We start from the raw sequence: 226,120 nt of genomic DNA, 5'->3' as shown, positions 1-226,120 counted from the left end.
CGCTCGGCCGCGGCGACCATCGACCGGGCGGCCTTGATCTTGATCGACCCCGCGAAGTTGAAGCCTTCGCACTTGAGGTAGAGCGGGTGGCCGGCGAACCGGCGGAGGTCGACGAACAGGTCGTCGGTGTTGAAGTCCTGCGGAGCGGTGATGATCGGCACGCGAAGCTCCCGCTCACCGCTTGCCGTAGCGGTCGAGTTCGAAGAAGAACTCGGGCACGGTCCGCAGGTCGCCTGCCGTGTGCAGCTGGTCGTAGACGTGCTTGCCGACGGCGAGGTCGAGCACGCCGAGCCCGAACGGCGAGAAGACCAGCGGCCGGTCCTTCGGCAGGGTGGTCGTCCCGGTCATGACGTCGTGCAGCGTCCCGGAGAGGAAGTCACGGCTCCCGGTCCGCTGCTCGGCCAGGTGCACCGACGTGCCGGCCTTCAGGCAGTGCTCGACGTCGTCGACGACGTTGGTCGAGGCGAGGACCACCTCCGGCGCCAGGTCGCGCAGGGAGACGTGCAGGACCAGCGGGTGGTGGTCGAACCACGCCGGGTCGTGGACGTGCGGCTCCCCGGCGACCGTGGCGAACACGACCAGGTCGCTGCCGCGGATGAGGTCCTCGGCGGACTCGTGCACGGTGACCGAGGACTGGCCGGCCGCGTTCAGGTAGCCGCGGAAGCCCTCGGCGTGCGCGGTGCTCAGGTCGAAGACGCCGACGTCGTCGAAGCTCCAGCCCCCGGCGGCCAGGTAGGTGTGGATGTAGCGCGCGATCAGGCCGGTGCCGACGATGCCGAGCCGGGCGGGCCGGGCCCGCTCCCGGGTCAGCCAATCGGCGGCCAGCGCGGCCGACGCGGCGGTCCGGGTGGCGCTGATGATGGAGCTTTCCAGGCAGGCCAGCGGGTAGCCGGTCCGCGGGTCGTTGAGCACGAGGATCGCCGACGCCCGCGGCAGCCCGCTCGCGACGTTCTCCGGGAAGCTCGAGATCCACTTCAGCCCGTCGACCGCGATGTCCCCGCCGACCGACGCCGGCAGGGCGATGATCCGCGAGGACGGCCGGTCGGGGAAGCGCAGGAAGTAGGACGGCGGGTTGACCGTGTCGCCCGCGCCGTGCAGGCGGTAGGCCGACTCGATCAGGTCGATGACGAGTTCTTCCTGTCCGCCGAGGACTTCGTGGACCTGCGCCCCGGAGATGACGGCGAACTCCGGGACGGACGTGCTGGTGCTCATGCTGGCAGCCTCCTGAGGCAGTCGGTGGGCCCAAGCGCCCCAAGGCGGCCTTGGTTGCGTCAGACGCACCGAAGGCGGCCTTCGGTGCGTCACACGCACCGAAGGCCACATTGGGGCGCTTGGGGTGAGGGCGGTCGGTGGGGCGGTGGGGCGGTGGTTCAGCCGGCGGCGAGGGTGGCGAGGCGCGCGGTGATCCGGTCGTCCAGCGCGTCGAGCGCGTTCTCGGACGGTCCGATGAGCACGCCGTACAGGCGGCCGGCGAACGCTTCGCCCGCCGCGGCGACCCCGGCCCCGGCGTTGACCGTGGCGAAGTTGTTGACGAGCAGCCCGCTCCCGGACCCGGCGAACAGCAGGTCGCCGAGCGCCGACCGCAGCCGCGAGAAGGGCAGGGGAGCGGCCAGGCGGACCGGGTAGTGCCGCGCCATCGCGACGGCGCCCTCGGGCACGAACCGCTCCTGCAGCGGCACCTGGTAGGTCGACATGTTGTTGCGCGCGTTGATCTCCAGCACCGGGAAGATCCCGCCGTCCGGTTCGACCAGCGCGTCGACCCCGACCACGCCGTAGTAGCCGTCCTCGGCCAGGCGGGCGCCGAGGGCGTCGGCCGCGTGCCGGATCACCGCGTGCTGGGTCCGGTCGAGGCGCGGGGGCATCCGGTGTCCCTTGTGGACGCCGTTCTCGGTGATCGCCTCCTTGACGAAGTCGAACCGCACCGAGCCGTCCCGGCCCACGGTGAACTGGTAGTTCAGGTCGGCGTGCTTGTCGACCCAGGTCTCGGTGACCAGCGCGAGCCGGTCGCGGCCCGCCTTCGCCGCGGTGCGCTCGATCATCCGCTGCAGGCGCAGCAGCCGCTGCTCGCTGGTGACGACGGCGATGCCCTTGCCCGAGACGCCGAACGCCTCCTTCACCACCACCGTGCCGCCCTCGGCGAGCACCTTGGCGGCCTCCGGCACGGCGTCGGCCAGCTGGGCGGGTGTGTCGCAGATCCAGCCGGGCGGCTGCCGCAGCCCTAGTTCGTCGGCCAGCTGCCTGCTGTAGACCTTGCTGTTGACGGCCTTGCAGAGCGCGGCGGGCGGCGTGGCCAGCGGCACGCCGGTGCGGGCCGCGAGCTCCTCCTCGACCGCCGAGGCGCCGTGGGGGAGCAGGTGCGCGCCGTCGGTGGCCAGCTCGGCCAGCGCGGCGACGAGCGCCGGATCGGCGAGCGCGTCCTGGGTGACGTTGCGCGCCGGGTCCGGGGCCGCGACGACGTGCACCTCCGGCAGCTCGAAGCCGAGGTCGAGCAGGTAGCGGTGGTAGTCCGGGTCGGGTGCGTGCTTCAGCACGACGTGGTCGCCCTTGCCGCCGAGCAGCAGCGCGAACTCGTCCATGCTGTTGACCACCGCCGTGCTGGCCGCGGCGGACACCCTCGGCAGGCCGAGCTCGTCCGCCGCCCACAGCTCCTCGACCTCGAAGTTGCCGAGGAAGACGAGCGGGTGCTCGGCCGAGCCGAGCGCGGCCGTCTTGAGCCGCGCGACGAACCGCGGGCCCGTGGTATCGGAGTCCACTGTGGACCTTCCCCTCAGACGACCAGGCCGCCGTCGATCTCGAATACGCTTCCGGTGATGTAGGCGGCGCGCTCGGACACCAGGTAGGACACCAGGTCGGCGACCTCCTCGGCGGTGCCGAACCGGCCCAGCGGGATGGCCGCGCGCAGCTTCTCGCGGGCCCTGTCCGTCATCTGCCCGGTCATGTCCGTCTCGATCAGGCCCGGCGCGACCGCGTTGACCCGGATGCCGAACCGGCCGATCTCCTTGGCGAGCGCCTTGGCGAAGCCGATCACGCCGCTCTTGGACGCCGAGTAGTTGACCTGCGTCGGGTTGCCGTGCACGCCGGACACCGAGGACAGCGTGACGACGCTGCCGCGGCGCTGCTTCAGCATGAGGAACACGGCCGGCTGGCAGACGTTGTAGACGCCGTCGAGGTTGGTCCGCAGCACGTCGGTCCAGCGGTCCTCGGTCATCGTCACGAACGCGCCGTCGCGGGTGATGCCCGCCGACGTCACCACGGCGTCCGGTACGCCGAGGTCGGCGGCCGTGGCGGCCACCCAGTCGGCGGCCGCTTCGCGGTCGGTGACGTCGACCTTGGTCGCGATCGCCCGCCGGCCGAGGTCGTGCACCTCCTTGGCGAGCACGTCGGCGGACTGCTCGTCCGCGCGGTAGCAGAAGGCGACGTCGTGGCCGTTCTCGGCGAGGCTCAGCACGACCGCGCGGCCGATGCCGCGCGAACCGCCGCTGACCAGCGCGACCTTGGGCGCGCTCATGCGCCGACCTCGCTGACGCTCGGTGCGGCCTGAGCGGCGAGCGCTGTGTTGGATGATTCGTTCGCAGGCTCACTCATGCGGCGGGCTCGCCGAGCCGCAGCAGCGTGCACGCCACCGAACCGTCGTCGTCGCAGGTGGTGACGACCGTGTGGTCGGCGCCGGCCCGCTCGGCGGACTCCGCGACGCTGAGGACGGCGGCGAGCTGGAACATCGCGCTCGCCGAAGCCGTGTCGCCGAGCAGGTCCGCCGACGGCACGCGGTCGACGGCCGCGTCACCGAACAGCTCGCGCAGGGCGGCGGTCTCGACCGCTTCGCCGCCGGAGCCGGTGAAGCCGCTGCCGGTCGCCGCCCACACCTGTTCCGGGGCCACGCCGGCCGAGCGCAGCAGCGCCCGCACCGCGACGGCGACCGTCCCGGCGAGATCGCCGTCGAGGCACACCCGGGACTCGAAGCCCTCCAGGGTGCCCAGCACCCGGCGGCCGGGCGGGCGCAGGTCCGCGGGTTCGAGGAGGAACATCGCGCAGCCCTCGCCGATGACCACCGGGCCGTCCCCGCCGCGGCGGTGGTGCTCGACCCACGCGCGGGCGGGGGAGTACTCCTCGGCGGCGCCGCAGAGCACCCGGGTCGCCCGGCCGGTCCGCAGCAGCCGCCGCGCGTAGTTCAGCGCGTGCGGGCCCGTGGTCCGGCCCGCGGCGATCGTCGCGTTCGGGCCCTTGAGGCCGTGCCAGATCGCGGCCTGCCCGGCGGCGCAGTTCATCACGCAGCCCGGCACCGCGGCCGGTTCGACGTGGTCGGGCTTGTCGCCGGTGAGCGAAGCGCGGGTCAGGTCCATCATGCTCTGGACGCTGCCGGTGGTGGTGCCCAGCACGAACCCGATGTCGTCGCGCTCGTCGCCCGGCTCGACGCCGATGTCGGCGAGCAGGTGCTTCGCCGCGGCGACGGCGAGGCCGCTGACCCGGTTCATCGCCCGGGTGCCCTTCGTGCCCAGGAACTCGCGCGGCTCGAAGCCGGGGACGGTGGCCGCCGTTTCGCCGGGGCCCCGCGCCCAGCGTCCGGTGTCCACCGCGGACACCGGGGAGGTGCGGGTGCGGACGCCGTCGGCGAAGGACGCGCGGTCGTGGCCGAACGGCGAGATCGCCGTCCAGGCCGAGATGACCGGCGCGGCCGGACTCACGGTGGTCATGCGACCGCCTCCCGGGGACCGTCGTAGCGGCCGATCAGCACGACCGAGTTGTTGCCGCCGAAGGCCCAGCCGTTGTTCTGCACGATCCGCAGGTCCGCCTCGACGGCCACGTTGGGCACGCAGTCGACGGCGCACTCGGGGTCGGTCTCGACGTGGTTGATCGTCGGCGGGATGAAACCTTCGGTGATGGCGACCGAGCAGCCGATGGCGGCCAGCGCGCTCGCCGCGCCCATCGAGTGGCCGAGCATCGACTTCATCGACACCACCCGCGGGGTGTCGTCGCCGAAGAGCTCGCGGATCGCCGCGGCCTCGGTCTTGTCGTTGGCGTGGGTGCCGGTGCCGTGCGCGGAGATCAGGTCGACTTCGGCGGGCTTGACGCCGGCGTTCGCCAGGGCCAGCTCCATGCACCGGGCGATGCCGCCCTGGTGCGGGGCCACCGGGTGGTGGGCGTCGCAGGACAGGCCGTAGCCGAGGACCTCACCGTAGATGCGGGCGCCGCGGGCGGTCGCCGACTCCAGGCTCTCCAGCATCAGGATGCCGGCGCCCTCGCCGGTCAGGATGCCCAGCCGGTTCTTGTCGAACGGGCGGCAGTAGTCCGGCGCAATGCTGCGCAGCCGGTAGAAGGAGGTGAACGTCTTGCGGCAGACGGCGTCCGCGCCGCCGCAGAGAGCGAAGTCCGCTTCCCCGAGCCGGATCGCGTCGAAGGAGTGGCCGATCGCGTAGTTGCCCGCCGAGCAGGCGGTCGCGATGCTGCCGACCTCCACATTGGACAGCCGCAGTTCGTGGGCGATCGACGTGGCGAGCCGTCCGGCCGACGTGCGCCGCGCCAGCCGCGGGCTCATCGCCTCCGGGCCGCCGTCGATCTCCAGCGAGACCATGCTGTCGAGCTCGTGCGACTCGCCGTCGGTGGTGCCGACCGAGAGCAGGCAGCGCGCCTCGCGCAGCACGTCGAGGTCGATGCCGGAGTCGGCCACGGCCAGCCGGGCGGCGGCGGTGGAGAACCGGCTCGCGCGGCCGAGCGATTCGATGTCGACGTTGTGGATCCAGCGTTCGGGTTCGAAGCCGATGACCTCACAGCCGTTGTTGTGCTCGAAGCCGGTCGTGTCGAAGACGCTGATGGGCCGGACGTTGCTGCGCCCGGCCCGCAGCGCCGCGGTGAATTCGTCGATGCCGGTGCCGAGGCTGGAGACCACCCCGCAGCCGGTGATCACCACCCGGCGCCCGGGTGCGGTGGACTGCTCGCTCATCGGATTTCCCTTACCAGCCGGCGGATTCCGCGACGACCTCGTAGGCGCTGTCCAGGTCGACCATCCGCCGGAACTGGGCCTGGTCGATCGTGACGCCGAACTGCTTCTCCAGCGCGGCGAGGACGTCCATCAGCGTGAGCGAGTCGGCTTCGTGGTCCTCGATGAAGTTGCTCGTCTCGGAGAGCTCGTTGTCCTCGAGTTCGAGGTGCTCGCGGACGATCGCGCGGATCTGTTCCCTGCGCTCGGACACTGCCGCTGTCATGACGACTCCTGGGTTTTCGGTCGAACTTCGGCCTCGCCGGAAACTAGCCAGCGCAGATGACCGCACTCTGACCGACCGCTGACGAAGGCCGGCGTCGGCGAACCGTCAGCCGTCCGTCATCCGGGTGCGTCATGATCACGGCCGTCGATCACGGAAGGAGAGCGGATGAGCCCGGACAGTACCGGTGCCGAACCGGGGCGGTGTTCGGTGCCGCGGTGTCGGACGGCGCGGAGTCCGATGACAGCGAAACGACAGCAGGGACGGCCGGTGGTCGGGCCGTCCCTGCTGTGGAGTGGAGCCGTGCGGTCAGTCGAGCATGCAGTCCTGGACCAGGATGGCCTGGTACAGCGCCCGCAGGGCGCGGCCCGGTGAGAGGCCGAGCTCACTGCCGAGCCACTTGCTGGTGTGGTGGAACACCGACAGCGCCTCGCTTTGCTGGCCGGTGCGGTAGAGCGCCAGCATCAGCAGTTCGCTGAGCCGCTCCCGGCCCGGGTTCTCGGTGGCCAGCAGCCGCAGTTCGTGCACGATCTCGTGGTGCTGCCCGACCGCCAGCCGCGCGGCGATCAGGTCCTCCTGCACGGCCAGCCGCCGCTCGTTCAGGTGCGTGGCCGCGGCCCGGCAGCGCACCCCGTCCTGCACGTCCATCAGCGCCGGCCCCCGCCACTGCACCAGGGCCTCCCGGAGGATCCCGGTGGCTTCCTGCGGTGCCGACGCGACCAGCGACGTGCCGCGCCGCGCGAGCTCGAGGAACCGGTGCGAGTCGATCGCGTCGGCGGGCACCTCCAGCTGGTAGCCGCTGTAGGTGGTCCGGACGATCTCCTCCCCGCTCGCGTCGGTGATCGGCTTGAAGAGCCGCCGCAGCCGTGCGATGTTCGCTTGCAGCGCGTTGCGGGAGTTGGCGAGTGACCGCGGACCCCAGAGCTCGTCCGCCAGCTGCTCGTAGGACACCGGACGGCCGGGCGACAGCGCCAGCATCGCCAGCAAGGTCCGGACTTTCTTCGCGCGTATCGAGTAAATTCTCCCATTCGATCTTATTTCCATGGCGCCCAGCAGTTCGATTTGCACTTCGATCGACCCCCAGATTCGGGCAGCTCGAACTCATCGGCCGGACCACCCGAAGATGTATTTTGCGCAGATAGTGGCAGAGGGCCGGTGGCTTAGGTACCTCCGTTCGGACCAGTGAAACGTCAAACTCGTCAGTAGTTTCACCTGGTGGACAGTTCGGCTCCGGATGTATTCGGACACCGTGGGGGATGGTGGTGTTAGCACCACCATTAATGGTGGTGACAGCACTCCGACAGGCGTTTGTGATCTTCGCTGGTAGGGTCACCGCGGGCTGCTGGGGGCAGCCGCACCCACCGGGGTGCTTGCACGAACAGCAAGGGGGTCATTACACCGGAAAGCCGCGCTGACCCTGCGGTCGTTTCCGTCGGGGCCGGTGGCCGGGCCTCGCGCGGGACGCCGTCCGGCCGGTCCGGCGGCCGCGTCGCGGAGAGGCCCGGCCGCCGGGCGCGGGCCTCGCCGGCAATGGCGGACCCGGCTTCGTTCCCGTTTTCTCTTTCGCTGATAAAATGGCGCCCCGGCGGCCCGGTTTGTCGGCTGCCGTGCTTTGTCGTCCGCCTTTTGCGTCGCTGGTGAACGGGGTGCACGACGTTTCGGAAACGGGACCGGCCGGAAGTGCCGGCCCGGCTGCCTCGGTGCCGGGACCGGAACGCGGGTTCCGTGACCCACTCCGATTCGGGCGGACCGGCGGTCGCCCGGTTCCGGGGACGCGGGGTTGCCGATCACGCTCGGCGCATGCGTGTCACGCACTGTCACGAGTCGACGAAGGTACCGACCGGCCACAGTGGACAGTTCGGGCGCGCAGGTGTGTCTGCCGCGACTCGCCACGGGCGGTATCCGATTTGCCGTGATATCCTGGTTGCGATCGGACCACTCGATTACCGACGAATTCCGCCGGCCCGGTGAGATCTGCGCGATCCGCCCCGACCTCCGATTTCCGCCGACTTCGCCCAGCCCTGTTCCGTTTTCGGTATGACGCATGAGCCCGCTGTTCCACGCGAGCGTGCGCGTGGACCGATGTGAAGGGGAATGTCATGAGCGACACCGTTCTGGCCCAGGTCGTCAACCTCAACCCCGGACTCGCCGCCATCGGCTACGGCCTGGGCGCGATCGGCCCGGGAATCGGCGTCGGCCTGATCTTCGCCGCCGTCATCAATGGCACGGCGCGGCAGCCGGAAGCGCAAGGGAAACTGCAGACGATGGGGTACACGACGTTCGTGCTGAGCGAGGTGCTCGCGCTGATCGGCGTCGTCGTGTATTTCATCGCGTCCAACCGGTGAATTCCGCCCGCCCGCGCCCGGACTGATCCGGGCGCGGGCGGGGGTGTCACCGCAGGGCGAGGTGGCCGGCCTCGGCGACCAGCGAGCGGTAGTGCGCGTACCGCCCGCCGAGGCCGAGGAGCACGACGCCGGTCAACCGCCCCGCCCGGTGGTAGCCGACCGCGACCTCGCCGTCCGGGTCGCCTTCGAGGACCCGGCTGTCGTCGCCGAGCCCGGGGGCGCCGTAGGACTGGAGGCGGAAGCCGTACTGGTCGCTCCAGAACGACGGCAGCGGCGTGAACGGCGGCTCGTCCGCGCCGGAGCCGGTCAGGTGGCGGCCGAGCGTCGTCCCGGCCCGCTTGCCGGTGTCGGTGGCCATCGTCCAGTGCTCGACGCGGCGGGGGACGGCGTCGAACAGCGGGTTCGGGAACCGCGCGAGGTCGCCGCACGCCACCACGTCGGGGCGCCCGCCCGCGCGCAGGGCGTTGTCGCAGAGGACGCCGTCGGTGACGTCGAGCCCGGTGCCGGCCAGCCACTCCGTCGCCGGCGTGCCGCCGACCGCCTCGACCACCAGGTCGGCCGGCAGTTCGGTGCCCTCGCCCAGCACCACCGACGCGGCCCGGTACCCGACCGGCACGGTGCCGAGGTGGAACCGGACGCCGTGGGCCTCGTGCCGTCGCTGCAGGGCCGCCCCCAGCAGCGGCCCCAGCGGGCGCTGCACCGGCACGCGTTCCGGCGCGACGACGTCGACTTCCGCACCGAGGGCCCGGGCGGCCGCGGCGACCTCGCACCCGATGAACCCGGCGCCGACGACGACCAGCCGTGCGCCCGGCCGGAGCCCCGATCGCACCCGCGCCGCGTCTTCCCGGGTCCGGACGACGCAGCGGTCCGGGCCGGGCAGCGGGAGCCGCCGGGGCCGCAGGCCGCTGGCGATCACCAGCCCGGACCAGCCGAGCACGTCCCCGCCCGCGCACGTCACCGTCCGCGCGGTGAGGTCCGCCGAGGTGACCGCCTCGCCGAGGCGCCAGGTGACGTCACGGGCGTGCCGGGGGATCCGGAACGCCAGATCCTCCGGCTCGGCGCCGAGCGCGGTCTTCGACAGCGGCGGCCGGTTGTACGGCATGTGCGGCTCGTCGCCGACGACGACGACTTCACCCGCGTACCCAGTCTTCCGCACCGCCTCGGCGGCGCGCAGCCCGGCCAGCGACGCGCCGACGACGACCACCCGGTCGGTGGCCACCTCAGTCCTCGACCGTGATCGCCTGCAGCGGGCAGACGTCGGCGGCCTCTTCGACGTCGTCGCGGTGGTCATCGCCCAGCGGCGGCGAGACGTAGGTGGCCTCCGCTTCCGCGCGGAAGGCCAGTTTGCCCCGGGCGTCCAGGGAGAACACCGACGGCGCCGAGAAGACGCACTGCCCGTGGTCCTGGCACTTGTTCAGGTCGACGACGACGTGCACGTTCACTCCCAAGCTCGGCGGGGCGGCCGGATGCCGCGGAACTCCCAGTCACCGCCCAGGGCGGTGGACAGCACTTCTTCGCTCTCCGTCGGCTGCGCCCCGACGTCGGTGCGGACGGGCACCGGGCCGGCGACGACGTCGTTGGTCAGCGTCCCCAGTCCCTCGACCTCGACCGAGACGACGTCACCGGGCTGCACCGGGCGCGAGCCCGCGGGCGTGCCGGAGAGCAGGACGTCGCCGGGGAAGAGGGTGATGGTGCGGGCGATGTCGGCGACGAGGTAGGGCATGTCCCACGCCATCTCGTCGGTGCTGCCCTCCTGCCGGACGTCGCCGTTGACGAGGGTCCGGATCGCCTTGCCGCGGAAGTCCCAGTCGTCGACCAGGCCGGGGCCGAGCGGGCACAGCGTGTCCGACCCCTTGACGCGCAGCATCGAACCGGCGTCGGTGTCGCGGAAGTCGTGCAGCCCGAAGTCGTTGGCGATGGTGTAGCCGGCGATGTGGCCGGCGGCCTCCGCCGGCGAGACGTTGCGGGTGACGCGGCCGATCACGATGGCGATCTCGCCCTCGTAGTTGAGCCACTTGCAGCCCTCCGGCCGGACCACCGCGCCGTGGTGGGCGTTGAGCGACGACGTCGGCTTGTGGAAGTACGTCGGCGCCGCCGGCAGCTTCGTGCCGAACTCGGTCACCCGGCTGCGGTGGTTGAGGTGCACGGCGATGATCTTCGACGGCACGACCGGCGGCAGGTGGACCGCGTCTTCGGCGGCGACCTCCCGGCCGTCGGCGGCGCGCAGGAGGTCGCCGTCGCGGACGACGTCGACGGTCGCGCCGTCGAGCAGGATGCGGCGGTGTTCGGTCACGGGATGACCCCTTCGGTGCGGCGGGGGCGGGGGAAGCCGTCGGCGGGCCGGTCGAACCAGAGGTGCACCTGGCCGGTGCCGACGGAGTTCTCGTATTCGCCGTACTGGCGGGACTTCGCGGTGCAGGCGCCTTCGCCGAGCGCGCCGATCATCATCAGGTAGTGCCCGAACCGCGCCTCGGGCTTGAACCGGAGGTACTCCGGCATGGTCGCCAGGACGCGTTCGTGGTCGCCGCCGGCGAACCAGGCGAGCCGGTCGGCGTCGGCGGCCGCGGCCTCCGGGCTGAAGATGTGCTCGACCCCGGCGGCTTCGTGCGCGCGCAGCTGCCGCAGCGGCCAGAACGTGTGGCTCATCGCGCCGGAGGCGATCAGCAGCACCTTGCGGTCGAGCTCGGCGATCGCGTCGCCGAGGGCCCGGCCGAGCCGCAGGTCGTCCTCGACGTCGGCGGTCTGGCACACGCCGATCGACACCCAGCGCTTGTCCGGCAGACCCTGGCCGAGGTACTCCCACAGGTTGGTCGTGGCGTAGAAGATCGGCAGGTGGTGGTCGTCGACGGCGGTGATCCACGTGCCGTGCACGCCGGCCTTGGCGGCGACGGCGTGGGCGAGCTCGGGATCGCCGGGGAAGTCGTACGGACGGCGGCACATGCCCCGCGGCAGTTCCTCGGAGGTGAACAGTCCCGAGCGGCGGTCGTGCGCGGTGACCACGAACTCGACCGTCGTCGCCCAGTGCGAATCGAGCACGACGACGGTGTCGTAGTCGAGCGTCTCGAAGACGTCGGTGCGCAGCTGCCGCAGCCCGGCGACGAGGGTCGTGTCCTCGCCGTGGTTGAGCGCCCGCCGCTCGGCTTCGGGCAGGGCGATGGTGGGGACGTGGGCGAGCAATCCCGCGCCGGCGACTTCTCCCATTACGGCCTCCAACCTTCCGGGGCGAAGACGGTGTTCTTGACCTCGCAGTAGAAGTCGAACGACCAGGTGCCGCCCTCGCGCCCGATCCCGGACTGCCGCGCGCCGCCGAAGGGAGCACGCAGGTCGCGGACGAAGAAGCAGTTCGTCCACACGGTGCCGGCGACGAGCCGGGCGGCGACGCGCTCGGCGCGTTCGGGGTCGCCGGTGAAGAGCATCGCGGCCAGCCCGAACGCCGAGTCGTTGGCGGCGGCCACGACCTCGTCCTCGTCGCGGAAGGTGTGCAGCACCAGGACCGGCCCGAAGACCTCCTCGGTGGCGATTTCGCTGCGCGGGTCGACGTCGGTGAACAGCGTCGGCCGGTAGTACAGCCCGCCGAGGTCGGTGTTGGGGCCGCCGCCGAGCAGGACGGTCGCCCCGGCCTGTTTCGCCCGCTGGACGAAACCGTCCACCCGCGACAGGTGGTCCGGGTGGACGGACGGCCCGATGTCCGTGTTCTCGTCCCGCGGGTCGCCCTGCGCCAGCTGCCCGGCGCGGTCGAGGAACCGCCGGACGAACTCGTCGCGGACGGGCTCTTCGACGTACAGCCGGGTGCCGGACAGGCAGACCTGCCCGGCGTTGTCGTACTGCTCGACGGCATTGGCGACCGCGAGGTCGAGATCGGCGTCGGCGAAGACCAGGAACGGCGACTTCCCGCCCAGTTCCAGGGAAAGCGGCGTGAGGTTGGCCGCGGCCGCGCGGGCGATGACCTTGGCGGTGGGCACCGAGCCGGTGAAGGAGATGCGCCGGACGTCCGGGTGCGCGACCAGGGCGGCGCCCGCCTCCTCGCCGATGCCCTGGACGACGTTGAGGACGCCGTCGGGCAGCCCGGCGTCGGCGGCGATGTCGGCGAGCAGCGACGCGGTGAGCGGCGACCACTCGGACGGCTTCAGCACGACGGTGTTCCCCGCGGCCAGCGCCGGGGCGACCTTCCAGGTGGCCAGCATCAGCGGCGCGTTCCACGGCGAGATGAGCACGCAGACCCCGGCCGGGTCCCAGCTGACGTGGTTGCGGTGGCCGCGGGTCTCGAAGTCCGGGTGGCCGAGTTCGTGCTCGAGGTAGTCGGCGAAGAACCGGAAGTTGTGCGCCACCCGCGGCATGACACCGCGGCGGTGCGACCGGATCAGCGCGCCGTTGTCGGTCGTCTCGACGACCGCGAGCTCTTCGAGCCGCTTTTCGACGCCGTCGGCGACGGCGCGCAGCAGCCGGGCGCGTTCGGCCGGGGGAGTGGCGGCCCAGGCGGGAAAAGCGGCTTTCGCGGCGGCGACGGCGGCGTCGGCTTCCGCCGCCCCGCCGCGGGCGATCCGGGCGATGGCGCGGCCGTCGATCGGGGACAGGTCCTCGAACGTGTCCGCGGAAGCGACCCGGCGGCCGCCGATCCAGTGGCGGGTGTCGACGGCGGTTCCGGCGACGAGCGCGGTGTTCATGACGCCCTCCAGGAGGTATCGTTCGGATCCAAACGTATCCCGCCGGTTCCGGCTGGGTCAAGGGAGTGGTGATGACTGCACTGCAGGTGGGCGATCCGGTCGCCGGCACGGACTGGGTCGCGGCGGCCGCCGCCGCCGGCATGCCGGAGGGGCTGTTCGTCGGCGGAGAACCCCGCACGACGGCCCGGACGCGGCCGGTGCGGTCCGCGCGGGACGGTTCGGTGCTGACCGACCTGCCCTGGGCCGGCGAACACGACGCCGACCGGGCCGTCGCCGCCGCGCGGCAGGCCTTCGACCGCGGGCCGTGGCCGCGGCTGCACCCCCGGGAACGCGGGGAAGTCCTCCAGCGCTTCGCCGGGCTGGTCGACGCGCACCGGGCCGAGCTCGCGCTGCTCGTCAGCCTGGAAATGGGCAAGCCGATCCGGCAGGCCTACGAGATCGAGCTGCGAGCCCTCGTCCGCACCCTGCGGTTCTACGGCGAGCTCGCGGACAAGGACAACGGTGAGGTGACGCCCACGGCCGGCGGCGAGCTGGCTCTCGTCACCCGGGAGCCCGCCGGGGTGGTCGCCGCGGTCGTGCCGTGGAACTTCCCGCTCACCCTGGCCGGCTGGAAGTTCGCCCCCGCGCTCGCCGCGGGCTGCGCCGTGGTGCTCAAGACGGCCGAGCGCAGCCCGCTGTCCATGCAGCGGGTCGCCGCGCTCGGCGCCGAGGCCGGCCTCCCGCCGGGCGTGCTCAACGTGCTCTCCGGCGACGGCGACGTCGTCGGCCGCCGCCTCGGCGAACACCCGGACGTCGACGTCCTGACGTTCACCGGGTCGACCGACGTCGGACGGCACTTCCTGCGGTACGCCGCGGACAGCAACCTCAAGCGCGTCCACCTGGAGCTGGGCGGGAAGTCGCCGAACATCGTCCTGCCGGACGCCCCCGACCTCGACGCCGCCGCGGACACCGCGGCCTGGGCGATCTTCTTCAACTCCGGCCAAATGTGCACCGCCGGTTCGCGGCTGGTGGTGCACCGCGACGTTGCCGACCGGGTCGTGGACCGCGTCCTCGCGACGGCGGGGGAGTGGTTCCCCGCCGACCCGCTGCTCCCGGACACGAAGATGGGCCCGCTCGTCGACGCCGCGCACCTGGAGCGGGTGCGCACCGCCGTCCGCCGCGGCGTCGAGCAGGGCGCCCGGCTCGTGACCGGCGGCGAGCAGGTGCTGGCCGGCACCGGCGGGAGCTACCTCGAGCCGACGGTGCTGACGGAGTGCGCGCCCGGCAACCCCGTGCTGCGCGAGGAGATCTTCGGCCCGGTGCTGGCCGTGCAGGTGGTCGCCGACGAGGACGAAGCCGTCCGCGTAGCGGGGGACACACCGTACGGCCTCGCGGCCGCGCTGTGGACGGCGGACCTCGGGGCGGCGCACCGGATTTCGCGGCGGCTGCGGGCCGGGACGGTGTGGGTGAACTGCTACGAGGAAGGCGACCTCTCGGTGCCGTTCGGCGGGGTCAAGCTGTCCGGCTCCGGGCGCGACAAGTCCCGCCACGCCCTCGACGAATACCGCGACCTCAAGACCACCTGGATCAACCATGGCTGACCGCCGCCCGCTGATCGTCGTCCCGGCGCGGTTTTCGGCGAGCGCGTCTGCGCTGCGGTACCGGGCCGAGGTCGGCGCGCGAGCCCTGCTCGAAGCGGTCTACGCGGCCGGTGGTGAACCGCTGCTGATGCACCCGGCCGACCCCGTGGACGTCCCGTCACGACTGTCCGTTGCGGACGGTGTGCTGCTGCCCGGTGGCGGCGACCTGCACCCGAGCTGGGCCGGGCAGCAAGCCCACCCGAGCGAGTACGACGTCGACGTCGAGCAGGACGCGTTCGACCTGGCGGTGGCGGCCTGGACGCTGGCGGCGGGACGGCCGCTGCTGGCGATCTGCCGCGGCGCCCAGGTGGTCAACGTGGCCCTCGGCGGCGATGTGGTGCAGGACCTGCCGGGCCACCGGCACCGGGTGCACCTCGCGAAAGCCGCACCGGGAACGCTGCTGGCCTCGCTCGCCGGCGACGCGCCGGAGGTGTCGTGCTTCCACCACCAGGGCCTCGGCCGCCTCGGCGCCGGGCTCACGGTGGCCGCCGAGGCCGCGGACGGCGTCCCCGAGGCGATCGAGCGGCCGTCGGGCCGCGGCTGGTTCCTGGGACTCCAGTGGCACCCCGAGGACACCGCCGCGACCGATCCTGCCCAGGCCGCGCTGTTCGGCGCGTTCGTCGCCGCGGCCGGTCAGTCTGCGCCCCAAGGCGGCATTGCGAAGACCGAGTCCTGAGGATCCAGAGGCCCCACGTGATTATCTATGGTGCCACGCTCGATGTGGCGCGCGAGCTGGCCCTGTTCGTCGCTTCGGTGCTGCGTGCCCAACGACACCGGCGCGGCACCCGCCGAGGCCGCCGCACTGACCCCCTACCAGCAGGCGGTCCTGGTACTGCGCTGCTTCCGCGACGGCACCCCCGTGCACCGGCCACCACATCAGCCTCGCCACCGCTTACCGCTACCTGTACGAAGCCATCGCCGCCCTCGCCGCCTGCGCCCCGGACCTGCACCAGGTCATGCGCGAACGACTCGCCCGGGGCGACACGCACGTCATCCTCGACGGCCCGTTGATCCCTGCCACCCGCGTCGCAGCGACCACGACCAAAACCAAAGGCCGCAACCGCGGAGCGACCGTGCACCTGTGGTACTCCGGCAAGCACTGCAGCTTCGGCGGAAACTTCCAGCTCCTCGCCAGCGCCGCCGGATTCCCGCTGTGGACTTCCCCCGTGCTGCCCGGGTCCCGCAACGACCTCTCCGCCGCCCGCGACCTGGGCATCACCGGCGCGCTGACCGCCGCCGCAGCCGCCGGGCTGCCGACCCTGGCCGACAAGGCCTGCCACGCCGCCGGGATCGGAATCCTCACGCCGTTCAGAAAAACCGCAGGTCAGCCGCCGTTGGCTATCAGACAGCGGATCTTCAACCTGCTGCACCGCCGACTGCGCTGCCGCGGAAAACGGGCTGCCGCGATCCTCAAAACCCGCTGGTCAGCGCTACGACGAGTCAGCCTCTGCCCCAAACGCATCGGCGCCATCGTCCAAGCAGCCTTGGTGCTGACCCAACACGAGCACCAAGGCCGCTACTGAGAAAACCTCAATGTGGCCTCGGGGCGCGGTCAGCCGGTCTGAGGGGCCTCCCAGGACTTGTCTTCCACCGTCTGGACCATCGTCCGCAGGCCGTTGGTGATCGTGGTCAGCTTGCCGGCGCCGATGCGGGCCACCACCTCGGCCTCGGCGGCGTTGAACCGCGGGTAGAGGTCCTCCATCAGGGCCAGGCCCTCGCCGGTGAGCACCAGGTGCACCAGCCGTCGGTCGGCCGCGTCGACCTCGCGGCGCAGCAGGCCGCGGCCTTCGAGGGTCTTGGCGACGCCGGTCAGCGTGCCCTTCGAAATCGCCGCTACGGTCGCCGCGTGCCGGGTCTCCAGGCCGTCGAAGATCCAGACGCACCACAGCACCACGAAGCCGGTCCAGCTCAGGTCGTGCTCGCGCAGCACCGCGTTGGTGAGGTGGTTGCGGACGGCGTTGGCCGCGCGGTACAGGCTGGACAGCGCCGCCGCGGCAGGCAGGTCGAGCGCCAGCTTGGCGATGTGCGCGGACATCGCCTTTTCGGTTTCGGCGAGGCTGTATCCGTCCGGCATGGCTCGATCGTACGGCCTCAAACGGATGGCAGCTCGGCCAGCCGCCGCCCGCCGTCCCAGGTGACGCCGACCTGCCGGTAGTAGCCGCCGATGACCTCGTGGACCTCCAGCCGGGCCAGTTCCTCGGTGGGGGCGTCGAACAGCCGCAGCTCGACGTCGCCCCGCCAGGCCTGGCCGCCCTCGAACGCGCTGGCGCCGGACTCGATCAGCTCCGCGTGCGCGTCACCCTCGCCCCGGCCGATGCCCGGCAGCACGCGGTGGTGCGCCATCGGGTGCCCGTTGACGAACCCGTTGGCCGGCGACTCGCCGGTGAGGGTCAGGACGGCTTCGGCGAGCCGCCGGTCGCCGGCGGCCAGGGTCGCGCCGAAGACGGCGCCCGCGCCCAGCTGCGGGGCCGCCTGCGCGAACGGGTGCGGCCGCGTCTGCCAGATCGACCCGAGCTTCTTCGGGTAGCCCTGGTGGATACCACGGGCGATCGCGAAGTCCTTGTCGACCCAGATGTAGACGCAGCGGGAATAGGTCCGGCCCTCGAACGCGCACCGGACGACGACGAACGCCTCCTTGTACTGGGCGCGCACCGGGTCCAGCAGCTCCTCCCGCGACGTCGAGCACGACTGCCAGTCGGCCCAGATCAGCGCGACCGCGCCCGGGTCTTCGTCCGCGAGCGACAGCGGCGCCGGCAGCAGCTCGGCCACGCGGGCGGGGTCGGTCCGGTACTCGACGGTGAGCAGGTCGCCCGAGTAGAACCACGGCGGCGAAGGGATCAGCGACGCCCGCCCGCTCGCCGTCCGTGGGTAGAAGAAGCCGGCCACCAGACCTCCTTAATCGTTTGGGTCCGCACGATACAACGGTGACTGACCGGGGGAAAGCCTTGTCAGGTGTCCGAGGCGGGGCTATCGTTCGGACTCAAACGAACCGGGAGGTGTCGTGGGTCACTTCGACGAGGACGCCCTCGCGGCCGCCGCGGCCGCGCTCACCGAACGCGGCATCGACGTCGTCCGGCTGGGCTACCCCGACTTCATCGGCACCGAACGCGGCCGCGACGTGCTGGTCGCCCACTTCGCCCGGACGCTCGGCGGCGGGGTCGCGTTCTGCCGCACGGTCTACGGCACCAGCCCGATGGGTGACGTCGTCGAGCTCGGCGCGGGCGGCCTGGCCGACGGGCTGCCCGACGTCGTCGCGTTCCCCGACCTGGCCACCCTCGCCGACGTGCCGTGGGAACCCGGGGTCGCGCACTGCCTCGCCGACGTCTTCGACCCGGACGGGACCCCGGCGGCGGAGAGCCCGCGCCAGGTCCTCAAGCAGGTCCTGGCCCGGTTCGCCGAGCTCGAGATGCGCCCGGTGATCGGCCCCGAGCTGGAGTTCTACGTGCTCGAGCCGGACCCCGCCGCGGCGTCCGGCTGGCGCCGGTACGGCGAGGCCACCGGCAACGTCTACGTCTCCGGCAGCAAGGGCGACCCGGAGAACCTGCTGCTGCGCTCGCTGCGGTCACTGGCCGGTTACGGGCTGGACGTCGTCACGGCCAACCACGAGTTCTGCAGCGGCCAGTTCGAGATCAACCTCTGGCACTCCGAAGCCCTCGACGCGGCGGACCGGGCCTTCCGGTTCAAGACCGCGGTCAAGGAGCTGGCCCGCCGCGAGGGCAAGCTGGCCACGTTCATGGCCAAGCCGTTCAACGACGAAGGCGGCTCGGGCTTCCACCTGCACTTCTCCACCACCGGCGACGACGGGCGCCCGCTGTTCGACGATCCGGCGGGCGAGTACGGCCTCTCGAAGGTCGCCCACGCCGCCATCGCCGGGATCCTCGCGCACGCACCGGCCCTGTCGGCGCTGGCCAACCCGACGGTCAACTCCGCCAAGCGGTTCGGGCCCGGCACGCTGGCGCCGTGGCTGATCGACTGGGGCCTGGACAACCGCAGCGCGATGATCCGGATCCCGCCGGAACGCGGCCGGGCGGCGCGGCTGGAGCTGCGCCAAGGCGACGCCACGGCCAACCCGTACCTGGTGACGGCCGGCCTGCTCGCCGCCGCCTACCTGGGCATCGAGGACGGCCTGGCCGCACCGGCGCCCCTGGAGGGCTACGGCTACGACCCGGCGAAGGCCCCGAAGCTGCCCGCGGACCTGGGCGCCTCGCTCGACGCCCTGGAAGCCGACACGGCGTTCGCGGAGCTGCTCGGCCCCCGGTTCGTCACGGCGTTCCTCGCCTACAAGCGCAACGAGCTCGAGCGGTTCTCCCGGTACGTCACCGACTGGGAGTTCCGCGAGTACGCCTACCACCTGTAGAGGAGGGTCATGACCACCGCGCACCCCTTGACGGCCGCCGAGGTCGACCTCACCGACCTCGGCGTGTTCGAGCGCAACGAAGCCTGGCGCCGGTTCGACGTGCTGCGCCGGGAAGCGCCGGTCCACTGGAACCCGGAACCGGCGCCGAACTCCGGGTTCTGGTCGCTCACCCGGCACGAGGACATCGTCGCCGCCGACCGGGACGCCGAGACGTTCACCTCGACCGGGTACGTCAACCTCGAAGAGGTCGAGGACGACGACCTGGCCGAGCTCCGGCGGTCCATGCTGGAATCCGACGGCGTCCGCCACCGCGCGCTGCGCAAGCTGCTGCAGCGCGACTTCGGCGGGCAGACGCTGAAGAAGTACGAGGAGTTCCTGCGCGGGCTGACCGAAGCCACCGTCGACGCCGCGCTGCGCCGCGGCGAGTTCGACTTCGTCAAGGAGGTCAGCGCGGACTTCCCGATCCAGGTGCTGGCCCGGCTGCTCGACGTCCCCGCCCGCGACACCGGACGGCTGATCGCCTGGGGCAACCGGATCATCGGCAACACCGACCCGGACTACGCCGACGTCCTGCTCGGCGACGCCGAAAGCGACCGCTACAAGCACCTGCCGTTCCGCTCGCCCGCGTCGCTGGAGGTGTTCGAGTACGGGCGCGAACTGGCCCGGCAGCGCCGCGGCGGGGACGGCGAAGACCTCGTCAGCCGGCTCGTCAACCGCGTCCCGGCCGACGGCGAGCCGCTGACCGCGACCGAGTTCGACAACTACTTCCTGCTGCTGGTGGTCGCGGGCAACGAGACCACCCGGCACGCGATCAGCCACGCCATGCTGGCGCTGCTGGAGAACCCGGACCAGCTGGCGCTGCTGCAGGCGGAGCCGGAGCGGATCCCGGTCGCGGTGGAGGAGATGCTGCGCTGGGCGAGCCCGGTCTACCACTTCCGCCGCACGGCCACCCGCGACGTCGAACTGCGCGGCCGGCACATCAAGGCGGGGGAGAAGGTGGTGATGTGGTTCGCCTCGGGCAACCGGGACGAGGACGTCTTCGCCGACCCCTACGCCTTCGACGTCACGCGGAAACCCAACGACCACGTGACGTTCGGCAAGGGCAGCCCGCACTTCTGCCTGGGCAACAACCTGGCCCGGATGGAGATCCGGCTGATGTTCGAAACCCTGCTGCCGCGGCTGCGCCGCATCGAGCTCACCGGCGAGGTCCGCCGGGTGCGCAGCAACTTCGTCAACGGCATCAAGCAGTTCCCCGTGCGGGTCAAGACGGCCTGACCCGCCGAAGCCCGCGAGTCACGGGCCTGATCGTGCCCAGCAAAACGCTTGAATCCGTACGATTTCCGCGCCGGGGGCCGAGCCGAGGAGACACCCATGGTCGATCACGTCGTTCCGGAAACCGCGGGCACCGGCCAGCGCCTCGGTGGTTCGCTCAAGCTGGTGGACGCGGTCGCGCAGTCCGTCGGCGTGATCGGGCCGGTGTTCTCGATCGCGTTCGTCGTGCCGCTCCTGGTCGGGCTCAACGCGTCCGGCAGCGGCGCGGGCGCGGCCGCGCCCCTCTCGGTGGTGATCGCCGCGGTCGGCGTGCTGGGCCTCGGCTGGATCGTCTCCGAATACACCAAACGCATCCAGGCCGCGGGGTCCCTGTACGACTACGTCACCGACGGGCTCGGCCGGCGCGTCGGCGCCGCGGCCGGATTCCTCTACTACGCGGGCATTCTCGCCCTCGGCGGCGGGATCCTGGTGATGATCGGCGGCACGGTCCACGACACGCTGCAGGCCGAGTTCGGCGTCACGCCGCTGCCCGAGGCGGGCTGGGACCTGCTCCTGCTGATCGGGCTCTCGGTCGTGCTGTACCTCGGCGTCGCCCTCTCGACGCGGGCGCAGCTGGTCCTGGCGCTCGTCTCGTTCGCCGTCGTGCTGGTCTTCTTCGTCGTGGTGATCGCGAAGGTCGGCGGGGGCAACGACGTCGCCAAGGCGTTCACGCCGAGCTCGTCGCCGCAGGGCTTCGGCGGTGTGCTCTTCGGCGTCCTGTACGGCGTGTTGCTGTTCACCGGGTTCGAGACCTCGGCCAACCTCGGCGAAGAAACCGCGCACCCGAAGCGCGACATCCCGCGCGCGGTGCTGATCTCGGTGCTCACCGTGGCCGTCTTCTACGTCATCGGCTCCTACAGCCAGGTCGCCGGCTACCACTTCGACCTGGACACACTCGGCAAGAACGCCGGTGCGCCGCTGTTCGGGCTCGCCGGCCCGGTGTCCGACGGCGGGTTCGGGTCCGTGGTCGTCCGGCGGCTGCTGGAGCTGGTCGTGGTGCTCGACATGCTGGCGGTGCTGATCGGCTGCGCGGTCTCGGCGTCCCGGGGCATGTTCGCGCTCGCCCGCGACCGGCGGCTGCCCGCGGCGCTGGGCAAGGTGAGCCGCCGCGGCACCCCGCTGGCCGCGGCCGCGGTCGTCGTGGCCGTGCACGCGGTGGTCCTCGTGCTCACGGCCACCTGGGCGGGCCTGCTCGCGCAGCCGCAGATGCCGCACTACGTGGCGATGTTCAGCTGGGGCTCGACGTTCGGCGGGTTCGCCCTCGCGGTGATCTACCTGCTGATGTCGGTGGGTGCGCTGCGCGGCCTGCGTGACCACCGCCGCCGCTGGGCGGTGTACCTGGCGGGCACGGCCGGCATCGTCGTCACCGGCGCCGCGGTCTTCGGTGCCGTGTACAAGGTGAGTGCCCCGATCATCTACGCGCCGTACGCGGCGGTCGTCGTCTTCGCCGCCGGGCTGGTGCTGGCCTTCCTGCACCGGGCCCGCGCGGAAGAGCCCGCACCGGCGGTGGCCTGACGTGGCCGCGCCCCGGATGCTGCTGATCCTCAGCGAGAACTGGACCCTGACCTCGGGCCGGGACCTGCCGACGCTGGTGCGGTGGGCCCGCGAGGCCGAGGACGCCGGGTTCGACGCGGTGATGATCAGCGAACACGTCGTGCTCGGGCCGGACGCCGCCGGCCGAGGCGTCATGAGCAATCCGCGCGAGTACGCCCTGCCGGGCAACCAGGACCCGTTGACGCCGTGGCCGCATTCGCTGTCGCTGCTGTCGTCGATCGCGGCGGTGACCTCGCGGATCCGCCTGGTCGCCGGCGCGATCCTGGCGCCGCTGCGGCACCCGCTGCTGCTCGCGCGGGAGCTGGGCACCCTGGACCTGCTGAGCGAAGGGCGCCTGGTCGTCCAGCCGACGGTGGGCTGGAGCCGGGACGAGTACGACGCCCTCGGTGTGCCGTTCGGCCGGCGCGGCCGGATCCTCGACGAACAGCTCGAGATCCTCGACCTGCTGTGGCGTGCTTCGCCGGTGTCCTACGCCGGGGAGTTCTTCTCCTTCGAGGACGTCTACTTCGAGCCGAAGGCGTACCGGCCGGACGGGCCCCGGATGTGGTTCGGCGGCCGGGACCTGCACGACCGCCTCCTGGCCCGGCTCGTGCGCTACGGACACGGGTTCCACCCGCTCGGCGTACCGTCCACAGAGGACCTCGCCCGGCTGCGCGCCGCGTGCGGCGACGACGTCGAACTGGTGGGCGGGACGCGGGCGGTCTTCCCGGACGAGCGTTCGTGCGCCGACCTCGGCCGCGCGATGGCCGCACTGCCGGAGCAGCTGAAGCTCGGCTTCACGACGTTCTGCGTGAAGCCGTCCCAGTTCACCGACGACCCGGCCGGCGTCGGGCGGCTGTGCCGGGAGGTGGTCCGCCGGGCCGAGGCCATGGCCTGACCAGCAGACCGGCGCGCGGCGGCCTCCGCCTGTGCGACCATGCCGGAGTGGAGAACCTGGCGGGCGCCACCGAAACGGCCGTGATCGTGCCGGTCCCGGCCGCGGAGCCGGTGGTGGGCCGCCACCGGCGGGAGCTGGACCGTTCCGCGGTCTGGGGCGTGCCGGCGCACGTCACGGTCGTTTACCCGTTCCTCCCACCGGACCGCATCACCCCCGCCGTGGTCGCCGACCTGGGCGACGTGCTGACCGGGGCCTTCGAGTGCGTGTTCCCGCGGGTCGCGTGGTTCGGGCGGGAGGTCGTGTGGCTGGCGCCCGAGCCCGCCGGGCCGTTCCGGGCGCTGACCCGGCGTGTCTGGCGCAAGTTCCCCGAGTGCCCGCCGTACGGCGGCGCGCACCCCGAGATCGTCCCGCACCTGACGATCGGGAGCACCCGCCGCGCCGACGAGGCCGCACTGAGCCGCGCGGCCGCCGACGTGACGGCGGAGCTCCCGATCCGGGCCTCGATCGACCGCGTGCGCCTGATCGCCGGGAACACGAGCCCGGACTCCTGGCGCACGGTGGCCGGGTTCGCGCTCTAGCTCGACTGCATCAGGATGAAGTCGCCGTGGCCGCCGTAGCCCAGGACGTCTTCGGCGTACTGCGTCCCGTTGAACGTCGGCAGCCACCAGCGGTGGCCGATTTTGACCAGCATCGGGTGCGGGATGTTGGTGCCGTAGGGGGCGTTCAGCGTGCCGAGCTTGCGCAGGCTCAGGTCGTACACGGGGTATTCGCGGGCGTTGCCGTCGCTGGCGAACAGGTACCAGCGGCCGCCCACCCGTTGCAGGATCGTGCCTTCGGTCTGGGTGACCGACCGGTCGGCGCCCAGCAGCGTCAGGCCCTCGTCGTAGTCCGCGCCGCGCGGGGCGGCCGCCAGGGCCGGGTGGAACACGAACGCCGGCTGCTGGGCGGGGCTTTCGACGAACGCGATGTGCCAGCGGCCGTCGATCTTCGTCAGGGCCGGGTCCCACGAGCTGACCGTCGTGGGCAGCGGCAGCTGCTGCGTCGGCAGGACGTGCACGCCGGAAAGCACGTCGGCGTGGGTGACGGTGTGGCGCACGTGGACGCCGTTGAACGAGAAGTCGCCCCAGGAGCTCATCAGCAGGATGAAGCGGTCGCCGTCGCAGACGATCTGGCCGGCGTGGTCGCCGAGGACGACGCCGTCGCGGGCGAAGAAGAGGGCCGCGACCTGCTCCAGCTTCGTCGGGTCGGCGAGGTCGAGCGTCCACACGCCCCAGTGCGCCTGCTGGAAGAACCCGAGCCCGGCGTTGGTCATGGTCAGGTAGAGCTTGCCGTGCCGGATGACGGGCCGGCCGTCGGCGTGCTGCACGACGTGCGGGTCGCGCACGCCCGCCTGGCCGAAGTACCCGGCCCGCACCCGGCCCAGCCGCGCGGGCCCGCGGCTGCCGTAGGCGTAGCCCAGCCGGCCCAGCACGGCCGGGTCCCGCAGGTCGATCCGCGCGCGGACCTGGTCGCGCTCGGTCAGCAGCGGCTGCCAGCCGGTGCCCCGGTCGGCGAGCACCGTGACGGCGTTCTCGTTGACCACGACGGCGAAGCCGAACGGCGCCCGCAGCTGCGCCGGCGCGGTTTTGACCACGGCCGTGCCGCCGGCGGTGGTGGTGATTTCGATGGCGGCCTGCCCGGCTGCGGGGTCGTAGGTGCCGAGGACCGACACCCCGTCCCCGGCCAGCCCGGCCACGACGGGCGCGCGGTCGTCGAGCACCTGCACGGTCACCGCGCCGTAGGGCGCCTTCGGCCGGATGCCGGTCTTGACGAGCGCACCGGGCCGGGCGGGCGAGTCGAGCTGGACGAACTTCGGGGCGATCAGGTCGAACGGCCGGAACTGCTCGGTCACGGCGAACTTCAGGTCCAGCGGGCTCGCGCCGCCTGCTTCGGCCGGGCTCGGGCCGGCCGCTTCGGCGGTGCCGCCGAACAGGCTCGCGGTCACGCCGGTCACCCCCAGCGCGGTGAGGGCACGCAGCACGTCACGTCGATCGAAGTCGGTCACCTTTGACCTCCGGAGTGGGGACGGCGGAGCCCCCAGTTTGCAACGTGGCATGCAACGTGGCAACCGCTGTCGGGTGTCATTCCGCGACGAGGGCTTCGAGCAGCTCGCCCGCGAGCTCTTCGGCGGCGTGGGTCCATCGGTGGCGCAGGGTGCGGAACAACGCCGCCGCACGCATACCCGGCCAGTCCGGCGGCAGCAGCGCCGGCGGCAGGACCGGATCCCGGCGGATCTGCAGGAGCCACTCCGCGCCCAGCCGGATGCGGCAGGACAGGTCGTCGCCGGGTTCCACCGGCGAATCGCCACCCCAGCGGCGGACGAACTGCTCGTACCCCGCCGCGAGCCGGGGGAGGTCCCAGGCCTCGCGGGCGATGCGCGCCGGGTCGGTCCACAGGTACGGCTCCGCGCGGAACACCTCCGCGTGGTCGAGCAGGTCGAGCTCGGCCAGCGCCGGTGCGATGTCCGCGGCCGACGCCGAGACCCACAGCCCGCTGCGCAGCGGGCCGAACCCGAACCAGCCCAGCCGGGTGCGCAGGGCGTACCGGTCCGCGCGCCGGGTCTCCGGCACCGAGAACGTCAGCAGCGTCCACCGGCCGTCCCAGTGCCGGTCGACGACGTCGCCGTCCAGCTTGCGCTGCCCGTCGCGCAGCACCGCCGTGCCGTGGCCGGTCAGGCCGAGGAACGCCTGGCGTCCCCGGCGGACCGTGCGGAGCAGGTCGCGGCGCACCATCCGGCTCAGCGTCGCCCGCGTCGCGTGTTCGCCGACGCCGAGGCGGGCCAGCGTCGCGATGACGCCGCCGGTGGCCACGGCGATCCCGCGGTCCAGCACGTGGTCGCCGAACAACGTGAGCAGCAGTGCCTCGGGGCGCACGCCCGGCACGCCCTCGGCCTCCGCCCAGCCGGCCGCTTCGAGCACGCGCCACCTCCCGACGCCGGATTGTTCACCGATTCCGCGACGATCGGCAATCATTTGTCCGGCATTTCGATGCTATCACCGAGTTCGAAACTTTCGGTATCCCGGAATACTCGATGAATTGTTGACGGTCGTCGTGGATCTGCCTAACCTCGACGCGAGGGGGATCGCCGAACGGAGGTCACCGATGAGTGGATTCAGAACGGCGTTCGTGACCATCGCCAGTGCCCTGCTGCTGGCCCTCGCCGGTACCGCGGCCCCGGCGTCGGCCGCCTCGCTGGTCGAAGTGACCGGCTTCGGGAACAACCCCGGCGGAATGCGCATGCACGTCTACGTCCCGGACACGCGCCCGGCCCACCCGGCGATCGTGGTCGCCATGCACGGGTGCGGCGGTTCGGGCCCCGGCTTCTACTCCGGCAGCGAGTTCGCCTCGCTGGCCGACCGCTACGGTTTCCTCGTCATCTACCCGAGTGCGCAGCAGCAGGCCGGTTTCGGGAATTGTTTCGACACGTGGTCCGACGCGGCGAAACACCGCAACGGCGGCAGCGACCCGGTTTCGATCGTGTCGATGGTGAGCTACGCCGAACAGCGCTACGGCGGCGACCCGAACCGCGTTTTCGCCACCGGTTCGTCTTCCGGCGGCATGATGACCAACGAAATGCTCGCGCTCTACCCGGACGTGTTCAAGGCGGGTGCGGCGTTCATGGGCGTGCCGTTCGGCTGCTTCGCGAACGCCGCGGACTTCCCGCCGTGGTCGAGCAAGTGCACCGGCGGTGGCGGCGCGAACCGCACGCCCCAGCAGTGGGGTGACGCGGTCCGCCAGGCCTACCCGGGCTACACCGGTCCTCGCCCGCGCGTCCAGCTGTGGCACGGCACCGCCGACACGCTCGTGCCGTACGCGTTGCTGCAGGAGGAAATCGAGCAGTGGACCAACGTGTTCGGCCTGAGCCAGACGCCGACGTCCACCGACACCCCGCAGGCCGGCTGGAACCGCCGCCGTTTCGCCGACGGTTCGGGCACGGTCCGGGTGGAGGCCTACAGCGTCCAGGGTGCCGGGCACAGCCTCCCCGCGGCGGGGATGGCGGCGGTCGCGATCGCCTTCTTCGGGCTGACCTGAGGCGATCTCGCGCCGGCGAGGCTGCCTCCTCGCCGGCGCGTCCGGGCGCTCAGGCGGTGAGCACTTTCAGCGCGGCGGCGTGCACGCCGGGCGCGGCGGCGAGGTAGCCGGTGCTCGTGATGTCCCACGGGCCGCCCTCGAGGTCGGTGACGACACCCCCGGCTTCCCGGACCAGCAGCACGCCCGCGGCGTGGGACCGGACGTTGTCGAACTGCCAGTGCAGGTCCATCCGGCCCGCGGCGACCTGGGCGAGCTGGTGGGTCACCGGCACCGAGATCCGCACGTACAGCGCGGCTCCCGACATCGCGGCGAACGAGGCGCCGATCCGCGCGAACAGCTCGGCGTCGTAACCCGGCTGGGCCTGGCCGGTGCCCGCCAGCGCGCCGTCCAGCGCGGTCTTCGCGGAGACTCGCAGCGGTTCGCCGTCCAGGTGGGCCCCGCCGCCTTCGGTGGCGGTGAACGTCTCGCCGGACACGGGGAAGTGGACCACGGCCAGCACCGGACGCCCGTCACGGACGAGGCTCACGCCGATGTTCCACTCGGGCATGCCGTGCACGGCGTTGACGTTGCCGCCGACGGGGTCGATGAGCCACCACTCGCCCGCGGGCAGCGGCCCCGACCCGTGCTCGTCGTCGAGCCACCGCGCCTCCGGGCGGAGGTCGGTCAGCGCCGGCCGCAGCACGTCGGCGACGGCGGTGTCGTTGCCGTGCAGGCTCTTCAGCAGCTCGGGCAGGTCCGGCTGGCGCGACGCGGGGGAGTAGCGCGTCAGCATCCGGTCACCGGCGGCCCGGACGGCGGCGGTGGTGGCGGCGAGCAGGTCCTGGCTCATGATCTCTCCTGTGGTTGTCTTGCGTTCGTGCAACTCGACTTGAACTTGCTGACGGTGCTCGACGCGCTGCTCGAGGAGGGCAGCGTGATGGGCGCGGCCGAGCGGCTGCACCTGTCCTCGCCCGCGGTCAGCCGCACCCTCGGCCGGCTCCGCGCGGTGACCGGCGACGACATCCTGGTCCGCACCGGCCACACGATGGTGCCGACGCCGTACGCGGTCGCCATCCGCGAGGACGTCCACCGGCTGGTCCGGCGGGCGCGCGAGGTCCTGCAGCCGGCCCGCGAGCTGCACCTGGGCGAGCTGGACCGCACGTTCACGATCCAGTGCCACGACGCGCTCGCCACGTCGGTCGTCCCGGTGCTGGCCGACCGGCTCCAGGAGCGGGCTCCTCGGGTCCAGCTGAGAGTGCTGGCCGAGAGTGCGGCCGACACCGACGACCTCCGCCACGGCCGCGTCGACCTCGAGCTCGGCGGCCCCCGGGCGCACCTGCCGGAGTTCCGGGCCGAGGTCCTCGGCCACGACCCGCTGGTCGTGGCGCTGCGCCGCGACCACCCCGCGGCGGCCAACCTGGACCTGACGGCGTTCGCGGCGTTCCCGCACGTCGTCGTGTCCCGCCGCGGCCGCCTCACGGCCCCGATCGACGAGGTGCTGGCGGCGGCAGGCCTGCGCCGCCGGGTGATCGCCTCGGTGGCAACGCTGGCAACGGCGTTGCAGCTGGCGGCCCGCAGCGACGCGCTGGTCAGCTGCACGGAGGTGCTGGGCCGCCCGCTGATCGAGGCGTTCGGGCTGATCACCCGCCCCCTCCCGGCGGAGACTGCGGAGGCCCAGATCTGCTGTACATGGCACCAGCGCTACGACTCCGACCCGGCCCATGCGTGGCTCCGCGACCAGGTCCGAGCGGCGCTCGAGGAGATCACGGCTTCGTAGCTGTGCGGCTGCGGTTGGCTTTGCCTGGCTGCGCCCACTCGGCCGCGGTTGGCGTTGCCTGGCCGCACTTGGCGTTGCCCGGCCCGGCCCGGCCCGCTTGGCGCTGAGCGGCCCGCTTGGCCTTACCCGTTTGCCAGCACCGCCCGCCCGGCCGCGGCGCCGGTCCGCGTGATCTCGACCGGCCCGACTAGCCCTCGGTCTGGCCTGGTCGCGCTCGGCTCGGCTCAGCCCGCCCACTCGGCCTGCCCTGGCTTTGCCCGACCCGACCCGACCCGCCTGCCCGACCTGGTCCTCAGCCCGGCAGCGGCAGAGCGATCTTCCCCGCAAACCGAGGCGTCTCAGCCTCATCAAGCATGGCCGCGGCAACAGTCGCCCGGCTGACCACCGCGTCGGAGTCCAGCGGTGGTCCCTCCTCCACCCCAACCGTGCGCCGAGTCGGGCTTTCCGGGCCGTCCGCCAGCAGCCCGGCGTGGAACACCGTGCCGCCGGCCGCGAGGATCGTCCCGTCGGCCTCCACCTTGTCGCCGAGCCGTTCCCCCAGCAGCTTGGCGAGCATTCCCGCCGCTTCGCCGGCCACCGCGGCCGACTCGCCCGTGCCGTACGCGCCGAGCCAGATGATGCGCTGCGGTCCCGCGGCGACCACCGCCTTGGCGCCCGCCAGCAGGACACCCGCCCGATCCGTGCCGAGGCCGGACAGGACAATCGAGCCGGCGACGTCGAGGCTCGCCGGGTCCTCGACGTCGCCCGCCACCTTGCGCAGGAGGGCCGAGTCCGGGACGTCGATGCGGGCGGGGTCCCGGGCGATCGCGGTGACGGTGTGCCTGCGCCGCAACGCTTCCCGGGTGAGTGCGAGTCCGGTGCGGCCGGACGCCGCGAGGACGGTGAGGTTCATGCCGACCACGCTAGGGACCCTGCGCATTAACAGCAAATGCAACTTTCGCAAGCGACGATTTACCGTGACGCAAGAGGCGGCCGTCCGCGGTCCGAGCCGGTCAGCGGCGCCGGGTGGTAGCGGATGTAGCGGCCCGGCTCCCCGAGCGCGGCCGCGGCCGCGTTGAGGCTCGCGGCCCGGAGGTCGGGCCAGCGGCCCGTCTCGATGCGGGATTCCAGGGCGTGCAACGCCGCCAGCGTCTCCGACGGCCGGAACGCGCAGTGCCCGGCCGCCTGCACGTAAGCCTGGCGCAGCAACGGTTCCCGGCCCGCCGAGCGCACCCGCTGGGCGTACCAGCTCTCCTGCTCGACCGGCACCAGGTGGTCCGCGGTGGTGTGGACGTTCAGCGAAGGCACGCGCAGCCGCCCGGTCGCCTGGGACGTGCGGGCGAGCGTCGCGACGGCCCGGGGGTCCGGGGTGACGTCCGCGTGGCGGGTCAGGTCGGCCAGGTCGGCGTCGAGGTCGAGACCCGCGGCGCGGTACAGCGCCCGCACCTGCCGGGCCAGCGGGCTGCCGGCCAGCAGGGCGCGGTAGTCCACGCCGCGGTTGGACGCGCTGTTGCCGCCGGCCGCCAGTTCGATCTGGTACCGGCCGGGCACCACGAACCCGAGCACGAACTGGGCCAGCGCCTGCTGCTGTTGCGCTTCCTGGCCCGCGTAATCGGCGGGCCCGGGCGGCGCGTCGCCGGTCAGCCACGGCGGCGTGTTCAGGAGCGCGGCCCCGAGCGCGACCCGGGCCCGGCCGGCCGCGCTGCCCTGCGCGTCGGTGACGAGCTTGGTCAGTGCCGCGCCCGCGGCGTTCGCTTCGTCGGCGCTCGCGTAACGGACCAGCTTCACCGGCTGGGCCGGGGCGAGCAGGCGGGACAGCGCGTATTCGCCGTCGAGCTGGTAGTCGTTCAGGTTCAGCGCGCCCGCGACCAGCCCGCACGTGGTCAGTGCGCCGTCGAGCCGTCGCGCGCCGGACTCGGCTTCGAGCGCGCTCACCAGGCCGCCCATCGACGTGCCCCACGCGATGGTCCGGCGGGGCTCGCCGATCTTCCGCACGAGCTCGTCCAGCGACGCGAACTGGTCACGCGGCGCGGCGGCGAGCGCCCACAGCGACGGCCCGCTGTAGGACGAGCCGATCAGCGCGTAGCCGTCCGCCAGCAGGGCCTGCGCGGTCGGCTGGTCGGGCGCGTTCTGCGCCACGAGCGGCCCGAAGCCGTGGCTGTAGAGGATCACGGTGCCGTTCCAGGACGCCGGCACGTCGGCCACCCAGCTCGCGCCGTCGGGCAGCTGCCCGGTGTAGTGCGCGGCGGTGGCGGCCTGCGCCGGGCTCCCCGCGGTGAGGCCGAACGCGGTCAGCGTCGCCGCGAAGAGCGCGCCGGTCCGGCGGAACCACCTGCTCATCCGAGGTTCCTCTCTCGCTCGGCGGCCGCGGGCACCTCGGCCACGGGGTGGAGTTCCCGGCGGTGGGTTTCCCGCAGCGCCAGCACGCAGACGGCGGACAGGACGCAGAACGCGGCGATGGTCCACGACACCGGGGTGGTCGAACCGCCGCCGTTGGCGCGCTGGAGCTCGGCGAAGATCAGCGGGGCGAACCCGGCGCCGAGGCCGGCGAGCTGGTAGCCCAGCGACGCGCCGGTGTAGCGGCTTTCGGTGTCGAACAGCTCGGAGTACAGGGCGGCCAGCGGCCCGTACATCATCGGGTGGAGCACGCCCTGGCCGATCACCAGCGCCAGGACCAGCAGCAGCCCGCTGCCGTCGCGGACCATCGGGAAGAGCAGGAACCCGAAGACGGCCATCGCGGCCGCACCGGCCAGGACGACCGGGCGGCGGCCGATCCGGTCGGACAGCGCCGACCACAGCAGGATCCCGGCCACCGCGCAGGCCGACGACAGGGTGAGCGCGTTGAGCACGTCCTGCCGCGGGTGCCCGTGCTGGACGCCGTAGGCGAGCACGAAGGTGGTCAGCGTGGCCTGGACGACGAACGCGGCGAGCCCGACGCCGACGCTCAGCAGCAGCACGCGCGGGTGGTCCCGCAGCACGGCGACGAGCGGCAGCCGCCGCCGTTCTTCCTTGCGGGCGGCCAGGAACGCCGGGGTTTCCTCGACGCGGGAGCGCACGAAAAGGCCGATCGCGAGCAGGACGATGCTGAGCAGGAACGGGATCCGCCAGCCCCACGCGAGGAAGTCCGCCTCGGAGGTCAGCGCGGCGGTGCCGGACATGACGAGCGTCGACACGACCATGCCGCTCGGTGCGCCCGCGTTGGTGAAGCCGGCCCACAGCCCGCGGCGCGACCGCGCGTGCTCGGCGGACATCAGCACGGCGCCGCCCCACTCGCCGCCGACCGCGACACCCTGGACGACGCGCAGCAGGACCAGGCCGAGCGGCGCGATCGGGCCGATCTGGCCGTAGCCGGGCAGCAGCCCGATGAGGAAGCTCGCGACGCCCATCAGCGTCATGGTCAGCACCAGCATCCGCTTGCGGCCCAGACGATCGCCGAAGTGGCCGAAGATCAGGCCGCCGAGCGGGCGGGCGAGGTAGCCGGTGGTGAACGTGCCGAAGCTGGCGACCGTGGCCAGTGCCGGATCGAGTTCGGCGAAGAAAACCTTGCCGAAGACCACCGCGCTCGCCGTGGCGTAGAGGAGGAAGTCGTAGTACTCGATGAGACTGCCGAGGAAGCTGGACGCGACCGCTCTGCGGAGCTGAGTGCTCATGGGGTTCACCCTCGTCTTCGGGGGCGGGGCACTGCGGAGGGGCAGGTTCGTCCGGGTGCGGACGACGGGGGAGCGGGTCCCAACGTTAGTCAGCAGCATGACGGCCGTCAACGATCTGCACAACATCAAGTGGCGGCCGTCCGGGTTACGCTGACGCCGTGACGCACTCCGCCGAGACCGGCTCCGGGCCCCGCCCGAAGTCCGTCATGCTCACGTTCTTGGGCATCCACCTGCTCGGCCGGTCGAGCGCGATCTATTCGGGCAGCGTGATCGACGTGTTCGGGCGCGTCGGCGTCTCGGAGGAGGCGGTCCGCTCGACGCTGACCCGCATGGCGGGCACCGGGTTGCTGACCCGCCACCGCCACGGGCGGAAGGTCTACTTCGGTCTGAGCGAGCGCCTCGCCGCGGTCCTGGAGGACGGCAGGCGCCGCATCTGGGAGACGGGCGCGGTCAACCGTTCCGAAGACGCCGGCTGGACGCTGGTCGGCTTTTCCCTCCCGGACACCCGCCGCGGCGATCGGCACGACCTGCGCCGCCAGCTGACGTGGGCGGGTTTCGGCCTGCTGCAGAACGGCTTGTGGGTGGCCCCCGGGGACCGTGACGTGACGGCGATCGTCGAGCAGCTCGGCCTGGACGGGCACGTGACGGTGTTCACGGCCCAGCCGGCGAAGCCGACGGAAGCGGCCTCGCTGGTGCGCAAGGCGTTCGACACGGCGACGATCGCGTCGCGCTACCACGACTTCCTGGACAAGTGGGACGGCGGGAAACCGTCCTTTCCGGACGATCTGACGCGCCAGCTGATGCTGCATTCGGACTGGCTGCACGTGGTCCGCCGCGATCCCCACCTGCCGGCGGGGCACCTGCCGGCGGACTGGCCGGCGATCGAGGCGGAAACGTTGTTCCGCAAGCTGGACGGCGACTACAGCGAAGGCGCGGCCCGGCTGGCCGAGGAGACGCTCGAACTGATGCCGACGGCGGGTCAGCCCGCCGGGTAGGCGTGCAGGCCCCGGCCGGTCTTGCGGCCCAGCCGTCCCGTCGCCACCAGCTCGGTCAGCAACCGGCACGGGCGGTACATCGGATTTCCGGTGCACTCCAGCAGCACCACCAAAGTGTCCAGGATGACGTCCAGCCCGATCAGGTCGGCCGTGCGCAGGGGGCCCATCGGGTGCCCGAAGCACTTCTCGAAAACCGAGTCCACCGTCGCCGCGTCCGCGATGCCGTCGCCGACCGTCGCCACCGCTTCGTTGATCGTGGCCATCAGGACGCGGTTGGCGACGAAGCCCGGGCCGTCGGCCACCACGATCGGCTGCTTGCCGAGGCCCGTCAGCACTTCGCCGGTCAACCGCAGGGTTTCCGCCGACGTCGCCGCCGTGCGGACCACCTCGACCGCGTCCTGCACCGGCGCCGGGTTCATGAAGTGGGTGCCGATGACCCGGTCCGCGCGCCCGGTCGCCGCCGCGAGGCGGGTGATCGGGATGGCCGACGTGCACGACGCCAGCACGGTCGCGGCGGGGCAGAGCCGGTCCAGCTCGGCGAACAGCTCCTCCTTCACCGCCGGCCGTTCCGTCGCGCACTCCACGACGAACTCGCTCCCGCCGAGTTCCTCGAGCGCGCCGGTCCAGCGGACCCGGACCGTGGCGGGCGGGCGCGCGCCGAGCAGGACCGCCATCCGCACGCCGTCCCGCAGCCGGGCCGGGCCGCGGTCCAGCGCCCCGGGGTCCGCGTCGGCGACGATCACCTCGTGCCCCGCCGCGGCGAAGCACTGCGCGACCCCCGTGCCCATCACCCCGGCCCCCACGACCCCGATCTTCACCGCTGCCTCCCGTCGACGATCCGGACGTGCCCCGGCCGCGGCGGTGGCGGCCGCCGGGGGTCGAAGACCAGCACCGGCCCGGCCGGCTCGAACCCGGCGAACCGCAGCGTCACCAGCATGATCCGGTTGGCCGCCGTCGGGACGAACCGGGCGACCGGCCGCCGTCCGCGCGCGAGGACGTCCCGCACGAGGTGGCCGAGCAGGACCGCGCCGATCCCGCGGTTGAGCACCCGGCACGACGTCAGCAGCAGCTCCAGGACGACGTCGGGACCGTCGTGGCGGAGCACGGCCAGCCCGACCGTCCCGTGCGCCCCGAACCGGTCGGTGACGTCGGCGACGAGCACCTCGTGGTCCGCGGACGCACACAGTTCGCGCAGCCGGACGGCGTCGAACGTGCGGCCGGTCGTGTTGAGCTGGTGGGTCCGGAGGGTGAGCTCGTGCGCCCGGGCGAAGTCGGCTTCGGTGGCGGGCCGCACGGTCATCGTCAGCTCGAGCGAGGCGAGGAAGTCGCTCGCCGGACCGGGGAACGCGCGTTCCGCCGCGGCCCGCGAACGTTCGGCGAGGTACCGGTGCCGACGGCGGCGTGACTCGGCGGTCACCAGCTCCGGGCGGAATTCGGCCAACTCCGCCAGCTCGCCGACCCGCTCGGCGGGGTAACAGCGGACCATCGGCAGCGCGGCGGCGACCTCGGCGCGCTCGGCGGGGTCGTTGTCGGCGAAGGCGATGGTGTCCAGGCCGATGTTCAGCTCCGCGGCGATGCGGCGGATCGCCGCGGACTTCTCGCCCCAGCCGACTTCGACCGCGCAGAACAGGTCCGCCAGCCCGTGCTCGGCCAGGTGCCCGCTGGCGCGGCGCAGCTCGCCGCGTCCGGCCACGGCGTGCAGGATCCCCCGCCGGTCGAGGGTGTGCAGGGCCTCGACCGCGGCGGGGAACGGCCGCGGCCGGTCGCCTTCGAGGACGACGCCGTCCCACAGCGTGTCGTCGAGGTCCCAGACCAGGCACTTGACCGTCTTCACGGCCGCCATCGCAGCGCGTACCCGCCGAGCTGCTGTTCGGCGACCTCGTCGGCGCCTTCGATGAGGCGCATGACCTTGGCGTCGCGGAAGAAGCGGCCGACTAGGCTGTCCTCGGCGCAGCCCGCCGCGCCGAGCACCTGGCCGGCCCGGTCGGCGACCGCGGCGGCCGCGCGGGCCGCCACGTACTTGGCCAGCACGGTGGCGGCCACCGCCTCCGGATCGCCGGCTTCCCGCAAAGCGGCCGCTCGGACGCACACCTCGCGCGCGGCGACGGCGTCGGCGAGGCACCGGCCGAGCAGGGCGCGCACGGCCTGGTGCTCCGCCAGCCGCACCCCGCCCTGCACGCGGTCGGCGGCGTGGCCCGCGGCCGCGTGCAGGCAGGCTTCCGCCATGCCGACACACCCCCAGGCGACGGTGAACCGGCCGTGGTCCAGCGCCGTCGCCGTGACGTGGGAGAGGCCGAAACCCGGTGGCGCGAGGAGGTTTTCCGCGGGCACGAGCACGCCGTCGAAGCGGACGTGGGCGAGCCGGGCGGCGCGCAGCCCCAGCTGCCCGCGCACCGGCTCGGCCGTGACACCCGGCCGCCCGGCTTCGACGAGCACGGTGACGGGACGGCCCGCGCAGGTGGCGAGGACCAGGAAGACGTCGGCGACCTGCCCGAAGGTGACCCACAGCTTGCGGCCCCGCAGGCGCACCTGCCCGGCCTCCTGGTCCGCGGACGTCGCCACGGCGGCCAGCTCGCTCCCGGCGCCGGCCTCGGTGGCCGCGAACCCGGCGAGGACGTCGCCGCGCGCGAGGGCGGGGAGCCAGTGCGCCCGCTGGGCGGCGGTGCCCCAGCGCCGGACGGCCGCGGTGACCATGCCCTGCACCGTGATCAGGGCCCGCAGCGCGCTGCACACGCCGCCGAAGTCGGCGCACAGCCGCCCGAGTTCCTCCGGCGGGCGGTCGGTGGCCAGGAAACCCGCGTGCGCCACGGCTTTGACGATTTCGGCGGGCAGGGCGCCGCGGGCGTCCCAGTCCGCCGCGTCCCGCCGCAGCCCGGCCGCGAAGGCGGCGGAGTCCATTGTGGTCACGGAGTTCGTTTCCGGAGCACGAAGGCGGTGACGCGGTTCATGGTCCGGAAGTTGTCGAGGTCGAGGTCTTCCACCGCGACTTCGATCCCGTACCGGCGTTCGACGTGCGCCACCAGTTCCAGGGCCATCAGGGAATTCACCAGCCCCAGCGCGAAGTAGTCCTCGTCGGGGCCGGGGGTGTTCCCGGCCGTCGCGGTGGCGAAGAACCCGGTGAGCTCGGCGAGGATCTCCTCGGCGGTGCTGTCCGCGTTCACGGGCTGCCGGCCTGCCACGCGCCCTCCTCCGAGTTTCTTCCCCCGTTCGAAGCTAACACGCTCCCGCGGCTCGCCGACGGCGCCGAACGGCGTAATCGCTTGCTCGCACTTCTCCCACTGTCCGCAATGGACGATCAAATTCCGTTGTGGTCAGCGGCAATCATGGACAGTGACGGCCGGTCCCTCGATCGGCGGCTTGCCGGGGCCGCGAAGCCGCTGGAAGTATCCGGAGTTCGGCACCGCCGGGATTTCCGGCACTGCTTCTGGGGAATGGCACTGCTTCTGGGGAATTCTGGGGATGACGACCACGACCGGACCACTGCACAGCGTGGGCGACCTGCTGGCCCACCAGGCGGCCCGTGCCCCCGCGCGAACGGCGGTGGCCGACGGCCGGACCCGGCTGAGCTACGCGGAGCTGGCCGCCCGCAGCGACGAAGCCGCCGCGCGCCTGGCCGGGCGCGGCGCCGGCCCGGAAAGCCGCGTCGGGCTCCTGGTCGAGCGCGGCGTGGACATGGTGGTGGCGCTGTTCGGCGTCCTGAAAGCGGGCGCGGCGTACGTCCCGCTGGAGCCGGCGCACCCGCCGCGGCACCGGGCCGCGCTGCTGGCCGACGCGGGGGTCACGCTGGTGCTGACCCAGCCGGACCTGGCGGGCGAGCTGCCGCCCGGGTGCGTACCGGTGTTCGTGACGGCGGACGGCGACCACCCGGCCGTCCCGAGGCCGCGCATCCGGCCGGACAACCTCGCGTACGTGCTGTACACGTCCGGCTCGACCGGACGGCCCCGCGGCGTGCTCGGCACGCACGGCGGGCTGCTCGGTCTCTTCGCCGCCCACCGCGCGGGTCTGTTCGCGACCACGGACGGGCGGTTGCGCGTGGCACTGACCGCCGCCCTGTCCTTCGACGCTTCCTGGGTTCCGCTCCTGTGGATGCTGGCCGGGCACGAACTGCACGTACTGGACAGGGCCGACCCGCGGGAGACCGTCGCCGCACTGGCCGCGGCGCGGCTCGACGTGCTCGACGTGACCCCGTCCCACCTGCGGATGCTGCTGCTCGCCGGCCTGCTCGACGGTCCCGCGCGGCCGCGGGTCGTCGTCATCGGGGGCGAGCCGGTCGAACCGGACCTCGTCGGCACCCTGCAGGCCGCCGGGATCCTGGTGCGGAACGCCTACGGCACCACCGAGACCACAGTGGACAGCCTGGTCGCCACCGCGGTGCCCGGAGACCGGCCGGTGCTGGGGCAGCCGCTGCCCGGGACGCGCGCGCAGGTGCTGGACGCCGAGCTGCGACCGGCCGCGGAAGGGGAACTCTGCCTGGCCGGGCCCGGGCTCGCGCGCGGCTACCTCGGCCGGCCCGGAGCCACCGCCGCCGCGTTCGTCGCCGATCCGGCCGGCCCGCCCGGCTCGCGGGTGTACCGCACCGGCGACCGCGTGCGCCGCCGGGACGACGGCCTGCTGGACTACCTCGGCCGGGCCGACGCCCAGGTCAAGATCCGCGGTGTCCGCGTCGACCCCGCCGACGCCGAAGCGGCTCTGCTGAGCCACCCCGGCTTGGCCGCCGCGGCGGTCGTGGCGAGCCGGAACGGCCGCGACGACCACTTGATCGCCTACGTCGTGCCGAAGGCCGCACCGGTGACCGGGCTGCGGGCGTACCTGCGGGCCCGCGTCCCGGACCACCTGGTCCCCGCGCTGTTCACCGAGCTGCCCGCCCTCCCGCTGACCGACGGCGGCAAGGTCGACCGGCGTGCCCTGCCCGAGCCCGGTCGTCGGCCCGGCGGCGCCGCGCCCCGCGGCCCGGCGGAGGAGCTGGTCGCCGGGGTCTGGCGCGAAGCGCTCGGCTCGGACCGCGTCGGAGCGGACGACGACTTCGTCGAGCTGGGCGGGGACTCGATCCTCGCCATGCGGGTGGCGGGCACGCTCAACCGGCGGCTGGGCACGGCGTTGCCCGCCCAGGCCGTCTTCGAGCACCGGACGGTCGCCGGGCTCGCCGCCGCCCTCGCCGCCGCCCACGCCGTCCGTGCCCCGGCGCGGACGGCGCCGGGGACCGCGCTGCCGCTGTCGTCCGGGCAGGAGCGGCTCTGGTTCCTCGACCAGCTCGCTCCGGGCGGCGCCGAGTACAACACCAGCGCGGGTTTCCGGCTGCGCGGCCCGTTGTCCGTCGATGCGCTGGCCGGTGCGCTGACCGCGCTGGCGGCACGCCACGAGTCGCTGCGCACCACGTTCCCCACGGTGGCGGGGCGGGGGGTCCAGGTCGTCGGGCCGCCCCCGCAGGTCCGACCGGACGTCCGCGCCGCCGACGACGTCGAGCGCGCGCTGCTCGCCGAGGTGCAGCGGCCCTTCGACCTCGCCCGCGGCCCGCTGTTCCGGGCGACGGTGTTCGTGCTGGGGGAGGAGGACCACCTGCTCGTGCTGGTGCTGCACCACATCGTCACCGACGGCTGGTCGATGGGCGTGCTCGCCGACGAGCTCGGCCGGCTGTACTCGGACCCGGCCGCCGAGCTGCCGCCGTTGCCGTTGCGCTACCCGGACTTCGCCGCCTGGCAGCGTGACCGGCTCGCCGGCCCGGAGCTCGACGACCGGATCGCTTATTGGGAGCGGCAGCTGTCCGCGGTGCCGGTGCTGGAACTGCCCACCGACCGGCCGCGGCCGGCGGTGCGCGGGACGGCGGGCGCGACCCACCGGTTCACCGTGCCCCCGGCCGTGACCGCCCGGCTGGCCGAACTCGGCCGCGAGCGCGGCGCCACGCTGTTCATGACCCTGATCGCGGCGGCGCAAGTGCTCTTCGCGCGCTACACCGGCCAGCGTGACATCGCGCTCGGCACGGTGACGGCCGGGCGGTCCTGGGAGGAGCTGGCGGGGCTGGTCGGGTTCTTCGTCAACACCGTCGTGATCCGGTCCCGCCTCGACGGCGACCCGTCGTTCACGGACTTCCTGACCGGGGTCCGCTCGACCGTGCTCGACGCGATGGCCCACGACGACGTCCCGTTCGGCCGGCTGGTCGAGCTGCTCGCCCCGGACCGCGACGCGAGCCGCTCACCGCTGGTGAACACCATGGTGGTGCTGCAGAACGCGCCCTCGGCGCTGCCGCGGCTCCGCGGCCTGGCGGTCGAGGAGTTCGACCTGCCCCGGCGGTCGGCGCCGTTCGACCTGACCCTGGAGTTCGAGCCGCGGGACGGCGGCCTGCGCACCACCGTCGAATACCGCACGGATCTCTTCGACGCGGACACGATCCGCAGGCTCGCCGAGAACCTCCTCGCCCTGCTCGAGGCGATCGCCGACGATCCGCGCCGGCGGCTGTCCCGGCTGTCCTTCCCGGCGCCCGCGCAACGGCGTGAGCTGCTGGCGGTGGGCCGGTCGGCGGCCGACGGGCCGGGGCTCACCGTGCTCGAAGTCTTCGCCGAACGCGTCCGCGAACGCCCGGACGCCCCCGCGGTGACGTGTGCCGGCACGGCGTTGACCTACCGCGAGCTGGACACCCGGGCCAACCGGCTCGCGCACGCCCTGATCGCGCACGGCGCCGGCCCGGACGTCCGGATCGGCCTGTGCGTGCCGCGGGGCATCGACGCGGTCACCGGCATGCTGGCCGTCCTGAAGGCCGGCGGCGCCTACGTCCCGCTCGACCCGCGCTACCCGGACGAGCGGTTGGCTTGGCTGCTGGCCGATTCCGGGGCCACGACGGTCCTCACGACCGGAGCCGTGCGGGACCGGGTGCCCCCGGGTACCCGCGTGGTGACCCCGGCCGACGCGCGCGGCCGGCCCGGTGGTGCCCCGCCGGTCCGGGCGCGGCCGGGCAACCTGGCCTGCGTGCTCTACACCTCCGGGTCGTCGGGCCGGCCGAAGGGCGTGCTGATCGAGCACCGGTCGGTGACCCGGCTGTGCGCCGACCCCTACGCCCGCCTCCGCCCCGAAGACGTCTCGACGCAGTACGCGCCGCTGTCGTTCGACGCCTCGACCCTGGAGATCTGGGGCGCGCTGCTGTCCGGCGCGCGGCTGGCGATCGACCCGGAGGACGTCCCGTCGGTCGAGGCCCTCGGCGCCTTCGTCCGCACCGAAGGCGTGACCGCGCTGTGGCTGACCGCGGGCATGTTCCACGAAGTGGCCGCGGCCGACCCCGGCGTGTTCGCCGGGCTGCGACGGCTGGTCTCCGGCGGGGACGTGCTCTCGCCGCAGCAGTGCGCGGCCGTCCTGGCTCGCTGCCCGGACCTGGAGCTGGTCAACGGCTACGGGCCCACCGAGGGCACGACGTTCACCGCCTGCCACCGGGTCCGGCCCGCCGACGCGGGGCGGCCGGTGCCGATCGGGCGGCCGATCACCGGGACGCGCTGCCTGGTGCTGGACCGCCACCTCGATCCGGTGCCGGCCGGGGTGCCCGGCGAGCTGTACGTCGGCGGGAGCGGCCTGGCCCGCGGGTACCTGGACCGGCCGGGCCTGACGGCCGACCGGTTCGTCGCCGACCCCTTCGGCGACGGCACCCGGCTGTACCGCACCGGGGACGTCGTGCGCTGGCGTCACGGCGAGGAGTGGGTGCTGGACTTCCTCGGCCGGTCCGACGACCAGGTCAAGATCCGCGGCTTCCGGATCGAGGTGGGCGAGGTCGAGGCGGCGCTGCGGCGGCACCCGGACGTCGCCGAGGCCGTCGTGGTGGCGCGGGAGGACACCCCCGGCCACAAGCGGCTGGCCGGGTACGTCGTCCCCCGGCGGCCGGTCGGGCCCGGCGCGCTGCGGGAGTTCCTCGGCCAGAGCCTGCCGGGCCACCTCGTCCCCGGGGCGCTCGTGCTGCTCGACCGGTTCCCGCTGACCCCGCAGGGCAAGGTCGACCGCCGGGCGCTGCCGTCGCCGCGGCCGCAGGCCACCCGGGCCCGCACCGCGCCCCGCGGCCCGGCGGAGGAGCTGCTGACGAGGGTGTGGGCCGAGGTGCTCCACGTGGACCACGTCGGGACGCAGGACAACTTCTTCGAGCTCGGCGGGGACTCGATCCTGGGCATCCAGGTGGTGGCACGGGCCCGGCAGCTCGGGCTGCGCCTGAGCGCGAAGGACGTCTTCCTCCGCCAGACTCCGGCCGAGCTGGCCGCGGCGGGGGTCTGGGCGGAACCGGCGGCCCGCGAGGCGCCCCGGCCGTCCGGCCCGGTGCCGCTGTCGCCGATCCAGCACTGGTTCTTCGAGACGGTCACCGAGCGGCCAGGCCACTTCAGCCAGTGGGTGTCGGCCGAGCTCACCGTCGACCACCCGGCGCTGCGGACCGCGGTCGAAGCGCTCGCCCGCCACCACGACGCGCTCCGGCTGCGCTTCCGCCGGGTCGATGGCTCCTGGCGGCAGGAGTACGCGGAAACCGTTGGGTCGGATACGTTCCGGGTCGGTCCCGTGTCCACTATGGACGTGTTCGAGCTGGACGGCGGGGCGCTGTTCACGGCGGTGCTCGACGGCTCGCGGCTGTACCTCATCGCCCACCACCTGGTCGTGGACGGTGTCTCGTGGCGGATCCTGCTGGCGGACCTGCGGACGGCCTACCGCGCGGCCCGGGCGGGGCAACCGGTGGAGCTGCCGCCGCGGACCACGTCGTTCGGCGACTGGTCGCGGCGGCTGGCCGCGCACGCGGCGGCGGGCGGGTTCGACGCGGGACTCGCGCACTGGCGGCGCCCGGCGGCGGGCGCCGCGCCCGACGGCGACCCGGCCCCGCAGCGCACGGTGACCGTGCGGCTCGCGGCGGGTGACACGGCGGCGCTGCTGCGCGACACCCCGGCGGCGTACCGCACCCGGATCGACGAGGTGCTGGTCAGCGCGCTCGGCCGGGTCCTCGCCGGCTGGACGGGACACGACCGGGTACTGCTGGAACTGGAGGGCCACGGCCGCGAGGACGTCTTCGACGACGTGGACCTGTCCCGGACGGTGGGCTGGTTCACGACGCTGTACCCGTGCCCGGTGGAGATCCCGCGCGAGGGCGGCTGGGGCGCGGTGCTGAAGTCGGTGAAGGAATGCCTGCGCGCGACCCCGGACCGCGGCCTGGGGTACGGCGCACTGCGGTACCTGGCCCAGGCGGAGCTGCCGGAAGCCCGACCGGCGGCGGCGTTCAACTACCTGGGCCGCTTCGACCTCGGCGACGACGAGCCCGCGTCCTCGGCCATCCGGCTGAGCCGCGCCCCGCACGTCACCGGCACCGCCCGCCTCGACGTCACCGCGGCCGTCACCAGCGACGGCGAACTCGAATTCGAGTGGACGTACTCGCCCGGCGCCCACGAACCCGGCACCGTCACCCGTCTCGCCGCCGAAGTGCTCGAAGCACTCCGGGAAATCACCGCCCACTGCGCCGAGCCGGGGGCCGGCGGCCGCACGCCGTCCGATTTCCCGCTCGCCGTCGCCACCCAGGCCGAACTCGACCGGCTCCTCGGCGACGGCCGCGACGTCGAGGACGTCTACCCGCTCACCCCGATGCAGGCCGGGATGCTGTTCCACAGCCTGTCGGAACCGGGCACCTACCTCGAGCAGGTCTGCTTCACGCTGAGCGGCGTCGACGACCCGGCCGCCCTGGAGCGCGCCTGGCGGCGAACGGTCGAGGACATCCCCGCCCTGCGCACCGCGGTCCGCTGGACCGGTGTCCGCGAACCGGTGCAGGTGGTGCACCGGGCCGTCACCCTGCCGGTGACCGTGCACGACGGACGCTCGCCGGACGAAGCCGAACTGCTCGCCGCCGACCGCGAAGCCGGGCTGGACCCGGCCGCACCCCCGCTGATGCGGGTCACCCTGATCCGGCTGGGTGGCACCCGGATCCGGACGCTGTGGACCTTCCACCACGTGATCCTCGACGGCTGGAGCGTCTTCGAGGTGCTGACCGACGTCCTCGCGCACCTGTCCGGGCAGCCCGTCAAGCGGCGGCGCCCGTTCGCCGACCACCTCGCGTGGCTGGCCCGCCAGGACGCCACGGCGGCCGAAACCCACTGGCGCAAGGCCCTTTCCGGCCTCGTCCCGACCCGGCTGCCGTACGACCGCCCACCCGGCCGCGCCCACCGCACGCGCTCGACGTCCACAGTGGATCGTCAACTGTCCGTAGAGGACTCGGCGTGCCTGGCGGCCTTCGCCCGGCGCCACCGGCTGACGGTCAACGCCGTGGTGCAGGGCTCGTGGGCGCGGCTGCTCGCCCGCCACGGCGGCGAGGCGGACGTCTGCTTCGGCGCGGTCGTCTCCGGCCGCCCGCCCGAGCTGCCCGGGGTGGCCGCGATCGTCGGGATGTTCGTCAACACGGTGCCGGTCCGCGTCACGGTCGCGGAAGCGGAGGACCGGCCGGGCTGGTTCCGGCGCCTGCAGGCCGAGCAGGCCGAGGCGCGCCGGTTCGGGCACGTCTCACTGGCCGCGCTGCGCCGCTGGAGCGGGCTGCCCGCGCGGGTGAGTCTTTTCGACAGCATCGTGGTGTTCGAGAACTACCCGTTCGACCGCGGCGCCCTGGCCGCCCGCGGCCTGCACCTCGCGGAGCTGACGGCGGTCGAAGTGACGAACTACCCGCTCGCCCTCATCGCCCACGGCAGCACCCGCGAAGCCGAGCCGTTGACCCTGCGGCTCGGCTACGACCCGGCCCTGTTCGACAACGGCACGGCCGAGGCACTCGGCGACGAACTCGTGGACCTGCTCAGGGAACCGGCCGCCGGGCCCACCCCGCCCGGGCCGGTGACCGGTGGGCCTGATGGACCGGCCGCACCGCTCGTGCCGGTGGTCGGTGGGTCCGGTGGACCGGCTGCGCCGCCGACCCCGCTCGTGCCGGTGACCGGCGGCCCCGGTGAACCGCCCGCACCGCCGACCCCGCTCGTGCCGGTGGTGGGTGGGTCTGGTGGACCGGCTGCGTCGCCGACCGCGCTCGTGCCGGTGGTGGGTGGGTCCGGTGAACCGCCCGCACCGCCCACTCCGCTCGCGCCGGTGACCGGCGGCCCCAGTGAACCGCCCGCACCGCCGACCCCGCTCGCACCGGCGACCGGCGAGCTCGGCGAACCGCCCGCACCACCCCAAGCCCGCCCGCCAGAGCCCACCCCAACCGGCGACCACCCGCCCGCGCAGTTCCTCCCGCCGAGCCCGGCCGACGCCGAGCCGGCCTACCGCGCCCCCCGCACCGCCACCGAACGGGCGCTGAGCCGGATCTGGGCCGAGGTGCTCGCGGTCGACCGGGTCGGCGTCGACGACGACTTCTTCGCCCTCGGTGGCGATTCGCTGCTGTGCCTGCGGGTCACCGCCCGGCTGCGCGCGGACTTCGGTGCGTCGCTGCCGCCGCGGGCGCTGTTCGACAACCCCACCGTCGGTGCGCTGGCCCTGATGCTGGAACACCCGACCCTCGCGGCACTCGGCCGGGCGGTCGACCGCGGCCTGAACCCGCCGCGGGACTACGAGCTCTAGGAGGCCGGAGCCGGTGCGCAACGACGACGTGGCGATCATCGGGGTGTCCGCCCTGCTGCCGGGCGCCCACGGGCTGGACGCCGTCCACGACCTGCTCGCCGACGGCCGTGACGTGGTCGGCCAGCCCGATCCGGACCGGTTGCGGGAGAACGGCTTCGCGCCCGGGCCCGGCTACCTGCCGATGGGCTACCTCGACCGGATCGACCGCTTCGACCACCGCTTCTTCGGCGTGCCGCCGGCCGAGGCCACCTGGATGGACCCGCACCAGCGGCTCATCCTGCAGCTCGCCCACGAAGCCCTCGAAAACGCCTGCTACGCGCCCCGAGCCCTGCGCGGGTCGCGCACCGCCGTCGTGCTCGGGAGCTCGCGGTCGGACTACGAAGACCTCTTCGACGAAGAAGACCCGCAGCAGATCCTCGGCATCATCGGGGCGGCCCTCGCGGCGCGGATCAGCTACCGCCACGACTTCACCGGGCCCGCGCTCGTCCTCGACACCGCGTGCAGCGGCAGTCTCGTCGCGGTCGCCCACGCCGTCGCGCTGCTGCGCAGCGGGGCCGCGGACCTCGCGCTGGCGGGCGGCATCAGCGTGCGGCCGGTGCCGATCCGCGAAGCCGGGCACGTGCCGGTCCGCGGTGTCGAGTCGCCCGAGGGCCGGTGCCGTCCCTTCGACGAGAAGGCCATCGGTGCGGTCGGCGGCGAGGGCGGCGGGATCGTCGTGCTCAAGCCGCTGCCCGCCGCGCTCGCCGACGGCGATCACGTGCACGCCGTGCTGAAGGGCATCGCGGTCAACCACAACGGCTACCGGATGGCCAGCATGAGCGCCCCGAGCCGCGCGGCGCAGACCGAGGTCGTCACCGCGGCCTGGCGCGATGCCGGTGTCGATCCCGCCACCGTCGGGTACGTCGAGTGCCACGGCTCGGCCACCCCGCTCGGCGACGTCGTCGAAGTCGAGGCCCTCCGCCAGGCGTTCCTCGACGCCGGCGTCACGACGCCGTCCTGCGCGATCGGCTCGATCAAGGGCAACATCGGGCACCTGGACAACGCGGCCGGGGTGGCCGGGCTGGTCAAGGTGCTGCTCAGTGTGCGGCGCGGCGTCCGCTACCCGACCGCGCACTTCGAAACGCCCAACCCGCTGATCGACTTCGACGGCCCGGTGCGGGTCAACCCCGCCTTCGGCCCGTGGGAGGGCGACGCGCCCCGCCGCGCGGGCCTGAGTTCGTTCGGGCTGACCGGGACCAACGTGCACGCCGTCGTCGAGCAGGCCCCGCCGCTTCCGGTACCCGCCGGACCGGACGGGGCCGCGCACCTGGTGACGGTGTCGGCGAAGACGGCGTCCGCACTGGCCCGCTACCGCGACGAGCTCGCGGTGTTCGCCGAGGAGAGCGGGCACGGCGTGCTCGCCATCGGCCACGCCATGAACCGGGGCCGCGACGACCACCCCTTCCGGCTGGCCGTGGTCGCCGACGAGCCCGGCACGCTCGCGGCGGACCTGCGGTCGGCCGCGGTCCCGGACGCGCCCGCCGCGGACGACCCGCCGGTGGTGCTCCTGTTCTCCGGCGACGGCGGGGTCGAGCCCGGGCTCTGGGCGCAGCTGTGTGCGGCGTGGCCGGTGCTCGGCGACACCCCGCTGCCCGAGCGGCCCGGTCCCCGGCTGGTCGCCGTCCACCACGCCCTCCACCGGCTCGCCCGGTCGCTGGGCATCCCCGACACCCACCTCGTCGGTTCGGGCGCGGGCAACCTGTCGGTGCGGATCGCGCGCGGCGAACTGTCCTTGGAGGACGGCCTGGCCGCGGCGGCGGACCGGCCGGTCGGGGCCACGCTCGACTCCGGACGGCTGGCCGAGGCGGTGCGCGGGTTCGTCCGCGACGGCGCGGTGCTGGTCGAGCTCGGCACCGGCGGCGTGCTCTCGCGGACGATGCGCCGCCTGGCGCCCGGGCTCGGCTGCGTCGAACTGATCGCCGGCGCCGGACGGCGGGCGGTGCTGCGGCGGGTGGCGTCGCTGTACCGGCTCGGCGTCCGGCTCGACTGGGACCGCCACTACGCCGACGCCGTGGTGCCGCGGATCGAAGCGCCGGCGTACCCGCTGGAGAGCGTCCGCTGCTGGTGCCGTCCGCCGGGCGCGCCCGCCGCCGAAGCCCGCGCCCCGCAGCCGCCACCGGCGGACGTGTCCGATGTGGACACCGAACGCCGGGTCGCCGAGGTCTGGGCCCGCGCTCTCGGCGAGGACCGGCTCGCCGGGGAGTCGGACTACTTCGCCCTCGGCGGGACGTCGATCGCGGCGATCACCGCGTTGCGCATGATGGAACGCGACTTCGGCGTCGACCTGACGTTCGCCGACCTGTACGCCCACCCGACCGTGCGGGCCTTCGCCGCGCGCATCGAGGCGGTGCGGGCCGAGCGCGGCCCGGCCACCGACCGGCCCGCCGTCGAGGTGCTGCCGCGCGGCGGCCCGCTGCCGCTCTCGGCCGGCCAGGAACAACTCTGGTACCTGGACCGGCTGAACCCCGGCAGCGCGCTCTACAACATCCCGCACGACCTGCGCCTGTCCGGCCCCCTCGACGAAACCGCGCTCGCCGGCGCGGTGCACGACCTGTTCGACCGGCACGAGGTGCTGCGCACCTGCATCCCCGACGACGAGGGCGTGCCGTTCGCCCGGCTCGCCGACCCCGGCCCCCGGCTGGTCGTGCACGACCTCGCCGCGCTGCCCGAAGCCGACCGGCTCGCGGCCGCGCACGAGCTGGCCGGCCAGGAGGCCGTCCGCCCGTTCGACCTGGCCACCGGCCCGCTGGTCCGGGTCACCCTGCTGCGCCTGGCCGCCGACGACCACGTCCTGCTCTGGACCTACCACCACATCGTCTTCGACGGCTGGTCGCCGACGGTCTTCTTCCGCGACTTCACCGAGCTCTACCAGGCCCAGCTGGCCGGTCGGGCCGCGGAGCTGCCGGACCTGCCCTTCCAGTTCGCCGACTTCGCGGCCTGGCAGCGCAAGCGGCTGACCGGGGCGGCCCTCGAGCACGGCCTGCGGTTCTGGCGCGCCGAGCTGGCCGGGCTGCCCACCGCGCAGCTGCCGCTGGACCGGCCGCGCCCGGCGGCGCAGACCTTCGACGGCGGTCTCGTGGAGTTCACCGTCGCCGAACCGGCGGCCGAGGCGGCCCGCCGGTTCAGCCGCGAACACGGCGTGACGACGTTCGTCACGATGCTGGCGCTGGTCGACGCGCTGCTGCACCGCTGGGCCGGGTTCACCGACGTCGTGGTCGGGGTGGCCACGTCCGGCCGGACGCACCCGGCGACGCACGACCTCATGGGGTACTTCAACAACCTGCCGCCGTTCCGGACCCGGGTCGAGGGAACGCTGTCGTTCACCGGCCTGGTCCGGCGCTGCGCGGACACCGTCGCGCAGGTCCTCGACCACGAGGAGATCCCGCTGGAGAAGATCGTCTCGGCGGTCTGCGGGCCGCGCGAGCCCGGCCGCCAGCCGCTGTTCGACGTCGCCTACACCTACCAGAACGTCCCGCAGGACACCGCCGAGCTCGGCGGCCTCGGCTGCTCCCGGTTCTCCGAAAGCGGAACGGTCGCGGGCATCGCGCCGGGCACCGCGAAGTTCGACCTCACCGTCGGCGTCATCGACCAGCAGGACGGGCCGATGGACGGCTACTTCGAGTACGCGACGGCGTTGTTCGACCGGGAGACGGCGGCCGCGCTCGCCCGCCTGCTGCCCGGCTTGCTCGACGCCGTGCTGCGCGAACCCGACCGCCCGCTGGGCGAACTCCCGGCCGTCGCCGGCGAGCCGAAGCCCGCCCCCACCCACCGGGAGCCCGTCGTGACCTCGTATTCCACTGTGGACAGCGAACCGATCGCCCGCGCCGAGCACGTCCTCACCGCGATCTGCGCGGACCTGCTCACCGGCGGCCCGGTTTCGCCGAAGGACAACTTCTTCGACCTCGGCGGCGATTCGGTCCTCGGCGTGCGGGTGGCCGCGCGGGCGGCGAAGGACGGCGTCCACTTCACCCCGCAGCAGCTGCTGCAGTGCCGCACCCTGGCCGAGCTGGCGCGGGCCGCGGTCGTCGACGGCCCCGCCGCGGCGCCACCGGAAGTCCCGGCCACCGAGCCGCTCCGGGCGATCCCGCCGACCCCGATCATGCTCAGCTTCCTGCGCCGGATGCCCGACGATGTCGGCGACTTCGTCGACGTCCACACGGTGGAGACCACGCCCGAAGTCGCCCCGGCCGCGATCCGGACGGCGATCGGGCACCTGCTGACGCTGCACGAACCGCTGCGCTACCGGTTGCGGCGCAACGCCTTGGGCGCGCGGCTGGAGGTCGCGGACCTCACCGTGGCAGACGTGTTCGACACGAAGGTGCTGCCGCCGCTGGGCCGCGAGGAGGAGCTCGGCATCGTCGCGGACGACTGCCAGGCGATGAAGGCGGAGATGGACCCCGCCCGCGGACCGCTGTTCCGCGTCCGCCACTACGACCGCGGCCGGGCCCGCGGCGGCCTGCTCGTGCTGCTGGTCAACCACTTCGTCTTCGACAACATGTCCACCGTGGTCGTCCTCGACGACCTCGACGTGCTGCTCGGCGACCTCACGGCGGGCCGCACCCCGGTGCTCGTCCCGCGCCCGCCGCGGTGGCGCGAGTGGGCCGAGCATCTCCGGGCGATGGCGGCCTCCGACGAGCTCGCGGGGGAACTGACCTACTGGACGGCGACGCTGCGGGCGGGCGCGGCGGCCGGCACGATCGGCGGCTCGCCCGGCGACGGCATCACCGCCCGGACCCTCGACGACCCGGCGGTGGCGACCCTGCTCTCGGCCGGCGGCGCCGAGGGCCGGGAGGCGGCGTTGTGCGCGGTCTCCTGCGGACTGGCCCGGTGGCAGGACGCGCCGAGCGCGTTCGTGATGACCGAGGGGGAGGCCACGCCCAACCCGTTCCGGCTGGCCGGCCGCGGCCCGTCGGTGGGCTGGTTCACCACCCTGCACCCGCTGGTGCTGCCGGTCGGCCCGGGCGCCACGGCCCGCGACTGCCTGGCCGAGATCACCGACCGCGCGCGGTCGGTGCCGAACGACGGCGTCGGCTACGGGATGCTGCGCCACCTCTCGCCGGACTCACCGGGGACAGCGGAGCTGCGGGCGTTGCCCGAACCGGAGGTCCTCGTGCTGCACGGGCCGAGCGACACCTCCGCGTTCGACTCCGGCGTCCGCCTGCTGCGCACGCGCTGGGACCTGTCGGTGAACCTCAAGCGCGCGGTTGCGTCCTGGTTCCCGCTGGTCGTGACCAGCGCGGTGCGGGACGGCGCGCTACGGCTGGCCGTGGCCGGCGGCGTCGGCGAAGACCGCCTGGACGCGCTCGCCGACGAGATCGTGGCCGCCTTCACCGAGCTGCCGTGATCGCGCTCGCCGCCTCGGCGTGGTACCTGCCGGAAATGTGCATCGCCGTGGCCGGGCTGCCCGAACTGGCCACGCTGTCCGAGACCGAACGCGCGACCTGCGCCGCACTCGGCATCGACCGGGTCCCGGCCGACGACACGCTGACCGCGGCCGAACTCGCCGCCCGCGCCGGCCGGCGCGCCCTGGCCACGGCCGGCCTCGACGCCCGGGACGTCGACGTCGTCCTGACCGTGGAGCCGCGGGCGCCGCAGACCCTGGTCAGCTCGGAAGCCACCCGGCTGCAGGCCATGCTCGGCGCCGGCCGGGCGATGGCGTTTTCGGTCGGCGGCCTCGGCTGCGCGTCGCTCACCCCGGCCCTGCTCGCCGCGGCCGGGCTGCTGCGCACCGACCCGGACCTGGCGAACGTGCTCGTCCTGCACGGGAGCAAGCCCGCGACTCCCGGGCGCTACCGCCACCCCGTCACGGTCAACGGCGACAGCGGCGGCGCGCTTCTGCTGCGGCGCCGGGGAGATCTCCGGATCCGGGACATCCTGCTGGAGACGAACGGCGCCTACGCGGACCTCTTCCGCGTCGAGTACCGCGACGAGGAGTTCGCGCGCTGGCGGGAGGAGTGCACCGACCCGGCGGCCTATTCGTTCCGGCTGGCGGTGGAGACCCGCAACCGGCTGCGCGACCTGCTCGCCCGGCTCCTCGGCCGCAACGGCCTGACCCCCGGCGACGTCCCGTGCTACCTCACCCAGAACCTGTCCACGGCCGCGTTCCGGAACTGGTCGGAAGCGATGGGCGTCCCGATCGCGAAGGCGTGCTTCGGCAACCTGGCCCGCTACGGCCACCTCGGGCCCAACGACGTCTTCTTCAACCTCGCGAGCGCCCGGGAAACCGGGGAGTTCGACGGCCGCGCGGTGCTGCTCAACATCAGCCCGGCCGCGGCCTGGAGCGCGCTGCTGGTCACCACCGAAGCCGCGACGGCCCACGAACTGTGAAGCCCGGGGCGGGCGAGGAGAGCCCGCCCCGGGTGGTGCACCGGATCAGGCCCGGCAGGGGTTGCCCGCCGGGTGCGCGGCGGTGCCGTGCACGTCGGCCTGGGACTTCGCCAGCACGATCTTCGCCAGCGGGGTTTCCAGCGTGACCGCCTGCTGCTTCACGACGCCGTTCGCGATGGTCTGGCCGTTCAGCTTCAGCGAGCCGATGACCAGCGCGATGGTCACCGGCGCCGAGCCGACCGTGACCGGGACGCCGTTGATCTTCAGCGAAGCGACGCTCGAGCTGCCGGTGAGCGCCGGGGCGAGCCCGCCGGAGGTCGGCTGGCAGGTCGCCGCCGCCTGCGACTGGATCACGCCCAGTTCGACGGTCAGCCCGACGGTGCTGATCACCGTCCGGTCGATCCGGGCCGCGGCCTGCGCGTGGTCACCGGCCGCCGGCGCCGCGGACTGGTCGTCCGGGCTCAGGTCGGTCGACGCGGTCAGCGCGTGGGTCTCCACCTTGATCAGGCCGGCGTTGAGCGTCGCGTCGAGGACGGACTTGCTGTCGTCGGCGCAGGGCAGGTTCGCCGGGTTCGCCACGGCCGCGGTGATGCCGATGACGTTCGCGGCGGTACCGGTGCAGGAGAACGTGCCGTCGCGGTCGTCGTCGACGATCGTGCCGACGCCGGTGGGGTCGACCAGGCCGGCGCCGACCGGGTTCGAGAGCGTCACGGTGAACGTCTCGTCCGGCTCGTCGACGGTGTCCGGGTTGACCAGCACGGTCACCGGCTTGGCCGTTTCGCCGGGCGCGAAGGTCACGTCACCGCCGGCGGCCTGGTAGTCGGCCGGTGCGGTGGCGGTGCCGTCGGCGGTGGCGTAGTGGACCGTCACCGGGGTCGGACCGGCGCCGCCGAGCAGCGACACGGTGAAGGTGGCCGGCACCGGCGCGCCGCCGGAGCCTTCGGCCACCGTGACGTCGTTGATGCTCAGCCCGAGCACGCGCACGGTCGTCGTCTCGACGTACCCGCGGGACACGCCGTCGACGAGGTAGTCGACCGTGCAGTGGTAGGTACCGGGCGCGGCGTCGGCCGCCGCGGCGACGGTCTCGGTGAACGTGGCGACTTCCCCGCTGGGCACCTTGACGCTCGCCGGGTCGTTGGTCAGCGTCAGCTGCGGGTCGCAGGTGGTGACCTTCGGCGCCACCGTGACCTCGATGGACTTGATGCCGTCGAGGATCGCCTGCGACACCTGGTTCGACGGCACGTTGTTCAGCAGCACGCCGCCGGTGGCCGTGGCGATGGCGCTCGCCTGGCCGTCGGCGTCCAGCGCACCGACGTTGACCGCGACGACGCGGATCTTCGCCGCCTTGAGGGCGTCGATGGTCTGGGCCAGGCTGTGCCCACCGCTGGGGTCGTGCGAGGGCGCGTCGCCGAACCAGGCGATGATGCGGGTGCCGTCCGGCCGGAAGGTGACGGCGCCGCTGGCCAGTTCGTAGAGGGCGTTGAGGTCGGCTTCGGGGAAATCGTCGCCGCCGGACGCGGCCCACTGGTTGATACCGGCCTGGACGGCGGCGGTGTCGCCGGTGATGCCCTGGTTGACCTTGAAGGGCACGGGGTCGGTGAAGTCCTTGTACTCGGCCACGCCGAACCGGGCGGTCGGCTGGGCGGCGAGCACGTCACCGGTGATGGCGTCGGCATTGTTCCGGACGTTGGTGATCGCGCCGCTCATGCTGCCGGTGGTGTCGGCGAGCAGGACGAGGTCGGGGTTCGGGGGGACGGCGGAGGTGGTGACGTGCTTGGTGACGGTGGTGCTCTGCCCGGCGGGGAGTGTGAGGTCGACGGTGGCCGGATCGACCCCGGGCGGCGCCGCGGCCGCGACCGCGGCCGGGGTGAGCAAAGCACTGACCGTGGTCAGCGCGACGAACAAGGATCTCCGCGACATGGACTTCCTTTCCGAAGGCCGGATTACTGCGGGTTGCCTCGGGAAGACGGAACAGCCGGGATTTCGTTAGCGGGTGCGGAAAACGTCACTCGGAGCGCCCTGTGTCAAGGCGCTCAACGGGGTACGGCGGGGTTTCCGGGCTACGCAGACCATGGCCGGACTGGGCCGGAACACCGACCACCGCCGGGCAAGGTTCACTCGATCCAGCGAGGAACCGGGGCCGGCTCGGCACGATCGGTTCCGGGTGTCCGGCCCCGGCGCGGGGTTTTCGCCCGGGCGGGAAGCGAATTTCCGCCCGGATGTCGTAACGCGGAAGGCGCTCAGCGCGGTGTCTTGCCGAGGTCGGCGAGGACCGCGCGAGCCGTTCGGGTGCCGGACGCCAGAGCCCCTTGCAGCGAGCTCGTGTCCCGGTGATCACCGCACACGTACCGGCCTTCGTCCAGCCGGACCTCGCGCCGGAGCTCGTGCGGCGGTGGCATGGCCGGCAGCCCGTGGGTGATCTCGTACCGGGCGACCAGCGGCCAGCGCGTGGCGTCCGTGCGGTACATCCGGCCCAGGTGACGGCGGACTTCCGCCTCCGGCAGCGCCGTCAACGCCGACGCGCTCACCAGCGCGGATCCGGGCGGGGCGTATGTCGGGCACACTTCGCTGACCACGCTCGTGTTGACGACCGGCCCGCCGCGCGCGTCGACCACGATGACCGGTTCGCGCAACGGGGACCGCGGCGGGGCGAAGTACCACGTCGTCCCGCTGTTCCACCGCGGCGCCGGGACACCGGCGAGCCGGGCGGCCGTGGACCCGTCGGTGGCGACGACGACCGCACGGGCGGTCCAGGTTTCGCCGCCCGCCGTGCGGACCTCGCCCGGGCGCACCCGGTCGACCGGCGTGTCCAGGAGGACGGCCGAAGTGGGCAGCGCGCGGGCGAGCTGCCGCGGCAGCTCGCCCATGCCCAGTGCCGGCAGGGAAGGTGCCGAGCGCAGGAAACTCCGCCACACCAGCTGGAAGAACCGGGCGGAGGTGGTCAGGTCGCGCTCCAGGAACACGCCGGAGAGGAACGGCCGCAGGACGGTTTCGATCGCCCGCGCGGACACGCCGGCGCGGTGCAGCTCGTCGGCGGTCGTGCGGTCGGGACGGTCGATGATCGCCTGCGCCGGCCCGGCCGCGGCCCGGGCCGACAGCGCGCCGAGCGCCGCCAGGTCCTTTGCCGACAGGTACCGCCGGGCCACGATGTCGCGCAGCGCTTTGGGCGTGTCGATCGGGTTCCCGAGCAGCGAAACGCGGTCATCGTCGACGACCCGGACCGCCCGCCAGTAGCGGCCCAGCTCCAAGGCCCCGACATCGACCAGGCGCCGGATGGCCGGGTAGGCGGGGTTGAGGATCTGGAACCCCCGATCGAGCCGGAAGCCGTCGACGACATCGGTGCGCACCCGCCCGCCGACGTCGTCCGCCGCCTCCAGCACGACGCACAGCACCCCGGCCCGGTGCAACGTGACAGCGGCGCCCAACCCGGCAAGCCCGGCACCGACGATGACGACTTCGTGATCCGGCATGGCGTTCACCCCCGGAAGTGGAGTGGGAAGAGAAGGTGGTCAGACAGCGCGGCGCAGCCACGGCGGGATGTCTTGCGCGGTGGGCGCCCGAGGTGCCTTTCGTGGTCCGGCTGCGTGCCCCGGCGCGGCTGGCGCGCGGGGTGCGTTCGGTGGCTCGCGAGCGCGGCCCGGTGAGGTGGGCGCCCGGGGTTCGTTTCGTGCTCCGGCAGCGCGGCCCGGCGCACCGAGCTCCAGCTTTGCCTTTCGTGGCCCGGCAGCGTGCCCCGGCGCGGCTGGCGCGCGGGGTGCATTTGGTGGCTCGCCAGCGCAGCCCGGCGAGGTGGGCGCCCGGGGTGCCTTTCGTGGCCCGGCTGCGCGCCCCGCCGCGGCCGCCGCCCGGCTTCCACCACACACTCCGCCATCCCGCTCACCCGCTGAAGTACTTCGTCGCGGCGAGCCGGTTCAACAGGCCGATCCGGCCGCGGTTCGGAACCGACCGCACCGGGTGCCCCGCCAAGCCCCACCCGGCCAGCAGCGTGTTCGCCGCCGCCCAGCCGGTCGTGGCCGCGCGCTCCATCAGCGCCACCGGGAGGTCGATCCGGATGCCGTCGCCGGCCAGTGCCAGTGCCGGGTCCGGGGTCACCACCGTCGGGCGGCGACTGAAGTCGCCCAGTCCGAACAGCGGGCAATCCTCGCGCCACAGCGAAATCGAGGCCGTGACCCGGGCGTCCAGCGTCTCCGGGTAGATCGCGTGCAGCCGGTCGTCCACCGCCTTGACCAGCGTCTCGCGGTCGTCGGTCGTGGCCGCGTACGCGTGCAGTTCGACGACCGTGCCGCCCGTGCGGGCCGCCCAGCGTCGTGCCTCGTCCTCGTAGCGGTCGAGCAGGCTGATGTTGTCCAGCGGCGGGACGCTTCCGGTGCCCAGGAACGGCGGCCGGGTGGCCTCGACCGGCCGGTCGAGCCAGAGCCGCCGGACCAGGAACGGCGGCGCCGTGCGCAGCCCGGCCACCGCCGCCCGCCACTCGGGCGTCCCGAGGCTCGGGGAGGCGTCGACGATCTCGCGCAGCCCCCGCACGTCGCACGCCAGCACGACGGTGTCGAACTGCGCGCTCCCGTCAGCCGTCGCGACGGCGAACCCGTCGGACGTCCGGTCGAGCGATGCCACCGGGGTGCCGGTCCGGAGCGTCACCCGGCGGTCGGCCAGGTAGCCGGCCAGCGGGTCCCACAGCGCCTGCGGGAACGGCTCGGTGGGCACGTCGAACACGAGTCCTTCGCTGGAACCCAGGAAGTACAGGTGGAACATGGTCGCCAGCTCCGCCGCGGACAGCTCGCGGGGATCGGCGAAGAAGCTGCGCGAGAACACCTCGAACGCCAGGTGCTTGGCCGCTTCGGGGAAGTTGATCGCGTCGAGGAAGCTCGCCGCGTCGGTTTCGTCGAGCCGGTGGTAGGTCTCCGGGACGCTGACCGTCGCCAGCGGCAGGGCCCCGCGGCCGTTGATGCGCACCAGGTCCCGCGGCGTGAACGTCGGGCTGCGCCAGGCGAACGCCAGCGCGTTCCACGGCGGCGTCCGGGGGAGACCCGCGAAGGTGTCCGTGCGGCCCTGGGCGTCCAGCAGCGGGTAGTCGGCCAGCGGCCTCAGCCGGTCGAGCCCGGGATCGGTGCGCATGAGCAGCGACCGGAGGTTGTAGTACTGGCGGAAGAAGGCGTGGAAACCCCGGCTCATCGTCACCGGCGTGCCGTCCGGCAGCCGGTCGGCCCAGCCGCCGACGCGCCCGCCGAGGTGGGCGTCCCGCTCGAACAGCGTCACCGTGACGCCGCGTTCGGCCAGCCCGGTGGCGGCAGTCAGACCCGCGATGCCGCCGCCGACGACCGCCGCGGTCGGACGCCGGCCGAGCAGCCCGGCGTCGGCCAGGCCGGGCGGGGCGGGCCGCGTCTCGATGCGGCGGTCGGTGCCGAGGGGCCGGGTCACGGGTGCTCCCGCGGGTTGGTGCCGAGGACGGTGTGGACGATGCCGTTCTGCCAGCCGGGCACGGTGGCGGTGCGGACGTCGGTGAAGCCGGCGTCGGAGAGCCGGTCGGCGAGCTCGGCGATCCCGTCGAATTCCAGGACGCTGCGGCGCAGGTGGCGGTAGAGGGTGCCGTCGCCGGTGGTGACCTTTCCGAGCGGGATGATCACGCCCGCGCAGACCGCGTTCCACACCCACCGGGCGCGCCGCGAATCCCGGACGGAGTACTCGTGGACGGCGATGCGGCCGCCGGGGCGCAGCAGCCCGCGCAGCCGCCGCAGCTGCCCGGTCGGGTCGGTCAGGTTGCGCAGCAGGTACGCGGCCAGGATCGCGTCGAACGGGCCCGAAATGCCGTCGAGGTCTTCGACCGGTGTGTGGACGAACGTGACGCCGTCCGGCCAGTCCTTCGCCCGTGCCTGCGCGAGCATCTCGCCGGAGGCGTCGAACGCGGTGACCTCGGCACCGGGCGCCACCGACACGAGCGCGGCCGTCGAAGCGCCCGTGCCGCAGCCGGCGTCCAGCAGCCGCAGGCCCGTCCCGTCCGGCGGCAGCTGCAGCCGCCGCGCCGAGAGCCGCAGGTGCTCGTGGTAGCCCGGGTTGGCGCCGACCAGCCGGTCGTACCACCGCGCCTCGGCGTCGAAGGCCGACGGCACCGCACCGCGGGGGAGACCGTCCTTCGCCATCGCGTTCATGCTCGCTCCTCACGCGGGCCGGTTCGTTCCCAGATGAGCAGCACCGCGGTCACGAGCGCGAAGCCGAAGAGGAAGTCCTCGACCGGGATGTCCCAGGGGAAGCGCCGGCCGGAGATGTGCTGCGGGGCGTAGCGCACGATCGGGTCGGACAGCTTGGTCAGCCAGCCGTCCACCGGGATCTGGAACGCCGTCACGATGGCGATCGTGATCCAGTAGGCGGGACGGCGGAAGAGCCCCGTGCGCAGCAGGAAGAGCTCCGCCAGCACGACCGCGGCGACGGCGGCGGCCGCGGGCACGGTGTAGCCCCACGGGATCACCGGTGGACCTCCTGCCGCTTGCCGAGCCGCCGGAGCACCGCGAGGGTGAGCTGGACGATCTCGTAGGTCAGCACCCCGCAGACGGGGATCACGACGAAGAACAGGATCTCCTCCAGCGGCACGGCGAAGGGCGCGCGAAGACCGGTGACGTGCTCGGGCGCGTAGTCCCACACCCCGGCGGCGATCGCCAGCGCGTCCCAGACGAGGAACACCAGCGCGACCGGCAGCACCGCCCGCGCCAGCCGCCGGGGCTGCCGGTAGACGCGCGCGCCGGCGATCTCCAGCGGCAGGGTCACGAGGACGCACGCGGCCAGCACGACGAGGTATTCGGCCTTGCCCACGTCAGCCCACCGCCAGCGGGAGCGCCGGGGCGCGGTGGCGCCGCCGGGCCCACTGCGTCCGCGCGACGGCCCCGCACGCCACCGCCAGCCGCTGCCCGCGGGAAACCGCCGCGCGCCCGGCGAAGACGTCGTGGTTCGCGGCTTCGATGCGGTCGAGGATGCCGCCGTACAAGGTCGCCGCCGTCGCCACGCACGGGCGCGAAACCGGGTGCAGCATGGCGATGCCGGGGCGGGCCTCGGCGTAGATGTCCCGGGTGACGGCGATCTGGTTGCGGATCGCGGCCCGGACCGGCTGATCGGCCCGGCCCCGCTGCGCGCACCACCCGAGCCGCTCGCGGTCGACGCCGTGCACGGCCAGTTCGTCGGCCGGCAGGTAGACGCGCCCGCGGGCCAGGTCCTCGGCCACGTCCCGCAGGAAGTTGGTGAGCTGGAAGGCCTTGCCGAGCGCGGCGGCCCGGGGCTCGGCCTCCGCGCGCGGGGCGACCGTGCCGAGCACCGGCAGCACCTGCAGCCCGATCACCTCGGCCGAACCGTGCACGTAGGTGTCGAGTTCTTCGCGGGTGGCGTAGCTGTCGACGCTGAGGTCCATCCGCATCGAGGTGAAGAACGCCTCGAAGTACGCCTTCGGCAGGGTGTACCGGGCCGCCGTGTCGATCACCGCGGTCAGCAGCGGGTCCTCGCTCGTGCCGGCGTCGAGGTCGTCGAGGAAGCGTTTCTCGACCTCGTGCAGGCGCAGGTCGAGCGTTTCGGGGGTGGCGTCGTCTTCCGGTTCGTCGACGATGTCGTCGAGCCAGCGGGCGAAGCCGTAGAGCGCGTGGATGGCCGGCCGCTGCGCCGGGGTCAGCATCCGCGTCGCGAGGAAGTAGGTGCGGCCGTGCCGGGCGTTGAGCTCGCGGCACCACGTGTACGCCGCGCGCAGCTGTGGCTCGCGGATGCCGGCGGCGTCGAGTTCACGTCGGGTCATCGCGTCCCTCCGGTGATCCGGTCGGCAGCCAGTCTGCCGGAGATGAGCACGGTCGGCACCCCCACGCCGGGGACCGTGGCCCCACCGGCCAGGACGACGTTGTCCGTCCCGCGGGGCAGGTTCCGCGGCCGGAACGGCCCGGTCTGGCCGAACGAATGGGCGTAGCTGAACGGCGTCCCGGCGACCAGGCCACGGGCCGCCCACTCGGCCGGGCCGATGACGTGGGTGAAGTCCGGCGCGAACCCGGGGAGGAGCCGGGCCCGGGCCACGTCGAGGACCTCTTCCGCGTAGGACTGCGTTTCGCCGGCCCAGTCCGCGGGGCCGCGGTCGAGGTTGGGCACCGGGGCGAGCACGGAGTACAGCTCGCGGCCGGGCGGGGCGAGCCCGGGATCGGACGCGGTCGGCCGGGTGATCAGCAGCGAGGGGTCGCTCATCCGCCGGCCCCGGGTGATGAGCTCGTCGAAGGTCGAGCGCCACCCGTGTCCGAAGGAGATGGTGTGGTGCGCGGCCTCGGGGTGCGTGGCGGGGCCACCGGCGTGCACGATCAGCGCGGACGGCGCGGCCCGCAGCGCGACGGGCCGCCGCGGCTGCCGGCCGAGCAGCCGGTAGCTCTCGGGCAGTTCGGTGGTGAGGACGACGGCGTCGCACCGGTGGCGCGCCCCGGCGGCGGTGCGGACCGCGGTGACCCGCGAACCGGCGCGTTCGAGTTCGGTGACGGCTTCGCCGTACCGGAACTTGACACCGGCGTCGGCCGCCACGCGGGCGAGCGCCTCCGGCAGCGCCGCGATGCCGCCGGCCGGGAAGTACACCCCGCCGACGGTGTCCATGTACGAGATCACCGCGTAGAGGGCCAGCGCCCGCATGGGGGATTCACCCGCGTAGAGCGCCTGGAAGGTGAAGACGCGCTTGAGCCGTTCGTCGGCGAGGAACCGGCCGACCTGGCCGTCGAGCCGGCGGAACCCGCCCAGTGCCACCAGCCGGGCCAGTTCCGGGCGGAGCATGCCGAGCGGGGAGTCGATGTTGCTGTCGATGAACCGGCTGAATTCGGCCCGGTAGAGCCGGGTCAGCCACTCGCGCAGGCGGGTGTAGCCCGCGGCCTCGGCCGGGCCGGCGAACTCGCGGACGGCGTCGGCCATCGCGGCCCCGTCGGTGTGCACGGGCAGCGTGCTGCCGTCGGCGAACTGGGCGACGTAGGCCGGATCGAGCCGGGCCATCGGGAGTTCGGTGGTGAGCTCGGTCCCGACGGCGGCGAAGGTGTCGCGCAGGATCGACGGCATGGTGAGCACGGTGGGGCCGGTGTCGAGCAGGTAGCCGTCCCGCTCGGCGCGCCCGGCGCGCCCGCCGGGGCCGGGATCCCGCTCGAGAACGGTGACCTCCCGCCCCCGCCCGGCCAGGTGCAGAGCGGCGGCGAGCCCGGACAGCCCGGCCCCCACGACGACGACGCGGTCCACCGGTCCCGGCACGGTTTTCATCGGTCGTGCTCCCAGGGGTCGGTGGTGCCGGTGGGGTTTCGACGCAGTTCACTTCCCGCGGAGCGAGACCCGTGGTGCTCCGGGCGAGTGAGTCGCCGGTTCGCCGTGGGGCCGCGAAGCAGCTCTTGAATCGGTTCGCCTCTCATCGGTCGCGTTCCGTGCAGCGGGCCGCGAGGGCGGTGAGCAGGTCGGCGGCGTGCCGCGGGACCAGCGCCGGGTCCAGGGCCGCCATGGCCTTGTCCGCCCGCTCGCGGATCAGCTCGCCCAGGCGCTCCCGCGCCCCGGTGGCTTCGATGAGCTCCCGCCAGCGCGTGACCGCCTCGTCGTCCACCGTGTCGAGCTCGATCAGCTCGGCGAAGTCGGCCTGCTGCCGCCGGTCGGCCATCGCCGCGGCGAGCACCACCACGCTGGAGGCCTTGCGCTCGCGCAGGTCCTGCCCGGCCGGCTTGCCCGTGACCGACGGGTCGCCGAACACGCCGAGCAGGTCGTCGCGGAGCTGGAACGCCTCACCGACCAGGCCGCCGAACTCGCCGAGACCGGCCGTCAGCTCCGGGCCGCAGCCGGCCAGGGCCGCACCGAACTCCAGCGGGCGCCGGACCGTGTAGTTGCCGGACTTGCGGCGCAGGACGTCGAGCAGCGTGTCCCAGCTCGGCAGGGCGCGCGCATCGTTCACCAGGTCGGCGAGCTGGCCGACGGCCAGCTCGGCCCGCATCGCGTCGTAGTGCGCCCAGCCGCGCGCCAGCTGCGCCGCCGTCAGCCCGCTTTCGCGCAGCATCTGCTCCGACCACACCAGGAACAGGTCGCCGAACAGGATCGCCGCGGACTCGCCGAACCGTGGCGCCGAGCCCGCCCAGCCCTGCTCCTCGTGCCACCGCGCGAACCGGACGTGCAGCGCGGTGCGGCCCCGGCGCAGCGCCGAGCCGTCCATCACGTCGTCCTGGACCAGGGCGAAGCAGTGCAGCAGTTCCAGTGCCGCGGCTGCGCGGATCGCGGCGTCGGATTCCGGTTGCCCGCACCGCCACCCCACGTATGCGAAAAGCGGACGGAGGCATTTTCCGCCCGCCACGAACTCCGGCACCGCGGTTTCCGCGAGGCCGCCTTCGCTGCGCCCGGAAAAGTGCTCCCGTGCCCGAGCGCTGACGAATCCGTGCGCCTCGGCGAGGCAGCGGCGGCCCAGCGCGTCCAGCCGCTCGGCGGGCGCGCCGTCCGCGGGTGTCACCCCCGTGGTCATCGTCGCGGTCATCCGGCGCCCTCCCACTGTCGGCACTGTCGGCACTGTTGACACTGTCGGCCTATTCGATTCGCAACCGTTTCACATGTGGTGTAGCTTGTCTACTTGAACCCGGTGAACACCGGGAAACTCCGGGTGAGCCGGGCGGGAGCCGAGCCCGGCGTGGCGGAGTGGATCGGTGCTGAATCGGAAGTGACCTTCCTGTGGACGGGACGGCGAAGCCACACGACGTCCCGGTGGGCCCGCCGTGCCACCCCCCTCGGCCGCGGGCCCCGCACCCGGCGGCGCCCGCCCACACCTGGGCGTCGCCGGGTGTTCGTCGTGGCGTATTTCCATTCTTCGGCGATTTATGCGTGGGTCGGGAAATCGAGGCCGAGGAAAGCGCGACCCGCGCGGCCGGTCTATTCTGCTCCCGTGATGGTTTCGCGGACAACCGCATTCACCCGTCTCCGCTTCGCACCGCCCGCACTGGCCGCCTGGCTCTGCGCCGCCGCGACGGTGCTCTGCCAGATCCTCTACTCGGTGACCGAGCCCGGTGGCCGCACCCCGCTGACCGTGCTCACCGTGCTGTGCTTCGCGGCGGCCTCGCTCGCCGACGCCTGGTCCCGCGCCGGTGTCCGGGCGGCGCTCACGCTGGCGGTGGTCGCGGGCGGCGGCGGGCTGCTGGCCGAGGTGGCGGGCCTGCACACCGGGTTCCCCTTCGGCCGCTACGAATACACCGGCCTGCTCGGCTGGCCCGTCGCCGGCGTGCCGGGCATCGTCCCGCTCGCGTGGCTGATGATGGCGTGGCCGGCGTTGCTCGCCGGGCGCGCACTGGCCGTGAAGCCGGCCGGAGTGGTCGCGGTGGCGGCGGGCGCGCTGGCGGCGTGGGACGTCTTCCTCGACCCCCAGATGGTGGACGAGGGGTACTGGAGCTGGGTCTCGCCCGAGCCGTCGCTGCCGCTGGTGCACGGCATCCCGGTCACGAACTTCGCGGGCTGGCTGCTGGTCGCCGTCCTCATCCAGGCCGCGCTGCACCACTGGGTGCCGCGGCCGCCGGACCCCATCCCCGGCCCGGCCGCCGGGCCGGCACCCGCGCTGTACCTGTGGACGTGGTTCTCGTCGGTGTGGGCGCACCTGGCGTTCTTCGGCCGGCCGTGGGTGGCCGTCGCCGGTGGCGTGCTCATGGGCGCGGTGGCCGTGCCGTTCGCGATCCGGCTGGGGAGGGGATTCCGATGGGCTCGCGTGTCCGCGTGACCGTGCGCGCCGCCGCCTTCGCCGCGCTCGCCGCGGCCGCGCACGCGGCGTACAACGCGCGGGTCGTCCGGACGCCGCGCGAGGGACCGGCCCGCTGCCGCGAAGCTGTGTCGATCCTGCTGCCGCTGCGCGACGAAGCCGACCGCGTCGCCCCGGCCCTGCGGTCCCTGCTGGCGCAACGCGGGCTCGACGACGCCGAAATCCTGGTGCTGGACGACTGTTCCACCGACGGGACGGCGGCGCTCGTCCGCCGGATCGCCGGGCCGCGGGTCACCTTGCTGACCGGCGTGGAGCCGCCGCCGGGGGTGCTGGGGAAGCCGCACGCGTGCCACGAGCTGGCCCAGCGGGCGCGGGGCAGCGTGCTGGTCTGCGTCGACGCGGACGTCGTACTGGCGCCCGGCGCCGTCGCGGCCGCGGTTTCCCTGCTGCGCGAAGCGGAACTCGACGCGGTGTCGCCGTTCCCGCGCGAGCGGGCCGAAGGGCTCGGGGCGCGGCTGGTGCAGCCGCTGCTGCAGTGGTCGTGGCTGGTGCTGCTGCCGTTGCGGCTCGCCGAGACGTCCCCGCGGCCGTCGCTGGCCGCCGCCAACGGCCAGTTCTTCGTGATCGACGCGGCGATGCTGCGCAAGTGCGGCGGGTTCGCCGCGGTCGGAGCCGAGGTGCTGGACGACATCGCGCTGATGCGCGCGGTCAAGCGCGCCGGAGGCCGCGGAGTGGTGGCCGACGGCAGCCGGATCGCGGAGTGCCACATGTATTCGACGTGGGCACAGTTGCGCGAGGGCTATACGAAGTCCCTGTGGTCGGCGACCGGTTCCGCACCCGCGGCGGCGGCGATCGCCGGGTTGTTCCTGGCGGTGTGGGTACTCCCGGCCGTGGCGGCGCTGGGTGGTTCGCGGGCCGGGCTGGTCGGGTACGCGGCAGGCGTGGCCGGCCGGGTGGTGGCGGCCCGGCGAACCGGGGGCCGGGTGTGGCCGGACAGCCTGGCGCACCCGGTGTCGGTCCTCGCGCTGGCCGGGCTGATCGGCCGGTCGTGGCGCGCCCGGGCGACGGGCCGGTTGGTGTGGAAAGGCCGTCGGTTGCCGGAGGGGGAACGCGGGTGAAGGTCGTGTGCTGCACGAGGTTGGTGGGAGCGGGCTCTCGGGGTTCGGATGGTTTCCGCCCGGGCGCTCCGGTGGCCGGCGGGTGGGGCGTCGGCGGGAAAGTCTCGGGTTCGCGCGGCGAGCCCGCGGCCGAGCGGGGGATCGGCATGAGCGCCGTGGTGGCCGGCGGGTGCTCGGCGTCCGCGGGCCGGGTGCCGGGGAATCGCGTGGGTGGACCGTGGGCGGGGGACGGCTTGGCTCGCACGGCGAACCCGCGGCCGACCCGGACATCGGCATGAGCGCCGTCGTGGTGGTCGGCGGCGGGATGGGCGGCCTGGCGTCCGCCGCCCGGCTCGCCGCCGCCGGGCACCGGGTGACCCTGCTCGAACGCTCGGCCACCTGCGGAGGCAAGCTCGGCGCCCGCAGCCGGGACGGCTTCACCTTCGACACCGGCCCGTCCCTGCTCACGCTGCCCTCGGTCTATCGCGAGCTCTTCGCGGCCACCGGCGCGGACCTTGACGAACTGGTCGACATCGTGCCGGTCGACCCGGCCTGCCGGTACCGGTTCGCCGACGGCACCGAGCTGGCCGTCCCGCACGAGCGCGCGGCCGTCCCCGACGCCCTCGAAGCGGCTTTCGGCGGCGGCGCCGGCGAAGAGTGGCGCGGCCTCATGCGCGACGCGGAGCGGCTCTGGGGCCTGGTCGGCGAGCCGGTGCTGCGCCGCCCGCTGCACGGCCCCCGCGACCTGCTCCGGCACGCCCGGGGCGTCCGGGACCTGCTGGCCATCGCGCCGTGGCGCACGTTGCGGGGGATCGGGCGCCGCCGGCTGAGCGATCCGCGCGCGCGGATGCTGCTGGACCGCTACGCGACCTACACCGGCTCCGACCCGCGGCGGTTGCCCGCCGTGCTGAGCGTCGTTCCGTTCGTCGAGCAGGAGTTCGGCGCGTGGCACGTCCGCGGCGGCCTGCGGCGGCTGGGGGACGCCCTCGTCGACCGGCTCCTCGCCATGGGCGTCGACGTCCGGACGGACGCGGAGGTCACGGCGATCGAGACGGGCCCGGCGGGCGTCTCCGGAGTCCGGCTGGCGGACGGCGAGCGGCTCGCCGCTTCGGCCGTCGTGGCCAACGCGGACGCCACGCACGTCTACGCCGACCTGCTCGACGACCCCCGTGCCCGCCGGCCGCGGCGGGCGCTCGGGCGGACGCAGCCGTCGCTGGCGGGGTTCGTGCTGCTGCTCGCCCTGCGGGGCAGGACACCGGATCCGAGCCACCACCGCGTGCTGTTCCCGGCCGGCTACGACGCCGAGTTCGACGCGATCTTCGGCCGGCACCCCCGCCTGGTTGACGACCCCACGATCTACGTCTGCGCCCCCGACGACCCGCAGCTGCACCCGCCGGGCTGCGAGGCGTGGTTCGTGCTGGTCAACGCCCCGCGCCACGACCCGGCGGCCGGCGTCGACTGGACGGCGCCGGGACGGGCGGAGCGGTACGCGGACCGGGTGCTCGACATCCTCGCCGCCCGCGGCCTGGACGTGCGCGACCGGGTCCGCTGGCGCGAGATCCGCACCCCGGCCGACCTCGAGCGCGACACGGGCGCGCCCGGCGGAGCGATCTACGGATCGTCGTCGAACGGCCCCCGCGCGGCCCTCCTGCGCCCGGCCAATGAGAGCCCGGTCCCGGGGCTGTACCTCGCGGGCGGCTCGGCCCACCCCGGCGGCGGCCTGCCGCTGGTGGCGATGTCGGCGGAGATCGTGGCGGGACTCGTCGGACCGGCCGGGCGCGCACGGGTCGCCGACCGGCGGGGCGGCCGGGGATGAGCGGCTCCGCGCGTCACCGACGCTTCCCATACCGCCCGAACGCCCGCGCGACACCGACCCCGAGATGGGCCAGCCCGATGACCGACAACCCGGTGCCCAGCACCGCGCACGTCGTTCCCCACGCCCACCCCGTCCACGGTGTCCCCGCCGGGACCACCGCGGCCCCGGTGACCGCGACCGCCGTCACCACCAATCGCGTCGGGCGCTCGGCCACCGTGATCGCCCCCGCGCCCGGCATGCCCGCCGCCTGGGCGCGGGCCCGGACGTACTCGTGCAGCAACAGGAGCACCGCCATCGCCGCGCACCACCCCGCGGGTGCGCCCAGCACCAGCAGGACCGCCACGAAACACAGCTCGGTCAGCCGGTCCGACGCCGCGTCGAGGACCGCGCCCAGCGGGCGGGCGCGGCCGGTGCGCAGCGCCACCGCGCCGTCCAGGCCGTCGAACACCCCCGTCGCCACGATCGCCGCCAGTGCCGGCCACAGCGCGGCGCCGCCCAGTGAGGCCAGCCAGACCGCGGCCACCGCGCTCAGCAGCCCGCAGCCGGTGAGCACGTCGGGCGGCACGCCGAGCACCGGGCGGGCCAGCAGGTGGATCGCCCGCAGCCAGCCGACCGCCAGGACGCTTCCCGAGACGTCGTGCTGGTGCGCCCGGGACCAGCCGGCCACCCCGTCGTCGTCCTCGAGCGCCGGGGGGCCGGCGTGAGGGCCCGGGAGGTGGCCCGGCGGACGGCCGTCGTCCTGCGGGACGCCGGCCGGGCGCTCCGGGGCCGCGACCTGTCCCTGTGGGCCGCCGGCGTCACGTTCTTCGCCGTGCTGGCCGTCGTCCCGCTGGCGCTGGTCGCCCTGCGGGGCGCCGCGGTCCTCGGGTCGCCGGGGTTCGTCCGCCACGGTGTCTCGCGCTGGGCCGACGCGCTGCCGCCCGGGCACGGACCGGGACCGGCGCTGCAGGCCCTGACCACCGCCGCGCTCGGCACGCCGTGGACCGCGCTGCTGGTCACCCTGCTGCCGGCCACCTTCTACGGCGAAGGCCTGCTGCGCGGGCTGGTCCAGGTCGCCGGGCAGCGCGCCGGCGCCCTCGTCGGCTGGCGCGGGCGGCTGATGTTCGTGCCCGTCCTGGTCCTCAGCCCGACCCTGGCGATCGCGCCACTGGCCACCGCCGACCCAGTGGCCGGCTTCTACGCGCGGGGCGGCTGGTCGACGTTCTGGGGCATCACGCTGTCGTTCCACATCGACTGGCTCATCATCGCGGTGGTGACCGCGATCGTGTTCGCCGGCAGTGCCCCGCGCGGCGTACACCGCGGACCGCTCGTGGCGGGCGCGTTCGCCGTGGCCGCCGTGCTCGCGGGGTTCTTCCACGGGTTCCTCCTGTTCCTGGCCATCCCCCTGGACTGGAGTGTGCCCTTCGGCGGCCTCGCGGCGGTCGGTGCGGTTTCGGCGCTGATCCTGTGGCTCTACCTGCTCCACGTGCTGCTCCTGCTCGGGTACCGGCTCGTCCTCAGCGCCGAGCGGACCCGGCTCGGAGCCCGGCTGATCGATGCGGAAGCGAGCGACACGTCCGAACACTCCCGCAAGTCCGGCCAAGCCGCTTGATGGAGCCACCCTAAAGCGTTGCACTATCGATTCGACTGGGTCATCATCGGCGTAACGCCGGTCGAAGCCGGCGAGTGCGTTTCGCGGCCGGGCGACCAGTGGCAGGGACGAGTGACGACGAGACTGCAAGTCGAAGCAGCCGACCGGGTTTCGTGGTGGACGACGGGTCAGATCGCCACCGCGCTCGACGTGTCGCCGGTGCTCCTGCGCGCGTGGGACAGCCGGTACGGCCTCGGACCGGCCCGCCGCGGCCCCGGGGGCCACCGGCTCTACGGCCCCCGCGAGCTGCAGCGCCTCCGCCGCATGCACGCGCTGGTCAACCAGGGGGTCCGGGCCGGCACGGCGGCCGAACTGGTGCTCGCCGAGGCCGTCACCCCGGCGCAATCACGCCTCTGGGCCGACGAGATCGACCAGGCCGCCGCGGCCATCGACCTGCCCGCACTGGCCGTCCTCCTCGACGACCTGCTGACCGGGCACGGCACCACCGCGGCCTGGGCCGACGTCCTCGCGCCGGTGTTGCGCCGGCAGGGGAAGCGGTGGCAGGCCGGGGAAAACGCCTTCGCCGCCGAATGGGCGCTCGCCGGCGCCATTTCCGTGGCGCTCGAGCGTCACTCGGCGCGCGTCTCGCCGCCGCCGCGGGAACGCCCGGTGCTGCTGGCCTGCTGCGCGACCGAGCGGCACCCGCTCCCGCTCCAGGTCCTCGCCGCGGTGCTGCGGGAGGCCCGGATCCCGGTGGTCTTCCTCGGCGAGATGGTGGCGCCGGGCGTCGTCGTGCGGACCGCCGTCCGGCTCGAGCCGGCGCTCGTGCTGCTCTGGTCGATGACGCCCTACAGCGCCGACGCCCCGCTGGTGGCCGAGCTGGCCCGCCGGGACCTGCCGGTGCGCGCGGCCGGGCCGGGTTGGTACCCGGTCGGGGGACGCATCGGACCCGTCCTCAACGGGCTGGGACCGGCTCTGCGGGCCGTTTCCGCACACACCGGGCGGACCTGGCCGTGACCGCGTCGGCGCCCGACCGCGGCGGAACCATCCGAGCGCCCGATAAACTGTGAATTGAGTCACAAACCTCCCATCGGCGGGTGCTTTTCGGGGCGCCGGGAGTGTCGGACGAGCCGCCGATGCCGTATCCGTTGATGCGGACACAGCCGGTCAACGGCTGCTCCGCCGGAGGTCACCGCGTGGTGACCGCACCGGCGGCCGTCCCTGGCGTGTGGGAACGTGGTGTTGATGGACGTCGACGCGGTGAGTGGCCGGGACGGGCCGCGGGCCGGCGGTTCGTGGACGCCCGGCAAGGTCGCCGAGCTGCTCGGCGTCTCGCCGGTGACGTTGCGGACCTGGGCGGCGCGTTACGGGGTCGGCCCGACGCTGCGGGACGACGGGCGGCACCGGCGCTACACCGACGCCGACGTCCGCCGGCTGCAGTACATGCAGCGGCTCATCGACCGCGGCATGCGGGCCAGGGAAGCGGCCGCGGCGGCGTTCTCCGGCGTCGACCAGCCGGTGCCGGAGCTCTCGGTGGAGCGGCACATCGAGGAACTCGAGCGCGCGGCGGACGGCCTCGAATTCGCGTCGCTGGCCGCGCTCCTGGACGAGACGCTGGACGCGCTCGGCCCGGCGGCGGCGTGGACCGAGGTGCTCGTCCCGGTGCTGCGCCACCTCGGCGGCCGCTGGCTGCGCGGCGACGTCTGCTTCGAGTCCGAATGGGCGCTGACCGGGGAGATCTCGCTCGCTCTGCAGCGCTACAGCGCCGGATTCGCGAACACCCCGCCCGGGCGGGTCGTGCTGCTGGCCTGCTGCCCGGAGGAACGGCACAGCCTCCCGATGGAGGTCCTGCGCGCCGCGATGGTGGAGGTCGGGATCCCGGCGGTCCACCTGGGCCAGATGGTGCCCGCCGAGACGACGGGCGCCATCGCGGCCAAGCTCGACCCGGTGGTGGTGTTCCTGTGGTCGATGTCGGCGAATACGGTCGACGACGTGCTGGTTCAGCGGTTGCGGCGGCGTGGTTTCGAGGTGGCGACGGCGGGGCCGGGTTGGGAGCACCTGGCTGACCGGGACGTGCCGTGGGTCAACGACCTGGCCGCCGCCCTGGAGCTGGCCACTGACCGCTTGAAGGCGTGAATCGGCTGGTCGGTGTCGGCCTTCATGGTCGGCGGCCGGCTGGTCCAGCGGCTGCGGCGGCGTGGTTCGAGGTCGCGGGGGCGGCGGGGCCGGGTTGGGAGCACCTTGCTGACCGTGAGGTGCTGTGGGTCAACGACCTGCCGGCCGCCCTGGAGTTGGCCACTGACCGCCTGAAGGCGTGAATCGGCTGGTCGGTGTCGGTCAACATGGTCGACGATGTGCTGGTCCAGCGGCTGCGGCGGCGTGGTTTCGACGTCGTGACGGCGGGGCCGGGTTGGGAGAGCCTCGCTGAGCGGGACGTGCCGTGGGTCAACAACTTGCCGGCCGCCCTGGAGTTGGCTACCGACCGCCTGAAGGCGTGAATCGGCGCCCGCGGGCCGGGGCAAAGCGTTGCGCAACCGCTCCACATGGCCCAGGATTACCCGCGTGCCGGTCGTTTCGCCCGGCCGTGGCAGGCGGGAGCGTTCCGGTGGACCTCAAGCGGCAGGTGATCGAGCGCTGGCCGGCCCGGTGGCCGGTGCAGCCGTTCCGCGAGCCGGCCTGGGCGCGCCAGGAGCCCACCTACGCCGACTGCAGCCCCGCGCTCATCGAGGCGGCGGTCAAGCGGGCCGGCGCCCGCCCGGCCGGCAACTGGTTCGTCTTCGCCGCCGCGCGGGAGATCCGCGCCGACCGGCCCTTCGGCGTGCGGGTGGGTGGCCGCGAGCTGGTCGCCTGGCGCGGGCCGGACGGTGCGCTGCTTGTCGGCCCGGGCGCCTGCCCCCACCTCGGCGCACCGCTGGCCGAGGCCCGCGTGCACTGCGGCGAGCTGGTCTGCCGCTGGCACGGCCTGCGCGTCGGCGCGAGCCGCCCGGGGTGGACGGCCCTGCCGTCCCACGACGACGGCGTCCTGGCGTGGGTCCGCCTCGACCGGATCGGCGGCGAGCAGCCCACGGACCGGCCGATCGTGCCGCCCCGCCCGGCCGGGACCACCGTCGACGCCGTGGCGACGCTGGCCGGGGTCTGCGAGCCCGAAGACGTCGTGGCCAATCGCCTCGACCCCTGGCACGGCGCGTGGTTCCACCCGTACTCCTTCGCGCGGCTGCGCGTGCTGTCGGCGCCGCAGGGGGTCGACGTCGCCGAGGCCGACGACCGGTTCGTCGTCGAGGTCACCTTCCGGCTCGCGGGCAAGATCGGTGTCCCGGTGGTCGCCGAGTTCACCTGCCCGGGCCCCCGGACGGTGCTGATGACCATTGTGGACGGTGAGGGTGCGGGCAGTGTCGTGGAAACGCACGCGACCCCGCTCGGCCCCGGCCCCGACGGCCGTCCCCGCACGGCGGTGATCGAGGCGACGATCGCCGCGTCCGATCGCCCGGGCTTCGCCAAGGCCGCCCGGATGGCCCCGGCGCTGCGGCCGCTCATGCGCCGCGCGGCGGCCCGGCTGTGGCGGGACGACCTGGCGTACGCCGAGCGGCGTTACGCGCTGCGCGGGGATCACCGCTAGCCCTCGGCCACCGCTCCGGGAGCTCCTCGCCGTGGCCGTTCCCGCGTTCTCAGGATCTTGCCAGCCGGATGCGGTTAGTTTGGCGCGACCGGGAACGGAACCGCCGTTCTCCCCGAACGGGACGGGATTCGCGCCATCGACGTCCAGGAAGCAGGCCGCCGTCCGCGCGGATCGCGGGCCGCCGCCGCGGGGGAGGCGCTGACCGGGTGGCTGACGCGGCCGCTCGCGTCGTTCCACCTCGTGCTGGCGCTGACCGGGATCCTCGTGCTGGTCGGGGTGGTGATGGTGCTGAGCGCGTCGTCGGTCTCCTCCTACGACCCGCGCACCGGCGGCGGGCAGTACGACCTGTTCGGCAAGCACATCACGTACCTGGTGCTGGGTGGCGTGGTGTTCTGGCTCGGCCTCCGCCTGCCGCTGCGCAGGATCCGGGCGATGGCGAGCAAGGCGATGGCGGTGGCGCTGGGGATGCTGGTCCTGGTCCTCACCCCGCTGGGCTCGGCCGGCGGCGGGGCGCAGCGCTGGTTCGTCGTCGCCGGGCAGTCGGTCCAGCCGATCGAGTTCGCCAAGCTGGCACTGGTGCTCTGGGGCGCGCACGTCCTGGTGGCCAAGGAGCACCTGCTGCACCGGTGGCGGCACCTGCTCGTCCCGGTCGTCCCGGTGACGCTGCTGATGTTCGCGCTGGTGATGGCCCAGCCCAACCTCAGCGGCACGATCACCCTCGGCGTCATCATGCTGGGCCTGCTGTGGTTCGCGGGCATCCCGGGCCGCCTGTTCGCGGCCCTGGTCTCCGGGGCGGCGGCGGGGTTCGCGGTGCTGGCCGTGACGACGGACTACCGCCTGGTCCGGGTCCTGACGTTCCTGTCGGACGCCTCGGGGTCCTACCAGTCGACCCAGGCGCTGTACGCCCTCGCCGACGGCGGGGTGTTCGGCCGCGGGCTCGGCCGCGGCAGCGCCAACTGGGGCTACCTGCCCGGCGTCGAGAACGACTTCATCTTCGCGCTGGTCGGCGAGGAACTCGGGTTCGTGGGCTGCGTGGCGGTGATCGCGCTGTACGCGGGCGTCGCGATCGTGGGCACCCGGATCGCCCGGCGCGCGCTCGACCCGTGGATCCGCCTGGTGGCCGGCACGCTCACGCTCCTGGTGGTCGTCCAGGCGGCGATCAACATCGGCTACGTCGTCGGCCTGCTCCCGGTGACGGGCGTGACCCTGCCCCTGATCTCCTACGGTGGTTCGTCGCTGCTCGTCACGCTGGCGATGTTCGGCATCCTCGCCAACTGCGCCCGCAACGAGCCGGAGGCGGTGGCGGCGTTGCGCCACCACGGTCCGGGCCGCTTCGGGTGGCTGCTGCGGCTGCCCGCCCCGCCGACGTACGCCCCGCGAGCGCGAGCGCCGATCGGTGAGCGGCGCCGGGTCGCCACCACCGCGCCGTCGTCGCCCCGCCGATGACGGCGGAGGGACCCGGTCAAGGCCGCTCCTCGACGGTTCGGATCAGGCGGTCGCGCGGATGATCAACGAAACCGGCAGCGAGATCCGGTCGGCGGTCTCGGCCAGCAGGGCCCGGACCAGGGCCTGGCCGTGGTCGTACTTGTCGATCCGGACGGTGGTGAGCGGCGGGTGGAGGTAGGCCGACATCTCGAGGTCGTCGAACCCGACCACGGCGCAGTCCTGCGGAACCGCACCCCCGCGCGCGAAGACGGCCTGCACCGCGCCGATGCCCATCAGGTCGTTGAAGGCGAAGATCCCGTTGACCTCCGGCCACGCCGAAAGCAGCTGCCCGGCCGCTTCCGTGCCGCCCGGGATGGTCGGCGGCCCCTGGACGATCCGCGCGGAGACGTCGCCGAACCCGTGCGCCGCGCAGGCGGCGACGAAGGCGAGCCGCCGTTCGTCGACCGAGACGCCGACCGAGCTGTCCAGCATGCCGAGGCAGGCGTCCGGCCGCCGGGCGAGCAGGGCGACGGCGGCCGCGGTCCCGGTCGCGAAGTCGTTGCTGACTGAAGCCGCCACCTCCGTCGGCAGCTCCCGGTCGGCGACCACCAGCGGAACCGACCGCGCGTAATCGGCGAGGACGTCGTCCGGGGTGCCGTAGAAGAACCCGACGATTCCGCGCGCGGAGCGGGCCAGCGCGTCCTCGATGGCGTCGCGTTCCCGGCCCGGGTCGGCGTCGGTGTTGTAGAGCACGACGCTGCACCCGGCCGCCTCGGCCGCGTCGTACACCCCGCGCGCCACGGCCGGGTAGAACGGGTTCGCGATGTCGGAGACGATCAGCGCGATGACGTCCGACCGCTGGGTGCGCATGCCCTTCGCCAGCGCGCTCGGCCGGTAGCCCAGCCGCGTTGCCGCGGCCAGCACGCGCTCGCGCGTGTCCGGGGCGATCTCCGGCAGGTCCCGCAGGGCGCGCGAAACCGTCTGCCGCCCCACGCCGGCCTCCCGGGCCACGTCCTCGATGGTCGCCCGCTTGATTCGCGGCAGGCGCCCGCGTTCGGGCACGCCGTCACCTCCCTCCGCGGTCAGACGACGAGCCTAAGGGGTCGGCGCCGCAGAGCACGGCACGAGCGAGCTGGCCAATCAACTTGTGGCTCGCCGTCCTGGCCACCGCCGACCACGTCGCCGGTACCGAAGCACAAAGCCGACGGCAAGCCGCCCGGGCGGGCGCCGGGGTCGCCGTGCTCGACGGCCTGGGCCACTGGTGGATGACCCACGAGCCGGTCCGCGCCGCGGCCGCGCTGACCGCGTTCCGGGCGACCGCCGGCGGCTGATCAGCGGGTGGCGCAGGCCAGCCCGGCCAGGGGCTGCGCCGCGCCGGTCACCACGGCGCCCCAGGTCGTCGCCGCCCCGGGCGCCAGCGTCCCGTTGTACGTCTGGTTGACCGCCTGCACCTGCTGGCCCGTCTGGGTCACCGCGGCGTTCCAGGAGTTGGTCACCTGCTGGGTGCCCGCGAAGGAGAACGCCGTGCTCCAGCCGGTGAGAGCGGCCGAGCCGGTGTTCTTCACGGTGAACTCCAGCTGGTGGCCGCCGGTCCACGAGGACGTCACCGCGGAGGTCGCGGTGCACGACGCCCCGGCCGGAGTGGTCGTCGTCGTGGTCGGAGTCGTGCTGGTCGGAGTCGTCGGTGTGGTCGTGACCGTGCCGGTCCCCGTCGTATAACTGATGCCGGTGTAGGCGGCCGCACAACCCGAAAGGCATTGGTCCGGCAACGTGAAGCGGTAGACGCGGCCGTCGTTGACGAGTGCGTCGCTGGAGTCCCGGACCCGGATCGCGTACGCGGTGCCCGCCGTGGCGGTCGGGCCGATGAGGAAGGCCTGGCCCAGGTCGCTGTCCGGCTGGGCCTGCTGCCAGCTGCCGTCCGGGCCGAGGAACTCCACGGCGTGGACGCCGTTGGGCAGGTGCGACACGGCGATCGCCGTCCAATACCGTTGCGCGCCCTGCAGGAACCCGAGTTTCAGGTCGCCGGTGTAGTTCGGCGCGGGCACGTACGACCACGAGATGTGCCGGTTGTTCCAGTGCGCGGGGTTCATGTCCCCGACCGGGACGCCGTTCTTGACGAACCGGTTCAGCGACGCCGTCGACAGGTCGAGGTGGCCGGGATCGTCGCGGCACCAGGCGTTCGCGTCGCCGCAGCTGTCGGCCACGACCATGGTCAGCTGGGCGCCGGCGTAGCCGTCGGTCACCCAGGAACCGTTGCGGCAGAACGGTTGTCCCGGTGCACCGTCGTTGACGCCGGTGCAGTAGTCGCCGATGGTGACCTGGACGAACCGCCCGCAGTTGCGGCCGTTGTCCCACAGGCCGATCTTGGCCGCCTGCGAAGGCGGGATCGGCCGCGGGTAGAAGCTGTAGTCGCCGGGGGTGTTGTAGACGTTGAGCGCGACGAAGTCCGGCGAATCCAGGACGTCCTGCGGCAGGCCGCAGCCGCCGTAGGGAGCACCGAGTGCGTCGAAGTGGGTGGCGTTGCCGGTGATCGGAGCCACCGGTGCGGCCCCCGAATTCCACGGCCACAGCACGGAAACGCCGAGGACGAGCCCGGCGATCACGGCGAGGACACCCGGGCGCGCGGCCAACCGGCGGGAGGCGGACCCCATGGATTCTCCTTCCGCCTGCTGCGGCCGCGGCAGGCGGAACGGGCCCCGGCGGCGTTGTCTGGAAGCGCTCCCAGAGTCCCGCGCGCACCGGCCGTTTGTCAATCGTCTCCTCGCCGGATCCCTAGGCCGGCCCGCGGGCCACGACCGTCAGCCGGTCCAGGGCCAGCCGGCCCGCGGTCAGCCGCACGCCGATCGCGGGGGACCAGCTCGGCGCGATCGCCGAGCCGCCCGGGATGGTGCGCAGCAGCTGCCACCGGCCCTGGTGGCCCAGCCAGCTCGTCAGCCCGCCCCGGTGGTCCGACACGACGGCGAACCGGTCGCCCGGTGACCACGTGACCGCGGCGCAGCAGCCGCCGGTCGCGTCGTCGCCGTAGTCGCGGCCGCCGGCCCGCACGTCCGCACCGGAGGTCCCGAAGTGGTGGTTGTACCAGGCCAGGGCCAGATCATCCGGTCCGGCGGCGCGGCCGAGGAGCACGCTGTCCTCCGGCGCGCTCCCGGCGAACGCGCGGGGTTCGAGGAGCACCGCGAAGTCACCGGCCGGAGCGGCCACCGGCGCCACGAGCACGGCGGCGGACTGCCGGCTCGCGGACGCGACCAGTGCACCGTCCGCCTGGCTCAGCTCGGGCACCGGTTCCCCGAAGCGTGCGCCGATCCGGTAGGGCTTCGGCTGTGCGCCGCCGAAGTCGTCGTCCCAGACCGGCGTGCCGAAGTCGGCGGGGTCGAACACGACCTGCGCCCGGACCACGTCGGCGGTGCTGCGCACCGGGCTGCCGCGGTCGAGCGTGGTGACCAGCAGCCGCACCGGCGCCCGGGTGCCGACCGGCGTGTCCGCGGGGGCGGTCACGCGCCACCGCAGCGACACGGGCCGTCCCGGCGTGAGCCGCAGATCGCCGCCCGGCCCGACCGGCTGGGCCGTCCAGCCGCGCGGCAGCGTGAGCGCGGGCCGGACGGTCACCGGCTGTGAACTGGCGACCGTGCCGCCGACCTCGGCCGTCTGCCCCGGCCGCAGCTGCGGCGGGCCGTCCTGGAGCCGGACGGTCAGCCGCTCGTCCTCGGCCCGCCACGCCTGCACCGCCGTGATCCCGGTCGCGCCACCGTCCACTCGGGACGGCAGGACGCGGAGCCCGTCGGTGCGGACGGGCGGCTGCACGACGACCCGGTTCGGCCTGCCCCGCACCGGTGTCGCCGGATCCCGTTGCTGCGCGGGCAGATCGGCCCACGTCCCGGCCGCGGTGCGGTACTGCACGGCGTAGGCGTCCGGCGTTCGGACCCCGCCACCGTCGTCGTAGAAGGAGATCCGGACGTCCGAGACGTCGGTGGCCGCACCGAGGTCGACGGCCAGCCAGTCGCTGCGGTTCGGGCTGCCGTAGCTGGTCCACCGCGTCGACGGGACGTCGAGGGCGAAGTCCTGGCCGTCGATCGCGTTCGCCGGGCTGTCCCCGCCCCAGGTGTAGGACGCCGACGCCGCCGGGTAGCCCGTGCGGTCGATGTTCGCCAGGTCGTCGACGACGGGGGCGGCGTCGGCGGCCCGGCCCGGCCGCACCGGCACGTCGACCGCCGTCAGGCCGGCCTGGCGGTGCACGAGCTTGCCGTCGAGCCAGACGCTCAACCCGGCGCCCTGTCCGTAGACGTACCCGTCGCGGTCCCAGGCCACGGTCAGGTTCCGGCCGTGGTAGGGCACGTTCTCCACGGCGAAGTGGTCCCAAGCGGACGGCACGAGCGGCGCCAGCCGCACGTGGTCGCCCTGCTGGGGCCGGATGCCGAGCAGGCCGGACAGCACGAGGTCGTCGAACGTCGAGTGGTTGTAGTCCTCGCTGTGCCCGGGGGAGTCGTACAGCCAGCGGTCCTCGTCCGGGTGGTGCGCTTCGGCGACGTACGGCCGGCCGTTCTTGCGCTGGGTGAGGGCGTAGCCGCGCAGCAGGCCGTAGTAGTCCTGCGCGGAAACGTAGAGCTGCGGCGGGTAGTCGGTGAGCAGGTTCGCCAGTGCGGTGAGGGTCTGGCTGGTCGCGTAGGGCCAGCTCGGGCCCGACCACCGGCAGCACCCGAGCTGGGCGTCGTGCATGAACCACGGGCTGCGCCGTTCGACCGTGGTCGGCCCGAAGGCGGCGGAGAAGCCCGCCGGGTCGGTCAGCTGGGCCCACGCGCCGGACGCGCCGGGCGGCGCCATGTGGAAGTACCAGGGCACGAAGCCCATTTCCTCCCGGTCCGCGATCTTCGCGTGCGCCGGGTTGCCGTCCCGCATCACGTGCTTGTAGAACTGGTCGCCGCTGTCCCACAGGACGCGGTCCTGGTTCGCCTGCAGGGCGCGGGCGTCCCGGTCGTACCGGTCGGCGAGCTGCCGGTCGCCCGGAGCGCCGCGGCGGCGCAGCAGGCTCGCGATGGCCAGCGCGTCGCCGTACTGGTAGGCGTTGAGCGTCGGGCGGAAGCCGGCGCCGCCGTGGTACGGGTCCGGGCTCTGGTAGGAGCTCGCGGTGTACTCCATCGCGTCCCACACCGGAACCTGCCAGTACAGGCCGAGCTGCGCGTCGAACTGGGGCGACCAGGCGGCCCACTGCCGTTGCAGGTCGGGGAGCCGGTCGACGGCGAACCCCCACCGGCCGTCGACCGAGGCCCGTGCGAGCACGGCGTCGGCGGCCCAGAACGAGTATTCGTGGGCCCAGTCGGTGGTGTTCTCGTTGAGGCCGTCGGTGGCGGGCTTGGCGCCCGCGCCGCTGCCCCGCAGCCAGTAGTCGACGTAGTCGTCGAGGTACCGGTGGTCCCGCAGCCACCGTCCTTCGTAGAGGTGGTGCCCGGCGGCGGCGTCGATCCCGCCACCGGGCGCGGAGTAGCCGACCGGGCCGAGGAACTCGGAGACGATCCACCCGTCCTTCGGCCCGGTGTACTTCAGCGCTTCCTCGTAGGTGCGCCACCGGTAGTAGTAGGTGTCTTCGATCGTCTTGTCCGGCAGGTCGACGAACGGGATGTTGGCTTCGTACCAACCGGGATCGACGAACCCGGCGAGCTTTGCGGCGTGGTCGAGCAGGTGCGTCCCGGGGCCCGGGTCCGGGTACCCCGGCGGCGGGGCGGGCGTGCCGTCCGCCGGCGTCACCGTGGCGGTGAGGACCGCGGTGGCGGACAGGACCGTGCACAGACGTCGAAGCGAGCGCATGCTGACGCTCCTCGTGATCCTCGGGGACCGGCCGGAGGAGACGCTAGCGCGTCGTTACAACGTTGTAAATAAGCTTTACAACGTTGTATCCCGGCTTCGGTGCGGCCGGACCGCACCGAAGCGCGGGGTGCTCAGGGACGCCAGGCCGGATCGCGGCCGAGGAAGCCCATCAGCCGGTCCTGGGCCGAGGCGTCGGCGGGGACCGGCACCGCCGGGCCGAACTGCCCGCTTTCGCGCAGCATCGCTTCCATCGGCTGCATCCCGGCCAGGGTGGCGGCGCAGCGCTCTTCGCCGAGGTCCGGCTCGCGCCCGAGCGCCTTGGCCAGATCCCAGGAGTGCATCCAGACGTCGTTGGTGTAGAACTGGTCGATCGCTTCGTCGACCGGCCGGTCACCGGTGTGCGGGTTGCTGAGCACGCGGCCGGCGGGGTCGTCGAGGATGGCTTGGATGTCGGCGACGTGCTGCTTCCAGGCGCCGGCCGGATCGGCGTCCACGGCCAGTGCCGGCAGCTCGATCCCGGCGCCCCGCAGGAACGCGCGCGGCCACTCGACCAGGTGCTTCACGACGTCGAGCGCGGTCCACTGCGCGACCGGGCTGGGGCGCGCCCAGTCGCCGGCCGAGGCCGACTCCGTCAGCTCCGTGAAGCGGGCCGCGTCCTGGGCGTGCCGTCGGGCGGGTCCGGATGAAGTCATTTCACGCCTCCTTGGCGAGCAGTGCGTCGAGCTTGGCGTAGCCCTCGTTGATCCCCGTGTCCATGCCGCTCGCCAGCATCCCGTCGCGGGTCGCGAAGTCCTTGACCACGCTCAGCACGTGCAGCCGGGTGCGGCCGCCCTCGAGTTCCTCGAGGGTCAGGGTTTCCAGGGCGACGCCGTCGGGCTCGCCGTCGTAGGTGAACGTCCACACGATCCGCTCGTTCGGCCGCACGTCGTGGAAGCTGCCGTGGAAGGCGGCGATCTCCTCGCCGCCGCGGTCGTTGGCGAACGCCCACTCACCGCCGGTGCGCGCGTCCCACCGCGTGATCCGGGTGGTGACCGAGTGCGGCCCGATCCACTGCGCGTAGAGGTCGGGGTCGATGTGCGCGCGGAACACCTGCTCGGGTGCGGCGTCGAAGTCCCGGACGATCCGGATGGTCGGGACCTTCTCGTCGGCCCGTATTTCGGTTCCGTGCTTCGTGCTGGTCATGATGCGTCCTCTTGGGGCCGGGTTCCGGCGCCGGTCATGCGGTCCAGCAGCGAGTCGAGGCGCCGGTAGCGCTCCTCGGCCTGCCGCCGGTACCGCTCGATCCACTTGGTCATCAGGTCGAACACCTCGGCGTCCAGGTGGACCGGACGGCGCTGGGCGACCTTGCTGCGCGTCACCAGGCCGGCCTCCTCGAGCACCTTCACGTGCTTGGAGACCGCTTGGAGGCTGATGTCGTACGGCTCGGCCAGCTCGCCGACGGTCGCGTCCGCGCCGGCCAGCCGCGCCACCAGGTCGCGCCGCGTCGGGTCGGCCAGTGCCGCGAACACCCGGTTGAGCCGCTCGCTGTCTTCGTCCACCGTTGTCCTCAACTGTTCGGTTGAACAAGAAGCTAGAACGCGGCGCCGCCGTTGTCAACCGAGAAGTTGAGAAAGGGTGGGGGTTCCGCGCGCGGAACCCCCACCCGGTGGATCAGAAGTGGTCGGGCGTGTTGATGCGGCTCCGGACCAGTGCGCCGGACGCGGTCAGCCGTCCGGTGCCGTAGTCGCTGCCCGCGCAGGTGCCGGGCTGCAGGGCGGCGCTGCTCTCGTCGGCGTCGGAGTACGTCCAGTTCGCGTAGCTGATCTGGAGCTGGTCTAGCAGGTCCAGCCAGGTCGTGGTGCTCGCCTGGTCCAGTGTCCCGCCGCCGGTGGCGGTCACCGTGCCGAATTCGGTGACGAACAACGGCAGCTTCGCGGCCGCCCGGCTCACCGTGGCGCGGTAGTTGTCCTTGTGGCTGGCGGCGTAGAAGTGGAACGTGTACATGATGTTCGTGGCGTTGACCGGGTTGTTGACGATCTCGGTTTCGTCGGAGCCGTCCGAGACGCCGAGCGACGACCAGCCGCGGGTGCCGACGATCACGACGGCGTCCGGGTCGGCGGCGCGGATCACCGGGATGACCTGTTCGGCGTAGGACTTGATGGCGCCCCAGCTGACGCCGTTGGGTTCGTTGGCGATCTCGTAGATGACGTTCTTCTTCGCCGCGTTGCGCGCGGCGACCGCCGCGAAGAAGGTCTTGGCGCGGTCGAGGTTGTAGTTGGGGTCACCCGGGGTGAGGGTGTGGAAGTCGATGATCGCGTACATGCCGCGCTTCTCGGCTTCGCCGACCAGGGTGTTGACCCGGTCGGTGAACCAGGCCGGGTTCGTTTCGTAGCCCTTTTCCTGCACGTACATGGCGATGCGCAGCACGTCGGCGTGCCAGTCGTAGGCGAGGGCGTCCAGGGAGGCGTTGTTGTAGCAGGAGTCGAACCACTGGAGGCCGTGCGTGCTCATGCCGCGCAGCTGGATCGCCCGGTTCGCCTCGTTGCACAGGTGGACGCCGCAGACGTGCAGCTGCCCGTTGGCGGCCAGCGGCGTGCTGCCGGGGGAGGGCGTGGTGGTCGTCGTCGTGGGGGTGGTGGTCGTGGTGGTGGGGGTGGTGGTGGTCGTCGTCGAGCCCGTGCAGGTGACGCCGTTGAGGGTGAAGGACGCCGGGATGGGGTTGGCGCCGGTGGTGGTACCGGTGAAGCCGAGGTCGGCGACGGCGCCGGTGCCGAGGGTCCGGTTCCAGTCGGCGTTGGCCGCGGTCGCCGTGGCGCCGGACTGCGACCACGTGGCGTTCCAGCCCTGGGCGACCTTCTGGCCGGCGTCGGGGAAGGTGAACTTGAGCGACCAGCCGGTGACGCTGTCGCCGAGGTTGGTGATCTTGACCCCGGCCTGGAACCCGCCCTGCCACTGGTTGGTGACGGTGTAGTCGACCCGGCAGCCCTGCGCGGCGGCCGAAGCCTCCGGCATGGCGAGCACGGCGGTGCCGCCGAGAACCGTCGCGCCGGCGGTGGCCAGCGCAGCGATGGAGCGCTTCATTGAACTCCCTTGTGATCCGGTGTTCGAATGCTTCGACAGGCTGGGAGCGCTCCCAGAGGAGAACACCCGATGCCGGGAGCCGTCAAGGGTGCGGGTCGTCCCGGGGTGAGCGGTGTCGGCCACTGCGCCTGACGCCGCAGGTCGCCGGACCTGCACCTTGCCTCGTTCGAAAGTGAATTACTACTCCGGCCGCAGCAAACTTTCTGCACCGGTCGGGCGCTGAATCGCGCTCCGGCCGAGGAGTTCGTAGGGTGTTCGCAGCCGCGTGGCGGATCGACGTTCGTGGGAAGCCGGGGAACATGCAGCCGGAGGACTTGGCGGATCTCGTCGGTGGCCTGCCCGTCGTCGTGTGGGAAGCCGATGCCCGCAGCGGCGCCTTTACCTTCGTCTCCGCCGCCTCGCACGCCCTGCTCGGCCACCCGCCCGAGGCGTGGCTGGCCGATCCGGCGTTCGCTCTCTCGGTCGTCCACCAGCAGGACCGCGACCACTGCGCGCGGGCGCGGGCGGCGGGCCGCGCTCAAGGCGGTTACGAAGTCACCTACCGCGCCTTGACCGGGGACGGCCGGGTGGTGTGGCTGCACGAACTGGGCCGGTACGCCCCCGGCGGCGCGACGATCGGCGGCGTGCTGCTGGACGCCTCCGGCCGGCAGTCCGAAGCGGAACGGCAGCGGTTCCTCGCCGCCTTCGAGCGGGGCCTGCAGGAGCTGGCCGACGCCGAGGACATCATGGTGTACGCGGCCCGCAGCCTCGGCGAACACCTGCGCGCCGACCGCTGCGCCTACGCCGAAGCGGAAGAGGACGAAGACCACTTCCTGATGAGCGGGGACCACGCCACCGGCCTCCCGCCGCTGCCCGGCCGCTTCGCCATGTCCGAGTTCGGGGACGGCTGCATGCGGGCGATGCGGGCCGGCCGTTCGTGGGTGGTCGCCGACAGCCGGCACGACGACCGCCTCGAGCCGGCGGACCTGAACGCCTACCGCGTGACCGGGATCCGCGCCGTCATCTGCGTGCCGCTGCTGCGCGGCGGCCGGTTCGTCGCGGCGATGGCCGTGCACCAGGCGACGGTCCGGCAGTGGACCGACGCGGAGATCGAGCTGGTCGAGCTCATCGTGAGCCGGTGCTGGGAGTCCATCCAGCGCACGCACGCCGGGCGCGCCCTGCGTGACAGCGAACAACGGCACCGGCTGCTGGTGGAACGCGCCACCGACGCGATCTGGGTGCTCGATCGCGACCTGCGGTTCGTCGAGATCAACCCCGCGGCTTGCGAGCTCCTCGGGTACGCGCGCGACGAGCTGGTCGGCACGCCGATCACCGACCTGCTCGACGACGCCGGCCGCGAACGGTGGCGGCAGCTGATCGCCGGGCCGGGCACCGTGCGCGAGACCCGCGAAGTCGACCACCTCCGCCGGGCCGACGGCACGGAAATGGCGCTGGAGCTGAGCATCCAGGCGACGCCCTCGGGCGTGCAGGCGATCGGCCGCGACGTCACCGAGCGGCGCCGGCGCGAAGCCGAGCGGGAGCTCCTGCTGCAGCGGGAGCACGAGATCGCCGAGACGCTGCAGCGCAGCCTGCTGCCGCGTGAGCTGCCCGCGCTGCCGCGGATCGCCGCCGCGGCCCGCTACCAGCCGGCCGCGGTGCACGCCCAGACGGGCGGCGACTGGTACGAGCTCGTCGCCGTGGGACCGACGCGCATCGCGTTGTCCGTCGGCGACGTCGTCGGCAAGGGACCGCAGGCCGCCGCGGTGATGGGGCAGCTGCGCAGCGCACTGGCCGGCAGCCTGCTCGACGGCCACGGCCCGGCCGCCGCCCTCGACCGCCTCGACGCCTTCGCCGCGCGCACCGCCGGGGCGGCCGGCACGACCTGCGCCTGCCTCACGCTCGACTGGGAAACCGGCGAGCTGCGCTGGGCCGTCGCCGGCCACCCGCCGCCCGTGGTGGTCGAGGACGCCGGCGCCCGGCTGCTGCCCGGCCGCGGTGCCGTGCTCGGCGGCCCGGACCGCACGCGCTACCGCGAGGACACCGCGACCCTGGCCCCCGGCGCCTCGGTGCTCCTGTACACCGACGGCCTCGTCGAGCGACGTGACGAGCCGATCGACGACGGACTGCGGCGGCTGTGCGAAGCGGCAGCCGCCGCGCACGCCTGCGCGCCGGAGGAGCTGGTCACCGCCATCGGCGCGGCCCTGCTCGACAGCGGGCAGGAGGACGACGTCGCCCTGCTGGCGATCCGGCTCGTGCCGCCACCGCTGCAGCGCCGCGCGCCCGCCGAGCCCGGTGTGCTGCAGCGTCTGCGCGACGACCTCGAGCGCTGGTCGGCGCTCGCGGGCGTGCCGGCGGAAGTGCACCAGGACCTCAGCCTCGCCCTCGGCGAGGCGGTGGCCAACTCCGTCGAGCACGCCTTCTCGCGGACGCCGGGCGAGGTCACGTACTCGGTGACCCGCACCGCGGACGGCCGCCTGGACGCCCTCGTCCGCGACGACGGCCGCTGGCGCCCGGAGCCGGCCGACAACAGCCACCGCGGCCGCGGCATCGGGATCATCCGGGCGCTCTCGGAGCAGTTCGACGTCGACCACGGCGACGACGGCACCGCCGTCCGGTTCCGCATCGCCGCGAGCCCGGAGCCGGACCCGGAGCCGCACCCGAGCCCGAATCCGGGCTCGAACCGGAACCGGGCGCCCGCCCGCGTCCCGGGAAGCCGGCCTGCGCCGCCCGTCCCCCCGAACGTCACGGTGGACGACAGCGAGCCGGAATCCCTGACGCTGAAGCTCACCGGAGACCTCGACCTGGCGACGATCGGCGAAGTCCGCCCGGCCGTGCTCGCCGCGGTCGAAGCGACGACCGCGGCGGCCGTGACCATCGACGTGACCGAACTCGGCTACTTGAGCAGTTGTGGCATCGCCCTCCTCTTGGACGTCGCAACGGTGACCGGGCGCCGCGGCTTGACCTTCAAGACGCGGGCGAAGGCGGCGACGGCACCGCTTCGCATCCTCGAGCTCGCCGGCCTGGCGGGACCGACGTCGGAGGCGCTGGCGGTCGAAACCTTCGCCGGGTGAGGCGGTCCGGCCCGAGGGTCTCTTGTGGACAGTGACCGCAGCGCGCGCGTTCGCGGCGGCGGGGTCTCCCCGCTTGCGACGCTGCCACGCAAGGTTCGGACGAACACGGTCTCGGTCATTGCCGCCTCCCAGTCGGTCGATCCGGGCCAGAGGCTACGGGAGGGGTCCGACAATTTCGGTCCACCCGCAGCTCCGGCCCGGTTTCTGGCACAGTGGTCACATGGGGGAGGACCTCGCCGCTGCCGTGGCCGCCGTCGTGCCGTCCGTCCGTGCCGTGATCCCGGCCGCGCCGGCTGCGGTGCTGGGCCGCCTGCGGTCCGAGCCGGAGCCGCGCCGGTTGCCGGACGAGTCCGCGGTCGTCCGGTCGCTGCGGACCCTGCCGTCGTGGGTCGTCGAGCGGGTGCACGGCGCGGTGGAGCTGACGCTGGCCGAGCTGGCGGTCCCGGCGCCTCCGGTGACGACCGCGCTGAAGCCGCCGCCCACGTCCGGGGCGTTCGCTTTCATCACTTCCGACAGCGAAGCGGAAGCGGTGCGGCAGACGCGTTTCCTGCACCAGACCCGGCCCGGCCTCCTCGAGCGGGTGGCGGACCTGACCGCCGGCCTGCTGGGTGACGACCGGCTGTTGCGCACGCCCGAAGGCGACGAAGCGGCGATCGCGGCGGCGCACGGAGCCGATCACCTGGCCATCGCGCTGGTGACGGCGACGATCGCCGCGCGGGAAGCGGGCAGCCCCGGCATCGCGGGCATCGTCGGCACCGCGCTCGGGGTCGCGGCGAACCTCCTCCGCTCGGCTCCGATGCCCACCGGGTACGCGGCGGCGCTGCGGGAGAAGGAGCGTGCCGAGTACCTGCTGCCGCAGTACGGGAGCGCGTCCGCGGAAGTCCGCGACCACGTCTTCGCCTTGACCGAAGGCGGTTTCCCCGCCTTCGGCAGCTTCGCGGACAACGGTCTCGCCGAGCCCGTCGACGGCGGTGTGGTCGTCCGCACCGGTACGGAAGCGGGCTGGGTCCAGGTCGGCGTCCGGGTGCTGGCCGAGCCGCCGGCCGAGGTGGAAACCCTGGGCTGGGACGAGGTCGTCGAGCTGAGCTGGCACGCTGAGCACGGCTCGGCCGGCGTGGGCGGGAAGACGAAGACGCCGCCGTGGCCCGGCGACTACCGCGTCCGCGTGCACGCCTACGCCGCGACGACCCGGAGACCGAGGGCTACAGCCTGTGGATCTGGGCGGCGCCGCCCGGGCCGCCGCTGGTGCACGCCCGCGCCGACCGCCTCGGCCACCGCCTCCGCGGCGAGCCGGAGCCGCCGCCGGAGGACCGGCCGGAGGTGCGCTACCGCTGGATCCGGCGGTCCCGGCTCACGGTGGCCGCGACGGTCACCGTCGTCACCGGTCTCGCCGCCGACGACGTCATCCGCGGGTTCGGCGCGGACCCGGCCGAGCCCGAGCCGCTGGAGGACCTGCGCGAGCAGTACCGCGACCAGTGGCTGACGGTCCTCGGCTTCGACGGCGGCGTGCTGGTGGTCGAGGAAAACGGCTTCACCGGCTCCCACCACCCGGTCCTCACGGCGGTGTCCCGGGCCGGCCGGGCGGCGAGCATGTTCTGGAACGTCAACGGCGTGAGACGGCTGTCCTTCGCCGTCGGCGGCGAAGTCCTGCTGTCGTTCCAGCCGGGGCTGGACGAGCCGTCCGGGACCGGAGACGTCACCGCGGCGCTGGCCGGCCTCGACCTGGCGAACTACCGCGACCGGGACGAGAAGGGCCTGGTCGCCGTCGAGCGGTTCACCGGCCGGGGCCTGTACCCGGAGGACCTCGAGGACATCGAGCGGCTCGGGGTGGGCTACCGGATCAGTGCTCGCGGTTGACCGCGCTGATTTCGTCCTGAAGCCGTTCCCGGACCGTCGTGCGCGAGTCCCGCTCCGCGGGCGACGGCGGCTGGGACGGCTCGCCCACCGGGCCCGCCACCGGGAAGACCTGGTGCTCGCCCGGCAGCGGGACGCCGGGGCAGATGGTCGCCGCCGGCCGCGCGCCGCCGAGGAAGAAGCCGTTCACCAGTTTGTCCACACAGGAGTTCCCGCTCACGGCGTACTGGCCGTGGAACGGCGATTCGGCCACCGAGATCATCGGGATCCCGGCCGCGCGCGCCGCCGCCTCCGCCTGTTCGTAGCCGGTCTGCGGGTCGAACTCGCCCTGGACGACGAGGATGTTCTTGGCCGCCTTCGGCGAGAGGTTCGGCAGTTCGTGCTGGGGCGGGTCGGACCAGAAGCCGCACGCCTCGCTGAGGCCGTACGCCCAGCCGAACAGCGGGTACGCCGGCCCCTGCAGGTCGCTGAGCAGCTTGTACCAGCTCGCTGTCCGCGTCGGCTGGTCGCCGCAGGCCACGGCGAGCCGCGTCCCCGGGACGTCCGCGTAGTCGGGCTCGGGCGGGTCAGCGGCCACGTCGGTCGCGGTCAGCTGGGCGGCCGGACGCCCGAAGACGGCCCGCGAGGCCCGGTCGAGGGCGTCCTTCAGCGCGGCGGGCGGCGTGGTCGTCTTGCCGTCGAGCGCTGCTGCGCCCTTGGTGAGGACGAGGGCGCCGGTCATCCACTGCCGGGTGCTGCCGTTGCCGACGAAGACCGAGTCGAAGACGTCGGGCGGCACCCCCTTGGTCTTGAAGAAGGCCCGCAGCCGCTCCCACTTGGCCCGGACCTCCGTGGCGGTCTTGCCGAGCTGGTCGGGGAACCGGCGGGCCAGCCACGGCGCGTAGACGCGGTCGAACTGGCGCTGGTCGATCTTCGGGAACGCTTCGAACGCGGCCTGGAGGCGGCCTTCGAAGTTCACGCTGGAGTCGAGGACCATCTTGCCGATGTGGTCGGGGAAGAGCGACGCGTACTTGGCGCCGAGCCACGTGCCGTAGGAAAAGCCCAGGTAGCTGAGCTTTTCGTCGCCCAGGAGCGCGCGGATCAGGTCCATGTCGTGCGCGGTCTGCCAGGTGGTGATGAACGGCGCCAGCGCGTCGCTCTGGCAGGCCTCGGCCAGCACGCGCGGCGTCCGCTGGTGCAGCGCGATGCTGGTCGCGGACCGGTCGCGGGCGTCGAGGTCGGCGTCGTCCGCGGGCAGGCGCCCCAGCGGCACCCGGCACACGTACCCCTCGTCCGCGCTGCCCTCCTGGCCGGTGCCGCGGGGATCCATGCCGATGACGTCGTAGTGCTCGTTCACCGTCGGCTCCAGGCCGGCCAGCGCGCCGGCCAGCGAGGTGCCCTGGCCACCGGGTCCGCCGGGGTTGATCAGGATCGCGCCCTGCCGGGTGCCGGTCGCCGCCGCGCGGCTGATCGCCACCTGCAGGTCGGTGCCGGCGGCCGGGGCCGCCCAGTCGCGCGGGACGGTGATCCGCGCGCACTGCGCCGGGTGCGGCTGGCTCCGCTGCTTGAACGGGCAGGCGCCCCAGGCGACCTCCTGGCTCCGGTACGGGGCGAGCGGGTCGGGCGTGGTCGCGGCCGCGGGCGCCGTGGCCGCGACCAGGACCGCAACCACCACCGCCAGCCCAGCTCGGGACGTTCGCACCGCAGTCTTCCTTCCTCGCGCACCGGCCGGGCAAGATCCAATCACGCCCGGTGGGCAGCGGCGCGCGAAAACCGCGCCTCGCCGGGAGAATTCCTTCGATCCGGTGAACCCCGCGGTGCAGGTCAGGTGCGGTACGGGCCGTGGTTGCCGAGATCGGGCGCCACGCGCGGGTGCGGGCCCTCCTGCCCCGGCACCGGGGTGACGGCCGGGCGCCACGCCGGGTCGGTCGCGGCCGGCTCGACGACCACCTCGGTGGCCGGCCGGACGTAGGTCTCGGTCATCGGCCGCTCGGTTTCGCGGTCCTGGAAGTGCTCTTCGACGATCCGGTCCTGACGGCGTCGCGAGAGCACGGCCAGCGTGAGCACGTGCGCCACGGCCATCAGCAGCAGGAAGACGCCGAGCCGGCCGACGAGCGCGGCCGTCGAGCCCGACCACTGCGGGCCGACCACCGAGAGCAGGGCGAGCACCCCGAACGACACGAGGTGGAAGACGGTCACCACCATCCAGGCCACCGAGCCGGTCCCCTCTTCGCCGTCCGGCCCGCTCAGGTACCGCCGGCCGCCGCGGTAGAGGACCTGTCCGTCCGCCACCACGAACACCAGTCCGATGATCAGGAACCCCGTGAGGTCGTTGTCCGGCATGCGTCTCCTCCTCCTTTCCGGTGGAGTACCCGGCCGGGCCCGGCGCGGACGCCGGTTCACCGGAACGAGCGACGGTCGGCCCCCTCACACCGGGGAATCAAATCCGGCCGCCGGACGTCTGAGGTGCTGTGAAGAAGATTGGCTTCCTGTCCTTCGGCCACTGGTCGGACAGCCCGCACTCCGAGACGCGCTCGGCCGCCGACTTCCTGCACCAGTCGATCGACCTGGCGGTGGCCGCCGAGGAGCTCGGCGTGGACGGTGCCTACTTCCGCGTGCACCACTTCGCGCGACAGGCGGCGAGCCCGTTCCCGCTGCTGGCGGCGATCGGCGCGCGGACGTCGAAGATCGAGATCGGCACCGGCGTCATCGACATGCGTTACGAGAACCCGTTGTACATGATCGAGGACGCGGGCGCGGCGGACCTCATTTCGAGCGGCCGGCTCCAGCTCGGCATCAGCCGGGGATCCCCCGAGCAGGTGATCGACGGCTGGCGGTACTTCGGCTACGCACCCGGCGAGGGCGAGACGGACGCCGACATGGCCCGGCAGCACACCGAGGTGTTCCTCAAGCTCCTGGACGGCGACGGCTTCGCGCAGCCGAACCCGCGGCCGATGTTCGCCAACCCGCCGGGCCTGCTGCGGCTCGAGCCGCACTCCGCGGGGCTGCGCGACCGCATCTGGTGGGGTTCCGGCTCGAACGCGACGAGCGTTTGGGCGGCGAAGCTGGGCATGAACCTGCAGAGCTCGACCCTCAAGGACGACGAGACGGGCGAGCCGCTACACGTCCAGCAGCGCAAGCAGATCGAGGCCTACCGCGAGGCGTGGACCGAAGCCGGCCACGAGCGCGAGCCGCGGGTTTCGGTCAGCCGCAGCATCTTCGCGCTGACGAACGACACCGACCGCGCGTACTTCGGCCGCGACCGCCACTCGCGCGACCAGGTCGGCATGATCGACGAGAACACCCGCGCGATCTTCGGCCGTTCCTACGCCGGCGAGCCCGACGAGCTCGTGCGGCAGCTCAAGGAGGACGAGGCCGTCCAGGCCGCGGACACCCTGCTGCTCACCATCCCGAACCAGCTCGGCGTCGACTACAACGTCCACGTGCTGGAGAACATCCTGGAGCACGTGGCCCCGGAGCTGGGCTGGCGCTGACGGGAGGAGCGGCCCGGTGGCGGCCGGGCCGCTCGCCGTCTCAGCTGTGGGACACGGTCAGGCCGTAGAACGCCACCCGCGCGCCCTTCGTCGTGCTGTCCGAAGAGGACTGGTTGTACGAACCGGCCTTGAAGTACTGCTTGTAGGCCTTGAACGACGACGGGATGCCGTAGTGCGTCGTCGTCCCGTTGACCGTCAGGTCGATGGTGTTGCCGCCGGAAATGCCGATCGTGTACGTCCACGTCTTGCCGACCGAGACGTGCCCGACGGTGTGGGACGTCTGCCCGCCGTCGGGGGAGTTCTCCGTGCCCAGCACGATGTCGCCACTGGCCCGGTAGTACAGCTCCAGCAGCGGTTTCGTCGACGAGCCGCCGGTGCCGAGGTGCACCTGGCCGACGCACACGTTCGACGTCACCGACACCACGCGCAGGGTCGCGTTCAGCTTGTGCGAGCCGCTCAGTGACCAGTTCGCCGACGACCCGTCGCGGTTCATCTCGCGCAGCTCCGAGCGCGCGTAGTTCGAATTCGGCGTCGTGACGCCCTTTTCCGGCGCCCAGAACGTCATCGCGCCGTCACGGGTGTCGGTGTAGAAGTAGCTGTCCTGGAAGCCGTTCGGCCCCTGCAGCCGGGACGACGAGATCGTCGTCGGGCTGCCCGGTGAGCCGACCGGCTCCTGCAGCTGCCAGACCGAGAGGTCGAAGTTGCCGCCGGGAGCGACCGACGGGTTCGCCGCCAGTGCGGGGGAGGCGGTCGCCGCGGCCAGGGCCGGGATCGCCAGGAGGGCGAGGAAAGCGCGCACGCGCATCGATGGGTGTCCTTTCGCGGTGGGGACACTGCACCATTTCGTTCACGGATGTGAAATAAATGGTCTGGACAACCCGGCGGCGTGGAACTCACGGTAGGTCGGCGCTCACCCCTTGTCAAGATCGGCGGAAACAAGAACGGGCCCGGCCGAAACCGGCCGGGCCCGTTCTGCGCTGGATCAGGCGAGGTCGAAGCGGTCGAGCTCCATGACCTTCGTCCACGCCGCCACGAAGTCGGCGACGAACTTCTCGCGGGCGTCGTCGCTGGCGTAGACCTCGGCCAGCGCCCGGAGCTGCGAGTTCGACCCGAAGACCAGGTCGACCGCGGTGGCGGTCCACTTGACCTCGTCGGTCGTCACGTCGCGGATCTCGTAGACGTTCTCGCTCGCCTCCGCCGCCTTCCACCGGGTGCCCGGCGCGAGCAGGTTGGCGAAGAAGTCGCCTGAGAGCACACCCGGCTTGTCGGTGAAGACGCCGTGCTTGGCCCCGCCGTGGTTGGTGCCGAGGGAGCGCAGGCCACCGACCAGGACGGTCATCTCGGGTGCGGAGAGGCCGAGCATGTAGGCGCGCTCGAGGAGCAGCGTCTCCGGCTGCAGCTTCTCGCCGGCCCGCAGGTAGTTGCGGAAGCCGTCGGCGCGCGGCTCCATCACCTTGAAGGAGTCGACGTCGGTCTGCTCCTGCGAGGCGTCGGTGCGGCCCGGGTGGAACGGCACGGTCGTCTCGACGCCGGCGTCGCGCGCCGCCTTCTCGACGGCGGCCGAGCCGGCCAGCACGATCAGGTCGGCGAGCGAGATCTGCGCGCCGCCGGCCTCGTTGAACTCGCGCTGGACGCCCTCGAGGACCTCGAGGACCTTGCCGAGCTGCTCGGGCTGGTTGACTTCCCAGTTGCGCTGCGGCTCCAGGCGGATCCGGGCACCGTTCGCGCCACCGCGCTTGTCGGTGGAGCGGAAGCTCGCGGCCGACGCCCACGCGGTGGAAACCAGCTCGGAAACCGAAAGGCCGGACTCGAGGACCTTCGCCTTGAGGGCGGCGATGTCGGCGTCGCCGACGAGTTCGCCCTCGACGGCCGGCACCGGGTCCTGCCACAGCTGCGGCTCGGCGACCCACGGGCCGAGGAAGCGGCTGACCGGGCCCATGTCGCGGTGCAGCAGCTTGTACCAGGCCTTGGCGAAGGCGAGCGCGAACTCGTCCGGGTTTTCCAGGAAGCGGCGCGAGATCGGGCCGTAGACCGGGTCGAAGCGCAGCGACAGGTCCGTCGTGAGCATCGTCGGCTTGTGCTTCTTGTTCGGGTCGTACGGGTCCGGGATGATCTCCGGCGCGTCCTTGGCGACGTACTGCTTGGCGCCGCCGGGGCTCGTGGTGAGCTCCCACTCGTAGCCGAACAGGATCTCGAAGAAGCGGTTGCTCCACTCGGTCGGCTTGTCGGTCCACGTCACCTCGAGGCCACTGGTGATCGTGTCCGGGCCCTTGCCGCTGCCGTGGGTGCTCAGCCAGCCGAGGCCCTGGGCCTCGATGTTCGCGCCCTCCGGCTCCGGGCCCACGTGGTCGTCGGCGATGCCGGCGCCGTGGGTCTTGCCGAAGGTGTGGCCGCCGGCGATGAGGGCGACGGTCTCCTCGTCGTTCATCGCCATCCGGCCGAAGGTCTCGCGGATGAAGTGGGCCGCGGCCTCGAAGTCCGCGCTGCCGCGGGGACCTTCGGGGTTGACGTAGATGAGGCCCATCTCGGTCGCGCCGACCTCGGGCGCCATCTCCGAGTCGCTGACGTAGCGCTCGTCACCCAGCCAGTCGTCCTCCGGGCCCCAGATGATCTCCTCGGGCTCCCAGACGTCGACGCGGCCGAAGCCGAAGCCGAAGGTCTTGAAGCCCATCGACTCCAGGGCGACGTTGCCGGCCAGCACGAGCAGGTCGGCCCACGAGATCTTCTGGCCGTACTTCTGCTTGACCGGCCACAGCAGGCGGCGCGCCTTGTCGAGGTTGGCGTTGTCGGGCCAGCTGTTGAGCGGGGCGAAGCGCTGGTTGCCGTCACCGGCGCCGCCGCGGCCGTCGTGGATGCGGTAGGTGCCCGCGGCGTGCCAGCTCATGCGGATCATCAGGCCGCCGTAGTGCCCGAAGTCGGCAGGCCACCAGTCCTGCGAGGTGGTGAGCACCTCGGTGATGTCCCGCTTGAGGGCCTCGACGTCGAGCTTCGCGAACTCCTTGGCGTAGCTGAAGTTCGCGCCGAGCGGGTTGCCCTTGGCGGAGTGGGCGTGCAGCACCGACAGGTCGAGCTGGTTGGGCCACCAGTCCTTGTTCGTGCGCGGCCGGCCACCCGTTTTCGGGGTCGGCGAGTCGATCGCCGGGTTCTCGCTCTCGCTGCCGTGCGAAGTCACCGAGTCGTGCGCGACCGGGCAACCGGCCGCCGCCTTCTTGTCCACGCCCTGCGCGCTGGACGGGGTGTCCTGGGTGGAGCTCATTTACTTCCTTCCGGGAGCGGCGAATCTTTTCGGGGACGGTCGGCCGCGCAGTCGGGGCAGGTGCCCCAGTAGACGACCTCCGCCTGGTCGATCACGAAACCGTGGTCGTCCGAAGCGGTGAGACAGGGGGTGTGGCCGACGGCGCAGTCGACGTCGGCTATCGCCCCGCACGAACGGCACACGACGTGGTGGTGGTTGTCACCCACCCGGGCCTCGTAGCGCGCGTTCGCGCCGGCCGGCTGGATGCGCCGGATCAGGCCGGTGTCGGTGAGCGCCCGCAGCACGTCGTAGATCGTCTGGTGCGAAACCGTCGGGTGGTCGGCCCGCACCAGGTCGATCACCGTCTCGGTGTCGACGTGCGGATGGTCGCGCAGCGCGGCCAGCACGGCCAGCCGGGGCCGGGTGACCCGCAGCGAGACCGCACGCAGCTGTGCTTCGAAGTCCGACATCACCACCGACCCTAGGACCTTTTCTGGAATGGGTCAAGTTTTGACTTCGTCCGAGTGGCGCAGCCGGGGTTCACGCTGAGTCAGCGGCATGGCTAGGCTCCGGGGCATGCCGGACACGCAGTACGAAGACCTCCTCCGCCACGTCCTCGACACGGGCACCCGCAAGGGCGACCGTACCGGCACGGGCACGAGGTCGATCTTCGGGCACCAGCTGCGGTACCGCCTGTCCGAGGGCTTTCCCCTGATCACCACGAAGAAAGTCCACTTTCGCTCGATAGCGTACGAATTGCTGTGGTTCCTGCGCGGCGACGCGAACGTCTCGTGGCTGCAGGAGCACGGCGTCACGATCTGGGACGAGTGGGCGGCCGCGGACGGCGACCTGGGCCCGGTGTACGGGGTGCAGTGGCGCTCGTGGCCGACCCCGGACGGCGGACACGTCGACCAGATCGCCGAGGTCCTGCGCACGCTGCGTGAGAACCCGGACTCCCGGCGGATCATCGTGTCGGCGTGGAACGTCGCCGACATCCCGCGCATGGCGCTGCCGCCGTGCCACGCGTTCTTCCAGTTCTACGTCGCCGGCGGCGAGCTCTCCTGCCAGCTGTACCAGCGCAGCGCGGACCTGTTCCTCGGCGTGCCGTTCAACATCGCCAGCTACGCGCTGCTCACGCACATGATCGCCGCGCAGGTCGGACTCGGGGTCGGCGACTTCATCTGGACCGGCGGCGACTGCCACGTCTACGACAACCACGTCGACCAGGTCCGCACGCAGCTGGCCCGCGACGCGCGGCCGTTCCCGGCGCTGGGCCTGAAGCCGGCCGACAGCCTGTTCGACTACACCTACGAGCACTTCTCGCTCGAGGGCTACGACCCGCACCCGGGCATCAAAGCGCCGGTGGCGGTGTGATCGGGCTGGTCTGGGCCCAGGCGGCGAACGGCGTCATCGGGCGGGACGGTGCCCTGCCGTGGCACCTGCCGGAGGACCTCAAGCACTTCCGCACGGTGACCTCGGGGGCGGCGGTCGTAATGGGCCGCCGGACGTGGGAGTCGCTGCCGCCGCGGTTCCGGCCGCTGCCGGGCCGGCGCAACCTGGTGTTGTCGTCGGCCCCGCAGGAGGGCGTCGAGACGTTCGTGGACCTGCCGTCGGCCCTGGCCGCGGTGTCCGGTGACCTGTGGGTGATAGGCGGGGCGGCGGTGTACCGGGCGGCGCTGCCGTTCGCGGACCGGATCGTCGTGACCGAGCTGCGGGAGTCCTTCGAGGGGGACACGTACGCGCCGGAGGTCGGGCGTCCGGCGGACTCCGTGGGGGAGTGGCTGGAGTCGACGACCGGCCTGCACTACCGCTTTCTGACCTGGGGCTGACGGCCCGGGCCGTTGCGCTTGCCGGGGTCGGCGCTATACGGTGGCTGGAACTAGAACACGTTCCAGTTCCAGCCGGTCGTAGCAAGGAGCGGGCATGGCGAAAAGGGCGGCGCGCGGCGACGAGGCCGACTACGTCGTCGTCGGGTCGGGCAGCTCCGGGGCGGCGATCGCGGGGCGGCTGGCGCAGGCTGGGGCCAGCGTGATCGTCCTGGAAGCCGGCAAGAGCGACGAGCAGCTGCTCGTCAAGAAACCCGGGCTCGTCGGGCCGATGCACGCCGTGCCGCAGCTCAAGAAGCCGCTCGACTGGGGCTACTACGGCGTGCCGCAGAAACACGTTCTCGATCGCCGGATGCCGGTGCCGCGCGGGCGGGTCGTCGGCGGGTCCAGCTCCATCAACGGCATGGTCTACGTCCGCGGCAACCGCGCCAACTTCGACTCCTGGGCCGCCGAGGGCAACACCGGCTGGGACGCCGACAGCGTCAACGCCGCCTACAAGCGCATGGAGGACTTCGAGGACGGCGAGAACGCCTTCCGCGGCGCGGGCGGCCCGATCCGGATCACCCGCGCGAAGAACCCGCAAGAGGGTTCGCTGCAGTTCGTCGAGGCCACCGCCGACGCGCTCGGCTGCAAGATCCTCGACGACTACAACGCCGAATCCCAAGAGGGCGTCAGCCGGATGCAGCAGAACGCCGCCGACGGCCTGCGCTACAGCGCCTCGCGCGGCTACATCCACCACCTCGCGCCCCCGACCCTGCAGCTGCAGTCCGGGGTGCTGGTCGAGAAGGTGCTCGTCGAAAACGGCCGCGCCGTCGGGGTCGAGGTCGTCGACGGCCGCCGCCGGCGGACCGTCCGGGCCGGCAAGGAGGTCATCCTCTCCGCCGGGGTCATCGGCTCGGCCCAGCTGCTCATGCTCTCCGGCATCGGCCACGCCGAGCACCTGAAGGAGCACGGCATCGACGTCGTCGCCGACCTGCCCGTCGGCGACAACCTGCACGACCACATGTTCCACGCGCTGACGTTCCACGTGTCGTCCAGCAAGAACAAGGGCACGGCGCCGTACTTCGCCCGCGGGCTGGCCCGGGAGCTGCTCCGCCCCGGCACCACGTTCCTGGCGAATTCGGTCTTCGAGGCGGTCGCGTTCCTGCGTACCTCGCAGGCGGGTGCGATCCCCGACCTGCAGCTGCACCTCCTGCCGTGGGCGTACGTGTCGCCCAACCAGGACGCGCCGATCCGGCACGACGTCGACAAGCGCGGCGCCCTGACCGTGCTGACGACGCTCATCTACCCGAAGAGCCGCGGCACGCTGCGGCTCGCCTCGGCCGATCCCACCGCCGCGCCGTTGATCGACTTCCAGTACCTGTCCGACCCGGCCGACCTCGAGCTGCTCGGCGAGGGCTCGGAAATGGCGCGCGAGATCTTCGCGTCCAAGGCGTTCAAGGGCTCGGTGAAGGAAGAGATCCACCCGGGCCAGGACCTCAAGGGCCAGGCGTTGCGCGACGCGATCCTCAACCGCGCGACGTCGGTCTACCACGGTGTCGGCACCTGCCGGATGGGCGTCGACGAGCTCGCCGTCGTCGGCCCGGACCTGCGGGTCCGCGGCGTGGAGCGGCTGCGGGTCTGCGACGCCTCGATCATGCCGTCGATCACCGGCGGCAACACCAACGCGCCCTGCATCATGATCGGGGAAATGGGCGCCCAGCTGGTCCTCGGGAGCCGGTCATGACCCTCACGCCGCTCGGACTCACCCGCCCGGCGTCGGTCACCGACGCGTTCCTGCGGCAGCTCGTCGCCCGGGTGCCGGGCTCGTCCGGCGCGACCTGGCCGCTGACCGAGGTGTACACCGGCGACGTTCTCGTCGAGCTGCCGCAGTCGACACCCGAGGACATCGAGCGGGCGTTCGCGGTCGCGCGCGAAGCCCAGCGCGAGTGGGCGGCCACCCCGCTCAAGCAGCGGCTGGCGGTGTTCAAGCGGGCGCACGCGCTGTTCGTCGAGCAGGCGCGGACGATCGCCGACCTCATCCAGGTGGAGAGCGGCAAGAACCGGCGGATGGCGATCGAGGAGACCTGCGACCCGCCGATGGTGATGAGCCACTACCTGAAGCGGGCCGCGCGCCTGCTCGCGCCGACGAAGCGCGGCGGGCCGGTCCCGCTGCTCACGACGTCGACCGAAGTCCGGCTGCCCAAGGGGGTCGTGGGCATCATCGCGCCGTGGAACTTCCCGTTCGCCACCGGCGTTTCCGACGCGGTGCCGGCGCTGATGGCGGGCAACGCGGTGGTGCTGAAGCCGGACAACAAGACGGCGCTCTCGCCGCTCTACGGCGTCCGGTTGCTCGAGCAGGCGGGTCTGCCGGAAGGCCTGTTCCAGGTGGTGTGCGGCGAGGGTCCCGACGTCGGCCCCACGCTGATCGACCACGCCGACTACGTGATGTTCACCGGCTCGACGGCGACCGGCCGGGTGATCGGCGAACGCGCGGGCCGCAACCTCATCGGCTGCTGCCTCGAACTCGGCGGCAAGAACCCGATGATCGTGCTGGAGGACGCTGACCTTTCGGAGGCCGTGCCGGGCGCCATCTTCGGGGCGTTCGGCAACACGGGCCAGATCTGCATGCACATCGAGCGGATCTACCTGCCGGAGTCCCGCTACGAGGAGTTCAAGACGGCGTTCGTGGCGGCGGCCTCGGCCCTCGACGTCCGCGCGGCCTACGACTTCGGCCCCGACATGGGCTCGCTGGTCTCGGTCGACCACCTGCGCCGCGTCAAGTCCCACGTGGACGACGCGGTCGCCAAGGGCGCGACCCTGCTCTGCGGCGGCAAGCCCCGCCCCGACCTCGGCCCGGCGTTCTTCGAGCCGACGATCTTGGAGGGCGTCACCACGGACATGCTCTGCGGCGTGACCGAGACGTTCGGCCCGGTGGTGGCGCTGCACAAGTACCGCACGGTCGACGAAGCGGTGGCACTGGCCAACGACACGGACTACGGCCTGAACGCCTCGGTCTGGAGCACGGACATCGCGGCGGCCCGCGCGGTGGCGGCCCGCATCGAGTCGGGCAACGTGAACGTCAACGACGTCCTGGCGACCGCGTACGCGGCCAAGGGAACGCCGTCCGGCGGGGTGAAGAACTCCGGCGTCGGGGCCCGCCACGGTGATCAGGGGCTGCTCAAGTACACGGACGTGCAGAACTTGGCCGTGCTGAAGAAGCAGGTCATGGGGCCGCGGCCGGGGCAGGGGTACGAGAAGTACGTCGAAAGCATGCTCTCCGGGTTGAAGCTGATGCGGAAGCTGCGGATCCGCTAGGCGCGCGCCGGTACGCTTACCGGAAATGGCAGAGTTCGACGTCACCTACGACGAAGTCGCCGACGCGGCGTACATCCGGCTCCTCGAGCCCGGAATCCCGCTGGTCGCCGCGCGCACGTACGCCTGTCATCCCGTGCGGGTCGACGGGATGATCAACCTCGACCTGGACGAGCACGGCCGGCTGGTGGGCATCGAAGTGCTCGCGGCGCGGGCCAAGCTGCCACCGGCCGTGCTCGACGCGGCGAGGCGGATCGGGCTCGAGTGACGAACCGGTCCGGGCTGAAGCTGATGCGCAAGCTGCGGATCCGGTAGCACTCACGCCCGGCTGTCGAGACGCGCGCGCAGTGCCTGGCGGAACCAGGTGAACACCGGGTGCAGGTCCGGGAGCGGAGGCCAGCCGTTGATGCCGGCCACCAGCTGCCAGTACCGCGTGACGCGGGCATCGTCGGCGATGTCGAGCCGGTCGACGATCCAGCTCTTCAAGCGCTCGTCGTCGGCCTTGCCGAACGTCTCGGCGTAGCGCGCGGTGAGCGTGGCGACGATGGCGCCGGCCTCTTCCGAGTCCGGGGCGATTCCTGTCGCGAGCGCTCGGCCGACGTCCTCGCACACGGTTTCGGTCAGGTCGTGGTGCAGGCCGGTGGTGTCGCCGTCGGCGCGCTGGGCCGCCTGGTACTCGGCCATCCGGCGCACCGCGGCCCGGAATTCGCTGTCCTGGACCAGTTCGACGAGCTCCATCCACGCCTCGACCTGTTCGGGGCCGGCGTCTTCGGGGAGTTCGGGCATGCTCGACCGCAGCAGTTCCACCATGGCCGGGTTGGCGTCGACACCGCCGAAGGTGTCGTCGATGAAATCGTGGACGAAGCGGCGCCGTTCGGCGTCGGACAGGCTCACGAGCTTGTGCATCAGTTCCATCTCCCGAGGGGTCGATTGCCGGTTCGCGACCGCGGCCAGCACGGCACGCCGCAGCCGCAGGGCCCGGATCTGCGTGCCGAGGGCCGCCGCGTGGGCCGCGGCGACCTCGGCCAGCGAAGTCTCCGCGGCCAGGACGCGCCGGACGGTGGGCAGATCGATGTCCAGCGCACGCAGCGTGCGGACGAGTTCCAGCCGGGCCAGGGCGGCGACGTCGTACAGGCGGTAGCCGGCCGGGCTGTGGCAGGTCGCCGGAACGATCCCCCGGTCGGAATAGAACCGGATGGTCTTGACGGACAGCCCGGTCCGCGCGGCCAGCGCCCCGATCGTGAGGAGGTTCTCGTCGTCCATGCCCACAGCCTGCCGCCTCCCCTCGGGGGAGACTCAACGCGAAAACCGCGGCGGGCTCAGCCGTCCACCAGCAACCCCCGCAGCGGGCCCTGCAGCCGGGCCGCGCGGCGGGAGGTGCCCGGCAGCAGGACCAGGCGGTGGGTGCGCTGCTCGCCCCGGCGTTCCCGCTCGGCCTGCTCCGCCGCCAGTGGCCGCCACAGGTTGTCGACGATGTCCGCCGGGGTGCGGTTCTCCAGCTCCGCTACCGGGTGGCCGAGGTGCTCGGCCCACAGCCGCAGCCGCGTCGTGCGGGCCACCTCCGGGTCGTCGGTCACGAGGTTGACTTCGGTGTCGTTGAACAGCGAGTGCTCGTTGAGGTTCGCCGAGCCGATCGTCAGCCACTCGTCGTCCACGATGCCGAGCTTCGCGTGCACGTACACCGGGGCTGACTCGTCGCCGTCGTGCGCGCTGACCGTGGCGGCCAGCAGGCGGTGGTGGCCGTCGTCGGCGTCCAGCAGGCGGCCCAGCTGGCCGCGCGTGGTGTCCGAGCCGTTGCTCGGCTTGCGCGGCAGCAGCAGGACCACGCGGAAGTCGTCGGCCGGCGGGTTCCGCAGCTTGTCCAGCAGGACCTCGGCGATCTCCGGCGACCACAGGAACTGGTTCTCCAGGTACACCAGCCGCCGCGCCGACCGCAGCGCGCGCAGGTAGCCGTCGAGGATGGTGAACTCACCCTTGGGCAGGAAGTCGTAGGTGTTGTTCGGGACGGTCTTCTGCAGCTGGACGCGGCTGGTGCCGGCCGGCTCCGGGACCGCCGGTTCGGGCAGCGCCTCGCCCGCCACCTCCGTCCAGCGCCGCCGGAAGTGGACGGCGACATCGGCGACGGCGGGCCCTTCGACCCGCGCCATCAGGTCGTGCCACCCGATCGGCCGCGGCGGGTGCTCCGGGCTGTCGTGCCGGTCGCCCTCCAGCGCGGTGAAATCGACCCCGCCGACGAACGCGACGGCGTCGTCCACGACCACGATCTTCTCGTGGTGGCAGTGCAGGGTCCGCTCGCGGGCGTCCAGCACGCAGCGCACGTCCGTGCCCTCGGTGAACTTCCGCTGTTCGGACCGGGCCAGCTTCCGCGACGGCTGGAACGCCGGGAACGGCGGCCCGGCCCACAGCAGGACCCGGACCTCGACGCCGCGCCCGGCGGCCTCGGCGAGCAGCTCACGCAGGGTGGGCGACCCGGGTTCGCGCGTCAGCCGGAAGTCGGCGCTGGCGTGCCAGTTGGCCAGGTGCACGTGGGATTTCGCCTGCCGGATGGCCGCTTCGACGGCGGGCAGCGACTCCTCGCCGTCGATCAGCACCTCGACCCGGTTGCCCTCGCGCACCGGCGCCCGGCCGCCGAGCCGGTCCTGCGCACCGCCGGCGAGCACGTCACCCCAGCCGAGCCGCTGCAGCCGCCGCTGGTGGTGGGCGCACAGGACACGCTCGAGCCCGTCGCCGAGCCGCTCGTCCACCTTGTCCACGAAGGAGTCAAACGTCGTCACGGCTCCCATACCACTACAGATCGGGCCGGTTCGCCGTGCAGTAACAGCGGGTGACGCAACTGCGACTCGATGGCCATGGAGCCCTTGGTGATGAAGGTGGGGACCACAGTCGTGAGCTCCGCCGTGAAGTCGTGGCTCACCAGCCGCAACAGCGCGCTCGAGCGGGAGAGCTCGCTGTCGGAGCTGGTGCAGGCGCGCATCGGGAGCGGCTTTCCCCGCCGACGCTTCGACCGGGAAGTAGACGCGCTGGTCGACGTCGTATCCGAGCGCCTGCTGCTGTTGTGCCGACAGGAAGTCCCGGATCTCGACGACGGCGAGCGGTCGGCGGCGTTGGCGGAGGTGGCGGCCGCCTTCGAACGGGCCGATCTGGCCGATGCCGACTTGTTCGAGGTCGACGTCGACCCGGCCCAGCTCGCCCGCCGCCTTCGCGCCACCATGCCGGACGCCGCGCAACGCGCGGGTCTCAGCGAGGCCGCGACGTGGTTCCACCGCCGGGTCCTCGACGAGTGCTGCGCCTGTTACGTCCGCCTCGTCGTGCACTTGACCCCGTTCGCGGCCAGGGCCGGCGCGGAGCTGCTCGGCCGGGTCTCGGGCTTGGCCGAGCAGCTCGAACGGGTCCTCAACCGGCTACCGGCGCCCTCCCTGATGGCGCCCGGCGGCACCGCGTCGGACACGGCGTTCCGCTCCCGGTACCTGCGGCAGATCAGCGAAACCTTGGACGACCTCGAGCTGTTCGGGGTGGATACCCGCAGCTACCGCCCCCGGACGACGCTGAGCGTCGCGTACGTGAGCCTGACCGTCCGCGGCACCGGTGTCGGTTCCCGCGGACCTGCCCACGAGATGCTCTCGTGGCGGGCCGATCCGGGGCGCGGCGAGGACGGTTCCGTCCGGGCCGAGCAAGCGTTGGCGACGGCTGGCCGCATCCTGATCCGCGGCGAAGCCGGCTCGGGCAAGTCGACGCTCCTGCGCTGGCTCGCGGTCAACGCCGCGCGCGGAACTTTTCGCGACGAGCTGGCCGGCCTCAACGGGTACGTCCCGTTCCTGGTCAAGTTGCGCGGCTACTCCGGTCGGAGGCTTCCCTCGCCCGAGGAGTTCCTCGACGGGACGGCGCAAGCCCTGACCGCGCTGATGCCGTCGGCCTACGTCCATCGCCAGCTCGCCTCGGGACGTGCCCTCGTTCTCGTCGACGGCGTCGACGAACTCGCCGCCGACGAGCGAGCAACGGTCCGAGCGTGGCTCCAGGACCTGTGTCAGGCATTTCCCGAGACCAGGCTCGTTCTCACGTCACGGCCGGCCGCGGCGGCCGAGAAGTGGCTGAGTGCGGAAGGGTTCAGTTCCGCCTGGATCGAGCACATGAGCCAGGCCGATGTACGCGCTCTTGTCCGCCACTGGCACAAGGCCGTGCGCGACGCCGGAAGCATGCCGTGTGCCGAGGAGGACCTTCCACGGTACGAGGGTGTCCTGCTCAGCCGCCTGGACGGCAACGCCCACTTGAGAGCTCTCGCGACGACACCGCTGCTGTGCGCGATGTTGTGTGCGCTGAACCTGGACCATGCCTCGTTCCTCCCGCGCAACCGGCTTGAGCTCTACGTCACCGCGTTGTCGATGCTGTTGGAACGCCGTGACGTCGAGAGGCGAATCCCCGCCTCGCTGAAGATCGGCAACCGGGAAAGCCGCCAGCTGCTTCGGCACCTGGCTTGGCGGCTGTCGGTGAACGGCCGGTCCGAGCTGAGCAGGGAGGAGGCACGCAGGCGTCTCGCCGAACGGCTCGCGACCATGCCGAAAGTCGACTACGACGCGGAGGTCCTGCTGGAGCACCTGGTACAGCGGAGCGGGATCGTCCGTGAGCCGACGCCGGGCAGGATCGACTTCGTGCACCGCACGTTCCAGGAGTTCCTGACCGCGGAGGAGGCCGCGGATCAGGGAGATGTCGGCTTGCTGGTGCAGAACGCACACCTGGACCAGTGGCGGGACATCGTCGTGATGGCCTCCGGCCTGGCCAATGCACCGGTGCGCGAACAGCTGTTCAAGGGTCTGTTCGACCGGGCCGACGCCGAACCGCGAAGCCGGCGGAAGCTCCGCCTCCTCGCCTCGGCGGCGACGGAGTCCGCGCCGGCTCTGACAGTCGAGCTCGCCGAACGCATGGAGAGTTCCCTGGCCGCGCTGATTCCGCCGCGGGGAACAGCCGAAGCCCGGTCCTTGGCCGCCGGTGGAGAAGTCCTGCTGCCGCGGCTGCTCGACACACCGGCCGATCTTTCGGAAGCCGCGGCCGCAGCCACCGTCCGGACCGCGGCGTTGATCAACGGCCCGGAAGCGTGGCCGGTGCTGGAGAAGTTCAGCCGCGATCCGAGGCCGGGCGTGCAGAAGGAACTGATCGCGGCATGGCGTTACTTCGATCCGGACGAGTACGCCGCACGCATCCTCGCCGACGCGCCGTTGCCGGACGGGCATCTGTCGATCGACGATCAGGCGCTCCTCCCCGCAGTCCCCAGAATTCGCCACCTGCGCGATCTGAGTATCAAACTTCGCGATTTCACGGACCTGGAAGCGCTGGCACGGTTGCCGTGCCTGCGCCATGCCTCGCTAGTCGGCGATTTCGAAGATCTTGCTCCGCTGAAGCGGTGCGCCGACATCGAATCGTTGTTGCTGGAGCCTCGCGGTGCGGTCGATCCCCGTCCCCTCCTCGGTATCCCGAGTTTGCGGCATTTGTGCTTCTACCCCAAAGTCGCGTCACTGACCGATCTTGAGCTCTTTCGTTCGATGACGAGCCTGGTCTCATTGGGCTTCGAACGGCTCGAGGAGGTCGAGGACTTCTCCGCGCTCGGTGAGCTGCGAGCCTTGAGCAAGTTGTACCTCTACGGCTATCCGAACGGGGCGGACTTCAGCTTCCTCCGCAAGTTGACCGCTCTTCGGTCATTGGATGTCGGGCGTACCTCCGAAGGAGCCGGCCTGGACATCCGAGGTGGATTGCGTCAACTCACGATGGACGTTCCCGGAATCAATTCGCTGGGCTTCCTCCAGGTTCGCCCGTTGGAGGGACTCGGCGAGCTCGCCCGCTTCGCTGCCTTGGACAGGTTGTCCATCCGTCATTGTCAGGTCAGCGACCTCACTCCGCTCACGACCGTGGAAAGCTTGCGGACCCTTCGGATGGTCACCCCGGTCGACTCGGATCAGCTGACACAGATCGCCGGGATGACCCAGTTGACCACACTGGACATTCTGTCGAAGCCCATGGAGCGGGGGGATATCGATCTTTCCGGACTGGGCGATGCCCGGCTGACTGTCCGGGCCTACCCCGACCGGCACCGGATTCTCGGCGCAGGCCCTGGAATCAAGGTGAAGTGGCTCTGAGGCGTCAGAGGTCGAGCACCAGCCGGGGCGAACAGGCGCGCGACACGCAGAGCATCATCACCTCGTTCTCCTGCCGTTCCGCCGCGGTCAGCACCGAGTCCCGGTGGTCCGGCGTCCCGCCCAGCACCCCGGTTTCGCAGGTGCCGCACGTGCCTTCCCGGCACGACGACAACACCGTGATCCCGGCTTCCTCGACCACCTCCAGGATCGACCGGTCCGCCGGCACCGGCAGCACCCGGCCCGACCCGGCCAGCTCGACCTCGAACGCCGTCCGCTCGCCGTCGTCCGCCGCTGCGGTGAAGCGCTCGACGTGCAGGTCCGCCGGGCCGAGCGCTTCCACCGCCGCCAGCAGCGGTTCCGGGCCGCAGCAGTAGACCGCCGTGCCCGGCCGGGTCGCGGCCAGCAGCGTCGGGAGGTCCAGCAAGCCGTGCTCGTCCTGGGGGCGGAACGAAACCCGGTCGCCGTGGTGGGCGAGCTCGGCCGTGAACGCCATCGAAGCCCGCGTCCGGCCGCCGTAGACCAGCTGCCAGTCGCGGCCGGACGCGGTGGCGGCGTCGAGCATCGGCAGGATCGGCGTGATGCCGATGCCGCCGGCGACGAACAGGTACCGCTCGGCCTCGACCAGCGCGAAGTGGTTGCGCGGGCCGTCCACCTCGACGCGATCCCCGGCCGACAGCGCATCGTGCACGTACGCCGAGCCGCCGCGACCGCCGGGTTCGCGCAGCACGGCCACCTGGTACGCCGACGTTTCCGCGGGGTCGCCGCACAGGGAGTACTGCCGGACGAAGCCGGGCAGGACCAGGTCGATGTGCGCGCCCGGCTCCCACGGCGGCAGCGAGCCGCCGTCAGGGTCGCGCAGGGTCAGCCGGACCACGCCGTCGGCCAGCTCTTCCTTGCGGTCCACCAGGAGTTCGCGGGTCATCGGTGTCCTTCGGGGTGGGCGAGCAGCCAGTCCCACAGCTGCACGGGGTCGTCGAACTCGCGCTCGGCGCCGCAGTGGCAGACCGCGCGCAGCCGGTCGGTGCCGAGCACCCAGTGGATCCGGTTGACGCGGTCGCCGGTCAGCATCGGGCGGTTCACGACGCAACCAGCCGCTGCAGCATCCGGCGGGCCGCCAGGCCGCCGGTGTCGATGTTGACCGAGAGCTCCTGGTAGCCCGCCGGTTCGGTGGCGATCACCCGCTCCAGGACGTCGAGGGCTTCGACGTCCTGCAGCACCACGGTCCGGTTGTTCTCGGCGAGGAACGCCGACACGCCTTCGTCGTCGAGCGCGAAGTCCCGGGCCACCGCCCAGAAGTCGTGCGTCGAGTGCTCGGTCTCGGGCGTGATGGCGTAGACGACCTCGACGTGGAAGGCGTCCGGATCGGTGCCGTCGGGGTTCGGCACGGACCCGACCGGTGCGATGCGGCTGTGCAGCTTGTACAGGCACGGCGGCGTGTACTCGATGTCCTGCCAGCGCGTGATGCGGCCCTCCAGGCCGGTCGACTTGGCGTAGAAGGGCGGGCACGCGGCGTCGGCCATGTGCCGCGAGACGTAGACGATCCCGGCCTCTTCGTCCACTTCGGTCGTGATCGGCGTCTCGGCGACCTCCGGCGTGCCGATGTAGCCGCCGTGCAGGTAGGTCTCGTGGGACAGGTCCAGCAGGTTGTCCACCAGCAACGAGTACCGCGCCTTCAGCGGTTCCATCCCGCGGACGGTGGTGTAACCCGGCGAGTCGAGCCAGGGCGCCCGCGGGATCCGCGCCGGATCGGCCTTCGCGGGGTCGCCGATGAAGATCCAGACGAAGGAGTCCTGCTCCACCAGCGGGTAGCGTGCCAGCCGCGCGGTCCGCGGCACCCGGGTCTGGCCCGGCACGGCCACGCACTTGCCGTCCACGCCGTAGGTGAACCCGTGGTAGCCGCACACGACCTGGTCGTCGACGAGCCGCGAAGGCGCCTGCGACAACGGGAAGCGCCGGTGCACGCACCGGTCGGCCATCGCGGTGACGCTGCCGTCGCGGGTCCGCCAGAACAGGACCGGCTCGCCGCAGATGGTCCGGCTGAACAGCTCGGCCCCGATCTCGGAGCCGTAGGCGGCGACGTACCACTGGTCGCGGGGGATGGCGCTCATCGAGGTCGTCCTTTCGTGGTGGGCCGGGTCACAGCCTGGGGGAGCGGCCCGGGTGCCACGAAGGGCTATTTCATAAGACGGAAAGCGCGCGCGAGATCGCCCGCGCGCTCGTCATCACCAGCGGGGCGAGCGCGTGCGGCGCCGCGCTCCCGCAGCGCACCACGAGCGACATCGCCGCGACGACCTGGCCCCGCCCGTCGTGGATCGGCGCGCCGACCGACAGTGCGTCCAGGGTCACCTGCCGCTCGCTGATGGAAAAGCCGTGCGTGCGCACGTCGGCCAGCAGGTGCCGCAGCCGGTCCGGGTCGGTCACCGTCTCGCTGGTGTACCGCTCGATCGGGCGGCCGAGGACGTCCTCTTGCACGTCGGCGGGCGCGTGGGCGAGCAGGACGAGCCCGACGCCGGTGGCGGTCAGCGCGAACCGCCCGCCGACCCGGGTCAGCACCGGAACGGCCCCGGACCCGGCGATCCGCTCGATGTACACGACTTCGGTGCCTTCGCGGACAGCGAGCTGGACGTTCTCCCGCGTGATCTGCGAGAGGTCCTCCAGGAACGGCAGGGCGAGTTCCCGCAGGCCCAGCCCCCGCGGCGCGAGCGAGCCCAGTTCCCACAGCCGCAGCCCGACCCGGTAGACGCCGGTCTCGTCGCGCTCCAGCGCGCCCCATTCGCAGAACTCCCGCAGGAGCCGGTGCGCGGTCGCGGCCGGCAGCCCGCTCCGGCGCGCGACCTCGCTCAGCCGCAGCGTCGGCCGCTCCGGCGAGAACGCTTCGAGCACCCGCAGCGCGCGGCCCAGCACCGGCCCGGTGGCGCCGGGAACGCGACCTCGGTGCGGCACGGCGACCTCCGGCGGGCCGGGACTGCTCAGGCGTCCACTATGCCCCGCTCCGCCCGGCGCGCGGCCGCGGCGTCCCGGCGTTCCTCGAACCGGGACGCCTGGGTGTCGAGGCCCTTGAGGAAGGTGGCCAGCTCCTCCCGCGCGGCTTCGCCGACCGCGCCCAGGCCGGTCAGGTCGAACACCTTCCAGTACCGCAGCAGCGGCTGGACGACGTCGTCGTGGTGGATGCGCAGGTCGTAGATGCCGGCCTTGGCCATCAGCGCCGCCTTGCGCTGGAAGCTCGGGATCACCGCGCCCGGCATCGCGAAGTTCAGCACCTCGTCGGTGATCGCGCGCACCATCGCGTCCGGGGAGATCTCCAGCGCCGCCTTGACGAGGTTGCGGTAGAAGACCATGTGCAGGTTCTCGTCCGTGGACACCCGGGCCAGGAGCTTCTCGGCCAGCGGGTCCTGGGTGTAGCGGCCGGTGTTGCGGTGCGAGAGCCGGGTCGCGAGCTCCTGGAACGAGACGTACGCGCAGACGTTGAGCAGCGGCTTGTCGCCGGTGTCGTAGCCGGCCTGCATCGTCTCCATCCGCATTCGCTCCAGCTCGACGGGGTCGACGGCGCGGGTGACCAGCAGGTAGTCGCGGATGCAGATGCCGTGGCGGCCCTCTTCGGCCGTCCACCGGTGCACCCACGTCCCCCACGCACCGTCGCGGCCGAACGCGCGCTCGATCTCGCGGTGGTAGCTGGGCAGGTTGTCCTCGGTCAGCAGGTTGACTTCCAGCGCCGTGCGCGCGATCGGGCTCACCCGGGACTGCTCCGGGTCCCACGCCTCGCCGCCCAGTTCGGCGAAGTCGCGGCCCTGGCTCCACGGCACGTACTCGTGCGGCATCCACTCCTGGGCGGCGGCGAGGTGCCGGTTGAGGTTCTCTTCGACCGTGCCTTCCAGTTCGTGCAGCAGGCGGGTGGTTTCGGGGACCGGCATGCGGGACGTCCTTCCTTACCTACGCGACCGTAACTTACGGTGCCGTAGGCAACGACAACGGACGCGGCTGCCGGAGGGTTCCCCTCAACGCGTGAACTCGAACACGTAATCCTTCAGAAGGGGCCCGAAGAAGCTCTTCCCGGTGACCCGCACGACGGCCCGCCCGGGCACGCCACCGGCCTGGGAAAGGATCTCGCACCGCACGGCGGGGTCGGCCGGGATGACCCTGGTGATCGTCGGGGGAGTCCCGGCCGTCAGCGGGACGGTGCTGGCCGCGGCACCGGCGTCGAAGCCGCCGATGGTCCGGCCGCCGACGACGAGCTTGATCGAGAGGGGCCCGTCGGTCGGGATCGCCCGGCCGCTGAACTGCTGCCAATAGCCCACGCAGGTGTCGCGCCAGGTGCCGGCGTCGGCCTCGTGGGCCGCGAGCTTCGCCTTCACTTCGGCGAAGCGGCGGGCGTCGACGTGCGGTTCGAGCGCGTCCCAGGCCCGCCGCATCCAGGAGACGTACTGGACGCCCGTCTGGTAGCGGAGCACCAGCTCGTCCCAGAAGATCCGGCCGCTGCGCATCCGCCGGTCCCACGGAACGTGGTGGAACCACATCAGCAGGTTCTCGGGGGTGGTGTCGATGTCGGCGTACCGGGCCGCGAGCACCGGGAAGTACTGCGCGGTGAACCCGCTGCCGGTGGGCGAGCGGTCGTAGCCGAGCCCGGCGGTGTCGGCTTTGTTGTAGTACACCGGGCTCCAGTCGTCGCGCGCGAGCCGTTCGGCGGGGTTGGGGCCGTAGTGGTCGCTGGAGCGGAACTGGTGCGCGACGCCGAGCGGGGTCTGGTAGGCGGCCAGCGCCTCCCGGGAGCCCATCATCATCGCCACGATGGTCCGGACGGCTAAGTCGCGGTTGCCCCACGTCAGCCGGACCCAGTCCTCGGCGATGCCGCGGGCGTCCAGCGTCCAGTCCCAGGCCAGCCTGCCGAAGGCGTACAGGTTCGCCTGCGCGAAGTGGTGCCCGGTCAGGTCGTCGGTGTTGCCGAAGTTGGCCACCCCGACGATGGCGCTGTCCGGGTGGCCCTGCGCCGTGCCGTCCACCACGTGACCCACCAGGCGGTGCGGCAGCAGCCGGCCGTCCGGGCCGGTGGCGAACGTGTCGGACTTCAGCACCTCTTCCCACAGCGGGCCGAGGTAGCACAGCATCGTGTTCTGCCCGGTGTACTCCTGGGTCACCTGCAGCTCGATGGCCTGGTTGGTGTGCGCCAGCCGGCCGAACAGCGGGTTGGCCGGTTCCCGGGCCTGGTAGTCGAGCGGGCCGTTCTTGGTCTGCAGGAACACGTTCTTCGCGAACCGGCCGGTCGTGCCGTCGGGCTGGCGTTCGGCGTCGATGGGGCCGAACTCGAGGTACGCGCGCTTCAGCCGGTCCGCGTCGACGTCGGCGTTGTAGACGAAGGTCCGCCAGAAGATCCGCATCCCGAGCGGCGCCACCGCCGCCGCGATGCCGTTGGCGCCGTCCCCGTGGTCGTAGCCGAGGTCCTGGGGACCCGGCTGGCCCTCGGAGTTCGCCTTGACCGTGAAGCCCAGGAAGTCGGGGATCGCCGCCTGCAGCTGCCGGGCCCGGCGGGTCCACCAGTCCCGGAACTGCGCGCTGTAGGGGTCCAGCTGTTCGCGCGTCAGGGTGTCGGGCGCGAACCGGGCGTCCGTCGGGGCCGCGTAGTTGATGGAGACCGCCAGCCGGATCCCGTACGGGCGCAGTGCGTCCGCCAGTGCGGCTTCCTGCTCGATGGCGGCCGGGGTGAGGTAGAAGCTGTTGGCGTTGACGTTGTTGATCGTGATGCCGTTGATGCCGACGGAGGCCATCGCCCGTGCCGCCACGAGGTACCGGTCGAGGATCACCGGCAGGTTCAGCGCGGTGGACGCGCCGGTGGCGGTGAAATCGAAGATCGCCCCGTTTTCGCCGTTCAACCCGCCGGTACCCGCCGGGTTGTTCCCGGCGTAAAGACGCTCGGTTTCCCAGTAGTTGAGGTATCGGTGGTTGATGCGGGGAACCGATGAAAGTTTCAGGTCGGTGAGAGGCTGTTCCGCCTGCAGCCGCCGGAGGAAGGCGAACGTCCCGTACAGCGCGGCGACGTCGGTGTTGCCGGCGATCACGATCGACCGGTGGCCGTCCCGGCACAGCGAGCGGATGAGGTAGCCGTCGCTGCCCAGCGGGGCCAGGTCGCGTGCGGGCACGAGCCGGCGCACCAGCGGTGAGCTGTCGGGGGTGCCCACCACCACCGCGCGGTCGGGAAAGCCGTCCCGCACCGGCACGGACCGCCCGAGCAGGCCGCGCAGACCCCGGACGAGCTCGTCCCGCGCGGCGGCCAAAGTGCTCTCCACCAGGTGTTCCGTGGCGCCGGGGGCCATGCTCAGGTTCGCCGTGTGGCGGTGCACCTTCGTCCGGTCCGCGTTCTCCACGACGATCGCGCCGAGCGTGGTCCGGTACCGGGCGAGGAGGCCGGGATCGGCGACCGGCTCGTAGCGCAGCCACAGGTCCGAGCCGTCGTAGTCGTCCGGGAAACCCGGCGGACTCGCCTGGGCCGCGGAGGCACCGAACACCGAGGTGGTCAGGACGGCTCCGCTGCCGATCAGGAAGGAGCGCCGCCGCAGCCCGTTCTCGTCGTTGAGAGACAACGTTCCCCCACGTGATCGCCGGGTATTGAGTTCGGTTCCCGCACTATTGCGGGCGCGGGTCGGCACTGTCAAGAATTGGCGATATACCGGGAAATCCCGAAAGTTTCGGCGTGTCGGGGACGGTGTGCCCGGCCCGGCCGGAGCACCGTGTCAGACTTCGCGGCGATGCTCACCCCAGCCGATCTCGCCGACCTGCTCGACTGCGAACACCGCAGCGTCCTCCTCCAGGCGCGGGCCGCGGGACTGCCGGGAGCGCCGCGGCCCGAGTCCGGCAGCCACGAGACCACCGACGCTGAAGACCTCGCCCTCGCCGCGAAGGCGACGGAGGAGGCGTTGCGCTCCGGGGCGCCGGTCATCCACCGGGCCGTCTTCCTCGACGGCGAGTTCTCGGCTCAAGCGGATTCGCTGGTCCAGGACGGCGAGGGCCGCTACGAAGTGCACGACGCCACACCGGTCCGGCAGGCGACGCCCGCGGCGGTGATCCGGCTGACCGCGTGCGCCGACGCACTGGCGCGCGCCGGTTGGCCGGCCGGGCCGCGGCTGCACCTCCGGCTGACCGACGGCGGCACCCGGACGCTGAGCGTCGAGGACTTCCGGCCGCTGGTGGACCGGCTGCGGGCCCGGCTGGCCGGGCGCCCGCCGCGGCTGCCGGTGCCGCTGTGGGCCGACGAACGCCCGGCCTGCGCCGGGTGCGGGTTCGCGCAGCACTGCGCGTCGGCCCGCGAAGCCGACCGTGACCTCTCGCTGGTGGCCGGGATGCGCGGTGACCAGCGGCGCAAGCTCGTCGCCGCCGGGCTCGGCTCGATCGACGCGCTGGCCGCCGCGAGCCCGGACGACCGGCCGCGGGACCTGTCCGCGACGGCGTTCGCGACCCTGCGCGCCCAGGCCGTGCTGCAGGTCCGGCAGGACACCACCGGCGAGGTCGCCTACGAGGTCGTCGACCCGGACGAGCTGGCCGCCCTGCCCGCGCCGGCGCCGGGGGACGTGTTCGTCGACCTGGCCGGCGATCCGCACGCCCTGGCCGGCGAAGGCCTGGAATACCTCTTCGGTGCCTTCGGCGACCGGCAGTTCACGCCGTTCTGGGCGCACAGCCGCGCGCAGGAGCGGCGGGCGTTCGAGGAGTTCGTCGACTTCGCCGCGGCGCGCGTGGCCGAGCACCCGGGCTCGCACGTCTACCACTACGCGCCCTACGAAGTCACCGCGATCAAGCGGCTCGCGGCGGTGCACGGCACCCGCGAGGAGACCGTCGACCACCTGCTCCGCAGCGGCGCGGTCGTCGACCTGCACGCGGTCGTGCGCAAGGCGCTGCGCGTGTCGCAGCGGTCGTACTCGATCCGCCACCTCGAACCGCTCTACCAGCCCGGCGCCCGCGCGAAGACCGCCGTGTCCGACGTCGACGCGTACGAGGAGTACCTGGCGCTCGCGCAGTCCGGGGAGCCCGAACGCGCCGACGAGGTCCTGCGCCGCATCGGCGAGAACACCGAGGACGACTGCGTCTCCGCCCAGCGGCTGTTCGGCTTCCTGCACCGCGTCCGGGCCGACGCGGGGATCGCCGTCCCGGAGCCGGCCGAGGAGTCCGCCGAAGACGCGCTGCTGCGCGCGGCCGAGGAGGACGTCGCCGCCGAGCGGCGCGCCGAACGGGCCGCGCAGCTGGCCGCGCTGGTCGACCCGCTGCTCGACGGGCTGCCCGATGACCCGGGGCAGTTCACCGCCGACGAGCGGGCCCGCGCGCTGCTGGCCGCGTCCGTCGGCTACCACCGCCGCGAGACCAACCCGGCGTGGTGGGAGTACTTCCGCCAGCTCGCCGCTCCGCTCGGCGACCTCGAAGTGGACACCGCCTGTGCCGTGCCGGTCTCGCTGGAAGCCGGCGAGTGGGTGCCGCCGGCCGGGCGGGCGCGCACCGCGAAGCGGACGCTCCAGCTGGCGTGCGACCCCGACCGGCCGCACCCGTTCGCGCCCGGCGACGACGTGCGGCTGCGTTACGGCGACACCGCCCGCGACGCGAAGGTCGTCGCCGCCTCGGCCGTCGAGCTGACCCTGGAAGAGAGCTGCCCGCCGGACGCCACGACGAACGACCGGCCGAGCGCGGTGCTGCCGGGCAGCCCGGTGCGGCCGTCGCCCAAGGACGAGGCGGTCGCCGACCTCGCGCGCCTGGTCGTCGACGCGCTCCCGCAGCTGCCGCGCCACCCCGGCGTCGACCTGCTCCGGCGGACGCCGCCGCGGCTGCGCGGCGGCGCGGCGCTGCCCGAGCCGGGGGAGGACCTGGTCGCCACGGTGATCGAGGCGGTCGAGGCGCTCGACGGGTCGGCGCTGGCCGTGCAGGGCCCGCCGGGCGCGGGCAAGACCTACCTCGCCGGCCGGCTGATCGCGCGGCTGGTCCGGGCGGGCCGGACGGTCGCGGTCACCTCGACCAGCCACAAGGCCGTGGAGAACGTGCTGAGCGCGGCCAAGAAGAGCGCGCCGGAGCTGCCGTGCGCCAAGCGCGCGAAGAAGACGCCGGACCCGGCCGCGCCCTGGGACCAGCCGAAGAGCAACCCCGCGCTGGTGAAGTGGCGCGAGGAGCACGACACCGGGCACCTCGTCGGCGGCACGGCGTGGACGTTCGCCAACGCGGCGGTCCGCGAGGAGCCGTTCGACCTGCTGATCATCGACGAGGCCGGCCAGTTCGCCCTGGCCGACGCGCTCGCGGTGTCGATGTGCGCGCGCAACGTCGTGCTGCTGGGCGACCCGCAGCAACTGCCCCAGGTGGTGCAGGGGACGCACCCGGCGGGCGCCGAGGCGTCGGCGCTGGGGCACCTGATCGGTGAGGCCGACATCATGCCGGCGGCGCTGGGCTACTTCCTCGACGAGACGCGGCGCATGCACCCGGCGGTGTGCGAACCGGTGTCGCACCTGTCCTACGCCGGGCGGCTGCACGCCCACCCGTCGGCGGCGGACCGCGCGCTGGACGGCGTCGCCGCGGGCCTGTACGTGTCCGAAGTGGACCACCAGGGCAACACGACCCGGTCGGTGGAGGAAGCCGCCGAGGTCGTCCGGCTGGTGTCCGAAGTGCACGGTCGCGTGTGGACGGACCACGGGGTGGCGCGGCCGCTGGGCGACCACGACATCCTGGTGGTGGCGCCGTACAACCTCCAGGCCCGCACGGTCACCCGCGCGCTGGAGCAGGCCGGCTTCCCCGGGGTCAGGGTGGGCACGGTCGACCGGTTCCAGGGCCAGGAGGCACCGGTGGTGATCACGACGATGACGTCGTCATCGGCGGTCGACCTGCCGCGTGGCCTGGATTTCCTGCTGTCCCGCAACCGGCTGAACGTGGCGCTGTCGCGGGCGCAGGCACTAGCGGTGCTGGTGTGCTCGCCACGGCTCGTCGAGGCCGACATCCGGACGGTGGACCAGATGCGCCTGGTCGCGGGCATGATCGGCCTGATGACGGCGGCCCGCCCCTGGCCGGCGGCTCAGCCGGGCGGTTCGGTGGTGCCGGCGTCGTCGTCGACGTCCTGAGAGCCGGGTTCCGTCCGGTCGGCCTCGGGCACCTCGACGTCGAGGTCGAGCTCGGGGGTACCGGGCGGCGCGGGCGCGTCGGGGGTCAGGGGGCGGTTCTCGGATTCGCTCATGGAGGGCGGTTACCCCGCTCACCGCTGATCAAGCCTAGGCTTGGCATCCGACCGTCCAGGTACGCGAGCCGACGGTTCCGGTACGCAGGCCGACCGTCGGGGTACGCCAGCCGACTGTTGCGGTACGCAGGCCGACGGTCGGGGTATGGCAGCCGACTGTTGCGGTACGCAGGCCGACCCTGGGGTACGCAAGCCGACCGTCCAGGTACGCAAGCCGACTGATCCGGTACGTTGGCCGACCCTTTAGGTACGCGAGCCGACTGTTCCGGAACGCGGGCCGACCCTCTGGGTGCGGGAGCCGACTGTTGCGGTGCGCAGGCCGACCCTTGGGGTACGCGAGCCGACCGTTCCGGTACGCAGACCGACCGTCGGGGTGCCGGGCCCCGCTGGCCACAAGCGGCGAACTGGTGTCGGGCCCGGGTGGACACGAGCGGGCGGGCGGGCGTCAAGCAGGGTTGCGGGGCGCGGCCGGGTCATCTCCGGCGAGCTCGGCCGGAGCCAGGTCGTCCAGGGGCTGCCAGCGGAACACCCCGGCACCCTGGGCGTAGGCCAGGTGCCCGCCGAGGGCACCGCCCATGCTGGTCGCCGTCAGGCCCAGGGCCGCGAGGACCCGTCCGGTGCCGCCGCGGCGGCGGGCCACGTAGGACGCTCCGAACAGCGCCGCCGCCGTCGCGTTGGCCGCCGCGTGGACCAAGGCGACCCGGCGTTGCCGCACGTCCAGGCCCGTGTAGTCGGCCAGGCCGAGCACCATCGCCGCCGGGGCCGTCAGCAACCCCGTCGCGACCAGGCGGCGCGCGGTGTCCTTCCCGTCCGGGAGGAGGTCGAACAGCGCCGAACACAGCCAGGCGCCGATGGGGAGCGTCACCGCGAGCGGGTGCAGCGGGTGCCCGAGGCTGTGGCCGCGCAGTTGCCGCAGCACGCCGGTCCCGTCCGCGGCGCCGAGCACCTTCGTCAGTGCGGTCGCCGGCCCATCGAGCGCCTCGGCGTCTTCCGCTTTCCCCAGCACCCGGTGCGCCCAGGCGGGCTTCGACCGGGCGTGACCGTCGCGCGTCGGATCCATACCGCTGCGGCTACCCCGTCGTCCGCGGGTCAATCCTCACGTCGTGCGGTGACGCCGTGACACCAGCGCCGTGAGCAGGTCACCCGGCCGGGGGAGTGTCCCGACCAACCGGGTGAACGCGCTGCGCTGCACCACCTTCCCGGGGTGACGGCCGTGCACGCGGCCCGGTTCGTCCACAGTGGAGTCGACGTTGTCGGTCCCGTTGTCCGGCAGCGTGTTGCGGAAACTGCCCGAGCCGATCCGGCGCAACGACAGCAGCGCGTCGGACAGCCCGGGGGAGAGCCGCTGCCCGAGGAAGAAACCGGCCGTGGCGCCGCCGACCGGGATCTCGCGACGGGGGTGCGTCGCGGCGAACACGATCGTGTCGGCGACCGCTTCCGGCGCGTACACCGGCGGCGGGGGCTTCGGCAGCGCACCGAGCTTGCTGCGCGCGTGCTCGAAGAACGGCGTGTCGATGGCCCCGGGCAGGATGGTCGTGACGGCGATCGGGGCGCCCTCCTGCGCGAGTTCGATGCGGAGGCAGTCGTAGAAGCCACGCAGCGCGAACTTGCTGGCGGTGTAGGGCGCGTGCAGCGGCACCGCCCGCACGCCCTCGGCCGACGCCACGCCGATGACCGAGCCACCACCCGCGCGGCGCAACGCGGGCAGCGCCGCGCGCACGCCGTGGACGTGGCCGAGGAAGTTCACCCGCAGGACGCGTTCGAATTCCTCGTCGGTGATGTCCTCGACGCGCCCGAAGACGGACACGCCGGCGACGTTCACCCAGGTGTCGATCCGCCCGAACTCCGCTTCGGCGGCCCGCACCAGCGCGCGGACGGCATCCGGATCGGTGATGTCGGTGGGCACGGCCAGCGCGGTCCCGCCGGCGCTGGTGATTTCGCCGACGAGGGTGTCGAGGGCCCGCGCGGTGCGCCCGGCGCACACGACACGCGCCCCGCGGGCGGCGAAGGCGAGCGCCGAGGCCCGCCCGATCCCGCTCGACGCGCCCATGAGCACGACCACCTGGTCGGACACCGGTCGGGGCATGACGCCTCCTCCTGATCGGGGATCCCGGGCCACGCGGATACCGCAGGTGTGGCCGCACAAACGCCGCGGGCGCGGGTGATGGCTGTGACAGTGGGGTGGCTGTGGTGTTTCGGTGCGGTGACGTCGGCCCGTGCTGCGGAAGGCTTGATGGCGCCTGACGCCGCGGCTGTTGAACAACTCGACGCAGTCGCGCGCTGCCGCGGAGCTGGGCGGGCTTGGCCACCGCCGCTGCCGGGCCACGGCTGTTCGTGGCGGTCGCCCGGTCATCCCGGCGCTGTCGTGCGATGCCGCGGCTCGGGTGGCTCGGCCACCGCCACTGCCGGTCGCCGCCTTCCTGGTCATCCCGGCGATGCCGCAGCTCGCCCATCCTGGCGCACCAGCATCGAGTCCGCGCCGAAACCGCCACCGCCCTCGTGCGAACGCTGCGGCATGAGCGGCGCCGAGCCCGGGTACTCCTGCCGCGTGCCTCTCCCCGCCGGAATCGCCGCCTTCGTGCCCGGGACCTCGGTCGCCGCGGGTGCGGCCGTCCTGTTCGCCGTCGGTTCGGTGCTGCAGCACGAGGCCGCCGTGAGCACTGCGGATGCTCGCGGTGTCGAACTGCGCCGGCTCGTCACGCGTCCCAAGTGGATGGCCGGGCAGAGCGCCACCGTGCTCGGGACCCTGCTGCAGGTCGTCGCGCTGGCTCTTGCGCCGGTGGCGATCGTGCAGCCGGTGCTGGCCGGGGGGCTGGTGATCGCGCTGGCGATCCGGTCGGTGCGCGATCGGTGCCTGCCGTCGCGGCTCGATGGGATCGGGGGCCGTCCTCACCTGCGGTGGCCTGGCCGTTTTCCTGGTCGCTGCGCGCCCGGCCGCCGGTACCGGTGATCACCTGCCGCCGTGGTTCGCCGTCGTTGCCGCGGTGGTCCTGGCCGGGGGTGTCGTCGCCGGGGCGAGCCGGATCGGGCGTGGGCCGTGGGGCGCGCTGGTGTGCGGTGCGGCCGCCGGGATCGCCGCCGGGGTGGCGGCGGTGCTCATTTCCGCGGCGGTCAAGACCTTTGGCGAACGCGGGCTGCTGCCGACGCTCGGCGGTACCGCGCTGTGGGCCGCGCTCGCCGTCGCCGTCGTCGCGCAGCTGGGCAGCCAGCAGGCGTACGCGCGGGGTGCGCTGTCGTGGTCGATGCCGGCGCTGGTGCTGCTCGACCCGCTCGCCGCCGTGCCCGCCGCCCGGTTCCTGACGGGGGAGCGCCTCGAACCGGGTCACGCTTTCGTGTGGGTCCCGGCGGCGGCCGTCGCCGTCGTGGGCGTGGTCCTGCTGGCCCGGACCGGGGAAAGCTGCCGCCGGCCGGTGTTTCGCCGTCGCGTCAGCGGGAAGCCCGGGGAACATGACCGAACCGGACCACAGCTATGACCCGCCGCAGGACACGGGCCAACCCGACGCCGTCGAGACGGACCCGGCCGCGCTGAACAGCGCCGAGGACCTCGACGAGGACCGGATCCGCGCCGACCCGCTCGAGGAGGGCATGGATCCGCCGGAGCACTGGTCGGGCGTGACGAAGTACGGCATGACGCCGTGGGAGCAGGCCCACCCCCGCGGACTCGGCGACCGGATCGACGAGGAACTTCCGGACCCGACGGCGCAGGTCCCGCCGGCCGGCCTCGAGGCGGACCCGGGCGAGCAAGCCGACGCGGACCCGGACACGGGCGCGACGCCGGACGAGCCGATGCAGCTCGAACCGGTGGAGGGCGACGGCTTCCCGTTCGACTCGGAGCCCGACGAGGTGGGCGTGGAAGCGGGCTCGGCGGTGACCGCGGGGCCCGAGCAGGCCGCGCTGCACATCGAGGGGGAGAACGGGCGAGCGTGAGCCGCTGGGGGCGCTCGGCACGCGGTGGAGCCGGCTGACGCCTTGCCCCGCGTTGAGTCGCCTCGGACTGGCGCCTGACGGCGGTTTGCCGTCAGGCGCGCCGGGGTCGAGCGTGGTAGCGGGTTGCGGTTTTGCCGATCGTGTGGCTGGCCGCGGACTGGACCTGGCCACCAACCCGAGCCCGCCCGCCGGGCCGGCCGGCGTTCCCGGCTGGCCCGGGCGATTACGTGCGGCCGCAAGCCGGTGTCTGTCCCGCGATGCCGTGGCGCAGCTCCGGCTCCTCGAGGGACCGGATGCGGTGCCGCAGCGAGCCGAGCGGGAGCTGGTCGTAGTCGGGTACGGGCAGTGGGCCCGGCATGGCGATCTTCCTCCCTCGCCCGCCGCCCACCCGGTGCCCGGCCCGGCAAACGAGCACGCGTGTCCCGTACCCGGGCGGGTAGCCGGGGGCCGGAGGTGATGGGCATGCGGACAGCCCGATCGGCGTGGGCCGGGGTGCTCGCCGGAGTCGGCGTCGCCGCGTTCGTCGACGAGACCGTTTCCACCAGTTGCTGCACTGGCACCACTTCTACGACCGCTCGACCACCGAGGCCGGGCTCGTCTCCGACGGCCTCTTCCACGCCTTCGGCTTCTTCGCCGTCGTGTTCGGGCTGGTGCTCGTCGCCGACCTGCGCCGAGGTGACCGGCTCTCCGGCCGCGCCCTCGCCGGCGGGCTCCTGACCGGCGCCGGCACCTTCCAGCTCTACGACGGCACCATCCAGCACAAACTCCTCGGCCTGCACCAGATCCGCTACGCCGTGGACCTCATGCCGTACGACTGGACGTGGAACGTCGTCGCGGTCCTGCTCGTCGCCGGTGGTGTCCTCCTGCTGCGCCGCGCGCGGGCGACGGCGTGAGCACTCACGCCCTCCACCACGTCCCGGCGCTGCTGGCGATCATGGCCTACGAAACCGGCGCGTGGCGGCTGCGGCAACGCGGCGACCGGTGGCCGCCCGGCCGGGACGTCGTCTTCGGCGCGGGTGTCGCCGTGGCGCTGGTGCCCGGGACGTCCTCGTTCACCGGGCACGTGCTGCACCACGTCCTGCTCGGCATGCTGGCACCCGTCCTGCTGGTCCTCGCCCGGCCGATGACCCTTCTGCTGCGCGCGGTCCCCACGACGACGCGCCGCCGCTTGAAGCAGGTGCTGGGCTCATGGCCCGCCGGTGTGCTGGTCTTCCCGCCGGTCGCGGCCGTGCTGGAGGTGGGCAGCCTCTGGCTGCTCCACCGGACCCACCTGTACGCGGCCATCGGTGACGAGCCGTGGCTGCACCTGCACGTCTTCCTCACCGGGCTGTTGTTCACCACGGCGATCTGCCGCCTCGACCCGCTGCGCCACCGGGCCGGGCTCGGCGTCCGGGCGGGCGCACTGATCGGTGCGGCCGCCGCGCACGCCGTGCTGGCCAAGACGTTGTACGTCAGCGCGCCGCCCGGCGTGGTGCTCGCCGTCGCGGACCGGCAGGCCGGGGCCGAACTCATGTACTACGGCGGTGACGTCGTCGAGCTCGGGCTCGCGCTCGTCGTCGCGCTGCAGTGGTACGCCGCCCGCGGGCGGGCCGAAGCCCGGAGCAGCCGCCGAACGGGGGTGCCCCGGCGCGCGTGATCCTGATAAGCCTCTGCGCGTGACCATGGACACGATCGACCTGCACAGCATCAACCCGTGGGAGGTGTCCTTCCTGCGCGAGGAGGTGGGTGCCTACTTCGCCCACGGCGTCGAACTCGCTCCCGGTGCGACCGTCCTCGACGTCGGCGCCAACATCGGCGTCTTCTCCGCGGCCGTCTACGAGCGGCTGGACGGCGACGTGCGGATCTACGCGTTCGAGCCGCTGCCGCCGCTGCACGCGACGCTGGAGCGCAACGGCCGCGACTTTTTCGACGGCCGGTTGAAAGCGCTGCCTTACGGGCTGGCGGCCGCCGAAGACGACCTCGACTTCAGCTACTTCCCGGCAGCCACAATCTTCTCCTCATCGTGGCGGGACGCGGCGAACGTCGACGCCGAGCGACGGCGGGTCACCGCCAGCGTCGTCGAGATGATCCGCCGCGGCGGCCTGGGTGCCGGGCTGCGCCGCGTGCCGGCGCCGATCCTGCGGGGGATCGTCGGGCGCAAGCTGCGGGTGATGCGCGAGCTCGAAACCCACCGCGTCCGCGTCCGGCCGCTGTCGGCGGTGCTCGACGAGCAGGGCATCGACCGCGTCGACCTGCTGAAGGTCGACGTCGAGGGCGCCGAGCTCGACGTGCTGCGAGGGCTCGAAGACCGGCACTGGCCGCTGGTCCGGCAGGCCGTCGTCGAGGTCGAAGGATGGCGCCGCAACCGTGACACCGTCCGCGAGGTCTTCGCCGGGCGTGGCTTCACGGTCGAGGCCGTGCAGGACCCCGTCCAGGAGGCCGCCGACATCGGGATGGTGTTCGCCCGGCGCTAATGCCGGTATTCGAGCCAGTCGAGGTTGATCGCGCCGGTGTCGGCCGGGCCGTAGGAGAGCGTCACCACCGGGTCCCGGCCGGTGAGCGGGACGTCGGCGAAGGTCGTGGTGCCCCAGGCGTCCCAGCTGTCGGACACCTTCGGGAAGCCGACCTGCCGCACCGGCCGGCCGTCCACCGACAGCGTCATGGTCCGGGTGTCGCTGTTGGCGTTGGCGTACCGGACGGTGATCGCCGCGCGTTCCGGCGCCGTCGTGGTCCGGTGCACGGTGAAGGACGTCGACGCGCCCTGCGCCCACAGGCCGTCGAGGAACGCGCGGCCCGAATACCCCGAGTGGTTCACGTTCGTCTTCACCCCGCCGGCGTTGAGCGCGTCCTCGGCTTCGAGGTGGGCCGGGTCGGGGCAGCCGGCCAAGGCGGCGGTGCCCGCGGTGTCGGCGCACCGGTCCTGGGCGTCGGCGACGCCGTCGCCGTCCCGGTCACCGGCGGGCGCTCCGGTGAGGGTGATGTCGATCGTGTGGTCGCCGGTGAGCGTGTCCGGGACCGAGGCCGGGCCGGCCTGGCCGTCGAGGGTGAAGGTGCGGATCGAGGCGCCGGCGCCGTGCAGGGCGATGGTGAGGTTGGTGTCGCGGTAGCGCAGGTTCCGCAGCGTGACGTCACCCCAGCCGGCCGGCAGCAGCGGCGCGAAGGACATCCCGCGGTCGGTGAACGTCAGCCCGAACAGGCCCGTGTGGACCATGTCGAGGAACGCCGTGGCCGACCACGTCTGGTCGGGCTCGGAACCCCAGTGGAACTTCACGGTGTCGCCCAGCCGCTGCCAGCCGCCGTCGACGACCCCGGTGGTGCCGTTGTGGATCTCCCAGAAGCCGCTGTTGTTGCCCGCCAGCTTGGCCAGGCGGGCCGTTTCGGACGCGAACGCGCTCTGCTCGCGTTGCCCGGCCAGCGCCTTGGCCCAGAGTCCCTGGACGAGCGGCCAGACGATGGCGTTGTGGCGCCCGGGCTGCGCGTCGCTGTAGCGCGCCCAGTTCGGGAAGGTGTCGGGCATGCCCCAGGGCAGCTCACGGGCGTGCGCGGCGATCGAGCGCGCCTGCGCCGGGTTCGCGACGCCGAAGATCAGGGCGAACGCCAGCCCGGTGCCCTCCTGGAAGGCACCGCGGGAGCCGTCGGCGAGGAGCTGGTAGTCGTACAGGCCGGTGGCGGGGTTCCAGAAGCGCTGGTTGATCGCGGTCCGGAGCGCGGCGGCCTTGGCCCGGTGGCCGGCGATCTCCGCCGCCGGGCGGCCCAGCTTCGCGGCCATGTTCGCGGCGTTGACGTAGGCGGCGTAGTAGAGCTCGTTGGTGCTCAGGTACATCCCGCTCGCCACCCCGGGCCACGGCATGCTCCCGGTGCTGACCGACTCGGTCGCGTCGGCGGGCGGCGCGGGGTAGCCGGCGATGCCGTCGTTGAAGAAGGAAGCGCCGGTGAACAGGCCGTAGGTCGCGTTGAAGCCGGCCGTGGTGGCGTGTTCGCGGGTGGTCAGGGTGGTGGTGGCGGCGCCGTAGGCGTTCTGGAGGAAGCCGCGGTCGCCGGTGACGAGGTAGTGGTTCCAGGCGGCGGTGACCCAGACCACCTGGTCCCACTGCTGGTCGTCCTGCTGCACGCGCAGGGCGCCGCTCGCGTCCTTGTCGACGACGGCCAGGAGCGTGTTCTTCGCGACGGCCGGGGCGAGCAGGCTGGCGGCGTTCCAGCTGTTGATCGACGCGTCGCGCGTCCACGGCTGGTTGTAGCCGCCGCCCGCGCGGACGATGCCGGTCGCGGGATCGAGCAGCCCGCTGCGGTCGTAGCGCGCGTCGTAGCCGATCACGTTGGTGTGCAGCAGGTTCTGCAGAGCGGCGGTGTACGCGCCGCCGAACAGGGCCTGGCTGTCCGGGTTCGCGAACTCCAGTGCAGGAGGCGCCGGGGCGGCGGTGGCCGGAGTGGCGGCGGCGAGCGTGCCGCTCGCCGTCAGCAGGGCCAGGAGTGCGTAACCGATGCGCTGCGGGAAGCTGTTCCTCATCCGCGTACCCCTTTCGGCTTTCGGCGCCGGCCATTGCACCACGGAACGACGGTCTCTCTCCGGATACGCCCGGATCCTGTCCGTTCCTGTCCACCACGGCGGCGATGCGTGGGGTCACCGTGCGTGGTCGTGGCTGGCTCCGGTACGCCGTCCAGGTGGCAGGGCCGGGCCCCGCCGATGCATACTGCTGGAATGGCGCGCAGGAACCCGGAGGCCGCACGGTGAGTCCCCGCGAAGGGACGTCTCGCCGGAAATTCGGCCGGATCGACCCGTTCTGCCTGATGGCGGTGCTGCCGGTGCTGCTGGTGGCCGGCATCCTCGGCGCGCTGGTCCACATCGGCCTCGGCATCGGCTTCGCGGTGTTCGCGGGGCTGATCCTGTTGTTCGACTCCTGGGTCAACCGGCCCCGCCCGGTCCCGCAGTCCGAGCGTCGGCCCCAGGCGCCCCGCCAGGCGGCGCCTCGCGGCCCGGCGCGGGCGCCCGGCCGGGCACCCGTCCGCGCACCCCGCCCGCAGGACGCCCGCGGTCCCGCCCGGGCCCCGGCTCGTGCGCCGGTCCGGCGGGGCGGGCCGCCTTCGGCAGGTCGGTAGCCGCGCCGCCGTTCGCGGCGCGGCAACGGCCGGGAGCGGGGGTCAGCCGCCCACGTGGATGGCCGGGCGGCGGGCCGGGTCCTTCTCGCTGCTGCGGATGATCTCGCGGACCACCGGCGCGGTGTCGCCGCGGCCCAGGAGCAGGTAGCGGAACAGGTGCCCGAGCGGGTTGCCCTCGGACCAGTCGAAGTAGCAGCGGGGCCGGACGCCGGTCACGTCGCGCAGGGTCAGCAGGATCGCCGCGATCGCGTTGGGCGCCGCGGGACTGTTCGCGCGCAGGATCCGGTAGCCGTCGATCTCCACGCCGCGCACCTGCAGCACGTTGCTGAACTCCGACGGGTCCACGACGTCGATCTCCAGGAACAGGATGTCCGCGGAGCCGGGCACCGGGTTGACCCCGCGCTGCTCGGCTTCCTTCGCGGAGTACTCGGCTTCGTCGCCGCCCTGGCGCTTGTTGGCGACGATGTTCAACGCGCCGTCGTGGGCCAGGGAGTCGGCGATGAACCGGCGGGCGTCGTCGTCGAACTCGATGCGGTCGGCGCGCAGCTCCGTCGTCCGCGAAACGCGGGACACCAGCGAGACGACGATGATCCCGAGGATGAACAGGGCCGAAATCGCGATCCCGTCGGGTTTCTCGATGACGTTCTCGACGAGCGCGTACAGCAGGACGAGCGTCAGGACGACGAAGCCGACGGCGGCCCCGCGGTGCCGTCGCCGGATCGCCGAGATGCTCACCGCGACCGCGCCGGAGACCATCATCGCCAGGATGCCGGTCGCGTAGGCGCCGGCCTGGGCGTTGACGTCGGCGCCGAAGGCGATGGTGATGAGGATGCTGATCGCGGTGTAGACCAGCACGACCGGCCGGACCGCGCGGCCCCATTCCGGCGCCATGCCGTAGGAGGGCAGGTAGCGCGGGACGATGTTGATCAGCCCGGCCATCGCCGAGGCGCCGGCGAACCAGAGGATCAGCACGCTGCTGACGTCGTAGCCGGTCCCGAAGAGCTCGCCGAGCTCGTGGTGGGCGAGGTAGGCCATGGCGCGGCCGTTGGCTTCGCCGCCCTCCTTGAAGGCGTCGGCCGGGATCAGCACGGTGGTCACGAAGCTCGTCGCGATCAGGAAAACCGACATGATGAGCGCGGCGGCGGTCAGCAGCTTCCGCGTGTTGCGGATGCGGGAGGCCAGCTTCTCCTCGGCGTTCTTCCCCTCGGCCGCGACCAGCGGCATCATGCTGACGCCCGTCTCGAACCCGGACAGCCCCAGCACCAGCATCGGGAACGCGATGACGGCCGGCCCGATGACGCCGGTGAACCCGCCGCCGCCGGCGGTGAGCGCGTCGGTCCAGTGGGACAGCGCCGCGGAGTTCCCGAGCAGGTCGATCACCCCGGCGACCGTCACCACGGCGTTGAGCAGCAGGAAGACCGCGACGAGCGGGATGGCGACCCCGACGGCCTCGCTGAAGCCGAGCAGGAACACGCCGCCGAGGATGAGCAGCAGCACGACGGTGATCAGCACCGCGTGGCCGTGCAGGAAGCCCGGCAGGTACGGGTTCTCCAGCATGTGCACGGTGGCGTCCGCCGAGGACAGCGTGATCGTGATGATCCACGACGTGGCCACGAACCCGAGCAGCGTGAGCACGAAGAGCTTGCCCCGCCAGAACGGCAGCAGCGTCTCCAGCATCGCCACCGAGCCCTGTCCGTGCGGGCTTTCGTGGGCGACCCGGCGGTACATCGGCAGCATGCCGAGCAGGGTCAGCGCGACGATCAGCAGCGTCGCCAGCGGCGAGAGCGCTCCGGCGGCGAGAGCGGCGATGCCGGGCAGGTAGGAGAGGGTGGAGAAGTAGTCGACGCCGGTCAGGCACATGACCTTCCACCACGCCTGCGGCGTGCCGTGGTCCTCGCCGCCGGCGCGTCCGACCGGGGCGACGCGGTGCTCCAGCAGCCACCGGGCCACGGCCGAGGAAGGCGGTTGTGGCGGCGCCGGGCTGTCCACGCTCGCCGGTATGGTCAAATCGGGTGAAGCACCCATTTCGCCCTCGCGTCCCCTCGGCCTCGGAATCCAGTGGGCACCAGCATGCCCGACCCCGCGGGGAGGCCGCACGGGAGGCTCTCGGTCCTCTTCGGACGGTGGACCCTTCCGGCATCGGTACCGAGTCGGCCTGCGTGCCCAGAGGGTCGGCTTGCGTGCCTGGAGGGTCGGCCTGCGTACCCGGAGGGTCGGTTCGCGTACTTGGAGGGTCGGTTCGGGTCTCTCGCGCGATGGGACGGGCATCACGCGTGATTGGACGGGCATCACGTGTGTTCGGAGGGGCATCTCGCGTGGTGGGGTGGGGAGAGGCGTTTCGGGGGGCTGGTTGGCGGGTAGCCAGGGCGACATGCCCGGACGCGAAGACTTGCCCAGCACGCTGCTGCGGTCGCCGCGGAAGGCCCAGGACACGTGGGTCGCCGCGCACGACTCCGCCCTCGGCACCTACGGTCCCGGACGGCGGGCGCAACAGACCGCCTACGCCGCCTTGAAGCACACCTTCGAGAAGGTCGGCGACCACTGGGAGCCGAAACCCGAACGCGGCCCCTCCGACGAGCAGGCCGCCGGGGGAGCGGGGCAGCCCGAGAAGCCGACCCACGGCGGCGTCAACGCCACCGCGAGCCGGCAGCACCTCTACGAGCGCGCCAAGCAGCTCGGTGTCCCCGGCCGGTCGCGGATGTCCAAGGAGGAGCTCGTCACCGCGCTGGAGAAGGAGAACCGGCGCCGGACCGACCGGGCTCGCCGGGCGAAGTGAACCCGGGGGTCAGAACTCGTCGGCGCCGGTGAGTTCGTGCTCGAACGCGTCCGCGCGGGCGACGACCGCCTTGAGCGGGCGCTCGAACTCCTCCTGGATGCTGAGGTCCTCCAGCGGCACGGTGTGCTTGAGCAGCGCGACGCCGTCGACCACCGCCGCGCCGCCGACCGCCGACGCGCCGGCCAGCTCGAGCAGCCGCCGCAGGTCGAGCCGGTCCGCCCAGCCGACCGGCGAGGAGATCTCGATCCAGGAGCCGCCGTCGAGCTCGGCGAGGTGGTGCACCGTCACCTGCTGCGTCCGGTCTCGCGGGCCCTCCAGCCGGAACCGCAGCCAGCCCTCCGATTCCTCGAGGACCTCGTACCGCGTCCGGACAAAGTTGATCACGTCGATCCAGGTGGTCACCCGCTACGCCTCCCGCCTTCGGCCTGCCTGCGCGCACGAGCATCTCACGTCCCGGGCGACGGCGGTCCGGTGGTCGGCGGGCCGGATCCGGCGCGGTTCCCGGTCGTCCCGCCGGTCGCCCTGACCAGCGAGAGCACTGACGGGCTTCGGCGGCACCGGTTCACCCAGGACGAAGCGATGGCCGGCGCCGTTCTCGGGCACGTCTCCGACACGACAGTGGGGAATCCGGCGTTTAACTCTTCCGGGTGCGGCTACCCGGAGTAGTGCACGATCTCCACTACCGTGAGGTACAGAGTGAGGAGGTGGGCGCGGTGTCGCCCTTCCGGCGAGACCTCGTGGTCGTCGGCGCTTCGGCCGGCGGTGTCGAGGCGCTGCGGACGGTCGTGTCCGCGCTGCCGCCGGACTTCCCCGCCGCGGTGCTGGTCACCATGCACCTCTCCGCCGGGACGCAGAGCGCGCTGGCCCAGATCCTGGACCGCACCGGCTCGCTGCCGGCCAGGCCCGCGCGGCACGGCGAGCCGATCGAGCCGGGCACCGTGTACGTGGCCACCCCCGACCGGCACCTGCTCACCGGAGATGGCGTGCTGGTCCTGACCCAGGGGCCGACCGAGAGCGGGCACCGGCCGGCGATCAACGCGACCTTCCGCTCGGCCGCGGTGACCCACGGGCCGAAGGTCGTCGGAGTCGTGCTCTCCGGCGTGCTGGACGACGGGGCGGCCGGGCTGCGCGCGATCGTGGACCGCGGCGGCGTCGCCGTCGTCCAGGACCCGGCGGACGCGCTCTACAGCGGCATGCCGCAGAGCGCACTGGCCTCCGTGGACACCGAGCACGTGGTCCGGGCCGGTGAGATCGGTGCCCTGCTCGACAAGCTGGTCCGGATGCCGGTGGAACCGGCCGAGCTCCCGCCGCCGTCGGACACGCTCCTGCTGGAGGACGAAATCGCCCGCGATTCGGTGCGGGCCGGCGCGTTCCCGCCGTCGGACCAGCTCGCCGGATCGGGCTACACCTGCCCCGACTGCCAGGGCGCGCTCACCGAGGTCGATCCCGCGGGCCAGTACCGCTGCCGGATCGGGCACGCCTGGTCGGCGGAGGCCCTGCTTTCGGCCCACGACGGGGAGTTCCGGTTCGCGCTGCAGAAGGCGCTGCGCGCGCTCGACGAGAAGGCCGGGCTGGCCCGCAAGCTGGCCACGCAGCTGTCCGGTAGGCAGGCCGGCGGGCTGTCGGAACGCTACACCGCCTCCGCGAGAGAAGCCGCCGAAGCCGCGGAGACGCTGCGCCGGTTTCTGGTCGGTCAGGGCGAGTGGGCCGGGGACGAGGCGACGACACCATGATCGGCACCCCGGTCCGCCTGGCCATAGACCGGCGCGCGGAAGCGACCGTCGTCCGGGTCACCGGTGAGCTGAACCTCGGCTCCTACCCGACGTTGCGCGACAGCCTGCTCAAGATCGCGACCGACGCGCCGGAGGGGCTGGTGGCCGACATCAGCGACCTGGTCATCGGCGACACGTCCCTGGTGAGTGTCTTCTCACTGATCGCCATGCGGGTCGGCGACTGGCCGGGCATCCCGTTCACCGTGGTCGCCGGGGACGGCCACCGGACCCTGCTGAGCCGGCACGTGGTCGACCGCTACCTCCCGGTCCGCGCCGACCTGGCGGCGGCGACGGCCGCGCTGGACCACCCGGTCCGCCGCCGCTGCGAGCGCGTGTTCCCGTGCGCCGAGGGCACCTCGGCGCGGATCCGCGAGTTCGTCACGGCGAAGCTGGCCGAGTGGGACGTCCCCGAACTCGCCGAGGACGCCCGCCTGATCGCGACCGAACTGGCGGAGAACGTGCTCCGGCACACCGCCTCCGAGCCGAAGCTGCGGCTGGACCTGCGTGGCGGGGTCTGCACGGTCGCCGTGGCCGACCAGGACACGCGGCCGGCCATGCTGCTCGAACGGCTGTCCCCGTTCGAGCCGGGGATGGGGCTGAAACTGGTCGCCCAGATCGCCCGCACGTGGGGTTGCAGCCGGTCGTGGGCCGGGGGGAAGGTCGTGTGGGCCGTCCTGCTTTCGCATCCCCGCACCGCCGGTTACCCTTCGGCCGGGTAGCGTGTCGGACCGTGACCGAGCCCCAGGCACCCAACGGCGAGTTCGAGTCGGTGCTGACCTACCTCAAGGAGTCACGGGGCTTCGACTTCACCGGGTACAAGCGGAGCAGCCTGATGCGCCGCGTCCGCCGCCGGATGGCCCAGGTCGAGATCGACAGCTACGCGGACTACATCGACCAGCTGCAGGTCAACGCCGACGAGTTCGTCGCGCTGTTCAACACCATCCTGATCAACGTGACCGGGTTCTTCCGCGACCCCGACGCGTGGGAGCACCTGCGGGAGCACTTGCTGCCCGCGCTGCTGGCCGAGCGCAGTCCCGAAGAGCCGATCCGCGTGTGGAGCGCCGGGTGCTCGGCCGGCCAGGAGGCCTACAGCCTCGCGATGCTGTTCGCCGACGCGCTCGGGGTGGAGGCGTTCCGGCAGCGGGTGAAGATCTACGCCACCGACGTCGACGAAGAGGCGCTGGCGCAGGCCCGCCACGCGGCCTACACCCCGGCGGAGGTCGACGGGCTCACCGAGGCGCAGCTGGAGCAGTACTTCGAGCTCCAGGGCAGCCGTTACTGCTTCCGCAAGGACCTGCGCCGCTCGGTCATCTTCGGGCGCAACGACCTGGTGCAGGACGCGCCCATCTCGCGGATCGACCTGCTGGTCTGCCGCAACACGCTGATGTACTTCAACGCCGACACACAGACCAAGATCCTCGAGCGGTTCCACTTCGCCCTCGCCCCCCGCGGGGTGCTGTTCCTCGGCAAGGCCGAGATGCTGTTGTCCCACGCCAGGATCTTCGAGCCGATCGACCTGAAGCGGCGGGTCTTCCGCAAGGCGGTCAACGCCCCGGTGAGCTACAACCACTTCGTGTCCCACAGCATCCCGCAGCGGCGCACCCAGGACATCTCCGGCCTCGAAGAACTGCGTGAGCACGCCTTTTCGGCGAGCCCGGTCGCGCAGATCGTCTTCACCGAGGGGGAGACGACGGCGCTGGTCAACGCCCAGGCGGAAATCGCGTTCGGACTGTCCGAACGCGACATCGGGCGGCCGCTGCGCGATCTCGACGTCTCCTACCGCCCGGTGGCGCTGCGCGCGTACGTCGAGCAGGCGCGGCTGGAACGCCGGTCGCTGCGGATCAAGGACGTCGAATGGCGCCGCGCGGGCGAGACCGTCTGGTACGAGGTGCACGTCAACCCGCTGGTCAACAAGGACAAGTCGCTGCTCGGCGTTTCCGTGGTGTTCCACGACGTGAGCGGGACGCGCCAGCTGCTCACCGAGCTGGAGCACACGAACCGGCAGCTGGAGTCGGCGTACGAGGAGCTCCAGTCCACGAACGAGGAGCTCGAAACCACCAACGAGGAACTCCAGTCCACAGTGGAGGAACTGGAGACGACCAACGAGGAGCTCCAGTCCACCAACGAGGAACTGGAGACGATGAACGAGGAGCTGCAGTCCACCAACGACGAGCTCCAGACGATCAACGACGCGCTGCGCGAACGCAGCCTCGACCTCGACGAGGTGAACGAGTTCCTCGAGTCGGTGCTCACCTCGATCCGGGCCGGGATCGTCGTGATCGACGCCGAGATGCGGATCAAGGCGTGGAACCGCGGCGCCGAGGACCTCTGGGGCGTGCGGCGCGAGGAAGCCGAAGGCACCCACCTGCTGAACCTGGACATCGGCCTGCCGGTCGCCGACATCCGCCCGATGGTCCGCGAAGCCCTGTCGGAACCGGCCTACCACGGCGAGCTGGCGCTGAACGCGATCAACCGGCGCGGCCGCGCGGCGCTGGTCCGGCTGCTGTGCAGCTCGTTGCGCGGGCCGAACGGCGACAGCCACGGCGCGCTGCTGATGATGGAGGAGACCAAGAGCGAACCGGCCGAGTGAGCCGCCGGGGGATTGCGGGCCGGGCGCCGGCCTGTTAAGCGTTGATCCATGGGGTTGACCAAGGTGTGGATCGCGACGCTCAGCGACGGCCTCCTCCGAGCCGACCAGGTCGTCGGCCTGACGGCACACGCGACACCGGCGCTGACCGGGAAACCGCCGCGCTGGCTGTTCGACGCGACGGTCCGGGCGCCGGCCGGCAGCGGCAGCGCGGACGGCTGGGACGTCGGCATTCTCCACCGCACGCTGATCCAGACTCCGGCCGAGCCGATCGGGGCGCCGGAGGCCCTGGCGCGCCTGCTGGCCCGGCTGGACGGCGAGGACGCGGCCGGTGTGATCACGGCCGTGCCCGATGGCGCGGGCGCGGGACGGCCGGTGAGCGTGGTGCGGTTCGCTTTTCAGCCGTTCGAGGAGGCCGAGAGTTCGGGCGCGTGAGGCGCCCCGCGTGATGGCCGCGGCGGCGGGTGATCACCTCACCCGCGCGAAGGCTCCGGCGCCTGAAGCGACCGGAGCCCCCGCGGGTGCTACTTGGTGAGCGCGGCGATCCGGCCGAGGACTTCCTCCTGGCCGAGCGCCTGCGTGATCGCGTGCAGGTCGGGGCTGCGCGTCGAGCCGGTCAGCGCGATGCGGATGATCTGGGACGCCTCGCGGATGGAGCCGGGGAAGCCCTCGGGGTTCTTCTTGAACTCCTTGGCGTTGCGGGCGAACCCGTGCTTGGCCGCGACCGCGCGGATCTGGTCGAACCACTCCTGGCCGTCGTCGAGCTGGCGGTAGTCCGCGGCGAAGTCACGGGCGACGGCCCGGACGACCGCCGGGTCCACGCCGAGCGCCGCGATGCGCTCGTCCTCGGGCCCGGTGACGGCCGCGTGGAGCTGCGGGAAGAAGAAGCCGTAGACCGCGCGGAACTCGCTCCACTTCTTCAGGTCCTTGCGCGGGTTCTCGGCCCCTTCGCGCTCGACCGCCAGCGCCCGCAGCGCCAGGTCGGGCTCCTCGTCGAGGACGCGCCGCAGTTCGGGGTCGAACCGCTCGGCCCACGTGCGGACCGCCTCGAGGATCGTGGCGCCGGAGAGGGTGGCGATGTGGTCGGCGGCGATGTCGTCGAGCTTGACCAGGTCCACCAGCGGGCCGGCGACGCCGCACTCGTCGAGGTTGATCGGTTCGGTCAGCGCCTGCTCCAGCGGCATTTCCGCGAGCCGGCCGTTGACCAGGCCGCGCAGGTAGTACAGGACCGCTTCGGCGGGGTAGCCGGCCTCGATGAAGAAGTCGACCGACGCCTCGGGGTCCTTGCGCTTGGACAGCTTGCGCTTGCTGCCGCCCTCCTGCTTCATCAGCGGCGCGATGTGGGCGTAGGTGACCGGCTCGAAGCCGAGCGCTTCGAACAGCTGCTGGTGCACCGGGACCGACGAGATCCACTCGTCGCCGCGGATCACCAGGTTCACCCGCATGAGGTGGTCGTCGACGGCGTGGGCGAAGTGGTACGTCGGCAGCCGGGGGCTCTGGTCGGAGCTCTTGAGGATGACGACGTCGTTGCGGTTGGCCTCGGCCTCCAGCGGCCCGCGGATGGCGTCGGTGAACCGGGCCCGCGCGCCGGTGTCGTCCGGGGCGCGGAACCGCACGACGTACGGCGCTCCCGCGTCCAGCTTGGCCTGGACGTCGGCCGGGTCGGCGTTGCGCCAGATCGCCCAGCTGCCGTAGTAGCCGGTGGGCAGCTTGGTCGCCTGCTGCCGCTGGGTGATGGCCGCCAGCTCCTCCTTGGTGGCGAAGTCCAGGTAGGCCTTGTCCTGGCGGAGGAGGTCGCGCACGTAGGTGAGGTAGATGCGCTCGCGGGCCGACTGCTGGTACGGGCCGTAGTCGCCGCCGCGGTGGATGTCCTCGTCGGCGGCCAGGTGGAAGTAGGAGAAGCCGCGGTCGAACTGCTCGAGCGCGCCTTCGACCTCGCGCGACTGGTCGGTGTCCTCGACGCGGACGAGGTACCGGCCACCGGACCGGCGGGCGACGTCCTGGTCGATGAGGCCGACGTAGATGCCGCCCAGGTGCACGAACCCGGTGGGGGAGGGGCCCAGGCGCGTGACCAGCGCGCCCTCGGGCAAGGGCCGGGCGGGGTACTGCTGCTCCCAGTGCGCGGGTTCGGGCAGGTCGGCAGGGAAAAGGGCGTCGATGACCGCTCGGTCCAGCATTGGGTGTTCTCCCCGCGTCGTGGTGCACTTGCCTCGGCGAAAGTGGTCGTTTTCGCCGTCGAAGAGCCTAGCCGTGCGGGCCGCCGGCCCGTCCGGGTAGGTGGTGCTCGGCGGGCCGCGGTGCTAACTTGCCGGGAATGCGCGGTCGTTTTCCTTTCGCCAGAACGCTTTCCGCCCTGACGACCCTCCTGGTGTTCCCGCTCACCGGGACGGCGCCGGCCTCCGCGTCACCCGGGCGTGAATGCGCGACACCGTCGGTCGACCGGCTGCAGCAGTGGCTGGCCAGCGGCGAAGGGACGACCGTCCCGGCCACCGGGAGCCTGCTCGTGCCCGAGGGGCACCGGTACGCGGCGAAGGTGACGTTCCTGAACGCCGAGTGGCACGTGGCCGTGGTGTGGCTCGGGAACCGCTTCGAGGCGCAGGCCGACCTCTCCCGGTCGGCGGGGTTCCTGCTGACCTACCGCGCGACCGACGACCTCTACGTCCAGCTGCGCCCGGCGTCCCACTGGAGCGGCGGCGACAAGTGGCTGACGCTGGTGCCCTCGACGGGCGGCCGGCTGGTGACGAGGTTCTTCGGCTTCTCGCCGCGCCGGTGGACGTGGCTGCCGGAGCTGGGCCAGCCGTCGTACTCGTTCGCTTCGGCGCTGGCGGAGGCGCGGGGCCTGGTGTTCGTCGGGAAGACGCCGAACGAGCTGGAGTTCCGCGGCCTGCGCATCGACGGCTACCGGCCGCCCTGCCTCTGACGAAAATTGTCGGTGCCCCGTGTGACACTGCGGGCGTGATCATCGTCTTCGAGGCCGAGCTGTGGGAATGGGACGCCCGGCGCACCGACAGCTGGGTCTTCGTCAGCCTGCCCGCCGACGCGTCGGAGGACATCCGCGAGCTCGCCGCCGAGCCGCGGCGCGGCTTCGGCTCGGTGCGTGTTCGGGTGACGATCGGCGCCACGAGCTGGAAGACCTCGATCTTCCCGGACGGTTCGCGCGAGGCGTACGTCCTGCCCCTCAAACGGGCCGTCCGGGAAGCCGAAGGCGTCGGCGTGGGGGACACCTGCACCGTCACCGTGGAGCTCGTCGACTTCTGATCGCGCGATCGGTGCGAAACGCGATCGGCCGCGGACCCGATCTGCCATGATGCGGACACAGGGCCCCGAACCGCACAAAGGGAGACACGATGTCCGCCCAGATGGACGAGCTGATCGCCCAGTTCCAGAACTTCCAGAGCAAGGTGCGCCAAGCCGAGGCCCGCTTCGCCGGTGTCGGTGACATGCAGGAGCGCATCGCCCGGCTGGAGGCCACCGCCACCTCGCCCGACGGCACCGTGACCGTCACCGCCGGGGCCGGTGGCACCATCACCGGCCTGCGGCTCACCGCCGGGGCCACCCGCGTCGAGGCCGGGCAGCTGGCGGCGACGATCATGGACACCATCCGCCGGGCGGTGGCCGGGGCCGCGCAGCAGCAGGCCGGGATCGTGGACGAGACCTTCGGCGACGCGTTCGGCGTGGACGTCTCGGCGCAGGTGCGCGAAGCCCAGGCGGCGGCGTTCGGAACCGCGGCGGCCGAGCCCGCGTCGGAACCACAGCCGCGGCAGCCGTCGCGGCCCGCTCGACGGCCCGCCGCCGAGGACGACGACGACTTCGGCCAGGGCCCCATCCTCCGCCGATCCTAGGGAAGCGCGATGCCAGAAGGAATCCAGACGAACATCGGCGCGATCTCCGCCTACGCCCGGCAGCTGCCGTTCTACGAGCAGGAAGCGGACAAGTTCGGCGCCAAGATCGACGCCGCCGACGTGACGAACGAGGCCTGGGGCCTCGTCGGCCTCTTCGCCAAGCAGGGCTACACCGAGCGCCTCGCCGAGCTGCGCTCGCTGCTGAGCGACCTCAAGGACGGCGTGGACGGGTTCACCACGAAGCTCACCAAGGCCGCGGAGATGTACCAGGGGATGGAAGACGCCGGGAAGGTCACCTTCGGGCGGTACGAAGCGGAAATCGACGCGATCGGGCAGGACCGATGACCGAGCCGAAGAAGAGCATCGCCGACGCGCTGGACGTCGAGCCCTACGACGAGAGCCTGGGCGCCAACCTCGACCGCGCCGCCGGGTACGTGCCGGTGGCCGGCACCGCCTACAAGGCGGGCAAGAAGATCGGCGAGCACGCCCGGCAGGCCGCGGAGGCCGACAACCCGGGTGAGCTGGCGTCCGCGGGGGCGGCGCTGGTGGGTGACGGCGCGGCGTTCGTCGGCGCGGCCGCCGGCGACATGGTCACCTTCGCCATGGACCCGATCGGGTGGCTGGTCAGCCACGGCCTCAACATGCTGCTCGAGCTCGTCCAGCCGCTGCAGGACGCGCTGCACCAGGTCACCGGCGACGGCCCGGCCATCGGGCACGCGTCCGAAAACTTGGTCACGATCGCGCAGGGTTTCGTCGCGCTGGCCGACGACTTCGAGCGCACCGGTGACACCGCGCTGGCCGAGTGGGTGGACGACGCCGGCAACGCGGCGAAGGAAGCGCTCGGCGACTTCTCCTCGGGGATCCGCGGCATCGGCTCGGCCGCCGGTTCGGTGGCCGAGGTGCTGCAGATGTGGTCGATGGTCATGGTGGTCATCGAAGAGGTGATCAAGGGGATCATCACCGAGCTCGTGTCCTGGCTGATCACGCTGTGGCTGCCCGCGCTGGCGGCGTCGGTGATCAGCTTCGGCGGCTCGGTCGCGGCCGCGATGACCGCGTCCATCGCCAAGGCGGCCAGCGTGCTGCAGAAGGTGACGCGCTACCTCGGCAAGTTCGGCAAGCTGCTGGACTCGTTCATGGAGTTCCTGGTCAAGTACTCCGGGAAGCTCGAAGTCTTCACCCGCAAGCTGCGCGTCGGCGTGATGCCGGGCGAGACGAAGTTCGGCTTCGGCGCGGCCGCCCAGGGCTGGCAGCCGAGCAACCGGGCGCTCACGACGATGTTCGGCACGTCGGCCGGCGTCAAGCCGTTCCTCGCCGGAGCGGGCGTGAAGGCCGGCATCGGGGCGGCCAAGGGCGCGTTCGCCGAGGGCAAGGAAGCCGTCACACCCGAGGGGGATGAACCGTGGTTCGACAAGAGCGAGATCGGCGGGGACCGCAGCCCGGAGGAGACGCGCCGGGACCTCGACATCTGAGTGAGCACGTCGAACGCTGGTCGGCCGAGGCCCAGGTCCGCCCCGGGTTCCGCGAAGGCGTCGAAGCACTGATGCGCGACCGGTGGCGCGAACCGGTCATCGTGCTGCGCCTGGGGGACACCGACGTGGGCTTCGCCGTGCCCGGCCGTCGCCGCGACGGCACGGCCGAGGGGAAGCGGCTGGTCCGGCAGTTCTTCTTGACGGTCCTGCGCGGGATCGGCACGGCGGTGTTCTCCGTCTTCGCCCTGGTGAACGGCGGCGCGCCGGGACGCCCGTTCCAGCGGGAGGTCCGGGTGTCCGGCCCGCAGAACGCGATGGTGCTCGACCTCGCCGACCGGCTGCGGGCGGTGAAGGGACCGTGGCTGGTGTGCTCGCCGTCGTGCGTGGCGCTGGTGGACACCGGAACGACCTTCACCGACCCGGCCGACGCGCCCCCGCCGCGGATCGTCTGGGAAGCGCGGCGGCCGCAGGCGCCGGTGCTCGACTTCGCCCGGCGCACGCTGACCTGGCCGGACGGCTCGGTGTTCCGGTTCCCGCTGCACGGCCGGGCCGAGGAGCAGCACCTGCGGCGGTACTTCGAGCCGCCGGCCACGATCCACTGGAGCGGCCGCTAGCCCACGCGCCGCAGGTTCGTATGACAGCGGCCCGGCTCAAGCGCCACAAGGCGGCCTTGGTTGCGTTGAATCAGCACTGCGGCGCGAAGCGCCTCCGTTGAGGGTGGTGGCGGGGGCATGGATGGAGCACCGAAGGCCACATTGGGGCGCTCGGACCCGCACCCGCGCCCGCTCGGTGAGCGTCGACGAACCTGCGACGGGCGACGCTAGCCCTCGCAGGCGAGGCGGGCCCAGACGATCTTGCCGTCGTCGTGGTGGCTGACGCCCCAGGCGAGGCAGAGTTCGTCGACCAGCAGCAGGCCCCGGCCGCCGGTGCGGCCGGGCACCCGCAGCCGGGGTTCGCCCGGGCCGGTGTCGGCCACGGCCACGGTGATCACGCACGGGTCTTGGGCGAGGTGCAGCCGCAGCTGGTGGGGGCCGGTGGCGTGGACGTAGGCGTTCTCGAGCAGTTCCCCGATGACGATGACGGCGTCGACCCGGTCCGCTTCGGTGAGCGAAGCCAGCTTGCCCTCGGCCCACCGGCGCGCGGAGGCCAGACCCGCGGGGCCGGCTCCGGCCACGTCCAGCACCTGCCAACCCGGCTCGTGTGCCGTGCCCCAGTTCACTTGCACCGTGCGGCTCCTCCTTCCGCACCGGGCTACCCGCGGGAGGAGCTTTTACTCGGAGAGATGGCTAGGGCAGTCCGATGCGCCAGAGGAACGCCGCGCGCAGGGCTTCGATGAGGGCTTCGTCGTCGACTTCGCTGGGGCGCTCGCCCATCGGGAGCCAGATCTTCTCGTCCGGGGTGCCGGCGAGCACGCGGGTGAGCGTGACACCCGGGTACGTGAGCGTCTCGCGGCTGCCGTCCGCGTCGGAAACGGTGACGTGGCGGGACTCCGCCCGGACGAGCACCTGCCGCTGGTCGTTCATGTCGCGCGTCTTCCCGGAACCGAAATCCTCAACGCGGTCCAGCATAGTCAGGCGAAGCGCCGAACACCTTCGGACGAACAGCGGATTTTCCTTCACGTCAGCTGAAATTGCACTTTGGGGCAACACCTCCGCTGGCGGCCGGCCGCGCTGACTGGTTTCTCTGCGCAAACCGCGGGTGGGGCGAATTGCCCGGTACCTATCTTTTGTCCCGTCCGACGAAAGTCGGTACCGCCTCCCGCGGCCGCGGATCACCCTCGACGCACCGGAATCACCGGTGCCGGCCCCCAAGCGCCGGCTCGTCCGGCGCCGCCACCCCGTGCGCCGGCTTACCGCGAAAGTGAGTTACCGGCATGCGCACAACGTCCCCGGGACGCCACCTCCTCGCCCGCTCCGCCACCACCCTCGTGGCCGCCGCCGCGGCCATCGGCTTCTTCGCCCCCGTCTCCGCCACCGCCACCACCATCGACGGCTACTCCGCCACCGTGCAGCAGGAGGCCGTCGCTTCCCTCGCCGCGGACGCGGGGATCAGCGAATCCGCCGCCGTCGCCCTGCTGCGCACGCAGGCGGCGAGTGCCGACACCCTGCACCGGGTCACCGCCTCGCTCGGGGCCCGCGCCGCCGACGGCTACCTCGACGCCGCCGCCAAGCCCGTCGTCAACGTGCTGGACCAGGCCGCCGCCGGCCAAGCCGAGCGGGCCGGTGCGCAGGCCCGGCTCGTCAAGCACTCCACTGCCGCACTGGCGAGCGCGCAGGACGCCCTCCAGTCGCTGCCCGCGGTGGCGCACACCTCGATCGGGCTCGACCCGAAGGCCAACCAGGTCGTGCTGACCGTGGCCGACGCCGCCAAGGGCACCGACGCCCTGCTGAAGGCGGCCGCGGCGCTGGGCGACCGGGTCCGCGTGGACCGGGTCGCCGGCGAGATGCACACCGCGATCTACAACGGCGAGGCCATCACCGGCGGCGGGGTGCGCTGCTCGGTCGGCTTCAACACCAACCGCGGCGGCCAGAACTACATCATCGACGCCGGGCACTGCACCCGTGCGGTGTCGCAGTGGAACGTCGGCCCGTCGCAGGGTTCGAGCTTCCCGACCAACGACTACGGGCTCATCCGCAACACCACCGGCAGTGCGCCCGGCGCGGTCACCCTCTGGAACGGCTCCACCCAGCGGATCAGCTCCGCCGGCACCGCGACCGTCGGGCAGCGGATCAGCAAGAGCGGCAGCACCACACAGCTCACTTCGGGTTCGGTGCAGGCGACGAACGTGACGGTGAACTACGCCGAAGGCTCGGTGTACCAGCTGATCCAGACCAGCGCGCTGGTCAACCCCGGCGACTCGGGCGGCTGCCTGTTCGCCGGCAGCGTCGGCCTCGGCATCACGTCCGGCAAGGGCAGCAGCAGCTCCTACTACCAGCCGGTGGGCGAGGCGCTCAGCGCGTACGGCGTCACCCTGAACTGAACCGCGGCCGGCCGGGGGCGGGTGCCGCCGGCCGGCTCCCGGTCAGTCCCGGCGGTGGAAGATGAGCCGGTAGCCGGCCAGGATGATCAGGGCGCCCAGGATCGCCAGGCCCCAGGTGCGCAGGTCGAAGAACGTGCCCAGCTGGGTGTGGAACAGCGTCTTGCCCACCCAGCCGCCGACGAACGCGCCCGCGATGCCCAGCAGGATCGTGATGATGCAGCCGCCCGGGTCCTTGCCCGGCATGAGGGCTTTCGCGATCACCCCGGCGATGAGACCCAGCACGATCCACGCGATGATGCCCACGGGGTTGTCCTCTCGTCCGCTAGCTCTTGACGGCACAGGATGGCAGGCACCGGCCCGGGGAGCGCGCCGAGCCACGCCGACGTGATCCGGATCTCACCGGATCTGTCGGCGCGTCGGTGTGTCCGCCAGGCTCAGCCGCCGCCGTAGGTGGCCTGGGTGACCGCGAAGACGTTGCGGTTGCCCGCCCCTTCCTGCAGCGACCACAGCAGGTCGGCGCTCGTGTCGTCCTCCCAGTACGAGAGGCTCTCGCCGCTGCCCACCCACGCGAAGGTCTGCGCGGCGGCCGACGGCTTCCAGTAGTAGAGCTGCTTCGAGCCGGAGGAGTTGAACCACCAGCGGCCGTTGTGCGAAGCCACGCCGTTGAGCTTGTACCAGGGCAGCTGCAGGGCCTGGCTCGCCGTGGTCGTCGCGGCGAAGGTGCCCGTCGAAGCGAACGGGTAGCGGATCGCCCGCGGCGCCCGGTTCGGGTAGTCCGTGCAGCCGGACGCGCACGTGTACTCGGTCATCACGATCGACTTGCTGACGCGGTCGAGGGAGATCGACGACCACGAGAGGTTCGTGCCCGACGTCGTCTTCGAGGTGATCGTGCCGACCTGCGGTAGGACGTAGGCGTAGTTGTGGGCGTAGTACGTGCTGCCGCTCTGGTGGCCGATCTGGTCGGCGGTGCCGCCGCTGTCGGTCTTGAGGATCTTGCGCATGTCGAACACGCGCATGCCCTTGCCGGTGTCGGCGACGTAGAGGTAGTCGCCGTACCAGGACATGCCGCCGGCGTGGATCGGGATGTCCTTGAAGTCCGGCGCGTCCGCGGTCCCGGTCGGCTCGACCAGCAGGATCTTGCGGTAGGCGTTGGGGTAGTCGGCGTCCCAGTCGACGAGGGTGATCCGGCTGCGCTGCTGGGCGCCGTCGCAGCCGTCCTTGGTGTACCAGCTGACGGCGACGAGCTGGTGGCCGTCGTAGTTGCCGCCGTTCGCCGTCCCCACGGCGTCGCGGCTGGTGGTGATGCCCTGCGGGTAGCTGGCGCAGTCGGAGTTGTCGCCGCTGTCGAACCGGAACCCGGTCGAGAGCCCGGCGACGGAGAACGACGACGGCAGCGCGGTGCGGTCGTGGTTGGCGTTCGCCATCACGGTGTGGACGGCCGCGGTGCCCAGCGTGGACACCAAGGCGTTGTTCACCGCGTCGAACTGGTTGTAGCCGGCGGCGAGGGTGTACTGGCCCGCGGCCAGGGTGGACGGCCCGGCCGCGGCGGCCGCCGGGGTGGCGAACGTGCCCACGGCCACCCCCGCGGCGAGCGCGGCGTAGGTGAAGCGTCGGTGCAATGACATGGGAGCATCGTCGGCCCGGGTCGTACAAGAGCCGTACAACCGGCATCGAGCCTCAGTGCGCCCGGCGGTCCAGCACCTTGAGCGCGTGCTCGCACCACCGCAGGTTCTCCCGCTCGAACGACAACCCCCGCATCAGCGTCAGGTACGGCCCGACCCGGTCGGCTTCGGCGAGGTAGTCGTCTTCGAAGCGGCCGTCCAGCAGGCGCGCGCGGAGCCGTTCGTAGCCGGCGATCTTGGCCTCCGCACGCGCCATCCGCTCGGCCAGCGCCCGCCGGACCGCCGTCCCGTCGCCGACGTCCACGGCCTGCACCTGCACCAGCAGCTCGTCGCGGATCACGCCGGGCCGCGGCGGGGCGGCGGTGAACGCGTGCAGCGCCCGGCGGCCGGCGTCGGTCAGCGAGAACAGCCGTTTGTCCGGGCGCCGCTCCTGGTGGACCACCCGCGCCTGCACCAGACCGTCGGTGGCCATGCGGTCGAGCTCGCGGTAGAGCTGCTGCGGGGTGGCCGCCCAGAAGTTCGCCACCGAGGCGTCGAACCCCTTCGCCAGGTCGTAGCCCGACGCCTCGCCTTCGAGCAGCGCCGCCATCAGCGCGTGTCGCAGTGTCATGCTCAACTAGTTGAGTGCTTCGCGTTGGATTCGGTCGAACTGCGCCGCCATCGCCTCCGCCAGCGCCTGCGCCGCCGAAAGCGGCCGGACCATCACCGTGAACTCGTCGATCAGGCCGTCGTCGTCCAAGTGCAGGAAGTCGCAGCCTTCGACCCGCACGTCGCCGATCCGGGCCTCGAAGACGAGCGCGTGGTCCCGGCCTTCGCCGCCGGTCAGCTCGCGCACGTAGCGAAAATCCTCGAACACGCGCAGCACGCCGCGCAGGATCGCGGCGGTGATCGCCTTGCCGGGGTACGGCTTGAAGGCGACCGGGCTGCGGAACACGACGTTTTCCGCGAGCGTCGCCGCCATGGCGTCCGGATCGCGTGCCTCGACGGCCTTGCGGAAGCTGCTCATGCCCACCTGCCTACTCAATTTGTTGACTATCGAGGTGAGCTTACCCCGCCGCATCGGTGAGCCACCGGGCGAGCGTGGTTGCCGCCGTATAACGTCCTACACAGCGGCGCGATGGCGCTCGTAGCGGGCCCGTAGAGCCTTCTTGTCCGGCTTGCCCAGCCCCGTCATCGGCAGGGACTCCGCCACGATCACCTGCTTGGGCACGTGCACCGGGCCCTTGCGCTCGCGCACCGACGCCTGGATCTCGGCGGTGAGGCGCTCGAGGTCGCTGTCCGCGTCCTTCCGCAGGACCACCACCGCCGTCACCGCTTCGCCCCACTTCTCGTCCGGGGTGCCGATCACGCCGACCTGCGCGACCGCCGGGTGCTCGGCCACCACGTCCTCCACCTCGCGGGGGAACACGTTGAACCCGCCCGTGACGATCATGTCCTTGACCCGGTCGACGATGAACCAGAAGCCGTCCTCGTCTTCGCGGGCGACGTCGCCGGTGTGGAGCCAGCCGTCGCGGAACGTCTCGGCCGTCACCTCCGGCAGGTTCCAGTAGCCGCCGGCGAGCAGCGGGCCCGCCACGCAGATTTCGCCGGGCTCCCCGGGGGGCACGGGGTTGCCGTCGGCGTCGAGCAGGGCGGTGCGCAGGAAGGCCGACGGACGGCCGCAGGAGGCCAGCCGCGCGTCGTCGTGGTCGTCCTTGGCGAGGTAGCTGATCGCCATCGGGGCCTCGGACTGGCCGTAGTACTGCGCGAAGATCGGCCCGAAGCGGTCGATCGCCTCGCGCAGGCGCACCGGGTTGATCGACGCGGCCCCGTAGTACACCGTCTGCAGCGAAGACAGGTCGCGCGTGCGGGAGTCGGGGTGGTCCATCAACGCGTAGAGCATCGTGGGCACGAGCATGGTCGCGGTGATCCGCTGCTCTTCGATGATGCGCAGGGTGTCGGCGGGGTCGAACTTCGGCACGACGACCAGGGAGCCGCCCTTGAGCAGCGTCGGGGCGAAGAACGCCGCGCCGGCGTGCGAAAGCGGGGTGCAGATCAGGAACTTCGGCGCGTCGGGCCATTCCCATTCGGCGAGCTGGATCTGCGTCATCGTGGTCATCGCCTGCGCGGTGCCCATGACACCCTTGGGCTTGCCGGTCGTCCCGCCGGTGTAGGTGATGGAGACGACCTGGTCCGGCGGCAGCACGGCGGGCTCGAGCGGTCGCGGCTCGAAGGTCGCGGCGGTCGCGGTCAGGTCCTTGCCGACGGGGGCCAGCGGCTCCGGCACCGGGCCGATGGTGAGCACCTGGGTGAGGCCGGGGACCTTCTCGAGCAGGCCGAGCGCCCGGTCGACGAAGGCGGGCACGGGGTCGATGATCAGGGTGGTGATGCCGGCGTCGGCGAGGATGTAGGCGTGGTCGTCGAGCGACCCGAGCGGGTGCAGCGCCGTGCGCCGCGAACCCTGCAGCTGACCGGCGGCGATGATGAGCAGCACTTCCGGCCGGTTCAGCGACAGCAGCGCGACCGGCGCGCCGGTGCCCGCCCCGAGCGCCTCGAAGGCCTGGGCGTACTGGCTGACCTGCTCGGCGGTCCGGCCCCCGGTCATCGTGGTCTCGCCCAGCACCATGACCGGCTTGTCCCGGTGCCGCTTCAGGGCGGAGACGACCAGGTGGCCGAGGTGGTTCGGATACCGCATCGCCTGCTCGTCCATCCCGGTCCCTCCACGGCGCCAGACTAGAACACGTTACTGTTTACGACACGATACGGTGATCGGGGCGCGTTTGTCAGCTTGGCGATCCGGTGGAACAGGTTTCAACGGACGCCCGGGGGACGCGCCGGGTTCGCGGCGCGTCCCCCGGGGCCGCCTCAGCCGGGCAGGCGGCCGGCGTAACCGCGGTTGACGGCCACCGCCGAAATGCTCACGTACCCGTCGAACAGGGCCTTCGTGTCGCTGTCGGGCTCGAACTCCGGCGCCGGGGTCACCGGGTTGTACGACAGCTGGTACGTGCCGTCGCCCGCCGGTGCGTACGTCACCCAGCCCTGGGCCACCCGGCCGACCTTCGTCCAGCGCACCGGGGACGGCCCCGCACCCGGCGTGACGTCCGGCTGGTTCACGTTCACCAGCACCAGGTCGCGCGCGAACCTCCACACGCGGGGCGACGCGAGCAGGCGGACCACGACGTCGGCCGCCGCCGTGTACGTCTCCGTCGACGGCGGGGGCGCCACGCGCGTGCCCGCGCTGACCGCCACCGTGGGCACGCCCCGCTCGACCGCCGCCGTGGCGGCGCCGACCGTGCCGGACAGGTTGACCGAGACGTCCGTGTTCGGTCCCGCGTTGACCCCGGACACCACCAGGTCCGGGCCCTTCGTCCAGCCGAGCCGCTGGGGCAGGACGCCGGTCAGGGCGAGCTCGACCACGTCCGCCGGGGTGATCGACGGGCTGCCGGGACCGCAGGGGACGCTGCCCTGGCAGGCGCCCAGCACCAGCCCGTGCCCCGGCGCGTCCGCGCAGTCCGCGGCGAACTCGGCCGGCACGGCCAGTGGCGGGGCCACGGACGCCGCCGGGGACCCAGCCGTGGAGCGGCTCTTCGCTCCCTGGGACGCCCACGGGCCGACGATCGCCACGTCGGCTCCGGCCCGGCACAGCGCCCGCCGGAGCACGTAGATGCCACGCCCGTCGGATCCGTCGGGCTTCGCCGCCTGCACCGAGTCGTCGTTGACCAGCAGAACCTTCTTGCCCCCCAGCGAAACCGGTTGATCGGGCCGCGGGTCGGCTTGGGCGGGCACGGCCAGCGACAGCGCCACCGCCGCCGCGACCGCGACGCGCAAAGCCTTGTACCGCATCGCCACCTCCTCATTCGTTCGGAATCGGAGGGCCAGGCTAGCGGGAACGGTGGCGGCGAGGGGGTGTTTCGCTCGATCCGACGGCGAACCCGCCCCGGATCCGGGACGGGTTCGCCGCGATCATCCTTTGTGGACGGTTACGGCACCGGTGCCGCCTGCGCCCGGGCCACCGCCTCGTCCCGGTCGGGTTGCAGCAGGTAGCCCGCCCGCAGGGCCCGGTCCGCCGCCGCGGTGAACTTGGCGACGTACGCGGCGTGGTCCGGGTACAGCTGCCGGATGCGCTCCGGTGACAACGGTGTCGTCGTGCCCAGCAGGAGGCACGCGCCCGGCACGTTGCCGCCGCTGTTGTTGGGGGAGTAGGCCGCCACCGGGACGTCGAGGTCGGGCAGCCGGACGCCGCCGAGGGCGTTCTGGTCGCCGTCGCGCAGGACGACGAGGTTGAGCAGCATGGCGATCGGCGCCGCCAGGGGCGGGGCCGCGCCGCCGCGGGCCCAGCGGTCCAGGTAGCGGAACGCCGCGTTTTCCGCGTAGCGGAAGGTCATGCTGTTGACCGGTTTGTCGCACGTGGTCGGCGCGCCGTCGTTGATCGAGCGGTCCCGGGCGTTGGCCGCGTTGTAGAGGTTCAGGCCGTACTGGTCGGCGTGTGCGGTGCCGGCGACCTCCCAGGTGCGCACCAGTGCGGTGTCCTGACGGACCGAGGCCGACGCGACGACGTCGGTCTCCGACTGCAGGACGAAGACCGGGACGCCGAGGTCGGTGCGGATCCGGGCCGACAGCGGGCCGACGACGCCGTCGCCGATCGGTGCCGCGAGCGCGGCCCGGCCGTGGATCATCAGGCCGTCGTAGCTGCGGCGCACCGGCTGGACCGCGTTCGCGTACGTGGTCAGCCGCAGCGCGGACTGCGAGTGCCCGGTGGCCAGCACGACCGACGGCGTCCGGCCGCCCAGCAGCTGCGGGTTCGTCCGGACGGCCTGCGCGGCCTGGGAAAAGACGTCGTAGGAAAGCGCGTCCCCGCTCAGGTCCACGGCGGCGTACCGCGCCGGGTCGAGGCTCTTGAGCTTGTCGGCACCCGCTTTCTGGGCCGTCACGCCGACGTAGGCGTAGCCTTCGCGGACGAAGTGTTCATAGGACTGCGAGAAGTCGACGGGGATGTCGACGCCGAAGCTGACGTTGAGCCATTCGACCACGACCGTGCCGTTGAACCGCGCGGCGTCACGGGGCCGCACGACGACCAGCCGGGTCGTGTAGGGGTTGCCGGTACTGGCCACGCGGGTGGCCCAGCGGCCGTCTTCGGTCCACAGGCCGACCTGGTCGAACGTGTCCGCCTGGCCGGACAGCAGGTATTCCTCTTCGACGTACCCGCGGGCGGCGAGGTCGAGGACGCCTTGGGCGCCGCTGACCGGCCAGCCCCGCCCGGCGTTCGCGGGCACCGCCGAAACGGTGGGTGCGGGGGACGGCCCGGCGTGGGCGGTCCCGGTGAGCAGGACGGACGGCAGGAGCACGGTCAGCAGCACGAGCAGGGCTCTGCGCATGGGGGGACCCTTCGGTTGGTCGGGCGGTGCGAAAGCGGCTCCCGGCTTCCGTTCCGTCCACTTCGGACAGTGCCCGGTGACCGGTGCGGCCACCGGCTTTGTCTTTTACCCGCTGGTAATCACGGGGGCAACGCAGCGTGCGCGAACCGGGGGTAAGCCACCCGCGATCGCTCAGGGATGTGACAAGTCCACGCGCCCGTCACTCGTCTGCCGCAAAACTTCGGAAAGTGCTTTCGCGGCCGCAACCTTGCGCAGGTGTCACTCGTTGCGCGACTATCTCGGGACGTTCTGCACGTGCACGTGCACGGCAAGGGGGTGTGGTGACCGAAGTGGCGCCGGCGGTGGCCGGGACGACGGACGTCCCGGGCGACGCGGCCTTGATAGCGGCGGTCCGAGGTGGCGACATCGCGGCGTACGGCGAGCTCTACGACCGGCACCTCGCCGCCGCCCGCCGGGTGGCGGCCGCGATCGCGGCCGACCGGGCGGAGCGGGACGACCTCATCGCCGAGGGGTTCACCCGGGTGCTGCGGATTCTGCGCTCCGGCGAAGGCCCGGACGAGGATTTCCGGCCGTACCTGCTGACGACCATCCGGAACACCATGATCAGCTGGCGCCGGCGCGACGCGGCCGTCTCGGTGGTGGCCGAGGTGCCGGACGTCCTGCCGGGCGAGGGCAGTGACGAGCCGGTCGGCAACCGGCTGCACGCCACGGTCGCCGCGGACGCGTTCGCGAGCCTGCCCGAGCGGTGGCGGGCGGTGCTGTGGCGCACCGAGATCGACGGCGAGTCGCCCGCGCGGATCGCCGAGGACCTCGGGATGACGCCGAACGGCGTGGCCGCGCTGGCCTACCGCGCCCGCGAAGGCCTGCGCCAGGCCTACCTGGACCAGCACGTTCCCGAGGCACGGCGGCGCAACTGCAAGAACGTCTCCGGCCAGCTGGCCCGGTGGGTGCGCGACGGCATCTCCGACCACAAGGCCCACCGGATCGCCGCCCACCTGGACCGCTGCCCGGATTGCCGGGAGCTGGCCGCCGGGCTCCGCCGGCTCAACGAGGAACTGCCCGTCACGGTCGCCCCGCTCATCCTGGGCGTCCCGATCGTCTCGCAGTGGCTGTCCACCACGGGCTCCCTCGCCGGCTCCGGTGCCACCGCGACCGCCACCGGTACGGGGGCGTCCGCCCTGTCCTGGGCCACGGCGGCGAAGGTGGCCGCCGCGGGCGCGGCCCTGGTCACGACCGTGACGATCGGCGCGAGCACGTCCGCCGACGCTCCGCCGCCGCTGCCGGGCAGCGAGGGCACGACGACCCAGCCCGTGCGGACCGGGCCGCAGGCCGGCTCGCGTCCAGGAGGGCCGGCGGACGGCGTCGCGCCGACGGACGCGGCGGGGACGACCGGGCCCGGCGCCTCCGGTGTGGCGACGACCGGGGCGCAGCCCGCCGGGGAGCCGGCCGGGACCGAGGCCGCGGATCCCGCCGACCCGGCGGCGGGCAACGGCAACAACGGCAACGGCAACAGCGGCAACAACGGCAATGGGAACAACGGGAACGGCAACAACGGCAACGGCAACAACGGGAACGGCCTCGGGAACGACCCGGCCGCGAAGGAGTCCAAGCAGGCCGCCAAGTCGTCGTCGAAGGCGGCCAAGGAATCCGCGAAAGAGTCGAAGAAGGCCGAAAAGACCAAGAACCCCGGGGAGTGACCCGGCGCCGCGCGGCGCCGGGTCAGTCCGCTCAGCAGGGCTGCAGCAGCCAGCAGAGCCGGTAGTTCGCCTGGTAGGTCGCACCCGTCGCCGGTGCGACGACGTTCTGCGTCCGCGCCCCGCCGTGCGCCCAGCTGCTGAAGGCGTACTTCAGGTTCAGCGGCGGCAGGTTCTGCGGGCTGTCGGCGCTGATCGAGTTGGCCGACCCGGCGATCACCGTCCGGGAGAACGGCGTGCGCTGCTGGGTCCCGCCGACGGTGAGCGTGGCCTGGCTGGGGTTCGAGGTGAAGTTCAGCGTCACCGTCTTCGGCTGCAGGTCGATCGTCTTCGAGCCGGTCCGGCCGGTCGAGTCCGTCGCGGTCAGCGTCAGCTGCAGGTAGGACGGGTATTCGTGGTCGGGGGCGACGAACGAGCCCGCGGCGACGCCGGGGAAGTCCTGGACGTTGTGGGTGTGGCAGGTGCCGTTGGCCGCGCAGTGCCGGATGGCGAGCCGCCAGGTCAGCGCCGCGGGCGGCAGCTCGCCGTCCTGGGCGTCGACGGCGCGGCCGGAGAACGCCACGGTCTGCCCGACCGACCAGGTCAGCGTGGCCGCCGGGCTGTCGATGACCGGCACCGGGTCGAGCCCGGCCGGGGTCCCGGCGGTCACCCGGACCGTCGTGGTCGCCGACGCGCCGTGGGAGTCGGTGACCCGCAACCCGGCGTCGACCGTGGCGGCGGTGGCGTAGGTCCAGGTGGGCCTCGGGTCCGCGGAGTCGTCGTAGGCGCCGTCCGCGTCGAGGTCCCAGGCGTAGGAGAGCGTGTCGCCGGCGTCCGGGTCGGTGGAGCCGGTGCCGTCGAACTGCACGGTGAGCGGCGCCGGCCCGCTGGACGGCGTCGCGGTGGCCGCGGCGACCGGCGGCCGGTTGGTGCCGCCGGCGTAGCTCACCCGGCGCAGTTCGCCGCTGCCCAGCGCGACGTAGAACAGGTCGCCGCCAGGACCGGTGAGCAGCTGCACCGGCGTGTTGACGCCAGTCACGAAGGGCACCAGCTTGCTCGGGCTGGGCTGGCCGGCGACGGTCTGCATCGCCCAGATGCAGCCGCGGGAGGAATCGGCGAAGAACAGCGCGCCGGCGTACTCGGCGGGGTAGGTGCTGCCCGATTCGAAGGCGATCCCGCTGATCGACGAGCCACCGGTGGGACACGGGTCCGTCGCCACGACCTTGGCGCTGTGGTTGTAGGTGTAGTACGGCGCGGTCTGGCCGCCCGCCGAGTACAGCGATTCGCACCGGTCGAGGTTCGCGCCGTCGTAGCCGGCCTGGCGGGCGGCGCCTTCGAAGCAGGGCCAGCCGAAGTTCTCCGCCACGGCGTCGCCGGCGTCCGCGACGCGGTTGATCTCTTCCCACGTGTTCCAGCCGACGTCGCCGGCCCACAGTTCGCTCGTCCCGGGCCGGAAGCCGAACCGGAACTGGTTGCGCGAGCCGTAGGCGATGACGCGCCGGGCGTTGGCGTCGGCGCTGCTCGCGAAGGGGTTGCCGGGCAGGCCGTCGCCGGTGTCGGGGTCGATGCGCAGGAGCGCGCCGTTGAGCAGCACCGGCTGCCCGGCGGCGCGGCGCGGGGACTGCGACCGCAGCGCGCCGCCGTCGGCCGTCGGCGGGGTGAGGTTCGTACCGGCGGGCGAAGGCGGGTCCGCGCAGGGGTTGCCGACCTGGCCGTAGTCGGCGAAGTTGAAGCTCGCACCGTCGCCGCCGCCGGCGTACAGGGCCCCGTCCGGGCCGAAGGCCAGCGCGCCGATCGAATGGCTCGGGAACTGCTGGCACCAGCCGGTGACCAGGGGTTTCTCGCTGACGGCCGTGCCGTCCGGGCCCATGGTCAGCCGGGAGACGCGGCCGGTCACGACGCAGCCGGAGTCGGTCGCGCCCGGCGGCGTCGGGCAGGTGTCGCCCCACTTCGGCGCGGTTCCGCCGGGAAGTGCGTCGAGGGTGTAGGAGACGTAGACGTACGGCCGCGCGGGGAAGGCCGGGTCGACCGCCAGCCCGAGCAGGCCGCGGTCCCAGAAGTCCTGGGTGGGCGTGCGCAGGTCGGCGAACACCGTCGCCGTCGGGTCGGCGAGGGAGTCGAACACCTTGACCAGGCCGCTCTTCTCGGCGACGAACACCCGGCCGTCGGGTGCGAAGGCGGCGGCGGTCGGCGAGCTGAGGCCGCCGATGGCGACCGTGTCGGTGAAGCCGGCGGGCACGGCGGCAGCCGGGGCTGCGACGGCCACGGCGAGCGCACCGGCGAGGGACACGACCACCCCCGCCGTCAGCGTGCGTCTTGATCTTCGCGGAACGGGGGAACGACGAAAACCCATCACGAACTCCTCGGGCGGCGGGGACCGGACTGGCGCGGACGCCGTCCCGTATGGCGCCGGAAGTCCGAAAGGTGTTACACCCCGGCCGAGAATGTGCACGAATCGCGTAATGCCCGTGGCGGGGAAATAACCCACCGGTATCCGCGTCCGATCCACAATGGACGATCACGCCGGCGACCGGTACAACCGGCGTACAAGGCCGGTGTACGGATTTTGGACCGCCGGCTGAGGTACTGCCGTCATGAGAATTCCGAAGGTGATCCTGCTCGGGCTGGCCGTGGCGGCCGGCGCGCTGGCGCTGCCCGGGACGGCCAGCGCCGCCTACAGCGACCCGCTGACGACGACGGCCAAGCAGAGCCTCGTGTGGCACGCCACCCCGGCCGCCGCGCTGACCGCGCTGGACGACGCGCTGCCGAACGTCAGCATGAACACCGTCGTCAACGACACCAGCTACGACATGACCGGCTGTACCGCCGCGGAAAAGGCCGCGCTGCCCAAGGCGCCGGTGGCCACGAAGTCGATGTGCTGGGACGCCGACCGCGCCGGGACGACGACCTGGAGCCCCCAGGGCATCACGACCTCCGGTGACGCCGACGACGACGGCAAGTGGGGCGCGGACAAGATCATCCTTTCCGGCTGGCACGGCACCGACGCGCTCGGCCGCTACAACGACGCCCGGATCCAGGCGATCAACTACGACAACCCGGCTTCGCCGTCCTACCGGATGCTCTACCTGGCCGTGCCGAACAGCACCGGCTCCAGCTTCTCCGCGGCGCAGGCCCACATGGGCGGGATGGCCTGGTACGGCGACAAGATCTACGTGACGGCCGAAGGCAGCACCTCGACCGCCATCCGCGTGTTCAGCACCAAGCACATCCTGCAGCTGACCGACACGACGTCGAACTCGATCGGCAAGACCTCCGGCGGGTACGCCGCCTACACCTACAAGTACGCGATGATGCAGGTCGGCTACTACACCTACGCCGGGGGCACCTGCAGCATGGCGTCCGACACGGGCGTGCCGTGCTTCTCGTCGATGTCACTGGACCGCAGCACCAGCCCGGCCAGCGTCGTGACGACGGAGTACTTCTCCGACCAGAGCCTCCACGGCCGTCTCTACCGCTACCCGATGGGCACGGACTACCTGCTGGCGGCGTCGTCGGGCACGGTGGCCGCCACTGAGGCGCTGCGCAGCTCGGTCGGCAACATGCAGGGCGTGCTGTCCAACAACGGCAAGTGGTACGTCGCCCACAGCTCGGCGACGATCAACGGCCAGCTCTGGAGCCAGACGACGGCGAACAGCACGTCGGCGACCTGCGGTTCCGGGACGGCGGCCTGCTGGGCGGTCCACCCGGAGGCGCTGACCTACGACTGGTCGACGGGCCTGGTGTGGTCGCAGTCCGAGTGGTCGACGGCCGACTGCGCGGCGAAGAGCCAGACCTGCGGCCGGGCGGTCTTCGCGGTGCCGCTGTCCTCGCTGCCCGCCTGAACCGGGGCACCGCCCCTGCCCGGGGCGGTGCGTTCCGGCCGTCAGGCGCCGGGGTGGCCGCAGGCGTAGACGTTCGCCGAAGCCAGCGCCACGCAGGCGGGGCAGGAGTTGGCCGGCCGGTCGCGGCGGCCGAAGTACGGGTGGCGGGCACCGCACAGCGCCTGGATCACGTCCCCGGGGCGCGGGTCCGGGTGGCACCGGGGGCAGTAGGCGTGCGCGGCGCGTTCGACTTCGGCGCTCATGTCACCCGGGTACCCCCGGCGGGGCCGCGTCAACCCGCCGCCGCGGCCGGACCGACCGGCCGCCGCCGAAGCACCAGATCGCGATGACCGGGTCGCAGATCGCGCAGCCGAACGACGAGCCGTGGGCGAACGGCAGGATCGGCTGGCCCTTGAGGTGGTGGACGACGTCCCAGGCGGTGTGCAGCAGCCAGCCGATGCCGATGAACGTCCACGAGTCGAGCCCGCGGAACGCGACGTAGGTCAGCACGGCGCAGAACACGAGTTCCCACGGCCCCAGCGCGCCGCCGGAGAGGTAGGCCGCACCCGCGCCGCCGACCATCACGGCGTTGAAGCGCTGCCGGTGCCGGTCCGGGATGAGCGAGTTGAGCAGGACGTAGACGAGGCCGATGACGATCGGCGCGAAGATTTCGAGCACGGGTCCGACGGTAGGAAGCGGGCGTCCGGACGGACAGGGGCTCGGCGGTCAGGGGGCGCCGGGATCTCGCCAGCTGGTGGCTCAAGCTCGCGTACCCGGACGGTCGGTTCGCGTACCTGGGGAGTCGGCTTGCGTACCTGGGCGGTCGGCTTGCGTACCTGGGCGGTCGGACTGCGTATCTGGACGGTCGGTTGGGGGGACTTCGTCCGGGCGGATCAAACTCGCCGTTGCGATTCGTCGTCGCGCACGAACGGCGGTGCCGGAAATCCTCCTAACGTCACCTCGATCGGACGGTGACGAGGAGGCGGCGGGTGCGGACACTTCTGCGGGGCGGGCGGGTCGTCGATCCGGGGAGCGGGTTCGACGGCGTGGCCGACGTGCTCCTCTCCGAGGCCGGGGTCGAGGCCGTCGGTGCCGGGCTCGACGCGCCCGGGGCCACCGAGGTCGACGTCACCGGGCTCGTCGTCGGGCCCGGGTTCGTCGACCTGCACAGCCACGTGCACTCCGTCGCCGGGCAGCGGCTGCAGGCGATGGACGGGGTCACCACCGCCCTGGACCTCGAAGCCGGCCTGATGCCCGTCGAGCGGGCCTACGCCGAAGCCGCCGCGGCCGGGCGGCCGCTGCACTACGGCTTCTCCGCCTCCTGGGGTGCGGCCCGGGCGCAGGTGCTGGCCGGGATCGAGCCGGACGCGAACATCGACAGCGGCCTGGCCGTCCTGGGGAACCCGGCGTGGCAACGGTCTTCGTCGTCGCCGGAGCTGGCCGCCTGGCTGTCCCTCCTGGACGGCGAGCTCGCGGCCGGTGCCCTCGGGATCGGCGTCCTCATGGGGTACGCGCCGCAGACCGCGCCCGGCGAGTTCCTCGCCCTCGCCCACCTGGCCGCGACGGCCGGTGTCCCCACCTACACCCACGTGCGCGAGCTGGTCGAGGTCGATCCCGCGATCCCGGTCGACGGCTCGGCCGAGATCGCCGCGGCCGCGGGGGAGACGGGCGCCGCGATGCACCACTGCCACGTCAACAGCACCTCGGGCCACCACATCGACCGCGTCCTCGCCACCCTCGACGACGCCCGCCGCGCCGGCTCGCGCGTCACCGTCGAGGCCTACCCCTACGGCGCGGGCAGCACGGCGGTCGGTGCCGCGTTCATCGAGCCGGACCGCCTGCGGCTCAAGGGACTCCGTCCGTCCAGTGTGGTCATCCTCGAAACCGGGGAACGCGTGCGCGACGAAGCGCGCCTGCGCCAGCTGCGCCGGGACGACCCGGGTGCGCCGTGCCTGCTGGAGTTCCTCGACGAGGACAACCCCCGCGAACGCGCGCTGCTGCACCGGGCCCTGGCCTTCCCGGACGCCGTCGTCGCCAGCGACGCGATGCCCGTGTCCTGGCCGGACGGCCGCTCCGAAAGCACCGAGTGGCCGCTGCCACCGGGTGGGCGGACGCACCCGCGCACGGCGGGCACCTTCGCCAAGACCCTGCGGCTGATGGTCCGCGAGACGGGGGCCTGGACCTGGCTCGAGGCGTTCCGGCGCTGCTCCTACCTGCCTTCGCGGCTCCTCGACGACGTGGCGCCCGCTACGCGTCGCAAGGGCCACCTGACCGCCGGCGCCGACGCCGACGTCGTCGTCCTGGACCCCGGGCGGATCACCGACACGGCCACCTACGCCGATCCGACGCGGCCTTCGCTGGGTGTCCGGCACCTCTACGTCGCCGGGGTTGCGGTGGTCGCCGACGGCGCACTCGACACCGCTGCCCTGCCGGGCCGGCCGCTGCGGGGTGAGCCCCGGTGAGCGAGCTGATCGCCGACATCGAAACGCTCGTCCGCTGCGAGTCGCCGTCGTCGGACCTCGAGGCCGTCGCGCGCAGCGCCGAAGCCGTCGCCGTCGTCGGTCGCCGCCTCCTCGGCGCCGAGCCGGAACGCCTGGTCACCGACGGGTGCACGCACCTGCGGTGGCGGTTCGGCGACGGCCCGCCGCGCGTGCTGCTGCTCGGCCACCACGACACCGTGTGGCCGCTCGGCTCGCTGCGGACCCACCCCTTCACCGTCGAGGACGGCATCCTGCGCGGCCCGGGGTGTTTCGACATGAAGGCCGGCGTCGTCATGGCCCTGCACGCGGCCGCGGGCCTGCCGGACCGCGACGGCCTGGCCATCCTCGTCACCGGCGACGAAGAAATCGGGTCGCCGCTGTCCCGCGCGCTCATCGAGGAGGAGGCCCGAAGCTGCGACGCGGTGTTCGTGCTCGAAGCCTCGGCCGACGGCGGGGCGCTGAAGACCCGCCGCAAAGGCGTTTCCCAGTACTGGATCGAGGTCGACGGCCGGGCCGCGCACGCCGGGCTCGAACCCGAGAAGGGCGTCAACGCCGGGATCGAGGTGGCGCACCAGATCCTCGCGGTCGCCGCGCTCGCCGACCCCGGCCGCGGGACCACCGTCGTGCCGACCGCGCTGCGCGCCGGGACCACGACCAACACCGTGCCGGCGGCGGCGAGCGTCGCCGTCGACGCGCGCGTGTGGGACATGGCCGAACAGAACCGCGTCGACGAGGCTGTGCGGAGCTTGAGGCCGGTGCTCGCGGACGCGCGGATCCGCATCGCGGGCGGCATCAACCGGCCGCCGCTGGAAGCCGCCGCATCGGCGAAGCTGTACGAACTCGCGGACACCCTCGCGGCCGGACTGGGCATCGGACCGCTCACCCAGGCGGCGGTCGGCGGTGCGTCGGACGGCAATTTCACGGCGGGACTGGGCGTTCCGACGCTCGACGGGCTCGGCGCGGTCGGCGGGGGAGCGCACGCCGACGACGAACACGTCGTCGTCGCGGAGCTGCCCCGGCGGACCGCGCTGCTCGCCGCGCTCACCGAAACCGTGCTGGCGCACCGGACTTCGTCCCCGGCGACGAACCCACACCGAGAATCCCGTACGGGACAACGGTGACCGGCGACGACCGTCCGGAAAGGATGGTGGGCGTGACAGAAGTCGTGACGAACACAGCCCCGCCGCTGCGGGACGAGGCCACCGCCGCGGCGGCCGGTGCCGCCCTCGCCTCGGGCGTGCGGATCCGGACCCTGGCCGAGGTCGCCGAGCTGGCCGCGGTGTCCCGGCTCTTCGAGTCGATCTGGCGGCCCGCCCCGGGCAACCCGCTCGTGACGGCCGAACTGCTGCGGGCCATGGTCTCGGCGGGCAACTACGTCGCCGGGGCCTTCGACGGGCCCGAACTGCTCGGCGCCTGCTTCGGGTTCTTCGGCGAACCCGCGAAGGGAGGACTGCACAGCCACATCGCCGGCGTCGCCACGAGCGGGCACGGCCGCGGCATCGGCTTCGCGCTCAAGCAGCACCAGCGCGCGTGGGCGCTGCGGCAGGGGGTCGCGCTGATCTCCTGGACGTTCGACCCGCTGGTGCGCCGCAACGCCCACTTCAACCTGACCAAGCTGGCCGCCCGGCCGGCGCACTACCTGCCGGACTTCTACGGCCCGATGCAGGACGGCATCAACGGGACGGGCGACACCGACCGCCTGATGGTCGCCTGGGACCTGACGAGCCCGGCCGTGCGGGCGGCCGCCGCCGGACGGCCGGACCGGGTGGACGCGGCGGGGCTGCGGGCCGCCGGAGCCGCGGTCGCGCTGGCGGCGGGCCCGGACGGCGCACCGGTCACCGGCTCCGCGGACGCGCCGGTGGTGCTGGTCGCCGTTCCGGCGGACATCGAGGCGCTCCGGCGCACCGACCCGGACCGCGGCCGGGCGTGGCGGGTCGCGCTGCGGGAGGTGCTGGGCGGCCTGCTCGCCGAGGGCGCCTCGGTCACCGGATTCGATCGTGCCGGCTGGTACGTGCTGAGCAAGGAGCCTTCGTCGTGAAACTCACCGGTGTGGAACTGCTCCGCGTGCGGATGCCGCTGGTCGCCCCGTTCCGGACGTCGTTCGGGACGCAGTCCGCCCGGGAGCTGCTGCTCCTGCGTGCGGTGACGTCCGACGGCGAGGGCTGGGGCGAGTGCGGGGCGATGGCGGACCCGCTCTACTCCTCCGAGTACATCGACGGGGTCGTGCACGTGCTGCGGACCTTCCTCGTGCCGGCGCTGCTCGCGGTCGGCGACCTTTCGGCGCACCGCGTCGCGCCGCTGCTGGCGAAGTTCAAGGGCCACCGGATGGCCAAGGCCGCGCTCGAGATGGCCGTCCTCGACGCCGAACTGCGCGCGCACGGCATGTCGTTCGGCACCGCGCTCGGGTCCACATCGGACACCGTGGCGTGCGGGGTGTCCGTCGGCATCATGGATTCGATCCCGCAGCTGCTGGACGTGGTCGGCGGTTACCTCGACGCCGGTTACCTCCGCATCAAGCTCAAGATCGAACCGGGCTGGGACGTCGAGCCGGTGCGCGCGGTCCGCGAGCGCTTCGGCGACGACATCCTGCTGCAGGTCGACGCGAACACCGCGTACACGCTCTCGGACGTCCCGCAGCTGCAACGGCTCGACCCGTTCGGGCTGCTGCTGATCGAGCAGCCGCTGGAGGAAGAAGACGTGCTGGGCCACGCCGAACTGGCCCGGCAGCTGCGGACGCCGATCTGCCTCGACGAGACCGTCGTTTCGGCGGCTTCGGCCGCCGCCGCGATCCGGCTCGGCGCCTGCGCGATCGTCAACATCAAGCCGAGCCGCGTCGGCGGCTACCTGGAGGCGCGGCGGGTGCACGACGTCTGCGCCGCGCACGGCGTCCCGGTGTGGTGCGGCGGGATGCTCGAAACCGGGCTGGGCCGGGCGGCCAACGTCGCCCTCGCGTCGCTGCCCGGGTTCACCCTGCCCGGCGACACCTCGGCGTCGGACCGCTTCTACCGCACCGACATCACCGAGCCGTTCGTGCTCGACGCCGGCCGGCTGCCGGTGCCGTCCGGACCCGGCCTCGGCGTCACCCCGATCCCCGAGCGGCTGGCCGAAGTGACCACCGCGAAGTCCTGGCTCGCCTAGCGAAAACGAGAGGTCCCCATGTCGAAACTCCCCGAACTCTCCGCCTGGCTGGAATCCCGCCTCCCCGCCCTGCTGGCCGAGCACCACGTGCCGGGTGCGGCCGTCGCCGTCTACGCCGGCGGCGAGGTCGCCGACCACGCCGCCGGGGTGCTCAACCGGGGCACCGGCGTCGAAGCGGACACCGATTCGCTGTTCCAGATCGGCTCGATCACCAAGGTCTGGACGACCACGCTGGCCATGCAGCTCGTCGACGACGGCGTCCTCGACCTCGACCGGCCGGTCCGGGAGTACCTGCCGGAGTTCGTGCTCGGCGACGACGACGCGGCCGCGCGGATCACCGTCCGGCAGCTGATGTGCCACACCGCGGGCTTCGAAGGGGACATCTTCACCGACACCGGCCGCGGCGCCGACTGCATCGAGAAGTACGTCGCCACCCTCGGCGACGTGCCCCAGCTGTTCGCACCCGGCGAGATGTTCTCCTACAACAACGCGGCCTTCTGCGTGCTCGGCCGGCTCGTGGAGGTGCTGCGCGGCAAGACCTACGACGAATGCCTGCAGGACCACCTGTTCACGCCGCTCGGCCTGACGCACGCGGCGCCGAGCCCGTACGAGGCGATCCGGTTCCGCGCCGCGCTCGGGCACCTGACGGCCGAGCCGGGCGCCGACCCCGAACCGGCGGGCACCTGGGCGCTGGCGCCGTCCAACGCCCCGGCCGGTTCGATGCTCGCGATGCGCGCCCGGGACCTGGTGCAGTTCGCGGCCATGCACCTGCGTGACGGCGAAGGCCCCGACGGCACGCGCGTGCTGAGCGCCGAAAGCGCCCGAGCCATGCGGGAACGCCTGGTCGAACTGCCCGAACTGGGCATCTTCGGCGACGCCTGGGGGCTCGGCTGGTCGCTGTTCGACGCGCCCGGCGGACCGGTGGTCGGCCACGACGGCGGCACGATCGGCCAGTCCGCGTTCCTCCGGCTGGCTCCCGGACACGACGTCGCGGTGGCCCTGCTGACCAACGGCGGCGACACGATCGCCGTCTACACCGAGGTGGTCGGGCACCTCCTGCGCGAGCTGACCGGGATCGAGCTGCGGGTGCCGCCGGTGCCCGACCCGGCCGCGCCGCGCATCGACGCCACGCGGTACGTGGGCGAGTACGCGTCTTCGGTGGCGGACATCGTGGTCAGCCAGGACGACGACGGCCGGGTCTGGGTCGAGCGCGTCCCCAAGGGCATCTTCGCCGAGCTCGCCAAGCCGGAGAAGATCGAGCTGGTCGCGCTCAACGGCGACACGCTCATCCTGGCCGAGCCGATGCAGGGCATGTACATCCCGCACGCCTTCGTCGGGGACGACGGCACCGGCCGCGCGCTGTACCTGCACACCGGACGCGCCGATCGGCGGGTGACGGCGTGAGCGACGTCGAGGCGGAGATCGCCGCCGTCTTCGCCGAAGCGGGGGCCCGCGGGTTCCTGCACGCGCGGGAAGTCGGCGGCGGCCCGGAGGTGGCCGTCGGCGCGGACGACCCGGTGGTGCTCGCGTCGGTGTTCAAGATCCCGGTCGCCGTCGCCTACGCGCGGGAAGTGGCCGCGGGGCGGCTCGACGAGACCGCCCGGACCCGCGTCGGCCCGCGCTACCGGATCGGCGGCATCGGCACCGCGGGCTGCGCCGACGACGTCGAAATGAGCTGGCGCGACCTCGCGCTGTTCATGCTGACGATGAGCGACAACGCCGCCACCGACGTCGTCTACCACCGGATCGGCGCGGCCGCCGTCGACCGCGTGCTGACCGACCTCGGCCTGCGGCGCACGCGGCTGATCGGCTGCTGCGAGGACCTCTTCGCCTCGGTGCTCGCCGACCTGGGCGCGCCCGAAGACGCCGACCTCGACGCCGTCTTCGCGGGCGCGGCCCCGGAACAGACGTGGAAGCTCGCGGTGCTGGACCCCGAACGCACGACGTCGTCCACGCCGCGGGAGATCACCGAGCTGCTCGACGCGGTGTGGACCGGCCGCGCCGGCGAACCGGCGGCGTGCGAGCGGGTCCGCTCGATGCTGGCCCGGCAGATCTGGCCGCACCGCCTCTCGTCGGGCTTCCCCTCGGACGTCACGATCGCGGCCAAGACCGGCACCCTGCCTGCCGTCCGCAACGAGGCCGGTGTCGTGTCCTACCCGGACGGCCGCCGCTTCGCCGTCGCGGTCTTCACCCGTGCGGACTCCCTGGCCGAGCGCCGGCCCGCCATCGATGCGGCGATCGGCCGGGCCGGCCGGCTCGCCGTGGACCACCTGCGGAAGGAAACTCCATGACCCACACACGGACGGCGGTGGTCCTGCTCGGCGCGCTCGCCCTCGCGGCCACCGCCTGCGGGGGACCGGGCGGCGCCGGCGCGGCCGGCGGCGCACTGGCCGACGGCAAGACGTTCAACCTCGGCATCGCCTCCGACCCCGGCAACCTCGACCCGCACATGTCGGTGCTCTCGGTCACCGGCCAGGTCGACCGGTTCCTCTACGACCCGCTGCTCGACCTCGCTCCCGACGGCAAGCCCGTCCCGCTGCTCGCCGAGAAGTGGGACGCCACGACGACCACGGCGTCCTTCACCCTGCGCAAGGGCATCACGTGCGCCGACGGCGCCCCGCTGACCGCCGCCGACGTCGCCGCGAACATCGTGTTCGTCGGCGACCCGGCGAACAAGTCGCCCTACGCCGGGCTGACCATCGCGCCGGGCACGAAGGCCACCGCCGACGAAGCCACCCGGACGATCACCGTCACCAGCGGCGCGCCCGACGCGTTCCTGCTCCGCAACGTCGGCAGCCTCCCGATCGTCTGCGCCAAGGGGCTGGCCGACCGGAAGCTGCTGGCCAAGGGCGGCAGCGGCACCGGCATGTTCGCCGTCTCCGAGGTCGTCCCGAACGACCACTACACGTTCACCCGCCGCAAGGACTACACGTGGGGACCGGGGGACTGGAAGGCGCAGCAGGCCGGCCTGCCGGACAAGGTCGTCGCCCGGGTCATCCCGAACACCGCGACTGCGACGAACCTGCTGCTGTCCGGCGAGCTGAACGCGAGCCAGATCAACGGCCCGGACCGCCAGCGGCTCGAAGCCCGGAAGCTCTTCCACGCCGACTTCCTCGCGCCGCTCGGCGAGATCTTCTACAACCAGGCGCCCGGACGCCCCGGCCACGACGAAGCCGTGCGCCGCGCGCTGACCCAGGCGCTCGACCTGGCCCAGCTCGGCAAGGTGCTGACCAACGGCACCGGCAAGCCGTCACAGGGCCTGGTCACCGCCGACCCGAAGGCGTGCCCGGGCGACACCGTCTCCGGCCACCTGCCGAACCACGACCCGGCCGCCGCGGCGGCCGCGTTGGACGCGGCGGGCTGGAAGGCGGGCCCGGACGGCGTGCGCGCCAAGGGCGGCCAGCGCCTGGCCCTCACCGTCCTCTACGGCACCCAGCTCGGCCCGACGATGGCCCCCACCGCCGAACTGGTCCAGCAGACCTGGAAGACCCTCGGCGCCGAGGTCACGCTCAAGGCCGTCGACAGCCCCGGCCTGTCCCAGGTGCTCTTCGGCACCGGCGAGTGGGAGGTCTCGCTCGGCCCGCTCGGGCTCACCCTGCCCAGCCAGCTGGTGCCGTTCGTGTCCGGCCCGGCCGCGCCGGACGGGACCAACTTCGGCCACATCGCCAACCCGGAGTACGACCAGGCCGTGAAGCAGGCGGCCGCGATGGCCGGAACCGCCAGCTGCCCGTCCTGGCAGGCCGCCGAGACCGCGCTGGTCAAGCGCGTCGACGTGGTGCCCTACATCGACTCGGTGGTGCCGAACTACGCGAGCGGTTCGCGCTTCGAGGTCGGCCAGGGCAGCATCACGCCGTCGTCGATCCGGATGTACGCGCGATGACCACGGCGGCGGCACCCGCGCGCCTGCGTGGCGGCGGATGGCCGGCGTTCGCCGCGCGGCGGCTGACCCGGCTCGCCGTCTCGCTGTGGGCGCTGGTCACCGCGGCCTTCCTGATGATCCACCTGGTGCCCGGCGACCCCGTCCGGGCCGCGCTCGGCATGACCGCCCCGGCCGACCTGGTGCGGGCGAAACGGCTGGAGCTCGGCCTGGACGACCCGCTCTGGGTGCAGTACGGGCACTACCTGCGCGGGCTCTTCACCGGGGACCTCGGAACGTCGATGGCGAGCGGCCAGGCGGTCACGCAGGTGATCGGCGACCGGCTGCCCGCGACCCTGCAGCTGGCGTTCCCGGCGTTCGCGGTCGTGATCGCGGTGGCGGTACCGGTCGGCGTCACCTTCGCGGTGCTGACCCGCGGCGGCCGCCGCCGGGGCGCGGAGCTGGGGTTCACGTCGGTGAGCGTGCTGCTCGGCGCCATCCCCGAATTCCTGATCGCGGTCGCGCTTGTGGCGCTGCTCGCCGTCGGGCTCGGCTGGTTCCCGGTGGCGGGCAGCGACGACGTGAGCGCCTACGTGCTGCCGGTGGCGGCGCTGGCGGCCGGGCCGGCCGCGGTGCTCGCGCGGATGCTCCGCGTCGAACTGCTCGCGGTGCTGGGCGCCGACTTCGTCCGCACCGCGCGGGCGAAGCGGCTGCCCGCGCGGCTGGTCTACGTCCGGCACGCGCTGCCGAACGCCCTGACCGCGACGCTGACGCTGGGCGGGCTGATGCTGACCGGGATGGTCGCGGGCACGGTGCTGGTGGAGAACGTGTTCGCCTGGCCCGGCCTCGGCTCGACGATCGTGCAGTCGATCCTCCAGAAGGACTACCCGCTGGTGCAGGGGATCGTGCTCGTCTACGGCGTCGGCGTGCTGCTGGTGAACCTGCTGGTCGACGTCGTGCTCGGGCTGCTCGACCCGCGCTCGGCCATTCGGGAGGCGTGAAAATGGTTCGACGCGGATCGTGGACGGCGGCCGTGCGCACGCCGGTGGGCGCGTGTTCGGCGGCGCTGCTGGCGCTGGTCGTCGTCGTGGCGGCGCTGGCCCCGCTGCTGTGGGGTGACGGCGCGGGCGCGATCGACACCGACGCGATCGGGCAGGGGCCGTCCGGTGCGCACCCCTTCGGCACCGACTCGCTCGGCCGCGACCTGCTGCTGCGCACCCTGGTCGCGACCCGGCTCTCGGTCGGGCTGGCGGTGCTCGCCACCGCGATCGGCGCCGGCACCGGCGTCGTGCTCGGGACGCTGCCGTCCGTGCTGCCCCGCCGGGCCGGGCGGCTGCTCACGGCGGTCGTCGACATCGCCGTCGCGTTCCCCGGCCTGCTGCTGGCGCTGTTCCTCGCGGTGATCTTCGGCGTCGGGACGCAGGGCGCGGTGCTGGCGATCGGGTTCGCGATGGCGCCGGCGTTCGCCCGGCTCGTCCAGACGCTCTCGGCGTCGGTCTCCGGACGCGATTTCGTCGCGGCGGCCCGGATCGCCGGTGTCGGCCGGGCCCGGCTGCTGGCCCGGCACGTGGTGCCCAACATCGGCGAGCCGCTCGTCGTGAACGCGACCATCGGCGCGGGCTCGGCGCTGCTGGCGTTCGCCGGGCTGTCGTTCCTCGGGATCGGCGTCCAGGCACCGGACTACGACTGGGGACGGCTGCTGCGCGAAGGCCTCGACGGCATCTACGTCAACCCCGCGGCCGCGCTCGGCCCCGCCGCGGCGGTCGTGCTCGCCGGGCTGGCGTTCAACCTTGTCGGCGAAACGGTCGCGGCGGTGGTCGGGGTCCGCACGCGGGTGACGCGGCGCGGGGCACCCCCGGTGCCGGCGGCCCGGCCCGCGGCCGTGGAGCAGCCCGCGGACGCGGTGCTCGTGGTGGAGAACCTCCGGGTGGCGTTCCCCGGCCCGGACGGGTGGACCGTCCCGGTACGCGGGGTCAGCTTCAGCGTCCGCGCCGGCGAAGCGATCGGCGTCGTCGGCGAGTCCGGTTCCGGCAAGAGCCTGACCGCGCTGGCCGTGTCCCGCCTGGTCGAAGCCCCCGGCGTGGTCACCGCCGACCGGCTCGAGTTCGCCGGGAAACCCCTCGCCACCGCGTCGGACCGGGAGCTCGGCCCGGCACTGGCCATGGTGTTCCAGGACCCGATGACGTCGTTCAACCCGGCCCGCCGGGTCGGCGGGCAGCTGGCCGAGGTGTCCGAGCAGCACCACGGCCTGTCCCGGCGCCAGGCGTTCGCCCGCGCGGTGGACCGGCTGGCCGCGGTCCGCGTCCCGGCGGCCGAGCGGCGAGCGCGGCAGTACCCGCACGAGTTCTCCGGCGGGATGCGGCAGCGCGCGATGATCGGGATGGGCCTGATGGGCCGTCCGAAGCTGATCGTCGCCGACGAGCCGACGACCGCGCTGGACGTCACCGTGCAGCGGCAGGTGCTGCGCCTGCTGGCCCGCACGCGCGAAGCCGAAGGTGCGGCGATCCTGCTCATCAGCCACGACATCGCGGTGGTTTCCCAGACCTGCGAACGGATGCTGGTGATGTACGCCGGCCGGATCGTCGAGGACCTGCCGGCCGGGACCCCGGCCCGGCACCCGTACACGCGGGCGCTGCTGGCCACGACCGTCGACCTCGAGACCGACCGCGACCAGCCCCTGGAAGTGATTCCCGGCCGCCCGCCCGAACCCGACCGCGTGCCCGACGGCTGCGCGTTCGCGGCCCGGTGCCCGCTGGCCACGGAGCGCTGCCGGACCGAAGACCCGGTGCTCGAGGCGGCGGGCGACGGCCACCGGGTCGCCTGCTGGCACCCGCAGGTGACCGTCCTTTCCGGACCGAAGCACGAGGAAGGTGCCGCATGAGCGCGCTCGAGTTCGACGCGGTGAGCGTCCGCTACGGCAAGCTCACCGCCGTCGACGGCGTCAGCCTGACCGTCCCTTCCGGACAGGTCGTCGGCCTGGTCGGCGAATCCGGCTCCGGCAAGTCGACGCTGGCCAGGGCGGCCACGGGGCTCGCGCCGGTCAGCGCGGGCCGCGTGCTGCTCGACGGCGTCGACGTGCGGCGGCTGCCGCGGCGGCGGCCGCTGCAGATGGTGTTCCAGGACCCGTACTCGTCACTGGACCCGCGGATGGCGATCGGCGAGTCGATCACCGAGGCGATGCCGCCCGGGACGTCCCGCGCCGAGCGGCGGGCCGAGGTCGCCCGGCTGCTCGAACTGGTGAACCTCGACCCGGACCGCGCGGCGGCGCTGCCCGGCCGGCTCTCCGGCGGGCAACGCCAGCGCGTCGCGCTCGCCCGCGCGCTGGCGGGGCGGCCGAAGGTGCTGGTCGCCGACGAGATCACCTCGGCACTCGACGTCTCCGTGCAGGGCGCCGTGCTCAACCTCGTCCGGGAGGTGCAGCGGCGGCTTTCGCTGTCGATGCTGTTCATCTCGCACAACCTCGCCGTGGTGCGCTACGTGAGCGACGTCGTCGCGGTGATGTACCTCGGCCGGATCGTCGAGGCCGGGCCGGCCGAGCAGGTCCTCACCGATCCGAAGCACCCCTACACGCGGGACCTGCTGGCCGCGGCGCCGTCGGCCCGCCGGAACCTGCTCGACGACGCCGGCGACGACGTGCTGGCCGACACCGAACCGGCCGACCCGCACCACCCGCCGTCCGGGTGCCGCTACCACCCGCGCTGCCCGATCGGGCCGCTCGTGCACACCGGCCGCACCGTCTGCGTCACCGCCGACCCGGCGGGCGACGCCGTCGGCCGGCCCCACCACGCCGCCTGCCACTTCGCCGCGTGAGACCGCTATCCCACAAGGAGATCCGCATGACCCGACGTCCGGGCCCCGACGACCTGCACGCCTTCGAATTCCCCGAGCAGCCGGCGATTTCGCCCGACGGCAGCCGGATCGCGTACGTGCTGCGCACCGCCGACCGCGATCGCGACGAAGACGCCCGTTCCCTCTGGCTGGTCCCGACCGGGACCGGCGAGGCGCGCCGGCTCACCCGCGGCCCGGCCGACCTGGCCCCGTCGTGGTCACCGGACGGCACCCGGCTGGCGTTCCTGCGCGCCCAGGACGGCCCGGCGCAGCTGTGGCTGCTGCCGGCGGACGGTGGTGAACCCGAGCAGGTCACCAGCCTTCCGCTCGGCGCGGGCACCCCGGTCTGGCGCCCGGACGGCGCCGAGATCGCCTTCGCCGCCCCGGTCGACCTCGATGCGGACGAGGGCGAGGACGCCGCCGCCCGCGGCCGCCGCGCGGGCGCCCCGGTGGTCGCCGACCGCGTCGACTTCAAGGCCGACGGCGCCGGGCTGCTGCGGACGCTGCGCAAGCACGTCCACGTCCTCGACGTCGCCACCGGCGAGGTCCGGCAGGTGACGGCGGGGGACTGGCACGCGGGCGACCCCGCGTGGTCACCGGACGGCCGGTCGCTCGCCTTCCCGGCGGGGCCCGAGGCCGACGCCGACCTGACCTTCCGCTCCGGCGCGTACGTCCTCGAGCCCGGTGACCGCGCGAGCGAGCCGCGGCCGGTCGGGTCCGGCGACGGCATGGTCGGGGCGGTCACCTGGACCGCCGACGGCCGCGCGCTGCTGGCCGTCGGCCGCCGCGACACCGCACCCGGCCACCTCGGGCTGCTGCGGATCCCCCTCGACGGCGGGGAAGCGGCCGACCTGGCCGCGCCGCTGGACCGGAACGTCATGCCGGGCGCCCCGGGCTACCCGGGCGCGCTCCCGCAGCTGTCCGGGGCCACGGTGCTGTTCTGCGCCCGCGATCGCGGCTACACGCACCTGTACGCGGTCGACCCCGACGGTGGCGAGCCACGGCTCGTCTTCGGCAGCACCGGCAACGCCGTGGCCGCGATGTCCGTCGCCGGGAACACGGCGGCGATCGTGCTCGCCACCGCGTCCTCCTACGGGGAGATCGCGACGGTCGACGTCGCCGCGGGGACGGTGGAAGTGCGCACCGCGCACGCGCCGGCCGAGCTCGAGCCGTTCACCCACGAGGAGCGCGAGTTCACGATCTCCGACGGCACGGTCGTGTCCGGGTGGCTGCTGCGCGACCCCGCCGGCACCGGCCCGCGGCCGCTGCTGCTGGACATCCACGGCGGCCCGCACAACGCCTGGAACGGCACCGCCGACGCGGTCCACCTCTACCACCAGGAGCTCGTCGCCCGCGGCTGGGCGGTGCTGCTGCTGAACCCGCGCGGCAGCGACGGCTACGGCGAAGCGTTCTACACCGCGGCGGTGGGCGCCTGGGGCGTCGCCGACGCCAACGACTTCCTCGAGCCGCTGGACACCCTGGTCGCCGAGGGCGTGGCCGACGCGCGCCGGCTCGCCGTGACCGGTTACAGCTACGGCGGCTTCATGACCTGCTACCTGACCAGCCGCGACGACCGCTTCGCCGCGGCGGTCGCCGGCGGGGTCGTCAGCGACGTCGTCAGCATGGCCGGCACGTCCGACAGCGGCCACTACCTCGGCGTCGCCGAACTCGGCGCGCTCCCGTCGGAGAACCCGGCGCACTACGCGGCCCTTTCCCCGTTGGCCCAGGTGGAAAAGGTGCGCACGCCGACCCTGGTGGTGCACGGTGGCGCCGACGACCGGTGCCCCGCCGGGCAGGCCGAGCAGTGGTTCACCGCGCTGCGCGGCCAGGGCGTGCCGGCGCGCCTGGTGCTCTACCCCGGCGCGTCGCACCTGTTCATCCTCGACGGGAAACCGTCGCACCGGCGGGACTTCAACCGGCGGATCGTCGACTGGGTCACGCAGTACGCGGGCGAGCCGGGGAAGCCGGCGCAGGTGCCCCTCGACGCCGCGCACTGGCGGCGGCGCCTGGCCGCGCTCGCGCGCAAGCACCGCGTTCCCGGTGCGTCGCTGGGCATCCTGCGCGGCGACGACCAGGTGGTGGCGAGCCACGGAGTGCTGAACACCGCCACCGGGGTCGAGGTCACCGACGACTCGGTGTTCCAGATCGGCTCGATCACCAAGGTGTGGACGGCGACGGTGGTGATGCAGCTGGTCGACGAGGGCCGGGTGAGCCTGGACGCGCCGGTCGCCGACGTCCTGCCCGAACTGCGGCTGGCCGACCCCGACGTCACCAAGCAGGTGACCCTGCGACACCTGCTCACCCACACGAGTGGCATCGACGGCGACGTTTTCACCGACACCGGCCGCGGCGACGACTGCCTGGAGAAGTTCGTCGGCCTGCTGGACGAAGTCGCGCAGAACCACCCGCTGGGCGCGACGCTGTCCTACTGCAACTCCGGGTTCGTCCTGGCGGGCCGGGTGATCGAGAAGCTCACCGGCCAGACGTGGGACGCGGCCCTGCGCGACCGCCTGTTCACCCCACTGGGTCTCACCCACACGGGGACGTTGCCGGAGGAGGCCCTGCTGCACCGAGCGGCGATGGGCCACGTCGCGGCGGCCGACGGCGAGCAGCAGCCGGCCCCCGCCTGGGGCCTGCCGCGGTCGGCGGGCCCGGCGGGCCTGATCACGGCGTCGGCGGCGGACGTCCTGGCGTTCGCCCGCATGCACCTGGCCGGCGGCCGCGGCGTGCTGTCCGAGGCCTCGGCGGCGGCGATGACGGAGTGGCAGGCGGACATGCCGGACAAGCACACCCTCGGCGACTCGTGGGGCCTCGGCTGGATCCGGTTCGAGTGGGACGGCCACCGGGTGATCGGCCACGACGGCAACACGATCGGGCAGTCGGCGTTCCTCCGGCTGCTGCCCTCGCACGGACTGGCGGTCACGCTGCTCACCAACGGCGGCAACACGCGCGACCTGTACGAGGAGCTGTACCGGGAGATCTTCGCCGAGCTGGCCGGGGTGGCGCTCCCGCCCCCGGCCGCACCCGCGGCCGAGCCGCCGTCGGTGGAAGCCGCCGACTTCACCGGGGTCTACGAGCGGGCGTCGATGCGGATCGAGGTGTTCGAAGGGGAGACGGGCCTGCGGATGCGCCAGACGGTCACCGGCCCGATCGCGGCACTGGTCCCGGAACCGACCACGGAACACGACCTGATCCCGATGGGCGGCTCGCGGTTCGTCTTCCGCGAGCCGGGAGCCCGCTCGTGGATCTCGGCCACGTTCTATTCGCTGCCGACGGGGGAGCGCTACCTGCACAGCGGCGTCCGGGCGACCCCGAAGGTAACGGCATGAGCCGGGTCACGTCGGGGAACACCGGCTGACCCAGGGCGTTGTAAGGGGTGTCGGTACGGCGGAGTCCCCGGGCCTCACCCCTTGCCTTCACGGAATACCAGTCAGGCTGGAGCCGTGTCGAGCCATCCGCCGCGAGGCGACCCCCGTACCGGCCTCGAACTCCCGCTTCCGCTCGCAGGTCTCCCCCCGGCCTTCGCCGAGCGGAAGCGGGACTTTTGGCCGGTGCTCGGAAGTCCGCTCCCGCTCGTGGCTTCTCACGGTGGCCGAACCGTCCGGCACCTGCTGCCTGGCGAATCTGCGGCGCACGGCGCACAGCCGGTTTGCCGCGGGGCGCGACTTTCTCCAGGCGTTGCGGTGGCGCGAGCACCCTGTGCCGCCGATGCGAGTCTTAAGGGCGCCAGAACCGTCCGGCACCTGCTGCTCGTCGAGCTCTCCCTTGAGTGGGAGCCAAGTCGAGCGATGCGCCCGCGCACTTGCTCGTCCGCGCCCGCGGAGGCAGCAGCCCCGGGGGGAAGTGCAAGTTTCTCCAGGCCTTGCGCCGGCGGAGGCGCCCGCCTTCCGCGGTACCGCTGCAAGCAGCGGTACCGCGGAAGGCAACAAGCACTTCGCTCAGTGCGCCGAACCGGACGGTGACACCGGCCCCCGCCGGATCAGCCAGCTGCCCGCGAACGCCACCAGCCCGATGATCCCCGCCACGACGAACGCCGCCCGCAGGCCCGAGGCGTCCGGGCTGCCCGCCGTCGCGTTTTGGCTGCCCACCGTCGCCACGCTCACGAACACCGCCGTGCCGAGGGCGCCCGCCACCTGCTGGAGCGTCGAGAGGATCGCGCTGCCGTGGGAATACAGGTGGTCCGGCAGCACGCCGAGCGACTCGGTGAACAGCGGCGTCATCATCAGCCCCAGCCCGGCCATCATCAGGACGTGGATCCCGATCACCGCGATCAGCGGCGAGTCCGGCCCCAGGACCGCGAACAGCCACAGCGAAGCCGCCATCGCCGCCGCGCCGGGGATGACCAGCGGGCGGCCGCCGACCTTGTCGAACAGGGCGCCGACCGGGCGGCCCAGCAGGCCCAGCACCAGCCCGCCGGGCAGCATCGCCAGGCCGCTGACGAACGTGCTCGCGTGCAGCACCGTCTGCAGGTACAGCGGCAGCAGGATCGCCGCGGCGCCGATCAGGCACACGAACAGCAGCGCCGTCAGCACCAGCGCGACCACGAAGCTGCGGTGGGTGAACGGCCGCAGGTCGAGCAGGGCCCGGTCCCGGCGCTGCAGCCGCAGCTGCCGCCAGGTGAAGGCCGCCAGCGCGGCGATCCCCACGACGATCGGGACCCAGCCCGGCACCAGCGGCGCGGCCCCGCCCTCACCGCTCGAGGAGAGGCCGTACAGCACTCCGCCGAAGCCGAGCGCCGACAGCAGCACGGACGGCAGGTCCAGCGGCACCCGGCGGCGTTCGCCGTCCAGGCGCAGCAGCAGCGCGCCGGCCACCAGCGCGGCGAGCGCCAGCGGCAGCACGATCCAGAACATCCACCGCCAGCCCAGCGACGACAGCACGGCCCCGCCGATCGTCGGCCCGATGGCCGGCGCCACCGCGATGACGATCGTGATCGTGCCCATCGTCGCGCCGCGCCGCTCCGGCGGCACCAGCCGCATCACGGTGGTCATCAGCAGCGGCAGCATCACCGCCGTGCCGCACGCCTGCACCACGCGCCCGGTCATCAGCAGCCCGAACCCGGGCGCGAGCGCGCACAGCAGCGTGCCCAGGCTGAACGCCGACAGCGAGAACAGGAACACCTGCCGCGGCGAGAACCGCTCCAGCAGGAACCCGGTGGTCGGGATGACGACCGCCATGGTCAGCAGGAAGCCGCTGGTGAGCCACTGCACGGTGGTGGTCGGCACGTGGAGGTCGACGGTCAGGTCCCGCAACGCGACGCTCAGGATCGTCTCGTTCAGGATCATCACGAACGCCGAGAGCACGAGAACCCCGATGAGGAGTCCCGAGCGCGCCGGGGCGCGGTTCACGTCGGCGGGCGGGCTGGACACGGTGTCGGTCATCGGGGTGGGACTCTCCTGGTCGGCCGGGACGGCCGCGGTGCGCACGGGACGTCCTTCGCAGTGTGCCCGTTTCCGGCGCCTCCTGTCAGGCGGTTTTCCGGATGGCAGACCCCCTGCGAAGCCGCCTCGGGCGTCCGATATGCTTCCGCCAGTACGAAGTTCCGCAGCGCGCGATTAGCTCAGCGGGAGAGCGCTTCCCTGACACGGAAGAGGTCACTGGTTCAATCCCAGTATCGCGCACCACGAGTCCACCCCCGGATTTCGTGGAAGTTCGTACGACGGGCGATTAGCTCAGGGGGAGAGCGCTTCGTTCACACCGAAGAGGTCACTGGTTCGATCCCAGTATCGCCCACCCGATCGACGAAGGCCCTGTCCACCGACAGGGCCTTCTTCGTGTCCGGTCCACTTTGGACGGTCCGGTCACAGCAGGCGGCGTTGCAGCACGTCGGCCAGCACGGTGTGGACGGTTTTCACCAGTTCCCCGTTGTCGGGCAGGGTTCCCCGGCGGCGGCCCGCGAAGAACAGGTGGGCCGCGCCGATCAACGACAGGGCCAGGGAATCCACTTCGGCGTCCACCGCGATGCGGCCCTGTTCGCGCTCCGCGGATAGATAACCCGAAAGCATGACGCGGGCCTCCGTCAGGATCGGGAGGCCGTGTTGCTTGCGGAGGCGGGCGCGGAGTTCGTCGCGGAAGAAAAGCAGGCTCGTCAAGGCCACAGTCACCGGGTCGAACAGCTCGATCAGGGCGTCGACGACGTTTCCGGCGACGGTCCGGGTGCCGGCTGCCGCCCGGAGGAGCGCGGCCTGGTCGGCCAACCGGGTGATGCGCTCGCGCACGAACTCGGCCAGAAAGTCGTCGAAGTCGGCGAAGTGGCGGTGCAGCACGCCTTTGGCGACATCCGCCTCGGTGGTCACCGCGCGGCTGGTCAGCGCGCCGGGGCCGTCGCGGAGCAGGACCCGCTCGGCCGCGTCGAACAGCTGCTTGCGCACGTCGCGCAGGTGGACCCCGGTCGGCATGGTGGTCATTCTCCGGTACGCCCGCCGGTTGTCCTAGTGGGCAAGCGCCCATTAAAGTGGGCACATGCCCACTCAACCGCATGAAGCACGCTCGATGGCCGAATCCTTCGGAACCGACGCCGAACGCTACGACCGGGCGCGGCCGGAGTACCCGCGCGAGCTGGTGGACCGCATCGTCGCCGCGAGTCCCGGCCCCGACTTCCTGGACGTCGGCTGCGGAACGGGCATCGAGGCGCGCCAGTTCCGCGCGGCGGGCTGCCGCGTGCTCGGCATCGACCCCGACGCGCGCATGGCCGCCTTCGCCCGCCGGAGCGGGATCGACGTCGAGGTGGCGAAGTTCGAGGACTGGGAGCCGGCCGGACGCACGTTCGACGCCGTGGTCGCCGGCCAGGCGTGGCACTGGGTGGACCCGATCGCGGGCCCGCGTCAGGCGGCGCGGGTCCTGCGGCCCGGCGGGCTGCTCGCCGTGTTCGCCCACGTCTTCCGGCCGCCGCCGGAGGTCGCGGAGGCGTTCGCCGCGGCGTGTCGTCGCGTACTGCCGGACCTGCCGTTCGCCGGGGAGTCCCGCACGGCGGCGGAGATCTACGAGGTGATGTTCACCGGCTTCGCCGAAGCGATCGCCAAGGGCTTCGGCGTCCCGGAGCGCTGGAGCTTCGAATGGGAGCGCACGTACACGCGCGACGAGTGGCTGGACTTCCTCCCGACCACGGGCGGCCTGACGCGGCTGCCCCCGGCGCAACTGGCGGAGGTCCTCGCCGAGGTCGGCACGGCGATCGACGACCTCGGTGGCACGTTCGTGCTGCCGTTCACGACCCTCGCGGTGGTGGCGCACCAGGCTTGACAAAAAAAGTTGTCGGTGAGACTTTGGTGGCAGCACGAAGAACGCCGACTCCGTTCGGCCACGACTGGGGAGCAACGATGTCTTTTCAGGCTTACCTGGACAACGCGGAGAAGCAGACGGGCATCACCCCGCGAGCCTTCCTCGAGCAAGCCGCGGCCAAGAACCTCACGAAGACGGCAGAAATCGTGACGTGGCTGAAGACCGAACACGGCCTCGGCCACGGTCACGCCACGGCAATAGCCCGCTTGGTGACGAAGGGCCCGGAGTTCGTCGCAGCGAACCACGCCGGGGGAGTGCTCCACCTGGACGGCCTGGCCGCCAGGGCCTGAACGAGACGGCCGGCCACACCTCTCCGCCGACCCGATACCCAGCCGCTGAACAACCACGCGTCCGGATCGGCGGAAGAGGCGAAACGGGAGATCCGGTCACCTGGTGAGCCGGGTCAGACGCTGCGCAGCACCGAAACCACCGCGCCGAGGATCACCGCGCGGTCGCCGTCGATGACGTCGTGCGCCGGGTTGCGGGGCTCGAGGTACACGTGGCCGTCCCGGCGGCGGTAGACCTTGACCGTCGCCTCCTCGTCGATCATCGCCGCGACGATCTGGCCCGAGTGGGCCTCCGACTGCTGCTTGACCACGACGATGTCGCCGTCGCAGATGGCTGCGTCGATCATCGAGTCGCCGCGGACGCGCAGGCCGAACACCGTGCCGCGGCCGGTGAGGTCGCGCGGGAGCTTGAGGACGTCGTCGGTGTGCTCGACCGCCGAGATCGGTGTGCCCGCCGCGATGTCGCCGACCACCGGGACCGGCACCGAATCGCCGTCCCCGGCCGACGCCGAGCCGGTCAGGAACGCGCGGACGTCGATCGGGCGCGACACCGTGGCTCCGCGGCGTAGGAAACCCTTGTCTTCCAGGCTCGCCAGGTGCTTCGACACCGACGACGTCGACTGCAGGCCGACCGCCTCGCCGATTTCGCGCGTGCTGGGGGAGTAGCCGTGCTGGACCACCCAGTCCCGGATCGCCGCCAGGATCCGCTGCTGCCGCTCCGGCAGGGCCGTCGTGTCGAGGTGCTCGAACGTGTCGTCGTAGGTGGTCACCGGCGTGATCCTAGAGGCACGGCCGCCGCGTCCCGCCGCCGGTCCGCACCGCCCGGTCCCGCTCACCGGAACAGCGGGTCACAGTTGGCGTCTAACCAACATTGACCTAAGCTTTGCCAGCCGTTGACCTGGGTAACGATCCGACGTATGGTCTAGACCATCAATTTTCCTTCGCTCGCAACCCTTCCGTCTCGGCGTGCCCCGGGACGGGGAAGCGAGCCTGTCCCCGAAGGAGCTGGTATGAACCGCAAACTGGTCGCGGCCGCCGTGGGCGCTCTCCTCGCCCCGGTGCTGGTGGTGCTCAACCCCGCCGGGATCGCGAGCGCGCACGGCTACGTCAGCTCGCCGGCCAGCCGGCAGGCGCAGTGCGCCCAGCACACCGTGTCGTGCGGGCAGATCCAGTACGAACCCCAGAGCGTCGAGGGGCCCAAGGGCCTGCACTCCTGCAACGGCGGCCAGTCCCAGTTCGCCGAGCTCAACGACAACAGCAAGGGCTGGCGAGCGGCCCCGGTCGGCCGCACGGTGACCTTCACCTGGACCTTCACCGCCCGCCACCGCACGTCGAACTACCAGTACTTCATCGGCAGCCAGAAGATCGCGGAGGTGAGCGGCAACAACCAGCAGCCGCCGGCGACCGTCGCGCACCAGGTGAACCTGGGCAGCCACACCGGCCGCCAGACGGTGCTCGCGGTGTGGAACATCGCCGACACGGCGAACGCGTTCTACGCCTGCATCGACCTGCAGGTCAGCTGACGCCGCCGGAGTCCACAGTGGCCGGACGGGCCGTGTCACCCCCTCGGTGACACGGTCCGCCCGGCCTGCTTGGCGGTGACGAACCGCTTGCGCAGCTCGACCACTTCCGTCAACGCGGCCAGCGCTTCGCTCCGGCGTCCCACGGCGCACAGCAGCACCGCGTGGTTCTCGAGGCCGGCGACGAGCATCCTCAGCAGGCCTCCCGTCGGCGCCCACCGCTGTCCGGGATCGTCGTCGGAGGGACGGCGGAGTTCGACGGCCTCCGCGCTCGCCTTGACGGCTTCGGCGGCGAAGCCGAGGTCGAGCAGCTGCAGGGACTTGTTCATCAGGCAGTCGGCCAGCGGCCCGGCCCGGTAGAACCCGGGGGTCTGCCGGTCGAGCTGCCGGTAGACGGCTTCGGCGTCGGTGATCGCCGAAAGCGCGTCGTCCGGCCGGCCGGCCTCGTTGAGGTGGTGCGCCTGGGTCAGCAGGCCGGAACCCAGCTCCATCAGCTCGACGTCCGGGTGGTACTCGCCCAGGACGGCGGCGAGGCCGGACGTCCGGTCGTGGGACGCCGGGGACGCGGCCGTGAGCTCGCGGAGTTCTTCGGTCAGTTCCCGCAGGCCGAGCTCGGGCCGCGCGGCCGCCCGCGCGGCCACGGCCGCGAGCACCAGTGGCTGCCCGCCGCAGAAGGCGAGGAGCTCGCCCGACCCCTCTCCGGCCGCACGCCGCGTCCCGATGGACGTGGCCAGGATCCGCCGGGCGTCGCTGTCGGGCAGAGGGGCGAGCGCCATGCTCTCCGCGCCCGACCCGACGGCCACACCGCTGAGCCGGTGCCGGCTGGTGATCAGGACGGCGCCGGCCGGGTTCGCCGGGAGCAGGGGCTGGACCTGGTTGGAGTCGCGGGCGTTGTCGAGGACGACGAGCAGGCGCTTGCCGGCCACGACCCGCCGGTAGAGCGCGGCCCGTTCGTCGATGCCGCCCGGGATCTCCCCGGGCGCGACGCCCAGCGCGAGCAGGAAGTCGTACAGCACGTCGGACGGCGCTTGCGCCCCGGCGTTCGTGCCGAACCCCCGCAGGTCGGCGAGCAGCTGCCCGTCGGGGAACCGGGCGCTGTGCCCGGCGGCCCAGCGCCACGCCAGGAAGGTCTTGCCGATGCCGCGGGGACCGTGCACCACGACGATGTGCCGCCCGCGGGCGCCGGTCAGATCGGCCGTCAGCCGGCCGAGCTCCGCCACCCGGCCGACGAACGACCCGAAGTCGACGGGCCGCAGCCGGGGCGGCGAAGCGGTCCGGCGCTGCGCCCGGACGGGATCGGCGGCCATCGCGAGCAACTGCTCACCCTCGCCGGCGGTCAAGTCCAGCGTCTGCACCACCCGCCGCACGGACGGCCCGTGCGGCTGCCCGCGGCCGCCGGTCTCCCACCGCCGGATGGTCCGGATCGACACCCCGGCCGCTTCGGCCAGACGTTCCTGCGTGAACCCCGCCCGGATCCGGTGCCGGCGGAGCAGCGCACCCCATCGTGCCGTCACTCGTCCTCCCCGTTCGCCGGCGGTTCCCCCTGCGCCGGCGTCGTTCCATGATGCCGGGCCGGGGCCGCCGGACACCAGGTCGTGAACCGGCCAGGCGTGACCGGGTGCTCGTCACCGTTCGGACACGGAGAGTCACGGCCGTATTGCGCTTCGGCCCGCGCCGGTCCGACCGGCCGCCGCACCAGAGTTGTCCGAAGAGGACTGTTCACGCGAGAGGGCGGCACCTCCCGGTGGGAAGTGCCGCCCTCTCGCGGAAAACTACTTCTTCAGGCCGTGTTCGATCGCCTCGATGATCCGCGGCCGCAGCTCGGCCGCCGAGATGATCGCGTCGACCGAGCCGACCTCGACCGCGCGCTGGATGCTGTGCACCCGGTCGAACTCCGCGGCCACCTCGCTCACCTTCTCCGCGCGGACCGCCGACTGGACCTCCGCCAGCTGGGCGCTCAGCGCCGCGCGGGCCGCGCCGCCGGCCGCCGCCAACCGGGCCTGCAGCTCCGTCACGCGCGGGTCGTTCGCCGTGCGGTTGTTGACCTCGCCGGCGAACACCACGGCCGCCGCCGGGGCGCCGCCGAGCACCGAAGCGAACGAGCCCTCCAGCGCCAGCACCGTCATGTTCGGGTTCAGCGCCTTGGAGAACACCACGAACGCGCCGCCGTGGTACCGCGAGATCACGGTGAACACGATCGGACCCTCGAAGTTGACGATCGCCCGGCCGATCTCCGCGCCGTACTCCAGCTGCAGCTTCCGCAGCGACTCCGGCGAGCCGTCGAAGCCCGACAGGTTGGCCAGCACCACCAGCGGGCGGTTGCCCGACGCCGCGTTGATCGCCCGAGCCGTCTTCTTCGACGACCGCGGGAACAGGGTGCCCGCCGTGTAGGTGTCCGGCCCGTCGGTGGGCGGGAACCCGCGGCGGGGGACCGACCGCGACTCGATGCCGACCAGGCAGACCGGGCGGCCGCCGATGTGCACGTCCTGCACCGCCGCGGTGTCCGCGTCCGCCATGCCCGCCCAGCGCTCCAGCACCGGGTGGTCCTGGTCCGACAGCGCGCGCATCACCGTGCGGATGTCGAACGGCTTCTTGCGGTCCGGGTTGTGCTCGGCCGAGAAGATTTCACCCACCGTGGTGAAGTCGCTGCCCACGATCGCGTGCGGGTACGACGAGACGTCCCGGTCGAGCGGGTCGCTCGTGCCCGCCTTCCGCGGCCCGGCCTCACCCGGCACGACGTACGTGTGGTCGTAGTGCGCCATCAGGACTTGCCGCGCGGCCGGCAGGTTCGGCGCCCAGTACTGCGCCTGGCCGTTCGGGCCCATGACGCGGTCGTAGCCGCCGATGCCGAAGTTGTCCTCGGCCGACACACCACCGGAGAAGTCGAGCGCCTGCTTGCCGGTGAGCACCATCGCCGAGTCCGGCGTCATGATCAGCACACCCTTGGTGTGCATGAGCATCGTCGCTTCGGCGTTCCAGTACGGCTGGGCGCCGACGTTGATGCCGTTGACCACGATGTTGATCTCGCCGCCGTCCTGGGTGAACGTGACGATCCGCTTGAGCGCCGCGGCGACCCAGTCCATGTTCTCGGTGCCCGAGGACATCGAGATCCGCGCGCCCGAGGACAGCGCGAACCACTCGAGCGGCACCTGCATCCGCTCGGCCAGGTCGAGGGCCGCGATGACGCGCGAGCACTCCGGCTCCGACAGCGCGCCGAGCGACTTCGTCGGGTCGCCGAGCAGCACGACCCGGGTGACGCCCTCCGGGTGCCGCCGGGTCGGGGTCGTGACGACACCGGCGACGATGGCCGCGGTGTTCTTGCCCTTCGGCCGGTCCACCGGGACCAGCACGCCCGAGGAATCCAGGTCGTGTTCGGTGAAGGTGCCTTCGGCGCCGGCCAGCAGGTCGGTGAGCTCGTAGGGGTAGACGTTCCCGCGCCGGGCCGCGCGCAGCACCTTCAGGCGGTAGTCGTCGAGCGGCTTCACCGGCTCGGTCGACGGCGCTTCGACGTGCAGCCGCGCGCCGCTGCCGGCGTCCAGGGCGATCCGGACGGCGAGCTCGGTCAGCTTGCCCGCCTCGGTGCGCCGCCGCGCGAGGAACTGGACCTCCTCCAGCCCGGCGCCCACCGACGTCGGCAGGATGCGCTGGACCAGCGTGTTCAGCTCTTCGGTGGTCAGGTCGGTCGGCGGCCAGACGTACATCATGATCCGGTTCGTGTCGAACCGCTTGTTCTGCGGCCGCTGCGCCTGGATGTTGCGGATCGCGTCGAGGCAGGCGGTGACGGCGTCCTCGAGCGCCGGCAGGGCGACCAGCCGCCCGTCGGCTTCGCGCAGCGGCGTCAGGTCGCGGACCTGGCCCATCGCGATCAGCCGCTCGTCGGCCGGGTTCGTCTTCGCCACGGCCTTGAAGAGGTAGATCTCCTCGTCCGCCGACGGCAGCCGGGTGAGGTCGAACTCGCGCAGCCGCTGCAGCTGCAGGCGCTGGGCGATCTGCGGGTGCAGGCCGCGGATCAGCCTGTCCTCGGTGAAGCCGTCACCTTCGGGCTCGAAGGTGAAGTGGTGGTGCATCACCGCGCCGCCGGTGCCGGCCACGGTGACCACGACCCGGCGGACCCCGGCGGGCAGCGGGTTCCCGGCCAGCTGCGCGCCGAGCTGCTCGGCGGTCGCGTCGACGTCCGGCTGGTCCTCCCAACGCAGGTACAGGTCGGCGACCACACCGTCGGTGGCGACCTCGCCGAGCGCGCGGAGGGCACCGGGCAGCTCGGCGATGTCGACGGCGGTGGTGACCAGCGGCAGCACGCCGTCGGGGGCGTTCAGCTCGGCGGTCAGCCAGCGGTGGCCGCCGGCTTCCCGCACGGTGACCCCGGACAGCCGCCGGTTGCCGTAGTAGCGGCGGGTCAGCACCTCCAGCAGCGGGGCGTGGTCGCGGCCGGGCCGCCCGATCCGCTGCCCGATCAGCCGGACCAGCGGCTGCGAGCCGGTGATCATGGCCTGGATGCGCTCGGCGCGGTCCGGCGCGTCCGGGTGCTGGTCGAGGTAGGTCAGCTCGGTGCGGACGGCAGCGTAGACGCGGGCGCGGTTGCGGCGCAGCAGCGGCTGGGCGAACCAGCGGAACACCACGCCGCGGGCCAGGTCGGACACCGCCGGGAAGCGCACCTGCGTGGCCTCGACGAGGTGTTCCAGGGTGAGCCCGGCGCGTTCGCTCAGCGCCTCGGACGGCGGCGCCCCGGTCAGCCACTGCCGCAGCAGCTCCGAAACGACCGCGACGTCGGCGGCCGTCCGCTGCTGGGCCAGGAAGATGCGGAAGACCGCGGCCTCCAGCTCCGGCGTGCGCTCCAGCTCGGTGACGCCGTAGTGCGCGAGGACGCGCTTCAGCTTCGCCTGGAAGCCTTCGGTGACACCGGCGCGTTCGACGTCGAGGCTTTGCAGGTAGCTGTGGAAGAACTCGCGCGGGCTGTGCACCGCGCCGTTCGGCACGGTGTCCTCGCCGCCCGGGGTGTTGCGGCTGATCTCGGACAGGTCGGCGAAGACGGTGAGCAGCTCGAGCTCGCCTTCGACCGGCCGGTTGCCCAGCTCGGCGCGGGCTTCCACGTAGGCGGCGACGAGCCGCTTGCGCTCGGCCGGGTCGACGTCGAAGCCCAGCAGCAGGCTGCGCAGGTCCTGCAGGCCGCGTTCGACGCGCTCGGCCGCGGACACGCCGTCGGGCACCGACGGCAGCTCGATCTCGACGGTCTCGCCGGTGTCGGCGGCTTCCTCGGCGGCGTCGTCGGCGAGGGGCTCCAGCCGCATCAGCGGGGCGCCCGTCTCGACCTGGCTGCCGACGGACACCGGGCATTCGCGCACGCGGGCGCGGAACGGCGCGCGCAGCACCGTCTCCATCTTCATGCTTTCCAGCACGAGGATCGGCGCGTTCGCCTCGACCTCGTCGCCGACGGCCAGCGGCGTGGCGACGACGAGCGCCGGCGCGGGGGAGCGGACGACGCCGCCTTCGTCGCGGCTGATGCGGTGGGTGACGCCGTCGACCTCGACGAGGTGGATCGGGCCGTGGGTGGCCGAAATCAGCCGGAAGCGCCGTCCGTTGACCAGGATCTGGCCGCTGTGGGCGTCGAAGCGGTCGATCTCGATCTCGGCGTGGTGGACGTCGGAAGCGCCGGCCGAGATGCCGACGCGGAAGCGGCTGCGCCCGGCCCGCGCGACGGAGACGCGGTAACCGACGCCGCGGAGCTTGAGGTCGAGCGGGCGGCCGCTGTCGTGCTGCACCTGCGGGCGGCCGCCGTGCGCGGTGGACAGCAGGCGCTGGACGGAGACCTCTTCCTCGTCCTGGTAGGCCTCGATGGCGGCCGCGGCGAGCGCGATCGCGGAGTGCCGGTGGGTGACCAGGCGGCCCTCGGCGCGGACGCGGTCGATCCAGCCGGTGTCGGCGCTGGCGTCGACGACCTCGGGCTGGTCGAGCAGGTCGAGCACGAAGCTCTTGTTGGTCGCGCCGCCCTCGATGATCACGGTGGTCTCGGCCATCGCGCGGCGCAGGCGCCCGAGTGCTTCGTCGCGATCGCGGCCGTAGGCGATGATCTTGGCGATCATCGAGTCGAAGTCGGCCGGGATCGTGTCGCCCTCGCTGACACCGGTGTCGACGCGGATGCCGGGGCCGGCGGGCAGGGCCAGCCGCGCGATGCGGCCGGGCGAGGGGGCGAAGTCGCGGTCGGGGTCCTCGGCGTTCAGGCGCGCCTCGACGGCGTGGCCGCTCTCGGCGGGCTGCTCGCCTTCGAGCTTGCCGCCGCCTGCCACGTGCAGCTGGAGCTTCACCAGGTCGGTGCCGGTGGTGATCTCCGTGATCGGGTGCTCGACCTGCAGCCGCGTGTTGACTTCGAGGAAGGCGAACAGCTTCTCGCCCGGGTGGTACAGGAACTCGACGGTGCACGCGCCGCGGTAGCCCACGGCCACCGCCAGCCGCTCGGCCGAGGCCTTCAGCTCGGCGGCCTGCGCCGGCGCGAGGACCGGCGACGCCGACTCTTCGATGATCTTCTGGTTGCGCCGCTGCACCGAGCAGTCGCGGACGCCGAGCGCCCACGCCGTCGCGCCGTCGGAGATGACCTGGACCTCGACGTGCCGGGCGCCGGTGACCAGGCGCTCGAGGAAGACGACGCCGGAGCCGAAGGCGCGCAGGGCCTCCTGGCTGGTGCGCTCGTAGGCGTCGGCGAGATCCTCGCCGGAGGCGACCATGCGGATGCCGCGCCCGCCGCCGCCCGCGGTCGCCTTGAGCATCAGCGGGTAGCCGATCTGCTCACCGGCCTTCAGCGCGTCTTCGAGGGTGGCGACCTCGCCGCGGCTCCACGGCGCGACCGGTACGCCGACCTCCTCGGCGATCAGCTTGGCGCCGATCTTGTCGCCGAGCTTGCGCATCGCGTCGGCGCTCGGGCCGACGAAGGTGATGCCGACCTTCTCGCACAGTTCGGCGAACGCCGGGTCCTCGGCCACGAAACCCCAGCCGACCCAGGCGGCGTCGGCCTTCGTCTCGACCAGCGCCTGCTCGAGCTTGGCCAGGTCGAGGTAGGGGCGGGCCGAAGCGGGGCCCAGGTCGTAGGCCAGGTCGGCCTCGCGGACGAACGTGGCGGTGCGATCGGCGTCGGTGTAGAGGGCGACCGTCTCGATCCGCGTCCCGGTTTCCGCCGACAGGTCCCGGACGGCGTGGATGAGCCGCATTGCGGCCTCTCCGCGGTTGACGATGGCGACACGACTGAACACCGGCTGAGCCTCCCAAGTACGCACGCGCAGAAGGCGACGTACCTGTCCTGGAACGTCGCCCGCACCTGTTTACACCCTGGTGGATGACGCCGGGTCGGACCAATGTCCGCGATGGCGCATGCCGGAGCGGCTGCGTTGTGGGAACCCCACAAAAAGCGACCCGCACCACACCGCCCGGACGGCCTTTCGCGCGAGGTTGGCGACAAACCACACTACGTGCGCGCGAACGGCGGGTGACGCGGCGGAGATCAGGAGGCGAGCAGGACGTCGGAGTCGAGGACCTGGCCGAGCTCGCGGCGTTCGGCCTCCGAGAGCGGCACGGCGGCGACGTCGCACCGGCCGTCCGGCCCGGGCGCGGTGGTCACGGCCAGCACCGGACGCCCGTCGATCTCACGCAGCGTCACCCGGCCCCCGCAGGACAGGTCGACGGTGATGCCGGGGCGGTCGCGATGCCTGCCCAGCCAGCGGCTGACGAAATCGAAGGTCATCGCGGTCTCCCCTCGGTACGGCGCACTCCCACGGAGCACAGGTGTCGCCCACTGATGCCCCGGATACCGGGGCCTTACACCCGATCGGCGGAAATTTCGCCGGGGTGAGCGGGGGTGCGCCCCTCGATGGAGTGGCGGCCAGGCCGATCGGCGGCGGGTCATCGCCGACGCCGGAGGTCCCGCCCGGTGCCGAACGGAGCAGGATCGCGGAAGTTCCGCGCGGCGCGACCGGTCTTGCCGCCATGATGGCGGGATGGAGCTGGGGCAGATGGTGTCGGCCGCGCGGGAGGTCTTCTCGGCCCGGTTGGTCTACGGGGATCCGGTGGAACGCGGCGGCACCGTCGTGATCCCGGCCGCGACCGTGTTCGGCGGCGGCGGGGGCGGTGACGCCGAGGTGCTGCCCGTCCGCCAAGGCGCCGGGTTCGGGGTCTTCGCCCGGCCCGCCGGGGCTTTCGTCGTCCGGGACGGTGGGGTCACCTGGGTACCCGCCGTCGACGTCACGCGGCTCGGGCTCGTCGCCGCCGTGGCCGTCGTCGCGCTCGCGAGGATCCTGGCGAAGCGCAGCTGACGCTGCCGAAAGTTCACCGCCGGTTCTCGTCCGCGTTCGCGTTGCCCACCTAGCGTCGGATCGGGAGGTACGCATGAACACTGGGGACTTCAGCCGGCGGACGCTGCTGGCCGGTGGGGTGGCGGCCGCCGCCGCGGGCGTGCTGCCCGGTGTGGCGTTCGCCGGCCAGCCGGGCGGGACCAGCCGGACCCGGACCGTCACCGGCACGCTGCAACCGGACGTGCCGGACTGGTACTACCTGCCCGTCGACGTCCCGCGCGGCGTCCGGCAGATCGACGTCGGCTACTCCTACGACCGGCCGGCCGTGCCCGCCGGCACCCGCGGGAACGCCTGCGACATCGGCATCTTCGGCCCCGAAGGCCACGAACTCGGCGCTGCCCGCGGCTTCCGCGGCTGGTCCGGCGGCTTCCGCGACCGGTTCTCGATCAGCGCCTCCGAGGCCACGCCCGGCTACCTCGCCGGGCCGATCGAACCCGGCCGGTGGCACGTCATCCTGGGCCCGTACACCGTCGCGCCGCAGGGCTTGGCCTACCGCGTCGACATCACCCTGACCTTCGGCCCCGACGGGCCGCTCTTCGAACCGAACCCGGCTCCGGAGTCCGCACCGGCCCGCGACCGCGGCCGCGCCTGGTACCGCGGCGACAGCCACCTGCACACCGTCCACTCCGACGGCCGCCGGACCCCCGGCCAGCTCGTCGCCGACGCCCGGGCCGCCGGCCTCGACTTCATCGTCTCCACCGACCACAACACCTCCAGCTCCCAGCTGGTCTGGGGCGACTACGCGCGCGACGACCTGCTGATCCTCAACGGCGAAGAGGTGACGACCCGGTCCGGGCACTGGCCCGCGATCGGCCTGCCCGCCGGCACCTGGATCGACTGGCGCTACCGCGCGGCCGACCCGCGGGACTTCCGGCGCTTCACCGAGCAGGTGCACCGCGCCGGCGGCCTGGTGACCGCGGCGCACCCGTTCGCCAACTGCTTCGGCTGCACCTACGAATTCGCCTACGAGCTCGCCGACCTGGTCGAGATCTGGAACGGCCCGTGGACGCAGGACGACGAGGCGAGCGTCATCCACTGGGACGGCCTGCTGCGCGGCGGCCGTTTCATCCCGGCGATCGGCGACTCCGACGCGCACAACCCGGACCAGCGCGTGGCCCTGCCGCACACCGTCGTGCTGGCCGACCGGCTCCGCCGGCCGGAGCTGCTGGCCGGGCTCAAGGCGGGGCGCTCGTGGCTGGCGGAGTCGGCGTCGGTCCAGCTGGACTTCACGGTCTCCGGCGGCGGCGCCACCGCGGGCATCGGCGAGCGGCTCGCCGCGGGCACCGGGACACCGGTGACGGTCAAGGCGGTGGTCGCCGGCGTGCCGGGCACGACGGTGACGTTCCTCGACCAGCTCGGCCCGGAACACACCGAGCCGATCGGCGACTCCGGCGCGGCCACGGTCACCTGGACGACCTACCCCCGCTACAGCCGCTGGGTGCGCGTCGAGGTCCGGCGCCCGTCCGGTGGCCCGAACACGACGGTGCCGAACGCCATGGTCGCGATGTCCAACCCGATCTTCCTCGGCCCGGCCCACTGAACCCGGCCCACTGAACCCCGCCCGGTGCACCGCGTCCTCCTATTGGGCAGACTGGTGCGAACGGGTGACGGGGAGGCAGGGTGCGCGGTTGTGGCCTGAAGCTGGCCATGGTCCTGGGGGCGGTCGTCGTGCTGGTCGCGGGGATCGTCGTGGTGGTGGCGCTGACGCGCGGCTCGGTGAAGACGCCGGGGTGCACGGTGACGCCGCCGGGTGAGAACGCGTCCGCCTACACGTTCACCCCGGAGCAGATGAACAACGCCGCGACGATCTCTGCCGTCGGCACCAAGCTGGGGCTGCCCGCCCACGCGGCGACGGTCGCGCTCGCGACGGCGTTGCAGGAGTCGAAGCTGCGCAACCTCGAGGGCGGTGACCGCGACTCGGTCGGGCTGTTCCAGCAGCGGCCCAGCCAGGGCTGGGGCACGATCGCCCAGCTGCGCGACCCGGTCTACGCGGCGACGGAGTTCTACGAGAAGCTCGAGAAGCTACCGAACTGGGACACGCTGCCGATCACCGAGGCGGCGCAGGCGGTCCAGCGCTCCGGCGTCCCGGACGCGTACGCGCAGTGGGAGCCGCAGTCCCGCGCCATGGCGGCGGCGTTCAACGGCCAGTTCCCGGCCGCGCTGACCTGCCGCAACCTGACCCTGGCGGCCCCCGCCGACCTCGCCGCGACGGCCACGGCGGAGCTGGGCACGTCCCGCGTGAGCGGCCCCCACCCGGCGGCGCAGGGCTGGACGTACGCAACCTGGCTGGTCGCCCGCGCGGCGGCCCTCGGCGTGGACAAGGTGAGCTTCGCCGGCCGGACGTGGACGGCGGAGTCGGGTGCGTGGGCCGACGATTCCGCCGCCGGCCAGGACCTTTCGCTGCACCAGACCGCCGCGGCCCAGCCCAGCGAATAGCCCCGCCACCCGCGGGGGTCAGCGGGTGGCGACGGCCCAGCGGACCGCCGGGCCCATCGCCCAGCCCGCGGCCACGAACACCGCGCCCAGCAGGAGCCAGCCCGGGAAGCCCCAGCCGACGACCACCGTGCTCAGCAGCACCGGGCCGACCGCGCGGGCCACCGACGTGCCGCTGCCGAAGAAGCCCTGGTACTCGCCCTGCTTGTCCGCCGGGGCCAGTGCGAAGCCGATCTCCCACGAGCCCGCCGACTGCAGCAGCTCGCCGAGCACCTGCACCAGCGCCCCGGCCACGAGCACCGCGAACGCCACCGCCGGTGCCGTCCCCAGCGCCGACAGCGCGAACGCCACGCAGGACGTCAGGAGCAGCACGCCCGAGCGGCGCACCATCCGCGCCGCCGAGCCGAGCGACGTCAGCCTTCCCGCGACGCGGACCTGCAGGACCACCACGACGACCGTGTTCAGCACGAACAACGCCGACACCGTCCAACCCGGCGCCGCGGTGCGCTCGACGATCCACAGCGGGATCGCGACGCTCAGCAGCGGCATGCGCAGCAGCAGGATCGCGTTCAACAGCGTCACCAGCGCGTACGGCCGGTCGCGCAGCACAGCGGACTTCGGGGCGCCCGGGCGCGGTGTCGCTGCCGGTGGCACCGCCGGGAGCGCGTGCAGCAGCGCCGCCGTCACCACGAAAGCCGCCGCGTCGAGGACGAAGACCGTCAGGTACGCCGAGGCCGTGCCGGCCGAAAGCGCCAGGCCGCCCAGCCCGGCCCCGATCGCGAGCCCGGCGTTGCCCGCGGACTGCAGGTGCGCGCGCAGGCGCGTCCGCCGCTCCGGCTCGGCGAGCGCGGCCAGCAGCGCCTGGCGGACGGCCGCCAGCCCGGTCTGGCAGCTGCCGTAGAGACACGCGGCCAGCGTGAACGCGATCGGCGAGCGCACCAGCAGGAACGCGAGGACCGACGTGCCCGTCGCCAGGGCCAGCAGCACCGCCGTGCCGCGGGCGCCGTGGCGGTCGGCGAGGTGCCCGAGCGGCACCCCGGCGACCGAACCCACCGCCCAGCCGAGCGTGAGCCCGAGCCCCACCTGCGCCGGGGTGAGCCCGGCGATCCGCGTGAAGAACAGCACCGAGCAGGTCAGGAACGCGCCGTCGCCGAGCGAGCCGGCCAGCTGGGCCGCCGCGAGCAGACGACCGGGCCGCCGGGTCCTCGGTTGGTCGAGCAGCACTGTCATGGGTAGCACGTTAAAGGCGACTTTGGCCCGATCCCAGATCCAATTTCGACATTCATAACTGGGCCAATGTACCGTCGCCGGATGGATTTCCACGTCAGCCTGGCCGGTCGCGGCGACCTCAGCGTCCGGATCTACCGGCAGCTGCGGGACGCCGTGCTGGACGGCAGGCTGCGCGCGGGGGAGCGGCTGCCGCCGACGCGCGAGCTGGCCCGGCGCCTGTCCGTCTCGCGCAACACCGTCGCCGTCGCCTACGACCGCCTCACCGCCGATGGCTTCCTCACCGGCCGCGTCGGCGCGGGCACGTTCGTCTCCGCGGAACTCCCGGCACCGAAGCCGCGCGAAGCCCCTTCGGCCCGGGGCCCGCAGCCGACGGCGGTCTGGCGATCGCTGCCGTCCCCGGCCGTCGAGGGCGCGGAACCCGTGTTCGACTTCCGCGTCGGCATCCCCGACGTCACGCTGTTCCCGCTGGACACGTGGCGGCGCCTGCTCGCCAGGGAGCTCCGCGACGCCGCCGAGTTCGCGCACTACGCCGAGCCCGGCGGCCACCCCGGCCTGCGCGCCGCGATCGCCCGGCACGTCGGCGTCTCGCGTTCGGTGCGGGCCGGCGCCGACGACGTGCTCGTCACCCAGGGCGCCCAGCAGGCCCTGGACCTGCTGTGCCGGGTGCTGCTCGAACCCGGCGACCGCGTCGCCGTCGAGGAGCCGGGCTACCGGATGGCCCGGCTGCTGTTCGCCTCCCACGGCGCCGAAGTCGTCGGAGTGCCCGTGGACGGCGAAGGTCTCGACGTCGCCGCGCTGCCCGACCGCGCGAAACTGGTGTACGTCACGCCGTCGCACCAGTTCCCGCTCGGCACGCCGATGTCCCTCGCCCGCCGCACGGCGCTGCTGGCCTGGGCCGACCGCGCCGGCGCGGTCGTCGTCGAGGACGACTACGACAGCGAATTCCGGTTCTCCGACCGTCCCCTCGAACCGCTGCAGAGCCTGGACCGCGACGGCCGGGTCGCCTACGTCGGATCGTTCTCGAAGACGCTGCTTCCCATGCTGCGCCTGGGTTTCCTGATCGCCCCGGCGTCACTGCGCGGCGCGCTGCACCACGCGCGGCAGCTGGCGGGCTGGCACGGCGACCTGCCCGCGCAGGCGGCACTGGCGGGGTTCGTCGACGAAGGCCTGTTCGCCCGCCACCTCCGCCGCGCGACGAAGGTGTACGCGGACCGCCACGAGCGCATCACGACGACGCTGGCCAGGGTGTTCGCGGGCCGCCTGACCCCGGTGCCGTCGGCGGCCGGCCTGCACCTGTGCGCCCTGGCCGGCGACGGCACGGACCTGGCGCCGATCGTCGCCCGCGCGGCGGCGGCCGGGGCGGCGGTCCAGACGCTGTCCGATCTCTGCGGTGGGTTCCCGCGCCAGGGCGTGGTCCTCGGCTACGGCTCGATTCCGGTGGGCAGCATCGACGCCGGGCTGGCGGTGCTGGACGAGGCTTGGGGCTCGACGTAGTGGTCCGTCCGCCGCCGCCAGGCGATCAGGAGCCCGCCCGCGCCGGTCAGCACCGCCGTGCTCAGCACCAGCAGCCAGCCGTGGCGGAAGTCCGCGAGGTCCGGTGTGCCCGCGAAGACCGCCACCAGGACCGCCGTGCCCAGCACGGTGCCGATCTGCCGGGCCGTGTTCACCATCGACGAGCCCGCGCCCCAGCGCGCCGGCGGCAGGACCGTGCCCACCACGCCCGACAGGCTCGGCAGGATCAGCCCGACGCCGAGGCCGGTCAGCAGCTGGCCGGGCAGCATCGAAGCCGCGTAGTCGGGCGTCGATCCCAGGCGCAGCAGCCAGATCGCCGCTCCCGCCCCGAACGCGACGCCGCCGAGGGCGACCACCGGGCCGGGGCCGGTGCGGTGCACGAACCGGCCGCCGAGGATCGACACCGGGACCACCACCAGCGGCCCCGGCGCCAGCGACAGCCCGGCCACCAGGATCGAGTCGTGCCAGACCGACGTCAGGAACAGCACGTTGCCGAACAGCATCGCGGCGAACCCGGCGGCGAACACCCCGGTCGTCAGGCAGGCCAGCCACAACGTCGGGACGCGCAGCGCCGGCAGGTCCAGCACCGGCACCGGGTGGCGCGCCGAGCGCAGCGGGACCCAGGCCAGCGCGACGGCGGCCACCGCGAACGCCAGCAGGACCGGCCGCGCGCCCCAGCCGCGGTCGGGTGCTTCGACCAGCGCGTACGCCAGCGCGCCGACGCCCACCAGCAACCCGGCGGCGCCGAGGACGTCCGGGACGCCGGTCGAGGTGTCCCGCGACTCGCGCAGCACCCGTGGCCCGGCGAGCAGCGTCACCGCGCAGATCGGCAGGTTCACCAGGAACACCCAGCGCCAGGACGCCTCGACGAGCAGGCCGCCGACCGGCGGGCCGAGGGCCGCGGCCGCCGCGCCCACCGACGCCCAGACCCCGACCGCCGCCGGCCGCCGGTGCGGCGGGAACGCCGTCAGCAGCAGCGCGAGTGACGTCGGCATGACGAGCGCGGCGCCGACCGCCTGCACCGCGCGGAAGGCGACCAGCACCGGAATCGACGGCGCGGCCGCGCAGGCGGCGGACGCGGCCGTGAACAGGGCCACCCCGGCGAGGAACAGCCGCCGCCGTCCGTAGCGGTCGGCCAGCCGCCCGGCGGGGGCGAGGCAGGCGGCGAACAGCACCGTGTAGCCGTTGAGCACCCACGACAGCGTCGCGAGGTCGTCGCCGGGGAACGCGGCCCGGATGCCGGGGAAGGCGATCGTCACGATGAACGTGTCGAGGCTGGCGAGGAAGGCGGCCGTCGAGACGACCAGCAGCACGAGGCCGGGCTTCGGCGCGCTGTCGGACATGATCCTCCTAGGTTCGAAAAAGCAACCTAGCTGGAAGACCATAGTTTTATCAAGAGACTGACTCCGCGCGGGCCTTCAGCGCCGCCAGGGTGTGCTCGATCGAAGAGACGTTGTAGCCGGGCCGGTCGGCGCGGCCGGTGACGCGCGGCCCCATGAACTTGCGCACCACCCAGCTGCCGATCCGGTACCAGTTCTCGGTGACCAGGCAGCCGCCCGCGGCCGGCGCCAGCACGTACTCCCACCGCGACACCCGCGAGCCGAGTGGCGTGCGCACGTCGAAGGCGAACCGGCGGCCCGGCTCGAACGCGACCACCCGCACCCGCGTCCACCACTGCAGCTCGCCGTTGCGGTTGCGGCCACGGAACCGCGCGCCGAGGGCCGGGCCGGCACCGTCCAGCCAGCGGCCGCCGGCGTTCTCCGGGCTCAGCTCGCCCATCCGCGGCAGGTCGGTGACCCACGACCACACCGCGTCGGGGCCGGCCGGGACGGTGACACTGCGCGATATCGTCGGTTCCACGTCCCGACGGTGACAGCGGCCGCGGCCGCCGGGCAAGGCGACCGGGCGGACTCCGCAGCCGAGAAGAGCCGGTCTGCGGGAAGCGAAGCCGTCCAGCCGGGTTGTGAGCCCGCGGTTGTGGGTATTACGCGCGCGGTGGAGCCTCACGAACACGGAGGGTGCGGTGGTCGGCGTGATCCAGATCGAAGTGGTGGGCATGGCCGTTCCGGTCCCCGGAGAGGCGCCCCTGATGCTGCTGCGCGAGCCGGAGGGCGCGCGGCGCTGGCTGGCGATCATGATCGGCTACGGCGAAGCCGAGGCGCTGGTGCGGGCGCGCGAACAGATCGAGCAGCCGCGGCCGGGCACGATCGAGCTGCTCGGCGACGTGCTCGCGGCGTTCGGCCAGGGCCTGGCCGCGGTCGAGCTGACCGAGGTCCGGGACGGGATCTTCTACGCCGACCTCGTCCTCGCCTCGGGCACCCGGGTCTCGGCCCGGCCGAGCGACGCGGTCGCGCTCGGCCTGCGCCAGGGCGCACCCATCAGAGTCGCCGAAGAGGTGCTGGACGTCGCCTCCGTGCAGCTCGAGGTCGAGCAGGAGACCGAAGGGCCGGCGGCCGACGTCCTTGACGCCGAGGCCGAGGTCGCCCGGTTCCGCGCCGAGCTCGACGGCCTGCGGCCCGAGGACTTCGACGACCTGTAGAGAATTTTCTCCCGCCGCCGATGATTTCGGGTGGCGGTGCCGGTACACCCACCGACGCCGCCGGCGGAATCCATCGACAACGGGAGCAGGATGCAGGACTTCGCGACGCGCACCGAACCGCACCGGCGCGAGCTGCTGGCGCACTGCTACCGCATGCTCGGATCGGTCCACGAGGCCGAGGACCTGGTGCAGGACACGCTGGTCCGCGCCTGGAAGGCCTGGCCGGGGTACGACCCGGCCCGCGCGTCGGTGCGCACGTGGCTCTACCGGATCGCCACCAACGCCTGCCTCACCGCACTGGAAGGGCGCGCCCGGCGGCCGCTGCCGTCCGGGCTCGGCGGGCCGAGCGAGGACCCGAACGCCCCGCTGACGCCGTCGTTCGAGATCCCCTGGCTGCAGCCGTTCCCGGACGCCCGTCTCGACGACCCGGGCCGCCGCCTGGCCCGCCGCGGCACGCTGCGGCTGGCGTTGCTGGCGGCGATGCAGACCCTGCCGCCGAAGCAGCGCGCGGTGCTGATCCTGCGGGACGTCCTGGACTTCAGCGCGGCCGAAGTGGCCGGGTTCCTGGACACGACCCCGGCGGCGGTCAACAGCGCCCTGCAGCGTGCCCGCGCCGGCCTCGGCGGGCTGTCGGCGGACGAGGTGCTCGAGCCGGCCGACACCGCGGTGGAAGCGGTGCTGGACCGCTACGTGCGGGCGTTCGAACGCGCCGACGTCGCCGGGCTGGTCGCCCTGCTCACCGACGACGTCATGATGGAGATGCCGCCGGTGCCGCTGTGGTTCCGCGGCCCCGGCGACTACGGCCGGTTCATGACGCGGCTGTTCGCGATGCGCGGCCCGGAGTGGCGGATGACCCGGACCGCCGCCAACGGGATGCCCGCGCTGGTGGCCTACTGCCGCGACGACGCCGGGGTGTTCCGGTTGCACACCCTGCAGGTGTTCACCGTGCGCGGCGGGCGGGTCGCGCACAACGTCGTGTTCGCCGACCCGGGCGTCCTCGCGCTGTTCGACCTGCCCGCGACTCAGCCGGCGGCGCGGGCCTCCGACGGGCGGCCGTAGGCGCCGCCGTCGTTGCTGCGCTGCAGCAGGCCCTCGTCGATCAGGTAGCGCCGCAGCGTCGCGTGGTCGTCGTGGACCATCGAGAGCTTCTCGCGGACGTCCTGCTCGGTGTAGAGCCGGCCGGGTTCGAAGCGGTCGGCGAGGTGGGTGAGCAGCAGGTGCCGCGCCTTGCCCGAGTGCGGGATCGAGACCAGCCTGCCGTGCCGGAAGAGCCCGTCCAGCGGGTCGGCGGGCCCTTTGACGAGGGCTTCGCGGAACACGCCCGGCACCGCCCGGTAGCGGCCCCCGGTCTCGGCGACGAGCCCGGCGTCGATCAGGCGCTTCACGTGCTTGGCCGTGGCCGCTGCGGCCTCGAGCCCGTCGGGGGCGGTGCAGATGCGGGCGAAGAGCTGGAGCCGGTCGGGGTCCGCGAGGGCGGAGACCAGCGCTTCCGGGACGGCCATGGTCTGCGACCGTACCCGCGCCCCGCCCCGGCGGTGAATCGGGTTCGCGCGGGCCGGTAGGTTGCCACCGTGCCCCGTCCGACCGCGCCGGCGACCGTGCCCGCGGCCGTGTTGCGCACGTCGATCGTCGAGCGGCTGTTCGCCCGCGCGGACGACGACCGGCCGCTGTTCACCCACCAGGACCATGCCCGCGGCGCCGAGCACACGTGGACGTGGGCGGAGTTCGCCGCCCGGGTCCGCGTGGTCGCGGGCGAGCTGCGCGCCGTGGCCGAGCCGGGGGAGCGCGTCGCGATCCTCGCGGGCCAGGAACTGGCCTACCCGCTGGCGTTCTTCGGCGCGCTGGCCGCCGGGCTGGTGGCCGTCCCGCTGATGGCGCCGTCGAGCGCCGCGCAGGCCGGCCGGCTCGACGGCGTCCTGGCCGACTCGGGCGCGCGGATCTGGCTGACGTCGGCGGCCGCCGCGGCGAAACTGCCCGCGCACGAGCCGGTCGTGGTGGTCGACGAACTGACCGGGCCCGGCGCCGATCCGGTGCCCGTGACGCCGGACACCCCGGCCTACCTGCAGTACACCTCCGGCTCGACGCGCGAGCCGGCCGGCGCGGTGATCCCGCACCGCGCGATCGTCGCCGCGTGCTGGCAGGGCAGTCTCGCCTACGCCGTCGACGAGGGCACCACCTGCGCCGGGTGGATCCCGTTCTTCCACGACATGGGCCTCATCCAGCTGCTGTGCCTGCCGGTCCACGCCGGCGGCCGGTCGGTGTTCATGGCCCCGGCCGAGTTCGTGCACCGGCCGGTGCGGTGGCTGCGGCAGCTGGCGGCCTACCCCGCGGTGTTCACCGCGGCGCCGAACTTCGCCTACGACCTCGCGGCCGACGCCGACACCGGCGAGGACTTCGACCTGTCGGACGTGCGGGTCGCGCTCAACGGCAGCGAACCGGTCCGGCCGGGCACGATCGAGCGCTTCCACGAGGTCTTCGGGCCCCGCGGCTTCCGGCGGTCGGCGCACCGGCCGTCGTACGGGCTCGCCGAAGCCACCGTCTACGTCGCGAGCGCGGGCGAGGACGGGCCGCGCAGCGCGGTGTTCGACCGCGAGCTCCTCGCGCAGGGCCGGGCCGTCGAGACCGACGGCGGGCAGGAGCTCGTGTCGGTCGGCCGTCCCGTCGGGCAGCTCGTCCGGATCGTCGAAGACGGCCGGGAGCAGCCCGAGGGCCTGGTCGGCGAAATCTGGGTGCACGGCCCCAACGTCGCGGACGGCTACTGGGGCCGCGGCGACGCCACCGCGTTCGGTGCGCACCTCGACGGCCTCGACGGCTGGCTGCGCACCGGCGACCTCGGCGTCGTGCACCGCGGTGACCTGTACGTCACCGGACGGCTCAAGGACCTCATCGTCATCGACGGCCGCAACTTCCACCCGCAGGACATCGAGGCGGCGGCCGCGGAAGCCCACCCCGCGGTCCGCCGCGACCGCGTCGCCGCGTTCGGCGTGTCCGACACCGGCGGCGAGGGCGCGGTGGTGGTGGCCGAGCGGGTGCGCGGGGCCGACGCCGACGACCGGGAGGTGACCCGCGCGGTGCTGCGGGCGGTGTCGCGCGAACACGGGCTCACCCTGCGGGCGGTACGTCTGGTCCCTTCCGGTGGCCTCCCGCGCACATCGAGCGGCAAGGTCGCCCGGTCGGCCGCCAAAGCACGTTATGGTGACTCCCGTGGGTGATCACCGCGCCGAGGTCACGAAGGTCGTCTGCGACACCTTCCGGCTCGACCCGGCTCTCGTCGAGCCCGACGCACCCCTGGAGGAGCTGGGCATCGACTCGAAAGGCCGCATCAAGCTGCTGGCGGCGCTGGAGATCTACTACGGCGTGACGATCGACCTGGACCGGCTCGACCGGTTCACCGACGTGGGGTCCGTGGCCGACGTGCTGGCGGAAGCCATGGGGACTCGCGGATCTTCAGGAGAGGCGCGGAAATGAGCGGCGGGGGCTACACCGCGACGACCGAGGCGTTGTCGGCGGCGGCCAAGACCATCGGCGACCTGGCGGAGCACCTGCTGGACGACAACCCGGACCTGCAGGCACCGCAGGTGACGGCGGAGAAGTTCGGCCGGGCGCACGGCACGCACGCCACCAAGTACATCGCGGGCGCGCAGGCGTTGTGGGCCGCGGTCTCCGGCTACAGCAGCACCCTCGGCTCGTTCGGCACGAACCTCGGCACGGCGGGCTCGAGCTACGCCACCAACGAGGGCAACCAGGCCGGCGCGATCACGAACGCCGGAGGCTCGCTCTGATGGCGGACAAGAAGAAGTGGTCCGACGTCAAGGCGATCCTGGACGACCCGAGCGTCCCGCCGGCGCAGAAGAGCGCGCTGATCAGCAGCTGGCTGCGCGAGAACCCGCCACCGCCGCCGTTCCTGGCCGACCAGGAACCGGACGAGATCAAGCAGAAGCGGCAGGAAGCCGAGAAGTACGCCAACGCCTACAACGCGAACCCGCTGTTCGCCGGCCAGTCGGTCGACGAGGCCTACGACAAGGCCAAGGCGAGCGGCGACCAGAACAGCTACAACGAGGACCAGGAGAAGAAGGCCGTCGACGACGGCAAGAAAAAGCTCGACGACACCCAGCCGCCCGCGGCCGACAGCAGTGCCGGGACCAAGACCTCCGACGAGATCTTCGACGCCGCCGCGCCCGCGCTGAAGGTGTTCGAGACGTTCGGTTCGCTGCTGGCGAAGATCCCGGACGACTGCCGCGGCAACACGCGCGCGCTCGACCTCGACAAGGACATCCGCACCCCGTTCGACGAGCAGCGCGGCATCAGCTTCGCGGACTTCGTCGCCGACGCCGGGCACTTCAAGCGCGGCGCGGAAACGGTCGACCGGACGCTGCAGGACACCGGCTCCCAGCTGGGGACCCTGTACCAGAGCTGGAGCGGCGCGGGTGCCGATGCGGCGTCGGACACCTACAACGACAAGATCCAGCCCAAGGCGGCCAAGCTCGCCCAGACGCTCGGCAACGCGAGCGAGGCGACGCTGAACACCGCGACGACGGTGTTCCAGCTGTGCAAGGGCAAGGCCGACGCCGTCATCGGCATGTACACCGACCTGGTCGGCAAGGCCGACTACACGATGGCGCAGAAGGTCGTCGCGGTCGCCAACGGCGAACACGGCAACGAGCAGGACCTGGCCCAGATCGCGGGCTGGATGGACCTCAACTTCGGCACGAACCTGGTCAAGACGCTCAACGACCAGGGCTGCTGCGACGGCGACGAGATCAAGAAGCACGGCCAGGACCTGGCCAAGCAGTGGATCCAGAACCAGTTCAACCCCGACATGTGGGACCGGCTGTACCAGGGGTTCGCGAAGACCTGCAAGGACACGAAGGACCTGGTCGACCAGGCGTACGACGCGCTCGACAAGGTCATGGGCGGGATCCGGAACGAGTTCGAGGGCGCTTCGACGCCCGGGGGGTCCGGTTCCGGCGGTTCCGGTGGTTCCGGTACGGCCGGTGGGTCCGGTGGCGGTCCCGGGGGTTCGGGCACGGCGGGTGGCTCGGGCGGCGGTTCGGGTGGGTCCGGCTCGGGTGGTTCGGGCGGCGGCTCCGGGTCGGGCGGCGGCTCGGGTTCGGGCGGCTCCGGCTCGGGCGGTTCGGGCTCGGGGTCGGGTGGTTCTGGTTCGGGTGGCTCCGGGTCCGGCGGTTCGGGGTCCGGCGGGGGTGGCGGCTCGGTGCCGCCGATTCCCGAGACGACTGCGGGGGCCGGCGTGCCGGGCGGTGGCTCCGGCGGTGGCTCGGGGTCCGGGGGTGGCTCGGGAACCGACCTGCCGAGCGACGCCGGCTCCGGAGGCGGCTCGGGCTCTGGCACGGGCGGCGGCGGTGGCTCGGTGCCGCCCATCCCGGACACGAGCGGTGGTTCCGGTGGTGGCTCCGCGGGCGGCGGCTCCGGCTCGTCGGGCGGCCAGGACGATCAGGCGGCCGCTGCCGAGGCCGCCAAGCAGCAGGCGGCCCAACAGGCCGAGGCGGCGAAGCAGAAGGCCGCGGACGCCCTCAAGCAGTTCAGCGGCCCGGGTATCCAGACGGATTCGGGCGCCGGAGCGGGCCTCGGTTCGGGCGGCGGCTCGGGCTCGGGTTCCGGTGGCGGCTCGGGTTCCGGGGGCGGCTCGGGCCCGGAGGGGACGTCACCGTCTTCGATGCCGCCGCCGTCCGACAGCGGGCAGGACGCGGCCGCCGCGGCCGCCGAAGCGGCCAAGAAGAAGGCTGCGGACGCGCTGAAGGAGTTCAGCGGCCCGGGTATCCAGACGGATTCCGGTGGCGGCGCGGGCGGTCTGGGCGGCGGCTCCGGCTCGGGCGGCGACCCGGGCTCGGGCACCGGTGACGACGGCAAGGCGGCGGCCGAGCAGGCCGCGGAGGAAGCGAAGAAGAAGGCTTCGGATGCGCTTAAGGAGTTCGGCGGCCCGGGTATCCAGACGGATTCCGGGGCCGGCGCGGGCGGCCTCGGCGGCGACGCCGACCACGACGGCAAGCCCGACGGCCTGCTCGGCGACCACGGCCACGGCGACGACGACCCGGACGTCCTCAAGGTCAAGCAGGGCGACAAGACCTTCGAGATGACCGAGCCGGACCACGACGGCAAGATGGACATCAAGGTCGGCGAGGGAGCGGGCGAACCGAAGGACTTCAAGCTCGACTGGTCCGGCGGCGACAAGCCCGTCGATGCTCCACAAGGGACGGACGACACGTACCGCCCCGGCCCGGACGGCAAGATCCACATCGAGGACGGCGACCTCCGGATCACCGCCGAGCGGCCGGACGGCCCGGACGGCCCGACGGTGGTGACCGTCGACGACGGCAAGGGCACCCCGACGACCTACACCCTCGGCGAGGACGACAAGCCCGCCGGCGCGCTCGGCGACACCCCCGCCAAACCGGTCGACGACCTGCCGACCCACCGCGGCACGCTCGGCGACCTCCAGCACGACGGCACCGCAGCTTCCCACGGCGGCTCGGGCCACGATGGTGCGACGGGCTCCCACGGCGGCTCGGGTCACGACGGTGCGGCCGGTTCGCACCACGGCGGCTCGGGTCACGACGCTGCGGCGGGTTCACACGGCGGCGGCTCCGGCCACGACGGTGCGGCGGGCGCACACCACGGCGGCTCGGGTCACGACGGTCCGGCGGGTTCACACGGCGGCGGCTCTGGCCACGACGCTGCGGCGGCTTCGCACGGTGGCTCCGGCCACGACGCCGCGGCCGAAACGCATGGCGGCAGTGGTGGATCGCACGCCGGCGGCAACGGCTCCCATCCCGGCGGCAGCGGCTCGCACCCCGGCGGCACCGACGGCAGCGGCGGTTCCCACCACGGCGGCGGCCCCGGCGGCGGCGCCCACTCCATCCCCTCGGCGGCCGGCTTCGGCGGCGGCTCGCACGGCGGCTTCTCCTCGGGAGACCCGGCCGCGCTGGGGGAAACACCCGTGTCCGGCGGTGCCCACACCGGCGCCGGTCCCGCGCAGCCGCAGCCCGCGGCCGCGTTCGCCGCTGCGCCCGGCGCGGCCGGTTCCGCCGGCTCGTCGGCGTCCGGGATGCCCGGCATGGGGGCGATGGGCGGCGCCCACGGCGGCGGCGGTGGCGGCGACACCGAGCGCCGCTCCTCGGCCTACCGGATCGAAGGCGCCGTCTTCGACAACCTCGGTGAGCCCGGCCGCCGGATCATCGGCTCCCTCGACGACGAAGACCCGCCGTCCACCCGGACCTGGTAGGAGGACGCATGACCGACATCGCCGGGATGAAGGCCGAGCTCGACGGTCTCGTCCGCGAACAGGCCGATCGCCGTGCCCTGCGGGAACAGCAGGGCGAGGAGATCAAGGCCCGGTCCCACGAGTACATGACCAAGCAGGTCCAGGCGGCCGAGCGGTATGTCCAGCACGTCCGCGAAATGGCCCAGCGCAAGACGAAGTCCGGCTGGAGCACCGACCGGTCGCAATCCGAACCGGCGTCGGCCTTCGCCGCGGAGGAGTACACCGCCGGCTTCGAGCCGGCGCCGCGGCCCGTGCGGGACGAACCGCGGCCCGCCCGGCGGCCGCGTGCGGCGGTTGAGGAGGACGAGGACTTCAACAACCCCTGGTGAACCACAGGTCGACGGTGATGCCGGGCAGCCGGGCCGTGAACGTCTCCGCCGGGGCCAGCCGTCGCCGCAGCTCCGCCTCGAACTCGCCGCGCCGCTCGCCGAGCCGGCGTCGGCCTTCGCCGCGGAGGACGAGGACTTCAACAACCCTTGGTGACCCACAGGTCGACGGCGATGCCGGGCAGCTGGGCCGTGAACGTCTCCGCCGGCGCCAGCCGTCGCCGCAGTTCCGCCTCGAACTCGGCCCGCCGCTCGCCGAACAGGTGCGGCGCCGAGCTCGACAGTGAGAACACCCCCGCGACCACCTCGTCGACCGTGCGGGACACGTCCCGGCCCGGTACCTCGAACCGCCGCGGGCCGTGGAAGCCCGCCGCCCGGTAGATCGCGGCCTCGCCACCCACCGTGCCGCCCGGCAGCGTGCCTCGGCCCGCGCGGCGCACCGGGCCGAGGTACTCCTGCACCAGCTCGGTGATCGCCGGGTGCACGAGTTCGTGCGTCGAGGCGTGGACGTGGGCGCAGACCCCGCCGGTCGCCAGCATGCCGCGCGCTGCGGCCGCGACGCGGGGGCGGTCGAACCAGTGGAACGACTGCGCGAAGGTGATCAGCCGGAACCGCCCCAGTCCGGCGGGCAGGTCCTCCGCACGCCGGTGCACCCACCGGCAGTTCCCGGTGCCGGCTTCCGCCGCGAGCCGGGCGGCCTCGGCGAGCATGTCGCCGTCGGCGTCGAGCCCGATCGCCTCCTCGAACCGCCCGGCCAGCAGCAGCGTCAGCGATCCCGGTCCGCAGCCGACGTCGAGCAGCCGTCCCGTTCCGTCCAGACCCAGCTCGGCGGCGAAGGCCGTGGCGAGCTCCGGCGGATAGGCCGCGCGCCCCCGTGCGTAGTACCGCGCACTGCCCGAATAGAGGGACGGATCCCATTCCCACGCGTCGGTCACGGTCCCAGCCTAGATACTCGAAAGCATGGAGGACTGGTGGCGCGACGCCGTGGTTTACGAGGTCTACGTCCGCAGCTTCGCCGACTCCGACGGCGACGGCACCGGGGACCTCGCCGGGCTCCGCGCCCGCCTCGGCCACCTCGCCGAACTCGGGGTCGACGCCGTGTGGACCACGCCGTGGTACCGCTCGCCGATGGTCGACGGCGGGTACGACGTCGAGGACCACCGGTCCGTGGACCCGCTGTTCGGCACCGACGCCGACGCCGTCGCGCTGGTCGCCGAGGCGCACCGGCTCGGGCTGCGCGTCGTGATCGACGTCGTCCCCAACCACACCTCCGACCGGCACCGCTGGTTCCGGGCGGCGCTCGCCGCCGGCCCGGGCTCGCCGGAACGCGCGCGCTACCACTTCCGGCCCGGCCGCGGCGACCGGCCGCCGAACGACTGGCGCAGCGTCTTCGGTGGCCCGGCTTGGACGCGGGTGCCGGACGGCGAGTGGTACCTGCACCTGTTCGCCCCCGAACAGCCGGACCTGAACTGGACGCACCCCGAGGTCCGGGCCGACTTCGAGGACGTGCTGCGGTTCTGGTTCGCCCGCGGGGTCGACGGCGTCCGCATCGACGTCGCCCACGGCCTGCTCAAGGACCCGGCGTTCCCCGACCTCGGCGCCGACGACGAGGAGATCGTGCGGCCGCCCGACCGCAGCCGCCACCCGCACTGGGACCGCGACGGCGTGCACGAGGTCTACCGGTCGTGGCGGCGGGTCGCGGCGGAGTTCGGGCCGGACCGGGTGTTCGTCGCCGAAGCGTGGGTCGACCGCCCCGACCGGCTCGCGCGGTACGTCCGCCCGGACGAGCTGCACACGGCGTTCAACTTCGACTTCCTGCGCTGCGCCTGGGACGCCGCCGCCCTGCGCGAGGTGATCGACCGGACCATCGAGGCGCTCCACGCGGTCGGCGCGCCGGCGACGTGGGTGCTGTCCAACCACGACGTGGTCCGGCACGTGACCCGCTTCGGCGGCGGCTCGCTCGGGACGCGGCGCGCCCGGGCGGCGGTGCTGCTGATGCTCGCGCTGCCCGGGGGCGCGTACCTGTACCAGGGCGAAGAACTGGGCTTGGCGGAGGTCGAGGACCTGCCGGAGGAGGTGCTGGCGGACCCGACGTGGGAGCGTTCCGGCCACACCCGCCGCGGCCGCGACGGCTGCCGGGTGCCGCTGCCGTGGTCGGGCACGCAACCCCCGTTCGGGTTCACCGCCGAAGGAACGCCGACGTGGCTGCCGCAGCCCGCGGAGTGGCGAACGCTGACGGCTGCGGCGCAGGCGGACGACCCGGGGTCGATGCTCGCCCTGTACCGGGCGGCACTCGCGGTGCGGCGGCAGCACCCGGCGCTCGGCGACGGGACGATGACGTGGTCACCCGCGCCGGGAGGAGTGCTGTCGTTCACGCGCCCGCCGGGGTTCGGCTGCGTGGTGAACGTGGCGGGGGAGCCGTGCGACCTGCCTGCCGGGACGCGGGTGCTGCTGGCGAGCGGCCCGCTCGACGACGGCCGCGTGCCGCCGGACACCGCGGTGTGGCTCGCCACGGAGTGAGCGGGAGTTGAGCGCTGACCGGGGATGTCGCTGTCGTGTGGGCGCGCGGCGGGTTGAAGGCGTGGCATGCCGTCGCGGGTCAAGAAATCCGTGCGGGCGCTCCGCGCCCGTCGCTGCGGGAGGACTCGCGGGAAGCCGAGCGACCCGCCGGGGTGCCGACCGCGTGCGCGGCGGGGGCGGTGCCCGAACAAGAAGGCTCGTCGGGAGTTGAACCCGTGTCACTCCACCGGGTTCGGTAGGGGGTGTGAAACGCGGTGCGGCGGGGTATCCGGTCGCGTTCGTTTCGCCGCCGTCCCGCCCCGGAGGTCTTCCGATGCCCGTGCGCACCGCCACCCCGCCCGCCACCGATGTCGTCGGCCTCGCCATGGAAGTCCTTGCCGCGCAGGGACTCAGCCGGTCCGCCGCGCAGGCCGCCCTGGTCTCCATGGCCAAGGACAGAGGGGTGACCGTGGCGCGCTGCGCCGCGCTCGTCGTGGCCGCCGTCGACGGGAGGATGGGCTGATGGCGATCACCGCGGGGGCCGGCGACCAGGACACCGCCTCGATCGGCGGGGGTGTGCTGCTCGCCGTCGGGCTGGTCGTCGCCTTCTTCGGCTGGTGGTCCTGGTGGACCGTCGCCGGGCTGGCCGTCGCCGCCGCGGGCGCGCTCTGGCTCACAGTCGGGCGTCGCGACGAGTAACCCGTCCGCGACGGGGAACGCCGCTTCCGACCGGAGGACCAGACCGAGGAGGAAGCCGTCCATGGCGGAGAACGAAGAGGACGTCATCGAGTTGCTGGAGCGCCAGCACCGCGAGATCCGCGAGCTGTTCGCCGAGCTGGAGACCGCGGAAAGCGACCGGCGGCCGGAGCTGTTCCACGACCTCGTGCGGCTGCTGGCCGTGCACGAGACGGCCGAGGAACTGGTCGTGCACCCGGAGATCCGCGACCTCGAGCCCGCGGCGAAGCCGGTCGTCGAGGCGCGGCTGGGCGAGGAGCACCGGGCGAAGGAACTGCTGACCACCCTGCAGAAGATGGGCCCGGAGGCCGACGGGTTCGACACGCTGCTCGTCCAGCTGCGCGAAGACGTGCTCGCCCACGCCGAACACGAAGAGCGCGAGGAGTTCCCGCTGCTGCGGGCGCACCGGCCGCCGGAGCGGCTGCGCGCGATGGCCGCGACCGCCAAGGTGGCCGAAGCCGTCGGGCCGACGCGTCCGCACCCGGGGGTGGAGAGCGCGAAGGCGAACCTGCTGCTGGGCGCGCCGGCGGCGATCATGGACCGGGCGCGCGACCTCATCCGCGGCGCGCTGGGAGGCTGACCGTGACCGAACCCGACGACGACGTCACGGACCCGGAGGAGTTCGCCGAGGAGGCGGGCACCGACCCGACCCCGCAGGAAGTCGCCGAATACCAGGAGCTCGCGCGGAAGAACCCGCCCTGGTCGTCGCCGGACTGAGTGGGTACTCCACCGGCATGGCAGCAGACCCGGCCCGCAAACTGCGGCGTTACCAGGAGATGCGCGACTTCGGCCGCACCGCCGAGCCGGCCGGCGGGGCGGCGGCGGACGCGGACGGGCACCGGTACGTGGTGCAGCGGCACCGCGCGCGGCGGCTGCACTACGACTTCCGCCTCGAGCTGGACGGCGTGCTGGTCAGCTGGGCGGTGCCCAAGGGACCCACGCTGGACCCGAAGGCCCGCCGGCTGGCCGTGCACGTCGAAGATCACCCCATCGAGTACGCCGGCTTCGAGGGCGTGATCCCGCGCGGCGAGTACGGCGGCGGGGACGTCATCGTCTGGGACCGCGGCGTGTGGCGGCCGGTCGAGCCCGATCCGGCCCGCGCGATCGAGGCCGGGACGCTGCACTTCGACCTCGAAGGTGAGAAGCTGGCCGGGCGGTTCGTGCTGGTCCGGACCAAGCGCGGCGAGAAGGACCAGTGGTTCCTCCTGCACAAGCAGGACGAGCACGCGCAGGCCGGCTGGGACGCCGAAGACCACCCGCGCTCGGTGAAGAGCGGCCGCACCAACGACGAGGTCGCCGCCGCCCCCGACGCCCTCTGGCACGGCGACCGGCCCGCCGCCGAAGCGGAGGAGCCCGTCGGCGGGTGGCAGGCCCCGACCGAGGACGAGCTCGCGGCCCTCGACGACCTGGGCGTCAAGGGCCGCTGGTCGGTGGCCGGCCGCGAACTGGCCCTGACCAACCTGGACAAGGTGCTCTTCCCGGCCGTCGAAGGCGGCGAGCCGGTCACGAAACGGGACCTCATCCGGTACTACGTCACCGCGGGCCCGGTCATGCTGCCGTACCTGGCCGGCCGCCCGCTCAACACCCACCGGTTCCCGCAGGGCGTCACCGAGCCGGGCTTCTGGCAGAAGGAGGTCCCGCAGCACGCACCGGATTGGCTGACCACCTGGCGCAACGAACGCGCCGAGCCGGGGGAGAGCCAGCGGTACGTCGTGGCCGACAGCGTCGCCACGCTGGCCTGGCTGGCCAACTACGGCGCGCTGGAGCTGCACGCCTGGACCTCCCGCGCCGCCGACGTCGACCACCCGACGTGGGTGCTGTTCGACATCGACCCGGGCCCGCAGACGACGTTCGAAGAGGTCCTCGACCTCGCGCGGCTGCACCGCACCGCGCTGGAGCACCTCGGCCTGACCGGGCGGCCCAAGGTCACCGGGCAGCGCGGGATCCAGGTGTGGGTGCCGATCGCCCCGCGCTGCACCTTCGAGCAGACCCGCACCTGGGCGGAGACGGTGTCCAAGACGATCGGGCGGGTGCTGCCCGACCTCGTCAGCTGGGCCTGGACGAAGGACAAGCGCCGCGGCCGGGCCCGGCTGGACTACACGCAGAACGTGCTGAACAAGACCCTGGTCGCGCCCTACAGCGTCCGCCCGCGCCCCGGCGCCCCGGTCTCGGTGCCGCTGGAGTGGGACGAGCTCGAGGACCCGGGCCTGGCGCCGGACCGGTGGACGATCCGCGACGTCCCGGCCCGCCTGGCCGACCGCGGCGATCCGTTCTCGGTGCTGCTGGGGCTCGAGCAGAAGCTGCCGGGCCTGTAGGCCTCAGGCCTCGACGGTCTCCAGCTCCCGCGGTTGCAGCCGGTCGAGTTCGGCGCGGGACAGGTTCGGGCGCCCGCCCGCGTGCTCGGTGGTCGCCGCGGCGGCCGCCACGGCCAGGCTCGCCGCCATCTCCAGCGGGCGGCGGCGGGTCAGCGCCGCGGTCAGGGTGGCGACGAGCGCGTCACCGGCGCCGGTGGGGTCGACGACCTCGGTCGGGACGTCCGGCACGAACCAGGTGCCCTCCGGCCCGGCGAACAGGTTGCCCTGCCCGGACACCTCCAGCACGACCAGGGACGGCCCGCGCTGCCGCAGGTCCGCCGCGGCGCGGGCGGCGGAGGCGACGTCGTCGACCGGCTGCCCGGTGAGGAGCTCGGCTTCGTGGCCGTCGGCGCGCACGACGTCGGCGAGGGCGAGCAGGTCCGCCGTCAGCGTGTCGGACTCCGGTGCGCCGTCCAGCACGACCCGGGTGCCCGCCGTGTGCGCCAGCCGTGCCGCCAGCAACGCCACCGGAGCGGGCTGCTGGAGCTGCACGATCAGCGAGGCCGCGGCCGAGATCGGTGCCGACGCGGCGAAGACGTCGTTCTCGGTGAGCAGCGTGCCCTCCGGGACGTGCTCGAGGTAGCGGCGGCGGCCGTCGTCGTCGACGACGTCCACGAGCAGCGCCGTCTCGGTGCCCGGCCGCCGGATGACGTGCGAGGTGCCGATCCGGTCGGCCCGGGCCTGGGCGAGGAGCGCGTCTCCGCTGCGGTCGCGGCCGACCACGCCGACCAGCGACACCGACACGCCGAGCTGGCTCAGCGCCACGGCCTGGTTCGCGCCCTTGCCGCCGAGCAGCTCTTGCCGGTGCTTCACCGGCGCCGACGAGTCGGCACCGGGCGCGTCCGGGACCTCGATCACCAGGTCGCGGGCGATTTGCCCGGCGACGACGACTTCGCTGAACATCATGGGGACCACCGGTGGGTCATGGCGCCTCCTCGGCTCACCGAGCGGCTACCCGGGGCTCGCCGAGGGGTAAACCGCTCGTTCGGGTCCTGTGGTTCGCCTGAAGCGGGCGCGTCAAGGGTTCCCACGCGGCCCCCGAAGGGGCCGGGAGCACCTCGAACGCGGCCGGGGCCGACCGGGTGATCGGGCTCGCCCGGACGGCGGTGTCCGTCGGGTCTTCCGCGTGTCCGGTCCCACAAACCGGGGCTCCGTCGGAGGCGGAGTCCGGCGGCTTGCGGTAAATCAAGGGGACCAAGACCGGTGGAGGTTCGGTGACCGAGACACTCATGAACGCGGCGGATCGCTGGAGACCGCTGGCCGAATTGCTGGAGGCGCTGCTCGAGCGCGTCGCCGGCGAGCTGCCCGGCTGCCTCGGCGCGGGCCTGACGGTCAGCCGCGGTGACCGGCCGCTGCGGGTGCTCGCCGCCGCCGGCGTCGCCGAGCAGCTGATCCCCGCCCAGCTCGCGCACGGCGGGCCGGTCATCGTCGCGGACGCCACCGGCGAGCCGGTCACCACGGACCGCCTCTTCGGCGACGCGCGCTGGCCGGACCTGACCCGCGAGACCGTGTTCGACGGCGGGGCGGCGACCGAGGCGATCCGCGGCGCCGTGGCGCTGCCCGGGTTCTGGGACGAGGACGGGGCGTTCGTGCTGTCGGTCAGCCTCGACCGGGCGCCGGACGGCGAAACCCTCGACGTCCTGCGGCGGTACGCGAAACTCACCGAGATGACGCTGGTCGTCGCCGAAACCGCCACCGCGGGCGACCCGGACCAGATGCTGGACCTGCTGGCTTCCCGCGCCGCCATCGAGCAGGCCAAGGGCGCGATCATGGCGGTCCGGCGGTGCCCGCCGGAGGAGGCCTGGCAGACCCTGCGCCGCGCCAGCCAGGAGTTCAACGTCAAGGTCCGCGAGCTGGCGGTCGCCCTCGTCGAGTACCTCGGCGGCCAGGCGGCGATCCCGCAGGACGGCCGGCGCGAGATCCGGCCGGGTGCGCCGGCGCACCACGCCGCGGAACGGCTCTGGTCGGCCTTCTCGAGCGCCTCGCCCTGAAGGAGGGCGTTTCCGGACGGGGCGTTTGGGTATCAAGACCCCGTCCTTGATCACGTGACTGCGTCGCCGGCCCGGCCGGCGCGGAAGGCCAACCGAACCCGTGTCCCCCACCTTTCCGGTCCCCACCCGGTCCGCGCCGCTGATCGCGCGCCGGACGGAGTACCGCCCCGGTTTCCTCGTGCTGAAGTTCACCGGCGAAATCGACGCGCTCACCCTGCCGATCCTCGAGCGCGAGCTGGGCGCGGCTCCACCCGGGACGACGGTGGTCGACCTGACCCAGGTGGCCTTCGTCGGCTTGGCGGGCGCGCGGGCACTGGCCGCGGCGGCCGAACGGGCCGGCGCCGCGGGACGGCGGTTCGGGGTGGTGGCGAACAGCCGGACCCTGGCGCGGTTGTTCCGGATCACGGGGCTGGCGGCGGTGGTGCCGATGTTCGCGTCGTTGTCGGACGCGCTGCGCGAGCTGCTGGCGGCCGAGGTGCACGACACCGCGTGTTGAGCGCGGTCGGCACGTGTGTGGCTGCGGCGGCGCAGCCACGACACCCTATGCCGTGGCCGACCGGCGACCCGCGCGGGAATCTTCCCTCAGCGTGAGATCCAGCGGGCGATCAGCACCCCGGCGTCCTGCCGGAACTCGCCGCCGCCGTGGGCCAGGACCGCGTGGGTGAGCCGGCGGGCGATCTCCGGCGGCAGGTCGCCCGCGTCCCGGCTCAGGTGGCCGGTCATCCGCGCCCGGCCGAACGGCTTCCCGGTGCCGTCCGTGGTTTCGGTGATCCCGCGTGAGCACAGGACCAGCAGGTCGCCCGATTCGAGCCGGACCTCCGTGACCGGTGGCGGTCCGTCCGCCGCGGCGAACCGCGGGGCGGTGGCCCCGGTGACCGGCAACGCTTCGCCGCGGCACACCACCTGCGTCGTGGGCTGCCCGGCGGCCAGCAGCCGGAGCGAACCCGTGCGCAGGTCCAGTTCGGCGACCACGCCGCCGACGGCCGGACGGCCGTCGAGCTCGGCGCCGACGGCGGCGAACTGCTCGCCGAGGGAGGCTCCGCCGTGGCGGGCGGCGCGGTAGGCGGCCAGGGCGCTCACGACGGCCGTGTTCGCGCCGCGGGTGCGCTCGCCCGCGTCGAACATCGCCAGCTGCGCCCGCTCCTCCGAGAGGGCGTAGTCGAACACCGTGCCGCAGAGCTCGTACGCCGGCTGGACGCTGAGGCCCACGACGACGCTCTCGGTGGCCGCGGTCATCGGCGGCAGGCTCTGCCACAGCAGTTCGGCGGGGGAGCCGCGGCGGCGGGTCCGGCGACGGCGGTCGAGGCCGTCGCCGTACTGGGTGGTGATGGTGACCAGGTGCCCGAGCAGCGCGGACAGCCAGCGGCACTGCTCGCGCAACGCCGGGTCGTCCGGGTCGGCGTCGCCGTCCGGGACGATCTCGAGCACCCCGAGCCGTTCGACGCCGTCGACCAGCACCGTCCACAATGTACCGTCGCGGGTCACGGTCGCCGCGTGGCGGTAAACGTCGCCGCCGAGGGTGGTGTCGATGTCGAGCGACGGCGCGCCGGCCCGCAGCGGCACGAGCGTGCGCTGGTCGTAGTCGGCCAGGTAGACGCCGATGTCCAGGTCGAGCGCGCGGCCCGCGTCGGCGACGATGGCCGGGAGCCGCTCCGGCGGGGCGCGGTGGGCCCCTTCGAGCAGGTCGACCAGGGCTTTCAGCGGTCCGTGCAACGGCTTTGCGTCGCTGACCGAGTGGCTGTAGGGCGCCCGGGACGGCCCGGCGACCTCGTCGAGCCGCTCGTTGACGGCGTGGGCGAGCATGTCCCGGTCGACGCGCGGGAGCGGGACCAGCCCGTTCAGGTAGGCGTCCAGCTCCAGCAGGCTGAGGCTGCCGCCGAGGGCGAAGTACCGCATCCACAGCTGTTCCAGCGACAGGTCGCTCCGGCCGAAGCAGGCGGCGATCATCCGCCGCTGTTCGTCCTCGGGCAGGAAACGCATGCGCTCAGCCTTCCCGCGGCACGGACTCGACGAGCCGCGTGGCGGTCTCGGCCGGGCTGGTGCCGCCGTCGCGGGCGAGCGAGAGCAGGCGCTCGAATGCGGCCTCCTCGCCGAGGCCGTCGCGGCCCATGAGGAAGCCCTTCGCCATGGCGATCCGGTCCCGCTCGCGGAGCGTTTCCTTGAACTGCTCGCTCAGCCGGCCGGCCCGTTCGTACGCGCGGGCGTTGGCGACGAGGACCGCGGCGCGGTCGGCGAACGTCACCAGCGCCCGCTCGTCGACGGGCCCGAACGCCGCGGGTGCCGTCGCGTAGACCTTGATGGCGCCCTGGCAGCCGTCGTCGGTGACCATCGGCGCGGTGACGACCGAGCGCAGGCCCGAGCCGGCGACCGCCGCGCACCACCGGGTCCAGCGCCGTTCGGTGGTGACGTCGTCGATCCGCTGCGGCGAACACCCGGCCAGTGCCGCCATGCAGGGGCCTTCGCCGAGCTCGTACTGCAGTTCGTCGGCCTCGCGCACGAGCGGGCCCGACGCGGTCGTCGTGACGAACCCGCCGTCGGCGTCGACCAGGGTCACCCCCACGCCCGCCGCCGCGGTGATCGTCGCGTTCGCCAGCGAAACGATCAGCTCGAGCACCGACTCCACGGTTTCGCGCGACAGCAGCAGCCCGGACATCCGGGCGGCGACCCCGGCGAGCTCACCGTCCAGCGGCAGCTCGCGCGGCGCGGCCTCTTCCGACGACATGGCCGCTGATTACCAACTCGCGGTCACCGGCAAACGTCGGCGGACATGGAACGGGCGGGGAGTGGGTACCCGGGGGCCCGTCGCGCCCGAGCGGGAGGAGCACCCATGGAACGGCCGGACCCCACCGCGCCGGCGTTGCCGCTGTTCGACGAGGTCACCCGGGCGCTGGAAGCCCTCAACGCGGTCCTGCGCGAGGAGGACGACGTCCGGAGTCTGCTGCAGCACGTGTGCCTGCAGGTGCGCCGCGCCGTCCCCGGCGTCGACGAGGCGTCGGTCACCCTGGTGACCGGGGAGGTCCCGCACACGGCAACCGCCACCGGTGCCGTGGTGGCGGGGCTCGACGACGTGCAGTACCGGATCGGCGCAGGACCGTGCCTGGACGCGATCCGGAGCGGCGAGATCGTCCGCACCACGGTGACCGGAGCGTTCGAGAACTGGCCCGGGTTCGCCGGAGCGGCGCGGCAAGCGGGCTTCGGGAGCTTCCTCGCCGCCCCCTTGGTGGCCGACGAGCAGTTCTCCGCCGCGATCAACTGCTACGGACGGCAGGACGACGGGTTCGAGGAGGTCGACGCGCAGCTGCTGGAGCTCTACACGGCCGCGGTGGAGACGATCCTGCGCGTCCACCACCGCTACCTGCGGGCTCGCGAGAAGGCCGAGCACCTCCGGACGGCGCTGACCTCCCGCGCGGTCATCGACCAGGCCAAGGGCATGCTGATGGCGATCCGCCAGGTCGGCGCGGACGACGCCTTCGCCATCCTGGTGGAGCAGTCGCAGCGGGAGAACACGAAACTGCGCGACCTCGCCGGGCGGTTCGTCGAGCGGGTCGTCTCGGGGCACGTCCCGCCGCGGTAACGTGGGACCGTGGCGGGGAGCCGGATCACGGTGCAGGTCGGCGAACGGCAGCTGACGCTCTCGAACCTCGAAAAGGTGCTCTACCCCCGGCCCGGCGTCACCAAGGGCGAGGTGCTCGACTACTACACGCGGATCGCGCCGGTGCTGCTGCCGCACGTCCGCGACCGGGCGATGACGTTCGTGCGGTTCCCCGAGGGGGTCACCGGGAACTCGTTCTTCGAGAAGGACGTCTCCCGCCACGCCCCGGACTGGGTCCGCACCGCGCGCCTGGCCGTCGGCGGCCGCGGCAAGGAGCCCGAGATCGTCGCGTACCCGCTGATCAACGACCTGCCCGAGCTCGTCTGGGCGGCCAACCTCGCCGCGCTCGAACTGCACGTCCACCAGTGGACGGTCGGGCCCGGCGACGAGCGCGGCACCCCGGACCGGCTCGTGTTCGACCTCGACCCGGGGCCCGGCGCGACGGTGGTCGACTGCTGCCGCGTCGCCGAGCGGCTGTACGACGTCCTCGTCGAGGACGGCTTCACCCCGGTGGCGAAGACGAGCGGCTCGAAGGGCATGCAGTTGTACGCGGGCGTGCGGACCACCGACGCCGGTGCGCCGTCGCGGTACGCGAAAGCGCTGGCCGGCCGGCTCGCCGCCCAGACGCCGGACCTCGTCGTGGCGCGGATGACGAAGAACCTGCGGCCGGGCAAGGTGTTCATCGACTGGAGCCAGAACAACCCGTTCAAGACCACGGTGGCGCCGTACTCGCTGCGCGGGCGCGACGAGCCGACGGTGTCCACTCCGGTCACGTGGGACGAGGTCCGCGCCTGCCGGCATATCACGCACCTGAGGTTCACCGCGGACCAGGTGCTGACGCGCGTCGAGGAGTCCGGCGACCTTTTCGCGGATCTGGAACGCACCCGGGTGCCCATTCCTGCGTTCGGCTGAACTTCGGCCACCCCGTTTTCGCCGGGGATTCCGGCGAATTGCGCGAAAACGTCTTCACCTGCGGATTTGATCGTCCACAGTGGATTATTGCACGTGCAGACGAGCGTGTCCCTGCACGGTCCGCGGCGGCGGATGTCCGGTGGTGGGCCGAAGTCCGGGAAGTCGGTACGGTTTACGCACGAAGCGCGACAGCCGTCGCGGTGGCGAAAGACAATGACGTGGCGGCCGATGCCGGTCTTGTCGAACATAGCGAAGGGAAACGGGTGTCCGGCCTGATCGACGCCGATCTCGAATTCTGGTTCCAGCGCGGGCTGCGCGCGTATCTGGGCGAGGTGGCGCGCGCACTCGGCTTCGGCCTGGAATCGTGCACCGTGGACGTCGACGTCCCGGTTTCGGCGTACCTGGCGGTCGACTGGCGGCTGCGCCGGTTCCCCGAGCGCGACGTGGCGCTGCTCTGGGACGAGGTGCACGGCTGGGCGGCCGCGGTGGAGGCGGCGTGCGGCGAGGACATGATCGTGCTGTCCTACCTCGGCGGCGAGGACGTCCTGCCGCCGCCGGACGAGGTCGTGCGCTTCCTGACGGCCCTGCGGGCCGGAGCCGGCGAGCCGGACTGCCCCGGCTCGCCGGTGCTGCGGCGCGCCGGGCGTCACCAGGAGCTGCTGGCGATGCTGCCGGTGGGCTGACCGTCCACAGTGGAGTCTCGGGAGGCGCCGTCCCGGCAAGCGGTCTACGACGGTGTTCCCGGCGGACTCGCCGCCCACGCACGTCAGGCGGGCGAGCGCGGCCGGTGGGTGCGCTACGGCGAAGCGGCGGCCGAGCACGCGATCGACGACGTGCCGGGTGCGGTGACGATGCTGTGCGCCCTCATCGGCCACACCACGCTGGTGGACGTCCCGCGCGCTGCCCGAGGACCGCCGCTTCCCCCGGGACCTGCGGGGCGAGCTGCGGCCTGCTCCGCCCTGGGGTCGCGAAGGCAATCGGCCGGCGCTGACCGAGACCATCCGCGGGACTTCGGGCTGCCGTGACAGCCGTCACACCCAGGGTTGTCACATCGGCCCCGGCCCGGGAGTCGTGCGGGTGACGGACCCCCAGCCCGGGGGCCGCGGATCCCGGGGAGCCCCGATGCACACCGCCCACCTGATCGTCACCATCGCCGCCGCGGCCTGGGTCGGCTTCTCGGCCGTCTCGATGTTCGCCCGCGCGAAGTGGGTCGTCGAGCCGATCACCGAGTACGGCGTGCCCCGGTCGTGGTGGAACCTGCTCGGCACGGCCAAGGCGGCCGGCGCGGCCGGCCTGGTCGCCGGGCTCTTCTGGACCCCGATCGGGATCGCCGCGGCGATCGGCCTCGTCCTGTACTTCACCGGCGCGCTCGTCACCGTGGCCCGGGCCCGGTCGTACGGGCACCTGGTCTTCCCGCTGCTCTACCTGGCGCCGGTGGTCGCTTCGCTGGCCCTCCTGCCTTGAGCGGCGAGCCAGGTGAGCGCGTCGGCGGCGTGGTCCAGCACGGACAGGTGGCCCGCGCCGGGTACCGGCCGGTACTCGGCTCGTGGGCACTGTCCGGCGAGCCACGCGCTGTGCGCGGCGGGGACCATCCGGTCCTGTTCGCCGTGGACGAGCAGGACGGGCGCGGTGATCCGCGCGGGGTCGGCGCCCCACGGCGTGACGTAGGCGAGGTCGTCGTCGATCAGCCCGCCGGGCCCGTGCGCGAGCGCCGCGCGGACGACCTCGTCCAGCCACGACCACGAAGCGGTGAGCGCGGCCATGTCGGCGGCGGTGAAGACGTCGGGGTCGAACTCGGCGGCGGCTTCGTGCTTTTCCTTGGCCGCGCGCCCTTCGGTGGCGGCCCGCAGCGAGGCGGCACTCGCGGCGGCCATGCCCCCGAACCAGTCGAGCCCGGCGGCGTCGAACGGCGCGACGGCGGCCAGGCTCGCGACGGCGAGGACCCGCTCCGGCAGCAGGGCGGCGCAGGCCAGGGCGTGCGAGCTGCCGCCCGAGTGCCCCATCAGCGCGAACTCGCCGATCCCCAGCGCATCGGCGACGGCGGCGACGCATTCGGCGGCGTTCCCGACGGTCCGCCCCGGTACCGGGGTCGAGGTGCGGTAGCCGGGCCGGTCGAAGGACACGAACCGCACCCCGAGCTCCGCGGCGAGCGGCAGCAGCGGGCGAGGCGGCGCCCCGGTGTTGGGGGTCCCGTGGTGCCAGAAGACGGGGAGCCCGGCGCCGGTGTCGTAAACGTGCAGCGTGCGCCCGCCGGGCAGCGCCAGTTCGGTTTCGGTGACCATCAACGGGCCAGCCGCTGCGCGAGCCAGGCCAGCGAAAGCGGGTACCGGTACTCGATGGCGCCGTGGCCGGCGTCGAACAGCTCGAAGTGGACGCGCTCGTCCGGCAGGCCGGCCCGGGCCACCTCGGCCCGGAACGCCTCCGCGCCGATGTCGAGGAAGTACTCGTCGCTCGTGCCCGCGTCGATCCAGACCGCGCGCAGCGACCGGACCGCCTCCGCGTGGCCCGCCACCATCCGGACCGGGTCCCAGTCCAGCCAGCGCTGCCACTGCTCCGGCCGCAGCGTCCCGGTCAGCGGGTCGAACGGCAGCTCCGGCGTCCCGTCCGCCCGGGGCGAGAAGCACGCCGAGACGCCGAGCACCGTCAGCAGTATCGCGTCTTCGGGCTTGGTGAACGCCGTCCGGCTCCGGAAGTCCGCCCACCACGCCTGGATGTCCTGGTCGTACGCCCGCAGCGCGCGGACCGCCTTGCCGAAGTCGGGCACGTAGGACAGCTCGTACTGCGCGTCACCCGCGTGGGTCGCGAGCGCGCCGAACAGGTCCGGCCGCAGCATCGGCGTGATCATCGCGCCGAACCCGCCCGACGACTTGCCCGCGATCGCGCGGGAGTTGCGGTCGGGCAGCGTCCGGTAGTGCTCGTCGACCCACGGCACGACTTCGTCGCACAGGTACGAGTGGTAGCGGCCGGTGCCCGGCGAATCGACGAACTGGGAACCGCCGTAGGCGGTCCACGCGTCGACGTAGACCACGACGCACCCCGGCGCACCGCCGGCGAAGACGGCGTCGGCCGTCTCCACGAACGGCTGCCGGAACGGGGTCCGGTTGGCCCACATCGTGAGGTGCCCGGTGTACCCCTGGATCACGTACACCGCCGGGTAGCGCCGGTCGCCGTCGTCGTAGCCGGGCGGGACGTACACCCACAGCGGGCGTTCGTGCGGATCACCGAGCGGATTGCCGCGCAGCAGCGCCGAAGTCAGGGTGTGCCGGTCGAGTCGTCCGGCGAGGTCGCCGTCCCAGGGCAGCATGGGCCCAGTCAACCACGGCGGTCACCGCCGCGGCCGGGAATCCGATCGCCCGCGCCCGGCGCGCTCTGGCACGATCGGTGTGTGCGCCCGGTCGAGATCGCCTGCGACGAGTCGGGCTCGGAGGGCGAGAACCTCATCGGCGGCGAGACGGACGTCTTCGCCCACGCCGGCGTGCGGATGTCCGAAGCCGAGGCGGCCGCGTGCGTGCGGGAGATCCGCGCCCGCATCGGCTCGCCCGCCGAGGAGTACAAAGCCAACCACCTGCTGCGCGCCAAGCACCGCGCGGTGCTCGAACGGCTGCTCGTCCCGGACGGCCCGCTGGCCGGCCGCGGCCACGTGCACCTGACCGGCAAGACGTTCTTCGCCGTGCGCGCCGCGGTCACCCTGCTGGCCGAGCCCGGCACGGAGGCGATGGCCCGCACGCTCCACCGCGACGGCCCGGCGGCGTTCGGCGCGGCGCGCTGGGCGTTCTTCCTGACCGCGTTCACCAGCGTGGTGCGGCTGCGGCCCCGCCGCGGCGTCACGACGTCGCCGCCGGAGTTCTTCGCCATGGTCGAGGACCTCGCCCGGGTTCCCGGCGAAGCCGGCGAGATCGTGGGCCGCTTCCGCGGCGGCGTCGAGCGGGTGGCCGCCTACCGGGCCCGCCTGGCGGGCGATCCGGGGCTGGTACCGGTGCTGGACCCGCTGGTGCCCGCGGTGCTCCACACCGTCCGGCACTTCAGCGACGGCGGCACCCCGGTCGCCCTGGTGCACGACGAGCAGCTGGCCCTGACACCCGAGCGCGTGCTGCAGCTCAAGGCCACCCTCGGCCCCCGCCTGGCGGACGTGCGCTTCGTCGACTCCCGGGCCGACGCGCGGGTCCAGATCGCCGACTTCCTGGCCGGCGTGGCCCGCCGGATCGCCTCCGACGACCTCAACGGCCGCGGCGACCCGCGGCTGACGTCGCTGCTGAGGTCGTTCGTGGACGCCGGCTCGGTGTGGGACGGGACGGGTTCGCTGCTGCCCGGCCCCGAGCGGGACGGCGGCTGACGGCTCCGGCCACGTACGCTGGCCTGGTGCGGACCCGGCCCACCCTGTCCTGGACTTCGGCGGACGCGCCGCTGCCGCGGACGTCCAGCCTCGACGAGCTGACCGACGTCGTCGCGCGCGGCCGCGTGGCCGTGCTCAGCGGGGCCGGGCTGTCCACCGAATCCGGGATCCCCGACTACCGCGGGGAAACCGGCAGCCTGCGCCGGCACACGCCGATGACCTACGACGAGTTCGTGACCAGCGCGCAGGGGCGGCAGCGGTACTGGGCGCGCAGCCACCTGGGCTGGCGCACGATCGCGCGTGCCGATCCCAACGACGGCCACCGCGCGGTGGCCGCCCTGCGCGAGGCCGGGTACGTCTCCGGCGTCATCACGCAGAACGTCGACGGCCTGCACCAGGCGGCAGGCACCGCGGACGCCGTCGAGCTGCACGGCAGCCTAAACCGCGTCATCTGCCTGGACTGCCGCCGCACGAGCCCGCGCGCGGAGCTCGACCGGCGGCTGCGGGCGGCGAACCCCGGTTTCGCGGGCGCGGCCACGCGCATCAACCCCGACGGCGACGTCGAGCTGCCCGAGGACGTCGTGCGCCGGTTCCGGCCGGTGGCGTGCCCGGCGTGCGCGGGCGTCCTCAAGCCGGACGTCGTGTTCTTCGGGGAGAACGTCCCACGGCCCCGGGTCGAGCAGTGCTACGGCCTGGTCGACGCCGCGGCGGCGCTGCTGGTGCTCGGCTCGTCCCTGACGGTGATGTCGGGCTTGCGGTTCGTCCGCCACGCGGCCAAGACGGGCAAGCCGGTGTTGATCGTCAACCGCGGTGAGACCCGCGGAGACCGGTATGCGGCGGTGCGGGTCGACCGGCCGCTGGGACCGGCGCTGACGGAGCTGGTCGGGCGGCTGGCCGGGGGTCGCGGCCGAACCGCCTGAGCACCTGGTCCGGCACGGCGGGGTCTCGGGCGCTGCTCGCGTCGCGGCCGCCCAGCGCACCCAAGGCGGCCTTGGGGCGCCGGTCGCGACCGAACCGCCTGAGCAGCCGATCCTGCCGGACGCGCGGCCACGGCGGGGGTCTCCGGTGTGAATCACTCCACGCGGGGCGAGCTCACCGAGCCGGTCGACTGGCCGGGCGGGGGTCGCGGCCGAACCGCATGAGCACCTGGTCCTGCCGCGACGCACCGGCCGCGGCAGGCGGTGGCTCGGCGAACACCCCCGGCCCCAGCGCGAGCCCCGCGAAGATCGAGTCGTACGCCTCGTCGATCCACGCGACCAGGTCGGGGTCCAGGGTTTCGTCGGCTCCGAGCGCGCGGGCGAGGTCCCACGTGTGCACGACGCTGTCGGTCGTGCGCACGGCCAGCGCCCGCCGTCCGGTGAGCTCGCCGAGCGGGTAGTCGACGACCCGGTCCAGCGCCCCTTCCCCGGCGAAGGCGGCCGCACACGCGCGGACCGACTCGGTGAACGCCGCTACCGGGTCGTCGCCGAGGGCGTCTTCGTCGCGGCGGGCCAGGAATTCCTCGCGCGTTGCGCCGTGGAGGAGGCCGACGTAGTTGAGGTTGCCTCGGGTCATGTGGTTGACCAGCGCCCGGACGTCCCATTCGCTGCACGGCGTCGGCGCGTTCCAGCCGTCCGGTGGCACCGCGCGCAGGTGGTGCTCGAAACGCCGGGACGCGAGGAGGTAGCGATCGAGGAGCATGACCACCAGGTTCGTCCGGTCCCGGGCGGATATCGGACCTCGTCGACGAGCCGGTCCGGGCGGGTGGGGGGAACCCGTCCGGACCGGCTCTGGCGACGGACCTCCACAGCCGGTCGTCATCCGCAAGACGCGGCGGGCGCCCTCGTCGTTACAACGGCTGCAACCCGTTCCACGACCAGCGCGGCACGGGCAGCCTCGCGGGGACCTCGGCGGGCGGCCCGCGGTAGACGAGCACCTCGGCCACCGCCCACTCCATGTAAGACCGCAGCACCGCGCGGAACTCGGGGTCGGCGGGCAGGCCGGCGTCGTCCGCCGCCGCTGCGAAGCACGCCACGAACCGGCGGCCGAGGTCGCTGATGTCGCCGTTGCCGGCGTGCATCCGCAGCATCGCCGAGTGGTCGCTGCACTCCGCGGAGAACCGCGGCGGCCCGCCCATGACCTCGGCCCAGTACCAGGCGAGCCGCTCGACGTGCTGCGGGTGCTGATCGGGCTTCGAGAACGGGTGGTTCAGCTCCGGGTCGGCCAGGCAGCGCTCGTGGTGGGCGGCGGCCAACGCGCGGAACGCGGGCTCGCCACCGGCGAATTCGTACAGCGTCGGACGCATCCGCCGAGCCTGGCACGCCGGGCGGCCGGGCGCCAGGACGTCAGCGCGCTCCGGCCGCGGCGCGTTCCGCCGCGGGGGAGAAGCCGCCGAGCGCGTCGACCGCCCGCCGGACGTCCTCGGTGACGAGGTCGTGGTTGAGCGCGCCGGCGGCGGCCGCGCCCTGGGCGGCGGCGATGATCACCGTCGCCCGCGCGTCGACGACGTTGCCCGCGGCCCACACCCCCGGCACGCCCGTCTTCCCGGACGCGTCGACCTCGCCCTCGACGTGGCCGAGGTCGCGCAGCAGCTCGTCGTGCGGGACCGTCCGGGTGCGGAGGAACAGCGCCGTCCGCGGCACGAACCGGGCGCCGAGCTCGACGCCGGTGAGGCGGCCGCCCTCGCGCCGGACCGCGGTCACCACGCCGTCGACGACGCGGATCCCGCGCGCGTCGAGCCGGTCGCGGTCCGCTTCGGACACCGGCTCGGTGTGCGGGAAGTACACGACGTCCGGCGACCACTGGCGGACCAGCAGGGCGTGCTCGACGCTCTCCGGCTGGGTGCCGAGGACGCCGAGGGGCTGGTCGCGGACTTCGTAGCCGTGGCAGTAGGGGCAGGTGACCGCGTCCGTGCCCCAGCTTTCCCGCAGGCCGGGGAGGTCCGGCAGCTCGTCGTGGACGCCGGTGGCGACCAGGACGCGCCGCGCGGTCAGCACGCGGCCGCCGGCCAGCTCGGCCGTGAAGCCCGGGACGAGCCGGGTCACCCGGTCCTCGAGCAGTTCCACGCCGTAGCCGCGCAGTTCGTCCCGGCCGATTTCGAGGAGTTCGGACGGTGGCAGGCCGTCGCGCGAGAGGAAGCCGTGCATGTGCGACGCCGGGGCGTTGCGCGGGGTCCGGGCGTCGACGACCGCAACCCGCCGCCGCGCGCGGCCGAGCATCAGGGCGGCGCTGAGTCCCGCGGCGCCGCCACCCACCACCAGTACGTCGAAGCTGTTGTTTTCGCTCATGCCGCCACCCTGGCCGGTGGTTCGCGAATCCGACAACTTCTGTTGCCGATTCCGGGACAAGCGGGTTTGCTGGAGGCATGACCGACGCGATCACCCAGGCCCTGGCCGAGGTCGGCCCCCGGCTCAAGCGGGTCCGCACCCAGCGGCGGGTCACGCTGGCCGACCTCTCCGCGGCGACGGGCATCTCGAAGAGCACGCTCTCGCGGCTGGAGTCCGGTCAGCGGAAGCCGAGCCTGGAGCTGCTGCTGCCGATCGCCCAGGCCCACCAGGTGCCGCTGGACGAGCTGGTCGGCGCGCCGGAGGTGGGCGACCCGCGGGTCCGGCTGACCGCGCGCCGCATCCCGCGCCACAACGGCGCGACGATGACGGTGCTGCCGCTGACCCGCCAGCCGGGCGCGCCGCAGGCGTTCAAGATGATCCTGGAGCCGGAGACGGGCGAACCCGATCCCCAGGTCCACGAGGGGTACGAGTGGCTGTACGTGCTTTCGGGCCGGCTGCGCCTGATCCTGGCCGACCGGGACATGACGCTGGGGCCGGGGGAGGCGGCGGAGTTCGACACCCGGCTGCCGCACTGGTTCGGCGCGGTCGGCGGCCGTCCGGCGGAGATCCTCAGCCTGTTCGGGAAACAGGGGGAGCGGCTGCACCTGCGGGCGAAGTCGCGTTAGGCCAGGTGGCGCTGCAGCAGGAGGGTGTCGAGCCAGCGGTCGTGCTTGAACCCGACGCGGCGCAGCACGCCCGCTTCGGTGAAGCCCGCTGAGGTGTGCAGCCGCCGTGACGCCGGGTTGCCGGAGTCGACGACGACCGCGATCGCCTGCCGCGCCCCGGCTTTCGCGCACCGCGCCAGCAGTTCGCCGAGCAGCCGCCGCCCGTGGCCGCGGCCGGCGGCTCCGGGCGCGAGGTAGATCGTCGTCTCCACCGAGTACCGGTACGCCGGCTTCGGCCGCCAGGGCGTGGCCAGCGCGTAACCGAGGACCTCGTCTTCTTCGCGGAGGACGAGGAAGGGCCACGCGCTTTCGCGGATCTTCGTGCGCCACTGGGCCGCGGTCGGCGGCGTGGTCTCGAACGTGACGACGGAGCCGGTGACGTACGGCGCGAAGACGGCCGCGATGCCTTCGGCGTCGGCCTCGGTCGCTTCCGCTATAGTGGACATAGGACGTATCATAGAGGAATGATTGATCCGGGGTCGCTCGGCCGTCGTCTGCACGCCCTCCGGGCGGATCGGGGCCTCGCGCTGACGGCGCTGGCCCGGCAGGCGGGGGTCAGCGTCAGCATGCTGTCGGCGATCGAGCGCGGCGAGAAGACGCCGACGGTGGTGGTGCTGTCCCGGATCGCCGACGGTCTCGGGCTGTCGGCGTCGCGGTTGCTCGCCGACCTGGAGCACGACCGCGTGCTCGTCCGGCGCGCGGCGGAGCAGGAGCACATCGCCGAACCCGGCGGCTGGCACCGTACGGTCCTGACCCCGGTGGTGCCGGGGGTCAACTTCGAATGGATCCGCACGACGCTGCCGCCGGGCTGCGACGCGGGCGCGTTCCCGGCGTACGCCCCGGGTTCGCACGAATTCGTCGTCGTCGAGTCGGGCGAGCTGACCCTGGGCGTCGACGAGAGCGAGTACGTCCTCGCGGCGGGCGATTCGGTGTACTTCCCCGCCGACGCAAGGCATTCGTACGCGAACCGCGGCGGGAACTCCTGTGTGTACCACGTTGCCGCGTTGATCATGCGGCCGCGGGAGACGGTCGCCGTGGGCACCGTGCGCGAGGTGCTGGACTGAAGATCGGGCTCGTCCTCGCCTGCGGGCGGGGACGAGCTCGACTCAGCCGAGCACTTGCTCTGAGCTGAAAGCGCATTCTCGATCCGCCGTCGGAAGCCGAGGAGCTGTGACGCAGCCGGCCGGGTCCCGCGAGTGCGGGGACCCGGCCAGGTAACGCCGTTCACCAATGAGCTGGGCCGGATCAGCGGCCGCGCAGTTTCGGCCGGGCCAAGCCCACCGCCGCGACCGCGATCAGGGCCACCGCCGCCACCGCGGCGATCACGGTCAGGACCGGCGCCCGGCCGTCGGTGCCGGTCAGGGTGAGGATGCTCGAGACGAGCAGGACCGCGCCCACGCCCAGGTAGACCCAGCACAGCGACACCGTGGCCGGGATGAAGTGCCAACGCCGTTCGGACATCGAAACCTCCTCGATCGGGTGCATTCCGGAGTTGCCCCGATCCCGAGTCGATCAAACCGGCGGAAATCCGCCGTGACCCCGGGCGGCGATCGAGCCGTCGCAAAGCTGCCAGCCGCCGGGCTGTGCCGCCGGTTCACTGGGCCGCATGATCACACCAGCGCCGCGGTGGCCGGCCGTCTTCGCCGTCACCGTCGGGATCTTCGCCATCGTCACCGTCGAAATCCTGCCGATCGGGCTGCTGACGCCGATCGGGGCCGAGTTCGGCGTCTCGACGGGCACCGCCGGGGTGACGATGACCGTGCCCGGCTTCGTCGCCGCCGTCGCCGCGCCCGTGGTGACCGTCGCGGCCGGGCGGCTCGACCGGCGGCTGGTGCTGGCCGCCCTCATGGTCCTGCTCGCCGCCGCCGGCTTCCTCACCGCGGCCGCGCCCGCGTTCTGGGTGCTGCTGGCGGGGCGGTTCCTCGTCGGCGTCGTCATCGGCGGCTTCTGGTCCGTCGGCGCCGGCCTGGCGCCGCGGCTCGTCGGGACGGCGGCCGCCGCGCGGGCGACCTCGGTGATCTTTGCGGCCGTCCCGCTCGGTTCGGTGCTCGGCGTGCCGCTGGGCACCCTGGCCGGGCAGCTCGCGGGCTGGCGGACGGCGTTCCTCCTGCTGGGCGTGCTGAGCTTCGGGACCGCCGTCGCCCTCCTGCTCCTCACACCGCCGTTGCCGCCGGCGGAGGCCACCCGGCCGGCAGTCCTGAGTGGACTGCTGCGGCGCCGCGGCGTCCGAAGTGGACTGCTCGTGACGTTCCTGGTCGTCCTGGCGCACTTCGGCACCTACACCTACGTCACCCCGTTGCTGCGGGACGTCGTCCGGCCGCAGCTGCTCAGCGGCTACCTCCTGGCGTACGGCGTCGCCGGGATCGCGGGGACCTTCCTGGCGGCGCGGTACCGCGCGGGTCTCGCGGCGGCCGCGGCGGTGATCGCGGCGGCGGTCTTCGCCCTGCCGCACGCGGGGCCGATCGGGGCGCTCGTGCTGCTGGTGGCGTGGGGCGTGGCGTACGGCGCGGTGCCGGCCTGCTCGCAGGCCTGGTTCGCCCGCGCGGCCCCGGACGCGCCCGAGGCGGCGACCGTGTTGTTCACGGCGTCCTTCCAGGCCACCCTCTCCACCGGCGCGCTGGCCGGCGGCTTCGTGGTGGACGCGGTGTCGGTCCCGGCCGTCATGACCTGCGGGGGAGTGGTCGCCGTCCTGGCCGCGGTGGTGGTTCAGGGCGCCCGCCGAAACGCGGGCCGGACCACGTCGAGCAGCCGGTCTTCGGCGGGAACCGGCGAGCCGGGCCCGGCGAAGTAGGTGCCGACGGTGGACGTTCCGCTGGTCGGAACGCGAGGCTGTGCCGTCCGGCCGCGGTGGTGCGACGGTCGGGCCATGGCTCCCGTGATGGCGGCGATCGTCGGCCCCGGCAACATCGGCACCGATCTGCTGGCGAAGCTGCGACGCAGTGAAGTGATCGAAGTCGGTTACGTGGTCGGTGTGGTCGAGTCGGACGGCCTCGAGCGCGCCCGCGCGCAGGGGATCGCGGCGTCGGCCGAAGGCGTCGACTGGCTGCTGCGCCAGGATCCCCGGCCGGAGCTGGTGTTCGAAGCGACCTCGGCCAAGGCGCACGCCGTGAACGCCCCGCGGTACGCGGAAGCCGGCATCCAGGCGATCGACCTCACCCCGGCGCACCTCGGCCCGATGGTGTGCCCGCCGGTGAACCTGGGTGCACACCTCGACGCACCGAACGTCTCGATGATCACCTGCGGCGGCCAGGCGACGATTCCGATGGTGCACGCCGTTTCCCGCGTCACCAGTGTTCCGTACGCGGAGATCGTCGCCTCGGTCGCTTCGCGCGGGGCCGGCCCGGGAACGCGGGCGAACATCGACGAGTTCACGCGGACGACTTCGCAGGCGGTGGCCGAAATCGGCGGCGCCGGGCGCGGCAAGGCGATCATCATCCTCAACCCGGTCGAACCGCCGATGATCATGCGCGACACGGTGTTCTGCGCGATACCGCTCGACGCCGACCGCGACGCCATCACCGCGTCCGTCCACGAGATGGTCGGCGAAGTGCGGAAGTACGTGCCCGGCTACGCGCTCCGCGCGGACCCGCAGTTCGACGACGCCCGCGAGGACTGGGACGGGAACGGGCGGGTCGGGATCTTCCTCGAGGTCCGCGGCAACGGCGACTACCTGCCCGAGTACGCCGGGAACCTGGACATCATGACCGCCGCGGCCGCCCGCGTCGGCGAGCTGGTGGCGCGCGCGAAGCAGGAGGTGTCCGCATGAGTGAGCCGGCGGGATTCACGGGCCGCCCGGAACTGCGCCACGACGTCCGGATCGTGGACACGACGTTGCGCGACGGCAGCCACGCGATGGCCCACCGCTTCACCGAGCGGCAGGTGCGGGACACCGTGCGCGCGCTCGACCGCGCGGGCGTCGAGGTGATCGAGGTGACCCACGGCGACGGCCTCGGCGGTTCGTCGTTCACCTACGGCTTTTCCGCCGTCGACGAGCTCCGCTTGATCGCGGCGGCGCGCGAGGAGGCGAAGCAGGCGAAGATCGCGGTGCTGCTCGTGCCGGGCATCGGCACGGCCGACGACCTGCGGCGCGCGTTCGACGCGGGCGCGGGGCTGGTCCGGGTGGCGACGCACTGCACCGAAGCCGACGTCTCGCCGCAGCACTTCGGGCTGGCGCGCGAACTCGGCATGGAGACGGCCGGGTTCCTGATGATGGCGCACCGGACACCCCCGGAGGACTTGGCGAAGCAGGCGCGGGTCATGGTCGACGCGGGCTGCCAGGCGGCGTACGTGACGGATTCGGCGGGCGCGTTGCTGATGCACGAGGCCCGTGCCCGGTTCGAAGCGCTGGTCGCCGAGGTCGGCGACACGGCGTGGGTGGGCTACCACGGGCACCAGAACCTCTCGCTCGGCGTCGCGAACTCGGTGCTGGCCTACGAAGCGGGCGTCCGGTACATCGACGGCTCGCTGTGCGCGCTCGGCGCCGGCGCGGGCAATTCGCCGACGGAGGTCCTGGCGGCGGTGTTCGACCGCCTCGACATCGACACGGGCCTCGACGTCGGCGGCCTGCTGGACGCGGCCGAGGAGGTGGTGCGGCCGTACCTGCACCGCTGGCCGAAGCTGGACCGCAACGCGATCGTCCAGGGCTGGGCCGGGGTCTACTCGAGCTTCCTGCTGCACGCCGAGCGCGCGGCGGAGCGCTACGGCGTCCCGGCGCAGGCGATCCTGCGCCGCTGCGGCGAACTGGCGCTGGTGGGCGGGCAGGAGGACATGATCATCGACGTGGCGGTGCAACTGGCGGCGCGGGAGTAGGCCACCGGACGACGTGGCCCCGGCACCTGTGGATCACCTCGGCAAACCGTTCCCAGGGGCGCCGGGCCGTTCGCTGGTCCATTTCGGACCCGGCCCGGCGCTCACGGGGTCAGGCGGGTTCGCCGAACCACTCTCGCAGTGCCGCTTCGAGCCCGGCTGTCGAACCGTCCTCGCGCGCCCAGGCGATGTAGCCGTCCGGCCGGACCAGCACGCCGGTCAGGGCCGGTTCGCTGTCGCACTTCGCGGTCAGCACGTTCACGTGCCCGGCCCAGCCGCTCGCCGTCTCGCGCAGGTCGCCGTGGTCGGCGAGGTCGAGCAGGAGGGCCTTGCCGTCGTGGAGGTGCTCGCCGAGCCGGGTGCCGTCGGCGAGGGCGAAGTCGGGCGCGGCGCGGCCGGTGAGGTCGTGCTCGCCGTCGATCGGGTAGCGGTGCAGGACGCCGGAGAGCTTCTTGGCCAGGTACGTCGCGCCGTCGCCGGTGTGCAGCAGGTCGGCGACGACCTGGCGCAGCGCCTTGGTCCGCACGTCGCTGCGCATCAGCGCGACCTGCGCCCGGGTCCACTCGAGCACCCACTCGCCGATCGGGTGACGCTCGGTCGTGTAGGTGTCGAGCAGACCGGCGGGTGCCCAGCCCTGGATGGTCGCGGCGAGCTTCCAGCCCAGGTTGACGGCGTCGCCGATGCCGAGGTTGAGGCCCTGCCCGCCGAAGGGCGAGTGGACGTGCGCCGCGTCCCCGGCCAGCAGCACGCGGCCCACGCGGTAGGTGCTCGCCTGCCGCGCGTTGTCGGTGAAGCGCGTGGCGCTGTGGACCTTCGTCACCCGGATGTCCGCACCGGTGACGCGCCGGAAGCTGTCTTCGAGCTCCTGCGCGGTGACCGGCGCGTCCCGGTCCGCCGGCGGCCCGTCGAACTCGACGGTGAGCATCCGGCCGGGCATCGGCCCGTGGACGTAGAGGCCGCCGGAGCCGTGTTGCCACCCGGCGGGCAGGGCGTCGGCGCCGGTCAGCTCGACCATCGCCTGCCGCCCGGTGACGGCGGGATCGGTACCGGGGAACGCGAACCCGGCCAGCTTCCGCACCCGGCTGCGGCCGCCGTCGGCCCCGGCCAGCCACCCGGCGCGGACCGGTTCGCCGTCGGAGAGGTGGACGGTGACGCCGTCGGCGTCGGCGTCGAACCCGGTGAGCTCGACCCCGCGCCGGATCTCGACCCCCAGTTCGGCGGCGCGCTCGGCGAGGATCGCCTCGACGGCCTGCTGCTGGATGACGACGACCCGCCCGGCGGGCCCGGCGTCCCGGAAGGCGGGATCGTCGAAGTCGACGCCGGTGGAGGTGACCATGATCCCGGCGAAGTGCCCGACGGGCACGGCGGCCGGCCCGCCTCCGCCGCGGGACTCGAGGAACTTCTGGATCTGCGCGAAGTTCTGCTGCACGACGGCGTCCATCGCGGGCAGCAGGCCACGCCGGTAGAAGGCTTCGGCGGTGGTCAGGTTGACCGACCCCGCCTTGATCGTCTGGTCCGGCTCGGGCAGCCGTTCGACGACGAGCACGTCCACGCCCGCCAGCCGCAGTTCACAGGCCAGCATCAAGCCGACCGGTCCGCCCCCGGAGATCACCACATCCCTGTTCATGGGTTCGATGATGCCCCGAAACTTTTACCGAGTCAAACTTTGAGCTCGGTCTATACTCTTCGCATGGCGGATCCCGGACTGCGCGAGCGGAAGAAGCAGGCCACCCGCCTGCTGATCTCCAACGTGGCCACAGGCCTGTTCATCGAGCGCGGCTTCGAGGAGGTGACGGTGGCGGAGATCGCCGAAGCGGCGGGCGTGTCGAAGATGACGGTGTTCAACTACTTCCCGCGCAAGGAGGACCTGTTCCTGGACCGCCACGCGGACCGCCTGGCGGAGCTGACCGCGGTGGTGCGGTCGCGCCCGGCCGGCGTGTCGCCGTGCGAGGCCCTGCGCCGCCACCAGCACGAGCTGTTGTCCTCGGGCCACCCCCTGTCCGGGGCGATCGCGGGCGGCCCCGGGTTCTGGTGGGTGCTGACCTCGAGCCCGGCGCTGATGGCGCGCTGGTACGAGCAGGAGCGCGAGATCGCGGACGGGATCGCGGCGGTCCTGACGGAGGAGTCGGGCGAGGAGTTCCGCTCCCGCATGGTGGCCGGCCTGCTGACGACGGCGATCACGACGGTGTTCGCGCACGCGATGGGCCGGATCATCGCCGGCCACGACGCGGAGGTGGTCCGGCGGGAGCAGGTCGAGGTGATCGATCAGGCTTTCCACCTGGTGGAGGAAGGCGTGGGTGACTTCCCCGCTGCGCGGGGGTGACCGCCCGGATAGGGCGGGAGCAGAGCAGCGCCGGCTCGTCGGTGGCGCTCCTCAGCGCAGAGCCTTCTTGGCCCCGCGTGCTACGGCTTCGGCCACCGCGGCCAAGGCCGGGGAGTCCAGCTTCCACTGCTGCCAGTGCAGCGGTACGTCGACCGGGCGGGCGGGGACCAGGTCCACCAGGGCGTCGCCGCGCGGGGCTGCCTGGATCTCCGGGACCATGCCCCAGCCCAAGCCGGCCGCGACGGCGTCCACGAAGGACTCCGAGGCCGGGATGTGGTGGCGGACCAGCGTGAAGCTGCGGCGGCGGGTCAGGCTGCGCAGAAAGCGGTCCTGCAGGTCGTCCTTGCGGTCGAACACGATCACCGGGGACGCCGGCAGGGCTGACGCGATCGGCGCGTTGCTCAGCCAGCGCTCGATGAACGCCGGGGAGGCCATGGCTCGGTAGCGCATGCGGCCGAGGCGGTGGGACGTGCAGCCCTGGACCGGTTGGGGTGCGGTCGTCACCGCCGCCATCACCAGGCCTTCGCGCAGAAGGGCCGCCGTGTGGTCCTCGTCTTCGCGCTGGAGGTCGAAGCAGATGCCGAGGGAGTCGGGGAGGTCGGAAAGCGCCGGGAGGAACCAGGTCGCGAGGGAGTCCGCGTTCACCGCGATCGACAGCGTCCGGACCGACGAACCCAGGCCGAGTTCCGTGAGGGCGTCCTGCTCCAGCTGGGCCAGTGACCGAGCGAAGCGGACCAGGACCTGCCCGGACGAGGTGAGCCGGATCGGTTTGGTGCGCAGCAGCAGGACGCGGCCCGTGCGCTGCTCGAGGGCCTTCACCCGCTGGCTGACCGCCGACGGCGTCACGTGCAGGACCGCTGCGGCCGCGTCGAAACTTTGCTCGTCCACTACGGCGAGGAGCGTCTTGACCTGGTCGAGCGGGAGGTCCGACATCATGAGCGCTAATGTTACGTAAGAATCTTTAGCTGGAGTAATGCAGTCGGGCGGTCCTACCGTGACAGGGTGCTCCCACTCCTGCTGGCCGGCTTCGGAACCGGCCTTTCCCTGATCGTCGCCATCGGCTCGCAGAACGCCTTCCTGCTGCAACAAGGCCTGCGCGGGGGTGTCGTGGCGCCACTGGTCGTCATCTGTGCGGTGTCCGATCTCGTCCTGATCGGACTAGAGCCTGTTTTGATGTGCTGACCAGCCAGGTTGCTGAGCAGTGCCGACGGTGCGGCGTGTCGGAGATCGAATAGGCGAGGTCTCCGGTAGATCGATCAACGACCAAGAAGATCGAGAACACCGG

The 226,120-nt window shown here is 73.0% G+C and carries 199 protein-coding genes, 2 tRNA genes and 1 pseudogene (1 of these 202 cut by a window edge); 104 read left to right on the top strand and 98 right to left on the bottom strand.

Features of this window, described 5'->3' with window-relative positions; all coding sequences use genetic code 11:
- The 8 genes from sbnA to ACLJPY_RS19220 form a co-directional block, all read right to left on the bottom strand.
- Positions 1-161 carry the beginning of a 2,3-diaminopropionate biosynthesis protein SbnA gene (sbnA, locus tag ACLJPY_RS19255; RefSeq protein ID WP_410590230.1) on the bottom strand. 817 nt of this gene lie to the left of the window's left edge, so only the first 161 of its 978 coding nucleotides appear in the window; its start codon is at positions 159-161; the stop codon falls past the left edge of the window.
- 13 nt (positions 162-174) lie between these two features.
- Entirely contained in the window at positions 175-1,212 is a 1,038-nt protein-coding gene (gene sbnB, locus ACLJPY_RS19250) for a 2,3-diaminopropionate biosynthesis protein SbnB (RefSeq protein WP_410590228.1), read from the bottom strand.
- Positions 1,213-1,370: 158 nt separating this feature from the next.
- Positions 1,371-2,753 carry an ATP-grasp domain-containing protein gene (locus ACLJPY_RS19245; protein ID WP_410590227.1) on the bottom strand — a complete coding sequence of 461 codons (1,383 nt, stop codon included), beginning with the start codon at positions 2,751-2,753 and terminating at the stop codon, positions 1,371-1,373.
- Between the two features lie 14 nt (positions 2,754-2,767).
- Positions 2,768-3,508: a 3-oxoacyl-ACP reductase FabG gene (gene fabG / locus ACLJPY_RS19240; RefSeq protein ID WP_410590226.1), complete on the bottom strand. Its 741-nt coding sequence runs from the start codon at positions 3,506-3,508 to the stop codon at positions 2,768-2,770.
- Between the two features lie 73 nt (positions 3,509-3,581).
- The gene (locus tag ACLJPY_RS19235) at positions 3,582-4,691 is read right to left on the bottom strand and encodes a beta-ketoacyl synthase N-terminal-like domain-containing protein (protein ID WP_410590224.1); all 1,110 of its coding nucleotides are present in this window, start codon (positions 4,689-4,691) and stop codon (positions 3,582-3,584) included.
- Entirely contained in the window at positions 4,688-5,938 is a 1,251-nt protein-coding gene (locus tag ACLJPY_RS19230; RefSeq protein ID WP_410590222.1) for a beta-ketoacyl-[acyl-carrier-protein] synthase family protein, read from the bottom strand. Before ACLJPY_RS19230 ends, ACLJPY_RS19235 begins: the two co-directional genes overlap by 4 nt.
- Before the next feature lie 10 nt (positions 5,939-5,948).
- Positions 5,949-6,200: an acyl carrier protein gene (locus ACLJPY_RS19225; protein WP_410590220.1), complete on the bottom strand. Its 252-nt coding sequence runs from the start codon at positions 6,198-6,200 to the stop codon at positions 5,949-5,951.
- Between the two features lie 306 nt (positions 6,201-6,506).
- Positions 6,507-7,241, bottom strand: a complete 735-nt coding sequence (locus ACLJPY_RS19220) for an AfsR/SARP family transcriptional regulator (RefSeq protein WP_410590218.1) — start codon at positions 7,239-7,241, stop codon at positions 6,507-6,509.
- A gap of 1,055 nt (positions 7,242-8,296) precedes the next feature.
- Between ACLJPY_RS19220 and ACLJPY_RS19215 the strand changes: the two genes are divergently transcribed.
- On the top strand, positions 8,297-8,542 hold the full coding sequence (locus ACLJPY_RS19215) for an ATP F0F1 synthase subunit C (protein WP_410590216.1): 246 nt from the start codon (positions 8,297-8,299) through the stop codon (positions 8,540-8,542).
- A 46-nt stretch (positions 8,543-8,588) separates the two neighbouring features.
- On the opposite strand, the gene ACLJPY_RS19210 is transcribed toward ACLJPY_RS19215, so the two are convergent.
- Genes ACLJPY_RS19210 through ACLJPY_RS19190 form a run of 5 tightly spaced genes read right to left on the bottom strand, consistent with a single transcriptional unit; the run spans position 8,589 to position 13,206 of the window.
- Positions 8,589-9,761 (bottom strand): NAD(P)/FAD-dependent oxidoreductase, encoded by a 1,173-nt coding sequence (locus ACLJPY_RS19210; protein WP_410590215.1) that lies wholly within the window; start codon positions 9,759-9,761, stop codon positions 8,589-8,591.
- Between the two features lies 1 nt (position 9,762).
- Positions 9,763-9,978 carry a ferredoxin gene (locus ACLJPY_RS19205; RefSeq protein ID WP_410590213.1) on the bottom strand — a complete coding sequence of 72 codons (216 nt, stop codon included), beginning with the start codon at positions 9,976-9,978 and terminating at the stop codon, positions 9,763-9,765.
- A 2-nt stretch (positions 9,979-9,980) separates the two neighbouring features.
- Positions 9,981-10,835: a fumarylacetoacetate hydrolase family protein gene (locus ACLJPY_RS19200; RefSeq protein WP_410590212.1), complete on the bottom strand. Its 855-nt coding sequence runs from the start codon at positions 10,833-10,835 to the stop codon at positions 9,981-9,983.
- Positions 10,832-11,743, bottom strand: coding sequence for a catechol 1,2-dioxygenase (locus tag ACLJPY_RS19195; protein WP_410590210.1), 912 nt, complete (start codon positions 11,741-11,743; stop codon positions 10,832-10,834). Before ACLJPY_RS19195 ends, ACLJPY_RS19200 begins: the two co-directional genes overlap by 4 nt.
- The gene (locus tag ACLJPY_RS19190; protein WP_410590209.1) at positions 11,743-13,206 is read right to left on the bottom strand and encodes an aldehyde dehydrogenase; all 1,464 of its coding nucleotides are present in this window, start codon (positions 13,204-13,206) and stop codon (positions 11,743-11,745) included. Before ACLJPY_RS19190 ends, ACLJPY_RS19195 begins: the two co-directional genes overlap by 1 nt.
- A gap of 71 nt (positions 13,207-13,277) precedes the next feature.
- Here ACLJPY_RS19190 and ACLJPY_RS19185 point away from each other — a divergent pair, with 71 nt between their 5' ends.
- The 3 genes and pseudogenes from ACLJPY_RS19185 to ACLJPY_RS19175 all read left to right on the top strand — a co-directional run bounded on the left by ACLJPY_RS19185 (position 13,278) and on the right by ACLJPY_RS19175 (position 16,348).
- Positions 13,278-14,786 (top strand): aldehyde dehydrogenase family protein, encoded by a 1,509-nt coding sequence (locus tag ACLJPY_RS19185; RefSeq protein WP_410590207.1) that lies wholly within the window; start codon positions 13,278-13,280, stop codon positions 14,784-14,786.
- On the top strand, positions 14,779-15,501 hold the full coding sequence (locus ACLJPY_RS19180) for a gamma-glutamyl-gamma-aminobutyrate hydrolase family protein (RefSeq protein WP_410590206.1): 723 nt from the start codon (positions 14,779-14,781) through the stop codon (positions 15,499-15,501). The genes ACLJPY_RS19185 and ACLJPY_RS19180 overlap by 8 nt, the downstream gene beginning before the upstream one ends.
- A gap of 17 nt (positions 15,502-15,518) precedes the next feature.
- A pseudogene (locus tag ACLJPY_RS19175) lies at positions 15,519-16,348 on the top strand (transposase family protein).
- A 29-nt stretch (positions 16,349-16,377) separates the two neighbouring features.
- Here ACLJPY_RS19175 and ACLJPY_RS19170 read toward each other — a convergent pair.
- Together ACLJPY_RS19170 and ACLJPY_RS19165 are read right to left on the bottom strand one after the other, a co-directional pair.
- Positions 16,378-16,899, bottom strand: a complete 522-nt coding sequence (locus ACLJPY_RS19170; RefSeq protein WP_410590204.1) for a MarR family winged helix-turn-helix transcriptional regulator — start codon at positions 16,897-16,899, stop codon at positions 16,378-16,380.
- Positions 16,900-16,916: 17 nt separating this feature from the next.
- On the bottom strand, positions 16,917-17,711 hold the full coding sequence (locus ACLJPY_RS19165) for an acetoacetate decarboxylase family protein (RefSeq protein ID WP_410590203.1): 795 nt from the start codon (positions 17,709-17,711) through the stop codon (positions 16,917-16,919).
- 115 nt (positions 17,712-17,826) lie between these two features.
- On the opposite strand from ACLJPY_RS19165, the gene ACLJPY_RS19160 reads away from it, so the two are divergent.
- From ACLJPY_RS19160 to ACLJPY_RS19140, 5 genes are all read left to right on the top strand, one after another.
- Entirely contained in the window at positions 17,827-19,182 is a 1,356-nt protein-coding gene (locus tag ACLJPY_RS19160) for a glutamine synthetase family protein (RefSeq protein ID WP_410590202.1), read from the top strand.
- A 9-nt stretch (positions 19,183-19,191) separates the two neighbouring features.
- On the top strand, positions 19,192-20,457 hold the full coding sequence (locus ACLJPY_RS19155) for a cytochrome P450 (protein WP_410590201.1): 1,266 nt from the start codon (positions 19,192-19,194) through the stop codon (positions 20,455-20,457).
- A gap of 96 nt (positions 20,458-20,553) precedes the next feature.
- A complete protein-coding gene (locus ACLJPY_RS19150) occupies positions 20,554-22,008 on the top strand; it encodes an APC family permease (protein WP_410590200.1) in 1,455 nt (484 codons plus the stop codon).
- 1 nt (position 22,009) lies between these two features.
- Positions 22,010-22,924 (top strand): TIGR03619 family F420-dependent LLM class oxidoreductase, encoded by a 915-nt coding sequence (locus tag ACLJPY_RS19145; RefSeq protein WP_410590199.1) that lies wholly within the window; start codon positions 22,010-22,012, stop codon positions 22,922-22,924.
- Positions 22,925-22,971: 47 nt separating this feature from the next.
- Positions 22,972-23,502, top strand: a complete 531-nt coding sequence (locus ACLJPY_RS19140) for a 2'-5' RNA ligase family protein (RefSeq protein ID WP_410590197.1) — start codon at positions 22,972-22,974, stop codon at positions 23,500-23,502.
- Here ACLJPY_RS19140 and ACLJPY_RS19135 read toward each other — a convergent pair.
- Positions 23,499-24,968, bottom strand: coding sequence for a hypothetical protein (locus ACLJPY_RS19135; protein ID WP_410590196.1), 1,470 nt, complete (start codon positions 24,966-24,968; stop codon positions 23,499-23,501). The genes ACLJPY_RS19140 and ACLJPY_RS19135 overlap by 4 nt on opposite strands.
- Positions 24,969-25,044: 76 nt before the next feature.
- Complete coding sequence (locus ACLJPY_RS19130; protein ID WP_410590194.1) at positions 25,045-25,881, bottom strand: PaaX family transcriptional regulator C-terminal domain-containing protein; 837 nt, start codon at positions 25,879-25,881, stop codon at positions 25,045-25,047.
- A 184-nt stretch (positions 25,882-26,065) separates the two neighbouring features.
- Here ACLJPY_RS19130 and ACLJPY_RS19125 point away from each other — a divergent pair, with 184 nt between their 5' ends.
- A complete protein-coding gene (locus tag ACLJPY_RS19125; RefSeq protein WP_410590192.1) occupies positions 26,066-26,995 on the top strand; it encodes an alpha/beta hydrolase family esterase in 930 nt (309 codons plus the stop codon).
- 49 nt (positions 26,996-27,044) lie between these two features.
- Here the strand turns inward: ACLJPY_RS19125 and ACLJPY_RS19120 are convergent, their stop codons facing one another.
- The gene (locus ACLJPY_RS19120; RefSeq protein WP_410590191.1) at positions 27,045-27,824 is read right to left on the bottom strand and encodes an inositol monophosphatase family protein; all 780 of its coding nucleotides are present in this window, start codon (positions 27,822-27,824) and stop codon (positions 27,045-27,047) included.
- A 27-nt stretch (positions 27,825-27,851) separates the two neighbouring features.
- On the opposite strand from ACLJPY_RS19120, the gene ACLJPY_RS19115 reads away from it, so the two are divergent.
- Positions 27,852-28,751 (top strand): LysR family transcriptional regulator, encoded by a 900-nt coding sequence (locus ACLJPY_RS19115; RefSeq protein ID WP_410590189.1) that lies wholly within the window; start codon positions 27,852-27,854, stop codon positions 28,749-28,751.
- Between the two features lie 292 nt (positions 28,752-29,043).
- On the opposite strand, the gene ACLJPY_RS19110 is transcribed toward ACLJPY_RS19115, so the two are convergent.
- From ACLJPY_RS19110 to ACLJPY_RS19100, 3 genes are read right to left on the bottom strand one after another with little or no spacing between them, the layout of a single operon-like run.
- The gene (locus ACLJPY_RS19110; RefSeq protein WP_410590188.1) at positions 29,044-29,643 is read right to left on the bottom strand and encodes an NAD(P)-dependent oxidoreductase; all 600 of its coding nucleotides are present in this window, start codon (positions 29,641-29,643) and stop codon (positions 29,044-29,046) included.
- Between the two features lie 59 nt (positions 29,644-29,702).
- Positions 29,703-31,070 carry an alpha/beta hydrolase gene (locus ACLJPY_RS19105; RefSeq protein ID WP_410590187.1) on the bottom strand — a complete coding sequence of 456 codons (1,368 nt, stop codon included), beginning with the start codon at positions 31,068-31,070 and terminating at the stop codon, positions 29,703-29,705.
- Positions 31,067-32,380, bottom strand: a complete 1,314-nt coding sequence (locus ACLJPY_RS19100) for an MFS transporter (protein WP_410590186.1) — start codon at positions 32,378-32,380, stop codon at positions 31,067-31,069. Before ACLJPY_RS19100 ends, ACLJPY_RS19105 begins: the two co-directional genes overlap by 4 nt.
- Positions 32,381-32,538: 158 nt before the next feature.
- Here ACLJPY_RS19100 and ACLJPY_RS19095 point away from each other — a divergent pair, with 158 nt between their 5' ends.
- The gene (locus tag ACLJPY_RS19095) at positions 32,539-33,375 is read left to right on the top strand and encodes a PaaX family transcriptional regulator C-terminal domain-containing protein (protein WP_410590184.1); all 837 of its coding nucleotides are present in this window, start codon (positions 32,539-32,541) and stop codon (positions 33,373-33,375) included.
- Here ACLJPY_RS19095 and ACLJPY_RS19090 read toward each other — a convergent pair.
- Genes ACLJPY_RS19090 through ACLJPY_RS19075 form a run of 4 tightly spaced genes read right to left on the bottom strand, consistent with a single transcriptional unit; the run spans position 33,360 to position 36,554 of the window.
- Positions 33,360-34,193, bottom strand: coding sequence for a 3-hydroxyacyl-CoA dehydrogenase family protein (locus tag ACLJPY_RS19090; protein WP_410590182.1), 834 nt, complete (start codon positions 34,191-34,193; stop codon positions 33,360-33,362). The two genes, ACLJPY_RS19095 and ACLJPY_RS19090, sit on opposite strands and share 16 nt — an antisense overlap.
- Positions 34,190-35,218 (bottom strand): HAD-IIIC family phosphatase, encoded by a 1,029-nt coding sequence (locus ACLJPY_RS19085; RefSeq protein ID WP_410590181.1) that lies wholly within the window; start codon positions 35,216-35,218, stop codon positions 34,190-34,192. Before ACLJPY_RS19085 ends, ACLJPY_RS19090 begins: the two co-directional genes overlap by 4 nt.
- Positions 35,206-36,273, bottom strand: coding sequence for an acyl-CoA dehydrogenase family protein (locus ACLJPY_RS19080; RefSeq protein ID WP_410590587.1), 1,068 nt, complete (start codon positions 36,271-36,273; stop codon positions 35,206-35,208). The genes ACLJPY_RS19085 and ACLJPY_RS19080 overlap by 13 nt, the downstream gene beginning before the upstream one ends.
- A 5-nt stretch (positions 36,274-36,278) precedes the next feature.
- Positions 36,279-36,554 carry an acyl carrier protein gene (locus ACLJPY_RS19075; protein WP_410590179.1) on the bottom strand — a complete coding sequence of 92 codons (276 nt, stop codon included), beginning with the start codon at positions 36,552-36,554 and terminating at the stop codon, positions 36,279-36,281.
- Between the two features lie 280 nt (positions 36,555-36,834).
- Here ACLJPY_RS19075 and ACLJPY_RS19070 point away from each other — a divergent pair, with 280 nt between their 5' ends.
- From ACLJPY_RS19070 to ACLJPY_RS19060, 3 genes are read left to right on the top strand one after another with little or no spacing between them, the layout of a single operon-like run.
- On the top strand, positions 36,835-44,904 hold the full coding sequence (locus tag ACLJPY_RS19070) for an amino acid adenylation domain-containing protein (RefSeq protein ID WP_410590178.1): 8,070 nt from the start codon (positions 36,835-36,837) through the stop codon (positions 44,902-44,904).
- A gap of 13 nt (positions 44,905-44,917) precedes the next feature.
- Positions 44,918-50,287, top strand: a complete 5,370-nt coding sequence (locus ACLJPY_RS19065) for a condensation domain-containing protein (protein WP_410590176.1) — start codon at positions 44,918-44,920, stop codon at positions 50,285-50,287.
- Positions 50,284-51,270, top strand: coding sequence for a 3-oxoacyl-ACP synthase (locus ACLJPY_RS19060; protein WP_410590174.1), 987 nt, complete (start codon positions 50,284-50,286; stop codon positions 51,268-51,270). Before ACLJPY_RS19065 ends, ACLJPY_RS19060 begins: the two co-directional genes overlap by 4 nt.
- Positions 51,271-51,315: 45 nt before the next feature.
- Here the strand turns inward: ACLJPY_RS19060 and ACLJPY_RS19055 are convergent, their stop codons facing one another.
- The 9 genes from ACLJPY_RS19055 to ACLJPY_RS19015 form a co-directional block, all read right to left on the bottom strand.
- Positions 51,316-53,190, bottom strand: a complete 1,875-nt coding sequence (locus ACLJPY_RS19055; RefSeq protein ID WP_410590173.1) for a Calx-beta domain-containing protein — start codon at positions 53,188-53,190, stop codon at positions 51,316-51,318.
- Between the two features lie 320 nt (positions 53,191-53,510).
- Complete coding sequence (locus tag ACLJPY_RS19050; protein ID WP_410590171.1) at positions 53,511-54,740, bottom strand: NAD(P)/FAD-dependent oxidoreductase; 1,230 nt, start codon at positions 54,738-54,740, stop codon at positions 53,511-53,513.
- A gap of 406 nt (positions 54,741-55,146) precedes the next feature.
- Positions 55,147-56,688, bottom strand: coding sequence for an FAD-dependent oxidoreductase (locus ACLJPY_RS19045; protein ID WP_410590170.1), 1,542 nt, complete (start codon positions 56,686-56,688; stop codon positions 55,147-55,149).
- The gene (locus ACLJPY_RS19040; RefSeq protein WP_410590168.1) at positions 56,685-57,416 is read right to left on the bottom strand and encodes a class I SAM-dependent methyltransferase; all 732 of its coding nucleotides are present in this window, start codon (positions 57,414-57,416) and stop codon (positions 56,685-56,687) included. Before ACLJPY_RS19040 ends, ACLJPY_RS19045 begins: the two co-directional genes overlap by 4 nt.
- Entirely contained in the window at positions 57,413-57,733 is a 321-nt protein-coding gene (locus ACLJPY_RS19035; RefSeq protein WP_410590167.1) for a lycopene cyclase domain-containing protein, read from the bottom strand. Before ACLJPY_RS19035 ends, ACLJPY_RS19040 begins: the two co-directional genes overlap by 4 nt.
- Positions 57,730-58,074 (bottom strand): lycopene cyclase domain-containing protein, encoded by a 345-nt coding sequence (locus ACLJPY_RS19030; RefSeq protein WP_410590165.1) that lies wholly within the window; start codon positions 58,072-58,074, stop codon positions 57,730-57,732. The genes ACLJPY_RS19035 and ACLJPY_RS19030 overlap by 4 nt, the downstream gene beginning before the upstream one ends.
- A 1-nt stretch (position 58,075) precedes the next feature.
- Positions 58,076-59,038: a phytoene/squalene synthase family protein gene (locus ACLJPY_RS19025; RefSeq protein WP_410590163.1), complete on the bottom strand. Its 963-nt coding sequence runs from the start codon at positions 59,036-59,038 to the stop codon at positions 58,076-58,078.
- A complete protein-coding gene (crtI, locus tag ACLJPY_RS19020; protein WP_410590161.1) occupies positions 59,035-60,510 on the bottom strand; it encodes a phytoene desaturase family protein in 1,476 nt (491 codons plus the stop codon). Before crtI ends, ACLJPY_RS19025 begins: the two co-directional genes overlap by 4 nt.
- Before the next feature lie 142 nt (positions 60,511-60,652).
- The gene (locus ACLJPY_RS19015) at positions 60,653-61,753 is read right to left on the bottom strand and encodes a polyprenyl synthetase family protein (RefSeq protein WP_410590159.1); all 1,101 of its coding nucleotides are present in this window, start codon (positions 61,751-61,753) and stop codon (positions 60,653-60,655) included.
- A 405-nt stretch (positions 61,754-62,158) separates the two neighbouring features.
- On the opposite strand from ACLJPY_RS19015, the gene ACLJPY_RS19010 reads away from it, so the two are divergent.
- The 3 genes from ACLJPY_RS19010 to ACLJPY_RS19000 all read left to right on the top strand — a co-directional run bounded on the left by ACLJPY_RS19010 (position 62,159) and on the right by ACLJPY_RS19000 (position 65,869).
- Positions 62,159-62,977 carry a carotenoid biosynthesis protein gene (locus ACLJPY_RS19010; protein ID WP_410590157.1) on the top strand — a complete coding sequence of 273 codons (819 nt, stop codon included), beginning with the start codon at positions 62,159-62,161 and terminating at the stop codon, positions 62,975-62,977.
- Entirely contained in the window at positions 62,956-64,074 is a 1,119-nt protein-coding gene (locus tag ACLJPY_RS19005) for a glycosyltransferase (protein WP_410590155.1), read from the top strand. The genes ACLJPY_RS19010 and ACLJPY_RS19005 overlap by 22 nt, the downstream gene beginning before the upstream one ends.
- A gap of 274 nt (positions 64,075-64,348) precedes the next feature.
- Positions 64,349-65,869, top strand: coding sequence for a phytoene desaturase family protein (locus tag ACLJPY_RS19000; protein WP_410590153.1), 1,521 nt, complete (start codon positions 64,349-64,351; stop codon positions 65,867-65,869).
- Positions 65,870-65,882: 13 nt separating this feature from the next.
- Here the strand turns inward: ACLJPY_RS19000 and ACLJPY_RS18995 are convergent, their stop codons facing one another.
- On the bottom strand, positions 65,883-66,536 hold the full coding sequence (locus tag ACLJPY_RS18995) for a CDP-alcohol phosphatidyltransferase family protein (RefSeq protein ID WP_410590152.1): 654 nt from the start codon (positions 66,534-66,536) through the stop codon (positions 65,883-65,885).
- 33 nt (positions 66,537-66,569) lie between these two features.
- Between ACLJPY_RS18995 and ACLJPY_RS18990 the strand changes: the two genes are divergently transcribed.
- The 6 genes from ACLJPY_RS18990 to ACLJPY_RS18965 all read left to right on the top strand — a co-directional run bounded on the left by ACLJPY_RS18990 (position 66,570) and on the right by ACLJPY_RS18965 (position 72,501).
- Positions 66,570-67,460, top strand: a complete 891-nt coding sequence (locus ACLJPY_RS18990; RefSeq protein ID WP_410590151.1) for a YhjD/YihY/BrkB family envelope integrity protein — start codon at positions 66,570-66,572, stop codon at positions 67,458-67,460.
- 18 nt (positions 67,461-67,478) lie between these two features.
- Complete coding sequence (locus tag ACLJPY_RS18985; protein ID WP_410590149.1) at positions 67,479-68,456, top strand: MerR family transcriptional regulator; 978 nt, start codon at positions 67,479-67,481, stop codon at positions 68,454-68,456.
- 228 nt (positions 68,457-68,684) lie between these two features.
- Positions 68,685-69,575, top strand: coding sequence for a MerR family transcriptional regulator (locus tag ACLJPY_RS18980; RefSeq protein ID WP_410590147.1), 891 nt, complete (start codon positions 68,685-68,687; stop codon positions 69,573-69,575).
- Between the two features lie 194 nt (positions 69,576-69,769).
- Positions 69,770-69,937, top strand: a complete 168-nt coding sequence (locus ACLJPY_RS18975; RefSeq protein WP_410590146.1) for a hypothetical protein — start codon at positions 69,770-69,772, stop codon at positions 69,935-69,937.
- Positions 69,938-70,044: 107 nt separating this feature from the next.
- Complete coding sequence (locus tag ACLJPY_RS18970; RefSeq protein ID WP_410590145.1) at positions 70,045-71,055, top strand: DUF5914 domain-containing protein; 1,011 nt, start codon at positions 70,045-70,047, stop codon at positions 71,053-71,055.
- A 240-nt stretch (positions 71,056-71,295) separates the two neighbouring features.
- Positions 71,296-72,501: an FtsW/RodA/SpoVE family cell cycle protein gene (locus tag ACLJPY_RS18965; protein ID WP_410590144.1), complete on the top strand. Its 1,206-nt coding sequence runs from the start codon at positions 71,296-71,298 to the stop codon at positions 72,499-72,501.
- 42 nt (positions 72,502-72,543) lie between these two features.
- On the opposite strand, the gene ACLJPY_RS18960 is transcribed toward ACLJPY_RS18965, so the two are convergent.
- On the bottom strand, positions 72,544-73,542 hold the full coding sequence (locus ACLJPY_RS18960) for a LacI family DNA-binding transcriptional regulator (RefSeq protein WP_410590143.1): 999 nt from the start codon (positions 73,540-73,542) through the stop codon (positions 72,544-72,546).
- Between the two features lie 83 nt (positions 73,543-73,625).
- Here ACLJPY_RS18960 and ACLJPY_RS18955 point away from each other — a divergent pair, with 83 nt between their 5' ends.
- On the top strand, positions 73,626-73,811 hold the full coding sequence (locus ACLJPY_RS18955) for a hypothetical protein (protein ID WP_410590141.1): 186 nt from the start codon (positions 73,626-73,628) through the stop codon (positions 73,809-73,811).
- Here ACLJPY_RS18955 and ACLJPY_RS18950 read toward each other — a convergent pair whose 3' ends face one another.
- From ACLJPY_RS18950 to ACLJPY_RS18925, 6 genes are all read right to left on the bottom strand, one after another.
- Positions 73,812-75,131, bottom strand: coding sequence for a cellulose binding domain-containing protein (locus ACLJPY_RS18950; RefSeq protein ID WP_410590140.1), 1,320 nt, complete (start codon positions 75,129-75,131; stop codon positions 73,812-73,814).
- A gap of 121 nt (positions 75,132-75,252) precedes the next feature.
- Positions 75,253-78,279 carry an MGH1-like glycoside hydrolase domain-containing protein gene (locus ACLJPY_RS18945; protein ID WP_410590138.1) on the bottom strand — a complete coding sequence of 1,009 codons (3,027 nt, stop codon included), beginning with the start codon at positions 78,277-78,279 and terminating at the stop codon, positions 75,253-75,255.
- Between the two features lie 131 nt (positions 78,280-78,410).
- Entirely contained in the window at positions 78,411-78,971 is a 561-nt protein-coding gene (locus ACLJPY_RS18940; RefSeq protein ID WP_410590136.1) for a maleylpyruvate isomerase family mycothiol-dependent enzyme, read from the bottom strand.
- Between the two features lies 1 nt (position 78,972).
- On the bottom strand, positions 78,973-79,461 hold the full coding sequence (locus ACLJPY_RS18935; protein WP_410590134.1) for an SRPBCC family protein: 489 nt from the start codon (positions 79,459-79,461) through the stop codon (positions 78,973-78,975).
- Positions 79,458-79,817 (bottom strand): ArsR/SmtB family transcription factor, encoded by a 360-nt coding sequence (locus ACLJPY_RS18930; protein WP_410590132.1) that lies wholly within the window; start codon positions 79,815-79,817, stop codon positions 79,458-79,460. Before ACLJPY_RS18930 ends, ACLJPY_RS18935 begins: the two co-directional genes overlap by 4 nt.
- Before the next feature lie 112 nt (positions 79,818-79,929).
- A complete protein-coding gene (locus ACLJPY_RS18925; protein ID WP_410590130.1) occupies positions 79,930-81,339 on the bottom strand; it encodes a cellulase family glycosylhydrolase in 1,410 nt (469 codons plus the stop codon).
- A gap of 251 nt (positions 81,340-81,590) precedes the next feature.
- On the opposite strand from ACLJPY_RS18925, the gene ACLJPY_RS18920 reads away from it, so the two are divergent.
- Positions 81,591-84,389, top strand: a complete 2,799-nt coding sequence (locus ACLJPY_RS18920) for a SpoIIE family protein phosphatase (protein ID WP_410590129.1) — start codon at positions 81,591-81,593, stop codon at positions 84,387-84,389.
- A 1,356-nt stretch (positions 84,390-85,745) separates the two neighbouring features.
- Positions 85,746-86,246 carry a DUF6461 domain-containing protein gene (locus tag ACLJPY_RS18915; protein WP_410590127.1) on the top strand — a complete coding sequence of 167 codons (501 nt, stop codon included), beginning with the start codon at positions 85,746-85,748 and terminating at the stop codon, positions 86,244-86,246.
- Here the strand turns inward: ACLJPY_RS18915 and ACLJPY_RS18910 are convergent.
- Together ACLJPY_RS18910 and ACLJPY_RS18905 are read right to left on the bottom strand one after the other, a co-directional pair.
- Positions 86,230-87,897: an alpha/beta fold hydrolase gene (locus tag ACLJPY_RS18910; RefSeq protein ID WP_410590585.1), complete on the bottom strand. Its 1,668-nt coding sequence runs from the start codon at positions 87,895-87,897 to the stop codon at positions 86,230-86,232. The genes ACLJPY_RS18915 and ACLJPY_RS18910 overlap by 17 nt on opposite strands.
- A 149-nt stretch (positions 87,898-88,046) precedes the next feature.
- Complete coding sequence (locus tag ACLJPY_RS18905) at positions 88,047-88,565, bottom strand: hypothetical protein (RefSeq protein ID WP_410590125.1); 519 nt, start codon at positions 88,563-88,565, stop codon at positions 88,047-88,049.
- 128 nt (positions 88,566-88,693) lie between these two features.
- Here ACLJPY_RS18905 and ACLJPY_RS18900 point away from each other — a divergent pair, with 128 nt between their 5' ends.
- Positions 88,694-89,716, top strand: coding sequence for an LLM class flavin-dependent oxidoreductase (locus ACLJPY_RS18900; RefSeq protein WP_410590124.1), 1,023 nt, complete (start codon positions 88,694-88,696; stop codon positions 89,714-89,716).
- A 40-nt stretch (positions 89,717-89,756) separates the two neighbouring features.
- Here the strand turns inward: ACLJPY_RS18900 and ACLJPY_RS18895 are convergent, their stop codons facing one another.
- From ACLJPY_RS18895 to ACLJPY_RS18885, 3 genes are all read right to left on the bottom strand, one after another.
- Positions 89,757-90,521 carry a polysaccharide lyase family 7 protein gene (locus tag ACLJPY_RS18895; protein ID WP_410590122.1) on the bottom strand — a complete coding sequence of 255 codons (765 nt, stop codon included), beginning with the start codon at positions 90,519-90,521 and terminating at the stop codon, positions 89,757-89,759.
- Positions 90,522-90,698: 177 nt separating this feature from the next.
- Positions 90,699-92,972: a catalase/peroxidase HPI gene (gene katG / locus ACLJPY_RS18890; RefSeq protein WP_410590121.1), complete on the bottom strand. Its 2,274-nt coding sequence runs from the start codon at positions 92,970-92,972 to the stop codon at positions 90,699-90,701.
- Positions 92,969-93,421 carry a Fur family transcriptional regulator gene (locus ACLJPY_RS18885; RefSeq protein WP_410590120.1) on the bottom strand — a complete coding sequence of 151 codons (453 nt, stop codon included), beginning with the start codon at positions 93,419-93,421 and terminating at the stop codon, positions 92,969-92,971. The genes katG and ACLJPY_RS18885 overlap by 4 nt, the downstream gene beginning before the upstream one ends.
- Before the next feature lie 106 nt (positions 93,422-93,527).
- On the opposite strand from ACLJPY_RS18885, the gene ACLJPY_RS18880 reads away from it, so the two are divergent.
- The 5 genes from ACLJPY_RS18880 (at position 93,528) to ACLJPY_RS18860 (ending at position 98,339) form a co-directional block, all read left to right on the top strand.
- Positions 93,528-94,325 carry a thymidylate synthase gene (locus ACLJPY_RS18880; RefSeq protein WP_410590118.1) on the top strand — a complete coding sequence of 266 codons (798 nt, stop codon included), beginning with the start codon at positions 93,528-93,530 and terminating at the stop codon, positions 94,323-94,325.
- Positions 94,322-94,780, top strand: a complete 459-nt coding sequence (locus tag ACLJPY_RS18875; RefSeq protein ID WP_410590116.1) for a dihydrofolate reductase — start codon at positions 94,322-94,324, stop codon at positions 94,778-94,780. The genes ACLJPY_RS18880 and ACLJPY_RS18875 overlap by 4 nt, the downstream gene beginning before the upstream one ends.
- A gap of 94 nt (positions 94,781-94,874) precedes the next feature.
- Positions 94,875-96,503 (top strand): GMC family oxidoreductase, encoded by a 1,629-nt coding sequence (locus tag ACLJPY_RS18870; protein WP_410590115.1) that lies wholly within the window; start codon positions 94,875-94,877, stop codon positions 96,501-96,503.
- Complete coding sequence (locus ACLJPY_RS18865) at positions 96,500-98,074, top strand: succinic semialdehyde dehydrogenase (RefSeq protein ID WP_410590114.1); 1,575 nt, start codon at positions 96,500-96,502, stop codon at positions 98,072-98,074. Before ACLJPY_RS18870 ends, ACLJPY_RS18865 begins: the two co-directional genes overlap by 4 nt.
- 25 nt (positions 98,075-98,099) lie before the next feature.
- Positions 98,100-98,339 (top strand): DUF2283 domain-containing protein, encoded by a 240-nt coding sequence (locus ACLJPY_RS18860; RefSeq protein WP_410590113.1) that lies wholly within the window; start codon positions 98,100-98,102, stop codon positions 98,337-98,339.
- Positions 98,340-98,389: 50 nt separating this feature from the next.
- Here ACLJPY_RS18860 and ACLJPY_RS18855 read toward each other — a convergent pair whose 3' ends face one another.
- Positions 98,390-99,334: a MerR family transcriptional regulator gene (locus tag ACLJPY_RS18855; RefSeq protein WP_410590112.1), complete on the bottom strand. Its 945-nt coding sequence runs from the start codon at positions 99,332-99,334 to the stop codon at positions 98,390-98,392.
- Between the two features lie 56 nt (positions 99,335-99,390).
- A complete protein-coding gene (locus ACLJPY_RS18850) occupies positions 99,391-100,845 on the bottom strand; it encodes a phospholipase D-like domain-containing protein (protein WP_410590111.1) in 1,455 nt (484 codons plus the stop codon).
- Positions 100,846-100,914: 69 nt separating this feature from the next.
- On the opposite strand from ACLJPY_RS18850, the gene ACLJPY_RS18845 reads away from it, so the two are divergent.
- Positions 100,915-104,196, top strand: a complete 3,282-nt coding sequence (locus ACLJPY_RS18845; protein ID WP_410590110.1) for an NACHT domain-containing protein — start codon at positions 100,915-100,917, stop codon at positions 104,194-104,196.
- Between the two features lie 4 nt (positions 104,197-104,200).
- Here ACLJPY_RS18845 and ACLJPY_RS18840 read toward each other — a convergent pair whose 3' ends face one another.
- The 6 genes from ACLJPY_RS18840 to ACLJPY_RS18815 all read right to left on the bottom strand — a co-directional run bounded on the left by ACLJPY_RS18840 (position 104,201) and on the right by ACLJPY_RS18815 (position 110,768).
- A complete protein-coding gene (locus ACLJPY_RS18840) occupies positions 104,201-105,118 on the bottom strand; it encodes a PDR/VanB family oxidoreductase (RefSeq protein ID WP_410590109.1) in 918 nt (305 codons plus the stop codon).
- A complete protein-coding gene (locus ACLJPY_RS18835) occupies positions 105,115-105,276 on the bottom strand; it encodes a hypothetical protein (protein WP_410590108.1) in 162 nt (53 codons plus the stop codon). The genes ACLJPY_RS18840 and ACLJPY_RS18835 overlap by 4 nt, the downstream gene beginning before the upstream one ends.
- Positions 105,273-106,304, bottom strand: a complete 1,032-nt coding sequence (locus tag ACLJPY_RS18830; RefSeq protein WP_410590106.1) for a Rieske 2Fe-2S domain-containing protein — start codon at positions 106,302-106,304, stop codon at positions 105,273-105,275. The genes ACLJPY_RS18835 and ACLJPY_RS18830 overlap by 4 nt, the downstream gene beginning before the upstream one ends.
- Positions 106,305-106,374: 70 nt before the next feature.
- Positions 106,375-107,139 (bottom strand): IclR family transcriptional regulator, encoded by a 765-nt coding sequence (locus tag ACLJPY_RS18825; protein ID WP_410590104.1) that lies wholly within the window; start codon positions 107,137-107,139, stop codon positions 106,375-106,377.
- 26 nt (positions 107,140-107,165) lie between these two features.
- The gene (locus ACLJPY_RS18820; RefSeq protein WP_410590103.1) at positions 107,166-108,107 is read right to left on the bottom strand and encodes an acyl-ACP desaturase; all 942 of its coding nucleotides are present in this window, start codon (positions 108,105-108,107) and stop codon (positions 107,166-107,168) included.
- Positions 108,108-108,191: 84 nt separating this feature from the next.
- Complete coding sequence (locus ACLJPY_RS18815; protein WP_410590101.1) at positions 108,192-110,768, bottom strand: alpha-glucuronidase family glycosyl hydrolase; 2,577 nt, start codon at positions 110,766-110,768, stop codon at positions 108,192-108,194.
- A 165-nt stretch (positions 110,769-110,933) separates the two neighbouring features.
- On the opposite strand from ACLJPY_RS18815, the gene ACLJPY_RS18810 reads away from it, so the two are divergent.
- A complete protein-coding gene (locus ACLJPY_RS18810; protein WP_410590099.1) occupies positions 110,934-114,266 on the top strand; it encodes a TM0106 family RecB-like putative nuclease in 3,333 nt (1,110 codons plus the stop codon).
- Here ACLJPY_RS18810 and ACLJPY_RS18805 read toward each other — a convergent pair.
- The 3 genes from ACLJPY_RS18805 to ACLJPY_RS18795 form a co-directional block, all read right to left on the bottom strand.
- Positions 114,221-114,379 carry a hypothetical protein gene (locus ACLJPY_RS18805; protein WP_410590098.1) on the bottom strand — a complete coding sequence of 53 codons (159 nt, stop codon included), beginning with the start codon at positions 114,377-114,379 and terminating at the stop codon, positions 114,221-114,223. The two genes, ACLJPY_RS18810 and ACLJPY_RS18805, sit on opposite strands and share 46 nt — an antisense overlap.
- A 445-nt stretch (positions 114,380-114,824) precedes the next feature.
- Positions 114,825-115,439 carry a DUF2231 domain-containing protein gene (locus tag ACLJPY_RS18800; protein ID WP_410590096.1) on the bottom strand — a complete coding sequence of 205 codons (615 nt, stop codon included), beginning with the start codon at positions 115,437-115,439 and terminating at the stop codon, positions 114,825-114,827.
- A gap of 36 nt (positions 115,440-115,475) precedes the next feature.
- Positions 115,476-116,465 (bottom strand): SDR family oxidoreductase, encoded by a 990-nt coding sequence (locus ACLJPY_RS18795; protein WP_410590094.1) that lies wholly within the window; start codon positions 116,463-116,465, stop codon positions 115,476-115,478.
- 462 nt (positions 116,466-116,927) lie between these two features.
- Between ACLJPY_RS18795 and ACLJPY_RS18790 the strand changes: the two genes are divergently transcribed.
- From ACLJPY_RS18790 to ACLJPY_RS18780, 3 genes are read left to right on the top strand one after another with little or no spacing between them, the layout of a single operon-like run.
- Complete coding sequence (locus ACLJPY_RS18790) at positions 116,928-117,329, top strand: hypothetical protein (RefSeq protein ID WP_410590093.1); 402 nt, start codon at positions 116,928-116,930, stop codon at positions 117,327-117,329.
- On the top strand, positions 117,250-117,852 hold the full coding sequence (locus ACLJPY_RS18785) for a hypothetical protein (protein WP_410590091.1): 603 nt from the start codon (positions 117,250-117,252) through the stop codon (positions 117,850-117,852). Before ACLJPY_RS18790 ends, ACLJPY_RS18785 begins: the two co-directional genes overlap by 80 nt.
- Positions 117,827-118,306: a hypothetical protein gene (locus tag ACLJPY_RS18780; protein WP_410590089.1), complete on the top strand. Its 480-nt coding sequence runs from the start codon at positions 117,827-117,829 to the stop codon at positions 118,304-118,306. The genes ACLJPY_RS18785 and ACLJPY_RS18780 overlap by 26 nt, the downstream gene beginning before the upstream one ends.
- Before the next feature lie 223 nt (positions 118,307-118,529).
- Here the strand turns inward: ACLJPY_RS18780 and ACLJPY_RS18775 are convergent, their stop codons facing one another.
- A complete protein-coding gene (locus ACLJPY_RS18775) occupies positions 118,530-118,664 on the bottom strand; it encodes a hypothetical protein (protein ID WP_410590087.1) in 135 nt (44 codons plus the stop codon).
- A gap of 187 nt (positions 118,665-118,851) precedes the next feature.
- On the opposite strand from ACLJPY_RS18775, the gene ACLJPY_RS18770 reads away from it, so the two are divergent.
- Genes ACLJPY_RS18770 through ACLJPY_RS18760 form a run of 3 tightly spaced genes read left to right on the top strand, consistent with a single transcriptional unit; the run spans position 118,852 to position 120,759 of the window.
- On the top strand, positions 118,852-119,199 hold the full coding sequence (locus ACLJPY_RS18770) for a DUF2243 domain-containing protein (RefSeq protein WP_410590086.1): 348 nt from the start codon (positions 118,852-118,854) through the stop codon (positions 119,197-119,199).
- A complete protein-coding gene (locus ACLJPY_RS18765) occupies positions 119,196-119,942 on the top strand; it encodes a cytochrome c oxidase assembly protein (RefSeq protein WP_410590084.1) in 747 nt (248 codons plus the stop codon). The genes ACLJPY_RS18770 and ACLJPY_RS18765 overlap by 4 nt, the downstream gene beginning before the upstream one ends.
- A gap of 25 nt (positions 119,943-119,967) precedes the next feature.
- Positions 119,968-120,759: an FkbM family methyltransferase gene (locus ACLJPY_RS18760; RefSeq protein WP_410590583.1), complete on the top strand. Its 792-nt coding sequence runs from the start codon at positions 119,968-119,970 to the stop codon at positions 120,757-120,759.
- On the opposite strand, the gene ACLJPY_RS18755 is transcribed toward ACLJPY_RS18760, so the two are convergent.
- Positions 120,756-122,792 (bottom strand): MGH1-like glycoside hydrolase domain-containing protein, encoded by a 2,037-nt coding sequence (locus ACLJPY_RS18755; RefSeq protein WP_410590083.1) that lies wholly within the window; start codon positions 122,790-122,792, stop codon positions 120,756-120,758. The genes ACLJPY_RS18760 and ACLJPY_RS18755 overlap by 4 nt on opposite strands.
- 221 nt (positions 122,793-123,013) lie before the next feature.
- Here ACLJPY_RS18755 and ACLJPY_RS18750 point away from each other — a divergent pair, with 221 nt between their 5' ends.
- The gene (locus ACLJPY_RS18750) at positions 123,014-123,382 is read left to right on the top strand and encodes a hypothetical protein (RefSeq protein WP_410590082.1); all 369 of its coding nucleotides are present in this window, start codon (positions 123,014-123,016) and stop codon (positions 123,380-123,382) included.
- Positions 123,383-123,424: 42 nt separating this feature from the next.
- Here ACLJPY_RS18750 and ACLJPY_RS18745 read toward each other — a convergent pair whose 3' ends face one another.
- Positions 123,425-125,407 (bottom strand): amino acid transporter, encoded by a 1,983-nt coding sequence (locus ACLJPY_RS18745; protein ID WP_410590081.1) that lies wholly within the window; start codon positions 125,405-125,407, stop codon positions 123,425-123,427.
- A 346-nt stretch (positions 125,408-125,753) separates the two neighbouring features.
- On the opposite strand from ACLJPY_RS18745, the gene ACLJPY_RS18740 reads away from it, so the two are divergent.
- Positions 125,754-126,158, top strand: coding sequence for a ChaB family protein (locus ACLJPY_RS18740; protein ID WP_410590079.1), 405 nt, complete (start codon positions 125,754-125,756; stop codon positions 126,156-126,158).
- Positions 126,159-126,167: 9 nt separating this feature from the next.
- Here the strand turns inward: ACLJPY_RS18740 and ACLJPY_RS18735 are convergent, their stop codons facing one another.
- A complete protein-coding gene (locus ACLJPY_RS18735) occupies positions 126,168-126,560 on the bottom strand; it encodes a hypothetical protein (RefSeq protein ID WP_410590077.1) in 393 nt (130 codons plus the stop codon).
- Positions 126,561-126,862: 302 nt separating this feature from the next.
- Here ACLJPY_RS18735 and ACLJPY_RS18730 point away from each other — a divergent pair, with 302 nt between their 5' ends.
- From ACLJPY_RS18730 to ACLJPY_RS18715, 4 genes are read left to right on the top strand one after another with little or no spacing between them, the layout of a single operon-like run.
- On the top strand, positions 126,863-127,891 hold the full coding sequence (locus ACLJPY_RS18730) for a chemotaxis protein CheB (protein WP_410590076.1): 1,029 nt from the start codon (positions 126,863-126,865) through the stop codon (positions 127,889-127,891).
- The gene (locus tag ACLJPY_RS18725) at positions 127,888-128,649 is read left to right on the top strand and encodes an ATP-binding protein (RefSeq protein ID WP_410590074.1); all 762 of its coding nucleotides are present in this window, start codon (positions 127,888-127,890) and stop codon (positions 128,647-128,649) included. Before ACLJPY_RS18730 ends, ACLJPY_RS18725 begins: the two co-directional genes overlap by 4 nt.
- Positions 128,650-128,660: 11 nt before the next feature.
- Positions 128,661-130,520, top strand: coding sequence for a CheR family methyltransferase (locus ACLJPY_RS18720; RefSeq protein ID WP_410590072.1), 1,860 nt, complete (start codon positions 128,661-128,663; stop codon positions 130,518-130,520).
- A gap of 48 nt (positions 130,521-130,568) precedes the next feature.
- Complete coding sequence (locus ACLJPY_RS18715; protein WP_410590071.1) at positions 130,569-130,952, top strand: hypothetical protein; 384 nt, start codon at positions 130,569-130,571, stop codon at positions 130,950-130,952.
- Between the two features lie 89 nt (positions 130,953-131,041).
- Here ACLJPY_RS18715 and ACLJPY_RS18710 read toward each other — a convergent pair whose 3' ends face one another.
- Complete coding sequence (locus tag ACLJPY_RS18710) at positions 131,042-132,694, bottom strand: glutamate--tRNA ligase (protein ID WP_410590069.1); 1,653 nt, start codon at positions 132,692-132,694, stop codon at positions 131,042-131,044.
- Positions 132,695-132,831: 137 nt separating this feature from the next.
- Here ACLJPY_RS18710 and ACLJPY_RS18705 point away from each other — a divergent pair, with 137 nt between their 5' ends.
- From ACLJPY_RS18705 to ACLJPY_RS18680, 6 genes are all read left to right on the top strand, one after another.
- Positions 132,832-133,437 carry a hypothetical protein gene (locus ACLJPY_RS18705; RefSeq protein WP_410590067.1) on the top strand — a complete coding sequence of 202 codons (606 nt, stop codon included), beginning with the start codon at positions 132,832-132,834 and terminating at the stop codon, positions 133,435-133,437.
- Positions 133,438-133,472: 35 nt separating this feature from the next.
- Positions 133,473-133,775: a DUF1905 domain-containing protein gene (locus ACLJPY_RS18700; RefSeq protein WP_410590065.1), complete on the top strand. Its 303-nt coding sequence runs from the start codon at positions 133,473-133,475 to the stop codon at positions 133,773-133,775.
- An 89-nt stretch (positions 133,776-133,864) separates the two neighbouring features.
- Positions 133,865-134,359 carry a YbaB/EbfC family nucleoid-associated protein gene (locus ACLJPY_RS18695; RefSeq protein WP_410590063.1) on the top strand — a complete coding sequence of 165 codons (495 nt, stop codon included), beginning with the start codon at positions 133,865-133,867 and terminating at the stop codon, positions 134,357-134,359.
- 9 nt (positions 134,360-134,368) lie between these two features.
- A complete protein-coding gene (locus ACLJPY_RS18690; RefSeq protein ID WP_410590061.1) occupies positions 134,369-134,704 on the top strand; it encodes a hypothetical protein in 336 nt (111 codons plus the stop codon).
- On the top strand, positions 134,701-135,828 hold the full coding sequence (locus ACLJPY_RS18685; protein WP_410590059.1) for a hypothetical protein: 1,128 nt from the start codon (positions 134,701-134,703) through the stop codon (positions 135,826-135,828). Before ACLJPY_RS18690 ends, ACLJPY_RS18685 begins: the two co-directional genes overlap by 4 nt.
- Positions 135,829-135,899: 71 nt before the next feature.
- The gene (locus ACLJPY_RS18680) at positions 135,900-136,442 is read left to right on the top strand and encodes a hypothetical protein (protein WP_410590058.1); all 543 of its coding nucleotides are present in this window, start codon (positions 135,900-135,902) and stop codon (positions 136,440-136,442) included.
- A 206-nt stretch (positions 136,443-136,648) separates the two neighbouring features.
- Here ACLJPY_RS18680 and ACLJPY_RS18675 read toward each other — a convergent pair whose 3' ends face one another.
- Together ACLJPY_RS18675 and ACLJPY_RS18670 are read right to left on the bottom strand one after the other, a co-directional pair.
- Entirely contained in the window at positions 136,649-137,053 is a 405-nt protein-coding gene (locus ACLJPY_RS18675) for an ATP-binding protein (protein ID WP_410590057.1), read from the bottom strand.
- Between the two features lie 61 nt (positions 137,054-137,114).
- On the bottom strand, positions 137,115-137,351 hold the full coding sequence (locus tag ACLJPY_RS18670) for a hypothetical protein (RefSeq protein WP_410590055.1): 237 nt from the start codon (positions 137,349-137,351) through the stop codon (positions 137,115-137,117).
- Positions 137,352-137,701: 350 nt separating this feature from the next.
- Here ACLJPY_RS18670 and ACLJPY_RS18665 point away from each other — a divergent pair, with 350 nt between their 5' ends.
- Positions 137,702-138,808 carry a S1 family peptidase gene (locus tag ACLJPY_RS18665; protein WP_410590053.1) on the top strand — a complete coding sequence of 369 codons (1,107 nt, stop codon included), beginning with the start codon at positions 137,702-137,704 and terminating at the stop codon, positions 138,806-138,808.
- Positions 138,809-138,850: 42 nt separating this feature from the next.
- Here the strand turns inward: ACLJPY_RS18665 and ACLJPY_RS18660 are convergent, their stop codons facing one another.
- The 7 genes from ACLJPY_RS18660 to ACLJPY_RS18630 all read right to left on the bottom strand — a co-directional run bounded on the left by ACLJPY_RS18660 (position 138,851) and on the right by ACLJPY_RS18630 (position 145,784).
- Positions 138,851-139,111: a GlsB/YeaQ/YmgE family stress response membrane protein gene (locus ACLJPY_RS18660; RefSeq protein WP_013225295.1), complete on the bottom strand. Its 261-nt coding sequence runs from the start codon at positions 139,109-139,111 to the stop codon at positions 138,851-138,853.
- Between the two features lie 131 nt (positions 139,112-139,242).
- A complete protein-coding gene (locus ACLJPY_RS18655; RefSeq protein WP_410590052.1) occupies positions 139,243-140,433 on the bottom strand; it encodes a hypothetical protein in 1,191 nt (396 codons plus the stop codon).
- Between the two features lie 52 nt (positions 140,434-140,485).
- Complete coding sequence (locus ACLJPY_RS18650) at positions 140,486-141,040, bottom strand: PadR family transcriptional regulator (protein WP_410590050.1); 555 nt, start codon at positions 141,038-141,040, stop codon at positions 140,486-140,488.
- A 6-nt stretch (positions 141,041-141,046) separates the two neighbouring features.
- On the bottom strand, positions 141,047-141,436 hold the full coding sequence (locus tag ACLJPY_RS18645) for a nuclear transport factor 2 family protein (RefSeq protein WP_410590048.1): 390 nt from the start codon (positions 141,434-141,436) through the stop codon (positions 141,047-141,049).
- A 96-nt stretch (positions 141,437-141,532) separates the two neighbouring features.
- Positions 141,533-143,119 (bottom strand): fatty-acid--CoA ligase FadD8, encoded by a 1,587-nt coding sequence (gene fadD8, locus ACLJPY_RS18640; RefSeq protein WP_410590046.1) that lies wholly within the window; start codon positions 143,117-143,119, stop codon positions 141,533-141,535.
- 155 nt (positions 143,120-143,274) lie between these two features.
- Positions 143,275-144,252, bottom strand: a complete 978-nt coding sequence (surE, locus tag ACLJPY_RS18635; protein ID WP_410590044.1) for a 5'/3'-nucleotidase SurE — start codon at positions 144,250-144,252, stop codon at positions 143,275-143,277.
- Between the two features lie 137 nt (positions 144,253-144,389).
- Positions 144,390-145,784 (bottom strand): alpha/beta hydrolase domain-containing protein, encoded by a 1,395-nt coding sequence (locus tag ACLJPY_RS18630; protein ID WP_410590042.1) that lies wholly within the window; start codon positions 145,782-145,784, stop codon positions 144,390-144,392.
- 320 nt (positions 145,785-146,104) lie between these two features.
- Between ACLJPY_RS18630 and ACLJPY_RS18625 the strand changes: the two genes are divergently transcribed.
- Positions 146,105-147,481, top strand: a complete 1,377-nt coding sequence (locus tag ACLJPY_RS18625; protein WP_410590040.1) for a sigma-70 family RNA polymerase sigma factor — start codon at positions 146,105-146,107, stop codon at positions 147,479-147,481.
- 31 nt (positions 147,482-147,512) lie between these two features.
- On the opposite strand, the gene ACLJPY_RS18620 is transcribed toward ACLJPY_RS18625, so the two are convergent.
- Positions 147,513-149,810 (bottom strand): PQQ-dependent sugar dehydrogenase, encoded by a 2,298-nt coding sequence (locus tag ACLJPY_RS18620; protein WP_410590038.1) that lies wholly within the window; start codon positions 149,808-149,810, stop codon positions 147,513-147,515.
- 241 nt (positions 149,811-150,051) lie between these two features.
- Between ACLJPY_RS18620 and ACLJPY_RS18615 the strand changes: the two genes are divergently transcribed.
- Positions 150,052-151,299: a hypothetical protein gene (locus tag ACLJPY_RS18615; protein WP_410590036.1), complete on the top strand. Its 1,248-nt coding sequence runs from the start codon at positions 150,052-150,054 to the stop codon at positions 151,297-151,299.
- A gap of 41 nt (positions 151,300-151,340) precedes the next feature.
- Here the strand turns inward: ACLJPY_RS18615 and ACLJPY_RS18610 are convergent, their stop codons facing one another.
- Positions 151,341-151,541 carry a hypothetical protein gene (locus ACLJPY_RS18610; protein WP_410590034.1) on the bottom strand — a complete coding sequence of 67 codons (201 nt, stop codon included), beginning with the start codon at positions 151,539-151,541 and terminating at the stop codon, positions 151,341-151,343.
- 1 nt (position 151,542) lies between these two features.
- The gene (locus tag ACLJPY_RS18605; RefSeq protein ID WP_410590033.1) at positions 151,543-151,956 is read right to left on the bottom strand and encodes a DUF6010 family protein; all 414 of its coding nucleotides are present in this window, start codon (positions 151,954-151,956) and stop codon (positions 151,543-151,545) included.
- A 311-nt stretch (positions 151,957-152,267) separates the two neighbouring features.
- Here ACLJPY_RS18605 and ACLJPY_RS18600 point away from each other — a divergent pair, with 311 nt between their 5' ends.
- The 11 genes from ACLJPY_RS18600 to ACLJPY_RS18550 are packed head-to-tail and all read left to right on the top strand — an operon-like array spanning position 152,268 to position 167,909.
- A complete protein-coding gene (locus ACLJPY_RS18600; protein WP_410590032.1) occupies positions 152,268-153,740 on the top strand; it encodes an amidohydrolase family protein in 1,473 nt (490 codons plus the stop codon).
- The gene (locus ACLJPY_RS18595; protein ID WP_410590030.1) at positions 153,737-154,879 is read left to right on the top strand and encodes a M20 family metallopeptidase; all 1,143 of its coding nucleotides are present in this window, start codon (positions 153,737-153,739) and stop codon (positions 154,877-154,879) included. The genes ACLJPY_RS18600 and ACLJPY_RS18595 overlap by 4 nt, the downstream gene beginning before the upstream one ends.
- A 23-nt stretch (positions 154,880-154,902) precedes the next feature.
- Positions 154,903-155,796 (top strand): GNAT family N-acetyltransferase, encoded by an 894-nt coding sequence (locus ACLJPY_RS18590; protein ID WP_410590029.1) that lies wholly within the window; start codon positions 154,903-154,905, stop codon positions 155,794-155,796.
- Entirely contained in the window at positions 155,793-156,896 is a 1,104-nt protein-coding gene (menC, locus tag ACLJPY_RS18585) for an o-succinylbenzoate synthase (RefSeq protein WP_410590028.1), read from the top strand. Before ACLJPY_RS18590 ends, menC begins: the two co-directional genes overlap by 4 nt.
- An 18-nt stretch (positions 156,897-156,914) precedes the next feature.
- A complete protein-coding gene (locus tag ACLJPY_RS18580) occupies positions 156,915-158,300 on the top strand; it encodes a serine hydrolase domain-containing protein (RefSeq protein ID WP_410590027.1) in 1,386 nt (461 codons plus the stop codon).
- The gene (locus tag ACLJPY_RS18575) at positions 158,297-159,187 is read left to right on the top strand and encodes a serine hydrolase (protein WP_410590026.1); all 891 of its coding nucleotides are present in this window, start codon (positions 158,297-158,299) and stop codon (positions 159,185-159,187) included. Before ACLJPY_RS18580 ends, ACLJPY_RS18575 begins: the two co-directional genes overlap by 4 nt.
- Entirely contained in the window at positions 159,184-160,776 is a 1,593-nt protein-coding gene (locus tag ACLJPY_RS18570) for an ABC transporter substrate-binding protein (RefSeq protein WP_410590025.1), read from the top strand. Before ACLJPY_RS18575 ends, ACLJPY_RS18570 begins: the two co-directional genes overlap by 4 nt.
- The gene (locus ACLJPY_RS18565; RefSeq protein ID WP_410590023.1) at positions 160,773-161,753 is read left to right on the top strand and encodes an ABC transporter permease; all 981 of its coding nucleotides are present in this window, start codon (positions 160,773-160,775) and stop codon (positions 161,751-161,753) included. Before ACLJPY_RS18570 ends, ACLJPY_RS18565 begins: the two co-directional genes overlap by 4 nt.
- 2 nt (positions 161,754-161,755) lie before the next feature.
- Complete coding sequence (locus ACLJPY_RS18560; protein ID WP_410590022.1) at positions 161,756-163,633, top strand: dipeptide/oligopeptide/nickel ABC transporter permease/ATP-binding protein; 1,878 nt, start codon at positions 161,756-161,758, stop codon at positions 163,631-163,633.
- A complete protein-coding gene (locus ACLJPY_RS18555; protein ID WP_410590020.1) occupies positions 163,630-164,562 on the top strand; it encodes an ABC transporter ATP-binding protein in 933 nt (310 codons plus the stop codon). Before ACLJPY_RS18560 ends, ACLJPY_RS18555 begins: the two co-directional genes overlap by 4 nt.
- Before the next feature lie 26 nt (positions 164,563-164,588).
- Positions 164,589-167,909, top strand: coding sequence for a serine hydrolase (locus tag ACLJPY_RS18550; RefSeq protein ID WP_410590019.1), 3,321 nt, complete (start codon positions 164,589-164,591; stop codon positions 167,907-167,909).
- Between the two features lie 609 nt (positions 167,910-168,518).
- Here the strand turns inward: ACLJPY_RS18550 and ACLJPY_RS18545 are convergent.
- Positions 168,519-169,961: an MDR family MFS transporter gene (locus tag ACLJPY_RS18545; protein ID WP_410590581.1), complete on the bottom strand. Its 1,443-nt coding sequence runs from the start codon at positions 169,959-169,961 to the stop codon at positions 168,519-168,521.
- 168 nt (positions 169,962-170,129) lie between these two features.
- On the opposite strand from ACLJPY_RS18545, the gene ACLJPY_RS18540 reads away from it, so the two are divergent.
- Both ACLJPY_RS18540 and ACLJPY_RS18535 read left to right on the top strand, forming a co-directional pair.
- A tRNA-Val gene (locus ACLJPY_RS18540) sits at positions 170,130-170,204 on the top strand.
- Positions 170,205-170,241: 37 nt separating this feature from the next.
- Positions 170,242-170,313, top strand: a tRNA-Val gene (locus ACLJPY_RS18535).
- 68 nt (positions 170,314-170,381) lie between these two features.
- On the opposite strand, the gene ACLJPY_RS18530 is transcribed toward ACLJPY_RS18535, so the two are convergent.
- Positions 170,382-170,978, bottom strand: a complete 597-nt coding sequence (locus tag ACLJPY_RS18530) for a TetR/AcrR family transcriptional regulator (RefSeq protein WP_410590017.1) — start codon at positions 170,976-170,978, stop codon at positions 170,382-170,384.
- A gap of 94 nt (positions 170,979-171,072) precedes the next feature.
- On the opposite strand from ACLJPY_RS18530, the gene ACLJPY_RS18525 reads away from it, so the two are divergent.
- Together ACLJPY_RS18525 and ACLJPY_RS18520 are read left to right on the top strand one after the other, a co-directional pair.
- Complete coding sequence (locus ACLJPY_RS18525; protein WP_410590015.1) at positions 171,073-171,819, top strand: class I SAM-dependent methyltransferase; 747 nt, start codon at positions 171,073-171,075, stop codon at positions 171,817-171,819.
- Between the two features lie 77 nt (positions 171,820-171,896).
- Positions 171,897-172,148: a DUF4287 domain-containing protein gene (locus ACLJPY_RS18520; protein ID WP_410590014.1), complete on the top strand. Its 252-nt coding sequence runs from the start codon at positions 171,897-171,899 to the stop codon at positions 172,146-172,148.
- A gap of 113 nt (positions 172,149-172,261) precedes the next feature.
- On the opposite strand, the gene lexA is transcribed toward ACLJPY_RS18520, so the two are convergent.
- Positions 172,262-172,915 (bottom strand): transcriptional repressor LexA, encoded by a 654-nt coding sequence (gene lexA, locus ACLJPY_RS18515; RefSeq protein ID WP_410590012.1) that lies wholly within the window; start codon positions 172,913-172,915, stop codon positions 172,262-172,264.
- Positions 172,916-173,155: 240 nt separating this feature from the next.
- Here lexA and ACLJPY_RS18510 point away from each other — a divergent pair, with 240 nt between their 5' ends.
- A complete protein-coding gene (locus tag ACLJPY_RS18510; RefSeq protein ID WP_410590011.1) occupies positions 173,156-173,668 on the top strand; it encodes a lytic polysaccharide monooxygenase auxiliary activity family 9 protein in 513 nt (170 codons plus the stop codon).
- Positions 173,669-173,703: 35 nt separating this feature from the next.
- On the opposite strand, the gene ACLJPY_RS18505 is transcribed toward ACLJPY_RS18510, so the two are convergent.
- The 3 genes from ACLJPY_RS18505 to ACLJPY_RS18495 all read right to left on the bottom strand — a co-directional run bounded on the left by ACLJPY_RS18505 (position 173,704) and on the right by ACLJPY_RS18495 (position 181,394).
- Positions 173,704-175,179 carry a helix-turn-helix domain-containing protein gene (locus ACLJPY_RS18505; protein WP_410590009.1) on the bottom strand — a complete coding sequence of 492 codons (1,476 nt, stop codon included), beginning with the start codon at positions 175,177-175,179 and terminating at the stop codon, positions 173,704-173,706.
- 258 nt (positions 175,180-175,437) lie between these two features.
- The gene (locus ACLJPY_RS18500) at positions 175,438-180,906 is read right to left on the bottom strand and encodes a biotin carboxylase N-terminal domain-containing protein (protein WP_410590008.1); all 5,469 of its coding nucleotides are present in this window, start codon (positions 180,904-180,906) and stop codon (positions 175,438-175,440) included.
- Between the two features lie 248 nt (positions 180,907-181,154).
- Positions 181,155-181,394 (bottom strand): hypothetical protein, encoded by a 240-nt coding sequence (locus ACLJPY_RS18495; protein WP_410564874.1) that lies wholly within the window; start codon positions 181,392-181,394, stop codon positions 181,155-181,157.
- Positions 181,395-181,647: 253 nt separating this feature from the next.
- On the opposite strand from ACLJPY_RS18495, the gene ACLJPY_RS18490 reads away from it, so the two are divergent.
- The 3 genes from ACLJPY_RS18490 (at position 181,648) to ACLJPY_RS18480 (ending at position 184,437) form a co-directional block, all read left to right on the top strand.
- Positions 181,648-181,962, top strand: coding sequence for a hypothetical protein (locus tag ACLJPY_RS18490; protein WP_410590006.1), 315 nt, complete (start codon positions 181,648-181,650; stop codon positions 181,960-181,962).
- Positions 181,963-182,035: 73 nt separating this feature from the next.
- The gene (locus ACLJPY_RS18485; protein ID WP_410590005.1) at positions 182,036-183,541 is read left to right on the top strand and encodes a CehA/McbA family metallohydrolase; all 1,506 of its coding nucleotides are present in this window, start codon (positions 182,036-182,038) and stop codon (positions 183,539-183,541) included.
- A 107-nt stretch (positions 183,542-183,648) separates the two neighbouring features.
- Positions 183,649-184,437: a hypothetical protein gene (locus ACLJPY_RS18480; protein ID WP_410590579.1), complete on the top strand. Its 789-nt coding sequence runs from the start codon at positions 183,649-183,651 to the stop codon at positions 184,435-184,437.
- An 18-nt stretch (positions 184,438-184,455) separates the two neighbouring features.
- Here ACLJPY_RS18480 and ACLJPY_RS18475 read toward each other — a convergent pair whose 3' ends face one another.
- The gene (locus ACLJPY_RS18475; RefSeq protein WP_410590003.1) at positions 184,456-185,664 is read right to left on the bottom strand and encodes an MFS transporter; all 1,209 of its coding nucleotides are present in this window, start codon (positions 185,662-185,664) and stop codon (positions 184,456-184,458) included.
- A gap of 81 nt (positions 185,665-185,745) precedes the next feature.
- Here ACLJPY_RS18475 and ACLJPY_RS18470 point away from each other — a divergent pair, with 81 nt between their 5' ends.
- The gene (locus tag ACLJPY_RS18470) at positions 185,746-187,158 is read left to right on the top strand and encodes a PLP-dependent aminotransferase family protein (protein ID WP_410590002.1); all 1,413 of its coding nucleotides are present in this window, start codon (positions 185,746-185,748) and stop codon (positions 187,156-187,158) included.
- Here the strand turns inward: ACLJPY_RS18470 and ACLJPY_RS18465 are convergent.
- Both ACLJPY_RS18465 and ACLJPY_RS18460 read right to left on the bottom strand, forming a co-directional pair.
- Complete coding sequence (locus tag ACLJPY_RS18465) at positions 187,086-188,519, bottom strand: MFS transporter (protein WP_410590001.1); 1,434 nt, start codon at positions 188,517-188,519, stop codon at positions 187,086-187,088. The genes ACLJPY_RS18470 and ACLJPY_RS18465 overlap by 73 nt on opposite strands.
- A gap of 49 nt (positions 188,520-188,568) precedes the next feature.
- The gene (locus ACLJPY_RS18460) at positions 188,569-189,036 is read right to left on the bottom strand and encodes an SRPBCC family protein (RefSeq protein ID WP_410589999.1); all 468 of its coding nucleotides are present in this window, start codon (positions 189,034-189,036) and stop codon (positions 188,569-188,571) included.
- A gap of 163 nt (positions 189,037-189,199) precedes the next feature.
- Between ACLJPY_RS18460 and ACLJPY_RS18455 the strand changes: the two genes are divergently transcribed.
- Positions 189,200-189,715 carry a bifunctional nuclease family protein gene (locus ACLJPY_RS18455; RefSeq protein ID WP_410589997.1) on the top strand — a complete coding sequence of 172 codons (516 nt, stop codon included), beginning with the start codon at positions 189,200-189,202 and terminating at the stop codon, positions 189,713-189,715.
- Positions 189,716-189,805: 90 nt separating this feature from the next.
- Complete coding sequence (locus ACLJPY_RS18450) at positions 189,806-190,774, top strand: sigma-70 family RNA polymerase sigma factor (protein WP_410589995.1); 969 nt, start codon at positions 189,806-189,808, stop codon at positions 190,772-190,774.
- Here ACLJPY_RS18450 and ACLJPY_RS18445 read toward each other — a convergent pair.
- Positions 190,738-191,217 carry a DUF2087 domain-containing protein gene (locus tag ACLJPY_RS18445; RefSeq protein ID WP_410589994.1) on the bottom strand — a complete coding sequence of 160 codons (480 nt, stop codon included), beginning with the start codon at positions 191,215-191,217 and terminating at the stop codon, positions 190,738-190,740. The two genes, ACLJPY_RS18450 and ACLJPY_RS18445, sit on opposite strands and share 37 nt — an antisense overlap.
- A gap of 69 nt (positions 191,218-191,286) precedes the next feature.
- On the opposite strand from ACLJPY_RS18445, the gene ACLJPY_RS18440 reads away from it, so the two are divergent.
- Genes ACLJPY_RS18440 through ACLJPY_RS18420 form a run of 5 tightly spaced genes read left to right on the top strand, consistent with a single transcriptional unit; the run spans position 191,287 to position 197,323 of the window.
- Positions 191,287-192,927, top strand: a complete 1,641-nt coding sequence (locus ACLJPY_RS18440; protein WP_410589992.1) for a fatty acyl-AMP ligase — start codon at positions 191,287-191,289, stop codon at positions 192,925-192,927.
- On the top strand, positions 192,908-193,183 hold the full coding sequence (locus ACLJPY_RS18435) for an acyl carrier protein (RefSeq protein ID WP_410589990.1): 276 nt from the start codon (positions 192,908-192,910) through the stop codon (positions 193,181-193,183). The genes ACLJPY_RS18440 and ACLJPY_RS18435 overlap by 20 nt, the downstream gene beginning before the upstream one ends.
- Positions 193,180-193,497 carry a hypothetical protein gene (locus tag ACLJPY_RS18430; protein ID WP_410589989.1) on the top strand — a complete coding sequence of 106 codons (318 nt, stop codon included), beginning with the start codon at positions 193,180-193,182 and terminating at the stop codon, positions 193,495-193,497. Before ACLJPY_RS18435 ends, ACLJPY_RS18430 begins: the two co-directional genes overlap by 4 nt.
- Positions 193,497-196,955 (top strand): WXG100 family type VII secretion target, encoded by a 3,459-nt coding sequence (locus ACLJPY_RS18425; protein WP_410589987.1) that lies wholly within the window; start codon positions 193,497-193,499, stop codon positions 196,953-196,955. Before ACLJPY_RS18430 ends, ACLJPY_RS18425 begins: the two co-directional genes overlap by 1 nt.
- Positions 196,956-196,963: 8 nt before the next feature.
- The gene (locus tag ACLJPY_RS18420; protein ID WP_410589986.1) at positions 196,964-197,323 is read left to right on the top strand and encodes a hypothetical protein; all 360 of its coding nucleotides are present in this window, start codon (positions 196,964-196,966) and stop codon (positions 197,321-197,323) included.
- 137 nt (positions 197,324-197,460) lie between these two features.
- Here the strand turns inward: ACLJPY_RS18420 and ACLJPY_RS18415 are convergent, their stop codons facing one another.
- Positions 197,461-198,255: a class I SAM-dependent methyltransferase gene (locus ACLJPY_RS18415; protein ID WP_410589985.1), complete on the bottom strand. Its 795-nt coding sequence runs from the start codon at positions 198,253-198,255 to the stop codon at positions 197,461-197,463.
- A 25-nt stretch (positions 198,256-198,280) separates the two neighbouring features.
- Here ACLJPY_RS18415 and ACLJPY_RS18410 point away from each other — a divergent pair, with 25 nt between their 5' ends.
- From ACLJPY_RS18410 to ligD (ACLJPY_RS18385), 6 genes are all read left to right on the top strand, one after another.
- Positions 198,281-199,840, top strand: a complete 1,560-nt coding sequence (locus ACLJPY_RS18410; protein WP_410589983.1) for an alpha-amylase family glycosyl hydrolase — start codon at positions 198,281-198,283, stop codon at positions 199,838-199,840.
- A gap of 313 nt (positions 199,841-200,153) precedes the next feature.
- Positions 200,154-200,342, top strand: coding sequence for a hypothetical protein (locus tag ACLJPY_RS18405; RefSeq protein WP_410589982.1), 189 nt, complete (start codon positions 200,154-200,156; stop codon positions 200,340-200,342).
- Positions 200,342-200,518 (top strand): hypothetical protein, encoded by a 177-nt coding sequence (locus ACLJPY_RS18400; RefSeq protein ID WP_410589980.1) that lies wholly within the window; start codon positions 200,342-200,344, stop codon positions 200,516-200,518. The genes ACLJPY_RS18405 and ACLJPY_RS18400 overlap by 1 nt, the downstream gene beginning before the upstream one ends.
- A 61-nt stretch (positions 200,519-200,579) precedes the next feature.
- The gene (locus ACLJPY_RS18395) at positions 200,580-201,134 is read left to right on the top strand and encodes a hemerythrin domain-containing protein (RefSeq protein WP_410589979.1); all 555 of its coding nucleotides are present in this window, start codon (positions 200,580-200,582) and stop codon (positions 201,132-201,134) included.
- Between the two features lie 2 nt (positions 201,135-201,136).
- The gene (locus ACLJPY_RS18390; protein WP_410589977.1) at positions 201,137-201,271 is read left to right on the top strand and encodes a hypothetical protein; all 135 of its coding nucleotides are present in this window, start codon (positions 201,137-201,139) and stop codon (positions 201,269-201,271) included.
- A gap of 17 nt (positions 201,272-201,288) precedes the next feature.
- On the top strand, positions 201,289-202,869 hold the full coding sequence (ligD, locus tag ACLJPY_RS18385) for a non-homologous end-joining DNA ligase (protein WP_410589976.1): 1,581 nt from the start codon (positions 201,289-201,291) through the stop codon (positions 202,867-202,869).
- Positions 202,870-202,872: 3 nt separating this feature from the next.
- On the opposite strand, the gene ACLJPY_RS18380 is transcribed toward ligD (ACLJPY_RS18385), so the two are convergent.
- Entirely contained in the window at positions 202,873-203,814 is a 942-nt protein-coding gene (locus ACLJPY_RS18380; protein ID WP_410589974.1) for a PfkB family carbohydrate kinase, read from the bottom strand.
- 308 nt (positions 203,815-204,122) lie between these two features.
- Between ACLJPY_RS18380 and ACLJPY_RS18375 the strand changes: the two genes are divergently transcribed.
- Both ACLJPY_RS18375 and ACLJPY_RS18370 read left to right on the top strand, forming a co-directional pair.
- Positions 204,123-204,899: an ANTAR domain-containing protein gene (locus ACLJPY_RS18375; protein WP_410589972.1), complete on the top strand. Its 777-nt coding sequence runs from the start codon at positions 204,123-204,125 to the stop codon at positions 204,897-204,899.
- Between the two features lie 100 nt (positions 204,900-204,999).
- Positions 205,000-205,395 (top strand): STAS domain-containing protein, encoded by a 396-nt coding sequence (locus ACLJPY_RS18370; RefSeq protein WP_410589971.1) that lies wholly within the window; start codon positions 205,000-205,002, stop codon positions 205,393-205,395.
- Between the two features lie 86 nt (positions 205,396-205,481).
- Here the strand turns inward: ACLJPY_RS18370 and ACLJPY_RS18365 are convergent, their stop codons facing one another.
- Complete coding sequence (locus tag ACLJPY_RS18365; protein WP_410589969.1) at positions 205,482-206,879, bottom strand: PP2C family protein-serine/threonine phosphatase; 1,398 nt, start codon at positions 206,877-206,879, stop codon at positions 205,482-205,484.
- Positions 206,880-206,883: 4 nt separating this feature from the next.
- Entirely contained in the window at positions 206,884-207,621 is a 738-nt protein-coding gene (locus ACLJPY_RS18360) for an ANTAR domain-containing protein (protein WP_410589967.1), read from the bottom strand.
- 105 nt (positions 207,622-207,726) lie between these two features.
- Here ACLJPY_RS18360 and ACLJPY_RS18355 point away from each other — a divergent pair, with 105 nt between their 5' ends.
- The 4 genes from ACLJPY_RS18355 to ACLJPY_RS18340 all read left to right on the top strand — a co-directional run bounded on the left by ACLJPY_RS18355 (position 207,727) and on the right by ACLJPY_RS18340 (position 210,867).
- Positions 207,727-208,473, top strand: a complete 747-nt coding sequence (locus ACLJPY_RS18355; RefSeq protein ID WP_410589966.1) for an ANTAR domain-containing protein — start codon at positions 207,727-207,729, stop codon at positions 208,471-208,473.
- A gap of 9 nt (positions 208,474-208,482) precedes the next feature.
- A complete protein-coding gene (gene ligD, locus ACLJPY_RS18350) occupies positions 208,483-209,403 on the top strand; it encodes a non-homologous end-joining DNA ligase (protein ID WP_410589965.1) in 921 nt (306 codons plus the stop codon).
- A gap of 263 nt (positions 209,404-209,666) precedes the next feature.
- A complete protein-coding gene (locus ACLJPY_RS18345; protein WP_410589963.1) occupies positions 209,667-210,086 on the top strand; it encodes a DUF6292 family protein in 420 nt (139 codons plus the stop codon).
- A 439-nt stretch (positions 210,087-210,525) separates the two neighbouring features.
- Positions 210,526-210,867, top strand: coding sequence for a DoxX family protein (locus ACLJPY_RS18340; RefSeq protein WP_410589961.1), 342 nt, complete (start codon positions 210,526-210,528; stop codon positions 210,865-210,867).
- Here ACLJPY_RS18340 and ACLJPY_RS18335 read toward each other — a convergent pair.
- Together ACLJPY_RS18335 and ACLJPY_RS18330 are read right to left on the bottom strand one after the other, a co-directional pair.
- Entirely contained in the window at positions 210,825-211,685 is an 861-nt protein-coding gene (locus ACLJPY_RS18335) for an alpha/beta fold hydrolase (RefSeq protein ID WP_410589960.1), read from the bottom strand. The two genes, ACLJPY_RS18340 and ACLJPY_RS18335, sit on opposite strands and share 43 nt — an antisense overlap.
- A complete protein-coding gene (locus ACLJPY_RS18330) occupies positions 211,685-212,707 on the bottom strand; it encodes an alpha/beta hydrolase (protein ID WP_410589958.1) in 1,023 nt (340 codons plus the stop codon). Before ACLJPY_RS18330 ends, ACLJPY_RS18335 begins: the two co-directional genes overlap by 1 nt.
- 81 nt (positions 212,708-212,788) lie before the next feature.
- Here ACLJPY_RS18330 and ACLJPY_RS18325 point away from each other — a divergent pair, with 81 nt between their 5' ends.
- Together ACLJPY_RS18325 and ACLJPY_RS18320 are read left to right on the top strand one after the other, a co-directional pair.
- The gene (locus ACLJPY_RS18325; RefSeq protein WP_410589957.1) at positions 212,789-213,736 is read left to right on the top strand and encodes a DUF3800 domain-containing protein; all 948 of its coding nucleotides are present in this window, start codon (positions 212,789-212,791) and stop codon (positions 213,734-213,736) included.
- 26 nt (positions 213,737-213,762) lie between these two features.
- Entirely contained in the window at positions 213,763-214,656 is an 894-nt protein-coding gene (locus ACLJPY_RS18320) for an NAD-dependent protein deacetylase (protein WP_410589956.1), read from the top strand.
- Between the two features lie 172 nt (positions 214,657-214,828).
- Here the strand turns inward: ACLJPY_RS18320 and ACLJPY_RS18315 are convergent, their stop codons facing one another.
- The 3 genes from ACLJPY_RS18315 to ACLJPY_RS18305 form a co-directional block, all read right to left on the bottom strand.
- The gene (locus ACLJPY_RS18315; protein WP_410589954.1) at positions 214,829-215,416 is read right to left on the bottom strand and encodes a TIGR03086 family metal-binding protein; all 588 of its coding nucleotides are present in this window, start codon (positions 215,414-215,416) and stop codon (positions 214,829-214,831) included.
- A gap of 148 nt (positions 215,417-215,564) precedes the next feature.
- Positions 215,565-216,020, bottom strand: a complete 456-nt coding sequence (locus tag ACLJPY_RS18310; protein ID WP_410589952.1) for an oxidoreductase — start codon at positions 216,018-216,020, stop codon at positions 215,565-215,567.
- Positions 216,021-216,060: 40 nt separating this feature from the next.
- Positions 216,061-217,002 (bottom strand): NAD(P)/FAD-dependent oxidoreductase, encoded by a 942-nt coding sequence (locus ACLJPY_RS18305; protein ID WP_410589951.1) that lies wholly within the window; start codon positions 217,000-217,002, stop codon positions 216,061-216,063.
- A 77-nt stretch (positions 217,003-217,079) separates the two neighbouring features.
- Here ACLJPY_RS18305 and ACLJPY_RS18300 point away from each other — a divergent pair, with 77 nt between their 5' ends.
- Positions 217,080-217,667: a helix-turn-helix domain-containing protein gene (locus ACLJPY_RS18300; protein ID WP_191306572.1), complete on the top strand. Its 588-nt coding sequence runs from the start codon at positions 217,080-217,082 to the stop codon at positions 217,665-217,667.
- On the opposite strand, the gene ACLJPY_RS18295 is transcribed toward ACLJPY_RS18300, so the two are convergent.
- Positions 217,664-218,152, bottom strand: coding sequence for a GNAT family N-acetyltransferase (locus ACLJPY_RS18295; protein WP_410589950.1), 489 nt, complete (start codon positions 218,150-218,152; stop codon positions 217,664-217,666). The two genes, ACLJPY_RS18300 and ACLJPY_RS18295, sit on opposite strands and share 4 nt — an antisense overlap.
- 18 nt (positions 218,153-218,170) lie before the next feature.
- Here ACLJPY_RS18295 and ACLJPY_RS18290 point away from each other — a divergent pair, with 18 nt between their 5' ends.
- Complete coding sequence (locus tag ACLJPY_RS18290) at positions 218,171-218,770, top strand: helix-turn-helix domain-containing protein (protein WP_410589949.1); 600 nt, start codon at positions 218,171-218,173, stop codon at positions 218,768-218,770.
- A gap of 181 nt (positions 218,771-218,951) precedes the next feature.
- On the opposite strand, the gene ACLJPY_RS18285 is transcribed toward ACLJPY_RS18290, so the two are convergent.
- Positions 218,952-219,167, bottom strand: coding sequence for a hypothetical protein (locus ACLJPY_RS18285; RefSeq protein ID WP_410589947.1), 216 nt, complete (start codon positions 219,165-219,167; stop codon positions 218,952-218,954).
- Positions 219,168-219,312: 145 nt separating this feature from the next.
- Here ACLJPY_RS18285 and ACLJPY_RS18280 point away from each other — a divergent pair, with 145 nt between their 5' ends.
- The 3 genes from ACLJPY_RS18280 to dmpG all read left to right on the top strand — a co-directional run bounded on the left by ACLJPY_RS18280 (position 219,313) and on the right by dmpG (position 222,515).
- Positions 219,313-220,497, top strand: coding sequence for an MFS transporter (locus ACLJPY_RS18280; protein WP_410589946.1), 1,185 nt, complete (start codon positions 219,313-219,315; stop codon positions 220,495-220,497).
- Positions 220,498-220,572: 75 nt separating this feature from the next.
- The gene (locus ACLJPY_RS18275; protein WP_410589944.1) at positions 220,573-221,472 is read left to right on the top strand and encodes an acetaldehyde dehydrogenase (acetylating); all 900 of its coding nucleotides are present in this window, start codon (positions 220,573-220,575) and stop codon (positions 221,470-221,472) included.
- The gene (gene dmpG, locus ACLJPY_RS18270) at positions 221,469-222,515 is read left to right on the top strand and encodes a 4-hydroxy-2-oxovalerate aldolase (protein ID WP_410589943.1); all 1,047 of its coding nucleotides are present in this window, start codon (positions 221,469-221,471) and stop codon (positions 222,513-222,515) included. The genes ACLJPY_RS18275 and dmpG overlap by 4 nt, the downstream gene beginning before the upstream one ends.
- Before the next feature lie 109 nt (positions 222,516-222,624).
- Here the strand turns inward: dmpG and ACLJPY_RS18265 are convergent, their stop codons facing one another.
- Complete coding sequence (locus ACLJPY_RS18265; protein ID WP_410589941.1) at positions 222,625-224,139, bottom strand: FAD-dependent monooxygenase; 1,515 nt, start codon at positions 224,137-224,139, stop codon at positions 222,625-222,627.
- A 63-nt stretch (positions 224,140-224,202) separates the two neighbouring features.
- On the opposite strand from ACLJPY_RS18265, the gene ACLJPY_RS18260 reads away from it, so the two are divergent.
- Positions 224,203-224,835, top strand: coding sequence for a TetR/AcrR family transcriptional regulator (locus ACLJPY_RS18260; protein WP_410589940.1), 633 nt, complete (start codon positions 224,203-224,205; stop codon positions 224,833-224,835).
- Positions 224,836-224,886: 51 nt separating this feature from the next.
- Here the strand turns inward: ACLJPY_RS18260 and ACLJPY_RS18255 are convergent, their stop codons facing one another.
- Positions 224,887-225,771 (bottom strand): LysR family transcriptional regulator ArgP, encoded by an 885-nt coding sequence (locus ACLJPY_RS18255; RefSeq protein WP_410589938.1) that lies wholly within the window; start codon positions 225,769-225,771, stop codon positions 224,887-224,889.
- A gap of 66 nt (positions 225,772-225,837) precedes the next feature.
- On the opposite strand from ACLJPY_RS18255, the gene ACLJPY_RS18250 reads away from it, so the two are divergent.
- Positions 225,838-226,017: a hypothetical protein gene (locus ACLJPY_RS18250; protein WP_410589937.1), complete on the top strand. Its 180-nt coding sequence runs from the start codon at positions 225,838-225,840 to the stop codon at positions 226,015-226,017.
- The last annotated feature ends 103 nt before the right edge of the window (positions 226,018-226,120 follow it).

Origin of the sequence: Amycolatopsis sp. lyj-23 (assembly GCF_046549135.1) — a bacterium.
Lineage (GTDB): Bacteria > Actinomycetota > Actinomycetes > Mycobacteriales > Pseudonocardiaceae > Amycolatopsis.
Note: the sequence above shows the minus strand (reverse complement) of the source record. Positions and strands in the feature narration are given on the sequence as shown.

What these genes read in the sequence shown, in the direction of transcription:
- ACLJPY_RS18335 (WP_410589960.1), bottom strand. Translation starts at nt 211,685, where the DNA reads ATGGTCACCGAAACCGAACTGGCGCTGCCCGGCGGGCGCACGCTGCAC.
- ACLJPY_RS19000 (WP_410590153.1), top strand. Translation starts at nt 64,349, where the DNA reads ATGAGCGCCGTCGTGGTGGTCGGCGGCGGGATGGGCGGCCTGGCGTCC.
- ACLJPY_RS18330 (WP_410589958.1), bottom strand. Translation starts at nt 212,707, where the DNA reads ATGCTGCCCTGGGACGGCGACCTCGCCGGACGACTCGACCGGCACACC.
- ACLJPY_RS18590 (WP_410590029.1), top strand. Translation starts at nt 154,903, where the DNA reads ATGGTGGGCGTGACAGAAGTCGTGACGAACACAGCCCCGCCGCTGCGG.
- ACLJPY_RS18550 (WP_410590019.1), top strand. Translation starts at nt 164,589, where the DNA reads ATGACCCGACGTCCGGGCCCCGACGACCTGCACGCCTTCGAATTCCCC.
- ACLJPY_RS18420 (WP_410589986.1), top strand. Translation starts at nt 196,964, where the DNA reads ATGACCGACATCGCCGGGATGAAGGCCGAGCTCGACGGTCTCGTCCGC.
- ACLJPY_RS19015 (WP_410590159.1), bottom strand. Translation starts at nt 61,753, where the DNA reads ATGACCGCGACGATGACCACGGGGGTGACACCCGCGGACGGCGCGCCC.
- ACLJPY_RS18905 (WP_410590125.1), bottom strand. Translation starts at nt 88,565, where the DNA reads ATGCCGGACAACGACCTCACGGGGTTCCTGATCATCGGACTGGTGTTC.
- ACLJPY_RS18945 (WP_410590138.1), bottom strand. Translation starts at nt 78,279, where the DNA reads ATGCGCTCGCTTCGACGTCTGTGCACGGTCCTGTCCGCCACCGCGGTC.
- ACLJPY_RS18490 (WP_410590006.1), top strand. Translation starts at nt 181,648, where the DNA reads ATGGAGCTGGGGCAGATGGTGTCGGCCGCGCGGGAGGTCTTCTCGGCC.
- ACLJPY_RS19085 (WP_410590181.1), bottom strand. Translation starts at nt 35,218, where the DNA reads ATGGCGGCCGTGAAGACGGTCAAGTGCCTGGTCTGGGACCTCGACGAC.
- ACLJPY_RS18520 (WP_410590014.1), top strand. Translation starts at nt 171,897, where the DNA reads ATGTCTTTTCAGGCTTACCTGGACAACGCGGAGAAGCAGACGGGCATC.
- ACLJPY_RS18395 (WP_410589979.1), top strand. Translation starts at nt 200,580, where the DNA reads ATGGCGGAGAACGAAGAGGACGTCATCGAGTTGCTGGAGCGCCAGCAC.
- ACLJPY_RS18580 (WP_410590027.1), top strand. Translation starts at nt 156,915, where the DNA reads ATGTCGAAACTCCCCGAACTCTCCGCCTGGCTGGAATCCCGCCTCCCC.
- ACLJPY_RS19180 (WP_410590206.1), top strand. Translation starts at nt 14,779, where the DNA reads ATGGCTGACCGCCGCCCGCTGATCGTCGTCCCGGCGCGGTTTTCGGCG.
- ACLJPY_RS18655 (WP_410590052.1), bottom strand. Translation starts at nt 140,433, where the DNA reads ATGTCATTGCACCGACGCTTCACCTACGCCGCGCTCGCCGCGGGGGTG.
- ACLJPY_RS18530 (WP_410590017.1), bottom strand. Translation starts at nt 170,978, where the DNA reads ATGCCGACCGGGGTCCACCTGCGCGACGTGCGCAAGCAGCTGTTCGAC.
- ACLJPY_RS18780 (WP_410590089.1), top strand. Translation starts at nt 117,827, where the DNA reads ATGACCGAACCGGACCACAGCTATGACCCGCCGCAGGACACGGGCCAA.
- ACLJPY_RS18820 (WP_410590103.1), bottom strand. Translation starts at nt 108,107, where the DNA reads ATGCCGGTCCCCGAAACCACCCGCCTGCTGCACGAACTGGAAGGCACG.
- ACLJPY_RS19125 (WP_410590192.1), top strand. Translation starts at nt 26,066, where the DNA reads ATGAGTGGATTCAGAACGGCGTTCGTGACCATCGCCAGTGCCCTGCTG.
- ACLJPY_RS18255 (WP_410589938.1), bottom strand. Translation starts at nt 225,771, where the DNA reads ATGATGTCGGACCTCCCGCTCGACCAGGTCAAGACGCTCCTCGCCGTA.
- ACLJPY_RS18260 (WP_410589940.1), top strand. Translation starts at nt 224,203, where the DNA reads ATGGCGGATCCCGGACTGCGCGAGCGGAAGAAGCAGGCCACCCGCCTG.
- ACLJPY_RS18265 (WP_410589941.1), bottom strand. Translation starts at nt 224,139, where the DNA reads ATGAACAGGGATGTGGTGATCTCCGGGGGCGGACCGGTCGGCTTGATG.
- ACLJPY_RS19040 (WP_410590168.1), bottom strand. Translation starts at nt 57,416, where the DNA reads ATGAACGCGATGGCGAAGGACGGTCTCCCCCGCGGTGCGGTGCCGTCG.
- ACLJPY_RS19105 (WP_410590187.1), bottom strand. Translation starts at nt 31,070, where the DNA reads ATGAGCAGGTGGTTCCGCCGGACCGGCGCGCTCTTCGCGGCGACGCTG.
- ACLJPY_RS18800 (WP_410590096.1), bottom strand. Translation starts at nt 115,439, where the DNA reads ATGGATCCGACGCGCGACGGTCACGCCCGGTCGAAGCCCGCCTGGGCG.
- ACLJPY_RS19120 (WP_410590191.1), bottom strand. Translation starts at nt 27,824, where the DNA reads ATGAGCCAGGACCTGCTCGCCGCCACCACCGCCGCCGTCCGGGCCGCC.
- ACLJPY_RS18295 (WP_410589950.1), bottom strand. Translation starts at nt 218,152, where the DNA reads ATGTCCACTATAGCGGAAGCGACCGAGGCCGACGCCGAAGGCATCGCG.
- ACLJPY_RS18495 (WP_410564874.1), bottom strand. Translation starts at nt 181,394, where the DNA reads ATGACCTTCGATTTCGTCAGCCGCTGGCTGGGCAGGCATCGCGACCGC.
- ACLJPY_RS18810 (WP_410590099.1), top strand. Translation starts at nt 110,934, where the DNA reads ATGCTCACCCCAGCCGATCTCGCCGACCTGCTCGACTGCGAACACCGC.
- ACLJPY_RS18745 (WP_410590081.1), bottom strand. Translation starts at nt 125,407, where the DNA reads ATGGGTGCTTCACCCGATTTGACCATACCGGCGAGCGTGGACAGCCCG.
- ligD (WP_410589976.1), top strand. Translation starts at nt 201,289, where the DNA reads ATGGCAGCAGACCCGGCCCGCAAACTGCGGCGTTACCAGGAGATGCGC.
- ACLJPY_RS19050 (WP_410590171.1), bottom strand. Translation starts at nt 54,740, where the DNA reads ATGCCGGATCACGAAGTCGTCATCGTCGGTGCCGGGCTTGCCGGGTTG.
- ACLJPY_RS18710 (WP_410590069.1), bottom strand. Translation starts at nt 132,694, where the DNA reads ATGCTGGACCGAGCGGTCATCGACGCCCTTTTCCCTGCCGACCTGCCC.
- ACLJPY_RS18315 (WP_410589954.1), bottom strand. Translation starts at nt 215,416, where the DNA reads ATGCTCCTCGATCGCTACCTCCTCGCGTCCCGGCGTTTCGAGCACCAC.
- ACLJPY_RS18760 (WP_410590583.1), top strand. Translation starts at nt 119,968, where the DNA reads ATGGACACGATCGACCTGCACAGCATCAACCCGTGGGAGGTGTCCTTC.
- ACLJPY_RS18565 (WP_410590023.1), top strand. Translation starts at nt 160,773, where the DNA reads ATGACCACGGCGGCGGCACCCGCGCGCCTGCGTGGCGGCGGATGGCCG.
- ACLJPY_RS18525 (WP_410590015.1), top strand. Translation starts at nt 171,073, where the DNA reads ATGGCCGAATCCTTCGGAACCGACGCCGAACGCTACGACCGGGCGCGG.
- ACLJPY_RS18865 (WP_410590114.1), top strand. Translation starts at nt 96,500, where the DNA reads ATGACCCTCACGCCGCTCGGACTCACCCGCCCGGCGTCGGTCACCGAC.
- katG (WP_410590121.1), bottom strand. Translation starts at nt 92,972, where the DNA reads ATGAGCTCCACCCAGGACACCCCGTCCAGCGCGCAGGGCGTGGACAAG.
- ACLJPY_RS18430 (WP_410589989.1), top strand. Translation starts at nt 193,180, where the DNA reads ATGAGCGGCGGGGGCTACACCGCGACGACCGAGGCGTTGTCGGCGGCG.
- ACLJPY_RS19110 (WP_410590188.1), bottom strand. Translation starts at nt 29,643, where the DNA reads ATGAACCTCACCGTCCTCGCGGCGTCCGGCCGCACCGGACTCGCACTC.
- ACLJPY_RS18380 (WP_410589974.1), bottom strand. Translation starts at nt 203,814, where the DNA reads ATGATGTTCAGCGAAGTCGTCGTCGCCGGGCAAATCGCCCGCGACCTG.
- ACLJPY_RS18450 (WP_410589995.1), top strand. Translation starts at nt 189,806, where the DNA reads ATGCAGGACTTCGCGACGCGCACCGAACCGCACCGGCGCGAGCTGCTG.
- ACLJPY_RS18475 (WP_410590003.1), bottom strand. Translation starts at nt 185,664, where the DNA reads ATGACAGTGCTGCTCGACCAACCGAGGACCCGGCGGCCCGGTCGTCTG.
- ACLJPY_RS18480 (WP_410590579.1), top strand. Translation starts at nt 183,649, where the DNA reads ATGGTCCTGGGGGCGGTCGTCGTGCTGGTCGCGGGGATCGTCGTGGTG.
- ACLJPY_RS19070 (WP_410590178.1), top strand. Translation starts at nt 36,835, where the DNA reads ATGACGACCACGACCGGACCACTGCACAGCGTGGGCGACCTGCTGGCC.
- ACLJPY_RS18435 (WP_410589990.1), top strand. Translation starts at nt 192,908, where the DNA reads ATGGTGACTCCCGTGGGTGATCACCGCGCCGAGGTCACGAAGGTCGTC.
- surE (WP_410590044.1), bottom strand. Translation starts at nt 144,252, where the DNA reads ATGCGGTACAAGGCTTTGCGCGTCGCGGTCGCGGCGGCGGTGGCGCTG.
- ACLJPY_RS18645 (WP_410590048.1), bottom strand. Translation starts at nt 141,436, where the DNA reads ATGAGCAGCTTCCGCAAGGCCGTCGAGGCACGCGATCCGGACGCCATG.
- ACLJPY_RS18980 (WP_410590147.1), top strand. Translation starts at nt 68,685, where the DNA reads ATGGACGTCGACGCGGTGAGTGGCCGGGACGGGCCGCGGGCCGGCGGT.
- ACLJPY_RS18405 (WP_410589982.1), top strand. Translation starts at nt 200,154, where the DNA reads ATGCCCGTGCGCACCGCCACCCCGCCCGCCACCGATGTCGTCGGCCTC.
- ACLJPY_RS18355 (WP_410589966.1), top strand. Translation starts at nt 207,727, where the DNA reads ATGGAACGGCCGGACCCCACCGCGCCGGCGTTGCCGCTGTTCGACGAG.
- fadD8 (WP_410590046.1), bottom strand. Translation starts at nt 143,119, where the DNA reads ATGGACGAGCAGGCGATGCGGTATCCGAACCACCTCGGCCACCTGGTC.
- ACLJPY_RS18360 (WP_410589967.1), bottom strand. Translation starts at nt 207,621, where the DNA reads ATGTCGTCGGAAGAGGCCGCGCCGCGCGAGCTGCCGCTGGACGGTGAG.
- ACLJPY_RS18705 (WP_410590067.1), top strand. Translation starts at nt 132,832, where the DNA reads ATGCGCGGTCGTTTTCCTTTCGCCAGAACGCTTTCCGCCCTGACGACC.
- dmpG (WP_410589943.1), top strand. Translation starts at nt 221,469, where the DNA reads ATGAGTGAGCCGGCGGGATTCACGGGCCGCCCGGAACTGCGCCACGAC.
- ACLJPY_RS18870 (WP_410590115.1), top strand. Translation starts at nt 94,875, where the DNA reads ATGGCGAAAAGGGCGGCGCGCGGCGACGAGGCCGACTACGTCGTCGTC.
- ACLJPY_RS18895 (WP_410590122.1), bottom strand. Translation starts at nt 90,521, where the DNA reads ATGCGCGTGCGCGCTTTCCTCGCCCTCCTGGCGATCCCGGCCCTGGCC.
- ACLJPY_RS18740 (WP_410590079.1), top strand. Translation starts at nt 125,754, where the DNA reads ATGCCCGGACGCGAAGACTTGCCCAGCACGCTGCTGCGGTCGCCGCGG.
- ACLJPY_RS18785 (WP_410590091.1), top strand. Translation starts at nt 117,250, where the DNA reads ATGGGATCGGGGGCCGTCCTCACCTGCGGTGGCCTGGCCGTTTTCCTG.
- ACLJPY_RS19230 (WP_410590222.1), bottom strand. Translation starts at nt 5,938, where the DNA reads ATGAGCGAGCAGTCCACCGCACCCGGGCGCCGGGTGGTGATCACCGGC.
- ACLJPY_RS18845 (WP_410590110.1), top strand. Translation starts at nt 100,915, where the DNA reads ATGGCCATGGAGCCCTTGGTGATGAAGGTGGGGACCACAGTCGTGAGC.
- ACLJPY_RS18795 (WP_410590094.1), bottom strand. Translation starts at nt 116,465, where the DNA reads ATGCCCCGACCGGTGTCCGACCAGGTGGTCGTGCTCATGGGCGCGTCG.
- ACLJPY_RS19185 (WP_410590207.1), top strand. Translation starts at nt 13,278, where the DNA reads ATGACTGCACTGCAGGTGGGCGATCCGGTCGCCGGCACGGACTGGGTC.
- ACLJPY_RS18400 (WP_410589980.1), top strand. Translation starts at nt 200,342, where the DNA reads ATGGCGATCACCGCGGGGGCCGGCGACCAGGACACCGCCTCGATCGGC.
- ACLJPY_RS18445 (WP_410589994.1), bottom strand. Translation starts at nt 191,217, where the DNA reads ATGGCCGTCCCGGAAGCGCTGGTCTCCGCCCTCGCGGACCCCGACCGG.
- ACLJPY_RS18855 (WP_410590112.1), bottom strand. Translation starts at nt 99,334, where the DNA reads ATGGACGACGAGAACCTCCTCACGATCGGGGCGCTGGCCGCGCGGACC.
- ACLJPY_RS18860 (WP_410590113.1), top strand. Translation starts at nt 98,100, where the DNA reads ATGGCAGAGTTCGACGTCACCTACGACGAAGTCGCCGACGCGGCGTAC.
- ACLJPY_RS18805 (WP_410590098.1), bottom strand. Translation starts at nt 114,379, where the DNA reads ATGAGCGAATCCGAGAACCGCCCCCTGACCCCCGACGCGCCCGCGCCG.
- fabG (WP_410590226.1), bottom strand. Translation starts at nt 3,508, where the DNA reads ATGAGCGCGCCCAAGGTCGCGCTGGTCAGCGGCGGTTCGCGCGGCATC.
- ACLJPY_RS18615 (WP_410590036.1), top strand. Translation starts at nt 150,052, where the DNA reads ATGAGAATTCCGAAGGTGATCCTGCTCGGGCTGGCCGTGGCGGCCGGC.
- crtI (WP_410590161.1), bottom strand. Translation starts at nt 60,510, where the DNA reads ATGAAAACCGTGCCGGGACCGGTGGACCGCGTCGTCGTCGTGGGGGCC.
- ACLJPY_RS18570 (WP_410590025.1), top strand. Translation starts at nt 159,184, where the DNA reads ATGACCCACACACGGACGGCGGTGGTCCTGCTCGGCGCGCTCGCCCTC.
- ACLJPY_RS18280 (WP_410589946.1), top strand. Translation starts at nt 219,313, where the DNA reads ATGATCACACCAGCGCCGCGGTGGCCGGCCGTCTTCGCCGTCACCGTC.
- ACLJPY_RS18510 (WP_410590011.1), top strand. Translation starts at nt 173,156, where the DNA reads ATGAACCGCAAACTGGTCGCGGCCGCCGTGGGCGCTCTCCTCGCCCCG.
- ACLJPY_RS19170 (WP_410590204.1), bottom strand. Translation starts at nt 16,899, where the DNA reads ATGCCGGACGGATACAGCCTCGCCGAAACCGAAAAGGCGATGTCCGCG.
- ACLJPY_RS18665 (WP_410590053.1), top strand. Translation starts at nt 137,702, where the DNA reads ATGCGCACAACGTCCCCGGGACGCCACCTCCTCGCCCGCTCCGCCACC.
- ACLJPY_RS18775 (WP_410590087.1), bottom strand. Translation starts at nt 118,664, where the DNA reads ATGCCGGGCCCACTGCCCGTACCCGACTACGACCAGCTCCCGCTCGGC.
- ACLJPY_RS18485 (WP_410590005.1), top strand. Translation starts at nt 182,036, where the DNA reads ATGAACACTGGGGACTTCAGCCGGCGGACGCTGCTGGCCGGTGGGGTG.
- ACLJPY_RS18685 (WP_410590059.1), top strand. Translation starts at nt 134,701, where the DNA reads ATGACCGAGCCGAAGAAGAGCATCGCCGACGCGCTGGACGTCGAGCCC.
- ACLJPY_RS19215 (WP_410590216.1), top strand. Translation starts at nt 8,297, where the DNA reads ATGAGCGACACCGTTCTGGCCCAGGTCGTCAACCTCAACCCCGGACTC.
- ACLJPY_RS18290 (WP_410589949.1), top strand. Translation starts at nt 218,171, where the DNA reads ATGATTGATCCGGGGTCGCTCGGCCGTCGTCTGCACGCCCTCCGGGCG.
- ACLJPY_RS18340 (WP_410589961.1), top strand. Translation starts at nt 210,526, where the DNA reads ATGCACACCGCCCACCTGATCGTCACCATCGCCGCCGCGGCCTGGGTC.
- ACLJPY_RS18690 (WP_410590061.1), top strand. Translation starts at nt 134,369, where the DNA reads ATGCCAGAAGGAATCCAGACGAACATCGGCGCGATCTCCGCCTACGCC.
- ACLJPY_RS19080 (WP_410590587.1), bottom strand. Translation starts at nt 36,273, where the DNA reads ATGGACTCCGCCGCCTTCGCGGCCGGGCTGCGGCGGGACGCGGCGGAC.
- ACLJPY_RS19025 (WP_410590163.1), bottom strand. Translation starts at nt 59,038, where the DNA reads ATGACCCGACGTGAACTCGACGCCGCCGGCATCCGCGAGCCACAGCTG.
- ACLJPY_RS18610 (WP_410590034.1), bottom strand. Translation starts at nt 151,541, where the DNA reads ATGAGCGCCGAAGTCGAACGCGCCGCGCACGCCTACTGCCCCCGGTGC.
- ACLJPY_RS18425 (WP_410589987.1), top strand. Translation starts at nt 193,497, where the DNA reads ATGGCGGACAAGAAGAAGTGGTCCGACGTCAAGGCGATCCTGGACGAC.
- sbnB (WP_410590228.1), bottom strand. Translation starts at nt 1,212, where the DNA reads ATGAGCACCAGCACGTCCGTCCCGGAGTTCGCCGTCATCTCCGGGGCG.
- ACLJPY_RS18680 (WP_410590058.1), top strand. Translation starts at nt 135,900, where the DNA reads ATGCGCGACCGGTGGCGCGAACCGGTCATCGTGCTGCGCCTGGGGGAC.
- ACLJPY_RS18310 (WP_410589952.1), bottom strand. Translation starts at nt 216,020, where the DNA reads ATGCGTCCGACGCTGTACGAATTCGCCGGTGGCGAGCCCGCGTTCCGC.
- ACLJPY_RS18285 (WP_410589947.1), bottom strand. Translation starts at nt 219,167, where the DNA reads ATGTCCGAACGGCGTTGGCACTTCATCCCGGCCACGGTGTCGCTGTGC.
- ACLJPY_RS19235 (WP_410590224.1), bottom strand. Translation starts at nt 4,691, where the DNA reads ATGACCACCGTGAGTCCGGCCGCGCCGGTCATCTCGGCCTGGACGGCG.
- ACLJPY_RS18545 (WP_410590581.1), bottom strand. Translation starts at nt 169,961, where the DNA reads ATGACCGACACCGTGTCCAGCCCGCCCGCCGACGTGAACCGCGCCCCG.
- ACLJPY_RS18695 (WP_410590063.1), top strand. Translation starts at nt 133,865, where the DNA reads ATGTCCGCCCAGATGGACGAGCTGATCGCCCAGTTCCAGAACTTCCAG.
- ACLJPY_RS18630 (WP_410590042.1), bottom strand. Translation starts at nt 145,784, where the DNA reads ATGCGCAGAGCCCTGCTCGTGCTGCTGACCGTGCTCCTGCCGTCCGTC.
- ACLJPY_RS18840 (WP_410590109.1), bottom strand. Translation starts at nt 105,118, where the DNA reads ATGACCCGCGAACTCCTGGTGGACCGCAAGGAAGAGCTGGCCGACGGC.
- ACLJPY_RS19195 (WP_410590210.1), bottom strand. Translation starts at nt 11,743, where the DNA reads ATGGGAGAAGTCGCCGGCGCGGGATTGCTCGCCCACGTCCCCACCATC.
- ACLJPY_RS18880 (WP_410590118.1), top strand. Translation starts at nt 93,528, where the DNA reads ATGCCGGACACGCAGTACGAAGACCTCCTCCGCCACGTCCTCGACACG.
- ACLJPY_RS19100 (WP_410590186.1), bottom strand. Translation starts at nt 32,380, where the DNA reads ATGAGCACTCAGCTCCGCAGAGCGGTCGCGTCCAGCTTCCTCGGCAGT.
- ACLJPY_RS18365 (WP_410589969.1), bottom strand. Translation starts at nt 206,879, where the DNA reads ATGCGTTTCCTGCCCGAGGACGAACAGCGGCGGATGATCGCCGCCTGC.
- ACLJPY_RS18670 (WP_410590055.1), bottom strand. Translation starts at nt 137,351, where the DNA reads ATGAACGACCAGCGGCAGGTGCTCGTCCGGGCGGAGTCCCGCCACGTC.
- ACLJPY_RS18940 (WP_410590136.1), bottom strand. Translation starts at nt 78,971, where the DNA reads ATGACTTCATCCGGACCCGCCCGACGGCACGCCCAGGACGCGGCCCGC.
- ACLJPY_RS18410 (WP_410589983.1), top strand. Translation starts at nt 198,281, where the DNA reads ATGGAGGACTGGTGGCGCGACGCCGTGGTTTACGAGGTCTACGTCCGC.
- ACLJPY_RS19190 (WP_410590209.1), bottom strand. Translation starts at nt 13,206, where the DNA reads ATGAACACCGCGCTCGTCGCCGGAACCGCCGTCGACACCCGCCACTGG.
- ACLJPY_RS18470 (WP_410590002.1), top strand. Translation starts at nt 185,746, where the DNA reads ATGGATTTCCACGTCAGCCTGGCCGGTCGCGGCGACCTCAGCGTCCGG.
- ACLJPY_RS18885 (WP_410590120.1), bottom strand. Translation starts at nt 93,421, where the DNA reads ATGTCGGACTTCGAAGCACAGCTGCGTGCGGTCTCGCTGCGGGTCACC.
- ACLJPY_RS18925 (WP_410590130.1), bottom strand. Translation starts at nt 81,339, where the DNA reads ATGAAGCGCTCCATCGCTGCGCTGGCCACCGCCGGCGCGACGGTTCTC.
- ACLJPY_RS19005 (WP_410590155.1), top strand. Translation starts at nt 62,956, where the DNA reads ATGGGCTCGCGTGTCCGCGTGACCGTGCGCGCCGCCGCCTTCGCCGCG.
- ACLJPY_RS19220 (WP_410590218.1), bottom strand. Translation starts at nt 7,241, where the DNA reads ATGGAAATAAGATCGAATGGGAGAATTTACTCGATACGCGCGAAGAAA.
- ACLJPY_RS18560 (WP_410590022.1), top strand. Translation starts at nt 161,756, where the DNA reads ATGGTTCGACGCGGATCGTGGACGGCGGCCGTGCGCACGCCGGTGGGC.
- ACLJPY_RS18305 (WP_410589951.1), bottom strand. Translation starts at nt 217,002, where the DNA reads ATGAGCGAAAACAACAGCTTCGACGTACTGGTGGTGGGTGGCGGCGCC.
- ACLJPY_RS18620 (WP_410590038.1), bottom strand. Translation starts at nt 149,810, where the DNA reads ATGGGTTTTCGTCGTTCCCCCGTTCCGCGAAGATCAAGACGCACGCTG.
- ACLJPY_RS19150 (WP_410590200.1), top strand. Translation starts at nt 20,554, where the DNA reads ATGGTCGATCACGTCGTTCCGGAAACCGCGGGCACCGGCCAGCGCCTC.
- ACLJPY_RS18755 (WP_410590083.1), bottom strand. Translation starts at nt 122,792, where the DNA reads ATGAGGAACAGCTTCCCGCAGCGCATCGGTTACGCACTCCTGGCCCTG.
- ACLJPY_RS18555 (WP_410590020.1), top strand. Translation starts at nt 163,630, where the DNA reads ATGAGCGCGCTCGAGTTCGACGCGGTGAGCGTCCGCTACGGCAAGCTC.
- ACLJPY_RS19225 (WP_410590220.1), bottom strand. Translation starts at nt 6,200, where the DNA reads ATGACAGCGGCAGTGTCCGAGCGCAGGGAACAGATCCGCGCGATCGTC.
- ACLJPY_RS18275 (WP_410589944.1), top strand. Translation starts at nt 220,573, where the DNA reads ATGGCTCCCGTGATGGCGGCGATCGTCGGCCCCGGCAACATCGGCACC.
- ACLJPY_RS18465 (WP_410590001.1), bottom strand. Translation starts at nt 188,519, where the DNA reads ATGTCCGACAGCGCGCCGAAGCCCGGCCTCGTGCTGCTGGTCGTCTCG.
- ACLJPY_RS18715 (WP_410590071.1), top strand. Translation starts at nt 130,569, where the DNA reads ATGGGGTTGACCAAGGTGTGGATCGCGACGCTCAGCGACGGCCTCCTC.
- ACLJPY_RS18725 (WP_410590074.1), top strand. Translation starts at nt 127,888, where the DNA reads ATGATCGGCACCCCGGTCCGCCTGGCCATAGACCGGCGCGCGGAAGCG.
- ACLJPY_RS18830 (WP_410590106.1), bottom strand. Translation starts at nt 106,304, where the DNA reads ATGAGCGCCATCCCCCGCGACCAGTGGTACGTCGCCGCCTACGGCTCC.
- ACLJPY_RS18650 (WP_410590050.1), bottom strand. Translation starts at nt 141,040, where the DNA reads ATGACACTGCGACACGCGCTGATGGCGGCGCTGCTCGAAGGCGAGGCG.
- ACLJPY_RS18950 (WP_410590140.1), bottom strand. Translation starts at nt 75,131, where the DNA reads ATGGGGTCCGCCTCCCGCCGGTTGGCCGCGCGCCCGGGTGTCCTCGCC.
- ACLJPY_RS18300 (WP_191306572.1), top strand. Translation starts at nt 217,080, where the DNA reads ATGACCGACGCGATCACCCAGGCCCTGGCCGAGGTCGGCCCCCGGCTC.
- ACLJPY_RS19010 (WP_410590157.1), top strand. Translation starts at nt 62,159, where the DNA reads ATGGTTTCGCGGACAACCGCATTCACCCGTCTCCGCTTCGCACCGCCC.
- ACLJPY_RS19055 (WP_410590173.1), bottom strand. Translation starts at nt 53,190, where the DNA reads ATGTCGCGGAGATCCTTGTTCGTCGCGCTGACCACGGTCAGTGCTTTG.
- ACLJPY_RS19155 (WP_410590201.1), top strand. Translation starts at nt 19,192, where the DNA reads ATGACCACCGCGCACCCCTTGACGGCCGCCGAGGTCGACCTCACCGAC.
- ACLJPY_RS18935 (WP_410590134.1), bottom strand. Translation starts at nt 79,461, where the DNA reads ATGACCAGCACGAAGCACGGAACCGAAATACGGGCCGACGAGAAGGTC.